This is a genomic window from Sulfitobacter sp. GN1-4, assembly GCF_055693825.1.
The window spans coordinates 2,859,983-3,088,326 of sequence record NZ_JBVFUQ010000003.1 but is presented as its reverse complement, the minus strand read 5'-3'; the positions used below and the strand labels follow the sequence as shown (position 1 = coordinate 3,088,326).

Below are 228,344 nucleotides of genomic sequence, written 5' to 3'. Positions count from 1 at the left end.
CCTCATTGAACCCGTGCAGGGAGAGGGCGGTATCCGCCCGGTTCCCGATCAATGCCTGAAAGGCCTGCGCGATCTCTGCGATGATCACGGCATCTTGTTGATCTTGGATGAGGTGCAATGCGGCGTGGGCCGCACCGGCAAGCTTTTCGCCCATGAGTGGGCCGGGATCAGCCCGGATATCATGATGGTCGCCAAAGGCATCGGCGGCGGCTTCCCGCTGGGGGCCGTGCTGGCCACGGAAAGGGCCGCTCTTGGCATGACGCTGGGCACCCATGGCTCTACTTATGGCGGCAATCCTCTGGGCTGTGCCGTCGGCAACGCGGTGCTGGACATCGTGGCTGATGACGCCTTTTTGGCGGAGGTCAACCGAAAGGCCAGCCTGCTGCGCCAAAAGCTGGAGGGCCTGGTTGCCGCACACCCGGATGTGTTTGAAAGCGTGCGTGGATCGGGTCTCATGCTCGGGCTGAAATGCAAGATCGCGCCAGGTGACCTGGTCGCCGCAGGCTATGACCAGGAGGTCATCACCGTGCCCGCCGCCGACAACGTGGTGCGCCTGCTGCCGCCCTTGACCATCACGGATGAGGAAATCGCCCAAGCCACAGACCGACTGGACGCCGCCGCGTCTCAGCTGGCTACGTCCTGAGGCTTCATCTTTCCTCTATAACTCATCACCCCGGTGCCGCACGCGCAAACGCCTGCCAATTGGGCGGCGCCGGTGCCGGAACAGCAAAGCAAAGCCATGAAACATTTTTTAGATATTCATACCACGCCCCAAAATGATCTGCGCGACATCATCGACAGTGCCATCACGATGAAGCAAAACCGCGCGGGCCGTCCCAAAGGGGCGCTGGACGAAGATCAACCGCTCAAAGACCACATGGTCGCGTTGATCTTTGAAAAGCCATCCACCCGCACCCGGGTTAGCTTTGACGTGGGCGTGCGACAGATGGGTGGACAGACCATGGTGCTGTCGGGGGCTGATATGCAGCTGGGCCACGGTGAGACCATCGCCGATACCGCCCGCGTTCTCAGCCGTTATGTGGATCTGATCATGATCCGCACCTTCGAAGAACAGACCCTGCTGGAAATGGCGGAATACGCTTCTGTGCCCGTGATCAACGGGCTGACCAACCGCACGCACCCTTGTCAGATCATGGCCGATGTCATGACCTTTGAGGAACACGCAGGCCCGATCAAGGGCCGCAAGGTGGTCTGGTCGGGCGATGGCAACAACGTCTTTGCCAGCTTCGCCCATGCGGCCAAGCAGTTTGACTTTGACCTCACCTTCACCGGCCCGCCGCCGCTGGATCCGGAGCCTGCACTTGATGGCCTCTATAGCATCGAACGCGACCCCAATCTGGCCGTTCAGGGTGCAGACCTGGTTGTGACCGACACCTGGGTGTCGATGCATGATCCGCAATCGGCGCGCGAGCGGCGGCATAACCAGCTCAGGGGCTATCAGGTCAATGAGGCCTTGATGGCCAAGGCCAAAGACGATGCGCTTTTCATGCATTGTCTGCCCGCGCACCGCGAAGATGAAGCGACCAGCGCCGTTATGGACGGGCCAAACTCTGTGATCTTTGATGAGGCGGAAAACCGTCTGCACGCGCAAAAGGCCATTATGCGGTATTGCCTGGAACGATAATTCATGCAGCGCGATCAGCCTCATATCGTGATTGCTGGTGCCGGTGCGATCGGCTGTTTTGTCGGTGGGATGCTGGCTCAGGCGGGGCGCAGGGTGACACTGCTGGTCCGTCCCCGTGTGGCGGCTGAGATCCGGGCCCATGGGCTGACCCTGACGGATTTCGATGGCATGGCGCACCGCGTTGACCCTGACCAGATGGGCCTCCGTGAAGATGCGGCTGTGCTGGCGGAGGCCGATCTGATCCTGGTGACGGTCAAAGCACGGGACACCGCCGAAATAGGCCGCCTGATTGATAAGCATGCGCCCCAAAAGGTGCCGGTGATCAGTCTGCAAAACGGCCTGTCCAGCGCGCCTATGCTACGCAGCGTCCTGCCAGCCCGGGATGTGCGGGCAGGCATGGTGCCCTACAACGTCGTGCCCATGGGGCAAGGCTGTTATCACCGCGCGGTCGAAGGCGACACGGTGATAGAGGCCGGACCCGGTGGGCTGGCCGCGCAGATCGCTGTGCCAGGGTTGGCCTGCTCTGAAAGCCGCGAGATTGAGAACGTCCAATGGGGCAAGTTCCTGTTGAACCTCAACAATGCCCTGAACGCCCTCAGCGGCTTGCCCCTACAACAGCAACTGCGCGACAGGCAGTGGCGACGGCTGATGGCGGATCAATGGGCCGAAGCGCTTGGCATTCTGCGGGCCGCGGGCATATCACCAACGTCCACGACGCCCGTGTCCGTTGCAACGATCCCTTGGATCCTGCGGTTGCCGAATTTTCTGTTTCTGAAAGTGGCCAACGCCATGCTGCAAATCGACCCGCAGGCGCGGACCTCTATGTCATATGATCTGATGGCGGGACGCCCCACCGAGATTGATGTGCTGCAAGGTGAAATCGTGCGCCAGGGGATGGTGTTGGGCCGTCCTGCACCGATCAACAGCATGGTGGCGGATGTTGTGAAAACCGCAGAGCTGGCGGGCGAAGGCCTGCCGCATCTCACCCCGCGCGCGCTGCGGGATGAATTGCGCGCAAAAGGCTGAAACGCTGTCATCCATTTGGTTTGAATGGAGTATTTCGTGGCGGCTCTGGGGCCTGTCAGGCCTTTTGCCAACGGCCCTAAGGGAGGGAACCGCTTGCCTTACAGCGCGCGAAAGATATCGCTCAATTCAGGCTCATCCACCAGATCAGCGGCTTCTTCAGGGGTGAACCAGGCGCGTTCGCGTTGGTCAACTTCGGGATAGTTTTTCTTCATCGCCGTGACCTTAGCAAGGTAAACTTCGGTGTGGATCGGGATGCTTTTGCCGTCGCCCAACCCCTTGTCATAGCCGTAGCTGCCGATGGGTGTTGCCACCACATCCGCCTTGCTGACGCCTGCTTCTTCCCAGGCTTCTTGCAAGGCTGATCCAGCACCATCCTTGCCCTCAATCGGCCAACCTTTGGGCACGATCCAGCGGCCGGTGCCCCGGCTGGTGATCAACAGAACGCGCTTGCCCGCTTCTGTGTCTTGGTAACACAGCGCGGCAACTTGAAGGTGACGGCGGCCATGGAAGAAAGGAAGGATCAAATCTGCCCAGGTGCGTCGAAAGACATCAACCATGTGTTAGTACCACTCGAAATTTATTGTTATTATGTGAATAACTTAGACGACAGCCGCGTTATTTTCAAGGGAGCGGCCTTTTGGATTGCCCTTCTGGGTTGTGTGTGCGGAGTGTCCATGGCTGCAAGCAGGCCAAAGGCCCTCTTGTATTCGATGTGTTCTGTGCCCAGTCTGGTCTCAAACAGGGGGGCGTATGACCGCACAAAAGGCAGCAGCCGACATTGGCGTTTACGGATTGGGCACGATGGGTTCGGCCCTGGCATTGAACTTTGCTGAGAAAGGGTTTCGCGTTGCCGTGTCCAACCGCGAAAGCGACTGGATCGACACCTTTATCGCCGAAGCCGGGGAGCTGGCGGGCAGCATCATCGGCCAGGCTGATCTCAAGGATTTTGTGCAAGCGATTGCGCGTCCAAGAAGCATTTTGTTCATGATCCCCTCAGGTGCGCCGATGGACGCGATGATTGAGGCCATCACACCCTACCTCGAAGAGGGCGACACGATCATTGATGGCGGCAACGCCGATTTTAACGCCACCCGCCGCCGGTCAGAGGCAATGGCGGGCACGGGGCTTCATTTCGTTGGTATGGGGGTGTCGGGCGGTGCCGAAGGGGCGCGGCATGGTCCTTCCATGATGGTGGGCGGTACGGCGCATTCCTGGAATGCCCTGCGCCCTATGGTCGAAGCAATTGCTGCGCGTTTTGAAGATGCGCCATGTGTGGACCATCTTGGCCCTGACGGTGCCGGGCATTTTGTGAAGACGGTTCATAACGGCATTGAATACGCCGATATGCAAATGATTGCAGAGCTTTACGGGGTGATGCGCGATGGTGGGGGGCGCACAGCACCCGCCATCGGGGCCGTCTTTGAAAGCTGGCAGGAGGGGCCGCTAAGCTCTTACCTGATCGAGATTTCAGCAGCCGCTTTGCAGACTGAGGACAGCCAAACGGGTCAACCGATGGTGGATGTGATCCTGGATCAGGCGGGTCAAAAGGGCACCGGGCGCTGGACCGTGATCGAAGCGCTGAAGATGGGCCAATCCGCCAGCGCCATTGAGGCGGCCGTGGGGGCGCGGGGGTGGTCTTCTGAAAAAGAGGTCCGCGTCATGGCAGAAGGGGTGCTGAGTGCGGCGGCGTTGGAGGGCGAAGTGCCGTCTGATGCGGATTTGCAGAACGCCATGTTGGCGGGCCGCATCCTGGCACATGCACAGGGGTTTCGGGTGCTGTCTGTCGCATCAGAGACGTTTGAGTGGAACCTTGATCTGGCCCGCATATCTGAGATTTGGCGCGCAGGCTGCATCATCCGCTCAGCGCTTTTGGATGATTTCGCCGATGCCTTTCGGGGGGAGCTGCCCGGCGGGCATCTCATCCTTGCGCCAGCGATGCGCGACAGATTGGCGAGCGCTGTGCCTGGCCTGCGCCGCACCGTTGCGGCTGCTGTCTCACTGGGCCTGCCGGTTCCTGCGCTTTCTGCGGCATTGGCGTGGTATGACAGCATGCGCCGGGGACGCGGATCAGCGAATGTGATCCAGGCGCAACGGGATTTCTTTGGGGCTCATGGGTTTCAGCGCGTCGATGCGGATGGCAAGCATCATGCAGATTGGCCCCAGATTTAGAGCCACAGTTTCCAAAGCGTTAGCCAAAGGGATCGTCTGGATAGGCCACACCTGCCAGATACAGCCCTTGCGGTGGGCAAACCGGGCCGCAGGCCGCGCGATCTTGGGCCTTGAGCGCCGTCTTAACGTCGTCAGGTGTCCAGGACCCTGTGCCCACACGCTCTAGCGTGCCGACAAAACTGCGCACTTGATTGTGCAAAAACGATCTGGCGCGCACGTCGAAGTGGTATTCGGTGCCGTTTGGCACCTCGACCTGCTGAACGCTGAGGTGGTCAAGGGTTTTCACAGGGCTGTCGGCCTGGCAGATCGTGGAGCGGAAGGTTGTAAAGTCATGCCGCCCGATCAGCGCATCTGCACCCTTCTGCATCGCGTCTACATCCAGCGTATGTTTGATTTGCCAGACAAGCCCCTGCGCGTGCGTGGCAGGCGACCTGCGGCTGAGGATGCGAAAGTGGTAGCGGCGTTCCAACGCCGAAAAGCGCGCGTGGAAATCCTCTGCCACGGCTGCAGAGGCCACGATGGCAACGGGTTGTGGTTTGAGATGATAATTCAGCGCCTCCGAAAGCCTGAAAGGATCCCAGTCTTGAGCCATGTCGCAATGCGCCACCTGCGCCAGGGCGTGAACGCCTGCATCTGTCCGGCCCGCAGCGGCGATCGTATGCGCGCGTGGCTCCAGCTTGGCCAGCGCGGCTTCGATGGCACCTTGTACCGACGGCAGATCGGTCTGGCGCTGCCAGCCTACGAAAGGACCTCCGTGGTATTCGACTTTTAACGCATAACGAGGCATGGGCCGCGCCTTAGCGGCTGCACCCCCATCTGGCAATCCCTCCAGACGCTCCCTATGTTGTGACAGGAACGAAGACAGGTGGGCGCAAGATTGGTCATCTCGAATATTGCCGATGGCATTTGGCGTCAGGTGGAAGCAGTGCAAGACACTGTGTCTGAAACCTTTTTTGAGCCTGTGATCCGTCTTGGCGTGACGGGCCTTGCCCGGTCGGGCAAAACGGTTTTCATCACCTCTCTGGTGGCCAATCTGCTTGACCGGGGGCGGATGCCGGGACTTTTGGCTGCCAGTGAAGGGCGGATTGAGGCCGCGTTCCTGCAGCCTCAGCCCGATGACACGATGCCGCGATTTGAATATGAGACGCATCTTGGCGCGCTGACGTCTGCGCAACCGGTTTGGCCGGACAGCACGCGCGCCATCTCGGAACTGCGGCTGTCGCTAAAGGTGCGGCCCAATGGGCTGCTGTCGGGGTTTCAGGGGCCGCGCACGGTGCATCTGGATATCGTGGATTATCCGGGCGAATGGCTGTTGGACCTGGCCCTGTTGGACAAACCCTATGAAGTTTGGGCGGCTGAAACACTAGCGCGGATAGAAACGCGCGACGCGGCGGAAAGCTTTATGGGCCTTCTGCGCGGGGTTGATGTGCATGCCGCATTGGATGAGAGCGTGGCACAGTCGTTGGCCAAAACCTTTGCAGCTTATTTGACCGAGGCCCGCGCGGCGGGGTTTTCCGATTGCACGCCTGGGCGGTTCCTGTTGCCGGGCGATTTGGCAGGCTCTCCTGTGCTGACCTTTGCACCTGTGCCGGTGACTGAGAAATCCAAGCGCGGCACGCTGTTGCGGGAAATGGAACGCCGGTATGAGGCGTATAAGGACCGGGTCGTAAAACCGTTCTTTCGCGATCACTTTGCCCGCATCGACCGGCAAGTGGTGTTGGTCGATACCTTGGGTGCGATCCATCAAGGGCCGCAGGCGGTAGAAGATTTGCGGCGCGCCATGAGCGATACGCTCACCGCGTTCAGGCCCGGACAGAATTCATTCCTTTGGGGTCTTTTGGGCAGCAAACGCGTGGAAAAAATCCTGTTCGCGGCCACCAAGGCAGATCATCTGCATCATACGCAGCACAGCAAGCTGACAGCTATCATGCAAGCCCTTACCCGCGATGCCCGTGACCGGGCGCAGTTTGCAGGCGCGGCCACCTCGGCCATGGCCATCGCGTCGCTGCGGGCCACCACGGAAGACGTGATGCAGCATGAGGGGACACCGCTAAACGTGGTGCGGGGCACATTGCTGGAGAGTGGCAAAGAAGCGGCGTTCTATCCAGGTGATTTGCCCGAAGACCCCGCGCATTTGCTCAGCCCTGCGCGTGCGGGGGCAACCGGGTGGTTGGATCAGGATTACCAAGTCATGCGTTTTGCGCCTGCGCCCTTGTCGCTAAAACCCGGCGACGGGCCGCCCCACATCCGGTTGGACCGGGCGGCGGAGTTTTTGATCGGGGACCGGCTGTGATGCACATACGCGCGGCTAGGGATTTGGACGCAGGGGCCGTTGGGGCCATCCTGTCAGGTTTTATCGGTGACACGGCATGGATGCCGCGCCTTCATACGCGGGCCGAAGATGTTGCCCATGCGGCAGCGCTCATTGCGCGCGGCTGGGTCACGGTGGCCGAAACGGATGGCGCGGTGTTGGGCTTTGCGGCGAATGACGCAGGATCGTTGGACGCGCTCTATGTCGCCAGTGGCGCGCAAGGGCAGGGGGTTGGCTCCGCTTTGCTGTCTCACATCAAAGAACGTCATGACCAGCTGTCGTTGTGGACGTTTCAGGAAAACACGCGCGCGCATCGTTTTTACCACAAACATGGGTTTCGCGAAGTGGCGCGCAGCGATGGTGAGCGCAACGATGAAAAGCTGCCCGACATACAGTTTCTTTGGCAAAGGGAGCGTGACTGATGGCCAAAGGCCCGGTTCTGTTTGATCTGGAGGACGCAGAGGCACCGCGCCCGCAGGTGGCTGATGCGCCGCCCGTCCCCGATTTGGTTATGGCACCGCCAAAGGGGCAGGCGATGCAGGTGGTGGCCACGCTGGCTGCGCGCAAACCCTCAATGCTGGGAAAACTGTTCTGGTGGCTTTTGTTCACGTTGATCGGGGCTGTGGTCTCCCTTGCGGCGTGGAATTTCGTTTTGGATTTGCTGTCGCGTTATCCGCTGTTGGGGTGGGCGATGACGGTGCTGATTGCCGTGTTCCTGGTGGTTGTGCTGCTGTTGGGCCTGCGAGAGCTTGCCGCCTTTGGCCGTCTGGCACGGCTGGATGATCTGCGCCACGCCGCAGGTGAGGCACGCGCGCAAGAAGATCTGGCCGCCGCGCGGACTGTCACGGACCGGGTCGTTAAACTTTACCGCGCCCGCGAGGAAACGCGGTGGGGACGGGACCGGTTGGCGGAGTTGCGGGGGGATCAATTGGACGCCAGCGGGCTCTTGGGGCTGGTGGAGCAAGAGGTGCTTGCACCGCTCGATGGCGCCGCGCAGCGCGAGATTGAGGCCGCCGCCCGGCAGGTTGCAACCGTCACGGCGTTGGTGCCACTGGCGCTTGCGGATGTGGTGGCGGCGCTCACGGCCAATCTTCGGATGATCCGGCGGATTGCTGAGGTTTATGGCGGGCGTTCCGGGTTTCTGGGCTCTTGGCGGCTGACCCGTGCGGTTCTCAGCCACATGGTGGCCACCGGGGCCGTGGCGGTGGGCGATGATCTGCTTGAGCCGGTTTTGGGCGGGACGATCATCGGCAAGCTCAGTCGTCGCTTTGGCGAAGGGCTGGTAAACGGTGCGCTGACGGCTCGCGTGGGTGTGGCTGCGATGGAGGTTTGCCGGCCGCTGCCCTTTCAGGAGGGCGCGCAGCCCAAGGTGCGCGGCATCGTGAAGAACGCGCTAACCGGATTATTCTCCAAAGGAGAGTGATCGGTCTGCGCCTGCGCATGATCTGTGGCCATGGCGCTGGGCAAATCCGGGCGGCGGGTGATCCGTTGTTGTGGCAAGGGGCGTTGGTCCAAAAGAGACGGGGCCAGGGTCTTGTGAGTGGCCGGAGCAGGGCCTATAAGCCCGAGCATGATGGCCTTTTACAGCATCATTATTCGAATTATTTCCCCGGCGCTCTGACCAGATGAGACGCCGGGCCAAGGTGTTTGAGCCGCTCGCACCGATCCACCCTGACACACCACTGACAATGTGAATTGCTATCCGAAGGACACCACAGATGTGCGCCGATACGCCTGAGACACTTGAATACAAAAACACGCTGAACCTGCCGAAAACCGATTTCCCGATGCGCGCGGGCCTGCCCAAGCGCGAGCCTGCCTGGCTGGAGCATTGGGCCAAGATCGGCGTCTATGACCGCTTGCGCGAGAAAGCGGGCCGCACGCCCTTCACGCTGCATGACGGGCCGCCCTATGCCAACGGGCATCTGCACATAGGCCATGCGCTGAACAAGACCATCAAGGACATCATCGTGCGCAGCCATCAGATGATGGGTTTTGATGCGCGCTATATCCCTGGCTGGGACTGCCACGGTCTGCCGATTGAGTGGAAGATCGAAGAGCAGTACCGCAAGAAGGGCAAAAACAAAGACGACGTTCCGATCAATGAGTTCCGGGGCGAATGCCGGAACTTTGCCGCCGAATGGGTTGATATCCAGCGCGATGAATTCAAGCGGTTGGGCATCACGGGCAATTGGGCCGAGCCATATCTGACGATGGATTTCCATGCCGAGCGGGTGATCGCCGAGGAATTCATGAAATTCCTGATGAACGGCACGCTTTATCAAGGCTCCAAGCCGGTGATGTGGTCCCCGATTGAGCAGACCGCCTTGGCCGAGGCCGAGGTCGAGTATCATGACAAGGAAAGCTTCACCGTTTGGGTGAAGTTTGATGTTGTGGGCGGCGGTGAGTTGGAAGGTGCCAAGGTGGTGATCTGGACCACGACGCCTTGGACAATGCCATCAAACAAAGCGGTCGTCTTTGGCAAAGACATCGCCTACGGCCTTTATGAAGTCACGGGCCGTCCAGATGAATGCTGGGCTGAGGTGGGCGACCGCTACGTTCTGGCCGACAACCTGGCCGCGGATGTGCTGGGCCGCGCGCGGCTGGAAGAAGGCATGTACCGCCGGGTCCGTGATGTAACGGCAGCCGATCTGGAGGGCGTGCAGCTTAAACACCCGCTGGCGGGGGCTGAGGGGGCCCAGGGCGAATGGGACGATTTGCGCGATTTCCGTGCCGCAGATTTCGTGACCGATGACGAAGGCACCGGCTTTGTGCATTGCGCCCCGTCCCACGGGATGGAGGAATACGAGCTTTACCGTGATCTAGGCATGCTGAGCCAAGTCATCACCTACAATGTGCTCGACGATGGCCGGTTCCGCGATGACCTCCCCTTCTTTGGCGGTGAATACATCCTGTCGCGCAAGGGCGGTGAGGGCAAAGCCAACACAGCCGTGATCAACAAATTGGTTGAGGTCGGTGGATTGCTGGCGCGGGGCAAGATCAAACACTCTTATCCGCATTCCTGGCGCTCCAAGGCCCCGGTGATCTATCGCAACACGCCGCAGTGGTTCGCCGCGATCGACAAACCTGTGGGCGACGGACAGGACCAGCATGGCAAAACCATTCGCGAACGTGCCCTGACGGAGATCGACAATGTGAACTGGACGCCCAAGTCTGGGCGCAACCGTCTGCATTCGATGATGGAGGCGCGGCCCGATTGGGTGCTCTCGCGGCAACGTGCGTGGGGCGTGCCGCTGACCTGCTTTACCAAAAAGGGCGCGCTGCCCACAGATGAGGACTTCTTGCTCCGCAATCCTGAGGTGAACCAGCGGATCGTTGAGGCCTTTGAGGTCGAAGGCGCGGACTGCTGGTATGAGGACGGCGCAAAAGAGCGGTTCCTGAGCGGGGTCGTCGATCCTCAGGCTTATGACCAGGTGATGGACATCCTGGATGTGTGGTTTGATTCCGGCTCTACCCATGCCTTTACCCTGCGCGACCGCGCAGATGGCACCGAGGACGGCATTGCGGACGTCTATATGGAAGGCACCGACCAGCACCGTGGTTGGTTCCATTCCTCGCTTTTGCAATCGGTGGGCACAACGGGGCGTGCGCCCTACCGTAATGTGGTGACCCATGGCTTCACGCTCGATGAAAAGGGCCTGAAGATGTCGAAATCCATCGGCAACACCATCGTGCCTCAGCAGGTGGTGGACCAATATGGGGCCGACATCTTGCGGCTTTGGGTGGCGCAGACGGATTACACTGCCGATCAGCGCATCGGGCCTGAGATCCTGAAAGGTGTGGCAGACAGCTATCGCCGCTTGCGCAACACGATGCGCTATATGCTTGGGTCTTTGGCGGATTTCAGCGAAGCGGACCTGGTTGAACCCGCAGACATGCCCGAACTGGAACGCTGGGTGCTCCACCGGGTGGCAGAACTGGATGCGCAGGTGCGTGACGGATATGCCAAGTTTGATTTCCAAGGCGTGTTCCAGTCGGTGTTCACCTTTGCGACGGTCGATCTGTCGGCGTTCTACTTCGACATTCGCAAAGACGCGCTTTACTGCGATGGCAATACACTGCGACGCCGTGCTGCCCGCACCGTTTTGGATATCCTGTTTCACCGGCTGACAACCTGGCTGGCGCCGATTTTGGTCTTTACCATGGAAGAGGTCTGGCTTGAGCGGTTCCCGGGCGATGAAAGCTCAGTGCATCTGGCGGATATGCCGGAAACGCCATCGGCTTGGTTGGACCCTGCATTGGCGGAGAAGTGGACAAAGGTGCGTTTGGCCCGCCGGGTTGTGACCTCTGCACTGGAAGTGCAACGGGTGGACAAGGTGATTGGTGCCTCGCTTGAGGCGGCACCGGTTGTCTATGTCGCGGATGCGGAACAGCGGGCGGCGTTGGAAAGCGTGTCATTTGAAGATGTCGCCATCACGTCAGACATCACCGTAAGCGCGGACGACGCGGCCCCAGACGCATTCCGCATGCCAGATGTGGCTGGTGTGGCAGTGGCTTTTGCCAAAGCGGAAGGGGCCAAATGCGCCCGCTGCTGGAAGGTGCTGCCGGATGTTGGTGCCCACGCCACGCCGGGCGTTTGCGGCCGCTGTGATGAAGCCGTCCGCGAAAGCGCTTGAGGCGGAGATCCTTCGCCAAGTGACAGTCCGAGGGGCGGGCAAGACAATCTGCCCCTCGGAAGTGGCTCGTGCCTTGGGCCCGGCGTGGCGGGAATTGATGCCCGCTGTCCGGCAAGCCGCCTCTGAGCTGCAAGCCCAAGGTCGCCTTCGCGTGACGCAAAAGGGTGAACGCGTGGATCCTTTGCGCGCCGCGGGTCCGATCCGGTTGGGCTTGGCCGTGCGCGGCGAAAGCGGATGCGGCGAGGCCGACGGCTCAAACGCGCAGGAATCGGATTGAGGGTGTGGGCATTCCGCGCCACTCTGCCTGCATGCTTTATCGTTCGCTACATACGCAGTTTGGCGATCTGACCGTGGCGGCGGCAGAAGGTGCCATTATCGCTTTGGACTGGCAGTGGTCCACGCGCCAGGACGCGTCAGGTCTGCTGGATGAAGCGGTGGCGCAGCTGGCTGAGTATGATCAGGGACAGCGGGAAAGCTTTGATCTGCCGCTGCGCATCAAGGGCACGGATTTTCAGCGCGATGTCTGTGCGGCGATGTCGGCGATCCCTTTTGGCTATACCAGAACCTATGGTGAGATTGCGGGTGATCTGGGCGTGCCTGCGCAAGCTGTTGGTCAGGCCTGTGGCGGCAACCCGATCCCGATTATTGTGCCCTGTCACCGCGTGATGGGCGCCAAAGGGCTGACCGGTTTTTCAGGCCGAGGCGGGGTGGAGACCAAAGTGGCGTTGCTGCGCCATGAGAAGGCGGCAGGGTTGCTGATATGAGGTTTTGCCGTTCTGAGCGATGCTTGTGGGGCTGCTGTGGCTTTTGAGTTTTATTGGAAAGATGAAGCCGAGGGGCGGTGGCCCTAAGCGCTGTTACGGACGGGGCAGGGCGGGCTATTTTTCCGTGAGTTGCTGAAGGGCACCGGCGCTGACCAGGTAGAGCGAGGTGATGATCAGGCCCCAATGCGCCCAGCTTTCGGGGTGGAAATCGACCCAAGCGGCCCAGCCTGCAAAGAACGTCCAGGCCAGTGCCATCGGCAGGGTCACCACGCGCCAGCGTACTGTTCGGACGGGATGCACGAATTTGATCGGGACAAACATCGCAGCAGACAGAATTGTCACCATCACAAGGCAAAGCCACCATGTTGGAGAGAGCGCAAAGAGCACCAGCACCAGCATGTTGAAACACCCTGGAAAGCCTGAGAACGAGTTGTCTTTGGTTTTCATGCGGGTATCGGCGAAATACATCGCGGAGGCGAAGGTGACGATGATGATCATGACCCAGCCGCTCCACCCATCCATCAGGCCCGATTTGAAAAGCGCAAAGGCGGGGATAAACACATAAGTTAGGTAGTCGATGATCAGGTCAAGCAACACGCCGTCAAATTCGGGTGCATTGGCTTTTACGTTGTATTTTCGCGCGAGGGGGCCATCGATGCCGTCGACGAAAAAGGCCACGACAAGCCATAGAAACATCAGATCCCATTTGCCGTCCACAGCCGCCAGCATCGCCAACATGGCAAAGACAGCGCCGGTGGCGGTGAGCAAATGAACAGACAGGGCACGCAAACGAATAGACATGGCGGGCTATGTCGCAAATTGTGCGCAAAGAGGGAAGAGGAAACGCCGCCTTGGGCAAAGTGTGGGTGCGGGCTGTGTCTGCTTTGGGGGATCGGATGCTTGACGGCTCTGGCGATTCCCACTAAAGCCACGACACAAGTTTCAGGGTCGCATTGCGCGGCCCCTTTTATGTGTTGCACCGGCTGTAATTTTACCGTTTCGGGGCCGCACCACTAAAACAAAGGATAGACCCATGTCGCGCGTTTGCGAATTGACCGGAAAAGGCCCAATGACGGGCAACAACGTGAGCCACGCGAACAACAAGACGCGTCGCCGCTTTCTGCCGAACCTGAACGACACCACGCTGCAGTCCGAAGCGCTGGGCCGTTCTTTCAAGCTGCGCATCTCAGCGCACGCGCTGCGCTCTGTTGATCACCGCGGCGGTCTGGACAAGTTTCTCGCAAAGGCAAAAGACAGCGAGCTGTCTGCCAATGCGCTGAAGATCAAGAAGGCGATCGCAAAAGCCTCTGCCGGTGCTGAGGCGCTGTCGTAAGAGACTGCGACCGAACCTGATTATTGTGACCCCGGAACGCAAGTTTCGGGGTTGCGTCGTTTTGGACCTCGCGGTGGGTGCGGATTTCTTGTAATCGTTCCGGCATGAAAGTGCCCGGCCTCATAGCATTATTCTTGGCGTTGTGCCTGGTGTTGACCAGTCAGGCGATGGCCTTGGTGCGTGGGGCATCTGAGGCGACGGACCAGGCGGTGTTGTGCATTGGTGGCGCGGTTGTCCAGGTCCATTTGGATGCGGAGGGTCAGCCGACCCAGGCCCCGCATTATTGCCCCGAATGCGCGTTGATCGCGCTGCACATACCTGCGGCACCGGGTGCGTTACCTGTCACGGGGCAATTTCTATACGCGGCGTTTTATACTGCGGCGGCGCAACATATACCGTCAGTCCGGGATTTTGTGCCTCAAACCCGCGCACCGCCTTTTTCTGTTTGATCCCAAAGTTACACGATCAAACAAGGACAGAATGACATGAAACTGACGAAACGATTTGCGACCGCTGCGGCGGCGCTGACCTTTATGATGGGACCGGCCTTGGCCGAAGGCATCATGGTAAAAGATGCCTATATGCGCACCTCAACGCCCTCATCGGTGACAGGGGCGGCCTTTCTGGTGGTGATGAACCATGGCGATAAAGATGACCGGCTGATCAGCGTCACGGCTGATATTGCGGGCCGGGTGGAGTTGCACACACATTCGGAAAATGCCGATGGCGTGATGCAGATGCTGGAGGTCGAGGAAGGCTTTGCCATTCCGGCAGGCGGGATGCACCAGCTCAAGCGTGGTGGTGATCATATCATGTTCATGGGGCTGAACCGCCCTTTGGAGCAGGGAGAAGAAATACCGGTCACGCTAACGTTTGAAAATGCCGGTGAAGTCGAGGTGATGATCCCGGTCGACCGTGAACGCAAGCCTTCGCACGGCAGTGGCGGGCATGGGCACGACCACAATCACGACAGTTAGGGTGATGAGGGTGGCAGGCCGTTCCTGCCACCCTCGCTACGCTAAGAGCTCCTCGACCCAGGCAGTCACAGTTTGGGACGCGGGGCCGATGCGATGTTCAACAAAAGGACCGCCAGTGCGTTCCAGGTTGAACTCTACCGTATGCGCGCCCGCACGGCGCGCTTCGGCCACAAATCCGGCAGCAGGGTAGACGTTTCCTGAGGTGCCGATGGCTGCAAAAATATCGGCGGTGGCCAGATGCGCAAAAAGCGTCTCCATCTCATAGGGCATTTCGCCGAACCACACGATGTCTGGCCGTGCCGCTGGCGCGCCACAGGACGGACATGCCTCACCCACCGACATCGCGAGGGGGGCAGGCCAACGATGATCGCAAGCGGCGCAGAGCGCTGATTTAAGCGCGCCGTGCATATGGTAGAGCTTTTGCGTGCCGCCCCGCTCATGCAAATCGTCGACGTTTTGAGTGATCACAACCACTTCGCCGTCATGCTCTGCCTCAAGCCGGGCCAGGGCTTTGTGGGCGGCATTGGGCACCACTTCCGCGGCTTGGGCGCGGCGTGCATTGTAGAAATTCACCACCAATTCAGGATCACGGGCAAACCCTTCGGGGGTGGCCACGTCTTCGACCCGGTGTTGTGCCCAAAGACCATCTTCGGCACGGAAGGTTTCTATCCCGCTTTCAGCAGAGATACCTGCGCCGGTGAGAATGACGATTTTGGTCATGAAGCCTCCTGATCCGTAAACAGGTTAGGGATAGCACGCGTCTTGAAAGGCCACCACTGGCCAAAGAGGGTTGCGCGGCGCGTTGGGCTTTCGCAAGTTGGGGGAGCAATCCCGAGGAGTTGGATATGAAAATCGCAACCGCAGCCTATCCGTTGGATGTTCTCAGCTCTTGGGCGCAGTATGCTGACAAGCTGGAGGCTTGGGTGGCCGAAGCGGCCGGGCAAGGGGCGCAGCTGCTGGTTTTTCCGGAATACGGCGCGATGGAGCTGGCAACACTGGATGGTGCTGAGATCGCTGGGGATTTGGAACGTTGCCTGTTCGCCGTCTCAGACAAGCTTGGTGATGCGGATGCGCTGCATGTGACACTGGCCGCGCGCTACGGCGTGCATATCGTTGCAGCCTCCGGTCCGGCAGCAAGCGAGACGCGGCCTGTGAACCGGGCACGGCTGATCACACCGCAGGGGGCGATTGGCGTGCAGGACAAACAGATCATGACCCGCTTTGAGGCCGAAGTGTGGGATGTTGTGCCGGGCGGGCCCTTGCAGGTGTTTGAGACGGATCTGGGCCGTATCGGCATTTTGATCTGTTATGACAGTGAGTTTCCGCTTTTGGGCCGCGCGCTGAGCACCTGTGATGTGATCTGCGTGCCCAGCGTGACGGAAACGCTGGCCGGATATTGGCGGGTGCGCATCGGCTCCATGGCGCGGGCGCTGGAGAACCAATGCATCACGGCAATGTCGTCCTGCGTTGGCCCTGCCGATTGGTCTGAGGCGTTGGGCACCTCATACGGTGCGGGTGGCGTTTTCTGCCCGCCTGACCGGGGCTTTCCACAAACCGGTGTGCTGGGGGTGGCCGAGATCAATGTGCCCGGGTGGACCTATGCAGAGGCGGATTTGGCGCAGATTGCTGAGGTTCGCGCTGACGGTATCGTGCTGAACCGTCGTGATTGGGCTGGCCAATTGGGACGTGAAGCACCGGCGCGGCATGTTCCGCTAAAGGGGATTGAGAGCCTCAAAGCGGGTGAGTAAAGCGATACTCGGCAGGAAAAAGCACACACTTCATTGCGTGAAGATACTGTTATACCCCTTGAAAAACCGCTCAGATGCGATCATTTAAGCGCGTGGCCCAAAGCAGGGCCAGATTTGACAAGGAGAGACCATGGCCAAGGAAGATACGCTCGAATTTCCCGGTGTCGTCAAGGAACTCCTGCCTAACGCGACGTTTCGGGTCGAGCTGGAAAACGGCCATGAGATCATCGCACATACGGCAGGTAAGATGCGCAAGAACCGCATTCGCGTTTTGGCGGGTGACAAGGTTCAGGTGGAAATGACCCCCTATGATCTGACCAAGGGTCGGATCAACTATCGTTTCAAGTAAGGTGCCGCGCCCGCGGCAATGACCCTGGGCGCAGCTGTTGCATGGCACTTATCCTCGGATCAGGATCCCCACGCCGCCTAGAGCTTTTGGCGCAGATCGGGATCGTGCCTGATGATGTGCGCCCCCCCGATATTGATGAAACGCCCCACAAGGCAGAGCTGCCGCGCCCCTACTGCGCGCGCATGGCGGGTGAAAAGGTGGCGGCAGTTCCCGCCGCGCAGGGCGATATCGTGCTTTGCGCAGATACCACAGTGGCGTTGGGGCGGCGTATCCTGGGCAAGCCTGAAAACATCGCAGAGGCAGAGGGTTTTCTGCGCCTGATGTCAGGTCGCCGTCACCGCGTGATCACGGCTGTTGCGGTGCGCCGCGGCGATCAGCAATGGCTGCGGGCGGTTGAAAGCATGGTGAAGATGAAACGCCTATCCGATCGTGAGATCGAAAGCTATCTGGCGACGGGCGACTGGCAAGGCAAAGCCGGAGGCTATGGCATCCAAGGGCCAGCGGGGGCTTTTATTCCTTGGATCAGCGGATCATTCACAGGGATTGTGGGGCTGCCATTGGCTGAAACGGCGAACCTGTTAACCGCAGCGGGACACCCGGTGCATGGAGGACCCCAATGAAGGGCCAAACGATCATCTTGGACCATCTTGATGGCAAAGAAGCCGCCGCCTTGATGGTGGACGGCCAGCTTGATGATCTGATCATCGACAGCCCCGCGCCACGCCCCGGCACAGTGTACCGTGCGATCGCTGATCGTCCGGTGAAAGGGCAGGGGGGATGTTCCTCAAAACGCCTGACGGCTCTGCCTTTCTGCGGCAGGTCAAAGGCTTGGCCCCAGGACAGCCGATATTGGTCCAGGTCACAGGATACGCTGAACCTGGCAAGGCAATTCCGGTGACGTCCAAGCTGCTCTTCAAGAGCCGTTATGCCATCGTCACGCCAGACGCGCCGGGGCGCAACGTGTCACGCAGCATCAAAGATGAGGCTGAGCGCGACCGTCTGCTTGAGATCGCGCATGAGCAGTTGGAGGAGGCTGAGACCGGTTTGATCCTACGCTCGTGCTGTGCGAATGCCCCGGCGGTTGAGATCGCGGATGATATCGACGCCATGCTGGGGCTTGCCGATAGCGTTATGCTGGATGAAGGCCAGGAGATGGCAACGCTGGCCCAAGGCGATGGCCCGCACATCCTGGCCTGGCGCGATTGGACCGCCCCTGCAGAGGTTATCACCGAGCCGGGCGGGTTTGATCTGCATGGGATCCTTGATGAGGTTGATGCGCTTTCTGAGGCTGAGGTGACGCTTGGTGGCGGTGCCCGCATGTACGTGGAGCCCACGCGCGCTCTGGTCGCTGTGGACGTCAATACCGGCGCTGACGCCTCCCTCGCTGCGGGGATCAAGGCCAACATGGCCTGTGCCCGCGCGTTGCCCCGTGCGCTGCGTTTGCGGGGGCTGGGCGGGCAAATCACCCTCGATCTTGCCCCAATGCCCAAAAAGGACCGGCGCGCTTTTGATAACGCGCTACGCGCCGCGTTTCGGGCAGACGAGATTGAGACCAGTTTGGTCGGATGGACGCCGCTGGGCCATTATGAGCTGCAGCGCAAACGATCCCGATTGCCGATCGCGGAGGTGCTCTGATGAGCTGTCCGATGTGTGCGGCCGATACGTCAGATCAATACCGCCCCTTCTGCTCGCGTCGCTGCGCAGACCTTGATCTTTCACGCTGGTTGAGCGGCGGCTATGCCGTGCCCTCACAGGCACCCGAAGATATCGAGGCCGCATATGATGCCATCGCCTCGGATTCTGATGAGAAACCGCACTAGCGTTGGCATGGGGCCTTTGGACCGTGGCGGGCGTATGTCTCAATGGGTGCGCATCGCGGATGCTGTTCTGGCCGCGGTCGGTAGGTGTAATGACCTTACGAACGTTGGAGTGGGCTGATTTCGTTTCAGTTGTTTCAGATCAGGTGTCAGATCCGACCTGCCGGTGTGCTGTGATTATGGTACGTTGCCCTTCCTGGCGAAGCATCGTTGCGGGTGACATGACCCGGTTTAGTCATGTCAGGAAGGTGAAGGAGGCATGCGTTTTGGGCCTCCCCATCACTGGAAAACCCACGTCCGATAGAGATACGTTAGGCCGTTTGCACTGTGTTCGACGTCAAATGTATTGGAACCCGCAGCCGAGCCAGCCAAATTGCGCTAAGCCATGCGTGTTTTTGCCCAAAAAGAGGCTGGACACCCCGCCCGCAACCCCCTAGAACCCGCTCACCCAACCTGATCTAGGTTTCCCGTGCCCGGGTAGCTCAGGGGTAGAGCAGTGGATTGAAAATCCTCGTGTCGGTGGTTCGATTCCGCCCCCGGGCACCATTTAAATTAAGCAAAAGCAGTAGGTTACCGGGTTTCTGCACCGCAGCGGGAATCGGCGAAAACCTGAAGACACCCTAGCACAGTGTTAGCACAGTGGGAAAAACACCTGTTAGCACAGTGCGTTGTGAGCGCCGCGCCGTGCACCTAGCACAGTTCTAGCACAGCAGCATAGCAACGCTTCTTGCCGTGCTTATGGTGCTTTGGGAGTGATGATGTGGTGTTACGGTATTGAATTTGTTGGATGATGTTCTTGGTTTTCAGCGTTGAAGACAGCGCAGTATGTAAAGTTGAATTTCTTTCGCCACGGAAACTTGGAGTAGAAATTTCCCGAAGAAAGTTCTCGGAGTCACTTGCTGGGAACTTGATTAAATCAAGCTTTCACACCACCGATCTTTGCGATCTGTCTGAAAAAAGTACTAGTTCCGAAAGAGGCCGTTGTTTGAAATTCTGAGGTGCTTGCTCAGAAGCAGCGCGCCCAAGACTTAGTCGCTTGTGCTGTTCGCTTTTCTATCGTGCAGACCCTTGCTCAGTTTCGCCAGCAGTGTTGCCAATTGTTCAGTCTCGTCGGGTTCAAGGATGCCGCCGATCAAGGATTTATTGGCTTGAATCAGCGCATCAACGATCTCCTCAGCGAGCTCTTTGCCCTTTGGTGTGAGGCACACGAGACGGCTGCGCCCATCGTCAGGGTTTTCGATGCGTTCAATGAGCACTGGCATCCGTGAGTGCATGCAGCATTTTGGTCATGCCGCCTGAAGTCACCTGAGCGCCCGTGTAAAGCTGTGTTGGCGATAGCGTAAAATCCGGTTCCGCGGCGCGCAGTGATGACAGGGCCAAAAACTGCGACCACGAAACCCCGTGGCTTTCGACGATCCGGTGATCGTTGTCCCAGATGTAGTTGCGGCTACGAAACAGGCCCGGGACGATCCGTGCTTCTGCGGGGCGTTCTTTGGGCCAGGATGGTCCGTCGGGTTTGGTCATTGTGGTTCCTCACGTGTGAGCAAATTAATCTTTCCAGAAAGACTTGTCAGCCCCCAGTAGATCAAATACCTTTCTGGAAAGATAGATTCGCTAATGAGGCCCTAAATGCTGAAATCACTAACCATCTCCGTTGGCGCTTTAGCTGTCTGCGCCACCGCCGCGCTCGCAGATGTCGCCGCAAACAAAGAGATCGTGCGGAGCATGGTCGAAGAGGTCTTCGTTGGTCGCAATGTCGATGCGGTCGATACGTATTTCACAGAGACCTACATCCAGCGTAATCCAATGCTGCCTTCGGGCTCTGCTGTCATCAAACAGTTCCTCAGCAAACAAAGCGACGCAGAACCGACAGATGCGCGGCCCAACGAAGTGCATCGCATGTTTGGGGAAGGCGATTTGGTCGCAACCCATTCCACCTACTACAACTTTGGCGAGACGCCTTTGGTGGCGTTTGACATCTTCCGCATCGAGGATGGTCGGATCGCTGAGCATTGGGACAACCTTCAGCCCCTACGCGATGCGCCAAACCCTGCAGGACGTACGCAAACAGATGGTTGGACGGAGGTCACAGACCTCGACAAAACCGAAGAGAACAAAGAGCTCCTGATCGAGCTGCTTGAAAAGATGTTCATTGGTGGCGAACGCTTAGACATCACGCAATACATCAATCCTGCGAAGTATTTGCAGCACAATCCTGACGCTGGCGACGGGCTGAAGGGCCTGCAAGAGCTGATGGCTGCAAACGCCGCGAAGGGCCTCAAGATCCGGTATGATGAAATCGGGATCGTCGTAGCAGAAGGCAATTTTGTGTTGACTGGCGTGGCGGGCGCGCGGGGCGTCATGCCGACCGCATTCTATGATCTCTGGCGGCTCGAAAACGGGTTGATCGTGGAACACTGGGACGTGATTGCACCGATCCAAACCGAGAACCTGCCCGATGGCTATCCAGGCAAATTCTGAAGTGGAGGCCGCAGCCATGACCGATCAGACCGTGCCGAAATGGATCACCTACTACCTCTGGTTCGTCAGTATCATTTCAGCAGTCTTTGCGGTTGTGATCTACGTGAACCCCGCCGCCATGTGGTCGAACTGGGAAGCGGCGGGCGCGGCTGGAGCTTTCAGCCTTGCAGGGCCCGCAGGTCTGTTTTGCGCCCGCAACTTGGGTACGGCGGCGCTTGGTGTTTATGCTCTGACAAACAAATCGCGTCCGATGATTGAAGCCTTCTTGGTGTTCCGAGTTGTCGTCGATTTCCTCGACGGGACGCATGCGTTGATTGGAGGAAACACTCCTATCATCTACCTTGGCTTCGGCACCGCTGCGCTTCATCTCGTGATGCTCATCATTGTGAAACGTCAGACAAGTTCGGTTTGAAGATAATCGTTGCGGTGCTGGGTTGTGGCTAGGGAATTGAGTGAAACCTTCAGATTCTAGCGTGCAAAGGCAGACCGATCCAAACCGCTTATTTCTCTCGTCAAGGATGCCTGACTTGGAATTTTCGTAGTGATGGTTTCAATGGTTCCGAGTTCTGAAAAAAGCGCGGAAAAAGTTGATTTAATCAGGTTTTTTTGACGCTGCCGTCAACCTGGTTTGCAACGACCACAGAGCGGTATGGAAGCTAGCAAAGCCTCCATACCCTTGGGTTCACTCTGGCTTAACGGTGTAATCCAGATCGATTGCCTCCGGCCCTGTTGCGGGCCCGATCAACTGGCGCATCTGATCGCGGAAACGCTCCACCATTGGGCGCTTCAGCATCCATCGGTGAAAGTCCCCTGGTGATGTATTGTGCTGCTGAAACGATCCATAGTCTCCCGGCGCTTCAATATCCATCCGCACAGGGAACTGCAGCCACGTCCCTTGGAATTCTTCGGACAGCATCCAGTTCAGGTAGAGTTTTGCCGCCGCTTTGTTTTTGGCTTGTGTTGGAATTCCTGCGGTCTGAAACCAAGTCAGGAAGTAGTCTTCTTCTGGCAGCATGAACTCGGTGTTCAGACCTGGAAAGTTTTCAAACGCCCAGAAGGTTGTGAAGCTGGCCGCGTACCAACCGTTGTTGACGGCGTGATAGGGCATTGCGGTTCCGCGCGTCCAAACAGGCTCCTGAGCGACCAGCTTTTCCAGATAGTCCCACCCATAAGCTTCTTTGAGGTTCCAGAACTGGTAGAGCACCGCGTCGTCATCATGGGGATAGGTCAGGATGATTTGTCCTTTGAGGCTCGGGTCCAAGTAGTCCAACGCATCGCGGGGCGGGTTTTCGGGGTCGACCATATCCAAATTGACGTAGTTGCTGAATGTTACGCCATAAAGACCCGTCCAGCGGCCATGGGGGTCTTTGTGATCCGGGAACACCTTGTCCCAGCTCGCCGGTTTGTAGGCATCCAACAGCCCACGTTCCATGTAGTAATTGAAGTCATGCAGGGTCTGAAACTGAATCACATCCGGGATGTTCTCCTCACCCCCAGCGGAACGAGCGTTGTCGAACCGAGGTGCGTGATTGATGCTGACATCCACACTGTGCGTCACGTTGAGGTCTGGGAACCGTTCTTTGAAGCGATCCAGATAGTAGTCGATCTGCGTGGGCTCATCGCCACCTGCGCGCAAAACGAACTCCCCGCCTTCAGCAAGAGCCTCAGCATAGAGCTCGTCGAGTGTTTTGGTTTCGATTTCTAAAGCATGGGCCGTGCCTGCAATGAGACCAAGGCCCAGCACCATTGCCGTCCTAAAAATTGACATAGATGTCCTCCTTCTTGGTTGCTGCCAAGAAGGTGGGTCGCTTGCACCGACAGAGAATTGCCGAAGCCCGCAAGCCGAGTTTGCAAAATGGCACAGAGGGCGGCGCGGTCTTTACGGTGCGCCCAGCACCTCACTGGTGATGTGCTTTATGGCAAAATCATAGAATGCATTGACCCTAGCACTGCGCCGAACATCGGGATGAGCCAAGAGCCACAGGTGCCAATTGGCGCTGGTGTCTGGCTCATGCACACGTACGAGCGCTTCATTTTTCTCGCCCAAATAGCAGGGCATGGCCGCCAGCCCGAAGCCTGCGTTCACCATGTCAAACACGCTCATCATTGTATTGAGAACGGTGGATTTTGCCTTTTCGTGTTTGCAGCGCAGAGTAATTTTGCTCATCGGAGATTGGTTCAGATCGTCTCCCAGCATAATCCAGTGATAGTTTTCAGGGTCTTCATCCCCGACGGCTTGCCAATAGTCATAGTGCGCGTAGGTGGCAAATGACAGACTGGATAGGTTCCGACCGATCCAGTGCTCTGGAGGCGTATTTGTTGGCCTCAGTGCGATATCCGCATCTCTTTGCATCAAATCGAGCGCCTGCACGTCTGAAAGCAGCCGCAGTTCGACATCTGGGTGTGCCTGCTGGAACTTTGCAAAAATAGGTGCAAGGCAATGGAGAAGCGAGTCCGTTGTTGTGACGGTCAACGGACCTTCCAGTCGCAAATCTTGACCACCCAGCTCCCGCTCAAGCTCATCCATTCCTTCGCAAAGCAAAATGGCCCGGTCATAGAAGCGTTCTCCAGCGGGAGTCATCACGTAACCTCGCGCAAGGCGCTCAAACAGACGAACGCCCAATCGCGCTTCCACCGCCTCAATGCGCCGGAACACCGTTGAGTGATTTACCCCAAGCATACGTGCCGCGCCTGCGAGACTGCCTGCCTCACAAACTGACAGGAGATAGGGCATATCAGCCCATTCCAAATTTTGATCCGCACGTGACCTCTGTGCTTTCATGCAAAGCTCGCTTGCAAAACTGCCAAGTTACCTTGCCAGGATACACGCTTACATATGCGACAAGCAACAGCATGGAGCAGACGATGCAGTCCCCACTCAACCTTCCGGCACGCCAAGGGCCAGCGCCAAAGACACTTGGGCAACTTCCCCATTCTCAACTGACGCAGCATGGGCCGGATGACATTGTTGACGCCCTGCATGAATGGTGTTTTGCGCTACCAAATATCAATAATGAGGATAGCGGGATATCCGTTCCTGGATCGCGTGCGTTGATTTTGCGGGATAATGTGCCCGGCAACCAAGCCGCCTTCATGATTGGACGCGAATTCGCCCACATTCACCCAAAACCCGACAACGGGAGCATGCATCTCGTTCTGCCAATCGATGATGTGGCTGAGATCAAGAAAACGGGTTGGGGCGAAGACCACTACTTGGTGACCCAAGGACAGTGGCCCATTGGGTTGGTGATGATTTTCTCACCGCGTGATGAAGACGAGCTAACCGTCATAAAGCAGATCGTCGGACAGTCGTATGAGTTCGCCACAGGTACGCCAGCTCCTGTGTAACTTCGATGGATTACCTTGATCCAAAGGTTCACCTTTTGACACGTGAACATTTATCCCCGGAGACCGTAAAAGGGATGTTCTCCGCATCCCGGCGTGAATGGAACGACAATCCTCTTTTCCTCGGTTGGCCGGCTCAGTTTCAACGGGTGCACGCCACGATGACCGAGGCAAGTGCCCGGCTAGTAAATGGCCTCGAAGTCCTTCTCGACGAACCAGAAGGCAGCGCACAGGAGCTTTTGGGTCTCTCGGGTATGAACCATCTCGGATTAGAGCTGGTTGATCGAGTAGCGCATCATCATTCATACGAAGACAGCACGGTGCTCCCGCAATTTTTGAGTCTGTTCCCTGAAATGGAAGCGGCGGTCGATTTGCTTGAAAACGACCATCATGTTGTTGACGACGCACTGAACGCGTCCCGCGCGCTGTTCCTCAATCTGATACCTGAACAGAGTAGTAAAACTACGATTGCAAAGGCCCATGCTCAAGCGACGGAGCTCAACCGAATTCTGAACCGCCACACCTACGATGAAGAAGACTTGTTGATCCCACCGCTTTTGAACTCTGGCGCGACGCTCTGAACGCTTTTCCCAAACTGCGCGCTGTTTTGTTGGCAAGGCTCCAACAGCCGCAGGTGATAGGCGATTTTGTATTCAATCGTTTGATCTTCAGTCTTCGGTCGCTCTCCCAACCACATCGCCATAACAGCTTGGGCCCCCCCTGCAAGAGGTTACCCATGGCGTCAACCACAGCTTCCGCGATAGCTCAACTGAACGATGCATACCGCCGAGGCGACCCAAGGGTGCCAGGTTGATCAGCCCCACCAGGCGGAGCGAATTCAACGAAAGAGCACAGCCCGGCCATTGCAATTTCTTGCTGCGCGCGCATGCAGCGAGGAATATCCCGAAAGTTCTCTACTGTGTGATGCTGCAACGCGGCTGGCAAGTCGAGCACCGGTGGACAACATAGCATGCATGAACGTTTGACCTTGTTCAGCGAAAAGCTGTTTCTTCTGGCATTGGTTTTCAAGCATATAGGTTTTATTTTCTTGGAAATTTTGAAAGAGCTACGCGCTAAACTCTGGCGTTTGGCGCTTCCAACAACGGATATCCACCGCTTAGTTGTTGATCAAAGCTCGAAACTTCACGTTTCGAAAGAATTACTGCTTGGAGATCCGATAATGACGCAAGGCTACACAAAGATTGGCGATATCGAAGTTGCTACGCAGTTTCAGCGGTTCATCGAAGAATATGTACTGCCGAATACCACCATTTCGGCTGACACTTTCTGGCAATGCTTGGACCAAATGGCTAATGAATTTGGTCCCCGCAATCGCGCGATGCTCGAACGACGTGCAGAACTCCAGGCCCAACTTAATGTCTGGCACCGGGCACATAAGGGCGTCCCTCACAATCCCAAGGCATACAAAGCGTACCTTGAAGAGATCGGGTATCTCTTGCCAGAGGGTGAAGACTTTGCCGTCGAAACAGCGAATGTAGACCCTGAGATTGCAACGATTGCGGGTGCGCAGCTTGTCGTGCCAGTAACAAATGCACGGTTCGTTTTGAACGCGGCAAATGCGCGTTGGGGAAGCCTTTATGATGGCCTTTACGGCACCGATGCCATGGGAACCGCCCCTGATGCGGGTGGGTACGATGAAGGTCGCGGCGCGAGAGTGGTATCGCGCGCTGCTGTGTTCCTTGACGAAGCGTTTGCTGTTTCCGGCACAAGTCATGGGAAGGCTATTGAATATAAGGTCGTCGATGGCGCGCTGCTGGTTGACGGTGGCCCGCTTGCTGATCCGGCGAAATTCGTGGGCTACGAGGGTTCACCCGATAACCCATCAGCCGTGATACTAAAAAACCACGGGCTGCACGTGATCTTGACCTTTGATCGCACGCATCCGATTGGCAAATCCTCACCATCTGGATTGGCAGACGTGACTATGGAGTCAGCCGTCTCAGCCATCATTGATTGCGAGGACTCAGTTGCGTGTGTCGATGCCGAAGACAAGGTGTTGGCCTACAGTAACTGGTTGGGCCTGATGAAAGGGGATCTTTCCGAGACTTTCGACAAGGGCGGGCAATCGGTCACGCGTAGCTTGCATCCGGACCGCGTTTTCATCCAGCCGGATGGGTCGGAAAGATCAATCAAGGGGCGCGCATTGCTGCTCGTACGCAACGTGGGTCACCTGATGACCAACCCGACCGTGTTGGACAAAAACGGCAATGAGATGTTCGAGGGGCTGATGGATGCATTGGTCACTACATTGATTGCAATGCATGACCTGCAAAAGACCGATGGGTTGCGCAACTCAACAAGCGGGTCTGTCTACGTCGTGAAGCCCAAGATGCATGGGCCGGAGGAAGTGGCCTTCGCCGATGAGGTTTTCACGCACGTGGAGCGCGCACTTGGATTGCCGCAATACACAGTGAAGCTGGGTACCATGGACGAAGAACGCCGGACATCGGTCAACTTGAAAGAGTGCATCCGTGCCGCAAAACACCGTGTGTGCTTCATCAACACAGGCTTCCTCGACCGTACCGGCGATGAAATCCACACCTCTATGGAAGCAGGGCCGTTCAGCCGCAAAGACTTCATCAAACGCAAGGGTTGGATCACGGCCTACGAAAACCAGAATGTTGATATCGGTCTGGAATGCGGGCTGTCTGGCAAAGCGCAGATTGGCAAAGGGATGTGGGCTGTCCCCGACAACATGGCCGCGATGCTGGAAACCAAGATCGAGCATCCGAAGTCAGGCGCAAACTGTGCGTGGGTCCCAAGCCCAACGGCAGCAACGCTCCACGCACTTCACTATCATCGGATTGATGTGTTCGCAGTGCAGGCCGCGCTCGCCAAAGGCGGTCGTCGCGCCTATGTCGATGCGCTTCTGGATATTCCAACAGCGTCCTATCAGAAGTGGTCTAAGGATCAGATTACACGAGAGGTTGAGAACAACGCGCAAGGCATCTTGGGCTATGTCGTGCGATGGATCGATCAAGGGGTCGGTTGTTCGAAAGTGCCGGATGTCAACGACGTAGGCTTGATGGAAGACCGCGCCACGTGCCGCATTTCGGCACAGCACATTGCCAACTGGCTGCATCATGAGGTCGTGTCCAAGGACGAAGTGATGGATATCTTCAAGCAAATGGCCCGTGTTGTTGACCGTCAAAACAAAGGGGATCCGCTTTATCAACCTATGGCCCCAGGCTTTGACGGTCTTGCCTTCAAAGCAGCGTGTGACCTCGTGTTTGAAGGCACACAACAGCCATCCGGCTATACAGAGCCTGTTCTTCACGCACGGCGACTTGAATTGAAAGCAAAGTAAGCATCGCCAAGGGTAGTCCTACGCGACGTTAGACTATCAAACAATTCAGAACAGTCCCGTTTGGCTTTCGTCCGTAGTGCGAAGGATCGTCTTTTGTCATTCTGAGTGCCACACATTTCGAACTTGGAGTTACAATGCCCCCCAAATACTACGCCCCAACCGGGGGGCACCCGTCCCAAGAACAGCTTTTGACAGACCGCGCGATCTTCACAGATGCATACGCTGTGATCCCAAGGGGAACGATGCGAGATATCGTGACAAGCTTTCTGCCTTTCTGGGACAAAACACGCCTATGGGTGATTTCCCGCCCGCTTAGTGGATTTGCAGAGACCTTCTCACAATACATCATGGAAGTATCGCCCGGGGGCGGCTCAAATCAGCCAGAGACTGATGCTGAAGCGCAAGGCGTGCTGTTTGTCGTCGAAGGCACGGCTTCGTTGACCATAGATGGAGACGAACATCAGTTAGACCCTGGCGGGTATGCCTATATCCCGCCAGGGTCTAACTGGACGCTGCACAACAAGACCGAAGACATGCTGCGCTTCCATTGGATCAGGAAAGCCTACGATGCGGTGCCGGGCCTTGATCAGCCCGATGTCATTATTGCCAATGAAAAGGATATCGCGCCCACTGTGATGCCGGATACGGATGGGAAATGGGCGACCACCCGCTTTGTTGACCCCAGCGACCTGCGCCACGACATGCATGTGACAATTGTGACCTTTGAACCCGGTGCGGTCATTCCCTTCCTCGAAACACATGTCATGGAACACGGTCTCTACGTTCTGGAGGGTAAGGCGGCCTACCGGTTAAACAACGACTGGGTGGAAGTCGAAGCCGGGGACTACATGTGGCTTCGCGCGTTCTGCCCACAAGCATGTTATGCTGGTGGGCCGGGTCAATTCAGATACCTGCTCTACAAGGATGTGAACCGTCATATGAACCTGCGTCTTGGCTCACCTGTCCGACGGTGACGGGCGTATTTGACTGAATAAGGAGTGGACTGATGATCCGTTCACTGATCTGCCTGAGCGCCTTGTCCTTTGCAGCAAATGGTTTGAGTGCTCAGACCGCGCCATCTGCTTCTGACATCGCGTCTTATACCGGATTGCACATCGCAGCGCATGAAGGGGACGTAGCACAGATAGTTCGACTACTGGCCGAAGGGGCCGATCCCAATGCCCGAGACCTGGCGGAGCGAACGCCCGCGCATGTGGCAGCATTTGCATCTCATGATCAAGTGATTGAGGCTTTAGCCAAAGGCGGCGCGGACATGAACGCTTTGGAGAACAGAGTTTATGACGTACTGACGATAGCTGCCGTTGCCGATGATCCAGAACTCGTTTCACTGGCAGTGGAAATGGGAAACAGCCCACAGCTAATCACCAGTGTTTACTACGGCACCGCTTTGATCGCGGCGGCACATCTGGGTCATCATGAGGTTGCTGGACGGCTCGTCGCTGGGGGTGCTCCGCTTGATCACGTCAACAACCTTGGCTGGACAGCCCTTATGGAGGCGGTCGTTCTGGGCGATGGTGGGGCTGATCATGTGCGCACCGTCGAAGTGCTTGTCGCCGCCGGAGCCGACAAATCCATCGCGGACCGCGACGGGGTAACTCCGCTCCGACACGCCATGGCACGGGGGTATGATGAGATGGTCGCGCTGTTGGAGTGATACCAAATCTGAAAGTGCAAAAGAAAAGGCCCGGTCACGCAGACCGGGCCTTTCATGTTCATGGGTTTTCTTTGATTAGCCATTCAGCGACCCTTCACCCTTACCAGACATCCCGCCGGAGACCTCTTCAGTGGCCTCGTCGGATAGTTCTTCAGGCAAGATCAGGTTCAGAACAATAGAGATCAACGCCGCTGGCAAAAGTCCTGAGGTCATCAGAATGCGCAGCGTGTCAGGCAGGTATTGCACTGCTTTAGGGTCGAGTTGCAGGCCCAGACCAACCGACAGGGCAATCGCAAAGATCACCATGTTACGGCGGTTCCATTTCACGTCAGACAGCATGGAGACACCGGCTGCCACGACCATGCCAAACATAACGATGACACCGCCGCCTAGAACCTCGATTGGGATGGTACGGATCAATGCCCCGACCTTTGGCACCAAGCCGCAAATGATCAGGAAGATCGCGCCGATGGTCACCACGTGGCGGCTCATAACGCCGGTCATCGCGATCAGACCCACATTCTGGCTGAAGGATGTGTTTGGCAGTCCACCGAAGATACCAGAGATCGCAGTGCCAACACCGTCGGCATAGGTTGCGCCCTTGATTTCTTCTTCCGTTGCTTCGCGACCTGCACCACCTTTGGTGATTCCGGACACGTCACCCACGGTCTCAACAGCTGACACAAACGACATCAAGCAGAAGCCGATGATGGCAGCCAGGCTGAACTCAAAGCCATAAGCAAATGGGGACGGCACTTGGAATGCAGCCGCACGGCTCATGCTGGTCGAGATGCCCTCGAAGGTCACCATGTCCGTGAAGAATAGTGCCACCAGATAGCCCGCGATGATACCGATGAAGACGGCAGACACGGACAGCATGCCTTTGGCAAAGAACTTCAGCCCCAACGTGACGATGATCACGACCAGAGCAACCGACCAGTTCAGCAACGACCCATATTCAGGGCTGTTGATCGCAGGAACGCCACCCGCTGCATATTGGATGCCTACCTTGACCAAGGCCAAACCGATCATCGTGACAACAAGCCCTGTGACAAGAGGCGGCAAAGCGAAGCGGATCTTGCCAATCACTGTACCAAGCAAGGCGTGGAACAGACCCCCAATCAGGACCCCACCAAACAGGACTGGCAGCGCATCGACGCCTTTGCCTGCAACAAGCGGGATCATGATTGGGATAAAGGCAAAGCTTGTGCCTTGCACAATGGGCAAACGCGCGCCGACAGGCCCCATCCCGATAGTTTGGAACAGTGTCGCGATACCCGCAAACAGCATCGACATCTGGATCATGTAGGTCATGTCAGGGAAACCTTGCGCCCCTGCATCCGATCCAAATCCGAAGCCTGCCGCACCGGCGATAATGATCGCCGGGGTCACGTTTGATACGAACATCGCCAGCACGTGCTGGATGCCCAGTGGAACAGCGCGATGAAGCGCCGGAGTGTAATTGGGGTCGCGGAGTTGTTCCGGCGTCCCGATAGAAGTATCGGCCATGGTTGAGTGTCCCTCCCTAAGATGCCTGCGCCAGCCCCGGACCAGCTTCGTTATGTTCCAGTTCAACAAGGTACGGGGTGTCGAACCAGTGTTCTTCTAGGTTTGCGCCAGTCCCGATGCGATCAACAACCGAAAAGAGACCGGGTTCGTTCAATGGGGTCAGCACGCCGTGCCATGTCCCACGGTGAAAATTGATGGCCTGACCTGCTTTCGTTAGAAATGCTTGTGGCTGAACGGGTGTCCCATCCTCATCGCGGGCGACGATAACTAAGAACCCGTGTTCGGACATTGGAATGAAAAGCTGCGATCCTTCAGGGTGACGCTCGACCATTTGTAAGGCAAGCGGCAATTCTCGTGGTTCGGCCTTGAAAAGGCTGACACCAGCACGACCCGTCGTAAAATCCAGTTTGGCCCTGTCGTGAAACCGACCACATAGACCTTGATTGATGATCTTGTCGGGCGCGCCGGATGTATCGATCACCTCACCGAACGGTGCAAACGCTGCGGGGGTGATATCTGCAATGCGTATGCTATTGGTCATGCCGCCAACTTCTCCTGCAAGCGTAACTCCGCAATGCGTTCCACCTGACGACACGCCTCGGAAAACTCAGTGTCACGATCATTGCTGATGCGGCGTTCGAAGGCCGCCATAATCGATGGCTTAGTGTGATCCCGCACTGCGATGATGAAGGGGAAGCCATGCCGATCGACATATTGCGCATTGAGGGATTGGAACGTTGCACGTTCTTCATCGGTCAGCATATCCAACCCAGCACCTGCTTGCTCAGATGTGCTTTCAGCAGTGAGCTTCCCTGCCGCTGCCAATTTCCCGGCCAGATCCGGGTGCGCATTCAGCACACCAAGGCGCTGCTCTTCGGAGGCTGCCCGAAAGACACGGGCGAGGCACTGATGTACGCCTTCGGCCGTATCATGGGTCGGGCCAAGCTCACCCGCATAGGCCTGCTCTGCAATCCATGGGCTATGCTCAAAAATACTGCCAAAAGCCTCTACAAAGTCGGCTTGTGACATGTTTGAAGGTGCCGTCTTGCGCACGGGTGGATGCGCCCTTGCCCAGTGTTCCGCGATCTGTAGTCGGGTTGCGAACCACACCCCGTCATGCGCCTGCATATGCGCCATCACACGTCGCAGAGCGGCCATCCGACCCGGACGCCCTATCAATCGGCAGTGCAGACCGATTGACATCATCTTGGGCGAACCAGCGACACCTTCGGCATAAAGTTCATCAAAGCTGTCTTTCAGATAGCTTTCGAACTGATCCCCATTGGTGAACCCCGCCTGAATGGCGAACCGCATGTCATTGCAGTCCATCGTGTAGGGGACGATCAACTGGTCTTGGCGACCAACGCATTCCCAATACGGCAGGTCATCGGCATAGCTGTCTGCAACATAAGTGAATTGTCCTGTCTCGGCTGCAAGCCTCACCGTGTTGTTTGAACACCGCCCGGTGTACCACCCCTTGGGTTCCTCCCCGGTCGCTTCAACGTGCAGCTTGATTGCCTGCGCAATTTGCGCACGCTCTTCAACCTCTGGCATGTCCTTGTGCTCGACCCATTTCAGGCCGTGGCTGGCAATCTCCCAGCCAGCAGCCTTCATGGCAGCCACTTGCTCGGGCGCGCGGGCGAGAGCCGTTGCAACACCATAGACGGTGATCGGGGTATCCCGCAGCAGCCTGTGAACACGCCAGAACCCGGCACGTGCCCCGTACTCGTAAAGTGACTCCATATTCCAGTGGCGTTGATCAGGCCACGGCTGCGCGCCTGTGATTTCTGACAAGAACGCCTCGGATGCTGGATCACCGTGGAGAATGTTGTTCTCACCGCCTTCTTCGTAATTCAGGACAATTTGAACAGCGATTTTTGCACCACCCGGCCACTGCGCGGCAGGTGGTGTTGCGCCGTACCCGGTCATATTGCGCGGATAACGATTCACACCTTACTCCCCATCTTTGGCATGTTGATACTGCCAAACAATCACGCTCTTTTTCAAAAAATACACGAAAGACTATCAAGTCTAGCTGCCCTGAAGCTCGTTCAAGCTTCGGTCTATACACTCCAAACCAACAGTGGAGGCAAAGATGGCAAGATATTTGACGACCCATGTTCTCGATACGGCGCGTGGCTGTCCGGCCAACGACCTAAAGATCGAACTCTACCGGATTGATGAGGGTCACCGGCGGCACCTCAAGACGCTCACAACAAACAGCGATGGGCGGACCGACGAACAGATTTTACCAGCAGCAGAGTTCGCGCTTGGGACCTATGAACTGGTTTTTCACTCAGGTGACTACTTTGATGCATGTGGCGTGGAACCTGAGGAACCACGCTTCCTGGATGTTGTCCCTATCCGCTTTGGCATGTCGGAACAGGCGCACTATCACGTGCCACTTCTGCTATCCCCATTTGGATATTCCACCTATCGCGGAAGCTGAGCTTGTATCGAACTGTTACGAACTGCCTTGGCGATCCGTTCGATCATAAACTCCATGAATAGACGGGTCTTCGGATCTTGCCGTCTGCGGTGTGTGAACAGACAAGCCATCTGAATATCTTCTGGTGGCGTCTGGACAGCAACCGGAACAAGTTGACCGCTGCTTATGTAACTGCCGACCTCAAAGACCGGCTTCATGGCGATGCCATGTCCGGAAAGCGCCCAATCCGTCAGGACATCTCCATCGTCGGATTCATACCGACCCGATACCCGAAACTTCTTGGTGCCCTCTGCTGTCACCAGCCGCCACTGAAACTCTCTTGCCCCTGGAAACCGAAGGTTGAGGCATTCATGCCTGTTCGAGATCAAGTCATCGCCTGAAGCCGGGTTTCCGCGCGCCTCAACGTATTCGGGTGACGCGCACAGCACACGTTTCACATCTGCAATCTTCCTGATCCGCAGATTACTGTCTTCCGGTTGGCCCAGAAAAAACGCAAGGTCGAGACCTTCGGTTGTCAGGTCGATCTTGCGATCCGTCAGGCGCAAGCGCACGGCTACCTCAGGGTACTGTTCAAGAAACTCAGGCACTTGCGGCGCAATCAATCTGCGTCCGACACCTAGTGGTGCTGCCACAAACAAAGACCCTTTCGGGTTTTCAGTGATGTTGACGACATTCGCCTCAGCCGCCTCAACCGACTCCAGTACCTCACACGCACCGCCGTAGAATGCTTTGCCTTGCTCGGTTGGAGTAAGACTGCGCGTTGTACGTTGGAACAAACGCACACTAAGGTGTTCTTCAAGTTGTGAGATACGTGATGATGTCACTGCCGGTGAGATGCGCAGGTCCCGTCCGGCTGCAGACATGCTGCCCAGTTCGTAGACGCGGACAAAGGTGCGGATGTTCTCAAGATATGACATTGTTCTGTTATTTTTGATGCTGTTTGGTTTTTTCCGCAATACCGAAAAAATAACCTCTGGAATAGGGTGTCCGCAAACAAGTTGGCGGGGACACCGAGATGTATGATTTGGCTGTTATATGGGACTGGGTGGCGTTCTCGGTGCGTTGGTTGCATGTTATTACAGCGATGGCGTGGATCGGGGCATCTTTTTACTTCATAGCTTTGGATTTGATGCTGAAGCCTGCCGATGACATGCCAGAAGGCGCATCAGGCGAAGAATGGGAAGTCCATGGCGGAGGATTTTACCATACAACAAAGTATCTCGTCGCACCTGCGCGCCTGCCCGAACACCTGACTTGGCACAAATGGCAAAGCTACACGACATGGCTTTCTGGGGCGGCCCTGTTGATGATCGTCTATTGGGTCGGTGGCGAACTGTATTTGCTTGATCCCACAAAGGCTGATCTTACGCTGTGGCAGGGCATCGTGATTTCTGGCGCATCCTTGACCGTCGGCTGGCTCATCTATGATCAGCTTTGCAAACGGGGCCTGAAAGAACATCCGACCCTGTTGATGCTTTTGCTCTTTGCTCTGCTGGTGGCCATGTCATGGGGGTACCACCAGATCTTCACGGGGCGGGCTGCACTTCTGCACCTCGGCGCGTTCACGGCGACGATTATGACGGCCAACGTGTTCTTCATCATTATGCCGAACCAACGAATCGTCGTTGCAGACCTGAAGGCCGGGCGTACGCCGGATGCGAAGTATGGCAAGATCGCTAAGCTGCGGTCGACTCATAACAACTACCTGACGTTGCCGGTCGTCTTCCTAATGTTGTCGAACCACTACCCGCTGGCCTTTGGCACGCCCTATGCATGGATCATAGCCAGCCTGATCTTCCTGACAGGTGTGACGATCCGACATTACTTCAACACGATGCATCGCACCGGTAGCGGGCCGCATTGGACATGGGGTGTGACGGTGCTGCTGATGATCCTCATTGCGTGGCTGTCGTCAGTTCGCCCAACGGAAACATGGGAAGACGCCGAAGCACGCGAACTCACACCATATGAACAACGGTTTGCATCTGCCGACGGATTTGAGGCCGCCTATGACACCGTGATCGGACATTGTTCAATGTGCCATGCCCGAGAGCCTGTGTGGGGTAACATGCAATGGGCCCCCAAAGGCGTACACCTCGAAACCCCTGGGGACGTGGCTCAACATGCAAGTGAAATCTACCTCCAAGCAGGCATCAGCCATGCCATGCCACCACCAAATGCGCTACAAATGGATCAAGATGCACGCGATACCATTATCGCATGGGTACGTGAGGTGCGAGAAAGCGATTAAGGCAAAACTCACAAAGCATGATTTCAAACCCGAGGGCAGGATACCCGAGCAAAGAACAAGTTTTAGGTTGCTTTGACGCGCCTGAATGACCGGATCGACGAAATTCTGCCGCGCCGCGACACAAAGAGTGCCGCACATGCGAAGAAATACTGCGTTAGCAAGGTGCCAAAATCGGATGACGGTTTTGTCTGCATGTTTCTTGTTAGCGAGCCATGCAGCGAAAGTCCGAAGCACCGCAAAGCAGCTTATTCGCTAGCATTGGAGAACTGTTTGCCATGAAGAACCCGCAGAAACTTTCGTCACGAAAGTTCTTCTGAAAGCTTGGGCCTGCGAAGGCACGTCAATCCGGTGATATTTGGTCAAATTTTGCAGTCCGCGTGTTCATGCCCAACTTAGCACATCGCTAGCACAATTCAGTTTCGACCCAACAATATCAATGGCTTAACCCGCCATGACGCGCTTTGAAAATCCTCGTGTCGGTGGTTCGATTCCGCCCCCGGGCACCATTTAAATCAAGCCAAATGACGTGTTTATCGGGCCAAAGGTGACATAGTTGCACAAAGTGGCGAGCTGAGCCCTGAGCCCTAAGGCTCACATTCATGGTGATCGCAGCGAATGGCTGCTTCGAGCCCATACCTCCGGAATGCCGCGGCGTGTTCTAATGTCGGCTTTCGTCGTGTCTTAGTCCGCAGGAATTAGAAGACAGAAAGAGCAATGGACACTGATTGCTTGACTTGAGAGGGGTCTTCGCCCGCCGCTCGCTGGGTAAAAGCAAGGCCAATTTGTTCGACTAAGTATCGTGCCATCGATGCAGAGGGCTGTTCGCTTTCCCAGTCCCCAGATCTGCGACGTTGTTCGAGATACGCTGCAAAAGTCTCAACTGTGAGCGTATCAATCTCATTGATGCGCTGTAGCGTTTGCGGGCCAAGGCGATGTTTGCCTGCCCGCATTTTGTAGAAGAGGCACCCGGTTTCCATCTTCGGGTCCTGACTGGTAAACTGGATCAAAGCGTTCAGGGTATCCTTCAATGGCGTCTCTGGCTTGAGAACTTGAAAGATGTCGAACAAAACCTCATCCGCGTACTGGTTCAACGCAGCAAGCATGAGGCCATCTTCGCTGCCAAACGCGCGGTAAATTGCGGGTTTGGATGCACCAGCCATCCCGCAAATCGCATTAACCGAGACATCTGCCGGATCGCCCTTCCAATAGGCGTCCATAGCGACATTCAGCAAGTTTTCCGTATCCAGTGTTTGCGGACGACCGCGCTTTGGTTTTGGTGTTTCATTCATATTTCGTACCTAATGGTACTTTATGATTGACGCAATGGAATTTAATATCGTACCACATGGTTCGTTAATAGCCGCACAGACCGTCGTTGTCTGTGCACCCATTCATCGAGCTAGGAGAGATCTCGTGAGAAAGACACTAATGTCAGCAGCAGTTGCCACGACCGCCACGCTTACAGCCCAAGCTGGATTTGCCGAAGAAGCTGGACACAAAAACACCGTTCGCACGCTGCTTGACGCTGTGAACGCTTATGATGCCGACGCTGCCAGCGCGGTTTTGCGGTCCGAATATCGTCAGCACAATCCCTTCATTCCCGACAGGGCAGACGGCCTACTGTCCCTGTTTCCCGCCCTGAAAGAGGCAGGCGTCACCGTCGAAACGGTGTTGACACTGGAAGATGGGGACAACGCTGTTGCCTTCAATCGGTGGAGCAACGCCGAGATGTTCGGGCAAGGGTGCAACGAGATGGTGGCCTTCGATTTCTACGACTTCCATGAAGACGGCAGAATGGCCGCCCACTGGGATGCGATGATGTGCGACACAGCGCCCAATGCCTCCGGTCATGGTCTTACAGACAACATCTCACCGATCACCGATCTGGAACTGACCGAGGGAAACAAAGCAAAACTGGCGGCTGCGTTTGATGTCTTTATCAACGGAACACCGGAAGACGCCTTTGCAACGCTGCAATCAACGTTCCATGCCGATTACATCCAGCACAATCCCGATGGGTCCGACGGGATCGAAGGGTTCCTAGCGGCTCAGATGAGTTCCGAAGTCACGCCACGCTGGCAGTTTACCAAGCAGCACAAGATGATCGGCGAAGGCAACTACGTGCTTGCGATTTCCGAAGGCAACCACGTCGGCGTCCATTCTGTCTTTTATGACCTTGTACGCTTTGAAGACGGCAAGGTCGCTGAACATTGGGATGTGATCCAACCCGTGCCGACCGAAGGTCTGGCAAACGACAACACTATGTTCAACTTTGACTAAAGTATTTGTCGGTGAAGCGGCCTACGAGTATTTGGCTCTTAACAAGCTTTGGTCGCTCCGCTATCCTCTCTCAAGGATTCAAGAAACGGCGCATTTATCTGTTTCAATGCCGACATTGCAATACGTGCAGACAAAGTCCGCTCCGTCCGCTTATCAGATGTTTGGACAGTCCGCAGCGAATGGCTGCTTGGAGCCCATACCTGCCATGGCGCTGCGTCGCGACGAATGTCCGGTTTTGGATCAAGCTCAGCTCGGATTGTTCCTTCGACGCTTCGCAAGCTCACGATAGAGTGCGGGTGGGCTCACGCCGATCCAATCAGCGACGCGCACCCACTCACCTTCTTTCGGGCTGCCAAACAGTTCGAGATAGGCATCTAAACGATCTACCACTCTTCGCCTGCGCATAATCTCAATTCGGGTCCGCAAGCTCTGTACCTCTGTCGCAGTGCGCTCGAACGCCTTGATTGAAAGACGGTTTGACGAAGCGACATTCTCCAAATGCGCGACCAACTTGGCTTTGGGGATCACAGAAACTGTTGTCGCGATATCCGTAACAGCATCGCAGTGATATCGATCTGAAAAAGGGACGCTTCTGCCACCAGTTCACCTGAAACTGCTTTATGCAGTGTCAAAAGTCCCCCATCTTGCAGTGCCCGCTGTAAGAAGAGTCGCCCATCACTTACCAGAAACGCCCATCCAACTTCGTCGCCTCGCCGAAACAGCGTTTCGCCCGCGTCCAATGTTCGTTTGGGTGCGCCATCAAAATAATGTAACCAATGATCTGGCATGATTTCTATCATGTTCAGTTTCGCCCGCGTCATGCAATGCCTTGGTGCAAAAGCAGGATCGATCAAGGACTTCAATTATGGGTATCAAACACTTTGCACTTCTTCTGATAGCTGTCCCAAACATCGCGTTGTCTCAAACCCACGATGAAAGTCATGGTTCGACGCCTTCGGTTTACGCAGGCGAGGAAACGCGCTTAATCAAGTCTCTTTCGAAACAAGACCTAGAAGAAATCGCGCGTGGCGGCGGGTGGGGACTAGCAAGGGCTGCCGAACTCAACGGTGTTCCAGGGCCAACTCACCTTCTTGAGCTTGCCGTTGAAATCGGTCTGACCGAACAGCAGCGCAGCGACATCGAAGCGATCCGGGCGGAGATGCAAGCAGACGCCATAACTGCCGGGGAGCGGTCCGTCGCGGCAGAACAAGCGTTGGACGCAGCCTTTCAACAAGGTGCGCCGGATGCTGAGGCGCTTGAACGGCTAGTGGCGGAAGCGGGCCAAACGCGGGCGGCTCTTCGCCTCGTCCATCTAAATGCCCATGTGTTGACCTTGCCATTGCTGACTGATGCCCAAGTCAGCCAGTATTCGGTCCTGCGCGGTTATTCAGATGATCCCTGCGCCTCTGTTCCTGACGGGCATGATCCGGAAATGTGGCGAAGCCATAACGGATGCAACTAGGCTCGATCGCGGCGACACATTCTCGTGACTTGTCAAAGCCATATACCCCCAGTAGGTATTGCCTATGTTTCGTTTGGTTCTGTCGATCACTTTTGTTTTGGCATTCGCCGGTGCATCTGATCAGCCCCACCTAAGTGGTCCAGCTTGAGTGTTAGTGCATAATTGGCCTGGGTTCCATCGGGACGATGGTTTCCGGGGCCGGTGGGCGGTAGCCCAAGGCACTATGTGGTCGTTTGGTGTTGTAGTGTTTCCTCCATTCTTCGATCAAAATTTGCGCCTCTCGCAAGCTGTAGAAGACCTCCCCGTTTAATAGCTCGTCCCGCAGCCTTGCATTGAAGCTTTCACAGTACCCATTTTCCCAAGGAGATCCCGGCTCGATGTAAGCGGTCTTAGCACCAACGGCTGCAATCCAATCTCCAACGGCCTTAGCTATGAACTCTGGGCCGTTGTCTGATCGGATGTAGGCTGGCACGCCACGCAGGATGAACAGGTCCGTCAACGCGTCAATGACTTCGGTCGAGTTCAGCTTGCGCTTCACTCGGATCGCCAGGCATTCCCGGCTGCGCTCATCCAGGATGTTCAGAGTCCGGAATGCCTTCCCGTCATCGGTCCGGTGGTGCACGAAGTCATACGACCAAACGTGGTTGCGATACTCAGGTCGCAACCGGACACATGAGCCGTCGTTCAGCCAGAGCCGGCCTTTCTTGGGCTGTTTAATTGGCACTCTGAGCCCCTCACGTCGCCACAGACGTTCGACACGCTTGTCGTTCACAAGCCATCCGGCGTCTCTGAGCAAAGCTGCGATCCGGCGATAACCATACCGACCATACTGGTGGGTCAGTTCGATCATATCAGACACCAGACGCTCCTCGTCAGCGCGCCCGACTGGCAAACGCCTCTGTGTTGATCGGTGCTGCCCCAAGAGGCGGCAGGCGCGACGCTCTGAGATGTGGAACTGGCTTTGCACATGGGTCGATACAGGCACGACGACGTGAAGGGCTCAGTAGTTTCCCCGTGCAGCCTCCGAAAGGATCAGCTTATCCAGCGTCAAGTCCGACACAGTTCGCCTCAGCCTCTCGTTCTCCATCTGAAGCCGCTTTAGTTCCTTCAGTTGGTCGGTTCCCATACCGCCATATTGCTTGCGCCAGCGATAGAATGTCTGTTCTGTTATCTGCACCTGGCGAATGGCATCCACGCGTGGCGTTCCCTGTCCGCAAAGCACCTCAACCTGCCGTAACTTCGTGACAATCTCTTCCGGCTTGTGTCGCTTGATGCCCATCTATGATCCTCCGTTTCCTAACTATAGGGGCGGATCACTTCAGTGGGGGAGGATCAGGCCTGGGAGCCGTGATTGCTCTTGTCCTGACAGCGAGAGGGCCTGCACAAGGGAACTCAGCTCACCCCGCCTGGCAATTGCTCTGCCTTGTGGGTTTGGTTGTGGTGATGGCGCTGCCCAAAGGCGGTTTGGGCTGGGAACACAGCGTCGTGGCCGGGTTGACGGCGGCGCTGATCCTGTTGGGGCATACCGCGCGCGGGCAGACTGGTCTTTTGACGCAGCCGGGGGGCCGCTATGTGGGACGCCTGTCTTATGCGCTCTATTTGTGGCACTGGCCCGCCTTGACCTTCGGGCTGCTGGCACCCTTCAGCATTTGGGCCAACCTCGGATGTGCTGCAGCTTTTACGCTGATCATGGCCATGCTGTCTTATCATTTTGTAGAGACGCCTGTGCGGCAGCGCCCCACCCCACGTCCGCGCCTATGGCATCTGGGCGCAGGGCTTGGCAGCATTCTGACAGTCGTCGCCCTTGTCGCTGGCTCCAAGGCTTTGTGAGAACTCCGCCCCGAAAGACCTTTTGAAGCCGCGGTGCGGCCCGAAACGTTGCCCTTGCCGGACAGCGGCCTGCCATATAACCCGACCTGCGTGATCGACAGACTGGATCGACCGCTTCGCCCGCAGACCTTTCAGGAATGCACTTTCGCCCCACGCGCCCCCGAAACGCGCAGCCTTTGGGTGATGGGGGACAGCCATGCCGGGCATTTGCAAAGCATGTTGCTTACCTTGAGACAAGAAGAGGGGCTGGGATTTCATCTGGTCGAAAGTGTTGGAGCCACCTATCCGGTGAACCCCGCAGCGCCTTTTGCCCCTCGTGAGACGCTGTTTGACACCATCAGAGCACACTGGAAGCCCGGCGATGCGGTCGTGTTGTCGCGACTTTATCTCTATCGTGAAGCACCGTTTCGCGTCCTGCCAGATCTGTCGGGCTGGGTGGAACAGGTTGACAGTTTCGCCGCCGTGCTGGCCAGTGAAGGGATCAACCTGATCGTGGTGGGCCCGCCACCTCTGTTCAGGTTTGAAGACCTACGCGCCTGCAACCCCGATGATCCGCAAAGCTGTGCTGTGCCACGCGCCAAGCTGGCCCCCGTGATTGACACGGTCTTGGAGGAATTGCGCGGGCTGGAAAAGGCGCATCAAAACACAAGGGTCGTTGACGTTCTTGACCTCTTTTGCCCTGCCCACGTGCCGTTATGCAGCCCGTCGCGCAATGGCGTCTTTTTGTTTCGGGACCGTGACCATGTGAATGTCGAAGGGTCCCGACTTATTGCCCCTCGCCTGAACCAGACGCTGGCGACATTTGACTGATCATTTGTGCCAGTGCCCGTTTGTGAATGTCGCCTCGGGTTCTAACCCCAAGGCGACGACAGCGTTTTCGATTTGATTTGCAACGCACCTTATCACCTAACGCGCTGAAATCTTTGATTTCGGGCAGCGTTAGGTGGGTCAGGTTTGTCGAAGACTGCTCTAAGATCTTACCATGGGTCAGACGATATCGGTCACGATCAGTTCATATGTGCCCATGGTAGCGAGCGGCGAACCCAAGACAAAGACTTCGAGATAGTATTGGCCGGAACCTGAGACTGCGGAGAATGTGAAGTCTTCATCGCCGGCAGCGAAACTCTGCGTCAAGATATCCCCGGATTCGTTGCGGATCCGCAGGTCTGCATCAAAAGGATCATCCCCTGTGTCGCTCAACTGCAGCCGCACGGTCTGGCCGACATCCAGCCACAGCCCAATCCAATCCGTGTCGCTGCCTTCGTCAATTGTTGCCAGATACGAAACCGCACTGTCATTGGTTGACCAAACACCGTCCCCCGACAGATTCACATGCAGCGGAGTATTGTCGGCGGCAGGGAGGTCAGGAGCAGGAAAGACCTCGTTCACAAAGATTGTATAATCGTCGACCGCAGGATCATTGGGCACGCTCGTATTGGTGGCAACGACAAAATCCAGCGTCGTCGCACCGTTGTCCGGCGCATAGAAGATCTGGCCTTCCGAGTTGCTTTCTGCAACTGTCTGGCCGCCAGCCGGACGGATAAAGATCTCTGCCTCACCCGCCGCGTCGCCACCCAGGGTCAGGGAAAAGACCGTGCCAGCTGTCGTGCTGAGATCGAGGCTGAAGTAATCAGCATCGAAGTCTCCGTCCAACTCGGAAGCAAAGAGTTGCTGTGTTGTGATCGGCTGAGCATCCGCCGCAGAGTCACTGATGTCATCGTCGCGCACCGTGATGTTGACCGTGGCTGTCGCCTCGCGCCCCTGGTCATCCCGGACCGTGTAAATGAAACTGTCCTGACCCGCGAAATCGGCATTGGGCGTATAGGTAAACAGCGCCGAGGATGGACTTGGGAAATCAACGGTGCCGTTGCCCGGATTGCTGACGGTGGTCAGCGTAAGCCCGGTGCCGATGTCATTTTCAAAAGCGTCAAACTGGATCGAGCCGTCTTCGTCCACCTCGATGGTTTCGCCATTGATTTCAAAGGTAACGGGAATCGGGTTGTCCAGCACGCCAGTGACCTGAAAGATGAATTCGCTTGTCGCAGGATCAAGAGCGGCCTGATAGTAGCCATCAATGGCAGCAACTGCTGCGTCAAACCCGGCCTGAGTGCCATCATAGAGCGCCATCGCCGCCGCGGCATTGTCCACATTCGACATGCCCAGCGTCACCGCAAAATATGTGCCCAGATCGGTTTTGTTGCTCAAAAACGCCTGGTCTGCCTGTTGCTGGTCGATGAAGGTTTGATCTGCGCCAGCGGGTGGTTCGGCCTTGGCCCCGCGCAGCAGTTCCAAGATGAATTGGTCCCTGCTGACTGACCCGTCTTCCAGCACGCCGACCCAGAAATCAAACCCCGCCTGATCAGACTGACGCCCCAGCACGTTGTTATAGACGGTGGTGACAAATTGGGCGCTGGTGGTGCCATCGGGATAGGCCGCGCGGGTTTCAGGCTGATCCACAAACAGCAAGGCCGTCGACTCAAGCGACGTCCCATTCGCAAAGGCCGTGCCCCAGAACCCCAGCCCCACCGCATCGGGCGCCCGGTTGAAATAGGCGATATAAAGCTCGATGAACTGGGAAAGTTGTGGCCCTTCCAGATCGCTAAGTCCGGCAAATCTGCTTAATTCAAACGGCTGATCCGGGGGCAGGTTGCTGAATTCCAGCAATTCCACATCCCGGAGGCTGTCGGTGCTGTTGTTTGTGGTGCGGTCTGTCAAAAGGACAAAATTTTCAAACACCTGAAGCGTATAGCCCGACTGATCATTCAGAACGAGCGTGTCTTCCCCTGGCCCACCAAAGACCTGATCGTTGCCAGCAAAGGATCCGATGCGATCATCCCCTTCGAACCCAAAAAAGCTGCTATCTGGGTTGAAGCCGGTTAGGTCTACCAGCTGATCATCCCCGTCCGTGCCAAAAAAGCTAAGCGGGTCGACCAAGAAACGATCAGACACGCCACCGTCCGATCCTTTCATATAGAAAAGTGACAGGCTGGCGTCATCGCGCGCCAACTGCAGCAAATCGTCTACAGATGTGCGGGCGACCGCTTCTACCACTCCAAAGCTAAGCGCAGAGGCGATTTCAGCGTTTATGATTGTCTGGGTGCTGGCCCCTTCTGCCGCAAAAACGGCGTTGGTCTCGGCATCTGTTGCGATGGCGAACCCTGTAAAATCGCGCGAGACGAGGTCGTTGGATATTGACAGTACCCAAAGTTCAAACTCATTTTCCAAGGCTTATACCCCCTTTCGGTTTCGTTGTTTCTGTCCACATCAGAGCAGATATTCGCGCCCTTTTCTCATAGTTGCAGTGTTTCTGAATTATCCGTCTGTGATCAAGATCACAGAACCTAAGCTTTTGATATTTAATACCCTCCCAACGGGAAGATATGGTAGAGATTCAATCGCTCTGCCGGTGATCCGCCGCTCAGATAACATCGAACGGAAAGTCCACGACCCCGACAAGCGCAAACTGAAATTCCCCATCCGGGTTGCCCTGCGCATCCAAATCGTGCTGATCCGCTGCGGCGCGTGCAGCCGCCAAGTCTGCTGTTGCCTGAGTGCCCAGGACCGCAAAAACATCCGCCGCGTCCAGCACATCTGACCGCCCCAGGATGGTCGAATAGTAAACGCCCAGATCGGTTTTCGTCTCAAGGTAGTCACGGTCGGCCTGCGATGTGCCCACCTTGGCGCCTTTGATCACCTCCAGCACAAAGGTGCCAATGGTGACTTCCTGACGTTCAAGAACCCCGGTCCAGAAATCAAACCCGCTCTGATCCGGCGTGCGGCCCAACACGTTGCTGTAGACGGTTGAGACAAAGGTATCGATGTCCGACGGGTCAGGATACAGGCCGCGCGTTTCGGGTTGGTCAAAGAACAACTCGGCAATGTCCGACAGGGGAAGCCCCTCAGCCAGCTTGTCGGCCCAGAAGAAAAGACCAAAGGCATCCGGCGCACGGTTGAAATAGGCGGCATACATTTCGGCCAGTTCCCGAAAACCGTCATTGTCCAGATTCACTCCGCCCGAGAAATCCCGCAAATCAATCTCGGTATCCCTAAATTCCAGCTTCTCGATGCCAGACAAATTGGCCGTCCCCAGTTCGCCGGTGAACTCAACAATCTCCAACGGTTCAGATGCGGACAAGCGGATCCCATAGGCTGAGCGGTCGCCGTCAAATACGGCCGTATCAACACCGTCGCCGCCATCCACTGTGTCGCTGCCACCCGCAAGGAAAAGCCGGTCATCGCCAGCAAGGCCATTGATGGTATCTGCCTCAGGTGTGCCGTTCAGCGTGTCGGGGCCAGGTGTGCCGTTGATAGCGTTCCGGCCATCCAGAATGGTCACAGTTGTGCTGTTCGCGTTAGAGGCCACTTCACCAGAGGAGGACACTAAGACCATATTGACAGAAAAGTTCTCTTCGCCCTCCATCAGCCGATCGTCAACGATTGGAATGGTCAGCGCGATGGTGTTTGGCCCGTCCGCAGTGAAGGTTACCTGGCCTGCGGTATCACCGACATCAGGATCGGCGAAAGTGGACAGGTCCAGATCGTCTGCATCCGTTGTGGTGTTGGTCAGCTGATAAAGGACCGTCACATCGGTGCTTGTGTCCCCGATCCGATGTATGTTGATCACCGCCGTTTGCCCTTCGGTAACCGTGCTTACGTCAGGATCTAGGTAAAGGATGGTCTCAGCCTGGTTTGCCAGCGTGGTGCTGCCGCCTGTCAGGGTTTGGATCTGTTCAAAATTGGTGGTTTGCGTAGACACCTGCTGTCCCATCGCGCCGGGATTGCCGGCCTGGCCCGACGCACCGTCAACCCCATCAGAGGCAAGCTCCGTGCCCTGTCCACCAAGGCCCGGCAAACCGATGCCGCCAGCATCACCACCGAGCCCGACGAGCGCGTTCGCCCCGGATGCCGTGGTATTGGACGACATCGCCAGTCCCTGCCCGGTGATGACACCGAAATTCAGGATGGTCGCCGCTGAGGCACCGGGGTTGCCGGGGCTGCCGCCCATCCCTCCGTCACCGCCGTTTGCGCCATCGCCACCATCGCCGCCATCGGTAAAGAGCGCGCCTTCTGGAAAATCGCCGCCATCGGCGCCGCGCCCGCCAGCACCGCCAGCGCCCCCTGTACCGCCTATGCCCGCCGCACCCGCAGTGGCGCTGGCGTTCACGATGGCCACATTGTTCAAGTTCAGCGTGCCAGTCGCTGAGTTCAGGATCGCCGATGCGGCAGAGCCACCGTCGCCCCCATCCCCGCCGGTGCCGCCATTGCCGCCGTCAAGCCCGTCACCGCCATCGCCGCCTACAACAAACACGCCGGGCACGCCTTCCGCCCCTGTCCCGCCTGTGCCGCCGGTGCCACCAGCGCCGCCAACTGCGGTTGCGTTCGAGATCGTCAAGTTGTTCAGTGTCAGATTGCCTGCATTAAAAATCGACCCGGCCGCCGTTCCGCCGTCAAACCCAGGCCCCGCGTTGCCGCCATCCATGCCGGAGGTTTCCAACTGATTGAACCCCGGTATCCCAAGCGCCCCGCTGCTGCCGGTGCCCGTGCCGTTGTTCAGGACCAGCCCGCTCAGCGTGACATCTCCTCCGACAACCAGAAAATGCGAGGTCCCATTGCCGTCAATGGTCACATCGGCACTACCGTCGCTGTCCTGGTCACCCAGAATTTCAACACCGCCGCTCTCTGCACCTAAATTCAGTACAAGCGGCCCAAGGGCGGCATCAAGCGTGATGGTGGACACAGAAAAGGTAAAGAAGATCAGATCATCTTCCGGCGTGCCTTGCGCAAGCGCGATTGCTTCTCTGAGGGAAAGAAACCCGTCGTCGGCAACGGTATCCGAACTTGTTGTAACAATGAAATTGGCCATAGTCGCTTTCCCACAAAAAACAAAAACAATTACCGCATATCATCCGTTGCTGTGTCAGGATTTTCAAGTGAACTGTCATACTTAGAGTCGGTTTCACCCAAGACGTGTCCCAGCAGGGCTACCGTCTGATCCTCCCCCAGTGAAGTGATCCGCCCCTATAGTTAGGAAACGGAGGATCATAGATGGGAATCAAGCGACACAAGCCGGAAGAGATTGTCAGGAAGTTACGGCAGGTTGAGGTGCTTTGCGGACAGGGAACGCCACGCGTGGATGCCATTCGCCAGGTGCAGATAACAGAACAGACATTCTATCGCTGGCGTAAGCAATATGGCGGTATGGGAACCGACCAACTGAAGGAACTAAAGCGGCTTCAGAAAGAGAATGATCGGCTGCGTCGAGCCGTGTCGGACCTGACGCTGGATAAGCTGATCCTATCGGAGGCTGCACGGGGAAACTACTGAGCCCTTCACGTCGTCGTGCCTGTATCGACCATGTGCGAAGCCAGTTCCACATCTCAGAGCGTCGCGCCTGCCGCCTCTTGGGGCAGCACCGATTAACACAGAGGCGTTTGCCAGTCGGGCGCGCTGACGAGGAGCGTCTGGTGTCTGATATGATCGAACTGACCCGCCAGTATGGTCGGTATGGTTATCGCCGGATCGCAGCTTTGCTCAGAGACGCCGGATGGCTTGTGAACGACAAGCGTGTCGAACGTCTGTGGCGACGTGAGGGGCTCAGAGTGCCAATTAAACAGCCCAAGAAAGGCCGGCTCTGGCTGAACGACGGCTCATGTGTCCGGTTGCGACCTGAGTATCGCAACCACGTTTGGTCGTATGACTTCGTGCACCACCGGACCGATGACGGGAAGGCATTCCGGACTCTGAACATCCTGGATGAGCGCAGCCGGGAATGCCTGGCGATCCGAGTGAAGCGCAAGCTGAACTCGACCGAAGTCATTGACGCGTTGACGGACCTGTTCATCCTGCGTGGCGTGCCAGCCTACATCCGATCAGACAACGGCCCAGAGTTCATAGCTAAGGCCGTTCGAGATTGGATTGCAGCCGTTGGTGCTAAGACCGCTTACATCGAGCCGGGATCTCCTTGGGAAAATGGGTACTGTGAAAGCCTCAATGCAAGGCTGCGGGACGAGCTATTAAACGGGGAGGTCTTCTACAGCTTGCGAGAGGCGCAAATTTTGATCGAAGCATGGAGGAAACACTACAACACCAAACGACCACATAGTGCCTTGGGCTACCGCCCACCGGCCCCGGAAACCATCGTCCCGATGGAACCCGGGCCAATTATGCACTAACATTCAAACTGGACCACTTTGGTGGGGCTGATCAGTTACTTGGATTTGGTAGACAGCTGCGTAAGCAGGTGTTGCCCGATAGGGCTGACCCATTGGTTTTTCCGCCAAAAGAGACATCTGCGCTGACGCCACAGATGTGATCCAAACCTGCGCTGTTTGTTGCAGTCATCGCTGACGCACTTCTGCCAAACAGCTTGGTTTGGCTTTTGAGCTCTCGCTTTGCGTGTTTGGCTTGGATTTCCACTGCACAGGTGCAGCGAAAATCTACCTTATAATATAGCAGAAAGATGTTGCGCCTTTGGTGAAATCCCTCCCGACGTGACGGCCTGTTGCACCTGATCTGCAAGTTGATCGTCTGCAATTCCGCCGACAGTGCCATTCCAAACGCATAAATAGAAGTGAGCCCAAAAGCTCGTTCCGGTGTTGAAGTGTCATTGGGGCAATCCAACTGGGTTGCCCCATTTTTTCGCCCGGAAGTTTAAAATCTCGATCCTCGTCTGGGCTTCTCCATAAATAACTTTGACACATAAAATGGACGTAACCCATTGTAACAAAACTATTTTTAAACAGTCAGTGCCTTCGCCGGTAGTGGCAAAACATATCAAGCCCTGAGATGGGCGCTCACCGAAGCCGTCGTTGATCGGCGCAAAACGGTGATTGTCTTTAAATCCAAAGAACTGATCGCACAGGCTCATGAAGATGCGCGCACTCATACAGATCAAATGAACCTGCAAGTGCCCATCACAGTCATCCATTCCAAGGCCAAGTTTCGGGTTCATCAGCCGAACTCAGTGAGCCGCCAAATCCACGTGCATCTTGGAACGGCATCACCGCATGGTCTTCCTCCGTTTTCCTAAACATAGCGGAGGACCACTTCAAAGGGGGAAGACCAGGATTGCCGACAAGATCCAGGAGTTCGGATGGTCCATCGTTGTCTACTTCGAGGCTGCAGATCTTGAGGAACTGGAACCTTTCCTGAAGCAATTGCCGGGGATCATCGTGGTCGATCACATGGGCCGGCCGGATGTAAGGAAAGGCGTGGATCATCCCGATTTCGCGCGGTTCATTCGACTTATGTCTGAGAACGACAATATCTGGACCAAGGTGACATGCCCTGAACGTTTGACAACCGCTGGCGCGCCTTACGACGATGTCGTGCCTTATTATCAAACGATCGTCGATCAGTTCGAGGATCGCGTACTTTGGGGCACGGATTGGCCGCATCCGAATATGAAGTCCCACATGCCTGATGATGGCGCGCTTGTGGACTACATCCCGCGTATCGCGCGCTCGGCTGCGCAGCAGGAAAAACTGCTCGTTACCAATCCCATGCGGCTCTACTGGTCCTAGCAACTTGTTCCCATGCTTTGAGGCTGAACAGAGGAAACTGCACTAATAATCATGCAGCGACCACAAGAGAGAGCAGTGGCGCATGTACGGTTAAAGTAGTGAGAAGGCTCAGCACCCCATAGTCTCGAGCTGACGCGGTACTGCAGCAAAATGGGGCCGAACACCCGGATCAGTTTGGGCAATAGTGAAGCCTTGATTGACACTAAGCTGTGTACCTTTCTCAGTCGGATAACCTGACTATCCTCTCTACGATGGACGTCTTCTCTTTGTACGAAAACGTCCTAATGGACGCAGTATCTGCTATTCTGGCTGCAATCTTTTTGAGCATGCTGGAGTAGTCACTTTCCCGGTTTAACTGTGCAAATCAGAGGACAGTTTAACGCCGTTCTGATGTGTTCAGCTTCTGACGGGTTTGGATCACGGGCTGACGCAACCCATCAACCGTCAGGCCTTGGGCTTTAAATGATCCAAGCTCTCCTTCAGGATCAGCTTGTCCAACTGCAGATCAGCAATGATCTTCTTCAGCCGCTCATTCTCTTTCTGCAGCGCCCGCATCTCAGACAACTGAGGCCGACCCATCCCACCAAACTTCATGCGCCTGTAGTAATACGTCTTATCCGAAATCCCCGCCTGCCGACACGCACTCACAACGTCCAAGCCATCATTCAAATGCACGTCGATCTCGCGCAACAGCTTCAACGCATCTGAACCGCCCCGGTTTTACCGGAGACTGTTGAGTTCGTATTTCAAGCTGCGATTTTGTTTGATTGCAAGGTTTGCATGTATCGTTCCTCCGCTTCGATTGGCGTGATGTAGCCGAGCGGCTCAAGCAGGCGCTCTTTGTTGAACCAGTCTACCCATTGTAGTGTTTCCCATTCGACCTGATCTTTGGACTTCCATGGCCCCAACCGATTGATGACCTCGGTTTTGAATAGACCGATGATCGTCTCTGTCATAACTGTCGCCGACGCTGCCGACTGAGGGCTCCAGTCCGGCGTCGGCCAGCCTCTCAGTGTATTTGATCGACACATATTGGCTGCCGCGATCCGAGTGATGGATCAGTTTCTCAGCAGGTCTGCGCGCGTGGATTGCCTGTTCCAGCGCATCCAGAACGAACTGTGTGGCCTGTGTTGTCGATGCTTTCCAGCCGACGATCCAGTTCGCGAAGGTGTCGATGACAAAGGCAACATAAACGAACCCGCGCCAGGTCGAGACGAACGTGAAGTCTGATACCCATAGTCCATTGGGCTGAGAGGCTCTGAACTGGCGATTGACCTTGTCCAGCGGGCATTGATCTGCAGGCTGTCCATACGTGGTTTTGATCTTCTTGCACCGCCGAACGCCTTGAATGCCCAGCTGGCGCATCAAGCGTTCAACTGTGCAGCGGGCGATCTCAATCTTCTCACGCTTCATCGCGTGCCACAGTTTGCGCGCGCCATAGACGGATCGGTTCTTCTCCCAAAAGTCTTTCATCTCTTTGCGAAGAAACGCATCCCGTTTGGTGCGATCCGATGCCTGCTCAGGATCGCGCTCAATGACCAGATGCTCGTAGAAAGTCGACGGGGCAATCTGCAGAACACGGCACATCGGCTCGACCCCATGCACGCTTCGGTGCTCCTTGATAAAGGCGATCATTTGCGGAGCGGGCGGTCGAGCTCCGCCTGTGCAAAATAAGCAGACGCCTTCTTCAAGATCTCATTTGCCTGACGTAGCTGCCGGTTCTCGCGCTCAAGCTCCTTGATGCGCTGACGTTCGGCCGTCGTCACGCCATCACGCTTGCCGGTATCCGTCTCATGCTGCTTCACCCAGATCCGCAGGCTGTCCCTGCTGCAACCAACCTTCTGAGAGATCGACAATATTGCCGCCGATCTACTCGCGTATTCGCTCTCGTGATCCAAAACCATCCGCACCGCTCTGGCGCGCAATTCCTCTGGATAACGTGTTCCGTTATTCGTCTTTCCCATGACCCAATATCCTTACTTCTGGGTCTCCGGCAAACAAGGGGCGGTTCATACCGCTTCCGAGCCATCTTCAGCCTCTCCCGTGACACTGAAATAGTGGCTCAGTTTTAGGGGGCTAGGACAAGCATCTGCCTCAGCATCTGAAGAAACAATGCCTCAGTTTGGCTAGGCGATTTGTTTTTTTGCCGGATCGCGCCCAAGGGCCTATGAAACTGTGGGTGATCGAAGGCTAGGAACACCAGGCGATCCTCTAGGTAAGGTGCCGTTGTGGCCATTGGCATTGTCGTTATCAGGTCCGTTTCAGCCACGATTTCCAAAACCGAACGAATTGAATCAGTCTCGCACCCGATCTGCATCGACCGGACCCCAGAGGCGATCATGGCGGCCTCGGTCTGCTGTCGCAGCAAGCTGCCCCGGGAATGCGCAAGCCAGACACGGGCTTCGAGATCCGAGGCCATGATCTGTTTGCGAGACGCCAAGGCGTGGCCGGTTCGGCACATGACACCGACCCCGTCATCGATCAGTTCCTCGAACTCCAGCCCGTCCACCGGTTCTGCCAGGCTTTCCGGGCCGAAGACAAGGTCAACCTGGCCACGTTCCAGCATGGTCCGCAGTTCATGGACCAGCCCGGTGCGTATCTCGACACTGCAATTGGGATTGGCTTTGATGAATTGCGTCAGGGGATCGCTGAGAAACCGACCGGACACGATGGGCGGCGCACCGATGCGCAACTCGCCAACTGATCCTTTCACCGTCTGGTCCGCGACAATGCCTGCCTGTTCTTCGGCCAGCCGGATCGCCATGCCGTTGCGGGCCAGCCTCAAGCCTAGGCTGTTCGGAACAGACCGGCGACCCTCTCGCTGGAACAGAGGCGTGCCCAGGCGGTTTTCCAATGCTTTCATGTTCCGGCTGAGGGCTGGCTGCGTCGTGCCCAGCCGATTGGCTGCGGACTGGAATGAGCCGGCCTCAACGATGACCGAAAGCTGGGCTAGGTGTTTGGGATCAAGTTTCATGCCTAATTGGTATGTATAGAGCCAAAAGTTTGATTATTCCATATCAATGAAAGCTGGTATCGTCGCGATGACGTCAATGGGAGGACTTCATGTTTCAATTCAAATCTCTGGGCCGTATGGCTCTTGCCGCCACCTTGGCCCTGACGCTGCCCGGCATGGGGTCGGCTGAAATCTTCAAGGGCGAAACCGCCGGGGTCGGTGATCCGGTGCACACCATGTTTGTGGCTTTTGCCAACCAAGCCGGAAAGGCCGGCGTAGAGATTCAGGTGAACGCCGGACAGACGCTCACCAAGTCGATGCTTAAGGGTGCGAAAGGCGATATCGCGTTTTTCTCAACGGTGCCTTCGCTGGTTAACCTGATGGCTGGTCAAAAGAGGATGTATGAAAAAGTCGAAGGGGCCGGAGAGCTTTCAAAAAACATCCGTGCCATCCTTGGCTTCAAGGCAGGGGCCTATCACCCGGTGACGCTGGCTGGATCAGGTATTGAAGACTGGGCGGACATCAAAGGCAAAACCGTATTCACCGGCCCGCCCGCCGGGTCGGCCTCGGCCACGTCCGAGGCCCTGATTAAGATCATCACCGGTTATGTGGCTGGTGACGACTATACCGCCGTGCGCCTCAGCTGGGGCGAAGGTTATGCAGCCCTTGCCGATGGCAAGATCGACATGATGGTACGCCCGGCCGAAATCGGCTCGGCCAATATCGAACGTTTCGGCCTGTCGGGTGAGTTCCGCGTTCTTTCGATCCCTGAAGACAAGATCGCGGCTGACGAGATGAAGGCCCTGTTCGGCCGTCCCGGTCGTGGCATGCTGCAATTCGATGGTGGCGTCTACAAGGGCCAGCTTACTAACGGTCAGATCACCGCACTGGGCTTTACCCAGTTCGTTGGCACCCACGCCGGAGTGGCCGATGATGTTGTCTACAACGCCACCAAAGCCTTTTGGGAGAACCTTGATGAGGTTCACGCAACCGCTTTCTTCCTGAAAGAAGTCACGGCAGAAAGCGCCTTCACCTCTGTAAACGTTCCACTGCACCCCGGTGCTGTGCGTTACTACGATGAAGCGGGCATTTCGGTTCCGGATGAACTGCGCCCCTGATCACGGGTACCCTGCCGGGCGGCATTTGCTGCCCGGCGACACCACCAAAAACTTGCGAAAGTGATATGCCATGACGGATGCGGCCCCCACAGCCAGCGTCACGACCCGCCTGTTTGCAATGGCCGCAGCCATCGCCTGTCTGGCTTTGGGTTTGATAACGCTCTACAGCTCCGGTGTCGGCCTGATCGATCCGAAATTGCACCGGGCCGGCGGGTTTGCACTAGCTCTGATCGTTGCAGTCGCCGTGTCGCAAAAACGTCAGGCAGATCGCAGCAAAACCTCGCCACTTCATCTCGCAATTGATCTTGCATTGATCCTGGCCGGTCTCTGGTCGATCTGGTCTTTCCACTTCGTTCAGACCGAAATGGAAACGGCACTTTATGATGTGACTACTAGGGATGCCTGGCCCGCACTTGCCGGCCTGGTTGTTTTCCTCGAACTTTGCCGTCGCCTGTGGGGATGGGGTCTCTTTGGGGTCGGCGCTTTCGGCGTTGTATACTTGCTTTACGGACAAGACCTGCCCGGCATCATGGCCCATTCCGGGTTCTCGCTGAAAGAGGTGGCCGAGGCGATTTGGTATAACACCAACAAGGGCGTGTTCGGCTCTATCACAAATATCGTGCTCAGTACCGTGTTTATCTTCATCATCTTCGGCGTCCTGCTCGAAGGCACGGGTGCGGGCGATACGCTGCTGAAGTTCGCTTTCCTCGCCACCCGCCGTACACGGGGCGGTCCGGCCCACGCGGCCATTCTGGCCTCGTCGATGTTTGGCACGATGTCAGGTTCGACAGTCGCAAATATTGTCGGCACAGGCACCTTCACCATCCCGATGATCAAAAAGCGAGGGTTCTCGCCAACCTTCGCCGCCGGTATTGAGGCCACAGCCTCGTCCGGAGGGCAGATTATGCCACCGATCATGGGGGCCGCAGCCCTGGTGATGGCCGACCTGACCGGTGTTGGCTATCTCAGCATCATCATAGCGGCCCTGTTCCCGGCGCTGTTCTATTACTTCAGCCTGTTTTCCGCCGTAACGGTCGAAGCCCGCCGCCAGGGCATCGAGGTTCAGGAAATGACGGTCGATGACCACATCACCCGCACTGACATGATCAATTCAGTACTGTTTGCCGGGCCGATCCTTGTGGTGATTGGATCGCTTCTGGCCGGGCTTTCTACCTCGGCGGCCGGGTTCTACGCGGTTGTGGTTTTGGTGGTGCTGTCGGTTATCAATCCCGAAGTTCGCAGCAATCCGGGCCGGGTGTGGAAATCCTTTCTAAAAGGCGCTGAATCCGGGGCGACCCTGCTAATCGCGATTGCCGCCATCGGCATCCTTGTCGGGGCGCTGGACTCGACCGGTTTGGGATTGAAGCTGGCCAACGTGATCGCGGCGATCCGGGGTGAAAGCTTGTTCTCGGCGTTGCTTGTCGCCATGGCCGGTGCGCTGATCCTGGGGATGGGCATGCCGACACTGCCTGCCTACCTCATCATCATTTTGGTCATGGGCCCGGCGATCCAGGCATTGGGCGTCTCAATGCTAACCGCGCATATGTTCGTGTTCTACTACGGCGTCGCCTCGTCACTGACCCCGCCTGTCGCCATCGCTGCATATGCTGCGGCCCCCATCGCAAGAGCGAACCCGCTGATGACCGCTTTCATGTCGTTCCGGCTTGGCATGGCAAAGTTCATCATCCCGTTTGTCTTTGCCTTCTATCCGACGATCCTGATCGTCGAAGAGTTCAGCCTGTTGCAGTTCCTCTGGATCGTCGCACGCACCTGTTTTTGCATCTGGTTGTTCTCTTCGGCCTTGTCTGGGTTCGACCGGCGCAAGCTGAGCATACCCGAGATCGTTGTCCGGTTTGTTACGGCGTTTACCTGTCTGGCCACCGATCCCACCTATCACCTGCCTGCCGTTGGCCTTGGCCTTGCCCTCATCGCATTTGATGTCCGGGCGGCCCGAGCTGCTGCACCGAGTTCTGAGGCGACACAATGACCAAGCAACCCAACTTTCTGTTCATCATCACCGATCAGCACCGGGCAGATCACCTCGGCTGTTATGGCAACACGGTCGTTCAGACGCCGAACATCGATCGCATCGCAGCAGGCGGCACCCGTTGGGACCGTTTTTATGTCGCCAACCCGATCTGCATGCCCAACCGCGCTTCGATCATGACCGGGCGAATGTGTTCGGCGCATGGGGCGCGGCATAACGGCATTCCCCTGTCGAAAGATCACACCACTTTTGTCGAATTGCTGAGGGACGCGGGATACAACACCGGGCTGATCGGAAAGTCGCACCTGCAAAGCTTTACCGGTCTGCCCGCGACAAACCGGTTCGAAGCCAAGAAAGGGTTGACTGCCCCCTCTGCGCCCTTGCGCGATGCATTCAAAAACAACCGCCACTCATCAGACTATGACCTGGAGGTTGCCCCCAAGTGGGACACACCCCTTGCCGAACGTATTGAGGGCGATTTCTATGGGTTCGACCATGTCGAGGTCTGCGCGGGCCACGGCGATCAGGCATCGGGTGACTACCTGTTATGGGCGCGGGAACAACACGCAGGGTTTGACGCACTGACAGGCCCAGAGAATGCCTTGCCAGACAACCGCATCGATGCCCCACAGGCATGGCGCACTGCCGTTCCCGAGGAGCTCTATTCTACTGACTGGATTGCCAATCAGTCAGAAGCCTGGTTGGAAAAACAGGCAGGTCAGGACGCGCCTTTCTTCCTGCAAATGTCCTTCCCCGATCCGCATCACCCTTTCACGCCACCGGGGCGCTATTGGGATATGTATGATCCCGCCGAAATGACCTTGCCCGCATCTTTCGGCCAGGGTGACTTGCCGCCCATCAAGGCGATGAAAGAGGCAATGGAGAAGGGGACTGACCCACGTGACAACCAAAACCCGTTCGCCGTGACCGAGGACGAAGCCCGGGCGATCATCGCTTTGACCTACGGCATGATCACCATGATCGACGACGCCATTGGACGGGTTTTGAAACGGCTGGACGCGCTGGGCCTGGCAGAAAATACCGTGGTGATCTTCACGACGGACCATGGCGATTACATGGGCGATCATGGTCTGATGTTGAAGCTGCTGCTGCATTATCAAGGGATCATCCGGGTGCCGTTCATCTGGAACGACCCTGCCGCCCCCGCTGCAGGGGTATTGAACCAAGGGCTGGGCTCTTCCATCGACATCTCTGCCACAATCCTCGCCAGGGCCGGGATCCAGCCTTTCAATGGCCTCCAGGGTCGCGATTTGCTGGCGACGGAACCACCAGAGGCCATCATCGTCGAAGAAGACAGCCAGCGCAGCATGACCGGCTTTGACCGCCCGCAAAGGGTGCGCACAGTCGTGACAGACAGGTACCGAATGTCGCTCCGGGAAGGCGAGGACTGGAATGAGCTCTATGATTTGCAAAACGACCCGCACGAGAGCTTTAACTTATACGGACAAGACGATCATGCGGCAGCCCAACACGCATTGACTGAAAAGATGCTGCGCCGGATGATCGAGTTGCAAGACAGAGCTCCCCTACCTGCATATCGAGCATAGCAGCCAGGCTTCGCTTTTTTGGGGTTTAAGTTGCTGAGGATGATCCCAAAAGGATCCAGCTCAAATGAAACCGGACGTTCGCGGCTGGCGTCGCATTTGCCAAAATGAGCTTTTTTCGCAGCGCGTTTGATGAACGGCTGTTTGAGCTGATCACTCTTCAGTCGCTCTTCTCACCTTACCGCTATAACTGAAGTGAACCCCATGGATGGAGGTTCAGCTTGGTTCACCCAACCAAAGAGCAGATTGCCCAGCAAAACGACCAGTTCCGGCGTGACGATCCAAGTGTGCCAGGTATCTGGGTCATAACCGCTGGCTTGGGTCAGTTGCTGAAACAACTTGATATCGTGCAGACACAGCTGCCCAATTTGCAGCCGATTTCGAGGATTTCGCCGAACATAATGTTTCACACGCTGAGCATGATTTAGGTGCGTTTGAGCATTGCTGACACAAATGCGTCTGGAAGCTGAATCTCTACAACACTGATGGATCAAATGGTTCCGACGATGCGTTGCGTTTACTAGGACTTCAGACTTCTTCGACCATTTCGAACAGCCTTGCTCAAAACAAGAAAGCAGATAACCTGAGCATCAATTTTTCCTATCAATGGGACGAAAATGATCAAAAGTCAGATCACACTCAAGCAGCTCGAGGCGTTTGCTTTCGTCGTTGATACTGGCACGTTTCGAGCTGCAGCCTTTGCACTTGGGACGACCCAACCAAATATATCTGCGCGCATCACCGCTCTTGAAACTGCGCTCAATGTCACCTTGCTCATCCGCGATGCCGGTTCCGTGCGTTTGACGGCAGATGGTGAAAAACTTCTCGTTAAAACGCGGGAAGTTCTGTGGGCCGGAGAAGCCCTGATTGCAGCAGCCGGACGTCAGGAGCTAATTGAGGAAACCTTGCGGCTCGGCGTGACTGAGCTTGTGGCCTGCACTTGGTTGCAGAGCTTCTTGCGATTGATGCGGGAGGCTTATCCCAGTCTACGCATCCAACTGGAAGTGGATCTATCAACGGCGATTGATGCAAGACTGATGGAAGGGCAGCTTGATCTGGCGCTTCAAACCGGGCCGTTCAAATCCAAGGCATTCGCAAGCGATGCGCTGGGCGAAGAAAACTATTGTTGGGTTGTAAATTCGGACCTGATCCAGCGTGTTAGTGTCACGCCATCCTTACCCGAACTGTTTGATTTAACGGTTTTGACCCACGCCAAACACACTCAGGCCGGTGCCGCTTTGCATAGGTTTGCGACTGAGAGTGGGTTGCGAGGAGAGAGGATTGTCCATTCCAGTGCCTTGTCTGCCTGTGTTCCAATGGCTCTTGAAGGGTTGGGCGTTGCGTTGTTGCCTGAACGTCTGGTGACGGCTGAGATTGCCTCGGGTGAGCTACACCGCGTGAACCCAGGTTGGGTGCCCGAGCCCTTGTCTTTCTATGCACGTTTCGCCCCAGCCCGTGCCGCCCTCTATGTCGAAAAAGCCGCGCAGATCGCAAAGGCTGCAATGCACAAACCTTAGATCAATAAAATTGATTGGGGTGAGAAGTTTAATCGATTTGATTTTTTGCCGAGTTTTGGAGCATCCATAAAGGAAAGCTACAGCAGGAGCCCAGAATGGCAGCACCTTCCGTTCGCCTCGGCGTCGATATCGGCGGCACATTTACCGACGTTGTGTTGGAAAAGGATGGCGTGCCGTTTTCGACAAAGGTTCTCACCACCTACGCTGCGCCCGAAAACGCGATCATTGATGGGATGCATCAGGTTTGCGCCAAAGCGGATGTCACGCCTGCGCAGATTGACCAGATCATTCACGGGACGACGCTTGCCACGAATGCGTTGATCGAACGTCGTGGCGCTAAGACGGCGTTGATTACGACGGAAGGCTTCCGTGATGTGATCGAAATGCGTACGGAATCGCGGTTTGAACAATACGATCTCAACCTGAACCTTCCAGAGCCCCTGTTGCCACGCCAAATGCGTTTCACCGTCGGGGGCCGCGTTGATGCGAATGGCCAAGTGCTGATCGATATTGACCGTGCCGAGGTTGAGAGCGTCGTCGACAAGATTGCCCAAGCCGGGTTTGAAAGTGTCGCCGTGGGATTGATCCATTCCTATCTGAACCCTGCGCACGAAGAATTGGTGCGCGATGTGCTGGCTGAAAAACTGCCCCGTGTCGCCGTGTCGATCTCGTCTGAAGTTTCACCGCAGATGCGCGAATACGAACGGTTCAATACCGTCGTGGCTAACGCTTACATCAAGCCCCTGATGGCCTCTTATCTTGGCCGCCTAGAGGATCGGCTGAAGGCGGAAGGCGTGTCTTGCCGGATCTTCCTGATGCACTCTGGCGGCGGGATCATCTCAATCCAGAATGCGGCGGACTTTCCTGTGCGCCTGGTTGAATCCGGTCCCGCAGGCGGTGCGGTTTTTGCGGCTCATATCGCGGCGCGCTACGGGTTGGACAAAGTACTGTCATTCGACATGGGCGGCACAACAGCCAAGATTTGCCTGATCAAGAACCAGACCCCCAAGACATCCCGTGTTTTTGAAGTCGCGCGCACGTATCGGTTCAAGAAAGGCTCTGGCATGCCGATTTCGATCCCCGTGATCGACATGGTTGAGATCGGCGCTGGTGGTGGGTCGCTCGCCCATGTAGATGCTTTGCGTCAAATTCGCGTCGGCCCAGAAAGTGCCGGGTCCGAGCCCGGGCCCGCCTGCTATGGCCGCGGCGGCGTGCGTCCGGCCGTGACGGATGCTGATCTCGTTCTTGGCAAACTTGATCCTGATAATTTTGCGGGTGGCTCCATCCAGCTTCATGCTAAAAACTCCAAATCAGTGTTGTCAGACCACGTGGGCGACACACTCGAAATGGACGCGGTCGAAGCCGCATTTGGCGTCGCAGAAGTCGTCGACGAAAATATGGCGAATGCGGCACGGGTCCATGCGGTCGAAAACGGCGAAGACCTATCGGAATATACCATGATTGCATTCGGTGGCGCCGCACCGCTGCATGCAGGGCGCTTGGCTGAAAAGCTTGGGGTCGACAGATTGCTTGTGCCACCCGGGGCGGGCGTTGGGTCTGCTATCGGCTTCCTGCGCGCGCCCTTCAGCTTTGAAGCAAACCGATCCGTCTACATGAAGCTTAGTGACTTCGATCCTAAGCGGATCAAAGGCCTGCTGACCGACCTCAAAGTGGAGGCCACGGGTTTCGTCCGCACCTGCGACGAAGTCAGCCCGATCTTGTCAGAGTTCAAAGTCTACATGCGCTACACAGGGCAAGGCTGGGAAATCCCCATTGAATTGACGGAAGAGCAAGCCATGAACCCGGATGTCGATACGTTCGAGGCGCGGTTTATCGAGGACTATACCAAGCTTTTCGGCCGCCCTGTTGCGGGAATGGATATCGAGATCACTGTCTGGTCCGTAAACGCGACGACCCCGCCGGAGCACGTGGCGCGCATGGATGAAACAAGCGGCATAGCAAAGGCAACCTCTGTGGGCGCGCGTCAATTGTTTGACGCAGGCGCGGGCAAGTTTCTGAATGCGGACGTGGTGCACCGCTTTGACATGTCTTCGGGCGAACGGGCGGTTGGTCCGGTCGCTGTGGTTGAGGATGAAACCACCATCATCGTACCCGCCAGCCGGGACGCAATCCGCCAGCCTGACGGCTGTATTGACGTCGTTACGAAGGGATAAGGCCATGACCCAAGAGCATTCAAAAGTCGCCTATCAAGTGATGTGGAACCGTCTGATCTCGGTCGTGGAAGAACAAGCGCAGGCCTTGGTGCGCACTGCCTTTTCGACGTCCGTGCGTGAGGCGGGAGACCTTTCAGCGGGCGTTTATGATGTCGCAGGCAATATGTTGGCCCAAGCGGTGACTGGCACGCCGGGTCACGTCAATGCGATGGCTGATGCCGTCGCGCATTTCATTCGACGCATAGGCCCGGACAACATCCATGACGGCGATGTCTATATCACGAATGACCCGTGGGAGGGCACAGGCCATCTCCATGACATCACTATGGTCACGCCATCCTTTCATGGTGGCGCACTGGTTGGGTTCTTTGCCTGTACCGCGCACATCGTCGATATTGGCGGTCGCGGGTTTGGAGCCGATGCGCACAGCGTCTATGAGGAAGGTCTATACATCCCGATCATGAAATTCGCGGATAAGGGCGTGGTAGATGAAACACTGACCCGCATCATCCGTGGCAATGTCCGCGAGCCGGATCAACTCATCGGCGACATCTACGCTCTGGCCACCTGCAACGAGATCGGCCATCGTCGCCTTGTAGACATGATGGACGAGTTTGCGCTGGAGGACCTGAATGGTATCGCGGCCTTTATCCTCGACAACTCTCGCCGAGCGACCATTGAGAAGATCGCAGCCTTGCCGCAGCAGTCCGCATTGGGTGAGATGACAATGGACGGCTTTGACCGTCCCATTACGCTTAAGGTTAAGATCACGGTAGATGGTGATCGGATCGTCTCAGACTTCACCGGCTCTTCAGGCGTAGACAAGAAGGGCATCAACTGCCCACTGGTCTATGCCAAGGCCTATGCCTGCTATGCTTTGAAGGTCGCCATCGCACCGGAAATCCCGAACAACGCGGCCTCGCTTGCCCCGTTTGAGATCGCGGCACCCGAGAACACGATTGTCAATGCGCTGCACCCTGCGCCAGTCGCGTTGCGCCATATCGTCGGACATTTCGTGCCGGATGCCGTCTATGACGCCTTTGACAGAATCGTGCCCGGTCTAGTCCCTGCCGAAGGGGCAGGCTGTCTGTGCAACTTCCAGGTTTCGCTTCGTCCCCGCACCGATGCGCCTGCACCCGCGCATGCCCGTCGCTCCGAGGTGTTGACCTTTAACTCAGGCGGATCTGGCGCGCGGCCAGAACATGACGGACTGAACGCAACAGCTTTCCCATCAGGCGTGATGACCATGCCGATTGAAGCAACAGAACATGCAGGCCCAGTCATCATCTGGCGCAAAGAGCTTCGCCCGGACTCAGGTGGCGCAGGCAAGACCCGCGGCGGCCTGGGCCAATACATGGAAGTGGGCGCGCAAGAGGGGCATGAGTTTGATATCCAAGCCATGTTTGACCGCGTGGATCACCCGGCACGTGGGCGTCGCGGTGGCGGAGCCGGTGCTGCCACAACCATCGTCCAAGACGATGGCACCGCGATGAACGGCAAAGGCAAACAGTTCGTCGCCCATGGTCGTAAAGTCCTCATGGCCTTCCCCGGTGGTGCTGGCTACGGCGACCCGTCCGAGCGGTCTGTCGATCTTGTCAAACGTGATCTGGCACGTGGCTATATCTCTGCTGAGACGGCCGCGCGCGACTACAACCTATCCGCAGCTGACATCGCAGACGTTCAAGCCGCCGTCGCACGAGGAGATACCCTATGAAAACCCAAACACCCGCAAGCGCGTCCTATGACGTGGTCATCATCGGCGGCGCAATGATGGGCGCGTCCGCCGCGTGGTTCTTGTCCGATGACAAGGATTTTGATGGCACCGTCTTGGTCGTCGATCGCGACCTGACCTATGAACACACATCGACGATGCACACCAACTCGTGCATGCGACAACAGTTTTCGGGCGAATTGAACGTGCGCATCAGCCAGTTCGCCGCTGATTTTGTCAAAAACCTGCCGCGCTACATGGGGAATGACGACCGCGTGCCTGAGCTGACAATCCGGTCATTTGGCTACATGTATCTGGCCGATAATGAGGGCTTTGCGAACGTCTTGCGTGAAAGCCAGCAGGTTCAGCTTGCCGCAGCTGCTGCAACCCAACTGATGACCCCCGATCAGATCAAAGCGGCCTATCCGTTCTACAACGTCGATGACATTGTCCTGGGCTCCATCAATTTGGTGGATGAAGGGTTTTGGGACGCGACAGCTGTCTTTGACTGGTGGCGCAAATCCGCCCGTGAACGCGGTGTTGAGTATGTCGAAAACGAAGTCGTCGCGGTGAACAAAAACGCCGCGGGTACCCGCGTTGAAAGCGTCACATTGAAGTCGGGTGAAGTCATCTCCTGTGGTCAGGTCCTCAACGCATCTGGCCCGCGTGCGGCCGCAACTGCACAAATGGCGGGCATCCAAGTTCCAGTAGAGCCACGCAAACGCTTCTCTTGGATATTCTCCGCCGCGCAGCCGCTTGACCGGGATCTGCCGCTTACCATTGATCCGTCTGGCGTTCACGTGCGTGAAAACGGCGGGGGCACCTATCAGTGCGGCGGCCATTCTGACATCGATCCTGCCGTCGATCCGGATGATTTTATCATGGACCACAGTATCTGGGAAAACCACGTCTGGCCGATCCTCGCGACGCGCATCCCTCAGTTTGAAGCGATCAAAGTGCAATCCGAATGGGCGGGGCATTACGCCTATAACACTTTCGATCATAACGCGATTTTGGGCCCGCATATGGACGTTGAGAACTTCTTTTTTCTCAACGGATTTTCGGGGCACGGCCTGCAGCAATCTCCTGCGATGGGGCGGGGTACAGCCGAGATTATGGTGCATGGCAAATACCAAACCCTCGACATGACTCAGTTCCATTTTGATCGCGTCCCTGCGGGCCGCAAGATCATTGAAAAGGCGATTATCTGATGAAGCTTGCAACGAATGGCTTTACCCAAGCGCTCGCCGCTGGGGACAAACAGATCGGCCTCTGGATTAGTCTGTGCAGCAACTTCGTCGCAGAGGTCACAGCACCTGCTGGTTACGATTGGGCGCTGATCGACATGGAGCATAGCCCCAATGACTATTTCAGCGTTTTGGGTCAATTGCAGGCTTTTGCTGCCAGCGACACCACAGCCATTGTACGGGTTGAATGGAACGATACGGTTGCGGTAAAACGCCTGCTTGATCTTGGTGCGCCGGGGCTATTGTTCCCGATGATCCAGTCGGTTGAAGAGGCGGAAAAAGCGGTGGCCGCAACGCGCTATCCGCCCCACGGCGTGCGCGGTGTGTCAGGGGCCACGCGTGCCACGAAGTTTGGGCGCGTCGTGGATTACACCGCGCGCATCGAAGATGAAACAACAGTGTTGTTGCAGTTGGAGACGCGCGCCGCCGTCGAACAGGCGGAGGCGATCAGTGAGGTCGATGGCGTTAGCGGCATCTTCTTCGGACCTGCGGATATTGCAGCAGACATCGGAAAACTGGGCAAACCGATGGACCCAGAGGTTTGGAAGCTGATTAAGCCAGCCGCGCAAAAGCTGATCGATAAAGGCGTGCCAGTAGGTACCCTTGTGCTTGACCCTGCCTTTGCAACTGAGCTGTTGAACGAAGGGTTCACCTTTGTGGCCTGCGGAACGGACGCAAGCCTTTTGGCCAAAGCGTCAGATCATTTACTCGCGACGGTAAAAGGCGGGTTGGCATGAAGTTTGCGGCCTCCGCCTTGACCCTGTCAAACCCTCGGCGTCTGCTTGGGTGAGCCAAGCCGCGAAAGAAGCCAAGGCGCGCGGTGAAGACGTCATTGATCTGGGGTTGGGAGAGCCTGATTTCGACACACCCGCCCATATCGTTGAGGCTGCGCACCAAGCGGCTTTGCGTGGTGAAACACGTTACCCGCCAACGAATGGTACGCTTGAGATGCGACAAGCAGTCGTTGACAAACTGCGGCGCGAAAACACGCTGAGCTATGCTGTGGACGAGGTGATCGTCTCCAACGGTGCCAAACAGGTGCTGTTCAATGCGATGATGGCCACGCTGGAGCCAGACGACGAGGTGCTGATGTGTGCCCCGTACTTTGGCCAGTACAAAGACATTGTTCTTATTCTTGGCGGACAAGCGGTCGCGCTGAAATGTCCCGCCGAAAACGGGTTTCGTTTGACGCCGGATCAGCTTGAGGCGGCGATCACGCCAAAAACACGCTGGATCATGCTGAATTTGCCGTCGAACCCTGCCGGTGCGATCTATTCTGACGATGGCCTGCGCGCGTTAGGTGCGGTGTTGGAAAAACACCCGGATGTGTTGATCCTGTCGGATGAAATCTATGAGCACATTCTGTTTGATGGCCGCACGTTCCTATCCTTTGCCGCCGCCAACCCCTCCTTGAAGGATCGCACGTTGACCGTGAACGGCGTCTCCAAGGCCTATGCGATGACCGGTTGGCGCATTGGGTATGGTGCGGGTCCAAAGCCGCTGATTGCGGCGATGACGAAAGTGCAAAGCCAGATTTGTTCAGGGGCATGCGCCATTGCCCAAGCCGCGGCTGCCGCCGCCCTGAATGGTCCCCAAGACGCCGTGCGTGCATTTTGTCAGGCCTTTGAAGACCGCCGCGATCTTGTGGTAAAGCGCGTGGCCCAGATCGATGGTCTTACCCTGGCCCCACCCGGTGGTGCGTTTTACGGTCTGATCGGCTGCGCGGATCTGATCGGTGCGCAGACGCAGACAGGTGCAACGCTTACCGATGATGCCGAAGTCACGGCCTACATCCTCGATGACGCAGGCATCGCCGCCGTGCCCGGCAGCGCTTATGAGCTGTCGCCCTTTTTCCGTATCTCAACAGCGGCCTCTCTGGAGGTTTTAGGCGAAGCGATGGACCGCATCGCCGCCTCTGTGGCCAAACTCAAAAGAAAGACGTGAGCGAATGAAAAAACTTGTTCTGACAGGCGCAGCTGGCCGACTTGGTTCTTACCTGCGCGAGCCCATGTCGCAAATGTGCGATGAGCTTGTTTCGACAGATATCGTTGACGATATCGGCACGCTTTATCCCGGTGAGACTTATGCCAAAGGGGATCTTGCCAGCCTTGATGACATGATGCGCGTATTGGAAGGCGCTGACATGGTCGTCCACATGGGGGCCTACGCGGATGAAGGGCCGTTCGAAAAGCTGCTTGGCCCGAATTTTGTGGGTGCCTACAACATTTGGGAAGCGGCCTATCAACGCGGCCTCAAACGTGTTGTCTACGGCAGCTCTATTCATGCAGTGGGCATGCATCCCAAGAACGAGTTTATTGGAACGGATGCGCGCCATCGGCCTGATACGTTCTACGGGCTGGCCAAGTGTTTCGCAGAAGATCTGGGATCGATGTATTGGGACAAACGTGGGCTTGAAAGCGTGCATATGCGGATCCTGTCCTGCGCGCAGGTGACCAACGCCCGCGCACTTGGGTCGTGGTTGTCCTACGATGATCTGATCCAATTGGTTCAGCGCTGCATCGAAACGCCCGTGACCGGCTTTTCGGTGGTATATGGCGTGTCGGACAACGACCGCGTGCCAGTGGATAATTCGAAAGCCAGCTTTCTGGGCTACCGCCCAAAAGACAATGCCGAACAATTCGCCCCGGCCATTCTGGCTGAGACCGACCCAATGGACCCTCAAGACCCCGGCCACATGTGCCACGGCGGGCCATTTGCCTCCGTAGAGTTGGGCAACAGCGGCGTGGCCACCATGAACATCATCGACGACACCAAGAAAACCTGACGAGGAGACAGAGAGTGCCAGACGAAAAGGCCGCATTGATTACCGCTGGCAACTTCGACAAGTGCCCTGCCTCCTGAAAAGAGCTAAACTAGATTAGCGGACGCTATGGTGGGCAGGACACACGTTCAACGTTCAGGACAATCTACCGTCGGCCATCTGATCCGCCATGAAGTATATCGACCACACTTCGCTTGGGGCTTCCGGCACGGCCAACGGTTCAGGCTCTTCAACACTTTGGACCATGAGAATGAGGCGATCCCCACTTGCCTTCTTCTTCTGAAGCCGAAAGCGGGGTGTTCCGCAACACCCTCAAACCGCCTATAGATAAGAGGCTGACTTTTCGTAACTTAGGGCCGTCCCGTTTGACAGTTGCAGACATTGATATGGAAGCCTGCACAGTTCAGGATGCGGTGCCGCGAATTGCTTGTGCCTATGGCGTCGACTACGTCACGTTGCACCTCTTTCGGTCGGGCGAAGACGCACAGAATAAAGCCTATGTGCGAACCAACTACCCGGATGCTTGGATCACCCAATATTTGCTAAATGACTATGTTCGGATCGATCCGATCCTGCAAATGGCGGAGCGTGTCGCGGGGCCGTTTTGCTGGTCCACCGTTACGCCTGCAGGTCCGCAGCTTGAGGTAATGGAACAAGCCGCAAAACATGGTCTTGGGCAGACCGGCTTCAGTGTCCGCCATGTTGATGCGATTGGCCGGCGGAGTGTTCTGTCGTTCAACGCGCACAATGCGCGGGGGGTGACGTCTGGGAGCCCTTTCTCCCAGACATGCGCAGTGGTTTGATCCAATTGGCCCATGACATTCATCACATGGCCTTGGCTGAGATCTACGCGGATGCAGAGCCGCTTCCGCAATTGTCCCCACGTGAGATTGAGTGTCTGAGGTGGACGGCTGAGGGCAAAACCCACACCGATATCGCCATCATCCTTGGTTTATCTGAGCATACGGTGCGCGGCTATTTGAAAGATACGCGGATGAAACTGGATTGCGTCACGCTTGCTCAGGCTGTGTCTAAGGCCTCCGCTCTTGGGCTGATCTAGCGCGCCAGGGCCTTCTGCCCCGTTGCTCCCCCCACAATTGCGGGGATATCTCGCATCCTCTTGGCCGCCTAGCTTTGAGACGTTCCGCACAGGCGGGATGGATCAACAGCAAAGGAAACACCATGGCACAAAGTGACCCTCTCCACCTTCCCCAAGCAGAGCGACCTTTGACAGGGTCGGCGCAGACGGATCCGATTTCGCAGTTGGACGGTCTGAATGCGGCCATTGAGACTTACTTCCAGGCAATTCACGCCTGTGACGTCGAAAAGTTGGAAGATGTCTTTCACCCTCAGTCCAGCCTTTTTGATGCAGATAACGGAGAAATCTTCGTCGAACCGATTGACCAGTTTCGAGCGGATGTGGCTGGGCGGACGTCACCGCAGAGCAAAGGCCAGCCGTTGGAAGCTGAGGTCTTGATGATCGATTACCTCTCGGCACTGAGCGCGACGGTGAAGATACGTATCCGCGCGCACCAGAATGTCTTTGTGGATCATTTGGGTTTCGTGAAAGGGGGCGCGGGTTGGAAAATCGTCTCAAAAATTTGGCACCTAGAAGAGATCCGGGCGTGATCAATCGAACGTTTGTGGGCTCCGAAGGAAAGGAATGAAAATGTCAAAGCTTACTAAGTTTGCAAAAGCATCCGCGGCCCTGTGCCTGACCGCATTGGTGGGGTGGGGGGGCTATGAGGTGTTTCGCCCGGCCTACGACGGAACGGTCGGGATCGCACGCGGCAAGGCTTATGCCCTTGCCCGCGATACTCATGTCTCTTTCGATATCTGGTATCCAGCCGCCCCTGGGGGCAAAGCGGTTACCGTTGGTGGCAATGGTGTTTTTTGGCAGCCAGGCTGGCCGCAATGCGCCCCGGCGTGAAGGTCAATTCCCCCTGGTTCTCATTTCACATGGTGCTGGGGGCAACGCTGGTCAATTTGGCTGGATCGCGTCGGAACTGGCGGACAATGGGTATGTTGTGGTCTTGCCAAACCATCCGGGCACCACAAGCGGCAATGCCAGCGCACAAGCGGCAGTGCGGGTTTGGGAACGGCCCAAGGACATCACGGCGGTTCTGGATCATATGAACAGCCACCAGCATGAGTTCCCCAATGTGGACTTTACCTCAATCTCGACCGTTGGGTTTTCTGCAGGCGGTTATACGGCCCTTGCCGTTGCGGGCGCGCGCGTCGATCCGGATCGCTTGCAGCGGTTTTGCGATGAAACCGATCATGGCATGTCCGATTGTGCATTCCTGAGGCATTTCGGCGTTGATCTGCACCAGCTCGACTTGTCGCCTGCCGCGCAGGATCTTCGGGATGTGCGGATCACCAATGGTGTTATCGTCGACCCCGGGATCATCAGCACGATCACGGATGACAGTTTGTCAGGTATTGAAATCCCGCTTTATGTCATCAACCTTGGCACCAATGAAAGCGTCCCGGCTGGGGTCCATGCCTTGCGCGCGTCACAGCAGATCCCGAATGCGGAGCATACCTTCATCCCTGATGCCACGCATTTCAGCTTCCTTGCTGAATGCAAGGAACGCGGACCGGAAATCCTTGAAAAGGAAGGGGAGTTGGATCCGTTGTGCGAAGACGGCGGTGGGCGCAGCCGGGGTGAAATACACGCCGATCTGGCACAACGCATCGTGCAATATCTTGACCAGCAGAACGCCATGACAGATTTGCACGCCTCGTCTGCGGTAGCTGATTGATGTTCATTCCGTAACAGGCAGTAGGTGCGGTGAAAGTCTCTTTTGCCACGCCATTGCATTTTTAGTCGACCCGCAGAAACTCCCCAACGTGGCGCGAAGGTCCCACTCTGCCTGTTCTATCGCGCCACAGGTCGGGACGATTGAAGGGCCTGGCCAGGCCCGCATCCTTGCTGCCAGCAGCGGCAACGCTGCCGGCTTCGTATAGGGGCCATCCCATCAGCGTATGATGTCAACGAAGCTCTCAGCTGCCCTTGTTCCGGTAGGCGCGTATCTCATCGACGTCGAAGCCCATGTCGTTGTCGACAAGCGGATCGGCCATAAAGTCATCCTCTTTGGGAACGACAAAGACCTTGCTGACCAAGTAACGGGATACGCGTTCGAACGGTGTGCGATTTCGCGCGCCTGCGTTGGCAAGTGTGATCATCAGGCGCCCAACGAAACCGCCCGGGACGGCGTTAATCAGCTTCGACAGCATCGGCGGCGACCTCTTTTCTTACAGCAGCGGTGGACAGTTTTTCGATGCGGCAAGGTATCCCTTTGAGATGGGGTATGCCTTGCTCATGATCCATGAAAGGCGTGTCATCGCGGCACATCATTGAATCGGCATGCAGCATGGCCCCAGACAATTTTCCGACACCGCCCTCCATTTCGGGTTTCCACCAACCATGCGGCACCCGCACCAGATCGTCAGGCATTTTGTCCGAGATTTGCACCTGCATTTTCAGGGTGGCCAGCTCATTAGTGATGTGGACCCATTCGCCATCTTCAACTTTCCAATGCGCCGCGGTCCGGGTGTTCACAAAGACCCGCGGTTCGGGGCTGTGTTTGCGCATCTCGGGGACATGCCTGTTGCCGGTCTGGAAATAGGAATCCTCGCGCACGCCCGTGAACATCATCAGCGGATAGCCCTCTGGCATGGGCGGGTCCTCACGGAAATAGGGCAGGGGGTCAAAACCCAGCCCCTCCAGAACAGAGGAATAAAGCTCCACCTTACCCGATGGCGTGGCAAAGCCCTTTTGCTCATATTTTTTGTATTGGACAGGCTCAAAATGAACGTCAGTGCTTGCGGCAAATTCGTCAAACGTCATGCCGAGGCCCTTGAGGCGGGCGTCGTAGAAATCCATCAAACTGTCCCACGGCACCGTTTCTGGACGCCCAATGGCATTGGCGAGCAGTTTCCAAAACTCCCAGGTGCTTTTGCATTCGCCCAAGGGTTCCATGCTTTGCTCAGAGGGCCGGATGAAGCCAAACCAGCCGAACGCATCGGACAGCCAAGGCCGCTCATGCCAGCTGTCGCCGGGCAGCACGTAATCTGCCAATTGGGCCGTCGGCGTCATCACATGGTCCTGCACGACAACCAGTTCCTGGTTCATCATCCCTTTGATGATCCGTTGGCCATTGGCGTAACTGAGCACCGCGTTGTTGCCTAAAACGAAGAAAGCTTTGACATCATAAGGCCCTTCACCGGCCATCGCTTTGAACAGTGATGACGGGTTCGCCATGTAACAGCCCGTGACCTGATTGATGTATTCATGCCCCCAAACCCGCTTGAGCGGTTCGTTGAGTGCGGTTTGCCCATGATAGGTGTAGGCCGGATGCTCCAACGTGCCGAGCTGCTTCATCTTCTGTTCGTGTGGCAGCACCTCGTGCATCTCAATCTCAGATTCGGTCATGAAGCCCTTGATCAAGCCCTGAAACGTCTCGCCGCCGCGTACATCCAGATGTCCACAGACTGCGCGCAGAATGCTTTGCAGGCGGATGGCCGAGGTTGAATTGCGCTGCATGTCCGTGATTGGCGTCCAAGGGATGATCGAAGGGCCTTCGGTCGCATACATCCGCGCGGCTTTGGCAATCATCTCAGGCGCGCATCCGGTCAGCTTCGCGACCCGCTCAAGCGGAAATTCATTCACCCGCGCGCGCAGCTTGTCAAAACCGACGGTCCAGTCCCGGACAAATTTCTTGTCATAAAGCCCTTCGTCAAAAATGACCTTGAGCCAGCCCATCATCATCGCCGCATCGCTGCCAACCTTGAGGGGTAGATACACATCCGCAAGCTTGGACCACTCACTTTGTCGGGGGTCCATGATGATCAGCTTGGCACCGCGCGCGACCGCCAGCCGCACGTATTGATAGATCATCGTCCAGCTGTGACGGCGCGGGTTATGGCCCATCAACACGATGCACTTGGTGCTGTGAAAATCACCCAAGGGGAACCAACCATAGGTCATGCGATTGATCGCTGCCGTGTTGCCCGCACAATAGGCCACGCCAGATGTCCAGTTGGGTGAGCCGACGTGGTTCATGATCCGGCGGCCGATGCCGTGATCTGTTGCGGTGTTCCACTGGCTGGTGGACACGGCCCAAGCCTCGGGCCCGTGCGTTTCGATGATGCCGTTGAGGCGGGAGCCAATATCAGCCATGGCCTCTTCCCAGGTGACCCGCTCCCACTTGTTGCTGCCGCGCTCACCGACCCGCTTGAGCGGATGCAGGATGCGGTCAGGGTGGGAAAAGCTTTTGGGCGTGATAATCGCCTTCATGCAAATGTGGTCGCGAAAGAGAGGGTTATCAGACGAGCGGACCCGCACGACCTGTCCGTCAACCGTTTCTGCCACGACGGCGCATTGCATATCGCAGGACTGGCACAGTGTTCTTTTGCTCACGACCCCTTTGCGCGGGTTCTTGAGAATTGGCTTGGTGTGGCCGTGGGCCTCTTCCCCCAAGGGAACCGGTGCTGGCATTATAATTCTCCCTTTTTTGAGCGTGCATTGTGTCTGAAAACCGCTCGACTGAAGCGAGGGTAGCAATTATTTGGACAATTGAACATATTTTTTGAAAAACCAAAAAAGGGCGTCGCGCCTCCTTCACGTTGCAACATGCATTCACAGATCCCGCATCAAGCGGGCAAACGGGTCTTTGGCCAAGGCCAGACCCGCTGCCGCATCTGGATCCTGCGTTACATGCCGGAACAAGCCATCAATAGCAGCATAGCTCACGACCGCGCCGTCGGTGGATCTGTCTGCCCAGCTAGTAAGAAAGCGTTACTCAATCTCTTGGATCACGGTCCGCAACTCAGGATCAAAAACCGCCTGGTTGCGGATATCAAACCGAAGGCAAAGCCGATGCGCATCATAAACGCCGGCCGCTGCCAACCGGCTCGCAAGCACGTTAATCACGTCCTCAGGCCCCTGGGTGTCAAAGCGCCAGCGCGCATGGTTTCAAGACAGGCGCCTCAATAGACTGTTGGGTGAAATGATCGATCAGATCGCGTAAGCTCGTTTTGAGTTAGCCCAACGAACACAGCGTATAGATGGCGCTCTGGGCCAGTCGCGGTTGCAGATGTGCGTGGCATCCCATGATCTGTTCTGCACCCTACCACGCCAAGCGGCACGTGCGCGCTTGATTGTGAAATCCAAGGCGTAGCCTGCGCCGTGCACATCCGGGCGAAAAAAGCCGGGCAAGCGGGTTTTGGGGGATCAGTAGGGTAAGGACATCCCGCTCGTCTGCCTTGGGCGCGTAGGGCATCCCCGGCTAAGCCTTTCGGTAATGCGCAGCCGTTGGAAGCCCTTACCGCTATCCTTTCACTTGGCGTGATAGGCTCGGCTCAGCGCGAAGCTGTCTTCGAACCAATGCCACAGCACCACTTGGCCATTCCGCACCTTGGCACGCAATGCAAAGCTGAAGTCGCCAATTTCCTTGCCGCTTGCGGTCGTGATCCCGTTCATCACACCGAACACAGCGACTGTATCGCCCGAGGCAAAAGCATCGGTGTTTTCCCATTTCGTCGTTTGAAGCCCGGCACCAAAGACCCCAAGAAAATCAAAGATCGCATCCTTGCCTTTGATGTCGCCGTGGATCCAGGGAACGGTTTTGTCCCCTTCGTTGTGCCATACCATGTCGTCCGCCATGAGGGGCGACATCGCCTCCGGCCCTTCGTTCATCGCGGCCATAAAGGCCATCACGGTATCAAATGAGGCTTGGCTTGTTGCGTCCATGGTCTGTGCTCCTGCGGATTGTGTGAGGATCGCCACCAGCGTGCTGGCAAGCGTCGTTTTGAGAAGGGTGCGTCGGTTCACGTGCATGCTCCTATTGCGGGTCAAGTGGGGCGGGTCTGGCGTGTTTTAGGCGTCAGAAAAATCCCAAGTCAGGTTGGGGTCTTCGCGAAATGCGAAGCGCTCAAGATGGCTGGTGAGCACTTGGGTGACCTGGTCCAATTGACTGCGGTCTGGCGCTGTTGCTTTGAATGTCAGGCACTTGGCGTCGGCACTCAGGTCGCATTGGCCAAAGGGAAACGCCACATGACCGCGCTCCGCTTGGAGTTGCGTAGGGACTTTGTTGGAAAAATGCCTGCAAAGCGCCTGCATATGGCGGGCGGCGTGTTCGGTCATGAAGGTCGCGGTGGCGTTCATCTGGCGCTCATCTCGTTACGTGAGATGGAAACTACGCCCGCCAGTTTGCGTTGGTAATGGGTTCATTTCTGAAGTCATAGTTCGGCCAGGTGGAATAATCTGTGTGAGCCGTTCCGATGGCAAAGGGGACGCGCCACCCGGGGCGAACCCATCAAAGACCTCTTGGGAAAGCCATGCTTTCAGCTTGAGGATAATTCGGGTATTCCAACGGTCATGAATGCATTAATTTGTCAGTTCGAATAATGATCGATCACCTGAAACAGATGGCCATCTTTGCCCATGTCGTTGACGAAGGCTCTTTTCGGGCGGCAGCACAGCGGGTGGGGTTGTCGCCCCCAGGGTCAGCGAAACGGTCTCAGAGCTGGAGGATTACCTCGGCGTCACGCTGCTTCATCGCACCACGCGTAAAATCGCGCTGACCTCTGAGGGCAAGATGTTCTACTCACGCGTCGTCGAAATGATGCGCAGCGCTGAGGCCGGTCTGAACGAATTGAACGCTTTGACACTTGAGCCGGTGGGCGCATTGCGCCTGACCATCCCCGCCTTTCTTGCCGCGGGGCCTTTGACCACTGCAGTTGTGTCTTTTGCCAAGTTGCATCCAAACGTCGCCTTTTCAGTCAGTTACACGGATAACCGGCAGGATCTGTTGGACAGTGGTTTTGATCTGAGCATCCGGGCAGGGTGGCTTGACGATAGTTCGATGATGTCACGCAAACTGGCGGATGGGCAACGGTTCTTGGTTGCAGGGGCGGGCTATGCCGCACAGCGCAAGCTGCCGCGCCGTCCCAAAGACCTCGAGGAGTGGGATTTCATTCGCTACAAAAACCGACCTGATACTACCGAACTTGTCGGGCCAACCGGAAAGGTCGAAAAGGTCACTGGCCAGGCGCAAATCGAAGTGGATAGCATAGATGCGCTTTACCACCTGGCAACACAGGACGCGGGTGCTACGGTCTTGCCCTCATTTCTAGCGGACCGAGGCATCGCATCTGGGCAGCTTGTCAGGCTGTTGCCTGAGTGGCACCTGCGCCCCTTAGGTATCTACGCCGTTTGGCCGGACAAATCGCGCCGCGAAAGCCTGACGTTGTTGTTTGTTCGCTATCTGGCAGAGCAAGAGCTTTGCTAAGGCGGGGAGATGATTGGCCTTAGTTAACGATATCGCCTGGGCATTTCCGCCTGGTAGGCCGTTTCGCCAATTGTACTGCCCAGTTCCCTCGGGCCGACCCTGGTATGCACCCTATCCAGGCCTCTTTTGTCCATGAACTGCTCAAACCAGCGGAGCAACCGTTCGGCCCAGCCGAACAGTCATATCTGCGGGCGCAGGGTTATCGCGATAGGGGCCACCGCCCATTTATGTGCGATACTGTCACTGATCAGCTGGAGCCACGATGAGCCTCATCAAGACCGTCAAGAACACCCTTCAAAGCGCAACAGGCCGCAAAGGCCCTCGGATTTTGACCGTGAAGAAAGCCTGGCACCTGACGCCAAACATGATCCGCGTGACCTTCGCGGGGGCTGCGCTGGCCGGGTTTCCCGAAAGGCGTGAAGGCGGCAATTGCAAATTGCTGATCCCGGAGCCTGATGAGACGCAGGAGGCTTTTGAGGCGCGGGTACATTCAGGCCCCATGCCCGTGCGCCGCACGTACACGGTCCGGGCCTACCGGGCGGCAGTGCAAGAGCTTGATATCGACTTTGTCGCGCATGGTGACAACGGCCCGGCATCGCGCTGGGCGACCAACGCGAAACCTGGGGACTTTCTGGGTTTCATGGGGCCAAGCGCGCCCAAGATGGTCGACTTTTCAGCGGATTGGTATCTGGTCATGGCAGACCCCTCCGCATTGCCTGTGGCTGCGGCCGCTTTAGAGGCGATGCCGAGGGACGCGCGGGGTGTTGCAGTTTTTGAGATCACCTCTGAGGCGGACCAACAACAGATCGACGCCCCAGAAGGCATCGAAATGCATTGGCTGGTGCATCCAGATCCGTCAAAACCCTCCACCCAGCAAGAAACATTTCTGCGTCAAATGCCCTGGCCGCAGGGGCGGGTGCAGACCTGCATCGCGGGCGAGGCTGACGTCATCCGAAACATCCGCGTGTTTTTGCATCGCGAAAAGGGATTGCCGCGCAGCGATACCTATATCTCGGGCTATTGGAAAATCGGGCTGTTGGAGGACGAGCATCAGCGCCTAAAGCGCGCTGAAGGCTGAGGGTGTTTGCGGGGGCAGAACTATTGCGCGTTGGGCCTGCATGGAAGAGTTAGCAAAAGGCGCAAGACCGCTAATAGGGTCTGCGCCAGATCCTGACAGTTTGGCCCAAGGAACGATCTGGGCGACCAGCGCGTGGTGACTAGCCCCCCATCAATTTCAGCACCGCTTTTGAAATCGGACCGTAAGGTGGATAGAGCAATTTGACCCCGGTGAAGGACCCGATACCGCGCTGCTCGAAAACTGATTTGGCATGGCTGAACGTGTCAAACCCTTCTCGCCCATGATAGCTGCCCATGCCGCTTGCCCCGACACCACCAAATGCAAGGTCCTCTTGTATGTACTGCAACAAGGTGTCGTTCAGACCAACCGAGCCTGATGAGGTGCGCCGCAAAATATCCCTTTGCGTGGTCTTGTTGTGGCTGAAGCAATACAGGGACAGAGGTTTATCGCCCGCGTTCACGTGGGCCACGGCATCTTCCAGCGTTTCGTACCCAATGACGGGCAGGATCGGGCCAAAGATCTCTTCCCGCATCAACCCGCAATCAGCAGGTGGATTAAGAACGAGTGTCAGCGGGAACTTGAACGTCTGGTCCACGACACTTTCGTGGATGCCGTAGGGTTGAATGACCGTGGCACCTTTGTCTTCCGCTTCCTTCACCAGCTCTTTCAACCGCCGGAAAAAGCGTTCTGACACCACAGCGGTGTAATCATGATCAAGGATGCTGTTGAAATGGTGTTTGAAGTTGCGCACCACATGATCGGCAAATGTTTGCACCTGCGCCTTTGGCACCAATACATAGTCAGGCGCGATACAGGTCTGGCCTGCGTTAAACGACTTGCCCCAGGTGATGCGCGTTGCCGCTTCTTTGATAGAATAATCGGGGGCGACAACGGCAGGGCTTTTGCCCCCCAGCTCCAGGGTGACGGGCGTCAGGTTGGGTGCTGCTGCGGCGGCGATCAACTTGCCCACTCTGGTCGAGCCGGTGAAAAGCAGGTGATCAAAGGGCAGGGCGGCAAACTCGGCTGCCAATTTGGCATCGCCCGTGTGAACGGTCAGAAGCTCGGCCGGAAAGGCGCGCGAGATAAGTCCGTTGAGACATTCAGCGGTGTGCGGCACCTCATCCGACATCCAGATCATGGCGTTGTTGCCTGCCGCCAGCGCGGCGACCAAGGGGGCAACAGCGAGGTGCAGCGGATAATTCCAGGGGGCCATGATGCCCACAACGCCCAACGGCTGTGGCACGACGAACGACTTGGCGGGCAGGGACCAGAATGAGGTGTGTCGTTTGCGCATCTTCATCCACTTGCGCAGGTTCTTTTCCGCGTAATGGATCGCCCCGTGGCACCCCAAGATTTCGGCGATCACGGTTTCAGACCGGCTGCGGCAGCCGAAATCCTTGTTGATGGCGGCAATCAGGTCTTCTTTGTTCGCCGCCAACGTGGCGTTGAGCCTGTCCAGACGTTCAAGCCGTGTCTCCAGGTTTGGAAAGGGGTTTGCCTCAAAGGCGCGGCGCTGGCCGTAGAATACAGGCTGAATGGCCGAAGAGGCTTCGGTGATGGCTTTCAATTTTGTCATGCGCAGGTCTTCTCCCTGTCCAGCCCGAGGCGGCCGGTGTTCCCCAAGTTTGGCCAAGACTATGCGCCCAAGGTTGGCTTTGCCCCAAACTAAAGGTTGGGGCTGGGCCGCGGCGCTTTGCCTAGAGCAGGGAAAACGATCTGCCAGGAGATGAAAATGATCGAGATTTCAATTGTAGATGCGGACAAGACCGAACACGCCTTGCAAGCCAAAGCCGGGATGAACTTGATGGAGGTCGCCAAGGCCAAGGACATCCGTGGCATCGACGCCGATTGTGGGGGAAACGCGGCTTGCGGGACCTGCGCCATTTCCTTTGGCGAAAAATGGCGGCACCTTTTGGCGGGGCGGACAGAGGCCGAAGATGACATGCTGGAGTTTTCTGTCCAAGAGCCAGCCAACTGCCGTTTGGCGTGTCAGGTGGAAGTGACCGACGACATGGCAGGTTTGGAGATTGTGGTGGAAACAGAGAGCTTCTGATTTCCGGCCAAACTGACGCCCTGCGCCGTGCCTTAGCTGATAATCCCATGCTTGCGGGCGGCCGCCAGTGCGCCACTGCGGTTGCGCACGCCCAGTTTTTGGTATGCGTTGTGCAGATGCCATTTCACGGTGGCCACCTTGATCACGCGGTGGGCCGCAATCTGGGCGTTGGTCATGCCGCTTTCGGCTAGCCGTAAAAGATCAAGCTCACGTTCCGTCAGATCCTCCAGCGGGGCATCTTCAGCGGTGTCGCCTTCGTCCTTCTTGGCGCTGCCGGGGGCAATGCGGCGCAGCAGCTGGCTTTCGGCTGACGCCTCCAACATGGCTGCGGGTGTGTCGACTAAGGCGCGGCGTTGGATCACATCTTGCAACAGCGGCTCAGCATAGGCTGCGTATTCAAGAAAAGGGGCCACCGCGCCGCTGTTCCACGCCAGATCGGCGGCAAGCGAGATTTCGCGCGCGGCATCATCACCGCGGTCCTGTTGGGCTAGGGCATGGGCTTTTAGTATCTTCAGCCGGGTGGCATCCACCAATGAGATGTTTGATTTCAGACGCCGCTCTAAAAGGTGGATCACTGTCGCGGCCTCATCCACACGGCCCTCGGCAATGGCCAATTCGGCCAATATCTTCTTTTGAATCAGCTGCATGTTTTCGGTTTCAGGTTGAAACCGGGTTTTCCAGCTTTCATCCAAGGCCCCCAGCGCGCTGCCAATTGACGTGCCTCCTGGGGTTTTCCCCCAAGCGTCAGTAGGGCAACTTGCTGGCCGATCAAAAAGAAGGACAGCCGCGGGATACCGTGACGCAAACCTAGGGCGATCCCATGTTCGGTAAGCTCCATCGCCCGCCCGACATCCCCTGCAATCGCTGCCGTCCAGGCCCTGATGCGGTGCGAAATTAGAAGCGGTTCCGCTGGCCCGAAGGAGGCAGAAAAGCCCGTTCCGTTGGCCAACTCTTCGCGCGCTTCCGTCAGATTACCGCTCAAATAAGCGACATCTGCGGCAAGCATGTGAACCAGCAGTTTCAGCAGATCGCTTTCCCCATCCACGGAGGCATCGCTAAGTGCGCGGGCCAGAGGCTTGCGCGCGTTCTCCAGCGTGCCGCTACGGCATTGGGTCATCACATCAATGCAATCGGCCCAAATCGACACATATCCCATGCCCGAGCGGAGCCCATGACTGCGCGCGATGCTGATTTCCTTGGCCGCTTCGCCCGGCTGGTTCTGGGTCATGTGGCAATAGGCGGCGATGTTGCTCAGAATGCCTTGTGTGCTTGGATCAACTTCGATCCATTTTCTGCGCGTTGCGGCGATGCTGCGCAGCGCATCATCTGTCAGGTCGCGCGCCGCCAGCGCCAGCGTTTCCACCGTGTCCGCAAGGGCCAAAAGCTCAGAGGCTTTGCGGTCCGGTGCCTGACCCTGCTCAAGGGCTGCACGCACATCGGTAACGATGCTTTGCGCTTGGTCCGTTGCCAGCGAGAACGTCAGCGAAAACGCGTAATCAAGCATCATCTCAGGGTGCATCATCTGGTGCGTCTTGGGCAGGCTTTCCACCCAGCGGATCATGGTAACAGTGTCGCCGTCCTGGCGCGCGATGCGGGGAGAGGCTTGGGCGATTTGTGCTGCTGCCTCGTCAAAATCGCCGATGGTCAGCAGATAGTCGATGGCTTCATCAACGAGGCCGTTCTCAAGGCACCAAACGCTGGCCCGGCGGCAAATCTCTGCGCGGTCATAGCCTTGCGTCTTTTGGGCCATGTTGATCAGAAAATCGGAAAACATGTGGTGGTAGCGATACCAGTCCCCCGAGCTGCCAATCGCCACAATGAAGAGGTTTTTATCCAGCAACCATTCGATCGCGGCCTCATTGCCCTCTTGCCGTCTGACAGAGGCACAAAGAGGCGCGCAAAACCGATTGAGCGGGCCGGAGGACAGCAAGAAGTCCTGTATTTCGGCCGGCAAGGATTGAAAAATGGTATCCGTCAGGTAGGCAGAGACCTGATCTGAAGCGCCGGAAAAACTGCGGGGCAGGGTGCCCACAGATGTTGGCGTGGAGGCCTGAGAAATGGTGGCGATTTGCAGACCGGCGGGCCAGCCTTCTGTGGCGGCAAGCAGTTGCGCGATATCAGCAGGCCTGGGGTTGGCCCCTTGCGAGACTTCGAAGAACCGTTCGGCCTCATGCTGGCTGAACTTCAATGCGGCGTGGTTTACCCGGATAAAGCTGCCGTTCATCTCGCGCCGCTGCATCTGAAGGTCGGGCGTGTGGCGCGTGGCAAAATACACCCTCAGCTTGGCTGACTTGGCGTCCAAAAAGGCCGACAAACCGCTGAGCGTCCGTTCGTCCGTGACCATGTGCAGATCATCCAGGAAAATCGCAACGGGCCCGTCCACCGCCGCCGCGGCTTGGTTCAGCAATACGAACGCCAGATTGATGCTGGAGGTATCTGTCAGGCTGGTTTGTTGGAAAACCTCAGCTTTGTCGATGACGCCCACCTGCGACATCAGGTCAAAGAAATAATCCAGAAAGGCCGCCGGACTGCTGTCTTGGCGGTCTAAGCTGAGCCAACCGCAGGTCACGCCCCCCGCCTCAAGCCGATCATAGATTTGGCGGAGGAGCGTCGACTTGCCGAACCCCGTGGTCGCAACAACAAAGGCCGATTGATCGGCGCGATCTGCTAAGATCTTGGCGACCAAATCCCGTTCAATATTGTTGCGGGTCAGCGTTGGCGGATGCAGTTTGGTGCTGATCAGCCGCTGACGCATGTTGTTCGACATTTCGTGGCCTGCGTTCCCTTACACCCTCATTAACGTCACTGCACCTGAATGACCCCAACCAAAGTTTGGGGCCTCATGCGGCGCAAACATTATTCTGCCCCGAATATCTTGGAAGAGGGAAGCGGAGATGTCCGATCAAGTGAACCTTAATACTCTGATGAAGCACGGCATGATCGTGATGATAGTCGGTCTTGTCGGCGGCTTTGGGCTGGCCTTTTCCATCCTGGGCCAGATCAGCCTTTCGCCAATCCCCCTTGTCATTCCCTATGAATTACCCGGCACCACCTCAGCCTGGGCGCGGATACATACGGGCTGTTTGATGAACGGTCTGATGCTTATTCTCTTCGCCCTGGTTCTTCCGAAATTTCCGCTCAGCGCCCATTCGGTGCAGCGTTATTCCCTGGGCTTCATTTTGATCGCCTGGTCGAACGTCCTGTTCTACGTCTTCGGGGCGTTTTCGCCAAACCGGGGTCTGGCCCTGTCTGAGACACCTGCGGGGGCGGCGAACTGGGCGTCTTTCTTTGCCTATATCCCGGCGGTCATTGCTGCGGTGCTTTTGATCCTGATCCTGATCAAGCTGTTGATCAGCCTGCCGGGCAAAAACGAACTCTGATTTTTGAAAAAAACTGGGAGGACCTGCCATGTCGATTACTGATGGCCATCCGATGGACAACATCAAAGTGCGTGTCCTGAAATTCGAACCTGACAAAATGAAAAGCCCGATATGGAGCGAATCCTGTCCTGAATTCGCGATCTTTATCAACGCTCTTGGTGTGCATGTCCCCTATTTTGAGCGGTATCTGATTGCGGCTCTCAGCCGGGCAAAGCCTAATATTGAAGATGAAAAGCTGCGCAGCGACGTGTCCGACATCATCGGGCAAGAGGCGCATCACGCCAAGAACTTCATCGACTTCAACAAATACTTGGCCGACAATTACCCCAAGGTCGCGGCTTTGGATGAACATGCCAAAAAGGACTTCGCTGGCATGGCGCGGAGGGATGATCTGCGGCGGCTTGTGGGGTTCACCGCAGGCTATGAAACATTCACGTTTCTGGCTGGCATGATCATCCTCGACAACTACGAACGCTGGATGTTTGACGCCGACCCCATCGTGCGCGCGCTGTGGGTCTGGCATCAGGTGGAAGAAGTTGAACACGGCGCCGTGGCGTTTGAGGCTTATCAATACCTCTACGGAGACGATGAATGGTATCGCCGACGCATGGTAATGGAGGCGCTTTGGCACATCACCAAAGAGACGTGCAAAGCTTACTTCCACATGTGCAAAGTCGAAGGCTATTTCAAATCTGTTCGCGGCACGTGGAAAAGCGTGAGCTTTCTGACCAAAACGATGGCCAAGATGGCTTGGCTCGCCGCGCCCGTGATGAAACGCAACTACACCCCGCGCGACCATCCGCTGGTTAATCAGAAAAAGAACCCTGTCGGCTTTGCCTGGCGTGGTTGGGAGGATGGCGGGGGCGATGTTTTGAGCATCGACAAGAAACGCATGGCCGAGATTTTGATGTACGAATTCGCGGACTGATGTGGTTGCCCCCTCACCGATGAGGGGCACCCGACAAAAGCGTGCGACATGCCTTTCGCTATGAGGCTTGTCGCATGGCGCGCCCTCCCAGTCTGGTCGTCTAAGACGCCATGCGTTCCTGCTCTTCCTCAAACTGGCTGGCGTTGATTTCGAAGACTGAAAGCCGGTCCATCAACCCTTCAAGTTCAACTTCGAGGCTCGAAACACTTGCTGTGTTTTCCTCAAACCGGGCGGTATTGGTCTGGATCAACTGGTTCACAGTTGAGACGTGGTTCACAATGCCTTCGATGGCGTTTGATTGCTTTTGCGTCGTGCCATTCAGATTTCGCGCATGGTCGTTTACGCTGTCGAAAAGCTCTTCCAGCTTAGTGAGTGCTCTGCCTGAGGCTTCGGCGCATTCAACACCATGTTCGATTGAGTCCCGGTTGCGCCCGACGAGTTCCGCAATTTCCTTTGCCGCATTCGAAGAGCGCCCTGCGAGTTCCCGCACCTCAGACGCGACAACGGCAAAGCCTTGGCCGGCAGCACCAGCGCGGGCGGCTTCCACGCCGGCATTCAGAGCCAGCAAGTTTGTCTGAAAGGCTATCGATTCAATAAGGCTGACGACTTGCGAAATTTCGCCTGAGCTTTCTTCCAGTCTGCTCATGGAAGACTTGGTATCGTTGACAACCTTGATGCCATTTTTCGCCTCTGTGGTCGCGCTTTCAACGGTCTGCGACATGTTCTTAGCCAATGAAGCCGTTTCGACAATGTCGCCTGAAAGGTCGCTCAAACCATCTGAGGTGTCGGACAGCTGCATGGCTTGGCGTTCCGCATCCTGTGACAGTTTAATGGTTTGCCCGTTCACCACGCGCGCGTCGGCCAGGACAGAAGCACAGGTCGTGATGACCTTTGAAACCAGATCGGTCAGCGTATCCGCAGAGGTGTTATAGCTGACGCGGATGGCGTCATATTGGGTTGCGAATGCCTCGTCTATGCGGTGGGTCAGGTCACCTCTGGACAGGGCCTCAAGCGCTTGGCCCAGCTTATCCACGACGATCTGTTGCTCACGCTGTTCAGCGGCGCGTGCGGCTTGTGCCCTTTCTTGCGCCTCAACCTTTTCGGCTAGACGCTGTTTTTCCAACGCGGCCTCTTTTTGCACGAACTCGGCCTCTTGTTTTTCGGCCTCTTGCTGCTTTCTGCGCGCTTGCTCTTCCTGGGCGCGTTTTTCTTTCTTAAGTGCTTCTTGTTTGATGCGCAGGTCTTCTGCTTCTTTCAATGAATCCCGGAAGGTGCGCAGCGCCCGCCCCAGGCGACCGAATTCATCGCGACGCGTTGCTTCTCTGAAATCAACGGAGAAATCGCCCTTCTCAAGCTGGTCGATCCCCAAAATGGACGCCTCAAGCGGGCGCGATACCGATTGTGCCGTCAAGAACAGTACAACCGCAAAGAAGGCGATGGCGATAACTGCGATGCCTGCCGCCGTTAGGTTCGCCTGCTGGCTGGCTGATTGAAGCGGCGACAAATCGTAGGCGCGCACCAACTGTCCCATGCTTTCGCCGGCGTGAAGCAATTCGGAGCGCACAACCAGGGTGCTGCCGCTTTCGAACTCTGTCACCGCATCGTTTTGCAAGGCTTGCGAAACCAAGCTGTCCCATTCTTCATTCCACACCTCAGTGGCCTGGACAGTTGCAAAGGGCGCGCCAGAAGATATCACTTGGGCGAAAACGATATAAGGATCTGACAGCAGCCCTGAAATCGTTGTTTCAGCGACCGCGCTGTCAAAATCATATAGGGCCTTTGCCAAGGGGGAGACCAAGGTTTCGCTTAAAAACACCGAACTTTTAAAGGCATAGTTCAGTTCATCGTTGTAATGTTTGCCCCAAAAACCAGACAGGCCCGACACGACGATGAGCAGGCACAAAAGGCCAGGGATCAGCAACCTTTGTCTAACGGTCATGCGATTAGCCATCATTTTGATCTTCTCCAATTGAGCAGCGTCGACGGTCCAACCCGGCTTTAGCGGTGGTTTGTTTAGAAAGACTGAACCGTCAAATTTGAGAAGGTGAGCCCCGTCGATCTGTAGGCCTGCGCGGGGGAAGTATCCGCCGACGGCGTAATGCAAAGCGTCGCTCGGTTGGTGGGTCAGCCACCCGCCATCAGGGTGGCCAGTTCACCAGAGGCCGCCATTTCGGCAATGATGGCATCGACCTGGGGAACAATATTTGCATGTTTTTCATGTAGATAGGTGAATAACTCAAGGCTGCTGAGGGGTGGGTCGACGACGTGAAGGCCGCTGAGACCAAGCTTTTCAACGCTTTGGACCGCATCCGTTGGATTGACAAAGCCAACGTCCACGCGGCCTGCGTTCACCATTTGAACGAGTTGGTCAGCAGAGGCCACTTCAATACTGCTAGCGGCTTGCTGTGCCATGGCGGCTGAATGCGCAATACCCCGGATGGACGCGGCTTTCATCGTTTTGACGTCGCCGACGGAAGTGACTGTGGATGCCGCCTCGGCTTTCACGACGGCTGTGGTTTCGATCGTGAAGACCGGTGTCGGGACACGGATCAATGAGCTGAATTTCTCTCCAATGGCGGCAACACGAACGGCTTCTCCGTCTTTGATTCCGGAAGAGCTTTCGTGCAAGGCGCGTTTGCTTGGCAATTGTGAGATCTTAACGTCAAAACCTGCGCGGGCGTAAATTTTGACCAATGCGGCATAGACCGCTTCGGAACCTGCCACGCCTTCCGGCGCTGCGAGTTCCAGTGATTTTCCGCTGGCAAGCGCGGGAACAGAACACATGGTCGCGACCGACCCTGCAATAAACAACCGACGTGAAAAGGGCATGGAGTTTTCTCCTTAAGAGCTCGTGTTAGACACGTGGCCTTGTAAGAGGGCAGGAGTTAATTTTCCTTTCATGTGATCCTGGGCGCTCTGGCCTTCTGAGAAAGGAGCCTCAGGCGTGCTGCGGGCGCAGTCTGACGTGCTGCAAGAGTTGGACAGCAACAAGACCCTAGGCCTAGCCTTGGTCCTTTTTCCACGCCGGGACGTTCAACAGCGCTTCGATCAGCAACTCTATGCGAATGGGCTTGGTGATGTAGTCATCCATCCCGGCCGCCAGACACATTTCCCGGTCGCCTTGCATCGCGTTTGCGGTCATCGCGATGATCTGCGGACGCGCTTTGCCATGGTCGCTGTTGATCCGACGCGACGCTTCCAACCCGTCCATTTCGGGCATCTGCACGTCCATGAGCACAACGTCATAGGTCTGTCGCGCGACACTTTCGCAGGCCTCAATGCCATTGCTGGCCAGATCAATGCGGTAGCCCATCTGTTCCAGCAAACGCGTGGCGAGCTTTTGGTTCACCAGATTGTCTTCGGCCAATAAGATGCGCAAGGGATGACGCTGGGCCATCGCTGGGTCGGCCTTGGGTTTGTCCGCAGTTTTTGCCTTTACCTTGGTCGCAACCGCTGGCGCAAAGAGCGTGACCAAGGTGTCAAAGAGCTGCGATTGGCGCAGGGGCTTGGCCAAGGCAGCAGCAAAGAGCGCATTGTCCGCCTCGGTTTCGCGCAGCCCAAGGGAGCTGAAGAGGATTTTAGGCAGATCAGGCTTTCGCGATGCAACCTCGCGGGCCAGGGCCAGCCCGTCCATCTCAGGCATATGCATATCAAGGATGGCCAGATCGAATGCGTCTCCTGCATCCAGTGCAGCGAGCGCCTGCGACGGCGTGGAAAACGCGCGGGTTTGCATGCCCCACTTCTGAGTTTGAAGCGTCAGGATTTTGAGGTTGGTGGCGTTGTCATCCACCACCATCAACCGTTTTCCGCGCAACTCGGATTGCTCACCCGTCAGGCTCCGGCTCTCAGTTTTTGGCAGGGCGGCGGGGTGGGCTTCTATCGTGAAATGGAAGGTCGATCCTTTGCCCGCGCCATCGCTTGCCGCCCACATCGTGCCGCCCATCAGTTCGGCCAGTCGTTTGGAAATGGCAAGGCCCAGCCCGGTGCCACCGTATTTGCGCGTGGTGGAACTGTCGGCTTGGCTGAAAGATTGAAAGAGCCGGCTCATGCCCTGATCTGTCAAACCAATCCCGGTGTCGCGCACGCTGAATTCCAGCGTGGTCTTACCGTTCTTGGAGGGGGCTGCGCTGATGGATAAAACCACTTCGCCCGCTTCGGTGAATTTGACGGCATTGGACAGCAGGTTCAGCAAAACTTGGCGCAACCGCGTGAGGTCAGCGCTGATCCCAACCGGGACGCTGTCATCATAGATATAGGCCAGCTCCAATTGTTTTTCGGCCGCGCGCCCGCTGATCAGATCAAGTGCGGATTCGATGCAATTGCGCAGATCAAACGGGTGGTTTTCGATGTCCATTTGCCCCGCTTCGATCTTGGAGAAATCAAGAATTTCGTTGATGATCCCCAAAAGCGCATCGCCGCTGTCGCGGATTGTGCGTGCATAATCGTCTTGTTCATCGTTGAGGTCTGTATCCATCAACAACCCGCTCATCCCGATCACCGCATTCATCGGTGTGCGAATTTCATGCGACATCGTGGCCAGGAAGGCGCTTTTGGCCTCATTGGCTTTTTCGGCCTCCTCGCGTGCTTCCTGGGCCTCCATAAACAGGCGAACGTTTTCAATGGCGATTACCGCCTGGTCGCAGAAGGATTTTGCGACAGCAATCTCTTCTTCGCTGAAAGGACGTGCGACCTGCCGGATAAAAAGCATCACGCCATAGGACGTCCCCGCCCGCATCAGGGGCAGCATCAAAGAGGCGCGAACGTTGTATTTCTCATAGGTTTTTTGCTCAAATTCCGTCAGCGTGACACTTTGCCAATCGGGCAGATGTAGCATCTCGCCTGACTGCATAACCTGACTGGGAAAGTTCATATCGGGGTCAAATGGGACCTGGTTGTTGGTCTCATCGATCAGTTCCAAACCATCTTTCTTGGCGCGGGCGATGACTTTGAAATGATCCTCAGACAAGATGGTCGCGCCGACCATATGACAATCCACCAGACGTACCCCGGCTTGAACGATTTCCTCAAAAAACTGGTCGCACATCTGTGGGCGAACGGCTGATCACGCGCAGGACATCCGCGCTTGCGGTTTGGCGGGCCAGTGATGTTTGCGTTTCATTGAAAAGCCGTGTGTTTTCAATGGCGATGAGCGCTTGATCACAAAAGCTTTCGGCCAATTCGATCTCTTCTGGGGAGAAGGCGCGCGGTTGGGAGACGCGGGTAAAAACCAAAACCCCCAGGGTATGGCCGTCGCGGATCATCGGCAGGAAGACGGCGGATTTCATGCCGAACTTTGGAACAGAGACCTTTTCATGGACCGGCAGCTCAACCGCTGACATGTCCGGGATGTGGACCATCTTTCCGCTCAGGAACACCTGGGATGGGTAGTTCAGCGCGGCGTCGATTGGCACCGGTTCGGGGCTTAGATTGGCGATGCGGCCCGTGTTCTGAAAGCCGCCTTCGGGGATGAAATGATCTCCGTCACGGATCATGACGGCGGCCCCTTCGCAGGACAGCAACTGAATGCCGGTTTGCGCAATGGCCTCAAAAACCGGCGTTGCATCCGCCTGCGCGCTGCTGATCACGCGCAAGATATCTGCGCTTGCGGTTTGACGGGCCAGCGATGTCTGCGTTTCGTTGAACAGCCGTGCATTCTGGATGGCAATCACGGCCTGGTCAGCAAAACTGTCCAGCAATGAAATGTCCTCAGAAGTGAACGGTTTCACCTCGCGCCGGTAAAGCGCAATGGTGCCAATGCCCTGGTTCTTGTGCACAAGCGGGATCGCCAGATGGGTGCGTATCCCTTCCTCATCAACCGCGCGGCGTCTGGCCGCATCGCCTACGCGATAAAGATCTGTTTCCTGCAAGTCGGTGATGTGGACGGGACGTTTTTCAAGAATGCTGTTGGGAATGGAAAGACCCGGCTCTAACGCCCAGCGGGTCTTGCCCACTTCAAGCGCGGCAAGTTGATCTCCGTGATGGGCGATCAGGTCTACAAAGTGGCGTTCAGGATCGACAAGGCTGAGGCTGGCCATTGGGGCATCGCAAAGCTCAGCCGCGCGGCTGAGGATCGCGTCAAACACCGGTGCCAGATCGTCTTGGGTTTCGCTGATCACCCGCAGAACATCTGCGCTGGCGGTTTGGCGCACCAGAGCGGTCTCAGTTTCGTTAAACAGTCGCGCATTCTGGATCGCAATCACGGCCTGATCGGCAAAGCTTTCAAGCAGGTCGATATCTTGCTCTGAGAACGGTTTAACCTCTCGCTTATAGGCGGCGATGTTGCCGATCACCTTATCTTTGTGGATCAGGGGTATGGCCAGAAAGGTGCGTATGCCTTCATCGTCAACAACCCGTGTGCGCATCGGATCGCCCGCGCGGTAGCGGTCGGTATCTTTCAGGTCATGCACATGGTTTGGTTTTTGGGTATGAAAGACCAGCGTTGTGGCACTCGGGTTTTCCACATCCCAAACCGTTTCCCCCACCTTGAGGTAGTTTAGATCATCGCCCCAATGGGCCATCAGTTTGGCCGTCTTGCCGTCGTTCGCCAGAATGTTGAGGCTGACCAAAGGCGCTTCGCAGATTGCGGCCGCGCGGGCCAGAATGGCGTCAAACGCGGGTGTTGCGTCATCCACTGAGCTTGAGATCACCTCCAGCACTTCGGCAGTGGCGGTCTGACGCTCTAATGCCGCTTCAACTTCCGCCGTTCTCTCAGCGGTTTCGCGCAGCAAGCGGGCGTTTTCAATCGCGATACTGGCCTGATTGGCAAAGCCTTGCACAAGCTCAATGTTTGCAGCCGGCGGTGGATCCGTGTGCGGCCAGGCCATAATGACCGCCCCCAGGTGCGGCCGTCCACCTTGATCGGCACGCCTAACATGCGCCGCCATCCGGTGCGTTTTGCCAGATCCGACGCATAATACTCCGTGGGGTCTTCTGCGTCTTTGATGTGAACGATATCGCCTGTTTCAACAACGCGCGGGGACACATGGCCGCGCGTTTCTGTGAAGGGGTAGTCAGCCTTCAGGTTGGTCACTTCTTCGGGGGGAAACCCGTATTGCGCGCAGAAATGGTAGGCGGTGCCGTCAAACCGGTCGAGCACACAGAAACCCGCGCGACACAGCTGCGCTGACTTTTCGACGATCAGGTCGAACATCGGCTGCAAGTCTGTATTGCTTTCGTTGATCACGCTGAGGATTTCGGCGCTGGCCTGTTCGCGCACCAGCGCTTCTTCTACTTCGGTTGTGCGTGCTTGCACCTGCTCAAAAAGCTTGGCGTTCTTGATTGCGATTACCGCCTGATCGGCAAAGGTTTCCACCAGCTCAATCTGGCGCGCGGTGAAAGGACCAGCGGTTGGGCGCGCAAGATCTAGAACGCCAATCACCACATCGTCCAACACCAGGGGCACCGCGATGATTGAGCGCCATCCGCCCAGGTTTACCGACGGGGCCAGCGCATACTCTGGGTCATTCTGGATGTCCGGCACATGGATCGTTTTTCTGTCCAATGCAGCCCGTCCGGCAAGGTTTCCGCGGTCAATCGGGTTTGGGTTCGCTTCGTGCCAGGCCAGCATGTCAGGTGAGCAGCCATAGTTGGCGCCCATGTGCATCGCCCCATCGCGGTTTTCGAAAAGGATGCAGATCGACGCGTCGCACAAACGCGCAGCGGTATCGATCAAGGCCTGCAACACAGTTGGCAGATCAAAGGCATCCTGGCTGATCGTTTTCAGCACCTCTGCCGTTGCGGTTTGCTGTTCAAGCGCCTCTTGCGTTTCGGTGAACTGATGTGTGTTGTCGATCGCAATGACGGCGTGTTTGGCAAAACTCTCAATCAAGGCGATATCGGTTTTGGAAAATGGGCGCACCGCGCGTCGGCTGAGCGCAAGGGCCCCGATGGCCTGCCCATCCCGCATCAGAGGCACTGCCAGGCGTGAGCGAATGCCCTCGCCGTCGACCATGGCCACGGTTATAGGCTCCCCGTCTCGGTAGGCATCTGTGTCCGCCAAATCAGGCTTTTCAACAACCTTGCCGGTTCTGATCGCCTGGGCGGCGGAGTGTGGGCTGCTCAGCGGCCACTCATCGCCCGGTTTGCTCACCTGGTTTGCATGGCCCCAGTTCGCGGCAAGCTTGTACCTATCACCTGACGGCACGCGCAGCGCCAAGGCCGCTTGATCAGCGCCGCAGACCTTGGTGGCCTGTTTCAGAACCGTATCAAAAACAGCCGCAGCGTCATCGCGGCTTTGGCTGATGACGGACAGGATTTCCGATGTTGCAGCTTCACGCTCAAGCCGTTCTTGGACCGTGCGGAATTGCCGGGCGTTTTCGATGGCAATGACGGCCTGCGCGGCAAATGTCTCCACCAGTGCGATCTCATCAGGCTCAAACGGGCGCATCTGCTTGCGGTAAAGGCCAACCACGCCCACGGCGGTGCCATCGCTTGTCAGCAAAGGTACCGTCAGCATCGTGCGGATACCTTCATCGTCGGCGATTTTGCGGCGGTAATACTCTCCTGCGATATAGGCCTCAGTCAGGCGCAGGTCCGGTGAATGGATCACGCGTGCTTCGCGCACCGATTGTGCGATCTGCATGGGGCCGTCGATGGGCCAGACGTCTTCACCAAGATTATAGGTGGGCAATTCCATCCCGTTATGCGCGGCATATTCCAGATGAGCACCGTCCGCTGTGACCCGCGACAAGGTAACAAGATCCGTCTCGCACAGCTGCGCGACATTGCGCAGGATCACCTCGAAAACCGGTGCCTCATCGGTCCGAGAGGCGCTGATAACCTCAAGCACTTCGGCAGAGGCGCGTTCACGTTCCACCTGTTTTTGAACGGCCTGAAACTGGCGCTGGTTCTCAATCGCGATGACAGCCTGAAAGGCAAAGGCTTCGACCAGCGCAATCTCCGCCGCTGAAAACGGCGCGACACGGTCCCGGAAAAGCGCAATTGTACCGATCGCACCTTGTTGTCCCATCAAAGGCACAAAGAGAACGCTGCGGATCCCGCTGTCGTCCACCATGGAGCGTACGACGGGGCTGTTTTCCAGATAAAGCGTGCTTGTTGCCATGTCCTCAAAGGCGATCAACCGGGCCTCAACAATGGACCGGGCGGCATAGGACAGGGCAGGGTCCATCTTCATTTGCCCAGTCTCAAAAAGCTCAATCGCCCTTGGGAACATACCGATATGGGCATCCAGCGATTGTGTGTCATCTTGGGCCGTGGCAAGGATCAGTCCGGCCATCTGCGCGTTGCAAAGCGCAACGGCATTGGTCAAAATCGTTTCGAAAACAGGCCCGTCGTCCTGTCGTGACCGCCCAATCAGTTGCATCACCTCTGTGACAGCCGCCAGCTGTGCGGCCGCATCCGCAGGCTTGGCATTGTCAGGTTTTGCAGAAGTCGCTTTGGACGTCTTCAAGGCGTTTTTCTCTCAATCATCAAAAAGTTGTGGGTCTGAACCCGACCGCGCTAGGGGCGAAATTTATCAATATATACAAAGGTCATAATGCGCAGCTTGCCCCAGAAAGCAACTGGCGCGCGTAGAACGAAAGCGGTGATTTTCCGCATGTGGGGCATGCGACAGCGCAGGGTTTCCGTCTGTGATAAGTGGGTTTTCCTTGGTGGGGGCGGTTTGAGAACGCGTGCCGCGATCCAAAGGAAGTTGGACCGGCTGCTTGGCACCTATGCCTTCAGGCGCAGGTGTTCGGGATCATATTGATGTGCCGCGTGCCGCCGTGCAGGTCTGTTGGTGCCAAAACACGGCACCTCAGAGCAAAGACGAAACGATCGCAGTACACGCAAGAGTTGACTGATGGGGCAAGATTCTATTCAAACTAGATCCATTGTTAAGTGTGCAAGGATTTTTCAATGGGAAGTGAACAGCTGCCTGACTACTTGAAACAAGGTGAGGCAGCACGACTGTTCCCTGTGCTGTCGACCACATCAAAGGAAGGGCGAACTACCTCCATCGTTCTGGCCTGTCTATGCAAAATCGATGAGTTCGGTGCGCGGCTTTTGTCATCCGTTGGCCAAAGGATCGGTGCGCGCGCGAACGTCGATACGTATACTGAGGTGGTCTTTCACAAACAGAGTGCTGGGATCAAAGACCGGCCCGACGGATTGATTATCGTGCGCATCGGTAGCCGGGAATGGAGGGCGCTGGTAGAGGCCAAAGTCGGCAATAGTGAGCTGGATGCGGACCAAATTGAACGCTATCGGGCCTTGGCCAAGGAAAACGGCATTGATTGCGTCATCACTCTTTCAAATCAATTTGCGACGTCCCCTGATAGCCATCCGCTGGAACACGTCCGCAAGAGCCGTTCACGGGTGCCTGTTTATCATTGGTCCTGGATGCATATCCTCACCACAGCGGATCTATTGATCTCGGCTGAGCAGGTGGCCGATGTCGACCAGCTTGTTTTACTCAATGAATTGCGTAGGTTTCTGACGCATGAAAGTGCTGGCGTAAAAGGTTTTGACCGAATGCCCAAAGAGTGGACGGAGCTGAATAAGCTCGTCTCGTCTGGGGGTGCGATTCCAGCTAAATCATTGCCTGCACAAACCGTTCTTGAAGCTTGGCATCAAGAAACTCGCGACCTGTCGATGATCCTCAGCCGCATGACGGGCAATGTCGTGACGGAAAAATTGCCACGCAAACACGTTGGCGATCCGGCACAACGCCAGAAGGATGAACTGACGCAGTTACGCGACAGCCAATGTTTATCGTCCACTTTGTCGGTCCCAGATGCCGCAGCACCCATCAGTGTGACAGCGGACCTGGCGCGCCGCTCACTTGACGTTGGAATGACGCTCAAAGCGCCCGAAGATAAGAAATCAACAAAAGCGCGCGTCAACTGGCTTTTGCGTCAGGTGAAAGGAGACAATGTTGAAGGGCTGTTCATCCGTCTACTCTGGCCGGGGGCGAGCGAGCCGACCCAATATCCAGTTGCCGATTTAAGGACAGATCCTGAACTGGCGGCAGACGGCAAAGAGCACCTAACGCCACATAGCTTTCATATTTTCTTGTCAGAACGGCTCGGAGGTAAATTCACCCAGCAGGTCAACTTTGTCTCAGAACTCGAACGGATCGTACCAAAGTTTTACGGAGAAACAGGGGCGCAACTGGCCGCATGGGTCAAAAGGGCGCCACAAATCAAATCAGACCGGGCAAGTGGTCAGGATGTGTCGCCAAGCGCGCTGTCTGAGGATGCAGAAGAGTTTGGCAACTGAACTCTCTCCTATTTCGATCTGGAAAACAGCAAGTATCATCGCCTTGGATGTCCGCTGGCTGGAGATCACGCGCACTGCATAGCGGGCCAATAGAGAGCACACATGGTGCTCCTGCGTGACAGGTATGGTGAACGTCTTGGAGATGGCGAGAACTCTGTATCGGTGCCTGTACGGCTTTAGATTTCCGGCAGCGTGAACATTGCTGACGTCATCGCTATAGGGGTTCTGTGCTGCAAGCAGGGCAGATTCAAGCGCCATTCGCTTGCAACGCTCATGCGCAGGCGTGCCCTGCATTTCCTTCATTCAGCGGGGGGCAGATCACATGGACCTAAGCTGCGTCAGAATTCTGCACCGTGATCATCCCGGCGATGCCCACATTCCCTGCTTAAAGCTGGACCCGCCCGCTGATATGTTCTGACCATAGGCGTTTGCGCGTGATCTAGACGGAGCGCCTGAAGGCCTCAATGCTGGGTCCTAGGTCAAAGATCGTGCCCTCTGCCGTCTCAAGCGGAAGCGTTTTGACCAGTGCTTGATAGGTCGATTGAAGGCCTGCACCCAGATCGGTTTCACGCAAGCCGCGCCGCTCAATGGCCCAGGTGGCGACAATGGCTTCGAGGGCTGCGATCTTGAAACACGCCTCAATCTGACGGGCCAAATCAAAACAAGCATGAAGCGCGTGGCTTGATGTGTCCTCAACGCCATCGGCAACTTGCCCAACCGAATGCAACAGGGAGGGGGCTGCCCAAATCTTAACGGATGTCACCAGCGATGCTGTGATATGCCCAAGGTTGAAGAACTGAACACCCCCCATGGGTGAGTGCTCTTTGGCCAGACCGATCGGCAAGTCCGAGAATGCTGGCCATTGTTGTTTTTGCACGCGCTCTCCTGCGACATCAGCAGCTTTGCCCAGGGCCTGGCGCATCATGTCGATGGCCAAGGTCAGACGTGTGGCGTCCATGTTGCCATGGCTGAAAGCGCGGCCGTCTTGGACAAGCGGGTTCACGGCCGTGCTGTGCAATTCATCCGAAATCACGTTCTCTAGCCAGCGGCGGCATTCCTCGGCCGCGCCCAGAACCTGCGGGATGTTTCGAAAGCTCAAGGGATCCTGCAAAAACCTATTCGCGCCTGTCTGGTGCAGCGCGCTGCCTTCAAATAGCTCGGTGAGATGCGCGGCAAGCCGGTGCTGACCGCCCCGTTTGGTCGCATGGGCCACGGTAAGTGACATCGCATCAAGATTGGCACGCAGGCCCTCAAGTGACAGGGCCGCCGCTTGGGTGAGGGCGGTGATCAGTTTTGTGAGGTCCGCCAGACACAGGCATATCATCGCAAGACTGAAGGCGTTGCAATTGATAAGGCTGAGCGCATCCTTGGCAGCAGGCAGCCCTGCTTGCTTTGCGCGGGGGTCTGACAGCACCCAATGGGCCAGCTGCGCCAGTGGCACCAGATCGGATGCGCCAACCGATCCGCTGGCGTCGATCTGTGGCATCTCACTGGCATTTGCTTTGCAGGCGAGCAGTTCCAGAAGGGCGGGCGATATCCCTGTCAAGCCATGGCTATGTTCATGGAGCATCGTGATCAAGGTCGCGCGCACATGCGCAGGGTCTGCGCGGGGCCCCGGTATACGGGTGCCATGCGCCCGAATGAGCGCTTCATTATAGCGGGAGATATCGTCCGGAGCGACCGCATGGTCCTTTTGCGAGCCGACGCCGGTGTTGACGCCGTAAACAGGGGTTCCAGCGGATACAATGCCATCAATGGCGCGGCGCCCATCAGCAACGCGGTCCAGTACCTCTGGGGCAAGGGTGATCCGCCATTCGTTGCGCGCGGCTTGCGCGATATCAAATGGCGTCAGGGGCGCACCGCCGATGACCAGCTCTTTCATGTCAGAGGATCCCGGGCAGGTTTAAGTTGTTCTCTTTTGCGCAGTCCAGCGCGATGTCATAGCCCGCATCGGCGTGGCGCATGACGCCCGTTGCCGGGTCATTCCAAAGCACATTGGCGATGCGCCGGTCGGCATCCGAGCTGCCGTCACAGCAGATGACCATGCCGGAATGCTGGGAATACCCCATGCCAACCCCGCCGCCATGATGCAGGCTGACCCATGTCGCACCAGACGCAGTGTTCAAGAGCGCGTTCAGCAAAGGCCAGTCGCTCACCGCGTCTGAGCCGTCTTTCATGGCTTCGGTCTCGCGGTTGGGCGAGGCGACAGAGCCGCTGTCCAGATGGTCGCGACCAATCACGATGGGTGCACTCAATTCACCGGTGCGGACCATTTCGTTGAACGCCAGCCCCAGCTTGTGGCGCAGGCCCAGTCCCACCCAGCAGATCCGCGCGGGCAGCCCCTGAAAGGCAATGCGGTCCCGTGCCATATCAAGCCAGTTGTGCAGGTGATCATCCTTGATCAGCTCTTTGACCTTGGCGTCGGTCTTGTAGATATCCTCCGGGTCGCCCGACAGCGCGCACCACCGGAAGGGCCCGATCCCGCGACAAAAGAGCGGGCGAATATAGGCCGGGACAAACCCCGGAAAGGCAAAGGCGTTTTCAAGCCCCTCTTCCAGCGCGACTTGTCTGATGTTGTTGCCATAATCCAGTGTGGGCACGCCTGCATTCCAGTAATCGACCATAGCGGCCACATGGGTTTTCATTGAGGCGCGCGCCGCGGCCTCAACCGCTTTGGGGTCGCGGCTTTGCATATCGCGCCACTTGGCCACGCTCCAACCCTGGGGCAGATAGCCATGGATGGGGTCATGCGCGCTGGTCTGGTCGGTAACGATGTCCGGCCTGACGCCCCGGGCCAGCAGTTCGGGAAACACATCCGCCGCATTGCCGATCAGGGCCACGGATTTGGCTTCGCCTGCCGCGGTCCAGCGATCAATCATCGCAAGCGCGTCATCCAAGCTGTGGGTCTTTTCATCAACATAGCGTGTACGCAGCCGGAAGTCGGCGCGGGTTTCGTCGCATTCGACGGCCAGGCAACAGGCCCCGGCCATCACCGCAGCCAAAGGTTGCGCACCGCCCATGCCCCCAAGACCCCCTGTCAAAATCCAGCGCCCTGTCAGGTTGCCGTCATAATGCTGGCGTCCGGCCTCAACAAAGGTTTCATAGGTGCCCTGAACGATGCCCTGGGTGCCAATGTAGATCCACGACCCAGCGGTCATCTGACCGTACATCGCCAGCCCTTGTTTATCGAGTTCGTTGAAATGCTCCCATGTCGCCCAGTGGGGGACAAGGTTCGAATTGGCGATCAGGACACGCGGCGCATCGCGATGGGTCGGGAAGACGCCCACGGGCTTGCCGGATTGCACCAACAGGGTCTGGTCGTCCTCAAGGTCGCGCAGGGCACCCACGATCTTGTCAAACGCCTCCCAGTTCCGTGCGGCGCGTCCAATCCCACCGTAGACGACAAGCTCTTCGGGGTTCTCTGCGACGTCAGGGTGCAAGTTGTTCATCAGCATGCGCAAGGGCGCTTCGGTGAGCCAGCTCTTGGCGGTGATGTCGGTGCCGGTAGGCGGGATGACAACGCGGCTGTTATGTCCGGATTTCAACGTGACGTCTCCTTGTATGTAATCGTATTTTCGATGGGGGTGCCGGATTGGCCGATCCAGGACAGCCGTGGTGGATCTGCCGCCTCATCAAGTGTCACCTGATAGCAGGCTTGACCCGAGCCGGGCGGCCAGCTGGAACAATACTGGGTCGCGGTGACCCACCAGCGGCCAAGCGAAGGACGACCAGCGGTGATGTATTCGGTTTGACCTGAGGCAGAGAAGGTTTGTGTCGTATCTTCCCCAACACCAGAGGCCACAATGCGGGGCAGCAGTTCATTCAGCTCTGTGCCGGTGAGCACGCGCGGCTCGGCCGCTGCGCCAAAGGCCAAAAGACATGTCGCTATGGTGTATAACGCGCGTTTTCGTCGGGTTCCCATGCGTTGACCTCCTTTAGAACTGACTTCAAGACGTGGCGCAGTGCCAGGGCCTTCTCGGGATCAAATTCCCATGGGGGCGCTTCGCTGCGCAGGTATGTCGATTGCGCAATCTCCATCTGGAGGGCGTGAATGCCCTTGTCTGGTTGGCCGTAATGCCGGGTGGTCCAGCCGCCCTTGAACCGGCCATTCACCACCGAGGTGAACCCCCGGGCCTGCGTACAGACCTGCGACACCCGTTCTGTGAGGGACGGCGCACAGGCAGCACCATCAAAGGTGCCAATGTTCAAATCAGGCAGAATGCCATCAAACAGGCGCGGGATCTGCGCCCGGATCGAATGGCAATCGTAAAGGACCGCAAACCCGTATTTTTCGCGGATACGTTCAAGCTGCTCCTTCAACGCCATATGATAAGCGTCATGACACATCGCCAAACGACGCATTCTTTCTGTAGGTGACGTGGGGGTTTTTCGGATGGGGTGGCCATCAAAGTCGGTTTGAGGGATCAGATCGGTCGTGGCCTGGCCAGGGTAAAGGCTTTCCCCATTCGGGGCGCGATTGGCGTCTATGGCATAGCGGTGAAAGTTCGCATGCACCTGCGTGGCCAGTGGCAACAGGCCTTCGTAGAGCTTCGGCAGATGCCAATCGGTATCGGCAAGCAGGCGGCCTTGCGCATTCAAATCATCGGCCGTCGTGTCCGGCATGTGCGTGCTGGAATGGGGGAACGCCAGAACGACCGGCAGCGTGCCGGGAATGACTTTCACGGGGGTCAAAGGAACATCTCCAATGCGCTTTCCAGATCGCCCGATACTGCGCCGGAGCGGACCAGTTCTGCGGCGGCAGCAAGATCATCGGCCAGGTAGCGATCCTGGTGCAAAGCGGGCACTTTCGCCCGAATGGCATGCATCACGGTTTGCAAAGGCAGCGAGGTCTTTAATGGGGCGCGGGCTTCAATGCCTTGCGCCGCGCAGATGGCTTCAATGCCGACGATCTGCGCCAGATTTTTCGTCATCCGTCCAAGTCTGAGCGCGCCATGAGCAGCCATAGAGACATGGTCTTCCTGATTGGCAGAGGTTGGCGTCGAATCCGTCGAGCAGGGGTTCGCCAGATGTTTGTTTTCACTCATCAACGCGGCAGAGGTGACTTCGGCGATCATGAGCCCGGAATTCAAACCCGGATCGGGCGACAGGAACGGCGGCAGGTCATGGCTCAGCGTCGGGTCAACGATCAGCGCAATGCGGCGCTGAGAAATCGCGCCCAGCTCGGCGATCGCCAGCGCGATTTGATCGGCGGCAAAGGCCACGGGTTCGGCGTGAAAATTGCCGCCCGACACGATGTGCCCGCTTTCCAGGACCAACGGATTGTCTGTGACGGCGTTGGCTTCGATCTGCAACGTGCGCGCGGCAAAACGGATAAGGTCAACGGCGGCCCCGGCCACCTGGGGCTGGCAGCGGATGCAATAGGGGTCTTGTACCCGGCTGTCTCCGGTGGTGTGGCTGTCGCGGATCTGTGATCCTTCCATCAGCCCAGACAGCAGGCGCGCCACCTCGATCTGCCCCGGTTGGCCCCGCAAGCGGTGGATTTCGGGGTGCAACGGCGCGTCAGACCCCATAATCGCATCCGTGGACAGGGCCGATACAACGATATTGGCGCGCGCCGCCTCCCAAGCCTCAAACAGAGCAGCCAGCGCGCAAGCGGTCGAGAATTGCGTGCCGTTGATCAGTGCCAGCCCTTCCTTCGGACCAAGCGCGATTGGCTCCAGCCCCGCCTCGGCCAGCGCTTGCGCGCCGGGCATGGGGGCGTTGTCATGTACCTGCGCGGCACCCTCTCCGATCATGACAGCGGCCATATGAGCAAGGGGGGCCAGATCCCCCGAGGCGCCGACCGACCCTTGGGAGGGGATAACTGGCGTGACGCCTCTCTCCAGCATCGCCTCAATCAGAGCGACGGTTTGCGGCTGGACGCCGGACGCGCCGCGCCCCAGCGAACACAGTTTTAGGACCATCATCAGCCGCGTGATCGGTTTGGGCAGCGGGTCGCCCACACCGCAGCAATGGGACAGGATCAGATTGCGTTGCAGGGTGGCGGTGTCGCTGGCGTCGATGCGAATATGGGCAAGCTTTCCAAAGCCCGTGTTCACCCCGTAGACCGGTGCGCCTGCGGCGACGGCTTGGGCCACGCGCGCGGCGGATCGGGCGATGTCGGCATGACAGTCGGTGTTCAGGCGGGCGGGCACGCCCACGCGCCAGAGCGTTTCCAATTGCGCCAATGTGACCGCGCCAGGTGTGAGAACTGTCATCGAAACTCTCCCCGGAACATGCAGGCATAAAGCGGGTTGCACCCAATGCGGTAGGACAATTCAGCCGGTGTTTGCACGTCCCACACGGCCAAATCGGCCCTCTGCCCCGGGGCGATCCGCCCGCGATCCGTCACACCAAGCGCTTGGGCTGCGTTGACCGTGACACCGCGCAGCGCCTCTTCGGGCGTCATGCGAAACAGGGTGCAGCCCATGTTCATCGCCAGCAGCAGGGATGTCATCGGGGACGAGCCCGGATTGGCGTCCGTCGCCAGAGCCATCGGGACGCCCTCTGACCGGAGCGCCGTAATCGGCGGGCACTGCGTTTCGCGTAAGGTGTAGAAGGCCCCGGGCAAGAGGACAGCAACACTGCCCGCAGCAGCCATCGCCCGCGCGTCATCTGCGGTGGCAAATTCGAGATGATCGACCGACGCGGCACCATGCGTTGCCGCAAAAGCAGTGCCGCCTTGATGGGACAATTGCTCAGCATGGAGTTTGACCGGCAACCCCAACGCTTTGGCCCGTGCGAACAGCGGCGCAAGCTCCTGCGTGTTGAAGGCGATCCCTTCGCAGAACCCGTCCACGGCGTCGACCAGACCCTCGGCGTGGGCCGCGTTGAGCGTGGGCAGGCAAACCTCGGCGATATAGGCGCATGCGCGCCCTGCATACTCGGGGGGCACCGCATGGGCGCCCAGAAAGGTCGTGACAACATCCACGGGCCGCAAGCGGGCGATCTGCCGGGCGGCGCGCAGCATGTTTAGCTCGGCCTCCTGGTTCAGCCCGTAGCCTGACTTGATCTCAATAGTGGTCACGCCCTCGGCCAAAAGCGCATCCACCCGAGGCAAAGCGGCTTTCACCAGATCATCAAGACCCGCCGCCCGCGTCGCCTTGACCGTTGCGGCAATGCCGCCGCCGCGCCGGGCGATTTCAGCATAGTCCACGCCGGTCAGCCGCTGTTCGAATTCAGCCGCGCGGTGGCCTGCATGCACAATATGAGTGTGGCAATCGATCAGGGCGGGGGTCACCAGCCGACCGGCCAGATCCCGGTAGGGCAGGGATGCATAGCGCGCCGGCAGCTCCGCTGCAGGGCCGACCCAAGCGATCTGGTCGCCCTGGACCGCCAGGGCGGCGCCCGCAATCAGACCATATCCGCTTGTCCCAGCACATGTCGCAATCGTGGCATTTACGAGAATCATCTTGTACCCTGTGACAGTTTTAATTTTAATAAGTACATACATAACGATGCGTCAAGAGGTGCGTTGGCCCATGAAGATTTTTGCGAAAACCGCATTGCTGCCCGGAGGGTGGACCGAGGATGTCTTGGTTGACATGCAGGCCACAGGGCGGATTGGCGCGGTCACGTCGGGGCAGGGTCCTGTGCCTGATGCGCAGACGGTCGATGTTTTGCTGCCCGCACCTACGAATGCGCATTCCCATGGCTTTCAACGCGCCATGGCTGGCTTGACCGAGCGGCGCGGTCCCTCTGGCACGGACAGTTTTTGGACCTGGCGGCAGCTGATGTACCGGTTTTTGGACCAGCTGACGCCTGAAGACATTCAGGCCATCACGGCGCTGGTGCAGATGGAAATGCTGGAAGCGGGATATTCCAGCAGTGTTGAATTTCATTATCTGCATCACCAGACCGGCGGTGTGCCCTATGACAACCCGGCAGAGCTGTCGGCGCGCATTGTGGCTGCGGCGGCGCAATCCGGAATTGGCCTGACGCTGTTGCCGGTGATGTATCGCTATGGCGGATGTGATCAGCGGCCGCTGGGGCCGGGGCAGATCCGGTTTGGCAACAGCCTTGAGCAGATGAACGCGGTGTTGGAAGGCGCGCGGCACGCCCTTGCAGCATTGCCGCCCGATGCGGTGCTGGGCCTCGCCCCCCATTCCTTGCGTGCAGTCAGCCGCACCGATCTGGGGCACTTGCCCGCACTTTTACCGGAGGGCCCCTTGCATATGCATCTGGCCGAGCAGCAGGCTGAAGTCGATGTGGTGATGGCGCATTGGGGTGCCCGACCTGTCGCATGGGCGCTGGATAATATGGATCTGAGTGCGCGCTGGTGCCTGATCCACTGCACGCAGATGACCCCCTATGAAACAGCAGCACTTGCCAGGACGGGCGCTGTCGCGGGCCTGTGCCCGATCACCGAAGCCAGCCTCGGCGACGGCATCTTTGACGGTGTCAGATGGCTCTCCGAAGGGGGGCGCTTGCGATCGGGTCCGACAGCAATATCCGCATTTCGCTCAGTGAGGAGCTTCGGATGCTAGATTATTCCCAACGTCTGCGCGACCACTCCCGCGCGGCGCTGGCGTCTGAGACATTATCGACCGGTCGGCGCATGTTTGAGGCGGCGCTGGCGGGCGGAGCCCGTGCGGCCCACCGGCAAAGCGGTGCCATCAAGGAAGGGCATTGGGCCGATTTGCTAGGGCTGGATGGCGATCACGTAGATCTTTGCGCCCGTAAGGGCGACGCGATCCTGGACAGTTTCGTGTTTGCGGGCGGCGATACAATGGTCAAGAATGTCTGGGCCGCCGGACGCCATCTGGTGGTGGATGGCAAACATGTCGCCCAAACGGCGATCAAGGCTGCCTATACCCAGACCCTGACCAAATTGACGGATACGCTTTAGCTCATGCCAAAAGAAACCCAGACCTGGCAATCCGTGCGGGACACGGTGCAGCGCCGCATTCAAGACCGGGTCTGGCCTGCCGGGGGGCTGATGCCGACCGAAGCAGAGCTGGCAAAAGAATTCGGTTGCGCACGGGTGACGGTTAACCGCGCGCTCCGCGATCTTGCTGATCAAGGCATCCTTGACCGGCGGCGCAGGGCCGGAACACGGGTGGCTGCATTCCCGGTGCGCCAGGTGAAATTCAGTATCCCGATTATCCGGATTGAGGTCGAAGGACTGGGCCAGGCCTACAGCCATGCTCTTTTGTCGCGCAGCATTTCCCCACCGCCGGGGCCGGTGCAGGCCGCACTTGGGCTTGGGCCTGGCAGGCCCGCGCTCCATCTGCGTGCGCTGCACCTTGCGGATGCGCAACCCTTTGTTCTGGAGGACCGCTGGATAAATCTTGACGCGGTCCCGCAGGCTGGCGAAGTGGACTTTGCGCAGGTCAATGCGAATGAGTGGCTTGTTGGTCAGGCGCCCTTTACACGTGGCGAGCTTGGATTTCGGGCCAGCGCACTGTCGGAAGATGAAGCAACCAGTCTGGGTGCAGAGGTCGGTGCCAGTGTGTTGAAGGTCGATCGGCAGACCTGGGATGGAACCACAGCTGTCACACGCGTGACCCTGACCTATGTGCCCGGTCATAGATTTAACAGCACGTTCTAGCCCCCGATCAGGGCGTGCAGGTAGTCTGGCACGGCATCCGGCGTCACGACCGCATCGCGGGCCAAACTGTCAAAGCGCTTGTTGACGTATTTCACGTCCTCATGCCCGGAATGTCACAGCTTTTGCTCCCAGCTCTACAACCAAGGTTGCCATGTTATCCGGCGTCCGTGCCGCAAGGACAAGGTCGTGATCGACACTGAGGTGGGCCGAAGCGGACATTGCCCGCATGCACCATGAGCGGCCGCTATGTGGGACAAAGCGTGAATTCGCTACGGCTGAACCAAAGTCGGCTTTTGTCTTATTGGCGCGAGACAGATTTCAGTCCAAGTAGTATCGCCGCACTGATCATGAATCCGCCGCCGATGCGCTCAACCCAGACCCGCGCGTCACCCTTGAACCTTTTGACAACCCAATTTGACCCAAGCCCGTAGGCAGACAGAAACATACCATCCATGATGATGTACGTCGCGGACAGTACCAGAAATTGAGGCCAGAATGGTGCTTCCGCGCTGATAAATTGCGGGAAAAGGGCCGCGAAAAAGACAACAGCTTTCGGGTTCGCGGCTGATGTAAGGAACCCTTGAAGCCAGAGGGTTCTCAGTGAAGCTCTTTCTTGTTTCCGTTGAGCAGAGGTTTCATCTGGTTTTGCGCGTCGGATCATCCGAACACCCAGCCAAAAAAGATACGCGACCCCCGCCCATTTTATGACTGTCAGCGCCGTGGCAGATGCCGCAATGATCGCGGCAAGACCGAGTCCGGCCGCTAGCATCTGCAAGGCGTTCGCGGAAAGGTCACCTACTGCGGTGGCAAGTGACCGGTTGAAACCGTGGACCCCGCTGTTTGTCAGCATCAGCAGCTGACTTGGCCCGGGAGTACTCATCAAAGCGAGAACAGTGAGTACATACAGCGTCCAGGTTTCAAACAGCATAAATCGGTTTCCTTATGGTGGCGTCACTATTGCCAAAAACAGAAAACTAAACAATTCCGAAAACCCTGAGCGAGTGCATTGCGGACGTTAGCTGCGATGCGGAAATCTCAAGGTTTGGGCTCTTTGCGGCCGAATGCGATCGCAGCGTCAGCTTTTCTCATGGGCATCAGACAGCGACCATCCGCTTGGACTGAACAATGAAACGATCAGCGCGGTGCTGATGAATGGGTTTGGAGGGAGGAACTGAGGGCGAAGCATGGCAAGAGTCCAACTTCCCGCAAAGACCCCGAAACATAGAGCCTGGAACAAAGGGCGGAATATCGGCCAGAAACGGCCTTTACTACCAAAGCAGGTCTGGGCAATCCGGGCGCGACTTGAACTCGCGGGTTACCTGCCTGATCTGGCTTTGTTCAATATCGCCATTGATAGTAGGTTGCGCGGCTGTGACCTCGTCGGATTGGCCGTGCCTGATCTAGTAAAAGATGACCGCGTACGGGAACGTTTTTCAGTGATCCAAAGCAAGACCAAGCGACCAGTCCGGTTTGAACTGACTGAAAACACGCGTGAAACCGTCTTGGCGTGGGTTAAGTCGCCTGAGATGTTTGCATGTCGGTTCATGTTCCCCAGTCGGTTCCACGACCGGCGGCATATCTCAACCCGCCAGTATGGACGCCTCGTTCGTGATTGGGTGACTGCGATCGGGCTAGAGCCAAGCGGATACGGTACACATTCACTTCGGCGGACAAAGGCAGCGGAGATCTTTCGAAAGACCGGCACTCTCCGTTCCGTCCAACTGCTGCTTGGTCACACGAAGGTCGACAGTACGGTGCGTTACCTTGGCGTTGAATTGGAAGATGCCCTGAGCACCGCTGAGCGCATCGATATTTGAGCCAACTTGGCGAACGGTCCTGCCGTTCACCATATCAAAGCGGGAGTCAGCACGTTACGCGCCGTTGGTCGGTGCTGAGCCCAAAGTGCCAAATGCTGCGCTCTTTCTTAGCGGCCGCAAAGCATAATAAGCCGACGTTGGTCACCGAAACTAATACTTAGTCCTGCCGTTCGGGCTCGGCTGCGGTCGCGACCTGCATTTCGGCAATTCGTCGCGGTGGCGTGACTGGCCGCCGAATGGATCTTCGGCACTGCGTTGCCAAACTGCCAAGACACTAAGTTTAACCGATGGACATATCTTTCAGCACGGCCAAAGCATCATTCTCCCGTCCATCCGGGACAAACAGATGATCATGAAAGAAACCGGAGACAGGGATCAGCCACAACTTGATCGCTGGTTCTGCCGCTGATGACAAAGGGATGGTAAACATCAGCGCAATTGAAAGTGCCAAAGTACGAAGCATGGGCGATCCTCACTCAAATAGCCCCGTCAGCGATAACCAGCGCATCACTTGGGTCAACGTTTTTGCTTGGTCTCGTATCAGTGTTGCTCCTAGCTTCAATCATAGGCCAAAGGGAACGTTCAGGGTTGCACAACTTCAGGACCGACCTTGGTGCATTCGCGGCAACAGCTCACTTTGTCCCGCATCACAGACCTTGGCTGAGTCCGCGGCGAACGGCGGCATCGAGCCCATTCTCACCGATGCTGCTCCGTACGTGAATGTCTGCAATTGATGGTCAATCAAGTCACTTCGGTCTAGCGTCCAGCTATGGCCAGCAGTTCTGACATTCATCGACCCGACAACGTGCCTTTGGGTGTGGCTACGATTGTTGGAACGGTGCTTGCGTTGTCACTGGGTGACGCCCTGATCAAGTCTCTTGGTGGGGACGGAGGTATGGGGCTGTGGCAGCTGTTCGCTGTTCGGTCAGCGCTTACTTTTCCGGTTCTTCTTGTCGGTGCGCTCGTTTTTCTTAACAGGACGCGCCTCGCCCCACAGTCGGTCGGGTGGATTGCAATTCGATCTCTTCTACTGACCGCCATGTGGATCGCCTATTATCTTGCATTGCCGCTTCTTCCGTTGGCTGTTGCGGCGGCGGCCTACTACACTTTACCACTTTTCATTGTAGCCTTTGCCGCGCTGTTTGGGGGCGAAACTGTCGGGCGGTCTCAATGGGTGGGCGTTGTACTTGGCTTTGTTGGGATACTGCTGGTCTTGCGCCCCGGTAGTGAAGCTTTTGTCTGGGCCGCATTGCTTCCGATCTTTTCGGCCATTCTCTATGCCTTGGCGATGATTTTGACCCGCACCAAGTGCCGCAATGAACATCCGGCCACGCTTGCATTGGGATTGAATGCAACCTTTGTCGTTGTTGGCATCACGGGGTTGCTGCTTGGCTGGAGGTTTTCCCTTGAAACGTCTGCGTTCCTGTCACCCGATTGGACGGTTATGGGACTGGACGAATGGCTAACCACAGCCATTCTTGCCAGTCTCATTCTAGTAGCCTCTGTTGGAACTGCTGTTGCCTATCAGGCGGCACCCGCTTCGACTGTTGGGACATTCGATTTTGCCTATGTTGGGTTTGCTCTAGTCTGGGGTGCATTGTTCTTTTCCGAAAGGCCCGACAACGTAGCACTGGCTGGCATCGCTCTCATCGTTGTTGCAGGCGTGATGGCTGTCCGTCGAGCTTGATTCTGGGACCGCAAGCGGACACTCGAATTGATAGAGGGAATGGCTGCAAAGTCCCGCGATTCGATCCTTGAGTGTTTCGTTCTCGCTGCGCTTTGTATGAATGGCTGATCTTCTCGCTGCGTTGCGACACCGAGTTCTTAGCCGTTACGGCATAATCCGCGCTGCGAGCGCACGCAGCGAAGAAGCTGTTGGTCTCCTGTGGGTTTGTTGCCGGCGTCCGCTGCGGGACGCACCAAGGGCTCCTAGCAGCCCAAAGCGGTCATGGTGCGGATTTGTAGGACTGGTCAAACCGGACCTTCGCGGAGGTGCAGTCGAGTGCCCGCTGCGCGGGCAAAGCTGTTGTTAGTGTTGTGCAGAGGAATGACTGCTTGCTTTCAAAAGAAGCCGGGCATCTTATATCGCAGTTGCGACTTGAAGCGCCGGACTATCCTTAAGCGTCTTCAAAACAAATTCAGATCGTACTTGTTCAATCTCTGGCTGGCGCAACAGCTTGTCGTGAATAAAGTGTGTGAACGCCTCAAGATCCTCCACTCGAACAGTCAAAATGTAGTCCGCGTCACCTGATATCGAAAATGCGGATTGTATTTCCTGCTGAGACCCAAACCATCTGGAGAGTTTTTCGTCCGATGTTTGGTCGTGATGCCGCATATTCAGCCGCACAATTGCGTGCAACTTCAGGCCGAGCGCGTTGGCGTTCAAACAAGCCCGATAGCACTCAATAACCCCTTTGGCTTCAAGAGCGGCACGCCTGCGCGAACACTGAGAGGCCGAGAGATGCACTATCTTAGCAAGATCAATATTCCCAAGTGATCCATCGCGCTGAAGTGCGTTCAAAATACGCACATCGTAAGAATCAAGAGGCTTTGGGGTCATACGTCACACCGAATTGCACTTTTCGTGCAGGATTATGCGATTTTGCGCATGAGAACGCAAACTGGGTCATAATAGTCCAATCGAATGCGCACTTCGTGAGGTGCTTCTCGCATAGCTTCTTACCACGCAGCGTAAGGAGCAGAGCGATGCAAGCCATGAAAACGAAACTGTTTGAAGGACTTTCAAGCTGTCTGATCGACAATGGCGTCGATACGCTTTTCGGGCTGATTGGAGATGCCAATCTATTCATGGCGGACAGCTATCGCCAACAAACCGGCACACGTTTTGTTCCCGCGGTTCACGAAGGCAGTGCAGTGCTTATGGCGCATGGGTATGCTCGGGTGACAGGCAAGGTTGGTGTGGCGACAGTGACCCATGGTCCGGCGGTCACCAATTGCACGACAGCACTAACAGACGCTGCACGCGCAAAAGTTGGCCTTGTGCTGATGGCGGGAGATACACCTGGCGAAGACCCTAACCATCTTCAAAACACCGATCAGCGTGCTGTCGCAACGCTGTGCGGGGCAGGTTTTGAACAGATGCGGTCAGCGGCAACTGCGCTGGAAGACCTAGCACGCGCGCTTTACCGTGCGCGCGCTGAGCGTCGCCCGATCCTGTTCAACATGCCTGTAGAACTCATGTGGCAAGAGGTTGATTACAAGAAGACCATCCATCCTGTTTTTGAGACGCCTGCCTATGTCCCAGAGGGCGACGTGCTAGATGAAGCGATCGGAATGATCGCTTCTGCCAAGCGGCCCCTGCTTCTGGCAGGTGGCGGCGCTATTGACGCAGGCACCGCTTTGAAGCGGCTTGCGGATCGATTGGAAGCGCCATTGGCCACCACACTAAAAGCGAAAGGGCTCTTTGCCGAGCATCCGTATTGCATTGATCTTTGCGGCACGCTGAGCACTCCCGCGGGCTATGACGCCATAGACAAGGCAGATTGCATTGTTGCATTCGGCGCAAGCCTGACCGACTGGACCACAGATCATGGCAAACTGTTCAAGAATAAGCGCATCGTTCAGATTGACACGGATGCATCCGCAGTTGGCAAAACCGTCCATCCAAACGCCGCTCTGATTGCAGATGCCGCACTAACGGCAGACAATATTCTATATTGGCTTAATGAGGCAGAAATCGCGCCAAGCGGCTTCACGCGAGCCTTAGACTCAACCAATTTGCGCAAGCACAACGCACAGCACAGTAAAACGCGACCAGAGAACACCATAAACTACGTTGAGACCCTCGAATGGCTCAACGAAAGGCTTCCAAAGGACCGTATCCTTGTTACCGATGGCGGCCGCTTCATGACCGAGGTTTGGTGCCGCGTTAACGTGGAAAAGCCCCGAGATTTTTTGGACACAACCAATTTTGGCTCGATTGGATTGGGACTTCAGGCAGCTATCGGTGCCAGCGCCGCAACGCCAGACAGACCTACTGTGATTTTTACCGGGGACGGCGGCTTTATGATGGGCGGTCTCACCGAGCTAAACACTGCCGTGCGTTTGAACTTGGATTTAGTCGTTGTCATTTGCAATGATGCAGCCTACGGCGCGGAACATATTCAACTGCTCGATAATAAGATGGATCCGATTGCAAGCACGTTTGATTGGCCCTCTTTTGCAAGCGTTGCCCAGAGTTTGGGCGCACAAGGCTTGGATCTGAAAACACCCGATGATTTAGCTGCAGTAGACCAGGCCATCGAAAAACGATCCGGCCCATTGGTCATCGACATGCATCTAGATCCGTTCGATGTTCCAAGAATGCGCGTTTAGCAGCGTATAGGTGTCATTCGTCCGATTTGCAGCTTTAGGCAGTCTAGGCTCACCGCTGGCGTTCGCTGCACACTTTTTGATCGCCCGCTTTCGGTCGAACCGGTCAGAATGCCCAATTAGGTTGTTTGGCGCTGTGTGGACTTACCCGACATCGAGACCCGCGCTTTGAAGGTCCAGCTTCGCAGAAAGTGAAGCACCACTACCCCAGAGCGATCATGATCGTGGCTTTGTAGATGCTTTCACCCATATTTACTTTGGAAAGGCCGGTGACTTCTTCGTCCATAAATAGCATGGAACCCTCTTGCAGGCTGGCAATCAAGACCGCGCGTTTTTGAGCTTCTTGAGCGCCTATCTTGGAGTTGGCGGCGGCGATCATGCCTGCCATTTTGTCGATATAGTACTTGTGGCACTCGTTCAGGGTCTTGCGCACCAATGGATCGGTCAGCGCCATGGACCAAAGATGTATCTCTAATCGCGCCTCGTCTGCTTCCGTATCGCCCAAGCCGCTCAAAGCGCGGGCTGCGCTCTTTAGTTGTTGCACGGGGTCGTTCCCCGCAGAGGCGACAGCGGCTTCTATTTCGACAAGATAGGTATCCATGACAGCGTTTAGGACTGCGGTCATCAGTGCGGCTTTGTTGGGAAAGTGATACTGCAGCGAGGCCAGTTTCATCCCAACGACTTTTGCGACCTCACGCAGAGAAAACCCCGTCTCGCCTTGCTCCTCGAGCAATGCAGCTGCTGCCAAGACGATTTCCGACTTGCGTGCCACTGGTTTGGTATCCTGTTTCATTGAATCAATGTATAGGGTTGCAACCTGTCATATGACAGGTGTGAAACTTCCGACGTACCCCGCCACGGCAGAACTAACCCACAACGGACCTCATGATGAAGCGCAGATCGTTCCTCAGCACCTCAGTCTCCGTATTGGTTGGTGGTTTCGTCCCCCTCGCTTCGGCAGCACAAGGCAACCGCGCCCCTACAGGATATATCCGCACAAATTGGAGCCGCGACCCTTTCAGCCTTGGCTCTTATTCATACGTGGCTAAAGGGGCAAGACGGCGCGACCATGCTACGTTGGGCGAGCCCGTCGCAGACCGGCTCTTTTTTGCAGGCGAAGCCACGCATCCTGACTACAACAGCACAGTCCACGCGGCCTATGAATCGGGGGTGATCGCGGCAGAAGCCATCTATGACAGAACCGACGCTGAGTCGGTGGCCGTTATTGGTGCCGGGGTTAGCGGTCTCGCCGCAGCGCTTTGGCTCTCGGAAGAGGGCTATGACGTAACCGTGCTTGAAGCCCGCAACCGCGTTGGGGGACGCGTTTGGACGGATCGCCGCCTTGGTCTACCGCTTGACCTTGGCGCCAGCTGGATCCATGGCACCGACGGTAATCCGCTGACAGAACTTGCCGAGGCGCAGGGGGTGCTTACCGTGGCCACCGACGATAGCTACATCGCCCGCGGTAAAGATGGTCGAGAGATGCCAGACGCGGAAACCCCGGACTGGCTGGAAAATGTTCTGTCGGTGCAGCACACTTTTGGCGCTGATACGCAGGACATTAACGCACGTGCCTATTGGTTGGATTCTGACTATGGCGGTGAAGAGGTTATTTTTCCCGGCGGCTATGACCAGCTGTTCTCCGGGATCTCCGCTTCCTTCGACATCCGGCTTGGTCATGTCTTGAAGCGGGTCAAAGTCGACGAGGAAGGCGTCCATCTGCGCGACAGTCAGGGTCGAGAGGCCTCGTTCGACGCAGTGATCCTGACAGTGCCGCTAGGGGTACTAAAGCAAGGCAGCATCAGCTTTTCTCCGCAGCTGCCAAGGCGGAAACAGGACGCGATTGCGCGATTGGAAATGGGCACCTTGGACAAGGTGTATCTGCGTTACAGCGACGTCTTCTGGGACGAAGATATCACATGGATCGCCACCCCAGAGAATGGCCTGCCCCCAGGACAGTTCAATCAATGGCTCAACCTCTATCGATATACGGGCCAGCCTGTGATCATGGCTTTCAATGGGGCGCAACCCGCGCGGGACCTGGCGGGAGTGTCAGATGACGAGGTCGTAAACAGAGCACATCAGACCCTCACGAGGGCATATCCGTAGTTTGCAGGGCCGACATACGAACAGTTTGCAGCAATTGTTGATTTGGGCTCTTTGCGGCCATTAGATCGACGGCAGCATGTAAACGACACTGAATTGTGGGCATCGTCATGGACGGCCCAAAGCTGCCTTTGATCGACCTTGTTGCGCCGCAATGCAGAAACTCACAATGCGGACATTGGCACCGAAGCCAATTCAAACAACGATTGCTACACCGTTCTCTCCTCAGCCATCGCTTCTCGGATCATTCCCGCTTGGCGCTTTGCATCAAGGCGAACAAAGTCCATTAGTGCCTCCGCTTCGGGTGCGCGGAACCGCGACGAAGAATAGGCCAGATGGATCACAAAGCTCTCGTCAGACAAGAAGGGCCGCCAGGCGACGGTGTCGTCGTTACATTCCAAAGCCGACATGAGATCAACGAGTGCACAGCCCCGGCACGCCACTGCAATCTGGGCGGCGGTTTGGGTGACGTAGGTCTCAACAACGTTCTTTGGACGCGCCTTGGATTGAAAGGCTCGCTCCATGCCAACCGTCCAATTGTCGAAAGTCCGAAGGCGGACAAGCGTCTGGCCTTCAAGATCGCTCCAACTGACTTCTTGCTTGCTCTCTAGTCCGGTTTCTTTGGGAAACAGGCAGACAATGGGAATGCGTAGCAACTCCTCGATCTTGACCTGAGGATAGTCATGTGCGGCAAGAACAATCCCGAAGTCTAAGCGGTCGGCGGCAACCCATTCGAGGATTTGCCTTGAACTGCGCACGGGCATGGAGATCGAGCCGACTTGATGCACCTTCAGGAATTGTGCCGGGATATCTGGCATCCAGCGGTAAGATGCCATGGGCAAGGTGCCGAAATCGATCTGGCCCGTGAATTTGTTCTCCAACCCGTCGACAAACCGTTCCAGATGCTCGACGCCGTGATAGACCCGCGCCACTTCGGAATAGAATGCTTCGGCGATGGGGGTCGGTTTCAAACGGTTCCTGCGCCGCTCGAACAGCTTCAGGCCTGTTTGATGTTCCAGCGCGCTCAGATGCTCGCTTATCGTGGGCTGGGAAATGTTAAGACGTTCAGACGCCGCCGTGGTTGTGTGGCATTCCATGAAGGCTTTGAAGATCTCGATTTGGCGCAGGTTCAGGTTTCTTTGCATGTTCTCAGTATAGGATTCCTTGGGTCCTAGCCGCAACTTTCCAATTTGTTCCGATAGCATTGCAGCGCTTAGGCTTGAACAAGACAAAACAGGGAGACCGTCATGAACTTTTTTCCAAGATAGCCTGCGGGCTAGCCGCCACGGTGGCACTCGCCTCGACTGCGTTTGCGCAGGACCGATGGGACATGCCCGTGTCTTACCCCGCGAAACTCTATGTCATTCAAAACTACATCGAGTTTGCTGAGGCTGTAACTGAACGAGCCGATGGCAAGTTTGAAATTGTCGTGCATCCAGCGGGCACGCTGTTCAAAGGGGACGAGATCATCCGCGCCGTCCGTTCTGGCCAAGCACCCATTGGCGCACGCGGGCTGGCGCTGCATGCCAATGACGAACCGATGTGGGGCATGGAACAGGTGCCGTTCCTTGTCACCTCCGTTGACGAAGCGCGCCAGTTTTATGACGCCACTCGACCGATCCTTGATGAGACAATGAATTCTCGCGGGTTGACCATTCTCTACACTGCGATCTGGCCTCCACAGGGCATGTTCACCAAAGGAGCAGTGGAAACACCGGCTGATCTGGACGGGTTCAAGATGCGCACATTTGATGCGACAAGCTCGGAGATCGCGCAACTTGCCGGTATGACGCCGACCAAGATCGAGTTGACGGAACTGCCGCAAGCTCTGTCGACAGGTGTTGTGAACGGCACATTTGGGTCCGGTTCTGCCGGGATTTCCGCAAAGCTCTGGGACTACCTAGATCACTACTACACACTGAACACAGCGATCCCGAAGAGCTTTGTATTTGTGAACACCGAAGCCTGGAACGCGCTGGACCCTGAGATCCAGACCATCATCAGCGAAGAAGCCGCAGCCGCCGAAGCACGCGCCTGGGCCGCGATGGAGGATCAGACCAAAGGTCACGCCGCCACGCTGACCGAAAACGGGATCACAGTGTCTCCGCCCACGGATGCGATCAAGGCGCACTTCAAAGCCATTGGCGAAAAGATGACCGCCGACTGGATCGCCGCCAATGGAGAGCGTGGGCAAGCAATGCTTGACGCCTACAAGGGTTCCAACTGAACTTCGAAACATCGGGCGCACCTGCTACCGGGTGCGCCCCCACTTTGAAGCCTGGTTGCCCCGCAACCGAGAGGTGCCCGCATGTTAAGCGCAATCGATAGATTTTTGATCGGACTCTATACCCTTTGCGGCTATCTGGCAGCGGTTTGCCTTTGCATGATTTGCCCCATGGTTCTAGCCAATATTATCGGTCGCTGGATTGGTGTTTTTGTGCCTGGCACGAACGAGATCGGCGGCTACCTGATGGCCGGGGCGGGCACTTTGGGCTTTGCTTACACCTTCGGCTTGAACGGCCATATTCGTGTCTCGATGCTTACAGATCGCCTGCCAGCCACGCTTAAGTGGAGGGTCGAAGTGGCGAGCCTCGCCGTCTCCGCCGCCCTCATGAGTTACCTGGCCTGGCATTCCGTCGATATGGTGCTGCTAAGTTACGAGTATCACGACCGCAGCAGCGGCACTGACAACATGCTGTTGTGGATGGCTCAGACACCGATGGTTGCGGGGCTTGTTGTGTTCGCAATCGCGTTGTTTCACGGCCTGATCGCCGCTGTCGCCTCGCATAGGCCTGTCTATCCAAAGCGTGACGTTCTCTGATGACAGAAGTGCTGCCCATCATTGCCATTCTGATCACGCTTTTTGGGTTGCTGGCTCTGGGTGTCTGGATCGGCGTTGTTCTGCTGGCAACAGGCGTGGTCACCGTGTTGATGTACAGTCAGATCAGCTTTGGCGCGCCCATGGCGACGACGGTCTGGTCGCATCTCTCCCCTTGGGGGCTGACCTCTCTGCCGCTGTTCATCTGGATGGGGGAGATCCTGTTTCGCAGCAACCTCTCTGTCAGCTTGTTTCAGGGGCTGTCACCCCTCCTGCGACGCATCCCCGGTGGCCTTTTGCACGTCAACATCGCCGGTTGCGCGACATTCGCAGCCATCTCAGGCTCAAGTGCCGCCACGCTGGCCACTGTCGGCAAGATGACCATCCCGGAGCTGCGCCAGCGTGGCTATCCTGAGACTCTTTCGCTGGGGACACTGGCGGGTGCCAGCACGCTGGGCCTTCTGATCCCGCCTTCGATCAACTTAATTGTCTATGGCGTCGTAGTGGACGAGTCCATCGGTCGGCTCTTCATCGCAGGCGTTGTCCCGGGCATCCTGCTTGCGTTGCTCTTTGCGTCCTATGTGTTTGCTTGGGGCGCGCTGTCGGAGACCGGCAAATCGATGCGCGAAGACCGCGTGACTTTGCCCGAGATCGGCAAAGGGTTGATCAAAATTGCCCCCGTCGTGCTCCTGATCGGTGGCATCATCGGATCGATCTTCTTCGGCTTCGCTGTCCCGACGGAGGCAGCCGCCGTGGGTGTTGTGGGCGCGCTGATCCTGTCAGCCGCACAAAAGACCCTGACCGTTGACAGCTTCGTCAAGTCGTTGACCGGTGCGGTCGCCACGACATCGATGGTCATGCTGCTTCTGGTAGGCAGCGCCTTCCTGAACTTCGGGATGAGCCTGTCTGGATTACCCAGCGCGCTAGCTGAATGGATAGAAGGGTTCCAGTTGTCCGCACTGGGCCTGATCATGTGCCTGACGCTGCTTTATCTGATCCTCGGCATGTTCCTCGACGGCTTTTCGATGATCCTGCTCACTATGGTCGTGGTCGAACCTATGGTCCGTGGCGCGGGCATCGACCTGATCTGGTTCGGCATCTTCATGGTGATCGTGGGCGAAATGGCCCTAATCACGCCGCCCATCGGGTTCAACCTTTTCATGATTCAGGGGATCACGGGCCGCGACATTGGCTATGTAGCAAGGGCCGCGCTTCCGATGTTCCTGCTAATGTTTGTCTGTCTGGCGCTGCTGATCGCCTTCCCGCAGCTGGCGCTTTGGCTGCCGGAATACATGAACCGCTGAGGTGATGATGGACGACAGCCTAACCCCCCTGAAAGGAAAGACATACGATGTTGTCGTGATCGGCGGAGGGATCAATGGCACCTCCGCCGCGCAGCTTCTTGCAGCAGACGGCTATTCTGTGTTGCTGGTTGACAAGGGCGATTTCGGCTCTGGGGCAAGCGGTCGTTCTGCGCGCATGCTGCATCCGGGACTGCGGTACTTTGAGGCGGAGAACCCCTTGCGGCATTTCGGGTTGCATCCCGGTCGCTTCTTTCGGGCGCTCAAGGGTGCGCGCCAGATGATGGGGAGCGTGTCCGAACACCTCAAAGACGGGGGCGATAGGATTTGGCCTTATCGTATGTGCTTTCCTGTCTATGAGGACGACACGTTCAAAGCCTGGCATGTGAAGGCGGGCATCCGGCTATTACAACTGCTAGGCGACGGCTCAGTGCCGTTCGATTTTGAGATGATCCGGCAGCAATCTGCAGATCGGTTGCCGTTCTACAAGGACTTCCGCGATCCTGACCGTTTGAGTGCTGTTGCTTGCTACAACGAGTTCAAGTTCGACTGGCCGGAGCGTTTTTGTGTCGACATGGCCCTCGATGCGGAACGCAACGGCGCCGTCCTGCGGACCTATTGCAGTGCGAAACTAGGAGACCGTAGCCCGGATGGGACATGGGCCATTCATCTGGCCACAGCGCGCGAGGCTGCAACCGTACAAGGCCGACGGGTCTTGAACCTGGCCGGTACCTGGACCGATGATGTGCTGCCCGAGGGCAGTAAATCGGTCGTGACAATGACTAAGGGCGTGCATCTGATTGTCGCGCTTCCCGACGCCTATCGGGGGCACGGTGTTGCGTCGCTGAACCGGCTCGGGTTGCCCTATTACATCACCCCCATGTTCGGGAACGTCTTCTCGATCGGAGTGACCGAAACACCGTTTGAAGGGGACGCCAGCGATGTCCGCGCTGAGGAAGATGATATCGACTTTCTGCTGGCGGAAACCAATCACAGTCTTCCCGGGCTCAACCTCACACGTCGGGACGTACTGCGCACCTGGGCCGGGGTCCGGCCTTTGACGCATTCCGAAGCAGAGGGAGGCGGCACACGCGACCGCAAGCTGCATGATCTTGCCGAGAACGGCTTGCCGGGCGTTTTCGCCTTAACCTCTGGTCCGATTATTACCCACCGCGCAACAGGTCGGCTCTTGCGCAACAAAATACGTACCGGGTTGGCCCCATCGGGGTCCAAGAGGCGCGTTGACTACACGCCGTTTGCGTTCACAAGCAGTGATAATTCACCACCGTTCGCTCCGGATGCGCCGGACATCCGTATCAGCGACTTGCAGCACGGAGCGAAAAAAGAACATGGCAAAACGCTCGCGGATGTTCTGGAGCGTCGCACGGACCTCTTGTGGCGTCGAAATCTGACTCAGACCGAGATATCCCGTGCAGCAAAGATAATTGGAGAAGAACTCGGTTGGAGCGAAACTCAAGCGGCTGAGGAAGCCCAAGCTTTTGCCAACTATCAAGACCAGCAGTTTTCCACTGCCAAGCCTCTAGAACGGGACGCTGCAGAGTGATTCATTAGGAAAGCAGACGGCTAAGTAGTTTCGGATCGTCCTGCACGCGGCCTGTTTCCTGTGCATGAAATTTAACTTCGGCGGTTCCGTACCGGCTTCAGATACAGTTCTGCGTTTCGTGATAGACTGTCTCGGTCAACATAGGGTTGCCGCTTTGGGAGGGCATGGCGGATCAGAGGATCAGTCATGGAACCTACACCAAACCTAACGGCCATCCGCGCACTTCGACCTGCTTGGAACAAGGGCCGCATCGTCGGTCAAAAGAGGCCACTGAAACCAAAGCATGTCTGGGCCATTCGGATCCGGCTTGAGCTGGCCGAGAACCGTCGCGATCTCGCCCTGTTGAACATGGCAATCGACAGCAAGCTTCGCGGCCGTCACCTGGTGAAGATGAAAGAGGTCGATGTCATGGCGTCGGGCCAAATCAAGGAACGGGCATCGGTGCTGCAAAGTAAAACGCAGAAACCTGTTCGTTTTGAGATATCCGAAGGCACTCGAGCTTCTGTCGAGAAGTGGATGGAGGACGAGCTGATGGTCGGCTCCTAGTACCTTTGGCCCGGTCGCTTCCATGAGCGCCTTCACATCTCTACTCGGCAGTATGCCCGCATCGTTCGAGACTGGGTGACGTCAATTGGTCTCGAGGCAACCGCATATGGAACTCATTCGATGAGGCGAACAAAGGTGACACAGATATACAAAAAGACAGGCAACCTTCGTGCTGTCCAGCTCTTGCTAGGCCACACCAAGATGGACAATACCGTCCGATAACTTGGCGTCGAGCTTGAGGATGCCCTAGCAATCACCGAAGCCATCGAAATCTGGCGTAGCTCGGTCGCCTTCACGGGCGGCCCAAAGGAGACATCCAAACGTTGATTGCGTCGCTGCACTGCGGCCCGTCAGAGCCGCCGTTCGCTGCAATTGATCCAACGGCCGCTCTTCGATTCTCAAGAAAAAACGATCCCTCCCAAAAAGGAATAAAGTCGAGCCTTGTCGTTACTCGCATGAACAGACCACAGAGTTACCCCTTTGACTATTCATAGGCCGTTGCAGCATCGCTCAGGTATCTAATAGCATCGTCCAGCTCTGACTGTGTGTAAGTCGCAGCTCTTTCCTGCAGCTTTGTCACTGTGCTGCGGTGCAGGGGGCCCACGGTCTCAAACAGATGTTTTGTAGGATGCACAATGACGCCTCGCCGGTCATCTGGATCACGGTCGCGCTTGATCAAGTTTCCCTTCTCCAGTCGATCCAACAAGCTGGTTATAGAGCCGGATGTCAGACCCAACTCTTTGCCGATCTGACTTGGCTTCATTGGCGCTGTTGCGAGCAAGTTGAGGCAGCGCAGATCGTTGCGGCTCACATTGACGAGCGCGGCGGCCTGCGTATCGAGACGGTCGATAGCGTCATAGAGGCGGCGGCAGACCTGGACCAAATCCTCGGTCGTCCGCTTAATGTTCCGGTCTTCCTGATCAGACATAACGCATTACCTTGATTGCCAAGTTAGTTGATAGGCTTATATATATAGAGATACTAGTTTTTCCCCGCAACAGATCGCATCCAGATGTCCTATTTCACCCATGAATTCGAAGATAAGATCTCTCTGCAAGGCGTCGGCATCAAGAAGGTTCTGACCTATAAAGTGCTGTTCATGCCGCCGCGTTTCGAGACTGAGTTGCCCTTCAAGGAGTATCCCCGCTTAAGGGTAGAGGGTGAAATTGCCGATGTCCCCGTGCGTGGGGCCTGGATGCCGGTCGGTGATGGACGCAGGTACTTCATTGTCTCGCCCGAAGTGAAAAAGCAGACCGGGTTCGATGTCGGGGATTTGGTCGAAATGCGGTTCCGCATTGATGACCAGGATCACGTTGATATCCCCGTGCGTTTGCAGACGGCTCTTGATGAAGATGATGCCGCAAAAACCCAATGGGACAAGCTCACAGCGGGTAAGAAACGTATGTTCACGTTTCACGTGTCCACCGCGAAAACGGCCCCAACAGAAGCGCGCCGCGTAGCTGAGGCGATGGAGGCCATCGGGCGCGGTATTACGCTGCGTGACCTTCAGAATGAACGGAAAGCGAAGAAATAGTTCTCCAAAGCCTTGATTGACTCTTTTGACAAGTTACTTGATGATCAAGTTAAAATTAGGAGAGGGCGATATTTTTCGCCACCCGCGCCGATCAGGAGTCTTCAATGTTTTTCATTCTCACCACCATCGCAGCCGTCATAGGTTGCATAACCCTGCTCATCATCCTTTTGTCAGCCTTGTCGCCAAGGAAGCTGGAATACACTGAGACCACCGCTATCAACGCCTCGGTCGGGGACGTCTATGATGATATCCGTTTCCAAGATCGGTTGATGCGGTGGTCCGCCTGGCCGAAAGAAACCAAGTCCAAATGCGCCGGGGATACCGGGCACACCATTGAGGGCGAAGACGGCACCGTCGGCACCCGCACGGTGTTTTTCTCAAAGGGCAAGGCGATGGGGTTTCAAGAAATCCAGTCGCTCAAGCCCAATCATTCAGTGACCTTCACCCTTGAAGGTGCTGGTCCACCGCATTTCCCGACAATGGTGTTCACGCTCGAAGAACTGAGCGCGGAGAAAACGAGGGTTGTTCTCGCCTTTACCAACCGCATGCCGCCGCCGTTCAACCTCATCTGGAAATATACGGGCATCAGTAAGTGGACACGCAAGATGCATGTCAAAGACCTTGAGGGCCTGAAAGCGTTCTCGGAGCCGCCGCACAAGGACGCAGATGGCACAATCGTTGAGCGCGAAATGTCGGTGCCGAACCCTTATGAAATCAAGATGCCGGAGATTGCTTAGCACGGCACACGCTTCTCATATACCGTCAGAAGCAGCGACAGGCGGTGCAGCTTCTTCAAACAATAAAGCGGCCATTGGCATCCTGATGCTGACGATTTTTCTGGACCTTTTGGGCTTCGGTGTCGTGATCCCATTGCTGCTAGAATATGCACGCTCTTTCGGCGCAACGGCAGGCATCGTGGGGGCGCTGGTCGCTGGGTACAGCCTTATGCAATTCATCTTTGGACCGATCCTTGGCGCACTATCCGATAGGATCGGCCGCAGGCCGGTGCTGTTGGGCACAATCGCCATCAATGGCGTGGCCTTCATCATTTTCGGATTTGCCGGTACTCTCACAATGCTCTTTGTGGCCCGGCTAGTGTCGGGTATCGCCGCCGCCAGTCTTTCCGTGGCCCAGGCGTCCCTTGCCTACATGACGCCGACTGCAGCAAGAGCCAATGTCTTTGGTCTCATTGGCGCAGCCTTTGGCATGGGCTTTGTGTTCGGTCCGCCGCTTGGGGCCTTGATCGCTGGCAATTTGGGCAGTGCCGCCGTTGGCTTCTGCGTCGCGGTTCTCTGCGCCCTGAATTTTGTATTTGCGTTCCTATTCCTGCGGGAAACCCGCGATCCGAAGGTTGCGAAAGCAAACACAGACGACAGCGGTATCTTCGCATCCATGCGCGAAGTCCCTGCCATTCGGCGGCTCTTTGCTGTCATGTTTCTCTTTACGCTTGGGTTTTCCGTGATGCCAGTCATCGGTGCGCTGATCTTCGCAGATCGGTTTGGCCTCACAGCGGTCCAGATGGGTTATGTGTTTACACTCATAGGCATAGCAACGGCAGCGGTCCAAGCGGCCATCGGTCCACTTGCCAAGGCATTCGGCGAGCGTAGCGTTTTGCTTGTCGGCCTCGTCTTTGTCGGGGCGGGCACTGCCTCTCTGCCAATTGTGCCTGTCGAAGTGTTTCTTTGGTTAGGGTTACCCGCTTTGGTAATCTACGCCTTCGGACATGCGTTCGTCTATCCGACGCTGACCGCGCTTGTCGCTGCCGAAACGGATGAAGCCCGCCAGGGAACAGTTCTCGGTCAACTCCAGGCAGCGGGGTTTCTCGCGCTGGTCATCGGCCCCATAGGCGCTGGCTATCACTATGATACGTCTATGAGTGTGCCATTCATGATTACCGGCGTGCTCTTACTGATCGCGGTCATCCTTGCTGTCGGCCATCCGCGAAATCGGATTCAGACATCGTGACTTGTACGGTTCAAAAAAGCAGCCATTCCTCCTTTCCGCAGCAATTGTCGCTCAGGGCTGGTTGAGATCATCGAACTGGGTGCCGCATGCCCCTGACGGTTAAAGCTCTTATAGCTCAAGACGGCCCTAAGCCGACCTTGTGCGCGGATTCTAAATGCTGCGGACGCAGTCCGCTTTGCCGTCATTCGCTGCATGCGAAAAATTCGGCGTCTGGCTAAATCACAGTTCGCGGGACAAAACTGTCGCTTAGCTTTGAGAACTAGGGGGCTGCTTTGCGCGCTTTCCCAATGCAGTGAAGCGAAAGTGCTGCTAACTGACCGTAAATTGGCCCATCATGCCGCAGTCTTCATGCTCTAGAATATGGCAGTGGTACATGTAAGGTGCGTCTTGTGGGGCTTCGTAGTCAAACCTAACGAGAACCTCGGACCATCCTTCTTCGACATGCACCATATCTTTCCATCCCTGAGCATAGGCGGGTGCGTCGCTGCCATTTTGCTTCAGAATGCGAAACGAACAGCCATGAATGTGGAAAGGGTGCAGCATATCATCAACTGAGATGCGCCAGATCTCTGTCTCGCCTCTTGTGACCTCTTCGTCTATCCGGTCCATCTTCATTGGTTGACCGTTGATCGCCATAGCCCCCCCGCCACAGATGTTGCCCCAAGCCCGGGCTAACGCGGCGAGGTCGGCTCCGGTGTCCATTTGAAGCGAGAAATCGCGGGTTCGGACAGCGTCATCCGATTTAGGCGGGCTTAGGTTTGCAAGCAGGTTCGGCATTCCGCCATCAAATCCTGCAGGCTCAGCCCGCGTTAGGGTCAAAGCCGTCAGGGTTGTTAGGCCATCGCCAAACAAATTGGCAAAGAAACCTTCGTTCTCAAAGCCAACCCGCAGACTGTTTGTATCCGCTGTGCGCATATCGACCAAGACTTCATACCGCTCGCCCGGAGACATGAAGATTGTCTCGCTTTCGACCAGCGATGGTAGAAACCCACCTTCGGAGGCGATGACGTTCATCGAACCCTCCGCCATCGACAGCGTCAGAAACCGCGCGTTGCAAGCGTTTAGAATCCGCAGCCGAACCAAACCGGTTGGGACACGTTGACCGACCGGCGCAAGCGCACCATTCACGATCAACGTGTCGCCTTCGAACCCGTCCTCGAACACCTGTTCGGATACGCCGTAGGCCATTGTACCCGCGTCGTCGAAGATCTTGTCCTGCAAAACCAACGTAAAATCGTCAACGCCATAGGTTGCGGGCAGGTCGGCAGACAGGCTGGCGTCGTCCTCGATCAAGAGAACCCCTGCGAGGCCTTTATGCGTTTGCTCCGCTGTTAAACCATGCAAGTGAGAATGAAACCAATTCATGGAGGCCTGTTGGACGATGGGAACATCCGGCGACCAGGTCGCCCCTGGTTCGATTTCCTGATGCGGGCCGCCATCCACGTTTCCCGTAATATGAAGCCCGTGCCAATGCAATGTGGTTACGGCATCCAGCTGATTGAGCACGTCAAACGGCAGGGTTTGGCCCTGCTTCGCTTTCACGACCGGCCCGAGATAGCTGCCGTTAATGCCCATAGTCTGGCTGATCCCCCCCGTACCAAAGTCATGGGTGCCGGGTGCGCAGGTCAGCTTGACGCGGTCATTAATGCCTTTGGTCAGGTCCGTCATCGGGATGATCGGCAGCGGACGCTGCGCTGACTGCGCCCAGAGCGGTCGGGTAACGCCCAAGGGAAGACTGACTGCCGCGGTTCCGCCCAAAAACGCGCGCCTATTCAATCGCATAGATTACTCCTTGTCGCCATTGGAAACTCAATTCCAGGCCAATTTACGCAAGAGCCTGAAGCGAAGCTGAAGACCGCTGGTCTGTGGTTACTTTTGCGCGTGGGCACGGTCTTCAGCGTTCCAAACCAATCGGAAGCACGCCCCGGCCAGGTTCTGGCTCTGTTCGGCTGTGACGCATAGGCCGTTGCGTTCCGCGACGGATTTGACAATGGACAACCCCAGACCCGCCCCGTGCCCGCCAATGCTGTCCGAAGCCTTGGTGATCTGAAAAAGCCTATCGAAGACCTGTTGGCGCAGGGCGTCAGGAATGCCGGGGCCGTTGTCTTCGATTGTGATGAAGCTGTCTGTCAGTGTGATATGCACAAGCCCCGGTCGCCCCGAAAATTTGATCGCGTTTTCCAAAATGTTCCGCAGGATTGTGCGCAGGTCTTGAGGAGATCCCACAAAGAGGGGATGAGCGTTTGTGAAGACTTCAATCGTAACACCCAACCGCTCTGCCTCTGGCGTCATTTCGGCCATCAGATCGGATATTGCTGTTGTAAGTTGCACCGTGTCAGGTTCAAAATCAGGTTTCTCCGCACGGGCCTGGTCCAAAAGTTGGCTGCTCAGTGCCGCCAGACGATCGACGCCGTGAATGACATTTTCAAGCCGTTGCCGCGTTTCGGTGTCCACGCCGGTCAGGTCGATAGCCTGACATTGAGCTTTGATAATGGAGAGCGGCGTGCGCAGCTCATGGGCGGCGTCATCGACGAAGGTTCTCTCGCGTTTCAATGATGTCTCGATCCGTTCCAGCAGGCTATTCATCTCCCGGATGATCGGTTCCAACTCGCCCGGCGCATCGTTTACAGGCAGCTGACGCAAGTCTTCAGCTGAACGCTGCGTAAGCTCCTGAGAAAGCGAAGTAAGAGGGATCAAACCTTGCCTAACAAGGACAGTCGCCGTCAGGACGGCACCAAGCAGGGCAAGGGTGATGGGAACCATCGATGTGATGGCGAGCTGCAAAACAAGCTGGTCCGTCTCTTGCTTGAGCCGCGCGATCAGGACCACTTCTCCTGAGTTCAGGAAGTATTCCCGGGCCTCCCAATCTGCACCCAGATTGGATGGGGCAGGCGCAAGGGCAGTCCCCTCTACGATACGTTGTAGGGCCGTATTACTATCAACAAGCAATTGCCCCTTCGCGTCCCAAACGCGGATGAGGTAGTCCTCGGCGTAGCGCTCCAGCCCCTTACCAAAGGAAGTCCGCGAAATTGTATCGCCTTCAAGCCCGGCAATCGTCAAAGCCAGGATGTCCGATTGTGCATTAAGTGCATCCCGCAGTTCTGCCCGCGTGCCAAAGTAGACAAAGCCCGCTGCGAGAAAACAGCAGACCGCAACAACCGGAACAAAGCGCCATAACAGACGGCCACGGATCGAGCTACTGCGCATTTGGCACTTTGTCGATCACGTAGCCGACCCCCCGGATGGTACGGATCAGGTCACTGCGCAGGCGTTTTCTGATTTGTGAAACATAGACTTCGACCGTGTTGCTTTCGGCGTTGCCATCCCAGCCATAGATGTTTTCTGCCAGGTCATCCTTTGACACAATGCGTCCTGACCGCTCAAGCAGCAGGGCCAAAACTTGAAACGCCAGTGGCGACAGCTCGACTTGTTCACCGTTTCGCAGGACCTGAAGCGCTGATGGAACAATGACAATGTCATCATGGACGATATTGGGTGCGCTGCGGCCATTTGCGCGGCGCACCAAGGCACGCGCGCGGGCAAGAAGTTCGTTCATATCAAACGGCTTGATCAGGTAATCATCTGCACCACAATCGAGCCCCTCAATCCGGTTCTCTACCGCCTCGCGTGCCGTCAATATTATCACCGGTTCGGCCCGGTGCCCATCACGCATCCAGCGCAGCAGGCTGAGGCCATCGCGCCCGGGCAATCCAAGATCGAGCAGCACAAGGTCGAAGCTTGTGGTGGAAAGTGCAGCTTGAGCGGTGTCGGCATCATTGACCCACTCCACTTTATAGCCGTCTCGCGCGAGTGAGATGCACAAAGCGTCTGCGATCAACGATTCATCTTCGACCAGTAAGACCCGCAATGCTGCTTCCCCCTTTCGACTTTTCTTAGTTGCGTGCGAAGCTTAAGGTAACCTGAAGACCCTGAAAGCGTTGCACAACGGCAAAAAGGGGTTCGTCGAGGGGAACTAGGTCTGCATGCGCTGCTTGCGGTATCTCAAACGCCTGAGTGCCAAACTAGCAACGCGTAAGGCTGCAACGCTACGCTCGCCCAACCAACCAGTTAAGGCCCCAAGCATAACCTGAAAAAGGAAATGCTTGCCAGCTTCGATCCGCGATGCTCCCACGTAGGCACCACTCAGTATTGCGACGCCTTGTAAGGCCTTGTTGCGCACCAGGCAGTCATTCACCAGATAACTGGCCCCAAAAACGGCTGCTGCCGTGTGGCCGGACGGAAACCCTTGCGCATTTCCAGTTGGCCTGAGATTGATCTCGGCCTCCCCCAACCCGCGCTTGAAGCCATGAACGACCAACATCGTGCCGGTGAACCTGAGAAAATAGCTTCCAGCCTCACCATTCGCGACGGCACAGACCAACCCCGCAACTGGCAAAGCGACTTGCAACCGATCTCCAACTTTCTCGACATCCCATGTGCCAAGAAGTGTACCAGCTACCAAGATGATGCAGACTTGAACTTGGATCGTTCGTTTAAGCCTTTGCATCATGTTCCAATCCCCCCAAGACTATTCGTTTGGAGGCGTGTGAAGGAACAAACTGAATGGTGGCTGAAGACGGTGCGCTAGCGTTGCGTCCGTTTGCAGCTCTTGAGGATCTTGGTTTCTAATTGCTGCACGCTGCGCATTCCCACTGTAGCGGTGTTTGCAACACAAGTTTCTTTACTGCTGCACAGACGTCTGGTGTTTTTGACCAGCCATAAATGCGTGTTCAACGCGAATGGCTGGGACGGCAGCATTTGGGGACCGTTGTCGAGCTCTGATCGGAGCCATTCTTACAAAAACTAATATCAGTAATCCGCACTTCGTGGCCATCCATGCAAAACGCAGCATCGGTGACGATGGGCTCTTCGGAGGCATCCGGGGTAGCGCAGCCTCGAACCGCATATCGGTGGCACCGACGACAAACCGGCCCTGAGCCGACCTTCGACACCCGATCAGGATGCTGCGAGGGCAGCCCGCTTACCGGCCATTCGCTGCGCTGGCGAAATCTCGAGCATCGCGAATGAGAAAGGTGCGCGACAAAACCGACCTACGTTTTTTCAGCTGCGCGTGCGCAGCATTCCCTCGCGTGCGCAGCACTAATGCTACTTCAATGCGCCGATTTTCACCGGAGCAGCCATTCGAACGGGAAAAGACGGTGGAAACCAAACCGTCCTTTAACTGAGGCTGCGCTATTCCCATGTTATGACTGTCGTTCAGCGCGAGAGCGACCGACCTTCTGCATTGAGCTTTTTGTTAAGGATTTGCCTTACCTTGATCCCTGCGCCATCTGCCCCCAACGTAACCTCTAGAAAGTCGAGCCCGCGCGGATCTGCAGCAACGCTGGATTGCAGTTTCTCAAGCAGGTGTTTGTCTTCGTCGAACGCGGCAGTCACGCTTGCACGGGTCTTTTCGGCAACTTCCTCGGTTAGAGACGGCACATCAAACGCCGCCATCCAGAAGTAATGTGTTTTGCCGCGTTGCGCGGGCGTCACGATGTGGCAGCCGCGCACGATAAAGTCAGACCGTTTGCCCGCATCAGGGTTGGGATCATGCACGTTCCAGTCCGAAAACGAAATCGCAAGCGACGGCATCCGACCCTTTTGCACGCGTTTGATCGGCTTATCTTCCGGCAGGCCCATGCCCGCGCAGAATAAGGGCGACAGAGGGGCCAGGTCAAATTCTTGCTCATAGCAGATCGTTTCACCCTCCATGTAGGTGTCGGGCGCGGTGATCCAGTCGTCCTGTTTGAATGTGTTTTTATGCAAGAACGCGATGTGGGTCAGGTCAAGCACATTTTCCCGGATCAGCACCCAGTTCGCGGCGACCTCGTAATAACCATGCACAGGCGTCCAGTCAGGGTCGACCTGATAGCCGACCTCGGGCGGATCACAATCGATGGCGTCCTGATCGCCCATCCATATCCAGATGTAGGCCCCGGCCTCGCGCACCGCAAAGGACGGGATCTCTGCCGTCTTGGGTTTCATATGCTGTGTTGGGGCCTTGGTGCAGCGCCCGGAGGTGTTGAACTCCATGCCGTGGTAGGGACAAATGATCTTGTCGTCGCGCACGTGGCCCTCAGACAGGGGGCCCAGCGATGGGGGCAGCGATCATAAAGTGCTGCGGGTGTGCCATCCTCCAGCCGATAAAGAACAACGGGCGTTTCCAGCAGCCAACGCGCCAGCGGTTTGGTCGTCACCTCATCGCGATGCGCTGCCACCCACCACATGTTGCGCGGGTAGTTGTCTTCAAGCATTCCGTTGGGGATCGTCTGACCGTTGGTCCGGCTTGCGTCATCTTTCATGTGGCATCCTCGCTGTTCAAAAGCGCCTCAAAGCGCGCGATTTCATCTGGTTTCATTTCGTAGCTATGTTCGGCATCTGGAAAGCGACCTGTGCGCACGTCGTCGGCGTAGGCCGCAAAGGCCTCGGTCGCGTCCTGGGCCAGATTGGCGTAGCGTTTGGCGAACTTCGGTTTGAACGTATCGAATGCCCCAAGCAAATCGTAGCCGTTCAGAAGCTGGCAGGTGCCGGCGGCTCCTGCCCCGATTGAGAAGGTGAAGATGTTCACGGCTTCATCCACGGCCTTGCCGACAGCATAAGGCATTGCCTCGATCTCAAGACCGATCGCGCCAGCAGCCTCAATGGCGCGTGCGTCCGCAACGATCTCCATCGCGGCCTCTGCCGTTCGCCCTTGCATCTTGAAGCCGCCCATCTGGTGCACTTTGTGCGGCAACAGGCCAACATGGCTCATAATCGGGACGCCCGCATCCGCGACCGCGCGGATGATATGTGCACCTTCACGACCCAGTTGCAGCTTCAACGCGTCTGCGCCGCTTTCTTTCATCATGCGCACGGCATTGGTCACAGCCAATTCAGGCGTCGCGTAGGACCCATAGGGCATGGAGACCAAACAGAGCGTGTTTTGCGCACCTCGCCGCACGGCTTGGGTATGCATGATCATCTGGTCAACGGTCATCGCCAGCGTGTTCTCATGACCATGCAGCGTCATACCCAGGCTGTCGCCGACCCCTACAATGTCGACACCAGCGCGTTCGGCCCATGTCGCGGTAAGCACCTCTCCCACAGCAACCATCACCAGCCGCTCGCCCGCCGCTTTTTTGGCGGCAAGTTCAGGCAAAGTCAGTTTTGTCCGCGGCTCAGTCATTTGGTTCCTTTGCGACCATGGAGTCGTCGTATTTGTTGTTCCATTTGGAACAATATGCGCTAGGAAAGGCAGAACTGGCAATGGGCAAGCGATCATGGACGGATCAAACGACACAGACTTGACGCGGATATTCGACACGATCGAATACCCCGAGGCGTACCGCATTACATATTTGGCCAATGCCATCGTGTTTCCCGCCTATGCGGACATCAAACGTGACTTTGGCCTTGTACGTGCCGAATACATCCTGCTGGCCTGCCTCTCGCATTTTGATGTGCTGACAGCGCAGGACGTGGCCCGTATCTCGCGAAGGCCGCGCAATACCATCAGTCGCGCTGTGCATCGAATGTTGGACGAAGGATACTTAGACCGCGCCCCTGACCCGGACGATGGGCGGCAATCGCGGCTGCGGATTACGCCTGCCGGGCGCGCGTTGCATGGGCACGTTGCAGATTACCTGCGCCGAAGACAGGAAGAGGTATTGGGCAATCTGACCGCACCAGAACGCGAGACCCTGTCAGGGCTTTTGAAGAAAGCGGCGCTGACCGCTGCGCGACTGAACGACTAGGGCAACACATGGCTGAAATCGGACCAAATACCCGGCTGCGCGTCTCACCTTTTTACGAGGCAACCATTCAGGAAGGCGTCACCGCCTTTTCCCCCTACAACAACATGCTAATGCCTGTGTCTTATGGGGACCCAGACGCCGAATACGACCGGCTCATGAACGGCGTGTCGCAATGGGATGTCGGCGTCGAACGACAGGTCGAAATCACCGGCCCCGACGCCGCCCGTTTGGTGCAGCTTTTGTCGGTGCGTGATCTGTCGAAGATTGAGGTTGGCAAAGGCAAATATGTGCCTATGTGCGACCACCGGGGTGTTTTGATCAACGATCCCGTTGTGCTCAAACATGAAGACGGTACATTTTGGCTATCCATTGGCGACAACAACATGCTCATGTGGGCGCGGGCCATTGCGGCCGAGCGCGGGATGAACGTCGAGATTTGCGAGCCCGATGTCTCGCCCATGGCGGTGCAAGGCCCAAAGGCCGAGGATGTCGTCGCGTCTGTCTTTGGCGATTGGGTGCGCGCTCTCAAATATTTCTGGTTCGCACCCGCCGAGATAAACGGCATCCCGCTGGTTATCCAGCGCTCGGGTTATTCCAAACAAGGCGGTTTCGAGATTTATCTGCGCGATGGCACGCGCGGCACTGAGCTTTGGAACATCATCAAAGAAGCGGGCCAGCCATGGGAGATCGGCCCGGGCAATCCCAGTCCGATTGAGCGGATCGAAAGTGGTTTGCTTTCCTACGGTGGTGACACGGATGATCAGACAAACCCCTTCGAAGTGCGTCTTGGCAAACACGTTGATCTCGACCTCGAAGATGAGGTGGTCGGCATCCAGGCGCTGCGGCAAATCAAGGCCACCGGTGTCAAACGTCAGCAGTTGGGCATAGTGCTCGATAATCCCGAACGCAGACCCGGCCACGCGATTTGGTACGCAGTGCAGCAGGGCGACAGGCATGTTGGCCACATGACCTGCGGGGCATGGTCGCCACGTGTTGGGTCTATGATCGGGTTTGGCTTGGTCCGTGCGGACCTTATCGTCGGGGACAAGATTAATGTCGCGCGCGGAGGTTGCCTCGACCGGGCCAAGCTTTGCCAGCTGCCATTTTTCTAGCGCACGGGGCGGTTCAACAAGTGGCCGGCCATAGGCGCATAGGCTAAGAAACAGAGTTTCCGGCAATCCCGGTACGAATGACCGGTTGCTCCGCCGCATGCCAGCACAGATCTGCTTGCATGCGCCAAAATCCTGGCGCTGCGAGCGCACACCGCACAAAATCGCAATGGCTGAGTAGGGCTCCTTGCAGACCTCGGAGACAGCGCAGCATCAACAAGCGCATTTCGCAGTGTAGTATCGAGGACGGCCCATTGCTGCCTTTCACTGCGCCTTCGAGTTTCTGCCCGCGCGTCCCGCTTATCAGCCGTTCGCTGCGCTCGCGAGTTACAGGACGGAGTTGGTGCAGTGGTTTAATCGAACTTGTGTTCGCAAGTTTCGACCGAAACTGGGGTTCTTCGCCATTCTGTGATCGCCACTTCTTCTTTGGTTGCTTTTTTTAGGCACTAGGAATGTGCTGCTGCTTCTAGTTCGTATGCAATCTCAAACAGGCGTTTTTCTTTTCCGACGGGCGCGATGAAGTGGCTTCCTACGGGCATGTTGGTGTGCGCGCCCACGTCGGAGGGCATTACCATGGCCGGACATCCTGCAAAGTTTACGGGAGCCGTAAATTGTAAGTGCCTGACCATCTCAAATGCGACAGCGTCGGTCCACGGGTTTTTCCAAGTGCCTTGGTCGTGCGTCGGGCATACGACCGGGGACACGGGAGTGAGGAGGATATCGACGTCATTGAAAAGCTGCGCGAAAACGGCCGGCATGGAATGAAGATAATCCATTGCACGTGCAATTTGATCGTGAGGCAAATCTTGCAGGTGCTCTGCACCGCTTGCCACCAGGGGTGTGACGAGGCCGGTCTCCCCGATGGGCCGTCCCGTGCTCGCCTCAACCATCTGCCGCAAGTGCGTGAGCCGTGTTGAAAAAAATCGATGTAGGCTTCGGCAAACGCGTTGGTGTCGACCGGAAACGGAACCTCGATCAACTTGTGACCGAGACTTTCCAAGAGGCCTTGCATCTTGCCAAGTGCCGCTGCCGTGTCCGCATCCACGCGCCCTGAAGCCACAGCAATGCCAATACGCAGGCGTTTGGTGGAGGCTTCTGCCACAAAGCCAACCGGCGCGAGAGGTCCGCTGTGGTCTTCTGTAAGCGAAAAAAGCAGTGCGCTTTCGCGCACGGTTCGCGACAGCACATGATTGGTTTTTGCGATGTCATGGCTACCGTCTGCTTCGCCCGAGTACATCCTGTCCCGACTGGGTTTCATGCCGAAAATGCCCGTCGCAGAAGCCGGCAGACGGTTCGACCCGCCGCCGTCCGTGCCATGGGCCATTGAAACGACACCAGACGCAACCGCGGCAGCAGCGCCGCCAGAAGAGGAAAACACTGAGTACTTCGGGTTCAGCGGATTGATCGTCGCGCCAAAAACCTCGTTATCCGTAGTGATACCCGCTGCGAATTCGGGCACGTTTGTGAGGCCGAGGATGTTCAGCCCCGCGGCTTCGACTGCATCCACATAGGCCACGTTTTGTTGTGGGATATTGTTAAGCATTAGCCGAGACCCATCCGTTCTGGGTAGGCCACCGACGTCAATCATGTCTTTGATCAAAAAGGGCACGCCCGCGAATGCGGTATCCGTACTGGCGACCCGCGCGCGCTCTCTTGCGCGATCAAAGTCGCAGGTGGTCATGAAATTCAAAATGGGGTTGAGCGCCTCGATACGCGCTATCACGGCATCGGTGATCTCCAACGCGGTGGCCTCGCTGTTCTTCACCAGTGTCGCCAGATCGATTGTGTCCAGCCCAGCGAACGCGTCCCTTATAGAAATCATGACGGCTTGGGCTCGGACAGTTTCAAAATCCCGCAGGCTGCATCGACCAACACAGAGATCAGGTCTTCGGTGTCCTTTGGCAAGTGCCTGCGTGCCCTCAACGTGTGCTGGGTCAGGACAATTAGGGTCATTTGCAAGGCGTTCTCGATCGCGGCGGTCGGGTTCGGGTGATTGATTTGACCGTGGAACACATCGAATTTGTCACGCATCTGCGCCAGGAAACGATTGGTTAGCTGATAGCTGCGCTCGGCTATTTCCGGGGCCTCATGCGACAGATCTACAATCGCCTCACGCGCGCCCACGTGACCTGACAGCGCAATGTGAGCATGGCTCAGCACACGGGTCAGCATGGAACGAATGTCTTCGTCTTCGCGGGTTTCTTCGACCAATTGGTCAATCGTCTGTTCCATGAATGCGATATAACGGTTGTGTAGAATTTCCGCGACTTCGCGTTTGTCTTTGAATTGGTGATAGAACGAGCCGGCCGAGCATCCGGACTGCGAAATAATGTCCGAGATCTTGGTCGCCCGATACCCGCGCTCCGCAAAAAGATCCTCGGCAGCGTTCAGGATTTTCTGCTGACTTTCCTGGCTCCGCTTCTGAAGCGGCTTTTGTGATTTCGTGGAAACCGGCATCCGAACGCTCCTTACCCAGCCCTTACTCTATCGATCCAAATTTATGTATGCCAGATCACGCCGAGAAAACAGGATTGAAATTCTAATTCTGATTTTGTACGCCTTTGGGCTAGGGAGGATACGAGAGTGATCAGGCTTGAGCGGACAGGTGCGGTGGCGCACATCGTTTTGGACAACCCACCCGTCAACGTGTTTGATGCGGGCATTCACAAACAATTTCACGACGCCCTAAAGGCCTTTTACAGCGACCCAGCTTTGAAAGTCGGGGTCTGGCGCAGCACGGGCGATGGCGCCTTTTGCGCAGGCGATGACATCAAGTCGCCGCGTCCAGATCTATCGCAAAGTGAGATGATCCATCGGCACTATGGCGCAAGCGCAGATCAAACGGTCGAAACCTATCCAGGCTGGGAACGCGAGACGCTGCGCCTGAAACAAACCAAACCGCTCATCGCTGCTGTTCACGGGGCCTGTGTAGGTCAAGGGCTGCTTTACATGCTGATGTTGACGCAATTGCGGATTGCGACACCTGCCGCCAGGTTCGGGTTCCCCGAGATCACTTTTGGCATGGGCGGCGCTGCCGGAGCCTCTCAGATGGCGCAGCAAATCCCCTACACTGCGGCGATGCAGATGGTGCTGACGGGCGAGTTGATGGATGCGGAGTTTGCGCTGCACAACCACTTGGTGAATGAAGTTGTGGCGGATGACGACTTGCTGCAACGCGCCACTGCGATTGCTGAGCGTATCGCTGAAATGCCTGCGCTGGCGCTGCAAACGGAATTGCAAGCCTATGAGCGCACTCAGCATTTGAACCGCGACATGGCGCTGGATGTGGTCGAGGACATGTACCGCCTGCAGCGGCTTGCCTTTGCCACAAAGCCTCCGTTGTCAGAGTGATCGTGATGTATGACGCCCTAAACCCGCTTGATCAGTTTTTGCACGATGCAGCACGTCGGTTCGGGGCGCGTGATGCGGCGCATTGGGTGCAGTCTGGCACCCGTTTGACTTTTGATGAGCTGGCCCAGCAGGTTCGGGCGTGTGCGACAGGTTTGGCGCGTCTGGGCGTCGGGTCCGGCACTCATGTTGCGATTATGCTGCCCAGTTGCCCGGCAGGTACAATCACATGGTTCGCGCTCGCTCGGTTGGGTGCGGTTCTGACGCCTCTGAACCCTGCGTATGTGCCTTCAGAACTGGCTTTCGCGTTGAAGAACGCGGACGCAGAAGTGCTGATCATCGATATCTCGTTGAAACACCTTTTGCAAAACGATGACGTCCGCGCGTTGGACTTGTCTTTGATCATCACGCATGCGGGCCAGGAAGCGGGTAACAGCGATTGGCATGACCTTCTGACACATGGCGAAGACGGTGCGCCGCAGGCGACACAGAACAACGGTCTGTTTTCTATCCAGTACACCTCTGGCACAACCGGCCGCCCCAAGGGATGCATGTTGACGCAAGCCTATTGGGATCATTTCCGCACAGGTGCGCGTGCCGAGTTTGGTACGCATGACATCCGATCGACTCTGATCTGGTCGCCGTTCTTTTACATGGATGCACAGTGGCAGCTGCTTCTGTCGATGCACGCTGGCGCGACGGCCCACATCGTTGACAAGATGAGCTTGTCAGCACTGCCTGACTGGCTTGAACGATTTCAGATCAACTACTTTTCATTCCCCGAACCGTTCATTCAGTCCTTGTCCGAAGATCAGACATATAACTGGCCGCTGAAATTCGTAAACACCTTCGCCTGGCGTCCGCACAACATCGCAAAACTACGCCGTCTGTTCGGCCCCATTGGACGGGACGCATTCGGCATGACCGAAGTGGGAGGCGTGACAGCAGCCCCCACAGATCTGGACGTGAACGCGCACGCCGGAAGCTGCGGCACGCCGATGGAAGGATGCCGGATCAAAGTGGTGGACACGGATGGTAGGACCTTGCCCGCCGGTCAGTCCGGGGAACTGCTGGTCACCACACCGCACATGCTGCTGGGCTACTACAACAATCCCTCTGCGACCGAAGACAGCTTTGCCGGTGACTGGTTCCGCACCGGTGATCTGGCCAGCATCGATGAGGATGGGTCCCTGTATATCAAAGGTCGTCTGAAAGAGATGATCAAACGCTCAGGCGAAAACATCGCCGCGCGCGAGGTTGAGGCCGCGATTCTTCAGCACCCTGCCGTCCAAGAGGCTGCCGTAGTGGGCGTCGCAGATCCGCTGCGCAAGGAAGAGGTCAAAGCCTTCATCATCCTGAACGCAGGCGCGCCAAAGACCGAAGATCAGGCCAAGTCCATCGCCGCACACTGCGGCGATCGTCTCGCCGCGTTCAAACGGCCCAGATACATCGAGTTTACCGCCGATTTTCCCAGAACGGCGACCCGCAAAGTCGCCAAACACCAACTTGCTGCATTGCCGCCCGTGCAGGGCGACACAGCCTCGGGACCAACGCGCTTGGTCACCGGCAACCCCTTAACAAGAACTCCAGGGAGGAGAGAGAAGATGAAACTGAAGACAGTATTGAAGAATGGCATTGCGTCGGCGATCCTCGCGGTCAGCGCAGGTGCCGCACAGGCCGAGACAGAGCTTCGCTGGGCAAGCTCTGCTCCGGCAGGCACGCCTTGGGTCAAGCACTCGGAGGCGTTCGCGGAAGCGTTCAAAGAGGCAACAGGCGGCGCTTACACCGTGGCGCTGTTCAACGGGTCGCAACTGGGCACCGAGGTGGACGTGCTCAAGCAAATCACACGCGGCCGGATCGCCATCGGCGTGATCTCCACCCCCGGCATGGCAACACAGGTGCCAGAGGCATCGCTTTTGTCTGCCCCCTATCTCTTTAATTCCGCGGAAGAAGTTGATTGTGTCTATGACAATCACCTGACCGGCACGCTTGAGCCGCTTCTTGAGGCGCGCAACCTCAAGCTGCTCCAGTGGAACGAGCTGGGTTTTGCCAACATGTTCGGCCCTGAAAAGATCGCGAACCCCGATCAGCTGGGGGACATGAAGGTCCGTGTAAACGTGTCCCCGGCAGCCAAGAATTTCTATGACGCTCTGGGCGTGAACGGCATCTACATTCCGTTCTCAGAAATGACCTCTGCACTGCAAACCGGCCTGATTGAATCCGGTAGCATGCAGAACATCCTCTACGTCGCCATGGGCTTTGCTAAAGCGGCACCGCACCTGACCCTGACCAGCCATAGCCACGACAGCGGCATGATCGTCATGAACCTGGATATCTGGAACAAGATGAGCGCCGAGGATCAGGAAAAGCTGATGGCCTCGTTGCCCGACCAAAACGGTCTGCGCGCCGGTGTGCGGGGCATGGATGCCTATCTGGTTGGTGAATTCCAGAAGGCCGGCGGTCAGGTCTATGAGCTGAGCGATGAAGAGCTGGCCGTGTGGCGTGAAGCCGGTGGTTCGAAGCATGCGGAGTTGGTGACCGAGATCGGCGGCGAAGCGGAAGCCTTCTGGGGCGACGTAACAAACGCTGTCGCAGCCTGCCGGAAATAAACCCGCACACTGGGGTGGCAGAGACGATGCCGCCCCATCCCCGGACCGGAGACGTCATGGCCCGCTTCTTGCGCTTATTCTTTTTGATGGAGGCCACGCTGGCGGGCCTCTGCTACGCAATCGTGGCGCTTGCCATGATCTCCGACGTTTTTGCACGTGAGTTTTTCAACTACTCGATCTACGGCGTGCAACGCGCGGCGGTCCTGTTTGTCATCGCCACCGCCTATTTCGGGCTTGGGCTGGCCACGGCACAGAACCAGCATTTGCGTCCCCGCTTTGCAGACGGCTGGACGCCGAAACGCCACCAGCCTTTCGTGGCACGCTTCGGCGATCTGCTATCGGCAATGGCCTTTGCCACAATGGGGTATTTTGCCTTCACGATGGTGCAGGAAAACTACCAGTGGGAGGAAACGGTCCCCGTTATCCTTATCCCGCTTTGGACAGTGCAATGGATCATGCCCTATGGCTTTTTCTCTGCCGCGATCCGCTTTGTGATTTTCGTGCTGCGGCCAGATCTCAAACCGGCTGAGCAGGTGGCAGAGCAATGATGTCGCTGCTTCTCTTTGGTCTGATTTTTCTGCTGCTGGCCTTGCGCCAGAACCTGATCGCGATCCTGTTCTTCAGCGCAGCCTACATCCACATGGTGTACGGTGATGGCCAGATCCAATACCTGCTGGAGGATATGTGGAACGCCGTTAACAAGGAGGTGTTCCTGTCCATCCCCCTGTTCATGCTGGTGGGATCCGTGATGACAAAGGGATCCATCGCGGTGCGGTTGGTGGATGTCATGCGCCGCGCAACCTGCGCCTTGCCTGGCGGGCTAGGTGCGGCGTCTATTCTGTCATGTGCATTCTTTGCGGCGATCTCCGGCTCCAGCATGGTCACCCTGCTGGCAGTTGGGTCCATCCTCTACCCCGCACTTTTGAACGAGGGATACGACAAGAAATACGCGCTTGGGGCCATCACCAGCGCGGGCACTTTAGGTGTGATCATCCCGCCCTCTATTCCGCTTATTGTCTATGGGATCATCACCGAAACCTCGATTACCGATCTCTTCCTCGCAGGGCTGATCCCAGGCCTTCTTCTGACTTCGGTGCTTCTGACTTATTCGCTGGTCAAAAACAGGCATCTTCCAAAAACACAGTTTGATGCGCGCGCATTTTTCAGCGCTGTGAGGGAAGGCATTTGGTCACTACTGATGCCAGTCATTCTCTTGGGCGGCATCTATTCGGGATACTTCACCGCGACTGAATCCGCTGCCGTCGCACTGGCCTACGCGCTCTTTGTGGAATTCGTAATTTACCGCGAGATCACGTTGCGCAAGCTCGCCGCCACGGTGGTGGAGACCTCGCAGCTTCTTGGCACGCTCGTGCCAATTATTGCAATCGCCATGAGCCTGAACATCCTGCTGACCACTGAAATGGTTCCCCAATCCCTCGCGCAGTGGCTGACGACCAATATCGAAAGCAAGATCCTGTTCATTCTGGGCGTAAACCTGTTGCTGCTCGCGGTGGGTTGCCTGATGGACATCAATGCCGCCATTTTGATCATGGCCCCGATCCTGATGCCCATTGCCGCCAGCTATGGAATTGATCCCGTACATTTCGGTATCATCATGGTGATCAATCTGGAAATTGGCCTGCTGACGCCTCCGGTTGGCTTCAACTTGGTGGTGGCCATGACGGCCTTCAAAGAGAAATTTACCGATGTCGTCGCAGCAGCTGTGCCTTTTGTCGGGATCATGCTTCTTGTGCTGGCCGCTGTGAGTTTCGTTCCATGGCTAAGCATGGCGTTGCTTCAGTAGTTTTGGCTGTATTTGGTTTTTTGCAACGGTCTTAGTCGCTTGACGTTCTGACCAAAACGCGCCGAAAAATCGCTGTCCACCTTTGCCGCCTTCAGTGAAAAGGCTTGGTCGAATGTCTGCTTGTGTTGTGGCCAGTTGCGTGCATGCACCTGCAGAGAAGGTCCGGTTCCCGCCCTCCGTGCCGCAAGGACCAGGTCATGATCGACGCTTAAGTTGCGGGCGAGGGCGGCTGAAAGACCGTCACCCACACCAATAATCACAGCAATCGGTTTGCTCATATGTCCTTCCTCCGCCTTTACGGACAAGCATGTGCTTGACCTTACCTTCTCTACGTCCTAAGCCGTACCCTGCTGAGCGGGCGTCGTATACTGGCTATTACCTCAGCCTTCCAAGCAAAGCGTGTGTTTTTCTGATGGTATCACATGCTTGCTAATATTCTATAAAGATTTAATAATCTAGCTGTCATGGCTGCCTGAGGCATCTGATGATTTCTGATGTATACCGACAAAAAGCCGACATATGCCAAAGCTCACAGAGACCTTCGTACGCAAGCTTCCCCAGACAGAAACCGGCACAGCCAAGCACTGGGACAGTGAGGTAAAGGGCCTGGTGATGTTCGTCGGAAAGAAGGCGAAGACCTGGTATTTCCAGAAGGACGTCGGCGGGCGCACAAGGCGTGTGCTGATCGGCCGATACCCCTTGATCACGGCGGATACCGCGCGACAGACGGCTTTGGGTTTTGCGCTGGATTGGGGCAGGGGGGCTGGCAAGGTGATCCAGATCGGCGCGCCACGGCTGCAAGCTGCTTTAGATGCCTATCTCGCAAGACCCCAGCTTCGATCAGAGACACACCGCAAGAGCCTACGCCAACTGTTCGAGTTGCACCTCAAGGAATGGCTCAATCTGCCGCTGGATGAGATCACCAAATCGATGGTTGTTGAGAAGCACCATTCCATGCGGAGCACGCCCTCCGGAGCAAACCATACACTCAAGTACTTCCGCACAGTGTGGAACCACGCCCGCAGAGTTCACGATCTCCCCGAGTGTCCGACGATGGCGATTGAGTGGTATGATGAACGTCCGCCCGGTACGATCATCGAGGACCTATCCGCATGGCGCGATGAGGTCGACGGGTTGGACAACCCGATCCACGCCGCCTTCTACGAGCTGCTGCTCTTCACAGGCTTCAGGAAGTCAGAAGCATTAGAACTCGAGTGGAAGCATATCCACGAGGACAGGATTCATCTTCCGATGACGAAGAATGGCCGGAGCTTTGATCTGCCCATCCTGCAGGTCCACCATGAGATCTTGGTGCCTGTTAGAGGCCTTAGTTCTCAATGGGTGTTCCCGTCCCCCAAAAGCAGCAGCGGGCGGATAACAAACACGCGCAAGCTCAGCTGGTCCCCACATGCGCACCGGCGCACCTTCGCGACGGTCGCGATGGAAGCAGGGGTTCTCGAAGAGATCGTCGGTCGGCTGCTCAATCACACGCCGATCACCATCACCGGGGCCAGATATGTCAGGCCATCACTGGACGCACTGAGGCCGGCGATGGAAAATGTTTGTGATGAGCTAGTGAAAAGAACCGGAGTTCTACATTACGGTGCCCATGAAAATCTTAAGCCATAGTGCCGTCGATGAGACTGGCGATCAGGATGCCTTAGATGATGTGAGCGCGGTCAGACAGCTGCTGACGGGCCTCTCAGTTCTGGACCCAAAACAACCTACCCCGCCGCTGCCACTACTGGAGTATCTGGAAGCGCGGGCTCCTGGTCTTTCAGTATTCGGGCCAAAGACCGTGGAACCAGCGATTCTGAAACGTGTTAGTGAGGTCGCATTTGCGAATGGGCAACGACAGTCCGTGCTTGACGGGTATGCGATGCCTTGGTTTCCAGCAGGTAGAGGCTTCCTAGTTGAGGCTAGAACGCGCCAAAGTATGTGTTCCGAACGACCTGCTGACCTGATCGGTCAGATGAACCAGACCATCAAAATTTACATGCAGGATAGAGCCTCACGAGTTGTGGAATACGGGTCCGTATCAAAGAACGAAATTCGTTCGAAACGATTGGTTGATGCCGGCCTTTCTAACTTCTTGGATGGATCTTCTCACTACTATCAGTTGAGCGAGCCGTGGTTTGAATTTCTTGAGCGGCTAGATGAGCTGGAGGCTTCGTGGAAAAGCCTTATCAAGGAGGCTTTTGCGGAAGGTCGCATACTGGCCAGTGAAGAGCTGCCTTCGAGCTCACGCCTTTGTCACCCATCCCAAACGGCAAACATCCACTATGCACGGCGGAAATCAGCATACTGTTTTTGCTTTTCGTCAGATCTGCCGACCGCCTGGTTTGCTCAGCAAAAGCCTTTGCACGTCATTCGCCGGGAGGCAGGTAAATGGATGGCGCAGGCCTATCAGGACTACGCGTCGGAAGGTCGAAGGCCAAGCGTTAATGACTTGGTTACAGTAGCGACCGAGAGATTTGGTCTCACGGAAAACGCTGCGCGTGAGGCATGGAGGGATCACAAGAGTGCTGTGAACACTCAAGTTGGCGAGATACCTGTAAGCAGCAGAGTTTCATTAAAAGAAATCAGAGAGTTAGATTGATAGGGTGAGAAAACTGTAGCCCCCCAAATAGTCTGAAGCTGAGGGCGATGAGACAATTCGTGCAACTTTTGAGCAGCTCGAGAGGCATCGGCAAGCTATGGACAAGAACAGGCTATTAACCCGGAAAGAGGTGGAAGAGATTTTCGGGCTGAGTGTCCGCTTCCTTGAAATCGCGGCCATGAAACGCGAAGGCCCAAACTTCATCAAACTCGGTCATCGGACCGTGCGTTACCGCAATTGTGATGTCGAAGACTGGATCGAGCAGCAGTCCCAGCAGGCCTCGCTATGACGGGTAATCAGCAAACACGCAAAGTGACGTATGGCGACAAATTCCGACTTGTACGTTACTGGACACAGGTCGATCCTAAACTGACCAGAACAGCTCTGAGGGTTTTTGTGGAACTTGTGCACCGTCGCAACTGGAAAAATGGGCGCTGTGATCCAAGCCAGGGACTTCTTGCCTCCAGCTTACTCGTCAGCAGAACGTCTGTAACCAATGCAATCAAGGAACTAAAACATCGTGGTGCTATCCGTGTTTGGTCTGGGGGCAAAGGGGTATCCAACAAGTACATCATCGACTTTTCGGTCCTTGAACCGGAAGAGGATGAAGTGACCGCATATGCCAACCCTATTTGCCGAGATGGTCAATCAGGATTGACTAGGTTGGCCAAGCAGAGTGGCACCAAACAAGAAAAGGAACATAAAAATAACACTGGGGCTTTTCGGCCAGCAATGAAGGCGCAAAGTTCCAGCCCTTCAGGGCTTTCTGTGATCGCAATCGGTCTGGATGAAGATGGACCAATTTATGCTTGGAAAAAGTGGATCCTTGAGAACACGCCTCATGCTCCATCGATAATGCTTGAAGCAACCAAGAGGGATAGGAAGTACCTTTTGCCCTGTCGATTTCCTGAAGGCTCGCCTGATAAGAACTCCGAATACTTGCTGTATTTTGGTAGCCTCCTGGCAAGGGAAACATCTTCGTCGCTGTAGTGCTTGAATAACCAAATCAGCTTGGAGCTCGCCCGACCACGTGGGTCCTTCCTGACCGGGTTTGACACACGGGTCATTCACACCCCGTCTTATCTCGTTTTGCGTGGGATTTGGGATGCTTCGATTGTGGTTGTTGTTGTGGTTTTCGTGCCCGCTCACTATCCCATGTGGCAGTCTTTGGAGTGTAGGTTGAGGTGCCGTACAGTATTCCCTGTGAAGAACTTCGAGCAGCAAATACGCAGAAAGCGGTCCCTTGCCACGAGCTGGTGTGTGGTCCGTTTTGCGGGACAAAGTTGCCGTTTCACGGCCAGGCCTTAACGTCTGTTTCTTTGGTTTGTATGCTCCGACTATAACATTCTTGGACTTGGTGTTTCGGATATGAAATTTGCGGCGCTCGCTGACATACATGGCAACTCATTTGCACTAGAGGCGGTGCTTCAAGACATGGATAGCCTTGGGGTCAAGGACGCTGTGAATCTCGGCGATTTCTTCAGTGGCCCAATAGATGCCGCACGGACTGCAACTCTGCTCATGGATCGCGATTTTGTCTCAGTTCGAGGCAATCATGATCGATATCTCATTGAACAAGATCCATCTGAAATGGGGCCTTCGGATCGGGTGGCCTTTGATCAACTGTCGGAACAACACCTGCGCTGGATAGCTGACCTTCCAACAACACGAGCTATCTATGGAGACGTCTTTCTATGCCATGCTACTCCGACAAGCGACTCTACCTATTGGCTTGAACGCGTAACGCAAAACGGCGTTGTGCGTTCAGCGAATTTGGCAGAAGTCACCGCGGAAGCCAACGGTCTAGAGGCAAAACTCATTCTATGCGCCCACACTCACATCCCACGATGCGTTCGGTTGCCGGATGGTCGCCTGATAGTGAATCCCGGAAGTGTCGGTTGTCCGGCCTACGACGATCACTTGCCAGTCTACCATCACATGCAAACGGGTAACCCAAACGCGTCATATGCTTTATTGGAAAGGCGGAACGGCGATTGGAGCGCCACTTTCCGCTCTATCTCTTACGATACAAAAAGGGCCAGTGATTGCGCGTTGCGAAACGGGCGGAGCAGTTGGGCCCGCGCTTTGCAAACAGGCTGGTTTGAAGAGTAGGCGTATCAAAGCGCTCAGTATTTTCGCAAGCTTTGAAGCTGTTAGCAGCCATTGCTTCACTTTGCAGCATTGGTGGTTTTGGGCTCAAAGCAGTCATTAGCTGGTGACCCCGTCAAAACCTGCAGCGGGGACTTTGCTGCCGTTCCATTGCCGGTAGTGAATGTCCGTTGAACTAGCGCGCATCCGCGACGATCCTTGCACCCAATGCGATAAGAATGGTGCCTCCGAGGCATCGCCCCCACGCTACAAGGCGAGCCGAGGCTGCTGCTTTGGCCGCAACAAGTCGCGCAAAAACGATACAAACGATGTCCGAAAGGCTGAAGGCTACATTGGCGATGACGCCGAGTGCTAGGATTTGCAACCAAACTGGAGAGGTCGCATCTAGTGTTGTGAATTGGGGTAGAAAGGCGAAATAGAAGAGTGCGGATTTCGGGTTCAGTACTTCGACGGTGAGACTATCGCGAAAAGCCCGTCGCGAAGATTTCGCGTCTGATTGGCTTGTTGCAACATCGAGTCTTGGGCGTTTCCACAGTCGGACTCCCATCCAAATCAAGTAACAACCCCCAGTGATCTTGAGAACGATCAACAAGATTGGCGCGGTTTGCAGAAGAACAGTCACACTGAAAGCAGCCGCAAAGATGTGCAAATAGGACGCGAGGTGAAATGCGACGGAACTGAGCCATCCCGCCCTTGCTCCGTGGGCCATTGTTTGAACAGCCATATAGAGCATTCCAGGGCCGGGTGTGAACGCGAAAATCGCCGTTGCGGCCAGGAATGGAAAAAGCAGTTCTACTGGTGGCATCATGTTCTCCGTGCAAGTAGTCCATTGTCACTAGCAGTTCGGTCGATTTTCACGAGGGCGGCATTTCGCCACCCGGACTACCAGTTACCGGACATTCGCCTCATTGCAGCAATTTGGGAGGTATGGCCTCTTTGCGGCCATAAGCTGCGTTTCGATCGAAAGGCGGCATTATTGTGCAAAGCTTCCATAGAGCAATCTAATTAACATATGACCGCTTACGCGTCCGGCTAAGCCGGAAAAGATCGGGCTGACTTTGCTTCTGGACACAGCCTATAAGCTTGCAGTTCACCCGCCAAAACCTGCCGCTTCTGGCAGCCAAGTCGACAGTGCGGGAAACGCAAATACCAATATCAACCCGAGCAGCATCAATGCGGCATAAGGCAGGGCACCTCGAATGACTTCTGACAGTGGGGCTTTGGCGATACCCTTGATGACAAATAGGTTCATACCCACGGGTGGTGTTATTAGGGCCAGTTCAAGATTAATCATCAGGAGGATGCCGTACCAGATCGGGTCAATTCCGAGCGCCAACATGACCGGGAACACGATTGGTGTCGTGATTAGGATGATTGAGATTGTCTCTAAAAACATCCCGAGGACCAAGATCAGACACATGACTGCAACAACGAATATAGCTGGGCTTAGGCCGATGGCCGTGACCTGTTCCACGATTTCAATCGGCAAGCGGATGATCGTCACGGCATGTCCAAAGAGGGCTGCAGCAGCGAGGATCATGAACAGCATGGCGGTGGTGCGTACTGTCTCAAAGGCGGTGATCCAAAGATCGCTGAAACCAAAATTCCGGTAGACGACGACACTGATCACCAGTGCATAAAGACACCCGATGGCCGCCGCTTCTGTTGCGGTGAAGATACCAAGGTATATGCCGCCCAGCACGACCGGCGGCATCAGCAGCGCCCAGATCGACTGTTTCATCCGCGCCCAGATGACGCCCATCCCGGCAAAGGGCTGCGCAACCACGGTGCCGCCGAAACCTGCGCTGACCATTGCCCAGACGGCAAAGATGGTGGCCATCATGATGCCGGGGATCAGCCCCGCAAGGAACAGCGCGCCGATGGAGGCTTCCGTCACGATAGCGTAGAGGATCAGCGGCCCTGACGGCGGGATCAGGATGCCCAGCGTGCCTCCCGCTGCGATCACGCCGTAAGAATAGCTTGGCTTGTAGTTGTAACGCTTCATCTGCGGGATGGCGGTTGAACCGATGGTCAACGCGGTGGCGACAGAGGACCCTGATATGGCCGCAAAGATGGTGCAGGACAGGATTGTGGCGACGCCGAGGCCGCCCTTTAGATGGCCCACCATGGCGTTGGCCGCATCATAAAGGTCTTTCACCACGCCTGCGCGGATCATGACATGGGCCATGAAGGCGAACATTGGGATGGCCGTCAAAAGCCCGTTGTTCAGCTTGGCAAAGACCGTGTCGGCGGCGGAGTTCACGTTGCCTTCGGTCAGCATCATAATGATCAGTGAGGTGAGACCAAGGCCTGCAAAGATCGGCATGCCTGTCAGCAGCAGGACGATTAGCCCCGCGAGGATGAGGAACGTCATCATGGCCTGCGCACCGTCAAAAGTGTGAATATGCGCGCCACAGCCGCCAGGATGAGGATCATCATGCCGATCAACAGGAACCCTTGCGGGATCCACATCTGCACGCCCAGATACCCTTCGGAATAAACGCCGAAGTCATAGGAAAACTGCACCATTAGGACGGCGCTATAAAGCACGGCGGAGGCCACGATGATCACGCCGACCATCCCCCATATGTCTACCAGCCATTGGGTGCGGGGGCCTGCGCGCTCGGTCAGCAGATCAACCCCGAAATGCTCCCCCCGCAGCAGAACTTCGCCCGCGCCAAGGGCCACCATCGCCACAACGATGAAACCATTCAGCTCATCCGAGAAGGTAACGGGGGTGCCAAGCACGTAGCGCATGAAGACGCTGTAGGAGACCACTGCAAAAACGATGAGAACCAAAAGGGCGGCGATGCCAGCGCCGGTCAACGTCACCAGGCGGGCGGCCCTTTCCACCCCCGAGACCGGTAGGGCCTCGGGGGCTGTGTCTTCCAGATCAAGCTTCATCTCAGTTGGAGATCTGACTGATCAGTTCCAGCAGTTTGACGCCGTCTTCACCTGTCGCATCGCCAAAAGACGTGTCATAGGCAGGCACCATGAGGGCCTTCCGGGCAGCTTCTTCTTCTGGCGTCTGGAAATGGACCTTCATGCCGTTTTCTTCCAACTGCGCGGGGGCAGAGGCTGAGGCCTCTTCCGAGGCGGCCACGGCCCATTCCGCCGCCTTTGCACCCGCTTCGTCAATCGCGGCTTTTTGAGCGTCCGTCAGACCGTCATACCAGGCCGGGTTCAGATAGCCGTGGAAGAACACGCTGAAGAGCGGCACAACCGTCACGTGATCCTGCACCTCGAAGTATTTGCGCGAATAGGCCGCCGCAATATCAGTCATGCCCGCGTCGATCACGCCGGTCGACAGCGCCTCATAGACCTTTGAGCCCGACATTGCCGAGGGCGCGGCACCCATGGCCACAAGGCCCGCATCTGCCACCGGGTTTAGCCCACGAATTTTCACGCCATCGAAATCTTCGGGGTTGATCAGTGGCGATCCTTTCGACGTCATCGCTGTCATCCGGGTGGTAAAGAGCCAGACTGCGTTCTTGACGCCCTTCTCCAGGAGCTTTTCGTCAAGGAAAGCCGCCGCTTCGCTGCTCGGCCATTCCGCAAGGGTGTCCAGGTCCGTAACCGCATAGGGCTTGAGCGTGACGTTCATGATCGGCAGTGTCTTGCCCCACTGCGGATTGATCGAGAAGGCGCACTCAATATTGCCTTTGGCGACAGAGGCGATGTTTTCGCGCGCGCCCACAAGACTGTTGGCGCCAAAGATCTGCACGTCAATCTCCCCGTTTGACAGGGTCTCAATCTCAGCGGCCCACTGATCGATCACCTTTGCGATGTGGTGCGCTGGCGGCAGTTGGTGGCTGCAGCGCATCTCGGTTGCTTCCGCAAAGGCTGGAGCACTCAGTGTTGTCGCTGCCAAAAGGGCTGCTGCGGTTGTCTTTTGGATATTCATAGTCTCCTCCACTTTTGTTTAGGTCGTCTTTAGGCCCGCCAGTTGATCTGGCGCGGTGCTCCGGCGCGGGCGAGCGCGCCGTAAAGCTGTTCCTGGGGCATTTCCGAGGCGGCGATTTCCCGAACCGCCATCAGTTTCTCCAGATCGATGCTTGTCTCAAAGCCGTTGCGCTCGCACAGGAACACAAGGTCTTCAAAGACCACATTCCCGGTGGCCCCCGGCGCAAAGGGACACCCCCAAGACCACCAAGAGAGCCGTCAATCACGCGCACGCCCGCATCCAAAGCGGCGGAGGCGTTTGCCACCCCCATGCCACGGGTGTCGTGTAGATGGATGCTCAGGACGGTGTCACCGATTTCGCGCCGCAGGCGCGTGACCAAATCGCTGATCTGCGCTGGCCCGGCAAAGCCCACGGTGTCAGCCAGTCCGATGAGGTCCGCGCCCGCCTCTGCACAGCGCGCGGCCACCTGCACCACGTCGTCGGGGTCAACTTCGCCCGCAATCGAGCATCCGAAAGCCATCGAGATGCCCGCCTGAACAAGCGGCTGCGTGTCAGCGGCGCGGGCAAGGTCGACGGTTCTGCGGACCAGTGCAATTGCGTTGTCGCGGGACCGTTGGGCATTGGCCCGGCTGTGTTCTTCGGTCGCGGAAACGACCGTGACAATCTCGCTGACAGGCGTTTGCAGGGCGTCCTCAACCCCACGTTCGTTCAGGGCAAGTGCCGCAGAATGAAGACCAAGATCATCGCAAGCTCCGATGACGTGCCTGACATCGGCAAACTGCGGCATCGCCTTGGCTGGCAGGAAAGACCCGACCTCAAAATGCGTCACGCCTGCCGCCGCCGCAAGGTGCAGCCATTCGGCTTTGGCCTCTGTCGATGGAAAGCGCCCCACCATCTGCAAACCGTCGCGCAAGCCGACCTCGCGCAGGATCACCTCGTCCGGGGGATATGCGGCTTGGACGCGGCTCATGCCGTCTTCCTCCGCTCGGAACCGCTTGCTGCCCGCGCCTCGGCAGGGGACAGACCAATCTCTGCCAGGATGGCTGCGGTGTCATCACCGACATCAGCTACATTGAGCGATGCAGGCGCTGGGATGTCTCCATCCACCTCAATCGGCAAGCCCGGCGCGCGAAACGCCTGACCACCCGGCAAATGGGATTTGTGCAGGCCCCCGGGGCGCATGACGTGCGGATCACGGTACATATCCGCCGGGCGATTGATGGGCGAGAAGGGGATGCCAGACGCCTCGAACATCTCTATGAGCGCATCAAAATCCCGCTTCGCAATCGCCTCAGCGAAGATCGGGACCGTCCATTTCCGCGCGTTGATCTGATCCATCTTCGTTTGGAGTCGGTTGTCCTCTATAAGGTGTTCCAACCCGATGGCTTTGCACAAAATACCCCAATGCCCTTCTGTCACTGCCCCGACAAAAATCTGCCGATCGTCGAGGGTGTCGAAAATGTCATAGACCGGCCAGGAAAACTCGCGCTCCGGCATGGGGGAGGGTTCGCGCCCTTCCAATTCGAATTGGACCATATGCTGCATGACCAACATCAGACAGTTCTCAAAGAGACCGACGCGCACCGCGCGGCCTTGCCCGGTTTCCTTCCGTTCCAGCAAAGCCCCAAGCACCGCAAAGGCACCAAAGAGCCCCCCCATGATGTCATTGGCCGATGACCCAATGCGCAGGGGACGCCCCGTTGGCCCGGTCATATAGGCGATGCCGGTCATCATCTGAACGACCTCGTCCATCGCGGTGCGGTCCTGGTAGGGACCATGCAAGAAGCCTTTGCAGGACGCGACGATTAGCTTGGGGTGTTTTTCGCGCAGCACCGACGGCGCAAAGCCCATCTTTGCAAGCGACTGGTCGCGGAAATTCTCGATAAAGACATCCGAGGTTGCCAGAAGGGCGTCCAGAGCAGAGGTCCCGGCCTTCGATTTCAGGTCGAGGGTGATCGACTTTTTCCCGCGGTTGAAACTGGGGTAGAACCCGCGCCCCATACCCGTCAGATGGCGCGTCTTGTCGCCTGCGGGCGGCTCGACCTTTATGACCTCCGCCCCGAAGTAGGCGAGGATCTGGCCACAGCTTGGACCCATGATCATATGGGTCATCTCCACGACCCGAACGCCATCAAGCGGTTTGAATTGATCTGCCACCTGGAAGCCCTCCCTGCGTCCATATCTGCAACACTAGACGATGCCGATATTCCTCAAAATTATAATGTTACGATGCATACTTTCTGATATTGAGAAAGCATGGACAGCAGACAGCTTCGATACTTCGCCGCGATTTTTGAAGAAGGGGCTCTTGCCCGCGCCGCCGAACGCGAAAGGGTCGCAGTCTCTGCGCTCAGCAGGCATCTGGCCAACCTGGAAGTCGAGCTTGGCACGCCGCTGTTTGAGCGGCTTCCAAGGGGTGTGCGCCCCACGGCCTCCGGCGCGCGGCTTTACGAACATGCGCGGGCGATCTTGCGGTCGATGGAAGCCGCACAGGCGGACATCAAGGCAACAGGGACAAAGGTGGCCGGTGAAGTTTCGGTCGGATTTGCGCATTCGGCGGTAAAGGCCATTGGCGTACCCTTGATGCGCCAGGTCTCACGTGCCTATCCCAATGTCCGGCTACACCTGTCCGAGATTTTCTCCGGCGCGACGGCGGAGCAACTTTCGTCATCGAGCGTGGATTTGACCCTCACCTACAACCAGCTTCCCGATCCAAGATTTAGGTTTGTGCCTGTTCTCGAAGAGGATGTGGTGCTTGTGGGCCGCCCGGATGTCATCGGTGGCCGTGGTTCCATTACCTTTGATGCTTTGCTGGAATTGCCGTTGATTATCCTGCGGCAAGGGGTGAACACCCGTGCCGTGATGGATGACCCGTCGTTGCTCAAACGCATCGAGGCGAAGGCGCAATTTCAGATGAACTCAATTGCGGCCATTGGCGACTCGCTGTTGGCAGGCATCGGATGTTTGGTCGGGACTGAGTTTATCCTGCGTGAGCACCTTGAGTCTGGTGCCCTGGTGTCTCGCCCGATCAAAAAGCCAAAGCTGAACCGAACTCTGTATATTGGAGAAATGAGCGATCGGCCCGCGACTTTCGCGTTGGAAGCGGTGCGGCAGCTGTGCCTGGAGCTGACCATGCAAGCCATCGCGTCGAAACACTGGAACGCCACCGCCACACCGTCTTTGGTGGAGCGCGTGCAGAACTAGGCCGATTGTTCGCTGTTACCAGCTGACTTGAAGCATTGCGGTGGCTTTCTAGTGTTTGGAAAGACCTTATACCGCGTTCAAATCATCTTCCGATCCAGTCCAAAATCGCGTTCAGCACCCGTGCAGAGTTGCTGTCTTGCATCAACATGTGGCTGTTGCCGGGGCCAAGATTATCCGACCCAATCAACTGCCCGCGCGGTGCCAGAGCGAGGCGGTTCCAATCCGTGCGGCGCTGCTGCCACAACGCGTTTATGTCAAGAAAATCCCCTATAACACAACAGATTGGCATGTCTCCCAGTTGATCGAAGGACGCAGGCGACGCCGAAGGCTCTAGCGCGACGATAGAGGCGAAATATGCCGGCGCCTTGGCCTGAGCGTCAAACGCGATCTCGCCACCCTGACTGTGACAAAAAACATGGGCCGGGCCAATTCGTTCCAGCGCATCGAGCAAGACCTGAGTTTGTTGGCTGGTTGTGTTTAACCAACGTGGCACGAAACTGCGCACCAATTGTTCTAACTGATCGACGGGGAACTTTTGATCGCGAAAGGCAGTCCTACTTTTGAACCCCTCGGGCGGTCCAAAGCGAAAGAGGTTCCAAGCCTCCTCCATTGACCTCAAGAGTGGCTCGCCGTCCCAGTGACCCGGCGCAAACCCTGCGCGACCCCGCTCCATATTGTCCAAAACATGCACCTCAAACCCGGCTTGCAACAGCAGATGCAGCCAGCCTGGGCGCCCATCGGGTGTTGTTTCCCAACAACTGCCCGACATGCCACCGCCATGCACCAGTACTACCGGCGGCTCGGCGACTTTGTCTTGCGGAATAAAGTACTGCACATAGCCGTGCTCAATCGCAAAATGCCCCCTTGGATCAACCTCATAACTCGCTGATCTGGTGAAATTCACTGTGAATGGGGTGCCCTCGCGCTGATGATGCACGCGGCCACCAACGGTGTAGGAGCCAAAGTCACGCAAGCGATAGGTCACAGATGCCCGATTTCCTTCAGAGATAACGCCCCGCCCCTTTTTTGAAAAGGGGCGAGGCTGGGAGGTTCAGTTAAGGTCGCTGAGGTCCTGATACTCCGTATAGGCCGCTGCATAGGCGCGGTAGCTGTCGATGACGCGCTTGAACATTTCGTCTTCAGCAGACTTTTCGCCATAGACCTCATCTGCTGCAGCCCGAAGGGCATCCATCACCGCATCGGGAAAGCGCTTGACGTCAACGCCATTGGCCCGGAATTCCTCCAACACCGCGCTTTGTGCACCACCTGCAACGCCCATGGCGTAGAGGTTCGCATCCGCACAGGACACTTCGATGGCGGTGCGCTGGTTATCAGTCAAGCCGTCCCACTTGTCCTTGTTCATGTAGAACTCGATGAAGCCCGCCGGTTGGTGCCACCCGGGGAAATAGTAGTTCTTGGCGACCTTGTCGAAGCCAAGGAGCTTGTCGACCAGCGGAAAGCTGAGCTCGGTTGCATCCAGCCGGCCTGTCTCCAGCGAGGTTGAGATTTCGCCCGCAGGCAGGGACATCGCATTTGCCCCCAGTTTGGCGAGGATTGTCCCGCCCAGCCCGCCAATCCGGATGTTGAGACCCTGGAAGTCTTCCGGCGCGTTGATCTCCTTGGTGTACCAGCCACCCGCCTCGGACATGATCACGCCGCAGGCCATGGGCACCAGATTGTAGGGGGCATAAATCTCCTGCCAAAGCTCCAGCCCGCCGCCGTGATGCAGCCAGCTGACATAAGACAGCGGATCACCGCCAAACGGGACAGAGCCAAAGAGCGCAGCTGCCGGTTCCTTGCCCGAGGCGTAGGCGGCAAAGGACCAGCCCGCGTCAATGGCACCCACGCTGACGTTATCGAAAATCTCAAACGGCGGTGACATTTCACCAGCCAGCAGATAGTTGAACTCGACCTCACCGCCCGTCAGAGCGCTGACATTTGCCACAAACCGTTTGGCTGTCGGATCAAGCACAGGCAACCCACCAAAGGCGCTTTGCATGTTGAGGCTGTCCGCTTGTGCACCGCTTGCAAGGGCGGCCAACGCCGCCGCCATGATCATCTTTTTCATGATATTCCTCCCTTTCATGATGTGAACCCGGTGATCAGCCCGGGGAATAAGATCAAAAGCACCAACACCAGCACCTGAAGGGCGATGAAGGGCAGGACACCGCGATAGATGTCCGGGGTCGTCAGGGCATCGCCTGCGGCTCCGCGTAGATAGAAAAGAGAGAAGCCGAAGGGTGGTGTCAGAAAACTCGTTTGAAGGTTAACCGCGACCAGAATGCCGAACCAGATCAACAGATCCTGACCCGCCAGACCGTTTCCAAAATCAAGCGCGGCGACAATGGGCGCAAAGATTGGCATCAGGATCAGCGTGATCTCAAGCCAGTCCAACACGAACCCCAAAAGGAAAATCGCGCCCATTACCACAGCCAAGACAACGAACGGTTCTGTGCCAAACGCGGTGATCCCGGCCTCGACCAGATCATCGCCACCGATGCCTTTGAACACGGCCGAAAAACACGTGGCACCGATCATCACAAAGAGGACGAGCGCCGTGGTCACGACCGTTTGCCTGGCGGCTTTCATCAGCATGGCCAGGCTGAACCGCTTGTACAGGATCGTGATCAGAACCGCGCCAAACGCGCCAAGCCCGCTGGCCTCAGTCGGGGTTGCGATTCCGGCAATGATGGAGCCCAGGACCGAGACAACGAGCGCCAAAAGGGGACCGAGATCAAACAGCAGCTGCGTCACGGGCAGCCGTTCGGTGTTGCCCAATCCGGCCAGACCTCGCGCGCGCCAGGCGACAAATGCCCCGTAAGCGACGACGAGCAGCAGACCCGGTCCAATTGCCCCGGCAAACATGTCCGGCACCGGTGTCTGCAACTGATCGCCCAGCACGATCAACATCACCGATGGCGGGATCAAAATGGCAAGCGTGCCAGAGGATGCGACAAGTCCAGCAGAGGTTGGCTTATCATAGCCCGCTTCTTGCAACCGCGGCAGCGCCAAGAGTGCGAGCAACACAACAGACGCCCCAACAATCCCGGAAGAAGCGGCCAAGAGAATGCCGATCACCAGAACCGACAGGCCCATGCCAGCAGCACTCCCGCCCAAGGCCCGCTGGGCCGCGCGCAAGGAGCGCTCGGCGACGCCGGATGTCTCCAGGATCAATCCCATCAGAATGAACATGGGGATCGCCACCAACAGCCAGTTCGACAGCACATTGGCATAGATGCGACTGACCAGCAGGTTGAAGAACGCCACCGGCAGATCAGAGATAAGGATGAACAGTGCCGCAGCACCCGCCAGCACCATGCCCACCCGGTACCCCAGCAGGATGCCGGTCAGCGTCAGGGCCGCCATCGCCAAGGGAAGCACGCTTTCACTCATTTGACCGTCCTGATCAGTTTCAGGCTTTCAAACAGCACCGCCAGCGCCAAAAGCCAAAGCCCAAATGGCAGGATGGATTTGATTAGCCACAAATCGTTCAGCCCCGCGTTGCGTGAGCCTTCATCCGACTTCCAGGCACGTTGGGTAAATGTCCAGGCCGCAGGCAGAACAAGCGCAAAGAACGGCGCTGCGAAGACCAGGTTTCCTATCAGATTGATCCGGGCCTGCGCGGTTTTGCTTTGACGTTGGTAGATGAAATCCACCCGCACGTGGCGATCCATCAGCCAAACCAGCCCGGTCGGCAACAGACCGGTGATCACCAACAGGTGCCACTGAGAATCCAGCAGCGAGTTCAAGGTGATCTGATCGCCAACAAGCAGGAGCGCGCTGTCAAGAATGGCGATGGGGTTTACGTCAAAAGCGCTGCATATGACCTGCGCAACAATCGCAGTCATCAGCACAATCAAGCAAACCCCAAGAATGCTCAGGCACCAATGCTCGATGCGGTCAAGCACCGCGGTCCTCCTTCATTTAGCTCCATATGGAGTAAAACTCCTCCACATGGAACAATATATTTCCACATGGAACAATATATTTCCATATGGAGCAATCTCTTTTTTGGGCTATCGTCAGGCTCATGAAACTGATCGACATTCTGGATGGGGTATCTTTCCCAATCGGGTACCGTATCGCCTTTATCACCAACTTCATGCGCGAACCGATCCTGCGCCAAATGGAACGCGATCTGGGGATCATCCGACCCGAACTTACGGTCTTAATGTGTGTCAGTTTTAGGCACGACGTACACGCAAGAGATATCTGTGAGGTTACAGAGCAGCCTTCAAACACAGTCAGTCGGGCCGTTGGGTCTTTGGAAAAGAAAGGACTGATCAGCCGCTCACGAGACAAAGTCGATACACGACGGCAAGTCCTGAACATCACTGATGAAGGGCAGGCCGTGCACGACAGGATAGTTTCACAGTTTGAAGCAGCTGAGGCGCGACTTCTGGAATGTCTCACGCAAGCCGAACAGGATGCGCTTATGAAGACGTTGAACAAGATCGCTCGTAGCGTTGAGACATGGAAACTGTCTGCACCAAGTTAGCATCAGACTGCTTACTGGTTGGATCGGGCTATCTGATTACCTTGAGTGTGCGGCTTCTGCCTTTGGATTTCGATGTCGTTCTCTGGTGGCGTTAGAACTTGGCTTCTTTGATCTCTAAGGTATTCCTTCACCAACTGCCTCAAAGACACGAGCCAACGCGTCTTCGGTATGCACGCCAACAAAAGCACTCCCCACTAAATTCTCTTTTATCATCGCGTGTTTCACTGAAGGGCGTTCTTGAAGGGCTGTCAGGGCAGCTGTAAGGTTTGCCATTTTCTCGAGTTCATGTGGCCCGATCGCGGGTGCATCCGCGGGATATCTTTGCGCCCAACGCACGCAGCAACCAAGGTAGAAATCGCATATTGAAAGACCCTTCTCCAAGAACCACGAACCACCATGGTTTCCTAAAACTTCATCTATGAGTTCCAGGTGTCTTTGTACGCGTCGTTTCATTGCCGCTTGTAGCGGCTTGATCTCGGATTTAGTGGAGACATACCTTTCTGGATAAAACCGAATGGCAAGATCAGCATGCAGTGTGTTGGACAACATGAAGGTCCAGCGAAGACAGTCTCCGCGTTCTTTTCTACTTTCATCGCTTAGTCCCAAAGCGCCGTGCTTGTCGGCGAGATAGGTCAAAATTGCACCCGTTTCGAACAGGGTAGCACCTTCTAGTTCATCGATCAGGACCGGCAGCAGCCCTCGTGGGTTCATCTTAAAAAAAATATCGGTTCGTTCCGTTCTTGTGGAAGGCACGCGTCGTTCTTCATATTCGAGCCCCATCTCCTCAAGAACCATGCGGACAACCAGATTTGCGCTGTCAGGACTGTAGTAGAGGATGTAGGACATCTGATCAGTGTTCCTCATTCAGTTGAAGAATGCCACTGCGCGCAACTCAATGCTGTTGCGTGGGGGCGCATCTGCTGGACTGTTGGGATCGTCAAACGCAGTATGGGGTGTGAACGGATGGGTCACAGTTTCCGATGAGTCATATCCGCGAAAGATAAGAGCCTCGTCCGGCATCATGGTCGGAAAGAAGAACCAACGATGAGATGTGTTGTGAACGACTTCGTACACTTCCCCGCGCCTGTCGCCATACACAACTTCTGCCTTTACAAGGTGTTCGGGAGAAAGCGAGCGGGCGTCGATGATTGCGAGTGGAGACATCAGAACAGGATTGTCGAGAGGGCGCCAAAAATTGACCTGCGCAAATCTCCGCTTCAAGAGCGATTTTGAGCGAGCACCGGTGAGGTCTTGTACTCGTTGTGCGGTCGAGGCCGCTGTGTAGTCGTTATGCACATGACGAACCGGCTTTCTGACGCCTTCAGTTTCAGCTTCTGTCCGCACAGTGTGGTCAAAAACCAAGACCTCTTCGGCACCTAGCCTTTCCTGAAACAAGCGGGTGATTTGGGGATAGTATTGCTCCTCGACGTCACTATCAGAGCCGAAGTCTACATCAGTCGTCTCATGCTTGATTAGCTCAAATCCCTCGCGATCGAATGCTGGTTTTGGCACCGCAGTGCGACCGCTCCGGATGCCAATAGGAATGTCGACGTATGTTCCAAACGATCTGCTTGCTTTTCCAGGCTCGCCAATAAAAAACGCCGGGCTGTCACTGTCGGCCGCAAGGTATCTGAGGGTCGCTGTTATCATCTGCGGGTCATGCGTGAGGTCTCTTTTCTGCAAGACTTTCTTTGCGCTACAAGTTACGGTTCACTCCATACTCCACTGGAAATCGTCATATTTCAAACGACCAAATTTCCTTGATTAGTAAGTAAAACTAAGCAATCAAGCGACATGCGACCTCATCTTCCACTAAACAGCCTGCGGGCGTTCGAAGCTGCATCGCGGCACATGAATTTCGTAGATGCCGCCGCTGAACTCGGCGTCACGCCAGCTGCGGTAAGTCAGCATATTCGCAAACTTGAAGACCTGATTGGTGCGCAGCTATTTGACCGAACCACCAGGTCGCTCGCCCTTACCGAAAAGGCAAAAAGCGTTTACCCCGGCGTCTCTGAGGGCTTTGGCAGACTAGACGCGGCGATGCGTGAGCTTTTGATCGACCGCCAGAAGAACGTCGTTACGATTAGTACAACGGCTTCGTTTGCATCATGTTGGTTATTGCCTAGGCTCGATCGCTTTCAAAGACGGCACCGAAACGTGACCGTTCATGTTGATGCACGCAACGAACTTGTAGACTTTGGTCGTGACAGTGTGGACTTAAGCATTCGGCAAGGAACCGGAAAATACGCCGGCCTTTCTGCCGAGTTACTGATCGAAGATCGCGCATTTGTTGTCTGCAACCCTCGTTTCTTTGAAAATTCTGGAATGCCAGAAAGCCCAGATCAGATGGTTGGACATCAACTGCTTCATGTGGATTGGAAGATACAATCCCAAGCTGCTCCAACGTGGCAAAAGTGGTTCGAGTATCATGGTCTTGACGGAAGTTCGGCGGACGGTGGGACGCATTTCAGCATGGAGGAGCACGCCGTCAAAGCCGCTGTAGCCGGTATGGGCTTTGCTCTCGCGACTTTGGCGTTCGTTTCTGATGACATCTACTCCGGCAGCCTTGTGCGTGCCCTTTCTGAAGACTTCGACATGCCGTCTCACTTCGATCACTATCTGGTCTATCCAAAATCCTCACTTCAGAAGAGCGCAGTGCGAAAGTTCATCTTTTGGCTAAAACAGGAGGCGGACGCTTTCCTTCGGGGCGCTAAGAAACACTAAACTGGTTGTTCGAGCGGTCTGTCCTGCTGTTCCACTTGCTGTGGTGAACGGTGGTCCGAAAAACACCACTCTTCCTGCGAGTATCAATTTGACAGCAAAATTCTTCGCCCCGGAAACTAACAGGCTAGCGAGAGACAAGAGCGCATGAGACTGCTGACTTGTCAAAACGACTTGCGACAACGACAAAGCCTTTGATGATAAATCCAATGCAAACCGAAGCTAAGATCGAATACCTCGAGGTGCGGCAGTCTAGCAGCGCCACGTTTCACCAACTCCATACCTCACATTTTTTGCTGCTCAGGATTTGTTCTGGGGAAAAGGTCATCATTGACGAAGCTGGAGAGAAGACTCGGGTCAGGTCGGGCGAGTTTGCATATTTACGCCGTGGAGAGCGATTGACTGCGTCGAACCTTGTGGACGACCAGGGGCTTTACTGGGCTGAGGGTTTCGTCATCAATGAAGCCGCCATATTCGAGTGTCGTAAAGACGTGCAAATCGAGGGTCCTTCGCGCACATCCAGAGTTGGGGCAATGCATGATGAATTCAGCCACGCCTTTTCCAGGTTGGTCGACGCACTGACCAACAGCGCCGTATCGGACCGCATCCTCCTGCACCGATTCAAAGAGCTGACCATCTGGATGCAAGAGGCGGGAGTAGCTCTTGAACCAACATCGCCTTCAGCTGTGACTGCTCGTCTACGGGACTTGCTTGAGGCCGATCTGGAAAGGGCATGGAGATCCGAGGACGCAGCACAAGCGCTTGGATTGAGCGAGTCCACACTCAGACGGAAACTGAGCAAAGAGAACACAAGTTTCTCGCAGGAACTGCGCGATGCACGGTTGTCTAAAGCGCTGATGCTTATTCAGACCACAGATCGTTCTTTGGCAGAGATCGCATTCGCAAGTGGCTTTAGCTCTCAATCTCGATTTAACGAGACCTTCAAGGCGCGATTTGCCGTCGCTCCCAGAAACCTACTGGGTCGCTCGAAAAGTGACCGCATAGCGTAAAAAGTTGACCGGCGCGCGCAATACCTTTTGCAACGCTTTGTCTCAGACTGATCTTCAGACACAGTTTCGGAGACATCGTGATGAAGGCAAGTTTTTTGGGTGCAGTGCTTTCTGCAATTCTTTGCATCCCAGCATATGCAGAAGGCTCGTTTCAACTCACCAGCCCAGACATTGCCGAAGGTCAGCATCTGGATCAGAAGTTTGTTTTGCAGGGCTTTGGGTGCAACGGCGGCAATACGTCCCCGGCGCTGGTTTGGCGCGGCGCACCAGAAGGGACACAAAGCTATGTGGTGACCCTGTACGATCCCGATGCGCCAACAGGCTCCGGCTGGTGGCATTGGGTCGCATTCAACATACCCGCAGAGGTGACGTCATTGAAACGAGGCGCTGGATCGGAAGACGATGGGATGCCCGATGGGGCCATTCAAAGTCGAACAGATTTTGGAACGTCAGGTTTCGGTGGCGCATGTCCCCCAGAAGGGGCCGTGCATCGCTACCAGTTCCGGGTACATGCGCTTGGTGTTGAAAACCTTGACCTTGATGAAGATGCCAGCGCGGCTTTGGTTGGTTTTATGACCCGGGCAAACGCACTTGATACTGCCATACTGACGGCGGTTTTCTCTCGGTAACAACCTTCGACTTATTGCGATCGGCGTTTCAGATCGCGCTTCGGCCAATCGGCTATCGGTGCCGTTGCCATCCATCCTTTCAGTGAGACACATCTGCGACATTATGGAACTCTGGATCCCGATCACCATCACGGCCGCGTTCCTCCAGAACTTGAGGTCCACGCTTCAAAAACAGCTCAAAGGCGTTATTGGAACCACCGGGGCGACCTTTGTACGCTTTGGATTTGGCGTACCATTTGCAGCACTCTATTGGGTGTTGTTGATTTGGGGGTTTGATGCGGGCGTCCCTCACTTGAACGGCAGATTTGCGGTTTGGGTGGTGATCGCAGCCATTTCACAGATTTTGGCCACTTTCCTTTTGATACATCTCTTTTCCTTCCGGAATTTTGCCGTCGGCAATGCCTACGCACGCACCGAACCTGTCCAAACGGCCTTGTTTGCCTTTGTGTTATTTGGCTTCCAGTTCAGCTTGTCTGCGATGCTCGCAATATTCATGGCCGTTGTTGGCTTGGCATGTATTTCCTTTGCTCGTACTGGGATCACTCGCCAACAACTGATATCTTCCAATGCTGGCAAGACCGCATTGATTGGCTTGGGTTCTGGTACTCTGTTCGCCCTCGCGGCAATTGGCTTTCAAACAGCTGCGCGCAGTGTTGGATCCGAGGATTTTATCGTTCAGGCTGCAACAACGCTGTTGGTTGGAATTGTCTTTCAGACCATTTTGATGCTGTTCTTCATGAACCGCAAAGAAATCATCCATGTGATTGCTGCTTGGAAGGCCTCCTTGATGGTGGGCTTTGTGGGCGCAACTGCGACGCTGTGCTGGTTTGCGGCATTCACTTTGCAAGAAGCGGCCCTAGTGAAAGTTGTCGCACAAGTTGAGATGTTGTTTGCCTTTGGATCGAGCGTGTTTGTCTTCAGAGAAGCGATCAATGGGCCAGAGCTTGTCGGTTGCTTACTGATCGTGGGCAGTATTTTATGTTTGATCCTAGTCGACTGACACTTGCATCGTGAACTGCCCATCCGGAAACGTCGACCAAGACCTAAGGTTTCGCCAAGTCATCTTGATCACTGTGGCGTCTCTCTCGCCAACCATCTTGATGCGCGGGTTATTGAGAACATCCAGAAATCATATCATGCTCACCTTTGCGGAAAGCGACCTGTGATGCTGGACCCTACTGCTTGGTTTGGGGATGTCATCCTCGCGCTTGCAAGCGTCGTTGTGACCCTCGCCATGCCCGGTCCGAGCCTCGCTGCGGTTGCATCTGCTGCATTGAGCAGCGGCCGCTCTATTGCGCTGCACATGGCGGCGGGCATTTCCGCAGGTGTGTTCACGTGGACGATATTGGTCGCCTGCGGTTTTGGTGTGCTTTTACAGACTGCTCCGGTGTTGCTGGGCTCCATGAAAGTGCTCGGGGGAAGCTACTTCTTGTGGCTAACGCTCAAGAGTCTTCGGGCTTTGTTACGTCAAGAACAAGTGGTGTTTGACCGTTTCCATCACGGAGCGACGGCATGGGCCGGCTTTCGGCATGGCGCGCTGGTTGTTCTGACCAACCCCGCCGCCGCGCTGATGTGGGCCGCTATTGCATCGTTTTTGTTTGGCTCCGGTATGACTGCGTGGCAGGTGGCAGGGTTAAGCCCGGTTTTCTCGATCGCGGCTTTCATGGTCTACGGCTTTTATGGTGTCTTGTTTTCAATGAAAGCCGCTATCGCAGCCAATCAAAGAATGTGGCGTGCCACCGAGGCGGTGTTTGCTGGCGTATTCGGGGTGATTGGTGTTTCACTGATAGTAAGCGGCATAGGTGACATGAAAGGACTATGATGTCGAAAGCCCCCCCGTAAAACCGTCGACGTTGCCCCACCTGTTTCCGCGGACAAAGGTGCGTGGATGGATCTTTGGGCGCAATACAACGCTTTTTATGGCCGGAAGGGCGATACCGCGCTGCCAAAGGACGTGGTCGAGGCGACCTGGAAACGTATTCTAGACCCTGAAAGTTCGGTAGACGGGTTGGTTGCATCGGTGGGCGGGAAACTGGTGGGCATTGCCCACGTCGCCTTTCATGACAACCTGATCCAGCTGAAACAAACGTGCTATATGCAGGACCTCTTTACTGCGCCGGATGTGCGCGGTTTGGGCGTTGCGCGCGCATTGATCGATGGCGTTGTGCAGTTATGCCGGTCCCGGCGGGTAAGGGACATCTACTGGCATACGCAGGCTGAAAACACCGTGGCGCGGCGCCTTTATGATCAAGTTGGCAGGGATACCAATTTCGTGGTGTATAGATTGAATGTTGACTAAGCACCTTATGAACCAACGCGGCATCATGGGGCGATCATCGTGTCTCTCCGAATGCCTCGCTGACCCAGTTCTGAACCGCAGTTAAGGCTTGGTTTGGCGTATCCTTGGGGCGCACAAACCAATACCCATAGCTGGCATTCAACGTCACGTCGAAAGGCATGATCAGGCGGTTGTTGGCAATTTCGTCTGCGACAAGCAAGGAACGCCCGAGGGCTACACCTTGGTGGCTTAGAACCGCCTGAAGAATTGCAGTATCATCCCCCAATCGTGGTCCCGGCTGGGGCTGGATGGTGCACCCGGCCTTTCGAAACCAGGCGTCCCAGTTTTCCGGTAGATCGCTATGTAGCAAAGTTACGCGCGACAAATCATTCGGATGGGCTATGCCGTTTTGCCCCGCATATTCTACTGTACAGACGGGGCTAATCGTCTCGTCCGCGAGTTTAACCGCATCGAGGTTCTGTGGTGGGGCAGGGGAGTAGCGAATTGCGGCATCAATGCCCTCCCTTGCAAAATTAACCAAATGCCTGGATGCAGTGATGCGCAAGTCAATGTCAGGATGGGCTGTCATGAACCGTTCCAGACGGGGCGCGAGCCAGCGGGCGGCAACAGATGGTAACATAGACAATGTTACCACGTGATCTGATTGTGCGGCTTCGTTGACTGCTGTCCAGGTCGCTGAGAAAGACTCGGCCAGCTGGTTTGCGAGCCGCTGTCCCGCAGGCGTCACCCTGAGCCTTGCACCATTCCGCACAAAGAGCGAAATCCCCAGTACCCCTTCCAAGTCAGAGACCTGTCGTGACACACCACTTTGGGTAATTCCCAATTCCGCACCAGCGGCAGTGAAGCCGCCACAACGGGCGGCTGATTCAAAAACCTGCAGAGAACGCAGTGACGGTCTTGCATGACCTATATGCATGATAAACCCAGATTCTTCTCATTTTGTTGGTTACTTTATACCTTGTAGCATGAGCCCAACTGTACATGGAAGGGTGCTGACAGATGACGGATATTGCTAATACAAGGGCCGAAACCCCTGTTCGCTTTCACTGGGTTCCCGACCTCCCACTCGTTGTTTGGATGGTCATACTGACTTTGATCCTCGGATTGGGCAGCGGCATGAGTTCGGCTGACTTGGTCGCCGCATACAATCTGGGTTTCGGAAGGTCATTGGGTGAGTTTGCTCTGATCCTTTTGCCGTCATTTACGCTGGCTGCTGCGTTGTCTCGCCAGAATGTCGCCTCAGAAGCCGCAGGGCGCGCGACGGCCTTTGCCTCGCCCGTTGCCGGGGCAGGTATGATTTGTCCGGATACTGCTTATGCCGCCCTCTCACCTGCGGCAGGTCGCTATAAGCTGGAGTTAGCCTTCGGGGCATATGCAGGATTCAAACTACTTTATCCTGCCGGGCCATTAATTGTCGCCGCCGGGTTGGGTGCGGCAGTCACCGAAGCGGTCCCGCCTATCACATTGCTCTTGGCAGGTGTGATGCTGACAGTGCCGGTGTGGATGGCTGGTGTCATCTGGGCGCGGTTTGCCTACAAACCGGCGGGAAACGGCGTTGTTGCTGCGACAGAGCAAACCAGTTCAGGACTATTCATCACATTTGCCCCATTTTTGGTTATGACCGCACTTTTGATCATTGGCGGCCTTGTCGGGCGGACAGGAATCGGGATCATCGACTTCCTGCTGATGCCGAAGGGAGCGTTACTCTGCGCTGCGATCCTAGCGCTGTTGCAAACACCCGTCGCCGCAAGGCGCGAATGTTTGGACAGTGCCGTGCGGCGCACTGGGTCTCTTTTACTAGTAATCGGTGCAGCAAGTGCCCTTGGTGAGGTTTTGACGATGCTGGTCCCTCTTGATCGCCTTGTGCCAAACGGAAGCGGGCTTCTGACTCTGATAGCACTGTTTGCCTTGACGGTAGTCTTTAAGCTCGCCCAAGGATCGTCGATGGCCACGTTTGCAGCTGTTGCCCCCGTGGCTGCCCCTATCGTCGTAGCGAGCGGTGCGGAACCAACTGCTGCGGTCTTCGCCATTTGCCTCGGTTCCTTCATCGCTATCCTGCCCAATGATAGCTACTATTGGTTGGTGCGGCGTGATGCCCTTGAACATGAAACAAGCGAGGCGCGTGCTATCCGCATTCTGACAGGTGGAGCGGTATTGCAAGCCGGCGTCGGTTTGGCTGTCCTGCTGGCTGTCGTGGCTCTTTGGGCATGACAGCGCTGCGCAGCCCACGCAAAGGTGATGCCCCTTCAATTACCCGGATAGACGCCGAAGGTCTAGCAACGGGCAATGCCACGTTTCGAGAAAAGCCCCATGATTGGAGCAGTTTCGAAAATGCCTTCAAAACAGGGCGTGGGATCTCTCTTGTGGCAACTGATGGCGGGCATGTCACGGGATGGGCTGGGGTCAGTCCAACTTCGGCCCGCGAAGTCTATCGAGGGGTCGGTGAGGTCTCAATTTACGTGTCGAGTGAACAGCAAGGGAAGGGTTTGGGCCGGGAATTGCTTTTGGAACTCGTTTCGAGGGCTGAGGAGCAGGGTTTTTGGACGCTGGTCGCGCAAATATTTCCCGAAAACGAGGCAAGCCTGTCCTTACACGAGAGTTGTGGCTTTAAGCGCCTCGGTGTCCGGACCAAGCTAGGGCGGATGACCTATGGACCGCACGCCGGTCGATGGCGTGATGTCGTTATGATGGAACGTCGCAGTGATTAGGTTGGTCACCAAGAGAAATTATGGGCCGCGAACTTTGAGCGTCCGTCGACACGGTATTCGGACGAAATGGGTTCTTGGTATCTAGGAAGCGGCTGTGAAAGCCAGATCCGGTCTTAATGCCATCCGAAGTTTAGACTACGTAATCCTTCCCTGTGATGACGTTGATAAAATGAAGTATTTCTACAGCGATGTCATGGGCTTTGAAATCGACGGCGAAGAGCCAGGAAATTGGGTCGAGCTGCGAGTAGGGACATTGCATCTATGACTTCGTCCACGTGGTTGTGCTTATGACGGCGAAAGAATCCCAGAAACATCTGCTGCTGTGCAGATAAGCTTCAGGCTCCCTCCCGCAGACGTCGACGAAGCCTTTAAACAGCTGACCCAGATAGGCGTTGATGTCATCGAGCGCCCTACTAGTCAGGACTGGGCACATCTCACGCTGTTTCTGCATGATCCAGAATGCAATGTTATTGAGATATATGCTGACATTCATCCTCGAGAAACTTTGGCTGTCCCAAGTGGAGTTCACAAACAACTCGAATCTCTTCACTCTTTGAGGAGAGCGAGATGACCACAATTCGATACGCTGTTATGGCAGAGCTAACCGCATGCTCAGAAGTGTTAAGAGCGGCGTTCCATGACTTTGTACACAGTCTTGGTCGAGACTTATCAGATCAGTCTTTCTCTGGTTTGAGCAGTGCAATCTCTGAAAGCCGCGTCTTGGTTGGATTGCACGGCCGAGCGATCTTTGGCGTGCTAGTCTACAGTAAGCTGAACGATTGTTTGAATATTGACTACCTTGCTGTTGGGCCGGGCACTCAAGGTAAAGGGGTCGGGAGCGCTTTAATGAGAGCGTTGGAAGTTGAGGCGCTCAAACATGGTATGGTCGCTATTGAGCTCAATACTGTGGAATTCATGGCTGAACTGGTTGAGATGTACAGTCGTCGCAGGTTTAAGGTGATCCGAAAGGGCCCGCCTACACATACACGGGACAGTTTCGTTCGGGCCTATATGAGGAAAAAACTCGACTTGGATTAAAAGTAGACATCAGCGTCTTTGCTGGCGGGTCTTCTTGGCATAGTTCCTCGCAGCCTTTGAGCGGTTGCCACAGGTTTCCATGATACACCACTTCCTGCGCGCGTTCTTGGTTTCGTCGATGAATAGCCATCCGCAATTGTGTCCAGGGCATTTCTTCAGGCGTTGATACTCACGTGGATCGCTTAGGATAGAGATGGCGGAAATGACAATGAGGTTGTCCAACGGAAGATGGCTTACTGTTAGGTCGTTAGATGTAAGCTGGGATTTTGGGGGCGAGACGTAATCGAATAGACTGATGTTCAACGATCTCCCATCGCCAAGAAAGGCAGACCGTAGCATAGCCCTTAGCGCTAGCAAGTCTTCTATGGTGGCGCACTGACTGGCTTCAGTCAGACTAAGAGCTTCCATCCAAATCTGGAGGTCTGCCCTGTTTGACAGTTTTTCATCGATCACAGTCCCGTCGTCCGACCAGTTTGCAGTGTTTACAAAGTCGAGCGCCAAACGACCGGCAATGAGTTCGGACGGTTGAAGAAGTGCTATAGGTCATGACCTCATCTAACCACTATACTGGTTGACAGGCAATCCCAACGCGAACTAACCTAGGTAATGGTTAGATCGAAACAGCCGGACGCACCCCGCTCTGCCGACAGTGTTACGCTGACGCGGAAAGGGGTTATGTTTGGCGTCAAGCGGCTCGCGCCTTTGTCCCTTTTTGTCATTCCATTTGGAATTGGCTTTGGGGTTGCCGCGATTGAACAAGGGCTGACCGGCCCCCAGGCAATTGTAATGAGTGCGGCAGTTTTCTCGGGCGCTGCCCAGTTTGCATCGCTTGACTTCTGGCCGCATCCGGCAAATCTGTTCTCCATAGCTTTGGTGATTTTTGCCATCAATGGTCGCCACGTCATCACTGGCGCTGCTCTCTCTCCCTGGCTGAACCAGTTGCCCTTGCTAAAGAGATGGTTGGCACTTGGGTTGCTGAGCGACCCGAATTTCACCGACAGTCAACGGGCATTCCAAGCGGGCGAAAAAGACGTCGGTATCCTGCTTGGTGGTGGGTTAGTCTTATGGCTGAATTGGATTTTGGGAACGGCCATCGGTATCTACGCAGGGTCACTACAATCCTTTGGGTTCGACGTTGTGATGGTATGTTTTTTTGCAACAGTGATGACGCAAAGACTAAGACACCGGTCCTCTATCGAACCAGCGGTCATCGCCGCATGTGTGAGTGTGTTGACTTTGAGTTGGCTACCGGCGGGATGGAACATCATCGCGGCGGCGCTTGTGGGCGGAGCGGCGGGAGTTATTCGTGGATAGTGATTTGACGCCATGGATGGCCATATTGGTTGTCGCTTTCGTTACGTTCTGCAATCGGATAGCAGGGCCTGTATTGATGAGCCGAATTGCAATTTCTGACAAGATCGAACGGTTTCTGGATGCGATGGCTGTGTCTGTTGTCTCTGCTTTGGTCGCCTCCACTGTCGCTCAAGCCGGATGGCGCGAAGCAGCGGCGCTTGCGATATGTGTGGTTGTGATGTTGCGCAACCAAAGCGCAATCTGGGCGATTTTGGCTGGGATTTCCGTGGCAGCTACCTGGTCATACTTCAACGTGTAAAAAAACCGGGTTGTCACTCTCGAATGCAGGGACGAAACCATAGCAAGGCGCGGTTGATCCAAAATAGTTACGCAAAGGGAGACAGTCTTGAATGACCACATTGCATGCAAAGGTCAGATTTTTCTCATTTTGTGTGAGACGTCCTGTGAAATAGCATGAACCTTGCCAAGTCGAAATTGGGACAAAAGAACGGAGCACAACAGTGTTATGCTGGCATTCAAAGGTGCTTTGGCAAATCATGAGGGACGCAGTTATGCAGGGCAGGGGTTGGGCTAAGCATCAAGCTCTTTCTCGAAAAAAGACTATCCGGAAGATCATCATGTCCGCCGAAAGCCCCGCGTTTTCTATAGCCTGATCGCAGATATAAGCGGTGGGCGGCCTCCAGTCGAATTCCACTCTCAAGCATGATTTTCCTAGTGTGATTGCGTCGTGCAACAGCCTCAACCTCTTCAAGCAGACCTTCCGCAACACCAAATCCGCGCATTTCTGGCAGGACAAACAGCCTTTTCAATTCGGAATAGCCGTCTTGTTCAAAGACAGCACAGCATCCGGCCGGGCTTTCTTTATGAAAAGCCAGCAGGAGTTTGACGCCAACCGCCCGCAATGGGTCCATAGAAAACGCGGCATTGTTGATGTTGGGGTGGATGGGTTGCATGGCTTCATGTGCAGCGGCAAACAGCCTTACCGATTGAGGCGATTGGGCGTCGGAATGTCGTATTTCCACATTTTCTTGCGCCATCTCAGATGCCTAAATCTTGCTGGTTGCGTTCCTTTGCCCCTCAAAATTTCAAGGGCATTATCTGACAGTGTACACGCAGGTGTTGGTAAGCAAACACCAGATATTTCATATGTTTACTCAAGGTCTGGCTGTTGAGGAATAGCACCTTACATTTTTTGTGTTGCGTCTTTGTGATGACACTGATCGTAACGGTCATGTTCGGTTTTGGTCGGAACACTATGGTCACCATGTGGCCTGAGGTGCTTGAGCGATTTTCCATTAGTTACGACGACATCGGCATGCTTACAGCGATACATCAAGGTGCCTACTTCATTGCCTCCCTCATTGCAGGGCGATTGGCGATCACAATGGCTCCCGAGCTGATTATATCCTTATCGACGGTTTTCAGTGGTGTGATCATTGTCCTGATTGGTTTCATCGAACAAAGCGGCTTTCTATTTGCAGCATACGGGATACTCGGAGCTTTGATTGCACTATCCTGGGTGCCGATGGTTAAATATGCAGCGACGAGATTTGATAAACGTCAACGTGTCACGGCGCTAAGCACGGCGGCTTGTGGGACGGCAATAGGGTTTCTTGCAAACGGGTTTTTGGTACCTCTTGCTCTGGAGGGTTTTGGTGTTTTCCTTCTTTGGGTCTCGGTCGGTTCATTTACCATCTTGGTTGGGTGTGTTTCGCTTATAATGCTTGCATCATTTCGTGCTGAAAGTGTTCGGATTGAACGAAGAGCAACGATGGACCGGTTTCTGGAGAATGGTGATTTGTCAGATTTCCCAACTAGTCGCTTTTGTGCGTTGATGTTTTTTTGCGGTGTTGGGTTGGTCTCTTTCCAAACGTACTTTGCCGCATACCTAAGCGAAGACTTACAGTTCACCGAGGCATCTGCTGCGAGAGCTTGGGTTTTACCGGGTGCCCTCGGATCAGTCAGCGGGCTCCTTTTGGCATTTATTGCGAACCGGTGGTCCATCCAGAGAACTGTTCAGCTGTGTCTCTTTGTGCTTGGCAACGCAATCCTGGCTTTGGGTTTGGGAGGGGGGTCGGGCTTTGCTCTGTTTGCTGGCTTCGCCTACGGGATGTTGTACTTTGGGCTGTTCGGTTTACTTCCGGCGTATCTGACCGTGGTTATTTCTGATCAAAAAGCAAGTCGCATCTTTGGGCGATCGAACCTGTTTCTCGGTGTCGGATCTGCGTGTGGCGGAATATTGGGCGGTAAAGTCGCGTATGCTTTTGGTAGCTTTGAGCCGTTCTGGATCATTGCGGCGGGATGTGTCGCTGTAGCATTCCTCAGTCTTGCACAGCTGCCCCCGGACAAGGCACCTTCAGGTACTTAAAGCAAAAGCCGCCCCGAAGAGTGCCGGTTAAATGCCCGTTAATATTCCGCGTTTTCAGCATGGTGCATGGTCTCGGGTACTGCCTTGAATTCAGAAGGTACGCCTGGAGCGGTACTAACAAACCGCATACTAGGAAAGCGCAGAGTGCCGCCTTCCGCTTACCATAACGACCAGACACGGGAAGCGAATAGAATACGTTCTCATCAATGAATGCGTGGCCTTCAACAGTCCGGCATTTGGTCGTGAGTGGCTACCCCTGGGCGATTTTTACTAGAAGGGCGAGGCTTTGCTTCTGTTGTCCATGAGCATCAAAATTGCTTGCCGCTAGCCATGTTTTCTGAGCATAGCGAATGGCGGGCCATTCATCGTCTGTCTCCTCAGTTGGAGAACAGGCGAACCAAAGTTTGAGGACTTTTCAGGGGAGCAGGTCAGCAATGTTCACGACAGTTTTCACAACATTCGACAGAGCCCCGAGCCGTCCCACCATTGCCTGATCTTCCTGCACTTCATGACGACTGAGCCAGATGCGCAAGAACCAAACAATGTTAGAAATGCAATCCCATTTTGCAGTAAGATCGAACGTACCAGGAAATAGGACATTGGTGATCAAACAAAGGTATAGTAGCGATTGTTTCTTGTGCTGCGCTGCTATGGCTGCAAACCAAGAGTACGAAGTGGCGCTGCAACTCTGGGGTGACGATCTTTCAACACGTATCACACAAACCGGGGTCAAGACTTATGTCGACACGGTGCAAATTCTTGAAGCAGTTGGATGTTTTGAAGGGCGAGAATATGCAGTGTTTGATGCGCGAAGGAATGGTCGCTTTACCCCATTGAACGACATTATCAGCAAATGCGAACGAGCAATCCTTCAGGTTCCTTCCCTAAACCACAGCGACCGTTTTCACATGGTTTCCTGGGATGGAAAACAGATATGCGACCCCTCAAATGACCGCATTTATGCTGAAACTGATGCAGGCGTGGGATGGGTTTGGAATTTCAAAGACCGCTATGCGCTTTAAGCGCCCAATAATTGCCAAAGAGTCTCTATAAGCTGACGGCGGGCCTGCAATTGGGGTGAGGTTATCGCCATTTTCGGTTTTATCGTCTGGAAGTTCGGATGGCTGGACAATGTATATATGGCGGTGCCACAAGAAGATCAGCATCGGCTTCCTCTCGGAAGCGCAAAAAGTTCATGGCGGCCTGGCTGACACTTCAGCGAGATGCGGGATTTATTAAGATACGCTCGTCTTGAGCTTTGGCTGCAATGTGTTCGATCCACAGCAAGGCGACCGAAGCCCGCATTGCGCCTTTACCTCAACCTTACTTGAGACGCTAGTGTGGTGTCGAAAGTGATTCTGGATAGTTGAGGTGGTCAACATGGACTTAAATCAAGTTTTGATCGAAGTGCGAGATTTTCAGGAGAGTATCGAATTTTACACAAGACTTGGACTTCGTTTGATCGTTTCTGAACGTGGCGAATACGCTCGGTTCGAAATGCCATCAGGTGCAGCAACTTTTTCGATTTACCAATCAAATCAGGTGGCTGTGGGAAACACCGTTATATACTTCGAGGTCGATGATGTGGATCAGAAGGTCATTGAACTGTGTGATCGCGGGATCGCTTTTGAAGACGACCCCAAAGACCAAGCGTTCAGATGGAGAACGGTCCATCTGAAGGATCCAAGTGGGAACAAGTTGTGTCTGTTTCACGCTGGAAATGAGCGCCGTTTCCCTCCTTGGAGGCTTTCTCAGCAGCTTGTTTCTTGAAGATATCTTTGGCGGCAAATGGGATGTACCAGCTTCTTCACGCAACAGGCTACGCTTGGCCTATTTCTGCAAACGGAGCAGTAGTACGCCAGAGAACACTTTTCATGACCTGATGTTAGTCGGCATCTACATCGGCGAACCACTTTTCGCCGGGGAATACTTTGTCAAACACCGCCACACACTAAGCAAAGGGCACAACCGGCATTCGTGCCGCTAGTAGCATCCGTTGATATGGGTTCGCTCCGGAAATTGGTTGTACAGCGGCTTTCAACTACGATACAAATTCGCGCTCAATGCGTTTTACGTAAGATAGATTTTGCGTTACATCAGGAGCCCTGACATATTTCTGTCCTGCCCCCACCTACTCAGGTTCGGCCCATTCCTGCCGTTTACTGACCGCCCAAGATGCTGCGGTGCGGCCCGGCGGACCTGCCATTCGCTGCGCGAGCGAAATTCGACGTCAGTCGAACTCACGCATCGCGGGACTTAACTGCCGTGCAGTATGCTCGCGCCAATGGCAGCTTCTGCTAAAATAGGTGGAGCCTATTTCTTACGTCGTTGCAGGTCGCGGAGCGTGATCCCTTCTGTGATCGCTGCCATCGCCTCGTCAACGCGACGTTGTTCGGTCGGTGCGGTCTTTGCAGAGAAGACGTGGTTGGTGAACATCCGTTTCTTTCCGGCTGTCAGCTTGTCCCACTGCGCCGACGCCGCATCGTCCGAATTCAAAGCCGCCAGTAAAGCGCCAGGGACATCAACGTAGTCCTGATCATCTACTCTGAACCGCATCTCCACCTTATCGCCGACGTCCAGACCGGTATTGGCCTTGATGTCGGGCGAAACAATGAAGTAGCGCCTTCCGTCACCCACCGGCATCCATGCACCGCGCACAGGTACGTCGGCGATCTCACCTTCCACCCGCAAACGCGGGTAGGTCTGGAAGGGCAGTTCGGCCTCAAAACGCGGTGGCATGAACAAAACCTTGTAGGTGATCACCCGCGACTTGCCGACGCCATGCAGGGCAATCTCGCCGACAAATTCGTGGGTGAAGTAACCCATGTGACGATCAGGCCGCCTGCTTGTTATGCTCGTAAGGATTTTCTCCTTTCGGTGGGTGCCCGACAACGTCACCGTTCATGTCTCGGTGCGGCGGCTCTGAGAATGCCTTGAGACCGGCGAGGTCCTTCCGGTGCATCTCCCTCGTCCATTTCGTGAGACCAGCAAACCTCCAGATCGCGTTAAATGGGCGCGGCAGTTCGTTGATGAAGTGAGCAAACACGCGCGTGCGCCCTTCGCCCTCAGGACGAAGTTCAAAAGTCAGTTTCGGCTTATGCGGTGGCCCAGGGCCAACAAGCGTGAGAACGATTTCCTCGTTCTCTTTCAGGCGCACAACTTTCTGATGGCCAACCTGTTTGCCCTTAGTGAAGAACACCGTTTTGGCACCCGTTTCTCCATCCGTGCCTTCGACGGTACAGGTCGATTTGGTTTCCTTCGGCCAGGCCGACCAACGCATGAGATGCTCTTGCAGGCGGATGTCGTCATAGACCTGCTGGACGGGTGCATTGACCGTTATCTCTTCGGTGTATTCCACCCGCGCGGGCGCGAGCGCAGACAAAAGGGCTATGAGCGCAACCAGCCCCAGCACAACATAAAGCGCGATTTCCATGTCAGTCTCCATGGTTCTTGTGTTCAAGTATCACTTGAGCGATGATCTATATCAAGTAACTTGATTGTCAAGCTAAATGGACAACAGCTGATGCCATCTTCCGAAGAAGCGACGCCTCGGGACCTGGTCGGAGCGTGCCGCAGATTGTACGCAAGTATTGACCGGCTCGATACGAAAGCCGCCAACACCGTCGGCGTCAGCCGGAACGACCTGCGGTGTTTGAACATGCTCGCAGAAGCACCGGTTAAGCCAAGCAAGATTGCAGCCGAGTTGGGATTGACCACTGGGTCCGTCACGACGTTGTTAGACCGTTTGGAAAAAGCAGACCTAGCAAGGCGCGAACGTGACCCGGCCGACCGGCGAGGGATCATCGTCCATCCGACACCTTACCTTTTCAAAACCCTTGGGCCGATCTATTCCAGGGTTGCGAGAGAAATTGAGCGGATCGCTGCAGAGTATTCTGCGGACGAGCGAAAAGCTGCGGTGAAACACCTCAATGACGCGTCATCTGCATATGAGGTCGTAGCATCGATCAATGATCGATAGCAGCCATTCGCGCTGCGTGCAGCATGTGGTAGGGCTGGGCTCAAAGCGGACCTCGGATGCGCCGCTGCGTCTGCAACGTTGCAGACCAGGAGCACCGTCGTAGACGGCCCAGAGCGGACATTGGCCAGATGCGCAACATGCTGCAGTGCGGCGCGTCAGATCGGACTTTCGCTGCGCAAGCTAATTGATCTAGTACCAGTCTATTCTTCATAAGTGCCTCCACAATCCTGGCGCAGGAAAAACTGAATGCCTCAGAGATTATAGTAGTCCCGAACTTGCGACATACATTTACTGCGCGAGAATGCTGATCGACCGGTCCGCGCCCCGATTAGCTCATTGCTCACAAAAGCCGACCATAATCTTCGGAACGCCCGATCTTCAGATATAGGGTCCCAATCGGCGCGCTGCCTCCAATCTACGGCCCATCTTTTGCACATTTCTGCGAAGAGTTCACGATTAAGAGTTAAGACAAGCGTGTCTACAGCTTCGACCGTTCTCTGCAAGAGACGAAAACTTACGTTTATCCGAACTGGTTTTGAGTAGGTCTTGGCCTCAATTTGGACCGCATTGCGCCCGGGCAGAGTACCACCGTTATGGACGAGCCCATGCCTGAGATGACAAACCATTTCGAATTGATCCAGTGGCCCTTTGAATCTTGCGTCTCTGAGTTCAAACCCAATGAACTGGCGTGTTGCTTTCTTTAGCTCTTCTTTGGAGCTGAAAGACATGTGTTCAAATGCACTTCGTCTAAATTCAGCGTGGCCATGCCATAGTGCTCCTCCCAAATTTATCTGTTTTTCTGCCGAGACTTGTCTGCAAATAGGACAAGCTTCCAAAGTCGCTGACAATATTGATCTAAAATAGGCCTCTGCGGCTGATACTGAACCCAGCAAAAGGAGCCCGCCAAGATGTTCATTCTCAGCAAGTCGATCCGCAGTACCGTACCTTAGTAAACTTCTTGAGTGCAAGATGTATGCGTCAATCGGGCTCGGGTAGTCAGTCTCAACTAAGTATTCGTCTATTGAGCCAATACTACTTGAAGAGGGGGCTCCATTCGCAAAGTCTTCTATATTCAATGTCATGACACATGTTCTTCGGCGTGGCCCACGATCTGCTGTGCTCGAATTTTGCCGACATAGGGAATTCCTAGTAATGTTCGTCGATCCACATCGAGCAATATATCTCGAACCTTACGAATATTGGAATTTTCTCGAATGCGCTTCTCTAGTGTCTTTGAGATTGGCAATACAGATATAGACTGCCCCACCAAGGCTTCATATGCTGAGGAGGGCTTGAGTTGAGTTCCGCAATTTGAACAAAATCTCGCCTCTGGATTGCTCCTCGGTGTACCACACACATGACATACTGGCAGTGACAGGGTGAAGTCGCTCGCTTTGACTTTTGCTGCTTCCAAAAGAGCCACTGAAGTCAACCGAGGCCAAGCTTGATGCTTGGTCGGCCTAATAACTTTCAAGAATGAAGCGATCGACTTAGTTCTTTGCCCTACAATCACGTTTTCTGCGGTCAAATCTCCTGTGTGGATATGATAATGCTGAAAAGAGCCCTTCTCACCTTTTAGTATAGACCCGGACGGCATAATTAGTCCGGAGTACTGTAGGAACCCGAATACCTTCTCAATATCCGCTTCGATTGGGGTTCGAATAGCAAACTGCAAGCCTTGTTTTTCAAGCTCCTTACCTCGATTGTAGTCTTTCGTTTGTGAAAGGATTGCTTGATATATCTTCGTGCCATTTGTCACGTAGCTTTGATAGGATGGCAATTTGGATGAAAGAGAGTCAAACACGGCATGCGACATGTCGCGCCCAGATCTAGACAGGCGTAGGACGGCGTTCTTGTTGAGTGCTCCATCTGTTGTCTTGTACGCTTCCTGAGAATTATAGATCGACCTGAGCATACCGAGAAATGCTCGTGGAATTCCAAAAGAGCAATACGCCAGAAAACGGATATCCTCTTCGTTTTTTGAAACCACATCAATATTGGTGCCTTCAAAGCGTTTGTTTGCCAAAGACAACATGAACTCTTCGTATTCCTGTCCGGAAGGCTTAACCCATGCGTCAATTTGCTCCGCATCATGCCCAACATGAAAGCTTGCGGAATGAGCAGTTATTCCAGGATAGACCGCAGCCTTCGGAGAAATTGTTCGCGACTTTATCGCCCTAAAGAAATCAAAGAAGTCTTCTTGCTGCTTTTCCGAAAACGAGTGTGCAGCATCGTCGATAAGAATAACTACCCGCTTTACACTGTTCTCGATCGCGAGGTCGTCCATGAGCTCTGTCAAAAAACCAATACTGAAATCGTTGACTTGGTCATCTTCAGCGCGGCTGGCTTCTAGAACATCAACAAGTTTGTTGAGTTTTTCTTTTGGCGGAAGTTCTGAGGGCAACACAATCTCGTCCCCAAGCTCCTTTGTCTCCCATACAGCTAAAAGTACTTTCAACACTAACCAGGCCTTAAACCAGTAGGTCGCATTGGGGCCATTCACGTAAAAGGGTTCTAGCTTCAAGGCCAATTTGAAATTGACGTAGATTGGAATCGCGTTGTCTTTGCCGCTTTCAAGGATGCGAAAAAAGCTTTTCTCATTAGGGTGCTCTTCCCACATCCTCTCGGCCCAATGAGCAGCTTCGCGCCGCCGCCCATTAACTTCTTTAGAATACTCACCTCATCGGGATGCTGCGCCGATAGCTCAAGAAACTTTGCTCGATCAATATACTCAGCTTGCTCGACAAAGTTTTCCTCTATTGGAAGCTCGTTCTGGTTCTCTATGTCAATAGTCACAGTCATTCTCGGTGCGCGCGCCTTGGTTTACCCGCTACGGCGCCAAGCACTCTCAGGGGTTGTGTGATTTTTTCTAGACTTCAGGATGGTACTTCGATTTGCAAGCCTAAGTCGACCAAATGTCGTTCAGTATCTCAAACGACGGCGGAAACTTGGACTTCACTCGAAGGCCTAACCGAAGGTCCGCTTCCGCACGGCTTAGAGACGAGTTCGCGCCAGCAGCGAATGTCTCCTTCCCGCCCTGAGTGAAGGCCAAGGCAGTCTGAGCGGCTTCTTGACTAAGCCTGTTAGATAGTTCAAATTCCTAGTCCGCATTACGCAGCAAGATGCCCCTCAGAGCCAATCCTAGAACGTCTCCACCCAAGGACGGACCGCGATCTGATTGCTCCATGCGCTGCGGTTCTGTTCGATCAAATGCCGGTATGTTTGGGCAATGGCTTCTGGCCTTAGCATCGATCCGGGCTTGTCGGCCGGCTCAGATCGACCTGGGTTCAAGATGGCCCCGTCGATGTTGACCCATGCGACGTGAATGCCCTTGGGGTGCAGCTCACGCGCCATGCTTTCTGCCAGACCACGCTGAGCGAACTTGCCCATCGCGAAGGTCGCTGAGTTGGGAAAACCTTTTACCCCTGCGGAAGCGCCCGTGAATAGGATTGTTCCTCGAACCCCATTTTCAGGCTCAGTGTCCAACATGTGCTTTGCCGCATGCTTCCCTGCCAAGAACGCCCCAATCGCAGTCACATCCACGGCGCGTCGGACATCATCAGCGGACAGCTCTGCAATCGGGCCACGGACCCTGGCAGATGGATTGTAGATGACCACCCGGGGCGAGGAGGGCAGGGCGTCGAACAGTTCTGCCACAGATGCCTCATCCGTAGCGTCCAATGTCACAGCTTTTGCTCCCAGCTCTTCAACCAAGGTCGCCATCTTATCCGGCGTCCGTGCCGCAAGGACCAGGTCGTGATCGACACTGAGGTTGCGCGCGAGGGCGGCTGAAAGACCGTCACCCACACCAATAATCACAGCAATCGGTTTGCTCATATGTCCTTCCTCCGCCTTTACGGACAAGCAGGTGCTTGACCTTACTTTCTCTACGTCCTAAGCCGTACCCTGCTGAGCGGGCGTCGTATACTGGCTATTACCTCAGCCTTCCAAGCTGATGAAGCGGGTTCGATTCCCGCCGCCCGCTCCAAAATCTCTTTTCCGATAATCTGCCGACAAAACGATGTGTTGGTATTTCGCAGGTTATTGATAAGAATGCGCTATTCGAATTTTGAGCCTAAGGCTTCCAAGCTGATGAAGCGGGTTCGATTCCCGCCGCCCGCTCCAGGACATTCCCCCATGTTCATCGCGCTCTGGCCATTGTGCCGCAGAAGGCAGGTGCAGCTTGCGCTTGACCCCGCTGCTTTGGCGCGCCATGACGCCAGCACTTAAAAAGGAGCGTGCATGACGGCTGCACCTGACCCATCGCTTCATGCCCCGGTTGAGCGGGAGAAGTCGCGCAAGCTTGGTGCGTTGCGCGCGCTCGTCCCGTTTCTTCAGCCCTATACCGGACTGGTGATCGCGGCCGCGCTGGCCTTGGTGATCACGGCTGGGGTTTCGCTGGCGCTGCCGTTGGCGGTGCGCCGCGTGGTGGACAATTTTGGCACCCAAGAAGCGGCGCTGCTGGATCAGTATTTCATGGCGGCCCTTGGCATCGCAGGTCTGTTGGCGCTGGGCACGGCGTTGCGCTATGCGCTGGTGACGCGGCTGGGGGAACGGGTGGTTGCCGATATCCGCAAGGCCGTCTTTGACCGTGTCATCGGCATGAGCCCTGCGTTCTATGAAAAGATCCTTACCGGTGAGGTCCTCAGCCGCATCACCACCGATACCACGCTGATCCAATCCGTGATCGGCTCCAGCATTTCGATTGCTTTGCGCAATGCGCTGATTTTTCTGGGGGGGTTGGCGCTTATGCTGCTGACCTCGCCAAAGCTATCCATGATGGTGTTACTGATTGTGCCGGCTGTCCTGATCCCCATCCTGACGTTGGGGCGGCGCATGCGGGTTCTCAGCAAGGAAACTCAGGATTGGATTGCCGCCTCTTCTGGGAACGCCTCCGAAAGCCTGACCGCGGTTCAGACGGTGCAGGCCTTTACCCATGAGACGGCCAGCCGCGCGTCGTTTTCTGAGGTGACAGAGCTGTCTTATGTCGCGGCCAAACGCCGGATCACGGTGCGGGCGTTTTTGACCACAATTGTGATCTTCCTGACCTTCTCGGGCATCGTGGGGGTGCTTTGGATTGGGGCGCGGGATGTGCGGGCTGATGCCATGACGCCGGGTGCCTTGGTGCAGTTCGTGATCTATGCGGTCATGGTTGCGGGTGCTGTCGCGGCCCTGTCTGAAATCTGGAGCGAGCTGCAGCGCGCGGCAGGGGCGACGGAGCGATTGGTTGAACTGCTCCAAGCTGATGATACCGTAACCGATCCGCAGAACGCCAAGGCGCTGCCCGCAAAGGTTACGGGGCATATTGAATTCGAAGGGGTGCAGTTTGCCTATCCGGCCCGGCCCGAAACGGCGGCGCTAAACGGGGTCGATCTGACCATTCAACCGGGCGAAACCGTCGCATTTGTTGGGCCGTCCGGGGCGGGCAAGACCACTATTTTCCAGTTATTGCTGCGTTTTTATGACCCATCTTCTGGGCGTATCACCCTGGATGGTGTGGATTTGCGAGACATGGACCGCGCTGCGTTTCGCCAGTCCATCGCATTGGTCTCCCAGGACCCTGTGATTTTTGCCACAAGTGCGGCTGAGAACATCCGCTTTGGCCGTCCTGAGGCAACGGATGAAGACGTGAGGGCCGCGGCCCAAGCGGCGGCGGCACATGATTTCATCAGTGCGTTGCCGGACGGCTATGACAGCTATCTTGGCGAACGGGGCGTGATGCTATCGGGCGGGCAAAAGCAGCGTATCGCAATCGCGCGGGCGATTTTGCGGAACGCGCCGGTGTTGCTGCTGGATGAGGCGACAAGCGCGCTTGACGCAGAAAGCGAACGCGCGGTGCAGATGGCTGTGGACCAGTTGAGCGAAGACCGCACAACGCTGATCGTGGCGCACCGGCTAGCGACAGTGAAAAAGGCCGACCGCATTATCGTGTTGGAGGATGGTGCTGTGGTTTCTGTTGGCACGCATGATGAACTGGTGGCGCGGGACGGTCTTTATGCCCGTTTGGCACGGCTGCAGTTCACCGATGGCTTGGCAGCCGAATAATTCCCCTTTTTCATCGTTCCGAAGACCCGCATAGTGCGTGGACGGTTTTTAATACGGGAGCACCGAAATGGGTTTGTGGAATTTTATGAAGGGCGCTGGCAAGAAGATCTTCGGCGGTGATGACGACGCTGAAGTATCGGGTGCCGCCCTGAAGGACGAGTTGAAAGATCTGGGGCTGGAAGCCGATGGGTTGGACATCCAGGTTGAGGGCGACCAGGTGAAAGTCAGCGGCACCGCTGTCAGCCAAGAGATGAAAGAAAAGGTGATCCTGGCCGTTGGTAACGTCGAAGGCGTGGCCACCGTTGAGGACAATATCGACGGGGGCGAGGGCGAGCCGACGTTCCACACCGTTGAAAAGGGCGACACGCTTTGGGCCGTGGCTGAAAAGGCGCTGGGCAATGGGGCCCGCTATACTGAGATCTTTGAGGCCAACCGCCCCATGCTCAGCGACCCTGACAAGATCTATCCTGGTCAGGTGCTGCGGATCCCCGCCGCCTAAGGCCTGAGGGCCAAAAGCTGTCTAAGTTAATTGACAGGGCATTTGTCTGATCTGGACAAATGCCCTTTCTTTTTTTGGAAAACGGCCATTCGGTGAAGTTTACGTAGCGCAAGCGCTTGCACTGTTGGGTGTTTCCTCCCATCTTTTTTACCAAACTTAATGCCCGTCAGAGGCAAAATTGGGAGGAATGACCATGGCGCGTCAATACGCCGGGATGGAAGACCGTAATGCGATCGAGGCGGAAAAGCCCTGGGAGGATCGCAATGTGCCCGTCACGCTTTTCGGGCAACTCACCGAGACCAAAAACAAGTTCCCCAACCACAACGCCATCAGTTTCCAGCTGCTGTCGGGTCCGACCGACAAGAAAGAGACGATGACCTGGGAAGGCTTGCACGGCAAGGTTTCGCAAGCGGCCAATCTTTTTCGTTCGCTGGGGATCGGCCCGAATGACGTTGTGGCCTATGTTTTGCCCAACTGTAATGAAACGGTTCTGACCCTTCTGGGCGGCGCGGTTGCAGGGATTGCAAACCCCATCAACCCGCTGTTGGAGCCTGAACAGATCGGCTCCATTCTGCGCGAAACCGGTGCCAAGGTTGTTGTAACCTTGCGGCCCTTCCCGAAAACGGACGTGGCTGAGAAAACGGCCGCTGCGGTCAAGCTTGCGCCCAACGTCAAGACAGTGCTTGAGGTCGACCTGAACCGCTACCTCACCCCACTCAAATCGTGGATCGTGCCGCTGATCCGCCCCAAAATGACCGTCACCAATGACGCCAAATACCTCAACTTTAACACCGAGCTGAACAAGCAATCCAAAACGCTCAGCTTTGAGGATGTACAGGAAGACCGCGTGGCCTTCTATTTCCACACAGGTGGGACAACGGGCATGCCGAAGGTGGCCCAGCACCAATATTCAGGTGCCATCTATAATGGCTGGCTGGGGGCAACAACGCTTCTGACCGAAGACGATGTGATGCTGGCACCGCTGCCGCTTTTCCATGTGATGGCCTGTCAGGTGATGTTGATGGGGGCGGTGGCCTCGGGTGCGCATCTGGTCTTCCCAACGCCCCAGGGCTACCGGGGTGAGGGCGTATTCGACAACCTGTGGAAACTGGTGGAGCGCTATAAGGTCACTTTCGTCGTCTCCGTGCCAACGGCACTCGCGGCCTCCATGCAGGTGCCGGTCAACGCTGATATCTCATCTGTGAAGGTGGCGTTCTCAGGCTCTGCGCCGTTGCCGTTGGAATTGTTCAAACGGTTTGAGGAAACCACCAAAATGACCATCGTCGAAGGGTACGGCATGACAGAGGCCACCTGCCTTGTCTCCGGCAATCCGGTTGATGGTGAGAAAAAGGTGGGCTCCATCGGTATCCCGTTCCCCTATACCGACATCAAGATCATTCATAACGGCGAAGAATGCGGCGTTGATGAAGTGGGCGAGATCTGCGTTTCAAACCCCGGCGTATATGTGGGCAACACCTATACTGAGGCGGAAAAGAACGCAGACCTCTATCATGATAACAAATACCTGCGGACAGGCGATTTGGGCCGCGTGGACGAAGATGGCTATCTTTGGATCACGGGCCGCTCCAAAGACCTGATCATCCGCGGGGGCCACAACATTGACCCGGCTGAGATTGAAGAGGCGTTGCTAGGCCACCCGGCTGTCGCTTTTGCAGGGGCCATCGGTCAACCCGATGCGCATGCGGGCGAATTGCCCTGCGCCTTTGTTGAGCTGGTCGATGGCGGATCAACGACGCCTGAAGAACTGCTCGATTTCTGCAAGGAAAACGTGACAGAACGGGCTGCGCATCCAAAACACATCACGATTATGGGGGAATTGCCCAAGACCGCGGTGGGCAAGATCTTCAAACCTGACTTGCGCAAAGATGCCATCGTGCGGATCTATGATGAGGCCTTGGAAAAGGCCGGCTCAGCGGCCCGCGTGGCCAATGTCATCGACGACAAGAAGCGCGGGTTGGTGGCGCAGGTTGCCATGAACGGCGCTGACGATGGCGAGGTTGACGGCGCCCTTGGCGGCTTTACGCGGCCGTGGGAAAAAGCCGCGTGAGCGAAACGGACTACCAGCGTCTGATCGACGCTGAGATGTGGGCCTATATCCGGCGGCTGGATCAAAGCTACCCGCCGGATGCGACGGGGATGTCAGTGGCCGACCACCGCGCGGCCTATGACAGGATGTGCGCCGATTTTCGTGCCCCCCGACCCCCGCGGGTAACCGTGCAAGACGGCACTTATGGCGGTGTCGCCTGTCGCACCTATCAAGCGGGTGATAGCGGGGTAACCGTGGTCTATTACCATGGCGGCGGTTTTGTTCTGGGCGGCTTGGACAGCCATGATGATGTCTGCGCCGAAATTTGTGACCGCAGCGGATATACGGTCATCTCAGTGGACTATGGCCTGGCCCCTGAAACCGTCTTTCCCGGTTGTTTTGACGATGCCTGGCGCGCCTTTGCGGCCATCGCGGCGGGCCATCCCGGAGAGATTATTCTCAGCGGCGACAGCGCGGGCGGCAATCTGGCCGCAGCGGTCGCCCACCATGCACGCGGCAAAATGCAGGACAGGGTGATTGGCCAGGTTCTGATCTATCCCGGCCTTGGGGGGGACCGGACCAAAGGGTCATATGTCACCCACGCCAATGCCCCGCACCTGACGTTGGCGGATTTGCAGATGTATGAAACCGTCCGCACAGGGGGCAGCCCGCCGCCCAAGGATGATCCCAGATATGCCCCACTGGCGGATCAGGATTTTAGCGGATTGCCACCGACGGTGACGGTGACCGCCCAGTGTGATCCGCTGGCCAGCGATGGTGAGGCCTACCGCGATGCCATTCAGGCGGCTGGCGGGCAGGCCGTTTGGATCGACGTGCCAGGCATGGTCCATGCCTGTCTGCGGGCGCGGAACATGTCGTCCAAGGCCGCAGGCTTTTTTGATGAGGTCGTTGGCGCGATTAGTGCGCTCGGGCGGCGGGAGTGGCCGTACGCCTAACCGGTGCCGCCACGCAGGTGGGGCGCTGGGTAGAGCAGGGGCCGTTTATGTCAGGAACGTCCCTGCCTTCATCGTCTCAGCCACCGGTGCGCCTAAGCGCTCTAGGATCGTTGGGGCAAGCTGAAGCTGATCAATAACGGCATCCTCGCGCGGACCTTCTGCCGGACCAAAGTAGTAAAGCGCCGTTTCTTGTTGCAAGGCACCGCGCCCGCCGTGGTGGCCACGCTCATCCTGGCCATGATCCGCCGTCACGATCACTTCGTACCCCGCTGCGCGCCATTTCGGAATGAAGGGGGCCAGCATTTCGTCCATCACGAAACAGGCATGATCCATCTCCTGACAGTCATGGAAAAACCGGTGCCCCATGCTGTCCAACGTGCAGGTGTGCAGCATGCCATAGTTCAGGCCAAAGCGCAGGCACAGGTTGGTGAGCGAGGCAAAGAGATCCACATCTGACGGGGTCATCTGATTGTCGCGCCCATAGCCTGTCATCGTATGGAAGCGGCCGTGGTTGATGGTGCTGCTGTCAGGTTCATCATATTCCACGTCGCGGACGTAGTCGAAGGGCGAGCGGTTGAAAAACTCAGACCAAAAGGAATGCGCAACCCCACCGGTGATGCCTCCTGCACGCCGCACCTGGGAAAAGACATCCTGGTGGCCCAGCCGGAACACATTGCCATTGCCGGTACAGCCATGCTCAGCCGGGGCAACGCCCGTGTGGATCGAGGCATAGCAAGAGGCAGAAATGGACGGCAGCACCGCGCGCAGTTTCCAGACGCGGGCGTCACCGGCATCAACCCAGCCTTCAAGGTTGCCAAAAAGCCTGCGGAAGTTGCGGTAGGGGACCCCGTCCAGAATGATCAGCAGAAGTTTCTTGTCCATTTTGGCCTCCGATACGCTGATCAAGTACTGACGTGCCGCACCCCGACGCGCAAGTCAGAAGACGCTGTGATCGCCACGTTCAACCTGTGCCTCGCCCCTGGCCAGACTGCGAAAAAAGGCGGGCAGTGTTTCTGTGCCAAACTCTGGCGTTGCCTCCGCATCATAGCGCTGGGCGGTCGCGTCCCAGACCAGCATGGATTCCGTGGCATAGTAATGCCCAATGCGGGCCAGCGATGCTTTTTCCGCCAAGCGGGGGATGACCCGCCCAGCGGCCCCCAGCCCTGCAGCAATCCCGCTGAGCAAGCGGGGCGTCACAGAGCGAAAGCGCGGCTCAATCCCCAGCGCATCAAACAACGCCAGGCCAATGTCATGCGCGCTCAGCGCGGGGCCAGGCCCTCCGATCGGCAGGATACGGTTGTGCAAAGCAGGATCCGTGATGCAGTGGCAGATGAACCGGCCAAGATCCATGTCACTGATGGGCTTGCAAGAGGTGAGCGTGCCGTCCCCAAAGACCAAGAATGGCTTGCCCGCGCGCAGCCGGTCCAGCTGTCCTGATAGGGATTTGAAAAACGCCGTGGGGCGGACAATGGAATAGGTCAGCCCCGAGCGGGCCAGTTCATCTTCAAAGGTCAGCTTCGCCTGCTGGAAGGCCAGCTTGGGTTTTTGCACGCAGATGGCCGACAACAAAACGAACTGCTGCACGCCCGCGCTTTGCGCCGCGCTGAGCAGGTGTTGGTTCATCCCGTGATCAACGCGCCAGGCGTCAGCGGGCAACCCGCTGCGTGACGCGAGGCAAGAGATCACCGTGTCCACCCCGCTCTGGGCCAAGTGTTTGGCAAGACCCGCCCGGTCGGACAGGTCCACCGTTTGGTGGGCGATGCCGGGCACCTGCGGATCCCGCCGCCCGAATGAAACAGCATGCAGTCCGGCATCAACCAGCGCCCGCGCGGTGCCCTGACCTGCGGTGCCCGTGGCACCGAACACTGCAATTTTGCGCGTCGATCCTGTCATACGCTGACCCTACCGCTCTTCTGCGGCGTCTCAAGCCGGAAACGCTCGCATAAACGTGAGACGGACGTGAAAGATCGTGACTGTGGGCATTGGCCTCGTGCGACTAGTGTCTGGCAAAACACAAAGGTGGACCCATGGCAAAAGCTTCTAAAACCAATGCCCGCAAAAGGCGCCAAGCAGAGGCGGCCAAGACAGCGCCTGTCGAAGGTTTGTCGCGGCGCAAGATGATCCGCGGTGCAGGGTTTGGCGCGCTGGCGCTGATCGCCGGAGGCGGGGGCGGATATGCCGGTGTGGGCATGTACCGCCAATACATGCGCGAACATGATCTTGCACAGATCGGACAGGGTAAGCCAACGGTGGTGCAAGTGCATGATCCGCAATGTCCGACCTGCACCGCCTTGCAGCGCCAAACCCGACGCGCGATGAAGCAATTTGGTGAATGTGATCTTTTGTACCTTGTCGCTGACATCACCCAGCCCGAAGGTCAGTTTTTTGCCCGGCGGCACAATGTACCGCATGTCACCTTGGTGCTTTTGGATGGGGCAGGGCAGGTGGTTCAGGTCCTTTCAGGGATGCGTCAACGCGCTGAACTGGAACCGATCCTTATGGCGCATTTCAAGGCGCATGGGCAAATGGGGTGAAGGAGGCGATTTGCCCAGTTTAACCCGTTCGAAAAAACGCGGCACGTGTTTTCACACGCGCCGCCTTGCTTTGATAAAGGATGCAATACGCCTAAGGTCCTAACCCTAGTTCCCCGCGCTTTCCATCTTGCGATTGGCCAGAACCTCTTCCAGCCAGCCCAGCTTCATCTCTGGAACCGAGCTTAGCAACAGATCGGTGTAATCATCAAACGGCGGGGCAAGCACTTGGCTTTTGGGCCCATAGCGCACGACCTCACCTTGATACATCACAGCGATGCTATCGGCGATGGCCTTTACCGTCGCCAGATCGTGGGTGATGAAAAGGTATGAGACATCTTCGGCCTTTTGCAGCTTCAACAGCAGCTTCAGAATGCCGTCCGCCACCAGCGGATCCAGTGCTGATGTAACCTCATCACAGATGATTAGCTTGGGCTTTGCCGCCAATGCGCGTGCAATACAGACACGCTGTTTTTGGCCGCCAGACAGCTCCGCAGGATAGCGATCCTGAAAGCCATCGCCCAGTTCGATCTCATCCAGCAGTTCCTGAATGCGCGTCTGTTTAGCTTTGCCCTTCAGACCAAAGTAGAACTCCAGCGGCCTGCCGATGATGGTGCCCACGGTTTGGCGTGGGTTCATCGCGGTGTCAGCCATCTGATAGATCATCTGCAATTCGCGCAGATCTTCGATCCCGCGTGAGGGTTGATCAGGCGTCAGCGTGCGTCCGTCAAAGATGGTCTGACCAGCGCTGGGCGGCAACAGCCCGGTGATCACCCGCGCAAGGGTGGATTTGCCCGAACCGGACTCGCCCACAACCGCCAAGGTCTGGCCGGGATGCAGCTCCACGTTGACATTCTTGAGCACGTCAAAGTTGGTGCCGCGATACCGGGCCGTGATGTTTTCAACCCGCAGCAGCGGATTGTCGGTGGGGATCTTTTCCTCATGCGTGATGGAGCGCACAGAGACCAACGCCTGGGTGTATTCCTCTTGTGGGTTGTTGATGATCTGATCGGTCTCACCGTATTCGACCATCTCCCCCATCCGAAGCACCATGATGTGGTCCGAGACTTGCGCCACAACCGCCAGGTCGTGTGTGATATAAAGCGCGGCCACACCGGTGTCTCTGATCGCCTCTTTGATGGCGGCCAGAACGTCGATCTGGGTTGTCACATCCAGCGCCGTTGTCGGTTCATCAAACACCACCAGATCGGGTTCAGGACAAAGTGCCAGCGCGGTCATACAACGCTGCAGCTGACCTCCTGACACCTGATGCGGATAACGTTTCCCGATGTTTTCAGGATCCGGCAGGCCCAGTTTGCGGAAGAGGGCAATCGCGCGCTCCTCCGCATCCTTTTTTGAGAATTTGCCCTGCAGGATCGCCGCTTCGGTCACCTGTTCCATGATCTTTTTGGCCGGGTTGAACGAGGCTGCCGCGGATTGTGACACATATGTGACCTCACCACCGCGCAGTTTGCGCACGTCGCTTATCCCGGATTTGAGGATGTCGCGTCCATTGACGTGCACCTCACCTCCGGTGATTTCAACGCCGCCCCGGCCGTAGGCCATAGAGGCCAGGCCGATGGTGGATTTGCCCGCACCGGATTCCCCGATCAGACCCAGCACTTTGCCGGGGGCCAGATCAAAATCGACACCGTGCACAATTTCGATGTCTTTGGGTTTTTCTCCAGGCGGGTAAACCGTGGCCCCGATTTTGAGACCGCGCACTTTGAGCATTGGTTCAGACATCAGCCACGTCCCCCTTTCAATGAGGTGGTGCGTGCCAGCACCCAATCCGCCACCAGGTTCACCGAAATGGCGAGGATGGCGATGGTCATCGCAGGATAGAGGGCTGCACCAATACCGTAGGTCAGGCCTTCGGCATTTTCACGCACAATGCCGCCCAGATCCGCCTGAGGCGGCTGGATGCCCAAGCCCAGGAAGGACAGGGTCGAGATGAAGAGGATCATAAAGATGAACCGCAGACCCATCTCAGCCACCAGCGGTGACAGGGCGTTCGGCAGGATTTCCCGGAAGATGATCCAGCCGTACTTTTCACCGCGCAGCTTTGCGGCCTCCACATATTCCATCACGGTGATGTCCACCGCAACGGCGCGCGCCAGACGGTAGACGCGTGTGGAATCCAGAAAGCCCATGACCAGGATCAGCACTGTTATGGTGATCGGCGTGATGGACAGGATGACCAAAGCAAAGATCAGCGACGGGATCGACATGATCAGGTCCACAAACCGCGACAAAGCCTGATCGACCCAACCACCCAGAACGGCCGCGAGAAAGCCCAGGATGGCCCCCGTGGTAAAGCTGAGGATTGTGGCCAAGGTGCCAATCCAGATTGTGGTGCGCAGCCCATAGATGATCCGGCTTAGCAGGTCGCGGCCAATGCCATCGGTGCCAAGCAGAAACTCAGATGTGGCCGGTTCCCAGAACCCGTTTGAGACAACCTCGTCATAGCCATAAGGCGCGATCAGTGGCGCAAAGATGGCGATGAGGAAAAACAGCCCCGTAAAGAACAGGCCCAACAGGGCGGCAAAGGGGATACGAATATTCATGGTCATACCCTCACTTCGGATGCCGCAAACGCGGGTTGGTTAGGATGGACACAACATCTGCAATCAGGTTCAGCCCGATGTAGATGGCCGCAAAGATGATGCCGCATGCCTGCACCACCGGCAGGTCGCGTTTGCTGACGTGGTCCACAAGGTATTGGCCCATGCCGGGATAGACGAACACCACTTCAACCACGACAACACCAACCACGAGGTACGCGAGGTTCAGCATCACAACGTTCACCACCGGAGAGATGGCATTGGGAAAGGCGTGTTTGCTGATCACTGAGAATGTCGACATCCCCTTTAGCTCAGCCGTTTCAATATAGGCCGATTGCATCACGTTCAGGATCGCCGCCCGGGTCATGCGCATCATATGCGCCAAGACCACAAGGGTCAGCACGATCACGGGAAGTGCTATGGCCTCCAGCCGGTCAAAGAACGGCGCGTCAGGGCGGTAGCTGATCGCGGTGGGCACGAACCAGCCAAGCTTTACCCCGAAAATGAACATCAAGATGTAGCCAATCACAAATTCTGGCATTGAAATTGTGGTCAGCGTGCTGGCTGAGATCACTTTGTCCGGCCAGCGTTCTTGGTAACGCACCGCCAGCAGGCCCAGGAAAATCGCCAGGGGTACGGCAATCACAGCCGCACAAACGGCCAGAAAGAGGGTGTTAGAAAGCCTACGGCCAATCGCTTCGTTGATGGATTGCCCAGAGGTCAGAGCCGTGCCCAGATCACCTGTCACGATGCCGCCAAGCCAATTCAGGTAGCGTGTCACCGGTGGATCATTTACACCCAACTCTTCGCGCAGGTTGGCGAGGGCTTCAGGTGTTGCAGATTGGCCAAGGATTTGCTGAGCGACATCGCCGGGCAGGATAGACGTGCCCACAAAAATAACGATGGAGATCAGCAACAAGAGTAGGAGGCCCAGCGAAATACGCTGGGCCAACAGTTTTGTTAAAGGTCCCACAGATCAGGCTTTCACCCACATCCGCAGCGGCGCGTAGGAGTTCATCAGCGCAAAGCCTGCTGTGCCTTCCACCCAACCGTCGACACGGTCGCCGTGAGCGTCGATGAAGTCATTGAACATCGGGCAGATCAGGCCGCCTTCGTCGCGCAGCATGGTGCCCATTTCTGCATACATCGCTGTCCGCTTGGCACCGTCCAGCTCGCCCCGCGCTTGCACCAGCAGCTCATCAAAGCGTGGCTTGTTAAAGCGGGTGTCGTTCCAGTCCGCCGTCGACAGATAGGCGGTTGAGAACATCTGGTCCTGCGTTGGGCGACCGCCCCAGTAGGATGTGCAGAAGGGCTGCACATTCCAGACCTCAGACCAATAGCCATCGTTTGGCTCGCGCTTGATCTCCAGTTCAATGCCTGCACCGGCCAGCGACTGCTGGAACAGGGCTGCGGCATCTGGTGCCCCTGGGAAGGAGTTGTCAGAGGTGCGCAGCAGGATCGGACCAGAGTGGCCGGATTTCTCAAAGTGGAACTTGGCTTTGTCTGGGTCATATTCGCGCTGCTCAAACTCCGTGTAGAACGGATAAGCAGAGCTGATCGGCGTGTCGTTACCCACTGAGCCATAGCCAAAGAGGATCTTGTCGACCATTTCCTGGCGGTTGATGCCGTACTTGAGCGCCATCCGCAGGTCATTGTTGTCAAAGGGCGCTGTGTTCGTGTGCATGATGAACACGTAATGGCCTGGACCCGCAGCACTTTGAACGGTCACGCCGGGCGCGCGGCTGACAAGGCCAGCTGTGCGTGGTGGTACGCGGTCGATGATGTCGACCTGACCGGACTGCAGTGCTGCAACACGGGCTGTGTTGTCGTTGATCACGATGATCTCGATGGTCTCGGCGTTGCCCAGATCACCCCAGTAGTCGTCGCGCTTGCCGCAGACAAAACGCACGCCCATGTCTACTTCTTCCAGCGTGTAAGGGCCGGTGCCGATGGCAGCGGTTGGGTCGTCCTTGCCGCCGTTTGGCTGGATCAGCAGGTGATAGTCGGACATGAAGTAGGGCAAGTCAGCGTTGGCTGTTTTCAGCCCGATGACCAGCGTGTCACCTTCGGTGCTCAGCGTGTCGATATCGCGTAGCAGGCCCAGAGCACCGGATTTGGTGTCCTCGCCAGAGTGGCGTTCGATGGTGGCACGTGCATCCTCAGCCGTCACAGGCTGACCGTTGGAAAAGGTGATGCCCGAGCGGATCTTAAAGCGCCACGTCTTGGCGTCAGCAGAGCCTTCAAAGCTTTCGGCGACTTTGCCTTGCAGGCCGCCATCGTCGGTCAGCTCAACCAGTGGCTCGCCCCACATGCGGCCCACCAGCAGTGGCACCTGGTTGGCGGCTGTTGCGGGATCAAGGCTGTCGGTGGTCGCACCGCCCTGAACACCAATCTTGATCGTGCCGCCCTTCTGAGGGCCCGCCGCACGGGATGCGGTGGCCAGCATGGAATTGGCTGCAACTGCTGTCACACCCAAGGCCGCAGCACGGCCTACAAAATCACGACGTGTCATCAAACCTTTGACAACACGACCGCTCAAATATTTGAGTTCATCGTTCATTTAGGATCTCCCCTTGGATTCGCGCTTGTGCGCTTTTTGTTGGTTTGGCCTTGAGGTTTGCGCATTTCACACTAGCCCGCAAGGTTAATTCCCCACGGTTATGTAACGATCGCATTACAGATGGTCGCGCGGAATGCTTTCTTCGTCATCGCGGGCATAGACCAAACTGTCGTCCTCATAGGCTTCTATGCGCGCTTTGAGATGGAAGTGCGTGGCGTCACTAAGCATGTTGCAGAAGGTCTCAACGCGCAGGCGAATGTCGTCGCGTTCAAGCTCATTGGTCCAATGACACTCCCCCTTGGCGCTTAAGGGGTCGTCCGGGTGAATCTCCCAATGCTCCCGCGCGACCTGGCCTGAGATCAGGCCGTGTGCGGTGTCTTTGACCTTTCCAAAGTCGTCCTCGATGATCAGATGCACCATGCCGCTGACCATATCCGTCTCTTGCAGGCGCACGTGGTTTGCCGGGCGCAGTTCTTCGGTCTCCCATGGTTCGGCAGAGGTGGGGGCGTCAAAGACATGCTCATCTGCATCACCACTGGGTCTGAGCGGCAGGGCCACTGTGCCTTCGCTCAGAACGAGTGTGGTTTTTTCGGGGGATGGCCACAGCAGCGGCCAATAGGCGTCCGAGATGGACAGCCGCAGGCGGTGGCCTGCCGGCACGCGGTAGGCAATGTGATCAAGCGACAGCGTGACCTGATCCGCCATCCCCGGCACCATCGGCATGGGGGCGGCAGGATCTTCGCGGTGCGATAGGTTCAAAACGCCATAGGTGATCCGCGTAGATGCACCATCGGGGTGAATGTGGTTCAGCCTGACAGCGATCTGCCCTTGGGGTTTGTCGCTTTTCAGTGTGAGGGTCACTTTGGGTGCCCCCACGATGTCCATGTCGTTTGGCAAGGGCGCGCTGTCAAAGACGGTGGACAGAGCATCGTCCTTGCGCTGATCGCCCGGCATTTCAGGGCCCAGCCAGATCGCGCAATATTCGCCCGCATCCGCCCCACAATGCGCAGGCGATGACACCAATGCCTCAAGGGTGCCGGGGGCATCGGCCAGGCCCGCGTCGGTCAGATGCATCTGATGCGCCTGCAAGTGTGAGGTCGCTCCCTCAGCCTCTGCAATCCAGCGGCCGGGACGTTCCAGATACCAGCTTGCAGGACGCACACCATCCATCAGGTAGGCGCGGTAGTCCGGGTCTTGCTCTACCTGTCGGTCCTCGCCTTTTAACCAGTGATCCCACCAGCGCAGCGCCTCTTGCAGAAATCCTATGCGCGGCTCAGGTGCGGCGAAGTGCGGGTATTTATGCACCCATGGCCCCACGATGCCCTTGGCGCCCGGCAGAGCCTCAACCAATTGGGGGACGGCGTTTTTATAGGCATCGCCCCAACCGCCGATGGCCAGTACCTTGGCCTTGATGGCGCTGTAGTCTTCGCAGACAGATCCATGCTGCCAATAGGCGTCGCGCCGTTGATGTTTTAACCAAACCGCAGGCAGGAAGGGTTCGTTCTCCAGCCGGTCCATCCACAACTCACGCCAGTTTTCGCGCAGGGCCGGATCAGGGGCGCGCGATGAATAGGACCACATTGTTGCGCCCCAGCCCAAGTTTTCGTTCAGCAGACAGCCACCCTTGTAATGGATGTCATCGGCAAAACGGTCCACGGTTGAGCAGAGGGTGATGACCGCTTTCAGCGGATCCGGTGCCATGGCCGCAACTTGCAGGCCGTTAAAGCCGCCCCAGGAAATTCCCATCATGCCGACGTTGCCATTGCACCACGGCTGTGCGCTGAGCTGGGCGATGACTTCTACCGCGTCGTCCAACTCCTGTTGGGTGTATTCATCAGCCATCAACCCTTCGCTGTCGCCGTTGCCGCGCATGTCCACGCGCACGCAGGCATAGCCGCGTGCCGCAAACCACGGGTGGGTCAACGCATCGCGGGCGCAGGTGCCATCGCGTTTGCGGTAGGGCAGATATTCCAGGATGACGGGAACGGGGTCGGCGTCCGCATCCAGGGGGCGCCAGACCCGCGCAGACAGACGGCAACCGTCTGAAAGCATAATCCCAAAATCGGCTTCGTCAGAAATTTCGCGGAGGGTGTTTTGAACTGTTGTCATGACCCGAAGGCTTGGATGCTGGAAATTTATTGTCAACTGTTGCTTCGGTGCCATTTTTCCCCCTCACCCACAGAAACACGTTAAAAATGAGTCAACTAGCGGGAAAAAGATCCTCGAAAACACAGACTTGCGGTTGCACGCGACAGTGGAAATGCAATTCTGCTCAAAAAAGATTCTGGCCAGAATGAAAAATTAAGGCTAAGCCATAACCAATTAGAAAACCTGCACGATCTTTCTGAATAGGTCGGCAATACAAAATGAAGGTGCGCTTGAACGGGCCTTCGAGGTAGAGTGGTGGTGTTATGAAGGCGATTGATTTCGTCGTCCGCGATAGTGCGGGCGGATTGCAGCGTGGAACTGTGGCAAGCGATGCCCAGACCCATGTCATCCAGGCCGGTGCAGGCCAAGAGATATCTCTGAACCTTAGGCAGATCGACATGCAGTCGCAGACGCGCGACGGCAATGATTTGGTCATCACGCTGACCGATGGCCGGCAGATTACCATCGACAACTACTTTAACGGATCAGGCGCGCCGAACCGGCTGTTCGTTTCGGCTGACGGCTATCTGAATGAGGTGGCCTTTGTTGATACAGGCGCAGGTGAGCTTTATGCCCAGTACGGTCCAACGGAGCAGTGGGGCAAATGGAGCCCGTCCGATGATCTGATTTTCCTCGGTCGCACCGAACTGGTTGCGGCAGGCTATGCCGATGAAGAGGTTTCCATGCTGGCGGCACCGCTTCTGGGCGGTCTGGTCGGCGGCAGCGGTGCAGCGGCAGCGGCGGTTGTCGGCGGTGCGGCGGTTCTGGGTGCCTCAGGCGGCGATGGCGACACCACAACGGGCGGCGACAACAGCGGCGATACCGGTGGCGGCGATCCACGCGGCGGCGATACAGATCGCGATCTGACACAGCAGCCCTACGTAGATGACCCAGACAGCAGCACCAACATCGGCGGCGACGATTCCGCCCCGCATACAGCGACCATTTCCGGTGGCGGTGAACCTGGCGACCGGGTGATCATCAAGCTGGGCGATCAAGAGATCGAAACAAACATCGGTGATGACGGCACATTCAAAGTGACCTTTGAGGGCGAGAACTTCCCGCCTGATGGCACCTATGAAGCGATCTGTATCTGCTACACCGGCGAAGGCGAAGTGACGCTGGACGGCCCTGGCTTTGTCATCGACACCACGCCGCCGCTGATCGAAGTGGCAACGGGCACTGAATCTGTTGATGATTTCTTTAACGCGGTCAGCTTTGCAGGTGGTGTGACCATCACCGGCACAGGTGAGGCGGGTGCCTCGGTGCTTGTGACCATCTCAGGCAAAGAGCAGATCACAACCATCGCAGAAAATGGCACATGGTCAGTGACCTATCCGGCGGGCAGCCTGGAGGGTGGCGAATACACCACCGGCATCACGATTGTGGCCTCTGACGCCTTCGGTAACACAACCACGGTCAGCGATAATGTGGTCATCGACACCGTGTCAGAAGTGACCATCGCAACCGACAGCGTTGAAACCGATGGGATCGTAAACGAGGTTGAACGTGAAGATGGCGTGACCCTCACGGGGACCGCGCAGGCGAACTCCAACGTGGTTGTGACCTTCGGCGGCGGCTCATTTGAGACGACATCAGATGCCGATGGCAACTGGTCTGTGAACGTGCCGATGGCAAATGTGCCGCTTGGTGAAACGCAGGCCGAAGTGACCGCAACCGCGACAGATGCCAGCGGCAACGTCAGCAGTGCCACAGGCATGGTCGACATCGATACCCTGGTGCGTGACTTTGCCTTTACCGGCAGCACGGGCGGCGACGACGGCGTGATCAACGCCGAAGAAGCTGAGCAAGTGCTTGTTATGACAGGCACAACTGAGCCTGGATCAACGGTTGAGGTGTCTTTGGGCGGTGTGACCCACAGCGCCACAGTGGCTGCCAACGGCAACTGGACGGTTACCTTCGCCAGCAGCGAAATTCCCACAGGTCAGCAAACCGCCGTCATGACAGCGGTCGCCACGGACATCGCTGGGAACGTTTCAACCATCACCCGTGATGTTGAGATTGACCGCGATGCTGGCATTCTGACCATCAGCTCCAACCCAGTTGAGCAAGACGACGTTGTGAATGAGGCCGAAGCCAGCGACGGCGTGATGATCACGGGCACCTCGAACCCCAATGCAGTTGTCAGCGTGACAATGGGCGGGTTCTCCAAATCCGTGAACGCCGATGCCGCGGGCAATTGGCAGGCGAACTTCCTCAACTCAGAGGTCGCACCTGGCGTTTATACTGCACAGATCACCGCCAAAACGGTCGATCCGGCAGGCAATGAGCTGAACGCCTCTGACAGCGTTGAGGTCGACACCCGTGTCGATAACCTTGATGTGCGCGCCGATATTGTTGAGGGCGACGGCACCGTGAATGGGGCTGAGCGTACCGATGGCGGCGGCGTACAGATCACCGGCACAACTGAGGCGGGCTCAACATCCGTGGTGGTTACCCTCAACGGGGTTGCGGTCAACGCGATCGTTTCCGCAAACGGGTCCTGGTCTGCGAACTTCCTGCCCAATCAGGTCAGCGAAGGCACCTACACCGCGTCCCTCTCCGTGCAGGCAACGGATCGGGCTGGCAACACCAAGACAATCTCTGATGTTGTAAACATCGACACCGAAGTACAACCGCTTGATATGCAAGCGGGCGTGGGTGGTCGTGACAACACCGTTAGTGTCGAAGAGGCCGCCGCAGGCATTGACCTTGATGGTCAGGTTGAACCCGGCTCTACCGTGGTCGTCAACTTTGACGGCACAAACCACACCGCAACGGTCGACGCGCAGGGCAATTGGAGCGTCAATATCCCGGCGTCCGCCATCCGTGTGGGCACCTATGATGCGGCCATCACCGTGCGCGCGACAGACGCAGTTGGTAACGTGGACACCATCAGCGATACGCTGGCGATTGACACCGAAGCTCCCGAAGGGCCGGTGATTGCTTCTTATACCCGTCAGGGTGACGGCATCCGGGGCATCTCCACCGAGGTTTCTGATGATACATTGGATGTATATCAGGTCCGCGAAGATGGCTCTGTGCAGGGCGTGAGTGCAGACACCAGCGATTTCCGCGGTGAGACACACTTCTCCTTCCACTCCAACGTACCTGATGGATCGCACCTGGTGGTGACCGCCTCAGACAGCGCGGGCAACTCCTCTGGCACCTATCTTGTGCTGGACGACGAGGTTGCGAGCTCTAACGTGGCGCTCAGCAACAGCCAGCTTGGCAACTACAACATCGAAACCGTCGATCTGACCTTCGCAGAAGAAGCCAGCCTGACGGTAGACGAAGCGGCGCTGTTGGCATTGTCCAGCAACACCAATGAGTTGCAGGTGATTGGTGGGTCGGACGACAGCCTGACAATCCGCGGCGCGCAGCGCACCGGGTCGGATGGACGTGGCAACGACATCTACACGCTGGGCAGCGAAGGGACGATCATCGTTGATGACGACATCAACGTAACGACCTGAACGAATTAACAGAGGCGCGGGCGGCAAATGACCCGCGCCCTTACCAAAATGTACCGCGATAGGCAGGTCATGGGGCAAGGTGTAATCAGGGCAGTCGGAGTCTGTGCAATCGCATGTACTTTGACAGGGTGTCTGTCAGACGCAGGGGGCGGACCTGGCGACTTTGTCGCTATGCTCAAGGCGCCGGATAACACATCCACACCCAAACTCAGTCATTCAGAAAAGGTGAACGCGGACAGCGCGATCATTCAGGGGCTGATGTCCCGCCGATCGGTCTTGCCGTCTGGCAGCACCTTTGAGCAGGTCGCGACCTCCGTTCTGGCTGCCAATTCGCGGGCGGCTGAATCTGAATTACGCTCTGCCCGGTTGCGCGCGGAAGCGGCCAGCAAGAACTGGCTGCCCCGCATCGGCCCCCAGGTCAGCCTTTCCTCTCTTGGATCGCTGGTGGCCAATCTTGTTGTGGATCAGGTCCTGTTCGATCACGGCCGTCTAAAAGGCGAGCGTGAGTTTGCCGTGGCAGATGTAGAAGTGGCCGCCGTGAACCTGGCCCGCGATACAAATGACCGCGTGGCGACAGCGCTTGAACTGTACATCAACGCAGCTGAGGCCCGTGAGAAAGCGGCGTTGTCGCAACGCTCACTCGATGACATGGGGCATTTCGAATACATCATGGCCGAACGGGTGAAGGGCGGCGTATCGGATCGGTCCGACCTGAACGTCCTGCGCCAAAAGCTGGCCGAGATCAGAGCAGACCGTACTGCAAATGTTGAACGCGCCCAGACCTCCATTGCGGAGCTGAACGCGATGTCAGTCTCCCCGCTTTCTGATTTGCGCGGTGTGCCGGGATTTAGCGTTAAGGCATCCGCCGCACAGCCCCTCGAAGTGGTCTTGGCAGAGGCAGAGAAAACCCGTTCCATCGCCCAGGCCAAAGTTGAACGTGCAGGGCAGCTGCCGGGTCTTTCGGCTGGGGCCACCATCGGTGAGAACGGCGATGTGGGGCTGCGCGCCGGATCAGACACGTTGATCGGTTTTGGCACAGGTGCCAGCCTAAAGGCGATTGAAGCGGCAAAAGAGGCCGCAGGCCGCCGCGTGGCGCAGGCCGATGAAGATGCCAACCGCGCGCTGCGCAAGCTGGAAGGGCAAATCGCCGCCAAATCTCGCCAGGCGGGCGAAGCGGCTGATCTGACACGGCAGGCAAAGGCCAACCTAGATTTGTTTCAGGCCCAATATGATGCCGGTCAGCGGCAAGTGATTGATGTGGTGAGTGTGTACGAAACCTTTACGCGGCAACAGCACGCCGAAGTCACCTTGAAATACGAAGCCATCGCCTTGCAGGTTGAGATGGCACGCCTTCTGGGTGTTTTGGCCGAGGGGCAAGAGATTTGACCCAGAAACGCGCGTTTACTCTGACCATCACCAACGGCAATCAGGGCCGTATGGCTGCGGCGAATGCCGTGGAAACCCCGACAGAGGCCAAAGAAGACCGCTTTGCCGCCCGGATGCGGGCACGGGCGCATTTGGCCTCGACCTATGCAGGGTTGCTGGGGGTTGAGGCGGTTCAACAAGACCTCTTTGAGGCCATCGGGGGGGCGACCCGTGAGGGGGCCGCTGAAGAAGACGAAGCCGCCGCTATCGCCCACGGTCTGCGCGCGCTTGGGCTTTTGTCCCAGGTGGCGCATGTGCGCGATCCTAGTGCTGAGTTCTGGCCCGCGCTGGCCTATATGACATCTGGTCAGGTGCTGTTGGTTCTGGGCCAATCGCGCGGAGATCTGATCATCTTTGACACCACATGCCCCGACAACCGGGCGCATGTGCCCGTCACTGATTTCAAACCCTTCTTTGCAGGTCTTCTGGTGCGGGCTGAGGCACCGCTGGCCAAAGTCGCCGAGACCCACAAAACCGAAAGCCAGGCCCCGCATTGGTTCTGGGGGCAATTCGGACGTTTCCGGCGGCAGATGGCTGAGGTGGCATTGGGCTCTTTTGTGGCCAACTTGCTGGCCGTTGCTGTCGCGCTCTTTTCTTTGCAGGTCTACGACCGGGTCATTCCCCATCAATCTGAGGCCACGCTTTGGGTGTTGGCCGCCGGTGCTGGGCTGGCGCTTTTGATGGAGGCCTTTATCAAAGTGGCCCGTGCACGTCTGATGGACGGGGCAGGGCGCCAGATTGAGGTCAGCGTTCTGCAAATCCTGATGAACCGCATTTTGGGCATGCGCTCTGACAACAAGGCACAAGCGCCCAACCAGGTGTTCTCATCCATGCGCGAATTCGGCTCTGTGCGCGAATTCTTCACCGCATCCACCATCGGCACCATCGCCGACATCCCGTTTATTTTCGTGTTCCTTTTCCTCGTGGCCAGCATCGCAGGCAATGTTGTCTGGGTGCTGGTTCTGGGGGGATCCTGATGGTGATCCCGGGCTTTCTTCTGCAAAAGAAGATGATCCGCCTGACGGAGGAAACCCAAGGCGCATCCGCCAAAGCATCGCGGCTGCTGCATGAGACGATTTTTGAGCTCGATACGCTCAAGACGCAGCGTGGCGAAGACCGTGTGATGCGTCTGTGGCATGAGCTGAACACGCTCCAGGCGATGAAATCATCCGAGCAGCGCAAGCTGGCCTCCACCCTCACCTTCTGGTCGCAGGGGGTGCAGCAGGGCACCTATGTCGCCGCCGTGATCACCGGCACCTATCTTGTGTTTGCAGGTCAGTTCACCGTGGGATCCATCATTGCCGTGGGCATTCTGACGGGTCGCACCCTGGCCCCGCTCACCCAGCTTGCCGGCACAATGGCGCGTTGGGGCAATGTGAAATCAGCCCTCGACGGGCTTGAGGCGATTGCGGGCGTGGATCAAGACGCCGAAGAGGGGCGCAGCTATCTGCGCCGCGAAGAGCTTAAGGGCCATTATGAGCTGCGCGATGTGACCTTCCGCTACGAAGAAGACGGCGCGCCCACTTTGGACATCTCAGGCCTTGCCATTCTGCCCGGTCAGAAAATTGCCGTGCTGGGGGCAAACGGGTCGGGCAAGTCCTCTCTTTTGAAACTGCTCTCTGGCCTCTATGCGCCTGAAACCGGGCGCGTGTTGATCGACGGCACGGAAATGAGCCAGATTGAACCGCGCGATCTGCGTCGCCTTGTTGGCTATCTTGGCCAGGATGTGCGCCTGTTTGCAGGCACGCTGCGCGATAACCTAAACCTGACGATGTTGGAACGGGACGACGCGCGTCTGCATGCCGCCCTGGATTTCGCAGGGCTTGGTCCATTTGTGCAGGAACACCACAAAGGTCTGGATCTTGAGATCAAGGACAATGGTGCGGGCCTGTCCATTGGCCAACGCCAGTCCATCGGATGGGCGCGTCTGTGGCTGCAAGACCCCAAAGTATGCTTATTGGATGAACCCACCGCCGCGCTGGATCAAACGCTTGAGGCGACCTTGGTCAGCCGTCTTGAAACCTGGATGGCGGGCCGTACCGCCATCATCGCGACCCACCGCGCGCCAATCCTTGCGCTGACCGACCGGACGTTGGTGTTGCAAGGGGGGCGCATGACCATCGACGGGCCAAAAGACAAGGTGCTGAGCCACATCGCCAGCCGGAAAGGGCAGGCGGCATGACAATGATGACAACGCCTCAGTTCGACGCCCAGTTGGGCCGGCAATTGCAGGGCCCTTCGGCTGTGATCTGGTTGTCCGCTGCGGCGGTGATTGTGTTTTTGCTCTGGGCAGCTTTTGCCTGGGTCGACGAAATTGTGCGCGCCGAAGGGTCAATGATTTCCTCGTCGCGTCCGCAAATCATTCAAAACCTCGAAGGTGGCATTCTTGCGCAGCTGGAAGTGGCCGAAGGCGATATCGTAAACCGGGGCGACGTGTTGGCGCGCTTGCACGGGACGCAGTTCCAATCGTCGGTTGATGACCTGCGCGATCAAATCTCTGCTTTCGAAATTCGCCGCCTGCGGCTTGAGGCGGAACTGGCCGGGCAGTTCGACTTTGCCGTGCCCAACGAATGGGCCGCACGTACCCCTGCAATCGTGGAATCCGAACGCGCCCTGCTGATGGCGCGCCAGTCTGACTTTGTCTCACGCTCTGACGGGGCCAAGCGGGTGCTGATCGAAGCGGAGCGCGAGCGGGATCTGATGAACGATCTGTTGGAGCGCAACATCGTCTCCCTGATCGAAGCGACGCGCGCGCGCAAAGCCTATGCAGATGCGCAGATCCGCTATGATGAGATCACGACGCAGTCCGAATTGGACCGTGCGCAGGAATACTCTGATGTCCTCAAAGAGCTGGCAACACTGCGCCAAAACCTCAAAGCCTCTACCGATCAGCTGAACCGCACTGTCCTGACCTCTCCGATGCGGGGCATTGTGAACAACCTAAGCGTCACCACCATTGGCGGCGTTGTACGTCCAGGCGAAGAGATTTTGCAGATCATCCCGCTGGATGAAGAGCTTTTTGTTGAGGCGCGGGTAAAACCTGAGGACATCGCAGGTGTGCGTCCGGGCCAAGAGGCGACGGTTAAGCTGTCGGCCTATGACTATACCATCTATGGCTCGCTCAAGGGTAAGGTGACGCTGATTTCTGCGGATACGTTCAAAGATGACCGCGCGCGTGATCCAGACGGCGATCCGCATTACAAGGTGACACTTCAGGTGGATACAGAGAACCTGACCGCACGGCAGGCGTCTTTGCAGATCCGGCCGGGGATGCAGGCGTCAGTTGAATTGCACACGGGCGAAAAGACGGTGCTGCAGTATCTGCTCAAGCCGCTTTATAAGTCCAAAGAAGCCTTCCGCGAGCCGTAAGGGATTTCGCCTGGGTGGCAAGAGTTCTTAAGATCTCAGCCAGATTGAGCGGGCTGAGATTATGGCTTTGGACGCATGTTCATGCGCTGTTTTACAGGATACTGCAAACGTCCTAGGCGTCTGTGTCGAGCCATATCGTCACCGGCCCGTCGTTCGTGAGATCCACCGACATATCCGCCCCGAATTGTCCGGTTTGCGTAGGGATCCCCAACGCCGCCAGCTCTGCTGCGCATTGTTCGTATAGCGTTTTGGCCATGTCTGGCTTAGCGGCATAGGAAAATCCCGGCCGCGTCCCGCGTGAGGTATCGGCGGCCAAGGTGAATTGGCTGACCACCAGCGCGGCGCCGCCCATCTGCGGCAAGCTCAGGTTCATTTTGCCCGCGTCATCCTTGAACAGCCGCAGCTTAGCCACCTTGGCGGCCAGAGCTTTCACGGTGTCTGGGGTGTCGTCTGGCATGGCACAGACAAACACCAAAAGGCCCGGCCCGATCTGCGAAATCATGGTGCCGTCCACCGTGACAGAGGCCTGCGTGACCCGTTGCAACAGCGCGCGCATCAGTCGTGCCACTCAATAATATCTGCCGTGTCCGCCCTTTGCGTGCGGAAACTGTTGGCTGGATGATCCCTATCTGCATAGCCAAATGAGATGGCGCAAAGAACCAGACGGTCCTCACCAATCCCCAAATGCTCTTTGACCTGAGGCGCATAGGCTGCGATGGCGGCCTGCGGGATGGTGGCAACACCAAGCGCTGTCGCTGCAAGCGTGAAGGCTGTCACAAACCCCCCGGTGTCCATGGCCCCATAGGGCCCCAGCTCAGCGGGGGAATGCACAATCGCCACATGCGGCGCATCGAAGAGCGCGTAGTTTCTCAGCATCTGATGGGCACGGCGTACGCGGTCCTTTTTCTCAATGCCAACAGCATCATAAAGCTGAAAACCACAGGTCCTGCGCCGCTCCCCATAGGCCCCTGAGTATGTGCTGGGCCAGGTTAGATCCGGCTGCGGGGGTGTGCCGCCTGCGGCCAACCCGCTGACCAGATCGCGAAAACGCTCCGTCGCCTCGCCCTTTGTGACGCTGACCTGCCAGGGCTGGGCATTGCACCAAGACGGCACATGGCGCGCGGCATCGACGATCTGCGTGATGGTGTCATCGGCCACGGGGTCTGATTTGAACGCCCGGCAGGAATAGCGCGCCTTTAGGGTGTCTTTGAGAGTGTCATATTGGGTCATGATTGCGCCGCCAGATAGCCTATGACCCCTGCCACAATAGTCCCAAGGATCACGGCAATGGTGATTTTAATCGCGGAATAGGGCCGTTCGCCTTGGACACGGCCTGTGCGGCCATTCACGACAAACCGGTAGGTTTTGCCCCGGTATTTATAGGCCGCCAGCCATACAGGCAGCAGGATGTGCTTAAAGGTCAGATCGCTCAGCTTGGTCTCGATGTGGTGCACGCGCTGACGGTCCCCGCCGATGTCAAAGCGGGCGTCCCGTTCAATCACCCGGTCCATATGCGCACGCGCCTCTGCAAAGCCGTCTTCTAACGACACCGCATAGGCCTCTGCCCGGAACCCCGCCAGGTATTCCGGCGCATAGGGTTCCAGCGCAGAAAGATCCCAAGGCTCCAAGGCATCGGTATACCGTTTTGGCAGGGACTTTGACGCCAGCACCAAGACATCATCAAAAAACCGCGCCACGCGGCCCGAGGCAGGCCGCCAGCGCACCTTTTGCACGCGCTGCGTTTCGGTTTTGCCGTTCCGGGTGACCGTTCTGTTGACGTAATAAACCGTCCCACGCTCCCCCGGTAGCTGGATTTTGTATCCGCGTCATAGGTCCAATAGGGCACATAAATCCCCTGCATTTTCCGACCTTTGCGGGCGTATTCCTGCAATCCGTTTGGCGCAAACCACAAGCTGCCCAACCACTGGGTCATCGCATCGCGGGCGGTGTCCTCCGTCAGACCAAAGGGGAGGACCGCGCGCGGCTTGATATGCCGGTTGGTGCCGGTGTCCACCACCACAGGTGTGGCGCAGAACGGACATTCGGTGGCGTGTTTGCCATCCTCAAACGCAACCTCTGCTGCGCAATTGGGGCAGCTTGTGACGCGGGTTTCTTCCATCTGCTCGGGCGGCAAATCAGCTTGCAATCCGGCGCGCAGGTCCAGCTCTGCGATGGCGGGTGCGCGTCGGCCTCGGTCACGTAGTTCTTCGGTGTTGCCGCAGTGATCACAGACCAACAGCCCTTGTTCGGGGGCATAACGCAGGTCTGATCCGCAGGTTTCACAAGGAAAGCGGTATTCGGCCAGCGGGCTATCGGTTAGGGCTTCGGTCATGCGACAGAGATAGCCGCATCATTCCGCCGCTTCCAGACGCCAATCACAAAAACCGGTGCAGCGCCTTGGGTGCCATGATCCTGAGGGCATTGTCCCGCAGCCGTATATGCCGCCAGATGTGAAAGCCTGCATGACCTACTGCAAGCAGGGCCAGCAGGTAGAATTCATAAATGTGGATCAGCCCGATCAGGTCATTGGCTTCTTTCATGCCCAGCGGTGGCGCGATCGGTAAAAACCCTCCGGCTTTCAACAATACGCTTGAGGTCAGCCCCAGCAGAAAACCTGTGATGGCCACCCCAAACAGCCCCCAGATCAATGCCTTGTGCAAAAGCTGATGGAGTATCCGCGCCTTCGGCCCCAGCTTTGGGCCAGGACGGCTGGCCAAACCACGCCTCAGGTAATCGGCAGTCCACAGCAGGCACATCGTCACAAAGATAAGCGCCAGGATGGAATGCATCTGAAACGCGGTTTGCCCGAAGGGCAGAACATCATCAGGCGTGACAAGCACGAACCAGATCAGCAAAGGCACCATCGCCCAATGCAGCGCCTTCAGCGCTTTGCGGCGTTGGGGTAGTCTGTCGTAAATGCCTTGCAATCCCATCTCGCGGCCCTTCCTGCGGCAAAACTAGCCCAAGGCGTCGCGAAAGCGAATGGTGAGGGTAGGTTAGGGTTAGGACCCATTCATCTTACAACACTGGTTTGATAGATTTTTCTCGTGACAAGGCACATCTGCGCAGGAACTCTTCTGGAATTTCAAGCAGATGTAACGCCCCCTCTCGCGACATTGCTGCGCAATGCGCTGTCGGGCAGTGAATGATGCGGGAAATCCGTCAAATCCGAAGGACGACAAAAGCGCTCCCTTTCAGCGGTATGAACCATTTGGAATGAACCCGTTCGGCGCGGACATGTCTCAAACCGCTGAAACTTCACGGTTTTGACGCCAGTGCTGCGAAATGAATAGGCAATGACCCTAAGGTGCCACGTCTTTCAGATAGGCGACCAGTCGCATTTCGATCACGGCACCAGGCCTGCGCAGCCGGGCTACTTCAACTGCGGTCCAGGCGGGCAGGGGGGCGGTGAATATGCGCCTGATTTCTGCCTCAACCGGCGCGAACGTCTGATCGATGGCCAGATGATAGCATGTCATTTCAACGACATGCCGCTCATCTCCACCTGCCTCGCGGAGGATTGCCATGGCTTTGGTCAGCGCATTGCGGGCCTGGCTTGCGGCATCTACGGGCATCTGCCCCTCTGCATCGCCGCCTGTTGCCCCTGTCAAATACAGGAAATCGCCTGCGCGCACGGCGGGGGAGAATCCGCTAGCCGCTGCAAGTGCGGCCAGGGCCCTTGGCACGACGGCCTGACGCATATCAGCTGCCCGGAGGGGGCGGGGGCAAGACGGTAAAGAGCTGTGCCAGCTCCATCACGTCCTCGGCGCGTTGCCAGCCATCCTGTCCGGGCGTCCAGACATAGGTTTGCCGGGTCAAGCTGCCTTCTGTTACCATGCGTCCCATTGCGGCCTTGGAGTAAGGGCCCTTTGTCTCGCCGCCTTCGGCGATGTGCCACACATGCTCCACCGGTGGGGGCGGGGGCGGAACCGCTGCGGCAGGGGCTTGTGGCTTGGCCCCCAGGGTCCGGCCTGTGCTGCGGCCTGCTGGCCCATCTGCATGCCAAGCCCGGCCCCCAACCCTGTCTGAATCGCGGCCCCTGCCGCGCCATCGCGCCCCAGCGCTTCGGCGGCTTGGAACTGCATGTATTCATTAAGGTTTCCGATCACCCCCATGGAGGATCGTTTGTCCATCACCTCTTCCACCGCAGGCGGGAGAGAGACGTTTTCGATATAAAGCTCTGGCATCGCCAGCCCGTATTCTGCGATCTGTGCGGCAATCTCTTTGCCCACCAGTTGCCCCAGCTCGCGCGTGTTTGCGGCCATATCAAGCACCGGGATCTGCGCCCGGGCGATGGTGCGCGAAAACTCCTGCACGATGATGTTGCGGATCTGATAGCTGATCTCGTCCATGGTGAATTCACCATCGGTGCCGACAATCTCAGTCAGGAAGCGCGCAGGATCAGCGACGCGCACCGAATAGGTGCCAAAGGCGCGCAGGCGTACGGGGCCAAATTCAGGATCGCGCACGATAATGGGGTTCTTGGTGCCCCATTTCAGATCATTGAACCGTGTGGTGTTGACGAAATAGATCTCAGACTTGAAGGGGCTGCGAAACCCATGATCCCAATGCTGCAACGTGGTCAGGATGGGCATGTTGTTGGTCTCAAGCATATAAAGGCCCGGCGTGAACACATCCGCCAATTGCCCTTCATGCACAAAGACCGCCGCTTGCCCTTCGCGCACGGTGAGCTTGGCACCGTATTTGATCTCATGCCCTTCACGCTCAAAGCGCCAAACCATCGTGTCCCGGCTGTCATCCACCCAATGGATGACGTCAATGAACTGTCCTGAGAGGAAATCGAAGATAGGCATAGCTGGTTCCTTTTCGTCGTAATTTGAGAGAGCCTACAAAGGCCCTTGCACAATCTCGCGTGCAATAATGCGGGTAAGGGGGGCGGCTTCGGCGGCGGTCATGCCGGTGCTAAGACGCGGATCATAAAGCATCTGCAACAAACGCTCATCATGGCTTGTGAGCAGGGCAAATTCGTCGTCATCGTTAAAGATTGAAGGGCGGGCTGCGGGGCTGTCATTGGCCAGGCCAAGGCCTTGTGCCAGTTCTTCGTGAATGCAGCTTAGGCGCAGCAAGTCAGGGTTTTCAGAACGGATCACGGCGACAGCCGCAGTATAGGTGTTCGGGTCCGGTCCAGTGGCATAGGCGGCGACCGCGCAATAGGTGTCGCGGCGCAGATCGCGCAAGGCCCGCAGCGAGTCAGCCGAAATGCCCGGCAATTGTCGGGCGGCTTCGGACAATGCTGTGGCCCTGTCGTCTTCCGAGGCAAAAATCACCCAGAAATTTGGCCGCCCCGATGTGCTGACCGGATGCCCTGTTGCCCGGGCCAACCGGCGCGCATAGGCGGTCACATCGCGGGTGTCCTTGGCCTGCTGTGAAGGCGGCACGGCGGCGCCAAAAGGACGCGCATACGCACCGGCGCCATCCACCGCCGCAACGGGCTTGCACCGCCGCGCCGGGTAAAGCTGCGGTCGTATTCGTTAAAGAACGCAATCTGCTCAAAGTTCCGCGCCAGCACATCGGCCGTATAAGGCGTGTCAGCCCCGCCGCCGTCCTGGCGCAGCAACCCTTGGCTAAGCTGCGCGCGTTCCACTTGGTTGAGGTATTGCCGCAGCTCAGCGCTTTGTTGTGAGGTTGGTTGCGGCACCGTGATCACCGGCGCTGGCCGGGGCTGCGGCTTGAGCGAGGCCTCAACAGTTTCCTCACACGCCACAAGCAAGGTGGCCGCCGCACAGGCGACGGCCAGTCGTGTCCATCTATGCCGCACTGCGCGGATCATGCCAGATCAGCCGGGCACAGACCCGCCTGCGGTATCCCCAAGGCCGGTCTTTTTCGCCTTTGCCGCAGCGAGCGTATCGCGCAGCTTGGCTTCCATGTCCTGCAGCTCTTTTTCCGCAGCGGCGCGTTTGGCTTTGCCTTCATCGGCGATCTGCAGGCTTTCTTCGATGGTGCCGATCAGGTCAGCGTTGGCCTGCTTGACGGCTTCGATGTCAAACACACCGCGCTCCATTTCTTCGCGGATCATCTTGTTGCTGTCGCGCAGGTTCTTGGCGTTGGCTGTCAACAGCTCGTTGGTCAGGTCATTGGCCTCGCGCACGGCTGTGGCCGCTTCGGCAGAGCGTTGGATGGTGACCGCCTGCGCCAGCTGGGTTTCCCAAAGTGGCACGGTGTTGACGAGCGTTGAGTTGATCTTGGTCACCAGGGATTTGTCGTTCTCCTGCACCAACCGGATGGAGGGCAGGGACTGCATCGTCACCTGGCGCGTCAGCTTAAGGTCGTGCACCCGACGTTCCAGATCATCGCGTGCCGCCCGCATGTCCCGCAGCTCTTGCGCGACCATGACGGCGTCGTTCTCTGCAGCGGCTTCCACCTCTTTCTCTTTGGCGGGAATGATCGTGCTGTCCAGCTCCTCAAGCTTCGCCTCGCCTGCGGCGATGTAGAGGGCGAGTTCGTCATAGAACTGCAACGTCTTCTCATAGAGCACATCGAGGGATTTGATGTCTTTCAGAAGCGTGTGTTCATGCGAGAGCAGATTGTCAGTGATCCGGTCAATCTGGCTTTGCACTTTTTCAAACTGAGCGGTGAATTTGGCAAAAGGGGCGGCCCGGCCAATCAGCTTTTCCCACCAGCTACGTTCCCGGCGCACGTCCAGTTCGGAGACGGAAAATCCCCGGATCGTGGTCACGATGCTGCGCAGTGAGTCGCCCGCAGGACCGACATCTTTGTTGCGCACATCGGCCAGCATGGATTGGCTGATCTCTTGCAGTTCCGCCTGAGCGGCAGAGCCGAAAGAGACGATGGACTGCGTATCATCCATATCGATCTCAGCCATCCGGCGCTTGATTTCATCGCCCAGCGGTTTGTCCGCTTTTGCCAGCGGGACAATCGCGTTTGCCTCGGCGGGTTCGGGCAGCACAACGGCGGTGACTTCCTCAACCATGGCCAGGGCTTGATTGGCTTTTTCGCGAACAGTTTCAGACATATAATGGTATCCCTTAAAGTTATAGATAAGCGCTGCGGATCAGTCCAACCGCACGCCTTCGCGTGACAGCCGCTCGCGCAGCACGTCGATTTCAATGTTTAGATCGGTCCGGTCTTCCAGCAGCGATTTCTGTGTGCGGGCGGCAAAGTTTTGGTCCAGATCATCCAGCAGCGCCATATAGTCATCGCGTGCGGCGCGGTCTTGCGTGCGGCTGTAGATGTCTGCAAATTTCACCGTCGCGTCACGTGCGCCCAGCAGATAGACGCTGAGGTATTTTCGGGCCGCCGTCAGATCGCGTGGGTCTTCTTCTACGGTGCGGATGAGCGTGCGCGCGGTGTCCTGAAAATCTTCTAATCGCGCGGCGGCCACCCGGTCTTGGGCCCGGTGCATGGCGTCGGTCATCGCCTCCAGGTGTTTTTCGGCTTCGTCAACGACCCGTGCCACCCGGTCTTGTTGGAAGGTATCAACCCCCTCCATCCCCTTGGAGCGCAGAGGGTCAATGCCGAAGGCGGCCAGATGGAGCCCGCCTGCGCAGAGACCAAAGAGCAGGGGCGAGATCAAATCAACGCTGTTGAGATGCGCCATCACGCCAATCGCAGATCCCAGGGCGACGCCAACCGCTGCCAGTATCTTGCGCGGCAGTGCCGGTCTGCGCGCCACTTTGCGGGCGGCAAACTCCGCTTCGGCTTGCAGCCCTTCACGCAGCAGCCAAGCGGAGAGGGTCCAGATGCCAGCGGCGACCAGCCCCAGTGTCATGGGCAGGGCACCGTCCGTGAGCGTGGTTGCGATCAGCACAATGGCCGGGATGAACATCACGTTCGCGCGGCCGCCTGCCGGATCTACCCGAGCTTGGCGTTTGCGCCGCGGTGTGTCGCCACTGGTGCCGTCCGGGCTGTATTTGCCCCCAAAGCGTTGCCCCATGCGTTAGAGCCCCCCAAGCCAGCCAGACGCTACGCCAAAAAGCACAACGATTAGAGCGACATAGGCGACTTTTTGAATGCCGCTTGGTGCCATTTCCCCATTCCTTCCTTGGGCCAGTGCCGGTCGGCGCTTGGCCCCGGTTGTCGTCATGAATTGGGTCCAGATTGCATGCAAGATCATCGCAATGACAATGCAAACTGCAAGCATCATCACACCTAGAAACAATCGGCCCATATCACCTCTCTATTTCGTTAACATACGCGCTTCCCGCGCGGCCTGCTAGGGGCGTGGTAGCGCGCGGTGGGGTGGTTAACGGCTTGCAGATACATATGCAGCTTAGGGGCAGGTTTTAACCGACAGTGACGGGGAATTTTGTGCAAAAGGTCTCCGCTGAATGCGGCACTTGAGGGCTTGCGGGGGCAAGCCTTTGAAGGCTTCGGATCGATTTCTTGCAAGGAATCCGGGTGCCTCACCGCCGTGGTGCGCCAAGAACGCAGGCTTTACCGACGGCGCGGAGCGGGTTTGCGTGGGCCCCGTTGCACCCGTTTGGGTTTTTTCTGCGCTGTCCCGCTGTCATCTTCCTGAGCCAGTCCCAGCTGTTCGCGGACGGTTTTGCGGCGCAGTTCTTCCACGTCGCCTTGTTTCAGTTCACCCAGTTGGAAGGGGCCGTAGCTGATCCGGATCAGGCGGTTCACATTCAGCCCCACCGCCTCCATCGCGCGGCGGATTTCGCGGTTTTTCCCTTCTCGCAGGCCCACCGTCAGCCAGGCGTTTGCGCCTTGCTGCCGATCAAGGCTGACCTGCATGGGTTGAAAACGCTCGCCTTCAAGGGTGATGCCCTTGCGCAGCGGGTTCAGCGTTTCATCGCTGGGCCGGCCATTAACGCGCACCCGGTAACGGCGCAGCCAACCTGTGCTGGGCAGCTCCAGCTTGCGCTTGATGCTGCCGTCATTTGTCAGCAACAAAAGCCCTTCTGAGTTCAGGTCCAACCGGCCAACGGTCATTACGCGGGGCATGTCCTCGGGCAGGTTATCAAAGACCGTGTCGCGGCCTTTTTCGTCCTTAGTGGTTGTCACCAGCCCGGCGGGCTTATGATAAAGCCACATGCGCGGTGGTTCAGGTTCGGACAGGGGGGATCCATCCACAGCGATCTTGTCTTTTTCGGACACATTGAGCGCCGGAGAGGTAATCAGCTTGCCATTGACCGTCACGCGGCCTGCCTCAATGATCCGCTCCGCTTCCCGGCGGGAGGCAACGCCCGCGCGCGCCAGCACTTTGGCGATCCGGTCGCCCTTGGGGGAAGAGGGTGTGTCAGTCATACCGCCGCCATAGCCGCTTTGACGGTCTTGCGAAAGAGGCGGCTTTGCTGTCCTCTGCGCGCATGACGTTCCGGTCCCATATGGATATTGCTTTGCAAGAAGCCCAAGCCGCTGCGGCGCGCGGCGAGGTGCCGGTGGGTGCCGTGATCGTCGATGCCGGGGGAAAGTCGTGGCGCGGGCGGGCAACCAGACGCGGGCGCGCAACGATCCCACGGCCCATGCTGAGATGTTGGTGATCCGCGAGGCTTGTGCCGCGCTGGGATCTGAGCGGCTGTTGGGGCACGTGCTTTATGTGACGCTGGAGCCTTGCGCGATGTGTGCCGCCGCGATTGCAGCTGCGCGCATCGAAAAGGTATTTTATGGGGCCGCCGATCCGAAGTCTGGCGGGGTCGCGCAGGGCGCGCGGGTTTTCGCGCATCCGCAATGCCACCATGTGCCTGAGGTTTATGATGGCATTGGGGCGCAAGAGGCAGAGGCGCTTTTGAAAGACTTTTTCGCCGCGCGCCGGGCAGGCGAGGCATAGGGGCTCTGCCCCGTCGATCCAAGGATCGACTCCCCGGAGGTGTAGCTGGAAAGATGAAGCCAGACGGCGGACGCGGCGCTGTCTTTAGAGGTCAATGGCTTTCAGGACCTGCGGCTCCACCACGGTGACACCGGGCAGTCCGGCGGCAAGCACGTCGGCAGATTGTTCCAGCAGGTCGAAGGTGCGGTAGTGACAGGGGATCACCGTTTCGAAGTTGAAATAGCGTTTGGCGGCATAGGCGGCCTCTGCCATGCCCATGGTGAAATGCCCGCCCGCCGACAAGATGCCGATGTTTGGTTTGTAAAAATCACCGATCCAGTCCATGTCCGCCATGATCCCGGTGTCGCCAGACAGATAGATGCAATGCCCTTCGCCCTTGAGGATAAAGCCGCTTTCACCGCCCATATCGACGGGCAGATCGTTTACCGATGTAGTGGAGGAGTGTGAGGCGGGCACCATGCTGGCGCTGACCTTATCGCCGATCTGAATGGTGCCGCCGAAGTTAAAACCAGCCCCCTCCACCGCGCCTTGCGCTGCCAGATAGCTGGCCAGTTCATACATGCCCGATACCGGCGCGCCGGTTTTTTGAGAGATCTCGACCACATCGGCGATGTGATCAAAATGGCCGTGGGTGACCAGGATGTGGGTGGCCCCCGCGATGGCGGCGCTGTGTTGATCCTCAGGCATCATGGGATTGCCGTTTAGCCAGGGGTCGATGAGGATCACCTGATCTTCGATCTCAAACCGGAAGGAGCCGTGTCCAAGCCAAATGATTTTCATCCCATGTTCCTTTCGTGTCCGCACATCTGTGCAAGTAGAACCGCCGCATCCTTGTGCTGTAAACCCTTTGCGGCGAAAAAGCTGTTGTCCAACAGGCGCGCCGGTCTTGCGAGCCCCGGCTCAGAGCGCTATGGGGCGGGGACGCAAAACTGTGCGAAAGGAGCTGGTTGCATGTCCATCGACACCACAACTGCCGCCCGGGTGGCCAAGCTGGCCCGGATCAAGGTTGAGCCAGAGGCGCTGCCTGCGCTGGCGCAGGATTTCAACGGGATCTTGGGGTTCATTGAACAGTTGAGCGAAGTGGATGTTGAAGGCGTCGAGCCAATGACCTCTGTCACCCCGCAGCGTCTGAAACGCCGTGAAGATGTGGTGACGGATGGCGATCAGCAAGACGCGGTGCTGAGCAATGCGCCTGATGCGCGTGAGGGCTTTTTCGCGGTGCCAAAGGTGGTGGAATAATGACCGATCTGAACACTCTGGGTCTGGCGGCGGCCCGTGATGCGCTGCGTGCCAAAGAAACCACGTCAAAAGAACTGACTGAGGCCTGTCTTGCGGCCATTGATGGTGCCGGTGTGTTGAACGCCTTTGTGCATAACACACCTGAGGTTGCCCTGGCGCAGGCAGAAGCGGCTGATGCGCGGCTTAGTGCGGGGGACGCACCTGCGATGTGCGGGTTGCCCATCGGGATCAAGGATTTGTTTTGCACCAAGGGTGTGCCATCGCAGGCGGGCAGCCGGATCTTGGAAGGGTTCCTGCCGCAGTATGAAAGCACGGTCAGTCAGAACCTTTTTGACGCAGGGGCTGTGATGTTGGGCAAGCTCAACATGGATGAATTTGCCATGGGCTCCTCAAACGAGACCTCTGTTTATGGCAATGCGGTAAACCCCTGGCGGCGCGGCAATGACAATGCGCAGCTGACGCCGGGGGCTCATCTGGCGGGTCTGCCTCTGCTGTGGCCGCTGACCTTTGCTTGGCGGCGACCGGCACGGATACGGGGGGCTCCATCCGCCAACCTGCGGCCTTTACCGGGATCACCGGCATCAAGCCGACCTATGGGCGGTGTTCACGCTGGGGCATCGTGGCCTTTGCCTCCTCACTGGATCAGGCGGGGCCGATGACGAAATCGGTCCGCGACGCGGCGATCATGCTTGAGGCGATGTGCGGGCATGACCCAAAAGATTCCACCTCTGCCGATCTGGCGGTGCCTGATTTTGAGGCCGCTCTGACCGGCGATGTGCGCGGTAAGAAAATCGGTATCCCCAAGGAATACCGTATGGACGGCATGCCCGAAGAGATCGAAAAGCTGTGGCAAGACGGCATTGCGATGATGAAGGATGCAGGCGCTGAGATTGTCGACATCTCTTTGCCGCATACGAAATACGCGCTGCCTGCCTATTACGTGATTGCCCCTGCTGAGGCGTCTTCAAACCTGGCGCGGTATGACGGGGTGCGCTATGGCCACCGCGCCAAGCTGGATCAGGGCGACGGCATCACGGAGATGTATGAAAAGACCCGCGCCGAAGGCTTTGGCGCTGAGGTGCAGCGCCGGGTGATGATCGGCACCTATGTGCTCTCTGCCGGGTTCTATGACGCTTATTACAACCGCGCGCGCAAAGTGCGCACATTAATAAAGAAAGACTTTGAGGATGTCTTTGCCCAAGGCATCGACAGCATTCTGACGCCAGCCACACCCTCTGCGGCCTTTGGCCTTGGTGAAATGGCGGATGCCGATCCGGTGCAGATGTATCTCAACGACGTCTTTACCGTCACGGTGAACCTTGCCGGTCTCCCGGGCATTGCGGTGCCAACCGGGCAAGACCGTCAAGGCCTGCCCCTGGGGCTGCAGCTGATTGGGCGCCCTTGGGAAGAGGCTGACTTGCTGTCTTCCGCCTATGCGCTTGAGCAAGCGGCGGGTTTTGTGGCCAAACCCGACAAATGGTGGTAAGCACAGCGCAATAACACGCCTCAAGGCAAAGCAGGTTCCATGTTCTACCGCCTCTCTCTTGTTGTTGCTGCCACCGTTACTTTGGCCGCTTGTCAGCCCAGTGTGCCTGATTCTGGTCGCGGGGTCGGGTTTGGCGATGATTTCGTGGAACTGCAGCGACAGCGGGATGCGGCGCTGGCCAATGGCACGCCCGTGCCGGTGAATGTGCCGTCCGTTTCGCAACCGCTGAACACGCAACCTGTCCCCGGCTCGGCCGAGGCGACAGCGGCGGAGACCGCCCGCGTTCTTGCATCAACCGGGTCAGGGGCTGCGGCGAATTCCGGGGTTGAACCGCTGCAGGCCAGCCCGTCCAATCCCGCACCGCCCGTGCTGAATTCAGCCGGCATTTCGAACGAGAATAACTTTGACGCAGTTTCAGGCCAGCGCAGCATCGAAGGCGATGCCGCACGGCTGGCGGCAAACCGCGCGCAATACCAGGTGATCCAGCCCGAAGCCCTGCCAGATCGCGCGTCAGCGGGTGGGCCAAACATTGTGGCTTTTGCCCTGCAAACCAACCACCCCCGCGGCACGCAGGTCTACCGGCGTGGCTTTACCCGTCAAAGCAAGTTTGAACGGGCCTGCGCGGCTTTCGCGTCACCCGATCAGGCGCAGATTGATTTTCTGGCACGGGGCGGGCCTGAACGGGACCGCAAGGGCATGGATCCCGATGGCGATGGCTATGCCTGCGGCTGGGATCCGGCACCGTTCCGGCGGGCGGCGCAGCAAGGCTAGGGATGGCCGGGCCGGACGTGATTGCGCATCCTTCGCCCAACTTTGGGGCCCGGCGCGATGGGCTGACGCCCACGATGATCGTGATACATTTCACCGCCATGCAAAGCGCGGAGGCCGCGCTGGCGCGGCTGTGTGATCCAGAGGCTGAGGTTTCGGCCCATTATCTGATCTCCAACCAGGCAGAGACCTATCAACTGGTGGCAGAGGACCAGCGGGCCTGGCACGCGGGGCGGGGTAGCTGGCGGGGGCTTGATGACATCAATTCGCGCTCTGTCGGTATTGAGCTTGATAACACCGGTCGCCATCCATTTTCCCATCCTCAGATGGCCGCGCTGGAAAGCCTGATAGAGGGGATCATGGACCGTTGGGGCATCCCGCCTGCCGGGGTCATTGGTCATTCGGACATGGCCCCCGGGCGCAAAGTGGATCCCGGACCGCATTTCGACTGGGGGCGGTTGGTGCGGCAGGGGCTGGCATCCCGCACGGTCCAAAGACCGCCTGAGCGTGTTTCACCCCAGAGTTTTAGAGAGGCCGCCATACAGGCCGGATACCCGGCTGAGGCAGAGGATGCAGAGCTGTTGCAGGCCGTCCGGCTACGCCACCGTCCGCAGGCCACAGGCCCGCTCTGTGCCGCTGACTTCGCCTTTGCAAAGGGGGCTGAGGGGGCGGGGTAATGCGCCGTCACCCGTGGTATGCCCGACCGCAACCGCCACACATTGACCACGCCCCCGTTTTCACGCTACGCCGCCCCATGCGCGGAGGACTGGATGACCGCGGCTTTGGCCGAGGAAAGTCCGGACTCCAAAAAGCAACGGTGCCGGGTAACGCCCGGGCGGGGCAACCCGACGGAAAGCGCCACAGAAATGAGACCGCCCAAGGCGCCTGCTTTGCAGGGACTTGGGTAAGGGTGAAACGGTGGGGTAAGAGCCCACCGCGCCGCTGGCAACAGGGGCGGCACGGCAAGCCCCACCGGGAGCAATGCCAAATAGGGACCGCGCGTCGCAAGACAGGGCTGCTTTTGCCCCAGCAGGTTCGGGTTGGCAGCTAGAGCTGCTCTGGCAACAGGGTGGCAAGAGGAATGGTCATCCACCGCCCCATGGGGCGGGGACAGAATCCGGCTTATAGGTCTTCCGCGCATTTGATCTTGGGGGCGATGTTATGCAAAACATCGAGCGGAAAATTGCAATTTTCCGTCCCCGCCGCAGTCGTTGTGCGAATATGGTGACGTTGAGGGGCTGGGGGCTGCTTTTGCTGTTGACTCCCAAAGGCGTTCGGGTAGAAGCCGGACTTCAGATTTCACGTCTCGGCAGGCTCTGCCTTGGCGCAGCAGGAGAATTCACATGGCGAAGCCAACCACGATCAAGATCCGTCTGAACTCGTCCGCGGGCACAGGCCATTTCTACGTTACCAAAAAGAACGCACGCACCATGACCGAAAAGATGGTTGTGCGGAAGTATGACCCCGTCGCGCGCAAGCACGTCGAATACAAAGAAGGCAAGATCAAGTAACATCTGTCCTTTTTGAGGATTTGGGGCCGCGCTTTTGCGCGGCCTTTTGCGTTTCGGGTGGTTGGGTGTTCCAAATGGGGTGTGCAGCGTCAGAGAGGCCTTCCAGGGTCGACGTCAGCGATGTTTGGTGATGCCGAGGCGCTGCAGGCTCACCAAAACCAGCGGCTGGTTTCGCATCCTCCATTGCATGGCTCCTGACTGGCTGACCGCTTCCCAATAGAAAAAACGTCTCCTCCAAGCGCAGAAGTGCATAATCCTGCAGCACACAACTCTGCCTGAAACCTCAGATTTCAACGGGTTGCGTGATCGTTTGTAGGCTTGGGTAAATGCAATTCGCCTTGCGCTGGCCCCTCGTTCATATCTGCTGGTAACCCCGCATCGCTCAGGCTGCTTTGAGCCACGTAAGGGCGGCTCGCCAAAACCAGCGGCCTGGGTGGGTTGAGCAACAAAAAAGGCCGGTCAATCAAGACCGGCCTTTTCCAATTCATATCAGGTTCAGACTACTCACGCTGGCCGAAGAGCTGCAGCAGCATCATGAACATGTTGATGAAATTCAGATAGAGGCTCAGCGCGCCCATGATGGCCGCTTTGCCCAGCCACTCTGTGTCGCCGTGATGGGCGTGGGCCACATATTCTGTCTTGATCCGCTGTGTGTCGTAGGCGGTGAGGCCCGCGAAGATCAGCACGCCGATGGCGGAGATCGCGAACATCAGGGCGGGGGAGCCCAGGAAGATATTCACGATGGATGCCACAACCAGGCCGATCACACCCATGATGAGGAAGCTGCCCCAGCCTGAGATGTCTTTCTTCGTGGTGTAGCCCCACAGGGACAGGCCGGCGAAAGCGATCGACGTGATCAAAAAGATCTGCGCGATGGAATAGCCGGTGAACACCAGGAAGATGGAGCTGATGGACACACCCATAACAGCGGCAAAGATATAGAACACTGTCTGTGCGGTTGCCGCGGACATGCGGTTGATTGCAGCGCCCAGGCCGAAAACAAAGATCAGCGGCGCGAACATCACGACCCATTTCAGAGGCGAGGCATAAAGCGCATAGCCAAGCCCGGTCAGGTATTCGTCAGGTCCGATTTGGGCAGATGCCTGTGCCGGATCGTTTGTCACGGCCAGCCCGGACAAGGCCCAGGCGGCAGCAAAAGTGATCAGCATGCCTACGGACATTGTGCCGTAGACCTTATTCATATGGGCGCGCAGACCCGCATCTATCTCGGCGGCGCGGGCTCCGGCGGTACTCCGGATTGTATTCACGTCAGCCATTCATGACCTCCAATTGGCTAAAAGGGTACGTACCACGCAAACCTCGCACGGTATTGCGTCAAATATCGGGCCTTACGGCTTGTTTTTCAAGGAGGGTTCTGCGGCGGGATGCCGCAGAATTCGCGGAAATCGGCCCGGAATTGGCCCGGTGTCAGCCTGATCGTGCGCGTGATCTGTCGTGGGAGCATGACAGATGCCCCGCTTTCCAGCCTTTTCAGCCCGGTCAGGGCAGGTGGAAAGCGGGGGGATATGTCGGAATTGGACTGAGAAAATCAATCAATCCAATGGGCTGGCACGTCCCAGATGCCGCGGCGGGCCTCTTTTGCAGCGGCTTTTGCTGAAATCCCGATGTCATCAAGCATATGGGGTTCAAGTGTTTCCAGCGCGCGCCGGCTGCGCCAGCTGTCTGTTGCGGCGATGATCCACCCAAGCAGCGATGGCCGACCAGAGGCGTGCGAAAGGCTGCGGGCGCGGTGCAAAGATGTATCTGACATGGTTCACCTTCATTTTCTGTGATGTTTATCTGTTTCGTATCTCGATGCTTGATATATGGAGAAGGTGGTGAAATAATGAAAACGAATGTTTGTTAGATAATACATCACGGAACTTGATGAATGAGAAATTTGGACATCACCACCCTCAGATCCTTTGTGGCCGTCGCTGATGCAGGTGGGGTGACGCGGGCCGCAGGCTTTTTGCATCTGACCCAGTCTGCGGTCTCCATGCAGCTGAAACGGTTGGAGGAAATGCTGGATCTGCCGTTGTTGGACCGCACCGGGCGCACCATCGCGCTGACGGCATCAGGGGAGCAGCTATTGGTCTATGCCCGCCGGATGATTGCCCTGAATGATGAGGTGATCACAAAGCTTACCGATCATACCTTTGAAGGCGAGGTCACGCTGGGGGTGCCGCATGACGTTGTGTATCCAGCGGTTCCTATGGTGCTGAAACAGTTTCATGCGGCCTTTCCACGGGTGAAGGTGCAGTTGGAAGCTTCCTATACGCTCACCTTGAAAGAACAATTTGCGAAAGGGGAGTGCGACGTCATCGTCACGACCGAAACGGGTCTGGATCAAGGGGGCGAGACGCTGGCCAGCAAACCGCTGGTCTGGGTCGGTGCGCCTGGTGGCACGGCCTGGCGTCAACGCCCGCTGCCGCTCGCGTTTTGTCGGCACTGTGTCTTTCGCCCACGTGTCGTGAACGCGCTTGAGGCACAGGACATCGGCTGGGAAATGACTGTCGATACTCAGAGCGACCGCACCATTGAGGCCGCGGTGAGTGCTGATTTGGCTGTTCACGCCCTGATTGAAGGGACGGAACCGCCCTATCTGGAGGTGTTGGATCACCAGGGCAACCTGCCGAAACTGCCGATCCAGAACATCAACCTCTATGGTGCCCAGGATGGCAGGAATGAGATGCACGCAACCCTCGTGCGCCTGCTCAGAAGTGCGTTTTCGGGACCTCAGGTCTCAAAATTGAAGGCTGTGTGATTCTATTGGACAGTTGCATTTCCGCCGCGTGGTGATTTTCGGCGGATTTTGGCTGCTTTACAATTCGCGGTTGCGCAGGCTGCAGGACGCGAGGTACACGACCCCTAGAAAGGGCGAGTTATCCGGGATAATATCATCTTTAGGTAGATAAACTCGTGCAAAAAGAGTGAATGCAGTATGCTCTGGTTGTAATGCTGCGCGCGCATTCAATGCGTCTTCATCTTCGGCGGTTGAGTAGCTGCGTCACGCGATTGTCATCAGAGTTGTGCCTGAATTTACGTATTAACGTCAGGAGTGTGCCGGAATTCCTTTGCTGAAATGAATAAGTCAAGTAAACTAGAGACACAGTCGGTCATGCGCTTGCACGATGTGATTTGTTGGTTATTACTCCGCTGACTGAAAAATCGACATAACAGGAAGAACCATTCAAATGCCGCACAGGGTAGACGTCCACGTTGGGCAGAAGATACGCCAAAGACGATGGCTTACCGGTATGACGCAGCAGCGTTTGGCAGAACTAGTTGGGATCAAATTCCAACAGATCCAGAAATACGAAACCGGTGCCAACCGGGTCAGCGCCTCGCGCCTTTGGGACATCGCAGATGCGCTTGGCGTGCACGTGTCGTTCTTCTTTGACGGTCTGAAAGACGAAAAAGAACAGGTTGCGGACAAGGCCAAGAATGTCCCCGTCGATGTGATGGGGGACAAGGAAGCCATGGATTTGATCCGCTCCTACTATGCCATCCCGGAAGATCAGCGGCGGCGTCTTTTTGAACTGGCACGGGTGCTCAGCGACGTGGCATAAGCAGGGCAGACACGCCCCCTTTGTGCTGGACCGCCGCTATGACCGTTCCTTCGTTTGATCCCGATATCCGCCGTGTGGCCCATCTGCTGGCGGATGCGGCGCGGGAAGCCATTCTGCCGCATTTTCGCACGCCATCGCTGACGGCTGAAAACAAGCTGGCATCGGGGTTTGACCCGGTTACCGTCGCGGACAAAGCCTCCGAACGCGCGATGCGGGATATTCTGGCGCGCGAACGGCCCGCTGATGGCATACTGGGCGAGGAATACGAAGATACGCCTGGCACATCGGGGCTCACTTGGGTGCTTGATCCAATCGACGGAACACGCGGTTTCGTCTCTGGCACGCCTACCTGGGGCGTATTGATCGCTGTTTCTGACGCGAACGGCCCGTTTTACGGCATCATTGATCAACCCTACATCGGCGAACGCTTTGAAGGGGCCCCAGACGGGGCCATGCTGAGCGGGCCTTTGGGGCAGACCCCACTGCAAAGCCGGGCTACCAAGGATCTGGCAGAGGCGGTTGTGTTCACAACCTTCCCTGAGGTTGGGACCGACGCGGACGCCAAGGGCTTTCACGCGGTGGCAGCCCAGACAAAGCTGACCCGCTACGGCATGGATTGCTATGCCTACGGTTTGATCGGCTTGGGTCAGGTGGATCTGGTTATTGAGGCGGGTCTTGCCCCCTATGACATTCAGGCCCCCATTGCGGTGGTGCAGGCGGCAGGCGGCATTGTCACAGATTGGCGGGGTAACCCGGCGCATGCAGGGGGGCGGTCTTTGGCAGCGGCCAACCCAGATATCCACGCCAAAGCGCTCGCTATCTTGCGCGATTATTGATGCAAACGGTGCTGCGACATGACTGAAACCCTGATCCGCAACGCCGACACCCTGATCACCATGGACGATGATCGCCGTGTTCTCAGCGGTACGGACCTTTTGTTACGCGACGGGGCGATCGTGGCCATCGGGCAGGGGTTGCAGACCTCTGGCAATGTGGTGGAGGCCGCAGGCTGTTTGGTCACGCCCGGCTTGGTGAACACGCATCATCATCTCTATCAGACGCTGACCCGCGCGGTGCCCGCAGGGCAGGACGCGTTGCTGTTTGGCTGGCTGCGGGCGCTCTACCCGATTTGGAGCAGGTTTACTCCAGAGCATTTCGCCGTCTCCACCCAGATCGGTCTGGCCGAACTGGCGCTTTCTGGCTGCACGCTCAGCAGCGATCACCTTTATCTTTACCCAAACGGCACCCGGCTTGAGGATACCATCCACGCCGCAGCAGAGCTTGGCCTGCGATTTCATCCGACCCGGGGCAGCATGAGCATAGGAGAGAGCAAAGGCGGCCTGCCGCCGGACGCTTTGGTTGAGGAAGAGGCCCCGATCCTTGCCGATTGTGAGCGCGTGGTCGATGCCTTTCATGATCCGGCAGAAGGGTCGATGTGCCGTGTCGGTCTTGCCCCATGTTCGCCCTTTTCAGTCAGTCCTGACCTTATGCGCGACGCCGCCGTGCTGGCCCGCGACAAAGGCGTGATGTTGCACACCCACTTGGCCGAGAACCAAGAGGACATCGCCTATTCTCTGGAAACTTTCGGCTGCCGTCCGGGCCAATATGCCCAAGACTTGGGCTGGGTCGGCCCAGATGTCTGGCACGCGCATTGCGTTAAACTGGACCCGGCCGAGATTGCGCTTTTTGCGCAAACCAACACCGGCGTCGCCCATTGCCCCTGTTCGAATTGCCGCCTCGGTTCCGGCATTGCGCCGGTACGGGCGATGCGGGACGCGGGCGTGCCAGTGGGCTTGGGGGTCGATGGGTCGGCCAGCAATGATGCGGGCAACCTGGTGGCTGAGGCGCGCATGGCGATGTTGCTTCAGCGGGTGGCACTGGGGGCCGATGCAATGTCACCGGGCGAGGCGCTCGAGATCGCCACGCGGGGCGGTGCTGATATTTTGGGCCGGCCTGACTGTGGCCGGCTAGCGGTAGGCAAACGGGCTGACGTCGCGATTTGGGATATGAGCGGGATAGAGGCCGCAGGCAGCTGGGATCCTGCCGCATTGCTGCTGGCGGGGCCGACGACCGTCAAACATCTGTTTGTTGAAGGCCGCGAGATCGTGCGCGATGGCCATGTTCAAACGATTGACCTGGGTGGTCAGATCGCGCGGCAGAACACTTTGGCCAAAGCCTTGGCCGGGTAGGCGTTAAGCGCAACGGGTCTGGCGCTTGTAGCAGGCGTGCGATTGAGCCATAGCGTACTCGGTGGCTCTAACTCATTTGTTGATATTTCGTTAATCGGGCATCTGAGAGTTGGGCTTCAAGTATCTGATAGCATTTAACTTATCGTGTTCTCACCAGCTGTGGATACACACTCAAAATACAGCGGATGTTCGCACTCAACCGAACGGCCTGACAGCGCTATTTCCGTTGCACCCCATGCACCCATACATCCGCAACGGCCCGGTCATCGCCCAGCATGAGTGTCGCGAAAACCTGTTCCCAGATGTCCTTTGCTGCTGCTGCACGCTGAGCGATAGCGGGGGTTGAGGACAGGTTCAGCACCGTCAGATCAGCCTCCAAGCCCGCCCGGATCGTGCCGATCTTGTCAGATAGATGCAGGGTCTCAGCGGATCCGGCTGTGGCCAGCCACAAAAGCTCAGCGGCGTGCAGCGGGGTGCCTTTCAGTTGGCCAATTTCATAAGCTGCCGCCATCGTGCGCAGCATCGAAAAGGACGACCCGCCTCCGGTATCGGTGGCTAGGCCAACAGGTATCTGCCGTGCGCGCAGCCCGGCCATGTCAAAAAGCCCCGAACCGATGAAAGTGTTCGAGGTTGGGCAATGCACCAATGCCGCACCCACCTCGGCCAGGCGGTCAATCTCTCTGTCCGTCAGGTATATCGCATGGCCATAAAGCCCACGTGGCCCCAAAAGCCCATGCGCTTCATAGGTATCCAGATAGTCGCGTGCGTTGGGGTACAGTGCTTTGACCCAGGCAACCTCATCTGTTTGTTCGCTCAGGTGCGTTTGCATCAGGCAATCGGGATGCTCTGCCCAAAGCGCACCAAGCGCGGACAATTGCTCAGGCGTAGAGGTAGGTGAAAACCGAGGCGTGATCGCATAGCTGGCCCGGCCTTTCCCATGCCAGCGCCCGATCAGGGACTTGCTGTCGTCATACGCACTTTGCGCCGTATCCTGCAGCCCCTCCGGCGCGTTTCGGTCCATGCAGGTCTTGCCCGCAACAACCCGTTGGCCCCGCGCGGCTGCCGCTTCAAAAAGCGCATCCACGCTGTGCGGATGGATTGTGCAATAAGAGGCAACCGTGGTCGTGCCTTCGGCCAGCGACAGATCAAGATAGCGCGCCGCAATCTGGGCGGCATATGCAGGGTCCGCCAGCCGCATCTCTTCGGGGAAGGTGTAGTCGTTCAGCCAGTCAATCAGCCGTTTACCCCAGGACGCGATGATCGCAGTCTGTGGATAATGCACATGCGCATCGACGAAGCCGGGGCAGATCAAATGGTCCGCCCCATAGCGGACCTGCCGGGCCTGCGGAAACGCGCGTGCCAGCGCAGCACCTGAACCCACCTGCGCAATCGCACCACCGCGCAGCAGAACGCCGCCCCCGGTATCTATCCGAACCGCGTCTTCCCAGCCGCCGGGCGCGGGGCGGGCATCAAACAAAAGGGTCGGCCCTAAAAGCAGCGTGTCAGTGGTCATGTGACGTTCCTAGCCCAAGACGCAGGCAAATTGAATCGAAACTGTCGCGATCAGCCGCAGGCGGGCGGGTGCGGCCATTGTCAGTAGGGGGAGGCATGCCTATGGTCTGGCGCAGAGCAGGAGGGTGCGATGTCTGATCAAACTGAAGTGTTGGAACCCACACTCCCTGAGGATGAGAGCAATCAGGACTACGCGTTGGAGCGTAAAACGGTTGCGGCCATTCTCTATGCCGTCGAAATCGAAGATCGCGAAAAGCTGACGGAGCTGATGGAGCCGCTCCATGCGGCTGATATTGCTGACCTTTTGGAACAGATCAACGCCTTTGATCGCAGTCGGTTGGTGCGGTTTTATGACCGGGAGTTCGATGGGGAAATCCTGTCTGAACTAGACGATTCGATCCGCGAAGAAGTGATTGCCGTCCTCACGCCGCAGGTGTTGACACAAGCGGTTCGGGAACTGGACAGCGACGATGTTGTCGACCTGATCGAAGATCTTGAGGATGAGCAACAAGAGGCCATTCTTGATGTCCTCGAAGACGCTGACCGTGTGGCGGTTGAACAGGCTCTGACCTGGCCGGAATACTCCGCCGGGCGCCTGATGCAGGGTGAGGTGGTTGCCGCACCCGAACATTGGAGCGTGGGGCAAGCCATCGATCACCTGCGCAGCACGCCAGAAGAGGAACTGCCTGATCAGTTCTACCACATTGTGATGGTCGACCCCCGGTTTCACCCGGTGGGCAACATCACACTGGGCAAGCTAATGCGCTCCAAACGGGACACTCCGTTAAAAGAGTTGCTGGAAGAGACATTCCAGATCATCCCGGCCACCCAGGATGAGGGCGAAGTGGCCTATGCTTTCAACCAGTACCACCTAATCTCGGCCCCCGTTATCGATGACGAGGGGCGGTTAATCGGTGTGATCACGATTGATGACGCGATGGCTGTTTTGGACGAAGAACACGAAGAGGACATCTTGCGTCTGGCCGGTGTCGACGGCGAATCCACCCTGTCGGATTCCGTGCGCGCCACCACGCGGCGGCGCCTGCCGTGGTTGGCCGTCAATCTGGTGACAGCGATTGCGGCGTCTTTGGTGATTGCTCAGTTTGAAGCAGCCATTGCGCAGGTCGTGGCCCTGGCCGTGTTGATGCCCATCGTGGCCTCCATGGGTGGCAACGCGGGCACGCAAAGCCTGACGGTGGCCGTGCGCGCGATTGCAACCAAAGACCTTACCGGGTCGAACGTGTGGCGCGTGATCCGTCGCGAATGTCTGGTGGGGCTGATCAATGGCGCGATTTTTGCAGTTGTCATGGGCATTGTGGGCGTGATCTGGTTCGGCTCACCGGTGTTGGGATATGTGATTGCGGTGGCGATGGTGGTGAACATGGTTGTGGCAGGATTGGCCGGGACGGGCATTCCGATCATATTGGAAAAGATGGGCATTGATCCGGCGCTGGCCTCGGGGGCCTTTGTGACCACGGTGACGGATGTGGTGGGCTTTTTCGCCTTTCTGGGGCTGGCCGCACTGGTGCTGCTATGACCGATTTGGCTGAGATCAAAGCCGCCGCGCGCAAGGCGGCTTTTGCCCGGCGCAAACCCTTGTTTCAAAACGCCAACGCCGCCCAGGCTGGATATCTGAGCGAGGTTTTGGCCGGATACCGCGGTGTGCCCCTGTCGGGTTTTATGCCGATCCGGACAGAGATTGATCCGCGCCCCGCAATGGCAGAAGCCACAGCGCACGGGCCCGTTGGCGTGCCCGTTATAGAAAAGGCAGACCACCCGCTCCGCTTTGCCCAATGGACGCCTGAGACGCAGATGGTGGCCGGTGCCTTTGGTGCCGAGGTGCCCGCCAGCCTGCGCTTTTTTGAGCCTGAAATCCTGATTGTCCCGCTTTTGGCCTTCAACCGGGCGGGGGGCGACTGGGTTATGGGGGTGGGTTTTATGACCGTACCCTTGAAATGCTGCGCGCAAAGCGGCCCACGATGGGCATCGGCTTTGCGTTTGCCGGGCAAGAGGTTGAGGATCTGCCGTTAGAGATCACCGATCAACCGCTGGACCTGATCGTGACAGAGGCCGGCGTGATTGAGGTTGGCGCGCGATAATCGCGCTTGCGTCATCTGGCGGCGCGACCTAGGCATGGTGCATGAAAATTCTCTTTCTTGGCGATGTTATGGGCCGCGCGGGCAGACGCGCGATCACCGAAAACCTGCCGCGTTTGCGCGCGGCGTGGAAACTCGACTTTGTTGTCGTCAACGGTGAAAACGCCACGGGGGGCATGGGCCTTTCGGGGGCACATGCCAAGCTGTTGCTGGAAGCGGGGGCAGATTGTCTGACGCTGGGCGATCATGCGTTCGATCAGAAAGACATGCTGAGCTTTATTGAGCAGGAACCACGCATCGTCAGGCCACTGAACTTTTCCAAGACCGCCCCCGGCAAGGGCGCGCGCCTGTTCAACGCCAAAAACGGGCGCAAGGTTCTGGTGACACAGGCGCTGGGCCAGGTCTTTATGAAGCGCCCCTTTGATGATCCGTTTTCTGCGCTAGATCAGGTGCTTAAAGCGCATCCTTTAGGTGGTCTTGCACAGGCCATCATCGTGGACATTCATTGTGAGGCGACGTCAGAGAAGATGGCGACCGGCCATTGGTGTGATGGCCGGGCAAGCCTGGTGGTGGGCACGCATACCCATGTGCCGACAAGTGATGCGATGATCCTGAAGGGCGGCACCGGCTATCTGACCGATGCAGGCATGTGCGGCGATTACAATTCCGTCATTGGGATGGACAAGGAAGAGCCGCTGCGCAGGTTTATCACCGGCATGCCAAAGGAACGGTTCACCCCTGCAAACGGCGATGCGACGCTTTCCGGCGTGTATCTTGAAACCGACGACAAGACCGGGCGCGCGACCCGCATTGTCCCGGTGCGTGACGGGGGGCTGTTGCAAGCCTCAGCCCCATGAGTGCCGGACAAATTGCGTTCTTTCTGGGGTGCCTCACACTGATGGGCGCGGGTTGGGGGCTGACCCAACCGCTCACCAAAATCGCTGTCAGTAGCGGCTATGGCCCCTTTGGCTTGATGTTCTGGCAGATGACCATCGGCAGCGCGTTGATGGCTTTGATTTGCTTTATCAAACGTTTGCCCGTGCCCCTTAATGCACCCGCTCTGCGGCTTTATCTGGTGCTGGCGCTTTTGGGCTCGGTGCTGCCCAACACGATCTCATACCAGGCGGCGGTCTATTTGCCTGCGGGCATTATGTCTTTGCTGCTCAGCGTGATACCGATGTTCGCTTTCGTCATCGCTTTGGTGCTGGGCACAGATGTCTTTTCATGGCGGCGGATCCTTGGCCTGCTTTTTGGTTTGGTGGGCGTGTTGATCATCATCGCCCCAAACGTGGATTTGGGCCTGTCGATCCCAGTGTTCTGGGCGGCCATCTATCTGGTCACAGCGGTCTTTTATGCCTTTGAAGGCAACTATATCGCCAAATGGGGCACCCAGGGGCTTGGCCCGTTTCAAGTGATGCTAGGGGCCTCCGTGGTGGGTGGGCTGTTGGTGTTGCCGGTGATGCTGGCCACGGGGCAGTACATCGCGCCCGATCCCAGCCTGCCTTTGCCGCAGGTGGCCCATATCGCGTCTTGCGTCATCCATATCTTTGTCTATGCAGCCTACGTCTGGCTTGCGGGGCGCGCGGGCGCTGTGTTCACCGTGCAGGTGAGTTATCTCGTCACCGGATTTGGCCTGTTGTGGGCTTGGCTCTTGCTGGGCGAAGGCTATGCGACGACCGTTTGGGTGGCACTGGCGGCGATATTTGCGGGGATGTATCTGGTGCAACCCCGTCCCTCGCTTGCAGCCACAAAGGCAATGGGCGACACTTAAGCAGGCGAACGCAGGACGGGCCATGGACATTCTCCCCCTTTCCCAAACCGGCAGCGCAGTGCTCAGCCTCACGGTCGTGGTGGTGATGTTCGTGCTGTTTTTGCGCGAATATTTCCCCACCGAAGTGGTGGCGCTGGGCGGTGCGGCGGTTTTGCTGGCCACAGGCGTGCTGCCCTATGAAACGGCGCGCGCGGTCCTGTCCAACGCCGCACCTTGGACAATTGCCGCGATGTTTATTGTGATGGGGGCGCTGGTGCGCACGGGCGCTCTGGATGTGCTGACGCAGATGGCCGAACGCTACGCCCGGCAAAGTCCCAAGATGGCGGTGGCAGGGGTGATCCTGTCGGTCATGGGGGCCAGTGCGATCATGAACAACACGCCGGTGGTGGTTGTGATGATCCCGGTGCTGGTTCAGCTGAGCAAGACTTTGGGCACAAAGGCCTCCAAGCTGTTGATCCCGTTGAGTTATGCGGCAATCATGGGGGGATCGCTGACGCTGCTTGGCACCTCAACGAACCTGCTGGTGGATGGTGTGGCCCGCAGCCAGGGGATGGAGCCCTTTGGCATCTTTGAAATCCTGCCCATTGGCCTCATCGTTTGCGCCTGGGGGCTGACCTATATGCTGCTTTTCGGCCGCCATCTGCTGCCCGACCGCGATAGCATGGCAACGATGCTGTCGGACCGGTCCAAGATGAAGTTCTTCACTGAGGCCGTGATCCCCCCCGACAGCAACCTGATTGGCCGCGAAGTGCTGGATGTGAAGCTTTTCAAACGCGAAGGGGTGCGGTTGATTGACGTGGTGCGCGGTGACCAATCTTTGCGGCGCAACTTGCAGGGCGTGGCCTTGCAGATCGGTGACCGCGTGGTGCTGCGCACGGAGATGACCGAGCTGCTGAGCTTGCAACGCAACAAGGAACTCAAACGCGTCGATCAGCTCTCAGCCGTTGAAACCACGACCGTTGAAGTGTTGATCACCCCCGGCTGCCGGATGGTTGGCCGCACATTGGGGGCCATGCGGCTGCGGCGGCGCTACGGTGTTTACCCGCTGGCGGTGCACCGGCGCAATCAGAACATCGGGCGGCAACTGGATGATTTGATTGTGAAAGTGGGCGATACGCTGCTGCTAGAAGGCGCTGCGGAGGACATTCAAAGACTGGCCGCGGATATGGATATGGTGGACGTAAGCCACCCTTCCGCACGCGCCTACCGGCGGGGGCACGCCCCCATCGCGATTGCGGCCCTTTTGGGGATTGTTGTGCTGGCCGGGCTGAATGTGGCTCCCATTTTGCTTTTGGCAGTCATCGCGGTGGCGGTTGTCTTGCTCACGGGATGTATTGATGCCGAAGAGGCCTTTTCCTTTGTTGACGGACGGCTTTTGGCGTTGATTTTCTCAATGCTCGCCGTGGGGGCGGCTCTGCAACACTCAGGGGCTGTGGCGCTGATCGTCGATGCAATCTCGCCCACGTTGGGCCAAATGCCGCCGGGCGTGGTGATCTTCTGCGTTTTCTTACTGACGACCATCTTCACGGAGATCGTGTCCAACAACGCGGTGGCGGTCATCATGACGCCGATCGCTATCAGCCTTGGCGCGGCGCTTGGAATGGATCCGCGTCCGCTGGTGGTCGCCGTTATGATCGCTGCGTCCTGCGCCTTTGCCACGCCCATTGGATATCAGACCAACACGCTGGTCTACGGACCCGGCGGGTATCGGTTCACGGACTTTATGCGCATCGGCATCCCACTGAACCTAAGCATGTCGCTGATTGCCAGCGCTGCAATCCCGTTTTTGTTCTGAGGATTGGTCCATGAGGCAACGTTAGAATTGAGTTTTAGGGGAAAGATGAAGCGACCCCGTTGCGCTTCATCTTTCCCTTATAACTTATTGCACCCTTAGCCACAGGTGCGCGGCCGGGGTTCAGATCACAACGGCCAGAACAGCAAGATAGCTGGGATTGAGACGGCGATGATGATGATCTCCAAGGGTAGACCCATGCGCCAATAATCGCCAAAGCCATAGCCGCCGGGGCCTAGGATCAGCGTGTTGTTCTTGTGCCCGATGGGGGTGAGAAAGGCCGCAGAGGCGGCCACAGCGACCGCCATCAGGAAAGGGTCAGGTGAGACGCCCAGGGTTTGCGCCATTTGGATGCCCACCGGGGCGGCGACGATTGTGGTCGCGGTGTTATTTAGCACATCCGAGAGCGTCATGGTCACCACCATCAGCACGGTCAGCACCATCCAGGGGGCCAGACCATCGGTGAGGGCCACCAGCGCGCCTGCGATAAGCTCAGTGCCGCCTGAGCTTTCCAAAGCGGCCCCCAAGGGGATCATGGATCCTAATAGGACAACAACAGGCCATTCAATATGGGTATAAAGTTCTGACAGAGGT

General features: G+C 56.8%; 207 protein-coding genes, 2 tRNA genes, 1 other RNA gene, 14 pseudogenes and 1 other annotated feature (2 of these 225 running past the window's edge). Of the genes and pseudogenes, 124 read left to right on the top strand and 100 right to left on the bottom strand.

The annotated features are described in order from the left end of the window. From ACZ1HM_RS15790 to ACZ1HM_RS15780, 3 genes are all read left to right on the top strand, one after another. A protein-coding gene (locus ACZ1HM_RS15790) for an acetylornithine transaminase (protein WP_472743620.1) crosses the window boundary here: on the top strand, positions 1-643 show its 3' portion. 533 nt of this gene lie to the left of the window's left edge; 643 of the gene's 1,176 nt are visible here — the last part of the coding sequence; the start codon falls outside the window, past its left edge; it ends in the stop codon at positions 641-643. A 96-nt stretch (positions 644-739) separates the two neighbouring features. Then, entirely contained in the window at positions 740-1,645 is a 906-nt protein-coding gene (gene argF / locus ACZ1HM_RS15785) for an ornithine carbamoyltransferase (RefSeq protein ID WP_472743619.1), read from the top strand. Positions 1,646-1,648: 3 nt separating this feature from the next. Beyond that, on the top strand, positions 1,649-2,671 hold the full coding sequence (locus ACZ1HM_RS15780) for a 2-dehydropantoate 2-reductase (RefSeq protein ID WP_472743618.1): 1,023 nt from the start codon (positions 1,649-1,651) through the stop codon (positions 2,669-2,671). A 98-nt stretch (positions 2,672-2,769) separates the two neighbouring features. Here the strand turns inward: ACZ1HM_RS15780 and ACZ1HM_RS15775 are convergent, their stop codons facing one another. Further along, positions 2,770-3,228 carry an NUDIX hydrolase gene (locus ACZ1HM_RS15775; protein ID WP_472743617.1) on the bottom strand — a complete coding sequence of 153 codons (459 nt, stop codon included), beginning with the start codon at positions 3,226-3,228 and terminating at the stop codon, positions 2,770-2,772. 193 nt (positions 3,229-3,421) lie between these two features. On the opposite strand from ACZ1HM_RS15775, the gene gndA reads away from it, so the two are divergent. Next, on the top strand, positions 3,422-4,840 hold the full coding sequence (gene gndA / locus ACZ1HM_RS15770) for an NADP-dependent phosphogluconate dehydrogenase (RefSeq protein ID WP_472743616.1): 1,419 nt from the start codon (positions 3,422-3,424) through the stop codon (positions 4,838-4,840). Positions 4,841-4,859: 19 nt separating this feature from the next. Here the strand turns inward: gndA and truA are convergent, their stop codons facing one another. Then, complete coding sequence (gene truA / locus ACZ1HM_RS15765) at positions 4,860-5,627, bottom strand: tRNA pseudouridine(38-40) synthase TruA (RefSeq protein ID WP_472743615.1); 768 nt, start codon at positions 5,625-5,627, stop codon at positions 4,860-4,862. A 90-nt stretch (positions 5,628-5,717) separates the two neighbouring features. Between truA and ACZ1HM_RS15760 the strand changes: the two genes are divergently transcribed. The 6 genes from ACZ1HM_RS15760 to ACZ1HM_RS15735 all read left to right on the top strand — a co-directional run bounded on the left by ACZ1HM_RS15760 (position 5,718) and on the right by ACZ1HM_RS15735 (position 12,552). Then, the gene (locus ACZ1HM_RS15760) at positions 5,718-7,133 is read left to right on the top strand and encodes a YcjX family GTP-binding protein (protein WP_472744641.1); all 1,416 of its coding nucleotides are present in this window, start codon (positions 5,718-5,720) and stop codon (positions 7,131-7,133) included. Next, positions 7,133-7,573, top strand: coding sequence for a GNAT family N-acetyltransferase (locus ACZ1HM_RS15755; protein WP_472743614.1), 441 nt, complete (start codon positions 7,133-7,135; stop codon positions 7,571-7,573). Before ACZ1HM_RS15760 ends, ACZ1HM_RS15755 begins: the two co-directional genes overlap by 1 nt. Beyond that, a complete protein-coding gene (locus ACZ1HM_RS15750) occupies positions 7,573-8,574 on the top strand; it encodes a YcjF family protein (RefSeq protein ID WP_472743613.1) in 1,002 nt (333 codons plus the stop codon). Before ACZ1HM_RS15755 ends, ACZ1HM_RS15750 begins: the two co-directional genes overlap by 1 nt. A 295-nt stretch (positions 8,575-8,869) precedes the next feature. Then, the gene (ileS, locus tag ACZ1HM_RS15745) at positions 8,870-11,788 is read left to right on the top strand and encodes an isoleucine--tRNA ligase (protein WP_472743612.1); all 2,919 of its coding nucleotides are present in this window, start codon (positions 8,870-8,872) and stop codon (positions 11,786-11,788) included. Beyond that, entirely contained in the window at positions 11,763-12,065 is a 303-nt protein-coding gene (locus ACZ1HM_RS15740; RefSeq protein WP_472743611.1) for a DUF3253 domain-containing protein, read from the top strand. Before ileS ends, ACZ1HM_RS15740 begins: the two co-directional genes overlap by 26 nt. 31 nt (positions 12,066-12,096) lie before the next feature. Further along, positions 12,097-12,552 (top strand): methylated-DNA--[protein]-cysteine S-methyltransferase, encoded by a 456-nt coding sequence (locus tag ACZ1HM_RS15735; protein WP_472744640.1) that lies wholly within the window; start codon positions 12,097-12,099, stop codon positions 12,550-12,552. A gap of 114 nt (positions 12,553-12,666) precedes the next feature. On the opposite strand, the gene ACZ1HM_RS15730 is transcribed toward ACZ1HM_RS15735, so the two are convergent. Further along, positions 12,667-13,353: a CDP-alcohol phosphatidyltransferase family protein gene (locus tag ACZ1HM_RS15730; RefSeq protein WP_472743610.1), complete on the bottom strand. Its 687-nt coding sequence runs from the start codon at positions 13,351-13,353 to the stop codon at positions 12,667-12,669. A gap of 232 nt (positions 13,354-13,585) precedes the next feature. Here ACZ1HM_RS15730 and rpmB point away from each other — a divergent pair, with 232 nt between their 5' ends. After that, a complete protein-coding gene (gene rpmB, locus ACZ1HM_RS15725) occupies positions 13,586-13,885 on the top strand; it encodes a 50S ribosomal protein L28 (protein ID WP_472743609.1) in 300 nt (99 codons plus the stop codon). A 485-nt stretch (positions 13,886-14,370) separates the two neighbouring features. After that, positions 14,371-14,862, top strand: coding sequence for a copper chaperone PCu(A)C (locus ACZ1HM_RS15720; RefSeq protein WP_472743608.1), 492 nt, complete (start codon positions 14,371-14,373; stop codon positions 14,860-14,862). A gap of 36 nt (positions 14,863-14,898) precedes the next feature. Here ACZ1HM_RS15720 and ACZ1HM_RS15715 read toward each other — a convergent pair whose 3' ends face one another. Continuing rightward, positions 14,899-15,582, bottom strand: coding sequence for an NAD-dependent deacylase (locus ACZ1HM_RS15715; RefSeq protein WP_472743607.1), 684 nt, complete (start codon positions 15,580-15,582; stop codon positions 14,899-14,901). Positions 15,583-15,707: 125 nt separating this feature from the next. Here ACZ1HM_RS15715 and ACZ1HM_RS15710 point away from each other — a divergent pair, with 125 nt between their 5' ends. The 6 genes and pseudogenes from ACZ1HM_RS15710 (at position 15,708) to ACZ1HM_RS15685 (ending at position 19,322) form a co-directional block, all read left to right on the top strand. Beyond that, positions 15,708-16,610, top strand: a complete 903-nt coding sequence (locus ACZ1HM_RS15710; RefSeq protein ID WP_472743606.1) for a carbon-nitrogen hydrolase family protein — start codon at positions 15,708-15,710, stop codon at positions 16,608-16,610. Between the two features lie 130 nt (positions 16,611-16,740). Beyond that, the gene (gene infA, locus ACZ1HM_RS15705) at positions 16,741-16,959 is read left to right on the top strand and encodes a translation initiation factor IF-1 (protein ID WP_005978431.1); all 219 of its coding nucleotides are present in this window, start codon (positions 16,741-16,743) and stop codon (positions 16,957-16,959) included. 41 nt (positions 16,960-17,000) lie between these two features. Then, the gene (locus tag ACZ1HM_RS15700; protein ID WP_472743605.1) at positions 17,001-17,579 is read left to right on the top strand and encodes a Maf family protein; all 579 of its coding nucleotides are present in this window, start codon (positions 17,001-17,003) and stop codon (positions 17,577-17,579) included. Next, positions 17,576-18,594, top strand: a pseudogene (locus ACZ1HM_RS15695) (ribonuclease E/G). Before ACZ1HM_RS15700 ends, ACZ1HM_RS15695 begins: the two are co-directional and overlap by 4 nt. Then, positions 18,594-18,779, top strand: coding sequence for a DNA gyrase inhibitor YacG (locus ACZ1HM_RS15690; protein ID WP_472743604.1), 186 nt, complete (start codon positions 18,594-18,596; stop codon positions 18,777-18,779). Before ACZ1HM_RS15695 ends, ACZ1HM_RS15690 begins: the two are co-directional and overlap by 1 nt. Before the next feature lie 468 nt (positions 18,780-19,247). Further along, positions 19,248-19,322, top strand: a tRNA-Phe gene (locus tag ACZ1HM_RS15685). A 482-nt stretch (positions 19,323-19,804) separates the two neighbouring features. On the opposite strand, the gene ACZ1HM_RS15680 is transcribed toward ACZ1HM_RS15685, so the two are convergent. Together ACZ1HM_RS15680 and ACZ1HM_RS15675 are read right to left on the bottom strand one after the other, a co-directional pair. Beyond that, positions 19,805-20,038, bottom strand: coding sequence for a MarR family winged helix-turn-helix transcriptional regulator (locus ACZ1HM_RS15680; protein WP_472743603.1), 234 nt, complete (start codon positions 20,036-20,038; stop codon positions 19,805-19,807). After that, entirely contained in the window at positions 20,022-20,300 is a 279-nt protein-coding gene (locus ACZ1HM_RS15675; protein WP_472743602.1) for a hypothetical protein, read from the bottom strand. The genes ACZ1HM_RS15680 and ACZ1HM_RS15675 overlap by 17 nt, the downstream gene beginning before the upstream one ends. A 105-nt stretch (positions 20,301-20,405) precedes the next feature. On the opposite strand from ACZ1HM_RS15675, the gene ACZ1HM_RS15670 reads away from it, so the two are divergent. Further along, complete coding sequence (locus ACZ1HM_RS15670) at positions 20,406-21,257, top strand: nuclear transport factor 2 family protein (protein WP_472743601.1); 852 nt, start codon at positions 20,406-20,408, stop codon at positions 21,255-21,257. A gap of 16 nt (positions 21,258-21,273) precedes the next feature. Then, positions 21,274-21,669: a hypothetical protein gene (locus ACZ1HM_RS15665; RefSeq protein WP_472743600.1), complete on the top strand. Its 396-nt coding sequence runs from the start codon at positions 21,274-21,276 to the stop codon at positions 21,667-21,669. Positions 21,670-21,939: 270 nt separating this feature from the next. Here the strand turns inward: ACZ1HM_RS15665 and ACZ1HM_RS15660 are convergent, their stop codons facing one another. Further along, complete coding sequence (locus ACZ1HM_RS15660; protein ID WP_472743599.1) at positions 21,940-23,025, bottom strand: ABC transporter substrate-binding protein; 1,086 nt, start codon at positions 23,023-23,025, stop codon at positions 21,940-21,942. Positions 23,026-23,136: 111 nt separating this feature from the next. Continuing rightward, a complete protein-coding gene (locus ACZ1HM_RS15655; protein WP_472743598.1) occupies positions 23,137-23,991 on the bottom strand; it encodes a LysR family transcriptional regulator in 855 nt (284 codons plus the stop codon). A gap of 131 nt (positions 23,992-24,122) precedes the next feature. Here ACZ1HM_RS15655 and ACZ1HM_RS15650 point away from each other — a divergent pair, with 131 nt between their 5' ends. The 5 genes from ACZ1HM_RS15650 to ACZ1HM_RS15630 all read left to right on the top strand — a co-directional run bounded on the left by ACZ1HM_RS15650 (position 24,123) and on the right by ACZ1HM_RS15630 (position 29,605). Continuing rightward, positions 24,123-24,605, top strand: coding sequence for a luciferase domain-containing protein (locus ACZ1HM_RS15650; RefSeq protein ID WP_472743597.1), 483 nt, complete (start codon positions 24,123-24,125; stop codon positions 24,603-24,605). A 5-nt stretch (positions 24,606-24,610) separates the two neighbouring features. Further along, the gene (locus tag ACZ1HM_RS15645; RefSeq protein WP_472743596.1) at positions 24,611-25,183 is read left to right on the top strand and encodes a hemerythrin domain-containing protein; all 573 of its coding nucleotides are present in this window, start codon (positions 24,611-24,613) and stop codon (positions 25,181-25,183) included. A 599-nt stretch (positions 25,184-25,782) separates the two neighbouring features. Then, entirely contained in the window at positions 25,783-27,930 is a 2,148-nt protein-coding gene (locus ACZ1HM_RS15640; RefSeq protein WP_472744639.1) for a malate synthase G, read from the top strand. 134 nt (positions 27,931-28,064) lie between these two features. Beyond that, on the top strand, positions 28,065-28,904 hold the full coding sequence (locus ACZ1HM_RS15635) for a bifunctional allantoicase/(S)-ureidoglycine aminohydrolase (protein WP_472743595.1): 840 nt from the start codon (positions 28,065-28,067) through the stop codon (positions 28,902-28,904). 32 nt (positions 28,905-28,936) lie between these two features. Beyond that, positions 28,937-29,605: an ankyrin repeat domain-containing protein gene (locus tag ACZ1HM_RS15630; protein WP_472743594.1), complete on the top strand. Its 669-nt coding sequence runs from the start codon at positions 28,937-28,939 to the stop codon at positions 29,603-29,605. Positions 29,606-29,680: 75 nt separating this feature from the next. Here the strand turns inward: ACZ1HM_RS15630 and ACZ1HM_RS15625 are convergent, their stop codons facing one another. The 3 genes from ACZ1HM_RS15625 to puuE are packed head-to-tail and all read right to left on the bottom strand — an operon-like array spanning position 29,681 to position 33,064. After that, complete coding sequence (locus ACZ1HM_RS15625) at positions 29,681-31,114, bottom strand: uracil-xanthine permease family protein (RefSeq protein ID WP_472743593.1); 1,434 nt, start codon at positions 31,112-31,114, stop codon at positions 29,681-29,683. Between the two features lie 16 nt (positions 31,115-31,130). Beyond that, complete coding sequence (locus ACZ1HM_RS15620; protein ID WP_472743592.1) at positions 31,131-31,655, bottom strand: ureidoglycolate lyase; 525 nt, start codon at positions 31,653-31,655, stop codon at positions 31,131-31,133. Continuing rightward, positions 31,652-33,064 carry an allantoinase PuuE gene (gene puuE, locus ACZ1HM_RS15615; RefSeq protein ID WP_472743591.1) on the bottom strand — a complete coding sequence of 471 codons (1,413 nt, stop codon included), beginning with the start codon at positions 33,062-33,064 and terminating at the stop codon, positions 31,652-31,654. Before puuE ends, ACZ1HM_RS15620 begins: the two co-directional genes overlap by 4 nt. Positions 33,065-33,209: 145 nt before the next feature. Between puuE and uraH the strand changes: the two genes are divergently transcribed. After that, entirely contained in the window at positions 33,210-33,563 is a 354-nt protein-coding gene (gene uraH, locus ACZ1HM_RS15610) for a hydroxyisourate hydrolase (RefSeq protein WP_472743590.1), read from the top strand. Here the strand turns inward: uraH and ACZ1HM_RS15605 are convergent. Then, entirely contained in the window at positions 33,548-34,480 is a 933-nt protein-coding gene (locus tag ACZ1HM_RS15605; RefSeq protein ID WP_472743589.1) for a LysR family transcriptional regulator, read from the bottom strand. The genes uraH and ACZ1HM_RS15605 overlap by 16 nt on opposite strands. 98 nt (positions 34,481-34,578) lie before the next feature. Between ACZ1HM_RS15605 and ACZ1HM_RS15600 the strand changes: the two genes are divergently transcribed. Then, a complete protein-coding gene (locus tag ACZ1HM_RS15600) occupies positions 34,579-35,814 on the top strand; it encodes a urate hydroxylase PuuD (RefSeq protein ID WP_472743588.1) in 1,236 nt (411 codons plus the stop codon). A gap of 695 nt (positions 35,815-36,509) precedes the next feature. Here the strand turns inward: ACZ1HM_RS15600 and ACZ1HM_RS15595 are convergent. After that, positions 36,510-37,103: a TetR/AcrR family transcriptional regulator gene (locus ACZ1HM_RS15595; RefSeq protein ID WP_472743587.1), complete on the bottom strand. Its 594-nt coding sequence runs from the start codon at positions 37,101-37,103 to the stop codon at positions 36,510-36,512. 124 nt (positions 37,104-37,227) lie between these two features. Between ACZ1HM_RS15595 and ACZ1HM_RS15590 the strand changes: the two genes are divergently transcribed. Continuing rightward, positions 37,228-38,094: a nuclear transport factor 2 family protein gene (locus ACZ1HM_RS15590; RefSeq protein ID WP_472743586.1), complete on the top strand. Its 867-nt coding sequence runs from the start codon at positions 37,228-37,230 to the stop codon at positions 38,092-38,094. Between the two features lie 524 nt (positions 38,095-38,618). On the opposite strand, the gene ACZ1HM_RS15585 is transcribed toward ACZ1HM_RS15590, so the two are convergent. Continuing rightward, complete coding sequence (locus tag ACZ1HM_RS15585) at positions 38,619-38,915, bottom strand: cyclic nucleotide-binding domain-containing protein (RefSeq protein WP_472743585.1); 297 nt, start codon at positions 38,913-38,915, stop codon at positions 38,619-38,621. A gap of 44 nt (positions 38,916-38,959) precedes the next feature. Here ACZ1HM_RS15585 and ACZ1HM_RS15580 point away from each other — a divergent pair, with 44 nt between their 5' ends. After that, the gene (locus ACZ1HM_RS15580) at positions 38,960-39,556 is read left to right on the top strand and encodes a Spy/CpxP family protein refolding chaperone (RefSeq protein ID WP_472743584.1); all 597 of its coding nucleotides are present in this window, start codon (positions 38,960-38,962) and stop codon (positions 39,554-39,556) included. A gap of 151 nt (positions 39,557-39,707) precedes the next feature. Here the strand turns inward: ACZ1HM_RS15580 and ACZ1HM_RS15575 are convergent. Then, positions 39,708-40,835, bottom strand: a pseudogene (locus tag ACZ1HM_RS15575) (IS3 family transposase). 164 nt (positions 40,836-40,999) lie between these two features. Here ACZ1HM_RS15575 and ACZ1HM_RS15570 point away from each other — a divergent pair. Both ACZ1HM_RS15570 and ACZ1HM_RS15565 read left to right on the top strand, forming a co-directional pair. Further along, complete coding sequence (locus tag ACZ1HM_RS15570; protein ID WP_472743583.1) at positions 41,000-41,386, top strand: acyltransferase family protein; 387 nt, start codon at positions 41,000-41,002, stop codon at positions 41,384-41,386. A gap of 33 nt (positions 41,387-41,419) precedes the next feature. Next, positions 41,420-42,196, top strand: coding sequence for an SGNH hydrolase domain-containing protein (locus ACZ1HM_RS15565; protein ID WP_472743582.1), 777 nt, complete (start codon positions 41,420-41,422; stop codon positions 42,194-42,196). A 177-nt stretch (positions 42,197-42,373) separates the two neighbouring features. Here the strand turns inward: ACZ1HM_RS15565 and ACZ1HM_RS15560 are convergent, their stop codons facing one another. Together ACZ1HM_RS15560 and ACZ1HM_RS15555 are read right to left on the bottom strand one after the other, a co-directional pair. Then, positions 42,374-44,611, bottom strand: a complete 2,238-nt coding sequence (locus ACZ1HM_RS15560; protein ID WP_472743581.1) for a DUF4214 domain-containing protein — start codon at positions 44,609-44,611, stop codon at positions 42,374-42,376. Positions 44,612-44,804: 193 nt separating this feature from the next. Next, positions 44,805-47,249, bottom strand: a complete 2,445-nt coding sequence (locus tag ACZ1HM_RS15555; RefSeq protein WP_472743580.1) for a DUF4214 domain-containing protein — start codon at positions 47,247-47,249, stop codon at positions 44,805-44,807. 182 nt (positions 47,250-47,431) lie between these two features. Between ACZ1HM_RS15555 and ACZ1HM_RS15550 the strand changes: the two genes are divergently transcribed. Continuing rightward, a protein-coding gene (locus ACZ1HM_RS15550; protein WP_472743579.1) for an IS3 family transposase occupies positions 47,432-48,558 on the top strand; the annotation gives its coding sequence in 2 pieces (ribosomal slippage) (positions 47,432-47,696 and positions 47,696-48,558; 1,128 coding nt in all). A gap of 431 nt (positions 48,559-48,989) precedes the next feature. Here the strand turns inward: ACZ1HM_RS15550 and ACZ1HM_RS15545 are convergent. Further along, the gene (locus tag ACZ1HM_RS15545; RefSeq protein WP_472743578.1) at positions 48,990-49,337 is read right to left on the bottom strand and encodes a hypothetical protein; all 348 of its coding nucleotides are present in this window, start codon (positions 49,335-49,337) and stop codon (positions 48,990-48,992) included. A 55-nt stretch (positions 49,338-49,392) separates the two neighbouring features. On the opposite strand from ACZ1HM_RS15545, the gene ACZ1HM_RS15540 reads away from it, so the two are divergent. Beyond that, positions 49,393-49,908, top strand: a complete 516-nt coding sequence (locus ACZ1HM_RS15540) for an amidohydrolase family protein (protein WP_472743577.1) — start codon at positions 49,393-49,395, stop codon at positions 49,906-49,908. A gap of 444 nt (positions 49,909-50,352) precedes the next feature. Here the strand turns inward: ACZ1HM_RS15540 and ACZ1HM_RS15535 are convergent, their stop codons facing one another. The 3 genes and pseudogenes from ACZ1HM_RS15535 to ACZ1HM_RS15525 form a co-directional block, all read right to left on the bottom strand. Further along, positions 50,353-50,607, bottom strand: a complete 255-nt coding sequence (locus tag ACZ1HM_RS15535; protein ID WP_472743576.1) for a transposase — start codon at positions 50,605-50,607, stop codon at positions 50,353-50,355. Between the two features lie 47 nt (positions 50,608-50,654). Further along, a pseudogene (locus tag ACZ1HM_RS15530) lies at positions 50,655-51,872 on the bottom strand (IS3 family transposase). Continuing rightward, positions 51,469-51,585: a sequence feature (AL1L pseudoknot), on the bottom strand. It overlaps the preceding pseudogene by 117 nt. Before the next feature lie 104 nt (positions 51,873-51,976). Continuing rightward, complete coding sequence (locus ACZ1HM_RS15525; protein WP_472743575.1) at positions 51,977-52,882, bottom strand: LysR family transcriptional regulator; 906 nt, start codon at positions 52,880-52,882, stop codon at positions 51,977-51,979. A gap of 89 nt (positions 52,883-52,971) precedes the next feature. Here ACZ1HM_RS15525 and ACZ1HM_RS15520 point away from each other — a divergent pair, with 89 nt between their 5' ends. From ACZ1HM_RS15520 to ACZ1HM_RS15450, 15 genes are all read left to right on the top strand, one after another. Beyond that, positions 52,972-53,979, top strand: a complete 1,008-nt coding sequence (locus ACZ1HM_RS15520; RefSeq protein ID WP_472743574.1) for a TAXI family TRAP transporter solute-binding subunit — start codon at positions 52,972-52,974, stop codon at positions 53,977-53,979. 70 nt (positions 53,980-54,049) lie between these two features. Beyond that, on the top strand, positions 54,050-55,966 hold the full coding sequence (locus ACZ1HM_RS15515) for a TRAP transporter permease (protein ID WP_472743573.1): 1,917 nt from the start codon (positions 54,050-54,052) through the stop codon (positions 55,964-55,966). Next, a complete protein-coding gene (locus tag ACZ1HM_RS15510) occupies positions 55,963-57,534 on the top strand; it encodes a sulfatase family protein (RefSeq protein ID WP_472743572.1) in 1,572 nt (523 codons plus the stop codon). The genes ACZ1HM_RS15515 and ACZ1HM_RS15510 overlap by 4 nt, the downstream gene beginning before the upstream one ends. 614 nt (positions 57,535-58,148) lie before the next feature. After that, positions 58,149-59,048, top strand: coding sequence for a LysR family transcriptional regulator (locus tag ACZ1HM_RS15505; RefSeq protein ID WP_472743571.1), 900 nt, complete (start codon positions 58,149-58,151; stop codon positions 59,046-59,048). A 95-nt stretch (positions 59,049-59,143) separates the two neighbouring features. After that, positions 59,144-61,222, top strand: a complete 2,079-nt coding sequence (locus ACZ1HM_RS15500; RefSeq protein WP_472743570.1) for a hydantoinase/oxoprolinase family protein — start codon at positions 59,144-59,146, stop codon at positions 61,220-61,222. Between the two features lie 4 nt (positions 61,223-61,226). Further along, positions 61,227-62,936, top strand: a complete 1,710-nt coding sequence (locus tag ACZ1HM_RS15495) for a hydantoinase B/oxoprolinase family protein (RefSeq protein ID WP_472743569.1) — start codon at positions 61,227-61,229, stop codon at positions 62,934-62,936. Further along, positions 62,933-64,144, top strand: a complete 1,212-nt coding sequence (locus ACZ1HM_RS15490; RefSeq protein ID WP_472743568.1) for an NAD(P)/FAD-dependent oxidoreductase — start codon at positions 62,933-62,935, stop codon at positions 64,142-64,144. The genes ACZ1HM_RS15495 and ACZ1HM_RS15490 overlap by 4 nt, the downstream gene beginning before the upstream one ends. Beyond that, complete coding sequence (locus ACZ1HM_RS15485) at positions 64,144-64,917, top strand: HpcH/HpaI aldolase family protein (RefSeq protein ID WP_472743567.1); 774 nt, start codon at positions 64,144-64,146, stop codon at positions 64,915-64,917. Before ACZ1HM_RS15490 ends, ACZ1HM_RS15485 begins: the two co-directional genes overlap by 1 nt. A 49-nt stretch (positions 64,918-64,966) precedes the next feature. Beyond that, entirely contained in the window at positions 64,967-66,124 is a 1,158-nt protein-coding gene (locus tag ACZ1HM_RS15480) for a pyridoxal phosphate-dependent aminotransferase (protein ID WP_472743566.1), read from the top strand. Positions 66,125-66,128: 4 nt separating this feature from the next. Then, positions 66,129-66,965 (top strand): NAD-dependent epimerase/dehydratase family protein, encoded by an 837-nt coding sequence (locus ACZ1HM_RS15475; protein WP_472743565.1) that lies wholly within the window; start codon positions 66,129-66,131, stop codon positions 66,963-66,965. Between the two features lie 263 nt (positions 66,966-67,228). Then, positions 67,229-67,765, top strand: a complete 537-nt coding sequence (locus tag ACZ1HM_RS15470) for an autoinducer binding domain-containing protein (protein WP_472743564.1) — start codon at positions 67,229-67,231, stop codon at positions 67,763-67,765. Next, the gene (locus tag ACZ1HM_RS15465) at positions 67,750-68,022 is read left to right on the top strand and encodes a helix-turn-helix domain-containing protein (protein WP_472743563.1); all 273 of its coding nucleotides are present in this window, start codon (positions 67,750-67,752) and stop codon (positions 68,020-68,022) included. The genes ACZ1HM_RS15470 and ACZ1HM_RS15465 overlap by 16 nt, the downstream gene beginning before the upstream one ends. Before the next feature lie 122 nt (positions 68,023-68,144). Then, a complete protein-coding gene (locus tag ACZ1HM_RS15460; protein WP_472743562.1) occupies positions 68,145-68,591 on the top strand; it encodes a nuclear transport factor 2 family protein in 447 nt (148 codons plus the stop codon). Positions 68,592-68,631: 40 nt separating this feature from the next. Continuing rightward, a complete protein-coding gene (locus ACZ1HM_RS15455) occupies positions 68,632-68,892 on the top strand; it encodes a hypothetical protein (RefSeq protein WP_472743561.1) in 261 nt (86 codons plus the stop codon). Beyond that, complete coding sequence (locus ACZ1HM_RS15450) at positions 68,846-69,727, top strand: alpha/beta hydrolase family protein (RefSeq protein WP_472744638.1); 882 nt, start codon at positions 68,846-68,848, stop codon at positions 69,725-69,727. The genes ACZ1HM_RS15455 and ACZ1HM_RS15450 overlap by 47 nt, the downstream gene beginning before the upstream one ends. A 241-nt stretch (positions 69,728-69,968) precedes the next feature. Here ACZ1HM_RS15450 and ACZ1HM_RS15445 read toward each other — a convergent pair whose 3' ends face one another. The 5 genes from ACZ1HM_RS15445 to ACZ1HM_RS15425 form a co-directional block, all read right to left on the bottom strand. Beyond that, positions 69,969-70,151 carry a hypothetical protein gene (locus tag ACZ1HM_RS15445; RefSeq protein WP_472743560.1) on the bottom strand — a complete coding sequence of 61 codons (183 nt, stop codon included), beginning with the start codon at positions 70,149-70,151 and terminating at the stop codon, positions 69,969-69,971. Between the two features lie 31 nt (positions 70,152-70,182). Continuing rightward, the gene (locus ACZ1HM_RS15440) at positions 70,183-72,465 is read right to left on the bottom strand and encodes a molybdopterin-containing oxidoreductase family protein (RefSeq protein ID WP_472743559.1); all 2,283 of its coding nucleotides are present in this window, start codon (positions 72,463-72,465) and stop codon (positions 70,183-70,185) included. A 300-nt stretch (positions 72,466-72,765) separates the two neighbouring features. After that, on the bottom strand, positions 72,766-72,900 hold the full coding sequence (locus ACZ1HM_RS15435) for a hypothetical protein (RefSeq protein ID WP_472743558.1): 135 nt from the start codon (positions 72,898-72,900) through the stop codon (positions 72,766-72,768). Positions 72,901-73,305: 405 nt separating this feature from the next. After that, positions 73,306-73,800 carry a nuclear transport factor 2 family protein gene (locus ACZ1HM_RS15430; protein WP_472743557.1) on the bottom strand — a complete coding sequence of 165 codons (495 nt, stop codon included), beginning with the start codon at positions 73,798-73,800 and terminating at the stop codon, positions 73,306-73,308. A gap of 45 nt (positions 73,801-73,845) precedes the next feature. Continuing rightward, positions 73,846-74,133, bottom strand: coding sequence for a DUF2218 domain-containing protein (locus tag ACZ1HM_RS15425; RefSeq protein WP_472743556.1), 288 nt, complete (start codon positions 74,131-74,133; stop codon positions 73,846-73,848). Positions 74,134-74,375: 242 nt separating this feature from the next. On the opposite strand from ACZ1HM_RS15425, the pseudogene ACZ1HM_RS15420 reads away from it, so the two are divergent. The 3 genes and pseudogenes from ACZ1HM_RS15420 to ACZ1HM_RS15410 all read left to right on the top strand — a co-directional run. After that, positions 74,376-74,554: pseudogene (locus ACZ1HM_RS15420) on the top strand (helix-turn-helix domain-containing protein); the annotation flags it as partial. A 12-nt stretch (positions 74,555-74,566) separates the two neighbouring features. Continuing rightward, positions 74,567-75,259 carry a substrate binding domain-containing protein gene (locus tag ACZ1HM_RS15415; RefSeq protein WP_472744637.1) on the top strand — a complete coding sequence of 231 codons (693 nt, stop codon included), beginning with the start codon at positions 74,567-74,569 and terminating at the stop codon, positions 75,257-75,259. 262 nt (positions 75,260-75,521) lie between these two features. After that, positions 75,522-76,337 (top strand): siderophore-interacting protein, encoded by an 816-nt coding sequence (locus tag ACZ1HM_RS15410; RefSeq protein WP_472743555.1) that lies wholly within the window; start codon positions 75,522-75,524, stop codon positions 76,335-76,337. Between the two features lie 139 nt (positions 76,338-76,476). On the opposite strand, the gene ACZ1HM_RS15405 is transcribed toward ACZ1HM_RS15410, so the two are convergent. Next, positions 76,477-77,913, bottom strand: a complete 1,437-nt coding sequence (locus ACZ1HM_RS15405; protein ID WP_472743554.1) for a coniferyl aldehyde dehydrogenase — start codon at positions 77,911-77,913, stop codon at positions 76,477-76,479. A gap of 156 nt (positions 77,914-78,069) precedes the next feature. Here ACZ1HM_RS15405 and ACZ1HM_RS15400 point away from each other — a divergent pair, with 156 nt between their 5' ends. Further along, positions 78,070-78,390 carry a 2Fe-2S iron-sulfur cluster-binding protein gene (locus ACZ1HM_RS15400; protein WP_472743553.1) on the top strand — a complete coding sequence of 107 codons (321 nt, stop codon included), beginning with the start codon at positions 78,070-78,072 and terminating at the stop codon, positions 78,388-78,390. 32 nt (positions 78,391-78,422) lie between these two features. Here the strand turns inward: ACZ1HM_RS15400 and ACZ1HM_RS15395 are convergent, their stop codons facing one another. Continuing rightward, the gene (locus ACZ1HM_RS15395; RefSeq protein ID WP_472743552.1) at positions 78,423-79,037 is read right to left on the bottom strand and encodes a helix-turn-helix domain-containing protein; all 615 of its coding nucleotides are present in this window, start codon (positions 79,035-79,037) and stop codon (positions 78,423-78,425) included. Next, the gene (locus ACZ1HM_RS15390) at positions 79,028-81,157 is read right to left on the bottom strand and encodes a winged helix-turn-helix domain-containing protein (RefSeq protein ID WP_472743551.1); all 2,130 of its coding nucleotides are present in this window, start codon (positions 81,155-81,157) and stop codon (positions 79,028-79,030) included. Before ACZ1HM_RS15390 ends, ACZ1HM_RS15395 begins: the two co-directional genes overlap by 10 nt. A gap of 127 nt (positions 81,158-81,284) precedes the next feature. On the opposite strand from ACZ1HM_RS15390, the gene ACZ1HM_RS15385 reads away from it, so the two are divergent. Together ACZ1HM_RS15385 and ACZ1HM_RS15380 are read left to right on the top strand one after the other, a co-directional pair. After that, positions 81,285-81,770 carry a hypothetical protein gene (locus tag ACZ1HM_RS15385; RefSeq protein WP_472743550.1) on the top strand — a complete coding sequence of 162 codons (486 nt, stop codon included), beginning with the start codon at positions 81,285-81,287 and terminating at the stop codon, positions 81,768-81,770. Between the two features lie 28 nt (positions 81,771-81,798). After that, positions 81,799-82,698, top strand: a complete 900-nt coding sequence (locus tag ACZ1HM_RS15380; RefSeq protein WP_472743549.1) for a metal-dependent hydrolase — start codon at positions 81,799-81,801, stop codon at positions 82,696-82,698. A gap of 100 nt (positions 82,699-82,798) precedes the next feature. Here the strand turns inward: ACZ1HM_RS15380 and ACZ1HM_RS15375 are convergent, their stop codons facing one another. The 5 genes from ACZ1HM_RS15375 to ACZ1HM_RS15355 form a co-directional block, all read right to left on the bottom strand. Beyond that, a complete protein-coding gene (locus ACZ1HM_RS15375) occupies positions 82,799-84,637 on the bottom strand; it encodes a methyl-accepting chemotaxis protein (protein ID WP_472743548.1) in 1,839 nt (612 codons plus the stop codon). A 185-nt stretch (positions 84,638-84,822) separates the two neighbouring features. Then, entirely contained in the window at positions 84,823-85,527 is a 705-nt protein-coding gene (locus ACZ1HM_RS15370) for a substrate-binding periplasmic protein (RefSeq protein ID WP_472743547.1), read from the bottom strand. 172 nt (positions 85,528-85,699) lie between these two features. Further along, entirely contained in the window at positions 85,700-87,742 is a 2,043-nt protein-coding gene (locus ACZ1HM_RS15365) for a GAF domain-containing hybrid sensor histidine kinase/response regulator (RefSeq protein ID WP_472743546.1), read from the bottom strand. After that, positions 87,723-89,330 (bottom strand): GAF domain-containing protein, encoded by a 1,608-nt coding sequence (locus ACZ1HM_RS15360; RefSeq protein ID WP_472744636.1) that lies wholly within the window; start codon positions 89,328-89,330, stop codon positions 87,723-87,725. The genes ACZ1HM_RS15365 and ACZ1HM_RS15360 overlap by 20 nt, the downstream gene beginning before the upstream one ends. Before the next feature lie 47 nt (positions 89,331-89,377). Continuing rightward, on the bottom strand, positions 89,378-92,107 hold the full coding sequence (locus ACZ1HM_RS15355; RefSeq protein ID WP_472743545.1) for a GAF domain-containing protein: 2,730 nt from the start codon (positions 92,105-92,107) through the stop codon (positions 89,378-89,380). Between the two features lie 449 nt (positions 92,108-92,556). Here ACZ1HM_RS15355 and ACZ1HM_RS15350 point away from each other — a divergent pair, with 449 nt between their 5' ends. Further along, complete coding sequence (locus ACZ1HM_RS15350) at positions 92,557-93,918, top strand: hypothetical protein (RefSeq protein WP_472743544.1); 1,362 nt, start codon at positions 92,557-92,559, stop codon at positions 93,916-93,918. Positions 93,919-94,357: 439 nt separating this feature from the next. Here the strand turns inward: ACZ1HM_RS15350 and ACZ1HM_RS15345 are convergent, their stop codons facing one another. The 6 genes from ACZ1HM_RS15345 to hutI are packed head-to-tail and all read right to left on the bottom strand — an operon-like array spanning position 94,358 to position 101,329. Beyond that, positions 94,358-95,800 (bottom strand): aromatic amino acid lyase, encoded by a 1,443-nt coding sequence (locus ACZ1HM_RS15345; protein WP_472743543.1) that lies wholly within the window; start codon positions 95,798-95,800, stop codon positions 94,358-94,360. 1 nt (position 95,801) lies between these two features. Continuing rightward, positions 95,802-97,463 (bottom strand): urocanate hydratase, encoded by a 1,662-nt coding sequence (gene hutU / locus ACZ1HM_RS15340; protein WP_472743542.1) that lies wholly within the window; start codon positions 97,461-97,463, stop codon positions 95,802-95,804. Continuing rightward, positions 97,460-97,840, bottom strand: coding sequence for a hypothetical protein (locus tag ACZ1HM_RS15335; protein ID WP_472743541.1), 381 nt, complete (start codon positions 97,838-97,840; stop codon positions 97,460-97,462). Before ACZ1HM_RS15335 ends, hutU begins: the two co-directional genes overlap by 4 nt. Continuing rightward, the gene (gene hutG, locus ACZ1HM_RS15330; protein ID WP_472744635.1) at positions 97,804-98,601 is read right to left on the bottom strand and encodes an N-formylglutamate deformylase; all 798 of its coding nucleotides are present in this window, start codon (positions 98,599-98,601) and stop codon (positions 97,804-97,806) included. Before hutG ends, ACZ1HM_RS15335 begins: the two co-directional genes overlap by 37 nt. A 5-nt stretch (positions 98,602-98,606) precedes the next feature. Next, positions 98,607-100,136 carry a histidine ammonia-lyase gene (gene hutH / locus ACZ1HM_RS15325; protein ID WP_472743540.1) on the bottom strand — a complete coding sequence of 510 codons (1,530 nt, stop codon included), beginning with the start codon at positions 100,134-100,136 and terminating at the stop codon, positions 98,607-98,609. After that, entirely contained in the window at positions 100,133-101,329 is a 1,197-nt protein-coding gene (hutI, locus tag ACZ1HM_RS15320; protein ID WP_472743539.1) for an imidazolonepropionase, read from the bottom strand. The genes hutH and hutI overlap by 4 nt, the downstream gene beginning before the upstream one ends. Positions 101,330-101,399: 70 nt before the next feature. On the opposite strand from hutI, the pseudogene ACZ1HM_RS15315 reads away from it, so the two are divergent. Then, positions 101,400-102,766 (top strand): annotated as a pseudogene (locus tag ACZ1HM_RS15315) (formimidoylglutamate deiminase). A gap of 3 nt (positions 102,767-102,769) precedes the next feature. Further along, on the top strand, positions 102,770-103,468 hold the full coding sequence (locus ACZ1HM_RS15310) for a GntR family transcriptional regulator (RefSeq protein ID WP_472743538.1): 699 nt from the start codon (positions 102,770-102,772) through the stop codon (positions 103,466-103,468). Between the two features lie 298 nt (positions 103,469-103,766). Here ACZ1HM_RS15310 and ACZ1HM_RS15305 read toward each other — a convergent pair whose 3' ends face one another. Continuing rightward, positions 103,767-104,396, bottom strand: a complete 630-nt coding sequence (locus ACZ1HM_RS15305; protein WP_472743537.1) for a LysE family translocator — start codon at positions 104,394-104,396, stop codon at positions 103,767-103,769. Between the two features lie 256 nt (positions 104,397-104,652). On the opposite strand from ACZ1HM_RS15305, the gene ACZ1HM_RS15300 reads away from it, so the two are divergent. After that, positions 104,653-105,285: a tyrosine-type recombinase/integrase gene (locus tag ACZ1HM_RS15300; RefSeq protein ID WP_472743536.1), complete on the top strand. Its 633-nt coding sequence runs from the start codon at positions 104,653-104,655 to the stop codon at positions 105,283-105,285. A 280-nt stretch (positions 105,286-105,565) separates the two neighbouring features. Here the strand turns inward: ACZ1HM_RS15300 and ACZ1HM_RS15295 are convergent, their stop codons facing one another. Further along, on the bottom strand, positions 105,566-105,748 hold the full coding sequence (locus ACZ1HM_RS15295) for a hypothetical protein (protein WP_472743535.1): 183 nt from the start codon (positions 105,746-105,748) through the stop codon (positions 105,566-105,568). 306 nt (positions 105,749-106,054) lie between these two features. On the opposite strand from ACZ1HM_RS15295, the gene ACZ1HM_RS15290 reads away from it, so the two are divergent. Beyond that, positions 106,055-106,972, top strand: coding sequence for a DMT family transporter (locus ACZ1HM_RS15290; protein WP_472743534.1), 918 nt, complete (start codon positions 106,055-106,057; stop codon positions 106,970-106,972). Between the two features lie 393 nt (positions 106,973-107,365). Here ACZ1HM_RS15290 and ACZ1HM_RS15285 read toward each other — a convergent pair whose 3' ends face one another. Then, positions 107,366-107,845 (bottom strand): Lrp/AsnC family transcriptional regulator, encoded by a 480-nt coding sequence (locus ACZ1HM_RS15285; RefSeq protein ID WP_472743533.1) that lies wholly within the window; start codon positions 107,843-107,845, stop codon positions 107,366-107,368. Between the two features lie 146 nt (positions 107,846-107,991). Between ACZ1HM_RS15285 and ACZ1HM_RS15280 the strand changes: the two genes are divergently transcribed. Then, positions 107,992-109,620: a thiamine pyrophosphate-binding protein gene (locus ACZ1HM_RS15280; RefSeq protein WP_472743532.1), complete on the top strand. Its 1,629-nt coding sequence runs from the start codon at positions 107,992-107,994 to the stop codon at positions 109,618-109,620. A gap of 199 nt (positions 109,621-109,819) precedes the next feature. On the opposite strand, the gene ACZ1HM_RS15275 is transcribed toward ACZ1HM_RS15280, so the two are convergent. Further along, positions 109,820-110,410 (bottom strand): TetR/AcrR family transcriptional regulator, encoded by a 591-nt coding sequence (locus ACZ1HM_RS15275; RefSeq protein WP_472743531.1) that lies wholly within the window; start codon positions 110,408-110,410, stop codon positions 109,820-109,822. Between the two features lie 95 nt (positions 110,411-110,505). Here ACZ1HM_RS15275 and ACZ1HM_RS15270 point away from each other — a divergent pair, with 95 nt between their 5' ends. Continuing rightward, positions 110,506-111,726: a flavin monoamine oxidase family protein gene (locus tag ACZ1HM_RS15270; protein ID WP_472743530.1), complete on the top strand. Its 1,221-nt coding sequence runs from the start codon at positions 110,506-110,508 to the stop codon at positions 111,724-111,726. A 206-nt stretch (positions 111,727-111,932) separates the two neighbouring features. On the opposite strand, the gene ACZ1HM_RS15265 is transcribed toward ACZ1HM_RS15270, so the two are convergent. Continuing rightward, positions 111,933-112,928 carry a LysR family transcriptional regulator gene (locus ACZ1HM_RS15265; protein WP_472743529.1) on the bottom strand — a complete coding sequence of 332 codons (996 nt, stop codon included), beginning with the start codon at positions 112,926-112,928 and terminating at the stop codon, positions 111,933-111,935. A 125-nt stretch (positions 112,929-113,053) separates the two neighbouring features. On the opposite strand from ACZ1HM_RS15265, the gene ACZ1HM_RS15260 reads away from it, so the two are divergent. The 5 genes and pseudogenes from ACZ1HM_RS15260 (at position 113,054) to ACZ1HM_RS15240 (ending at position 118,174) form a co-directional block, all read left to right on the top strand. Then, positions 113,054-113,950, top strand: a complete 897-nt coding sequence (locus ACZ1HM_RS15260; protein ID WP_472743528.1) for a TRAP transporter substrate-binding protein — start codon at positions 113,054-113,056, stop codon at positions 113,948-113,950. An 81-nt stretch (positions 113,951-114,031) separates the two neighbouring features. After that, positions 114,032-114,544: a TRAP transporter small permease gene (locus ACZ1HM_RS15255; protein WP_472743527.1), complete on the top strand. Its 513-nt coding sequence runs from the start codon at positions 114,032-114,034 to the stop codon at positions 114,542-114,544. Then, entirely contained in the window at positions 114,544-115,845 is a 1,302-nt protein-coding gene (locus ACZ1HM_RS15250; RefSeq protein WP_472743526.1) for a TRAP transporter large permease, read from the top strand. The genes ACZ1HM_RS15255 and ACZ1HM_RS15250 overlap by 1 nt, the downstream gene beginning before the upstream one ends. Positions 115,846-115,849: 4 nt before the next feature. Beyond that, entirely contained in the window at positions 115,850-117,406 is a 1,557-nt protein-coding gene (locus tag ACZ1HM_RS15245) for an FAD-dependent oxidoreductase (RefSeq protein ID WP_472743525.1), read from the top strand. Positions 117,407-117,592: 186 nt separating this feature from the next. Then, positions 117,593-118,174, top strand: a pseudogene (locus ACZ1HM_RS15240) (tyrosine-type recombinase/integrase). 262 nt (positions 118,175-118,436) lie between these two features. Here ACZ1HM_RS15240 and ACZ1HM_RS15235 read toward each other — a convergent pair. Beyond that, positions 118,437-118,880: a MarR family winged helix-turn-helix transcriptional regulator gene (locus ACZ1HM_RS15235; protein WP_472743524.1), complete on the bottom strand. Its 444-nt coding sequence runs from the start codon at positions 118,878-118,880 to the stop codon at positions 118,437-118,439. Positions 118,881-118,964: 84 nt separating this feature from the next. Between ACZ1HM_RS15235 and ACZ1HM_RS15230 the strand changes: the two genes are divergently transcribed. The 3 genes from ACZ1HM_RS15230 to ACZ1HM_RS15220 all read left to right on the top strand — a co-directional run bounded on the left by ACZ1HM_RS15230 (position 118,965) and on the right by ACZ1HM_RS15220 (position 121,451). Then, entirely contained in the window at positions 118,965-119,486 is a 522-nt protein-coding gene (locus ACZ1HM_RS15230) for a YdeI/OmpD-associated family protein (RefSeq protein WP_472743523.1), read from the top strand. Positions 119,487-119,590: 104 nt separating this feature from the next. Then, positions 119,591-120,223 carry an SRPBCC family protein gene (locus ACZ1HM_RS15225; RefSeq protein WP_472743522.1) on the top strand — a complete coding sequence of 211 codons (633 nt, stop codon included), beginning with the start codon at positions 119,591-119,593 and terminating at the stop codon, positions 120,221-120,223. Between the two features lie 85 nt (positions 120,224-120,308). After that, positions 120,309-121,451 (top strand): MFS transporter, encoded by a 1,143-nt coding sequence (locus tag ACZ1HM_RS15220; protein WP_472743521.1) that lies wholly within the window; start codon positions 120,309-120,311, stop codon positions 121,449-121,451. 309 nt (positions 121,452-121,760) lie between these two features. Here ACZ1HM_RS15220 and ACZ1HM_RS15215 read toward each other — a convergent pair whose 3' ends face one another. The 7 genes and pseudogenes from ACZ1HM_RS15215 to panB all read right to left on the bottom strand — a co-directional run bounded on the left by ACZ1HM_RS15215 (position 121,761) and on the right by panB (position 128,619). Then, positions 121,761-123,233, bottom strand: a complete 1,473-nt coding sequence (locus ACZ1HM_RS15215; protein ID WP_472743520.1) for a multicopper oxidase domain-containing protein — start codon at positions 123,231-123,233, stop codon at positions 121,761-121,763. An 87-nt stretch (positions 123,234-123,320) separates the two neighbouring features. Further along, a complete protein-coding gene (locus ACZ1HM_RS15210; RefSeq protein ID WP_472743519.1) occupies positions 123,321-124,511 on the bottom strand; it encodes a sensor histidine kinase in 1,191 nt (396 codons plus the stop codon). A gap of 136 nt (positions 124,512-124,647) precedes the next feature. After that, positions 124,648-125,319: a response regulator transcription factor gene (locus tag ACZ1HM_RS15205; protein WP_472743518.1), complete on the bottom strand. Its 672-nt coding sequence runs from the start codon at positions 125,317-125,319 to the stop codon at positions 124,648-124,650. A 105-nt stretch (positions 125,320-125,424) separates the two neighbouring features. Beyond that, complete coding sequence (locus ACZ1HM_RS15200) at positions 125,425-125,961, bottom strand: phosphatase PAP2 family protein (protein ID WP_472743517.1); 537 nt, start codon at positions 125,959-125,961, stop codon at positions 125,425-125,427. 707 nt (positions 125,962-126,668) lie between these two features. Beyond that, positions 126,669-127,370, bottom strand: coding sequence for a hypothetical protein (locus ACZ1HM_RS15195; protein WP_472744634.1), 702 nt, complete (start codon positions 127,368-127,370; stop codon positions 126,669-126,671). 126 nt (positions 127,371-127,496) lie between these two features. Continuing rightward, positions 127,497-127,681: pseudogene (locus tag ACZ1HM_RS15190) on the bottom strand (Rieske 2Fe-2S domain-containing protein); the annotation flags it as partial. Positions 127,682-127,752: 71 nt separating this feature from the next. Beyond that, complete coding sequence (panB, locus tag ACZ1HM_RS15185; RefSeq protein ID WP_472743516.1) at positions 127,753-128,619, bottom strand: 3-methyl-2-oxobutanoate hydroxymethyltransferase; 867 nt, start codon at positions 128,617-128,619, stop codon at positions 127,753-127,755. 94 nt (positions 128,620-128,713) lie between these two features. Here panB and ACZ1HM_RS15180 point away from each other — a divergent pair, with 94 nt between their 5' ends. After that, positions 128,714-129,187: a MarR family winged helix-turn-helix transcriptional regulator gene (locus ACZ1HM_RS15180; RefSeq protein ID WP_472743515.1), complete on the top strand. Its 474-nt coding sequence runs from the start codon at positions 128,714-128,716 to the stop codon at positions 129,185-129,187. 8 nt (positions 129,188-129,195) lie between these two features. Continuing rightward, positions 129,196-130,299 (top strand): glycine cleavage T C-terminal barrel domain-containing protein, encoded by a 1,104-nt coding sequence (locus ACZ1HM_RS15175; RefSeq protein ID WP_472743514.1) that lies wholly within the window; start codon positions 129,196-129,198, stop codon positions 130,297-130,299. 443 nt (positions 130,300-130,742) lie between these two features. Here ACZ1HM_RS15175 and ACZ1HM_RS15170 read toward each other — a convergent pair whose 3' ends face one another. The 3 genes and pseudogenes from ACZ1HM_RS15170 to ACZ1HM_RS15160 form a co-directional block, all read right to left on the bottom strand. Next, positions 130,743-131,186: an amidase family protein gene (locus ACZ1HM_RS15170; protein WP_472744633.1), complete on the bottom strand. Its 444-nt coding sequence runs from the start codon at positions 131,184-131,186 to the stop codon at positions 130,743-130,745. Between the two features lie 50 nt (positions 131,187-131,236). Continuing rightward, positions 131,237-132,118 (bottom strand): annotated as a pseudogene (locus ACZ1HM_RS15165) (amidase); the annotation flags it as partial. Continuing rightward, positions 132,115-132,753, bottom strand: coding sequence for a TetR/AcrR family transcriptional regulator (locus ACZ1HM_RS15160; RefSeq protein ID WP_472743513.1), 639 nt, complete (start codon positions 132,751-132,753; stop codon positions 132,115-132,117). The gene ACZ1HM_RS15160 and the pseudogene ACZ1HM_RS15165, both read right to left, overlap by 4 nt. 126 nt (positions 132,754-132,879) lie before the next feature. Here ACZ1HM_RS15160 and ACZ1HM_RS15155 point away from each other — a divergent pair, with 126 nt between their 5' ends. The 4 genes from ACZ1HM_RS15155 to ACZ1HM_RS15140 are packed head-to-tail and all read left to right on the top strand — an operon-like array spanning position 132,880 to position 138,057. Further along, positions 132,880-133,647 carry an enoyl-CoA hydratase/isomerase family protein gene (locus tag ACZ1HM_RS15155; protein WP_472743512.1) on the top strand — a complete coding sequence of 256 codons (768 nt, stop codon included), beginning with the start codon at positions 132,880-132,882 and terminating at the stop codon, positions 133,645-133,647. Positions 133,648-133,652: 5 nt separating this feature from the next. Beyond that, positions 133,653-136,253 carry a TRAP transporter substrate-binding protein DctP gene (dctP, locus tag ACZ1HM_RS15150; RefSeq protein ID WP_472743511.1) on the top strand — a complete coding sequence of 867 codons (2,601 nt, stop codon included), beginning with the start codon at positions 133,653-133,655 and terminating at the stop codon, positions 136,251-136,253. A gap of 56 nt (positions 136,254-136,309) precedes the next feature. Beyond that, the gene (locus ACZ1HM_RS15145; protein WP_472743510.1) at positions 136,310-136,801 is read left to right on the top strand and encodes a TRAP transporter small permease; all 492 of its coding nucleotides are present in this window, start codon (positions 136,310-136,312) and stop codon (positions 136,799-136,801) included. Beyond that, positions 136,798-138,057, top strand: a complete 1,260-nt coding sequence (locus ACZ1HM_RS15140; protein ID WP_472743509.1) for a TRAP transporter large permease — start codon at positions 136,798-136,800, stop codon at positions 138,055-138,057. Before ACZ1HM_RS15145 ends, ACZ1HM_RS15140 begins: the two co-directional genes overlap by 4 nt. On the opposite strand, the gene ACZ1HM_RS15135 is transcribed toward ACZ1HM_RS15140, so the two are convergent. Beyond that, complete coding sequence (locus tag ACZ1HM_RS15135) at positions 138,051-138,335, bottom strand: hypothetical protein (RefSeq protein ID WP_472743508.1); 285 nt, start codon at positions 138,333-138,335, stop codon at positions 138,051-138,053. The genes ACZ1HM_RS15140 and ACZ1HM_RS15135 overlap by 7 nt on opposite strands. A 241-nt stretch (positions 138,336-138,576) precedes the next feature. Here ACZ1HM_RS15135 and ACZ1HM_RS15130 point away from each other — a divergent pair, with 241 nt between their 5' ends. The 5 genes from ACZ1HM_RS15130 to ACZ1HM_RS15110 all read left to right on the top strand — a co-directional run bounded on the left by ACZ1HM_RS15130 (position 138,577) and on the right by ACZ1HM_RS15110 (position 142,768). Further along, positions 138,577-139,686, top strand: coding sequence for a tyrosine-type recombinase/integrase (locus tag ACZ1HM_RS15130; RefSeq protein WP_472743507.1), 1,110 nt, complete (start codon positions 138,577-138,579; stop codon positions 139,684-139,686). Then, entirely contained in the window at positions 139,667-140,656 is a 990-nt protein-coding gene (locus tag ACZ1HM_RS15125) for a hypothetical protein (protein ID WP_472743506.1), read from the top strand. The genes ACZ1HM_RS15130 and ACZ1HM_RS15125 overlap by 20 nt, the downstream gene beginning before the upstream one ends. Positions 140,657-140,753: 97 nt before the next feature. Further along, the gene (locus tag ACZ1HM_RS15120; RefSeq protein WP_472743505.1) at positions 140,754-140,945 is read left to right on the top strand and encodes a helix-turn-helix transcriptional regulator; all 192 of its coding nucleotides are present in this window, start codon (positions 140,754-140,756) and stop codon (positions 140,943-140,945) included. Further along, positions 140,942-141,646 carry a hypothetical protein gene (locus ACZ1HM_RS15115; protein ID WP_472743504.1) on the top strand — a complete coding sequence of 235 codons (705 nt, stop codon included), beginning with the start codon at positions 140,942-140,944 and terminating at the stop codon, positions 141,644-141,646. The genes ACZ1HM_RS15120 and ACZ1HM_RS15115 overlap by 4 nt, the downstream gene beginning before the upstream one ends. A 378-nt stretch (positions 141,647-142,024) precedes the next feature. Next, a complete protein-coding gene (locus ACZ1HM_RS15110; RefSeq protein ID WP_472743503.1) occupies positions 142,025-142,768 on the top strand; it encodes a metallophosphoesterase family protein in 744 nt (247 codons plus the stop codon). A 172-nt stretch (positions 142,769-142,940) separates the two neighbouring features. Here ACZ1HM_RS15110 and ACZ1HM_RS15105 read toward each other — a convergent pair whose 3' ends face one another. The 6 genes from ACZ1HM_RS15105 to ACZ1HM_RS15080 form a co-directional block, all read right to left on the bottom strand. Continuing rightward, on the bottom strand, positions 142,941-143,570 hold the full coding sequence (locus ACZ1HM_RS15105; protein WP_472743502.1) for a LysE family translocator: 630 nt from the start codon (positions 143,568-143,570) through the stop codon (positions 142,941-142,943). Between the two features lie 285 nt (positions 143,571-143,855). Further along, positions 143,856-145,142, bottom strand: a complete 1,287-nt coding sequence (locus ACZ1HM_RS15100) for a TRAP transporter large permease (RefSeq protein WP_472743501.1) — start codon at positions 145,140-145,142, stop codon at positions 143,856-143,858. Continuing rightward, positions 145,139-145,669 carry a TRAP transporter small permease subunit gene (locus ACZ1HM_RS15095; RefSeq protein WP_472743500.1) on the bottom strand — a complete coding sequence of 177 codons (531 nt, stop codon included), beginning with the start codon at positions 145,667-145,669 and terminating at the stop codon, positions 145,139-145,141. The genes ACZ1HM_RS15100 and ACZ1HM_RS15095 overlap by 4 nt, the downstream gene beginning before the upstream one ends. Position 145,670: 1 nt before the next feature. After that, the gene (dctP, locus tag ACZ1HM_RS15090) at positions 145,671-146,669 is read right to left on the bottom strand and encodes a TRAP transporter substrate-binding protein DctP (protein ID WP_472743499.1); all 999 of its coding nucleotides are present in this window, start codon (positions 146,667-146,669) and stop codon (positions 145,671-145,673) included. 130 nt (positions 146,670-146,799) lie between these two features. Continuing rightward, complete coding sequence (locus ACZ1HM_RS15085; protein ID WP_472743498.1) at positions 146,800-147,639, bottom strand: beta/alpha barrel domain-containing protein; 840 nt, start codon at positions 147,637-147,639, stop codon at positions 146,800-146,802. Further along, complete coding sequence (locus ACZ1HM_RS15080; RefSeq protein ID WP_472743497.1) at positions 147,636-148,826, bottom strand: CaiB/BaiF CoA transferase family protein; 1,191 nt, start codon at positions 148,824-148,826, stop codon at positions 147,636-147,638. Before ACZ1HM_RS15080 ends, ACZ1HM_RS15085 begins: the two co-directional genes overlap by 4 nt. A 99-nt stretch (positions 148,827-148,925) precedes the next feature. Here ACZ1HM_RS15080 and ACZ1HM_RS15075 point away from each other — a divergent pair, with 99 nt between their 5' ends. Then, positions 148,926-149,873, top strand: coding sequence for a LysR family transcriptional regulator (locus tag ACZ1HM_RS15075; RefSeq protein ID WP_472743496.1), 948 nt, complete (start codon positions 148,926-148,928; stop codon positions 149,871-149,873). A gap of 82 nt (positions 149,874-149,955) precedes the next feature. On the opposite strand, the gene ACZ1HM_RS15070 is transcribed toward ACZ1HM_RS15075, so the two are convergent. The 4 genes from ACZ1HM_RS15070 to ACZ1HM_RS15055 all read right to left on the bottom strand — a co-directional run bounded on the left by ACZ1HM_RS15070 (position 149,956) and on the right by ACZ1HM_RS15055 (position 153,781). Beyond that, positions 149,956-150,858 carry an alpha/beta fold hydrolase gene (locus ACZ1HM_RS15070; protein ID WP_472743495.1) on the bottom strand — a complete coding sequence of 301 codons (903 nt, stop codon included), beginning with the start codon at positions 150,856-150,858 and terminating at the stop codon, positions 149,956-149,958. A 66-nt stretch (positions 150,859-150,924) separates the two neighbouring features. After that, complete coding sequence (locus ACZ1HM_RS15065) at positions 150,925-151,941, bottom strand: TRAP transporter substrate-binding protein (RefSeq protein WP_472743494.1); 1,017 nt, start codon at positions 151,939-151,941, stop codon at positions 150,925-150,927. A 14-nt stretch (positions 151,942-151,955) separates the two neighbouring features. Continuing rightward, entirely contained in the window at positions 151,956-153,266 is a 1,311-nt protein-coding gene (locus tag ACZ1HM_RS15060) for a TRAP transporter large permease (RefSeq protein ID WP_472743493.1), read from the bottom strand. Beyond that, complete coding sequence (locus tag ACZ1HM_RS15055) at positions 153,263-153,781, bottom strand: TRAP transporter small permease subunit (RefSeq protein WP_472743492.1); 519 nt, start codon at positions 153,779-153,781, stop codon at positions 153,263-153,265. The genes ACZ1HM_RS15060 and ACZ1HM_RS15055 overlap by 4 nt, the downstream gene beginning before the upstream one ends. Before the next feature lie 122 nt (positions 153,782-153,903). Between ACZ1HM_RS15055 and ACZ1HM_RS15050 the strand changes: the two genes are divergently transcribed. Next, positions 153,904-154,371: a MarR family winged helix-turn-helix transcriptional regulator gene (locus tag ACZ1HM_RS15050; RefSeq protein WP_472743491.1), complete on the top strand. Its 468-nt coding sequence runs from the start codon at positions 153,904-153,906 to the stop codon at positions 154,369-154,371. Positions 154,372-154,485: 114 nt separating this feature from the next. On the opposite strand, the gene ACZ1HM_RS15045 is transcribed toward ACZ1HM_RS15050, so the two are convergent. Then, a complete protein-coding gene (locus ACZ1HM_RS15045; protein ID WP_472743490.1) occupies positions 154,486-155,217 on the bottom strand; it encodes a glutathione S-transferase family protein in 732 nt (243 codons plus the stop codon). Between the two features lie 18 nt (positions 155,218-155,235). Continuing rightward, positions 155,236-156,021, bottom strand: coding sequence for a CmcJ/NvfI family oxidoreductase (locus tag ACZ1HM_RS15040; protein ID WP_472743489.1), 786 nt, complete (start codon positions 156,019-156,021; stop codon positions 155,236-155,238). Positions 156,022-156,165: 144 nt separating this feature from the next. Between ACZ1HM_RS15040 and ACZ1HM_RS15035 the strand changes: the two genes are divergently transcribed. The 6 genes from ACZ1HM_RS15035 to ACZ1HM_RS15010 all read left to right on the top strand — a co-directional run bounded on the left by ACZ1HM_RS15035 (position 156,166) and on the right by ACZ1HM_RS15010 (position 161,030). Beyond that, positions 156,166-157,095: a LysR substrate-binding domain-containing protein gene (locus ACZ1HM_RS15035; protein ID WP_472743488.1), complete on the top strand. Its 930-nt coding sequence runs from the start codon at positions 156,166-156,168 to the stop codon at positions 157,093-157,095. 206 nt (positions 157,096-157,301) lie between these two features. Continuing rightward, on the top strand, positions 157,302-158,102 hold the full coding sequence (locus tag ACZ1HM_RS15030; protein ID WP_472743487.1) for a helix-turn-helix transcriptional regulator: 801 nt from the start codon (positions 157,302-157,304) through the stop codon (positions 158,100-158,102). Between the two features lie 80 nt (positions 158,103-158,182). Continuing rightward, positions 158,183-158,731: a YbhB/YbcL family Raf kinase inhibitor-like protein gene (locus tag ACZ1HM_RS15025; protein ID WP_472743486.1), complete on the top strand. Its 549-nt coding sequence runs from the start codon at positions 158,183-158,185 to the stop codon at positions 158,729-158,731. 103 nt (positions 158,732-158,834) lie between these two features. Beyond that, entirely contained in the window at positions 158,835-159,731 is an 897-nt protein-coding gene (locus ACZ1HM_RS15020) for an EamA family transporter (RefSeq protein ID WP_472743485.1), read from the top strand. 165 nt (positions 159,732-159,896) lie between these two features. After that, the gene (locus ACZ1HM_RS15015) at positions 159,897-160,553 is read left to right on the top strand and encodes a LysE family translocator (RefSeq protein WP_472743484.1); all 657 of its coding nucleotides are present in this window, start codon (positions 159,897-159,899) and stop codon (positions 160,551-160,553) included. Between the two features lie 66 nt (positions 160,554-160,619). Further along, positions 160,620-161,030: a GNAT family N-acetyltransferase gene (locus tag ACZ1HM_RS15010; RefSeq protein WP_472743483.1), complete on the top strand. Its 411-nt coding sequence runs from the start codon at positions 160,620-160,622 to the stop codon at positions 161,028-161,030. A gap of 34 nt (positions 161,031-161,064) precedes the next feature. Here ACZ1HM_RS15010 and ACZ1HM_RS15005 read toward each other — a convergent pair whose 3' ends face one another. Beyond that, entirely contained in the window at positions 161,065-161,946 is an 882-nt protein-coding gene (locus tag ACZ1HM_RS15005; RefSeq protein WP_472743482.1) for a LysR substrate-binding domain-containing protein, read from the bottom strand. Between the two features lie 83 nt (positions 161,947-162,029). Between ACZ1HM_RS15005 and ACZ1HM_RS15000 the strand changes: the two genes are divergently transcribed. The 4 genes from ACZ1HM_RS15000 (at position 162,030) to ACZ1HM_RS14985 (ending at position 164,776) form a co-directional block, all read left to right on the top strand. Then, entirely contained in the window at positions 162,030-163,241 is a 1,212-nt protein-coding gene (locus tag ACZ1HM_RS15000) for a GntT/GntP/DsdX family permease (protein ID WP_472743481.1), read from the top strand. Then, positions 163,238-163,738 carry a GNAT family N-acetyltransferase gene (locus ACZ1HM_RS14995; RefSeq protein WP_472743480.1) on the top strand — a complete coding sequence of 167 codons (501 nt, stop codon included), beginning with the start codon at positions 163,238-163,240 and terminating at the stop codon, positions 163,736-163,738. The genes ACZ1HM_RS15000 and ACZ1HM_RS14995 overlap by 4 nt, the downstream gene beginning before the upstream one ends. A gap of 94 nt (positions 163,739-163,832) precedes the next feature. Beyond that, the gene (locus ACZ1HM_RS14990) at positions 163,833-164,003 is read left to right on the top strand and encodes a VOC family protein (RefSeq protein WP_472743479.1); all 171 of its coding nucleotides are present in this window, start codon (positions 163,833-163,835) and stop codon (positions 164,001-164,003) included. Between the two features lie 302 nt (positions 164,004-164,305). Beyond that, positions 164,306-164,776 (top strand): GNAT family N-acetyltransferase, encoded by a 471-nt coding sequence (locus tag ACZ1HM_RS14985; RefSeq protein ID WP_472743478.1) that lies wholly within the window; start codon positions 164,306-164,308, stop codon positions 164,774-164,776. Positions 164,777-164,785: 9 nt separating this feature from the next. Here ACZ1HM_RS14985 and ACZ1HM_RS14980 read toward each other — a convergent pair whose 3' ends face one another. Beyond that, positions 164,786-165,277 (bottom strand): CGNR zinc finger domain-containing protein, encoded by a 492-nt coding sequence (locus ACZ1HM_RS14980; protein ID WP_472743477.1) that lies wholly within the window; start codon positions 165,275-165,277, stop codon positions 164,786-164,788. 174 nt (positions 165,278-165,451) lie between these two features. Between ACZ1HM_RS14980 and ACZ1HM_RS14975 the strand changes: the two genes are divergently transcribed. Continuing rightward, positions 165,452-166,090: an AzlC family ABC transporter permease gene (locus ACZ1HM_RS14975; RefSeq protein WP_472743476.1), complete on the top strand. Its 639-nt coding sequence runs from the start codon at positions 165,452-165,454 to the stop codon at positions 166,088-166,090. Between the two features lie 16 nt (positions 166,091-166,106). Continuing rightward, a complete protein-coding gene (locus ACZ1HM_RS14970; RefSeq protein ID WP_472744632.1) occupies positions 166,107-166,388 on the top strand; it encodes an AzlD domain-containing protein in 282 nt (93 codons plus the stop codon). A 217-nt stretch (positions 166,389-166,605) separates the two neighbouring features. Here the strand turns inward: ACZ1HM_RS14970 and ACZ1HM_RS14965 are convergent, their stop codons facing one another. Beyond that, positions 166,606-167,127 (bottom strand): GNAT family N-acetyltransferase, encoded by a 522-nt coding sequence (locus ACZ1HM_RS14965; protein ID WP_472743475.1) that lies wholly within the window; start codon positions 167,125-167,127, stop codon positions 166,606-166,608. Positions 167,128-167,300: 173 nt separating this feature from the next. Between ACZ1HM_RS14965 and ACZ1HM_RS14960 the strand changes: the two genes are divergently transcribed. From ACZ1HM_RS14960 to ACZ1HM_RS14950, 3 genes are all read left to right on the top strand, one after another. Continuing rightward, complete coding sequence (locus ACZ1HM_RS14960) at positions 167,301-168,458, top strand: MFS transporter (protein WP_472743474.1); 1,158 nt, start codon at positions 167,301-167,303, stop codon at positions 168,456-168,458. 674 nt (positions 168,459-169,132) lie between these two features. Beyond that, a complete protein-coding gene (locus ACZ1HM_RS14955; RefSeq protein ID WP_472743473.1) occupies positions 169,133-169,480 on the top strand; it encodes a hypothetical protein in 348 nt (115 codons plus the stop codon). A 358-nt stretch (positions 169,481-169,838) separates the two neighbouring features. Beyond that, positions 169,839-170,228, top strand: coding sequence for a VOC family protein (locus tag ACZ1HM_RS14950; protein ID WP_472743472.1), 390 nt, complete (start codon positions 169,839-169,841; stop codon positions 170,226-170,228). Between the two features lie 543 nt (positions 170,229-170,771). Here ACZ1HM_RS14950 and ACZ1HM_RS14945 read toward each other — a convergent pair. After that, positions 170,772-171,284, bottom strand: coding sequence for a YdeI/OmpD-associated family protein (locus ACZ1HM_RS14945; RefSeq protein ID WP_472743471.1), 513 nt, complete (start codon positions 171,282-171,284; stop codon positions 170,772-170,774). Positions 171,285-171,291: 7 nt separating this feature from the next. After that, positions 171,292-171,891 carry an SRPBCC family protein gene (locus ACZ1HM_RS14940; protein WP_472743470.1) on the bottom strand — a complete coding sequence of 200 codons (600 nt, stop codon included), beginning with the start codon at positions 171,889-171,891 and terminating at the stop codon, positions 171,292-171,294. A gap of 90 nt (positions 171,892-171,981) precedes the next feature. On the opposite strand from ACZ1HM_RS14940, the gene ACZ1HM_RS14935 reads away from it, so the two are divergent. Beyond that, positions 171,982-172,437, top strand: coding sequence for a MarR family winged helix-turn-helix transcriptional regulator (locus ACZ1HM_RS14935; RefSeq protein ID WP_472743469.1), 456 nt, complete (start codon positions 171,982-171,984; stop codon positions 172,435-172,437). Between the two features lie 1,078 nt (positions 172,438-173,515). On the opposite strand, the gene ACZ1HM_RS14930 is transcribed toward ACZ1HM_RS14935, so the two are convergent. Together ACZ1HM_RS14930 and ACZ1HM_RS14925 are read right to left on the bottom strand one after the other, a co-directional pair. Further along, positions 173,516-175,057, bottom strand: coding sequence for an ORC-CDC6 family AAA ATPase (locus ACZ1HM_RS14930; RefSeq protein WP_472743468.1), 1,542 nt, complete (start codon positions 175,055-175,057; stop codon positions 173,516-173,518). Positions 175,058-175,578: 521 nt separating this feature from the next. Beyond that, the gene (locus ACZ1HM_RS14925) at positions 175,579-176,274 is read right to left on the bottom strand and encodes an SDR family NAD(P)-dependent oxidoreductase (protein WP_472743467.1); all 696 of its coding nucleotides are present in this window, start codon (positions 176,272-176,274) and stop codon (positions 175,579-175,581) included. Between the two features lie 76 nt (positions 176,275-176,350). Here ACZ1HM_RS14925 and ACZ1HM_RS14920 point away from each other — a divergent pair. The 5 genes from ACZ1HM_RS14920 to ACZ1HM_RS14900 all read left to right on the top strand — a co-directional run bounded on the left by ACZ1HM_RS14920 (position 176,351) and on the right by ACZ1HM_RS14900 (position 181,984). After that, a tRNA-Gly gene (locus ACZ1HM_RS14920) sits at positions 176,351-176,425 on the top strand. Between the two features lie 254 nt (positions 176,426-176,679). Next, positions 176,680-178,482 carry an ABC transporter transmembrane domain-containing protein gene (locus tag ACZ1HM_RS14915; protein WP_472743466.1) on the top strand — a complete coding sequence of 601 codons (1,803 nt, stop codon included), beginning with the start codon at positions 176,680-176,682 and terminating at the stop codon, positions 178,480-178,482. Positions 178,483-178,549: 67 nt separating this feature from the next. Beyond that, a complete protein-coding gene (gene lysM / locus ACZ1HM_RS14910; protein WP_472743465.1) occupies positions 178,550-178,981 on the top strand; it encodes a peptidoglycan-binding protein LysM in 432 nt (143 codons plus the stop codon). Between the two features lie 193 nt (positions 178,982-179,174). Next, positions 179,175-181,049 carry an acyl-CoA synthetase gene (locus ACZ1HM_RS14905; RefSeq protein WP_472743464.1) on the top strand — a complete coding sequence of 625 codons (1,875 nt, stop codon included), beginning with the start codon at positions 179,175-179,177 and terminating at the stop codon, positions 181,047-181,049. Continuing rightward, positions 181,046-181,984, top strand: coding sequence for an alpha/beta hydrolase (locus ACZ1HM_RS14900; protein ID WP_472743463.1), 939 nt, complete (start codon positions 181,046-181,048; stop codon positions 181,982-181,984). The genes ACZ1HM_RS14905 and ACZ1HM_RS14900 overlap by 4 nt, the downstream gene beginning before the upstream one ends. Positions 181,985-182,029: 45 nt before the next feature. Here ACZ1HM_RS14900 and ACZ1HM_RS14895 read toward each other — a convergent pair whose 3' ends face one another. Together ACZ1HM_RS14895 and ACZ1HM_RS14890 are read right to left on the bottom strand one after the other, a co-directional pair. Then, positions 182,030-182,866, bottom strand: coding sequence for an alkaline phosphatase family protein (locus ACZ1HM_RS14895; protein WP_472743462.1), 837 nt, complete (start codon positions 182,864-182,866; stop codon positions 182,030-182,032). A 54-nt stretch (positions 182,867-182,920) separates the two neighbouring features. Further along, on the bottom strand, positions 182,921-183,877 hold the full coding sequence (locus ACZ1HM_RS14890; protein WP_472743461.1) for an NAD(P)H-binding protein: 957 nt from the start codon (positions 183,875-183,877) through the stop codon (positions 182,921-182,923). Between the two features lie 134 nt (positions 183,878-184,011). Between ACZ1HM_RS14890 and ACZ1HM_RS14885 the strand changes: the two genes are divergently transcribed. Continuing rightward, the gene (locus ACZ1HM_RS14885) at positions 184,012-184,518 is read left to right on the top strand and encodes a hypothetical protein (protein ID WP_472743460.1); all 507 of its coding nucleotides are present in this window, start codon (positions 184,012-184,014) and stop codon (positions 184,516-184,518) included. A 105-nt stretch (positions 184,519-184,623) separates the two neighbouring features. Here ACZ1HM_RS14885 and ACZ1HM_RS14880 read toward each other — a convergent pair whose 3' ends face one another. From ACZ1HM_RS14880 to ACZ1HM_RS14860, 5 genes are all read right to left on the bottom strand, one after another. Next, entirely contained in the window at positions 184,624-186,261 is a 1,638-nt protein-coding gene (locus tag ACZ1HM_RS14880) for an ABC transporter ATP-binding protein (protein ID WP_472743459.1), read from the bottom strand. Further along, positions 186,261-187,082 (bottom strand): ABC transporter permease, encoded by an 822-nt coding sequence (locus ACZ1HM_RS14875; RefSeq protein WP_472743458.1) that lies wholly within the window; start codon positions 187,080-187,082, stop codon positions 186,261-186,263. The genes ACZ1HM_RS14880 and ACZ1HM_RS14875 overlap by 1 nt, the downstream gene beginning before the upstream one ends. A gap of 10 nt (positions 187,083-187,092) precedes the next feature. Further along, positions 187,093-188,052: an ABC transporter permease gene (locus ACZ1HM_RS14870; protein ID WP_472743457.1), complete on the bottom strand. Its 960-nt coding sequence runs from the start codon at positions 188,050-188,052 to the stop codon at positions 187,093-187,095. Positions 188,053-188,055: 3 nt separating this feature from the next. Then, positions 188,056-189,639, bottom strand: a complete 1,584-nt coding sequence (locus tag ACZ1HM_RS14865) for an ABC transporter substrate-binding protein (protein WP_472743456.1) — start codon at positions 189,637-189,639, stop codon at positions 188,056-188,058. 114 nt (positions 189,640-189,753) lie between these two features. Next, the gene (locus tag ACZ1HM_RS14860) at positions 189,754-191,748 is read right to left on the bottom strand and encodes a CocE/NonD family hydrolase (RefSeq protein WP_472743455.1); all 1,995 of its coding nucleotides are present in this window, start codon (positions 191,746-191,748) and stop codon (positions 189,754-189,756) included. A gap of 302 nt (positions 191,749-192,050) precedes the next feature. On the opposite strand from ACZ1HM_RS14860, the gene ACZ1HM_RS14855 reads away from it, so the two are divergent. The 4 genes and pseudogenes from ACZ1HM_RS14855 to ACZ1HM_RS14840 all read left to right on the top strand — a co-directional run bounded on the left by ACZ1HM_RS14855 (position 192,051) and on the right by ACZ1HM_RS14840 (position 200,057). After that, complete coding sequence (locus tag ACZ1HM_RS14855) at positions 192,051-195,263, top strand: Ig-like domain-containing protein (RefSeq protein ID WP_472743454.1); 3,213 nt, start codon at positions 192,051-192,053, stop codon at positions 195,261-195,263. A gap of 225 nt (positions 195,264-195,488) precedes the next feature. Next, positions 195,489-196,649: a TolC family protein gene (locus ACZ1HM_RS14850; RefSeq protein WP_472743453.1), complete on the top strand. Its 1,161-nt coding sequence runs from the start codon at positions 195,489-195,491 to the stop codon at positions 196,647-196,649. Next, positions 196,646-198,870, top strand: a pseudogene (locus ACZ1HM_RS14845) (ATP-binding cassette domain-containing protein). The gene ACZ1HM_RS14850 and the pseudogene ACZ1HM_RS14845 overlap by 4 nt, the downstream one beginning before the upstream one ends. Continuing rightward, positions 198,867-200,057 (top strand): HlyD family type I secretion periplasmic adaptor subunit, encoded by a 1,191-nt coding sequence (locus ACZ1HM_RS14840; protein WP_472743452.1) that lies wholly within the window; start codon positions 198,867-198,869, stop codon positions 200,055-200,057. The pseudogene ACZ1HM_RS14845 and the gene ACZ1HM_RS14840 overlap by 4 nt, the downstream one beginning before the upstream one ends. A gap of 112 nt (positions 200,058-200,169) precedes the next feature. On the opposite strand, the gene dtd is transcribed toward ACZ1HM_RS14840, so the two are convergent. The 12 genes and pseudogenes from dtd to ACZ1HM_RS14780 all read right to left on the bottom strand — a co-directional run bounded on the left by dtd (position 200,170) and on the right by ACZ1HM_RS14780 (position 209,291). Continuing rightward, positions 200,170-200,613, bottom strand: coding sequence for a D-aminoacyl-tRNA deacylase (gene dtd / locus ACZ1HM_RS14835; RefSeq protein WP_472744631.1), 444 nt, complete (start codon positions 200,611-200,613; stop codon positions 200,170-200,172). After that, entirely contained in the window at positions 200,613-201,287 is a 675-nt protein-coding gene (locus ACZ1HM_RS14830; protein WP_472743451.1) for a nitroreductase, read from the bottom strand. Before ACZ1HM_RS14830 ends, dtd begins: the two co-directional genes overlap by 1 nt. Continuing rightward, positions 201,284-202,389: pseudogene (locus ACZ1HM_RS14825) on the bottom strand (TFIIB-type zinc finger domain-containing protein). Before ACZ1HM_RS14825 ends, ACZ1HM_RS14830 begins: the two are co-directional and overlap by 4 nt. A gap of 43 nt (positions 202,390-202,432) precedes the next feature. Then, positions 202,433-202,990: a cytochrome b/b6 domain-containing protein gene (locus ACZ1HM_RS14820; RefSeq protein WP_472743450.1), complete on the bottom strand. Its 558-nt coding sequence runs from the start codon at positions 202,988-202,990 to the stop codon at positions 202,433-202,435. Between the two features lie 369 nt (positions 202,991-203,359). Continuing rightward, a complete protein-coding gene (locus ACZ1HM_RS14815; RefSeq protein ID WP_472743449.1) occupies positions 203,360-203,758 on the bottom strand; it encodes a Rid family hydrolase in 399 nt (132 codons plus the stop codon). 1 nt (position 203,759) lies between these two features. Continuing rightward, positions 203,760-204,871, bottom strand: a pseudogene (locus ACZ1HM_RS14810) (SPFH domain-containing protein). A gap of 33 nt (positions 204,872-204,904) precedes the next feature. Continuing rightward, entirely contained in the window at positions 204,905-205,456 is a 552-nt protein-coding gene (locus ACZ1HM_RS14805; RefSeq protein ID WP_472743448.1) for a DUF2927 domain-containing protein, read from the bottom strand. After that, positions 205,417-205,848: a hypothetical protein gene (locus tag ACZ1HM_RS14800; RefSeq protein ID WP_472743447.1), complete on the bottom strand. Its 432-nt coding sequence runs from the start codon at positions 205,846-205,848 to the stop codon at positions 205,417-205,419. Before ACZ1HM_RS14800 ends, ACZ1HM_RS14805 begins: the two co-directional genes overlap by 40 nt. A 6-nt stretch (positions 205,849-205,854) precedes the next feature. After that, a complete protein-coding gene (locus tag ACZ1HM_RS14795) occupies positions 205,855-207,051 on the bottom strand; it encodes a toxic anion resistance protein (protein ID WP_472743446.1) in 1,197 nt (398 codons plus the stop codon). A gap of 39 nt (positions 207,052-207,090) precedes the next feature. Then, positions 207,091-207,972, bottom strand: coding sequence for a 5-bromo-4-chloroindolyl phosphate hydrolysis family protein (locus ACZ1HM_RS14790; protein ID WP_472743445.1), 882 nt, complete (start codon positions 207,970-207,972; stop codon positions 207,091-207,093). 3 nt (positions 207,973-207,975) lie between these two features. Next, a complete protein-coding gene (locus ACZ1HM_RS14785) occupies positions 207,976-208,206 on the bottom strand; it encodes a hypothetical protein (protein ID WP_472743444.1) in 231 nt (76 codons plus the stop codon). A 266-nt stretch (positions 208,207-208,472) separates the two neighbouring features. Then, positions 208,473-209,291, bottom strand: coding sequence for a pseudouridine synthase (locus ACZ1HM_RS14780; RefSeq protein WP_472743443.1), 819 nt, complete (start codon positions 209,289-209,291; stop codon positions 208,473-208,475). 62 nt (positions 209,292-209,353) lie between these two features. Here ACZ1HM_RS14780 and ACZ1HM_RS14775 point away from each other — a divergent pair. Continuing rightward, positions 209,354-209,814 (top strand): annotated as a pseudogene (locus ACZ1HM_RS14775) (nucleoside deaminase). Positions 209,815-209,898: 84 nt separating this feature from the next. Here the strand turns inward: ACZ1HM_RS14775 and ACZ1HM_RS14770 are convergent. Then, positions 209,899-210,594: a metal-dependent hydrolase gene (locus ACZ1HM_RS14770; protein WP_472743442.1), complete on the bottom strand. Its 696-nt coding sequence runs from the start codon at positions 210,592-210,594 to the stop codon at positions 209,899-209,901. A gap of 171 nt (positions 210,595-210,765) precedes the next feature. Between ACZ1HM_RS14770 and gatC the strand changes: the two genes are divergently transcribed. The 6 genes and pseudogenes from gatC to rpmG all read left to right on the top strand — a co-directional run bounded on the left by gatC (position 210,766) and on the right by rpmG (position 214,818). Next, positions 210,766-211,053, top strand: a complete 288-nt coding sequence (gene gatC, locus ACZ1HM_RS14765; RefSeq protein WP_472743441.1) for an Asp-tRNA(Asn)/Glu-tRNA(Gln) amidotransferase subunit GatC — start codon at positions 210,766-210,768, stop codon at positions 211,051-211,053. Beyond that, positions 211,053-212,539 (top strand): annotated as a pseudogene (gene gatA / locus ACZ1HM_RS14760) (Asp-tRNA(Asn)/Glu-tRNA(Gln) amidotransferase subunit GatA). Before gatC ends, gatA begins: the two are co-directional and overlap by 1 nt. Positions 212,540-212,578: 39 nt before the next feature. Continuing rightward, positions 212,579-213,310, top strand: a complete 732-nt coding sequence (locus tag ACZ1HM_RS14755; RefSeq protein ID WP_472743440.1) for a hypothetical protein — start codon at positions 212,579-212,581, stop codon at positions 213,308-213,310. Positions 213,311-213,312: 2 nt separating this feature from the next. Beyond that, entirely contained in the window at positions 213,313-213,984 is a 672-nt protein-coding gene (locus ACZ1HM_RS14750) for an N-acetylmuramoyl-L-alanine amidase (protein ID WP_472743439.1), read from the top strand. Between the two features lie 81 nt (positions 213,985-214,065). Beyond that, positions 214,066-214,448: RNase P RNA component class A (gene rnpB, locus ACZ1HM_RS14745), an RNA gene on the top strand. Between the two features lie 202 nt (positions 214,449-214,650). After that, positions 214,651-214,818 carry a 50S ribosomal protein L33 gene (gene rpmG, locus ACZ1HM_RS14740; protein WP_011454349.1) on the top strand — a complete coding sequence of 56 codons (168 nt, stop codon included), beginning with the start codon at positions 214,651-214,653 and terminating at the stop codon, positions 214,816-214,818. Between the two features lie 500 nt (positions 214,819-215,318). Here the strand turns inward: rpmG and ACZ1HM_RS14735 are convergent, their stop codons facing one another. Both ACZ1HM_RS14735 and ACZ1HM_RS14730 read right to left on the bottom strand, forming a co-directional pair. Continuing rightward, on the bottom strand, positions 215,319-216,095 hold the full coding sequence (locus tag ACZ1HM_RS14735) for a Bax inhibitor-1/YccA family protein (protein ID WP_472743438.1): 777 nt from the start codon (positions 216,093-216,095) through the stop codon (positions 215,319-215,321). A 272-nt stretch (positions 216,096-216,367) separates the two neighbouring features. Beyond that, complete coding sequence (locus ACZ1HM_RS14730; RefSeq protein ID WP_472743437.1) at positions 216,368-216,589, bottom strand: YjiS-like domain-containing protein; 222 nt, start codon at positions 216,587-216,589, stop codon at positions 216,368-216,370. Positions 216,590-216,709: 120 nt separating this feature from the next. Here ACZ1HM_RS14730 and ACZ1HM_RS14725 point away from each other — a divergent pair, with 120 nt between their 5' ends. The 4 genes from ACZ1HM_RS14725 (at position 216,710) to ACZ1HM_RS14710 (ending at position 220,579) form a co-directional block, all read left to right on the top strand. Further along, a complete protein-coding gene (locus ACZ1HM_RS14725) occupies positions 216,710-217,585 on the top strand; it encodes a LysR family transcriptional regulator (protein WP_472743436.1) in 876 nt (291 codons plus the stop codon). A gap of 430 nt (positions 217,586-218,015) precedes the next feature. Beyond that, positions 218,016-218,390, top strand: a complete 375-nt coding sequence (locus ACZ1HM_RS14720) for a helix-turn-helix domain-containing protein (protein ID WP_472743435.1) — start codon at positions 218,016-218,018, stop codon at positions 218,388-218,390. Positions 218,391-218,428: 38 nt separating this feature from the next. After that, the gene (locus ACZ1HM_RS14715; protein ID WP_472743434.1) at positions 218,429-219,226 is read left to right on the top strand and encodes an inositol monophosphatase family protein; all 798 of its coding nucleotides are present in this window, start codon (positions 218,429-218,431) and stop codon (positions 219,224-219,226) included. An 18-nt stretch (positions 219,227-219,244) separates the two neighbouring features. Then, positions 219,245-220,579: an 8-oxoguanine deaminase gene (locus ACZ1HM_RS14710; RefSeq protein WP_472743433.1), complete on the top strand. Its 1,335-nt coding sequence runs from the start codon at positions 219,245-219,247 to the stop codon at positions 220,577-220,579. 217 nt (positions 220,580-220,796) lie between these two features. Here the strand turns inward: ACZ1HM_RS14710 and guaD are convergent, their stop codons facing one another. Continuing rightward, positions 220,797-222,092, bottom strand: a complete 1,296-nt coding sequence (gene guaD / locus ACZ1HM_RS14705) for a guanine deaminase (RefSeq protein ID WP_472743432.1) — start codon at positions 222,090-222,092, stop codon at positions 220,797-220,799. A gap of 129 nt (positions 222,093-222,221) precedes the next feature. Between guaD and mgtE the strand changes: the two genes are divergently transcribed. The 5 genes and pseudogenes from mgtE to ACZ1HM_RS14680 all read left to right on the top strand — a co-directional run bounded on the left by mgtE (position 222,222) and on the right by ACZ1HM_RS14680 (position 227,753). After that, positions 222,222-223,628: a magnesium transporter gene (gene mgtE / locus ACZ1HM_RS14700; RefSeq protein WP_472743431.1), complete on the top strand. Its 1,407-nt coding sequence runs from the start codon at positions 222,222-222,224 to the stop codon at positions 223,626-223,628. Beyond that, positions 223,625-224,190: pseudogene (locus tag ACZ1HM_RS14695) on the top strand (5-formyltetrahydrofolate cyclo-ligase). Before mgtE ends, ACZ1HM_RS14695 begins: the two are co-directional and overlap by 4 nt. A gap of 41 nt (positions 224,191-224,231) precedes the next feature. Further along, complete coding sequence (locus ACZ1HM_RS14690; RefSeq protein ID WP_472743430.1) at positions 224,232-225,044, top strand: TIGR00282 family metallophosphoesterase; 813 nt, start codon at positions 224,232-224,234, stop codon at positions 225,042-225,044. Then, on the top strand, positions 225,041-225,958 hold the full coding sequence (locus ACZ1HM_RS14685; protein WP_472743429.1) for a DMT family transporter: 918 nt from the start codon (positions 225,041-225,043) through the stop codon (positions 225,956-225,958). The genes ACZ1HM_RS14690 and ACZ1HM_RS14685 overlap by 4 nt, the downstream gene beginning before the upstream one ends. A gap of 22 nt (positions 225,959-225,980) precedes the next feature. Continuing rightward, positions 225,981-227,753: an SLC13 family permease gene (locus tag ACZ1HM_RS14680; protein ID WP_472743428.1), complete on the top strand. Its 1,773-nt coding sequence runs from the start codon at positions 225,981-225,983 to the stop codon at positions 227,751-227,753. 125 nt (positions 227,754-227,878) lie between these two features. Here ACZ1HM_RS14680 and ACZ1HM_RS14675 read toward each other — a convergent pair whose 3' ends face one another. After that, positions 227,879-228,344 carry the 3' portion of an SLC13 family permease gene (locus ACZ1HM_RS14675; protein WP_472743427.1) on the bottom strand. The gene runs 1,307 nt beyond the window's last position, so 466 of the gene's 1,773 nt are visible here — the last part of the coding sequence; its start codon lies off the right edge, out of view; it ends in the stop codon at positions 227,879-227,881.

Coding starts and splice junctions, on each gene's coding strand:
- argF (WP_472743619.1), top strand. CDS start 740: ATGAAACATTTTTTAGATATTCATACCACGCCCCAAAATGATCTGCGC.
- ACZ1HM_RS15780 (WP_472743618.1), top strand. CDS start 1,649: ATGCAGCGCGATCAGCCTCATATCGTGATTGCTGGTGCCGGTGCGATC.
- ACZ1HM_RS15775 (WP_472743617.1), bottom strand. CDS start 3,228: ATGGTTGATGTCTTTCGACGCACCTGGGCAGATTTGATCCTTCCTTTC.
- gndA (WP_472743616.1), top strand. CDS start 3,422: ATGACCGCACAAAAGGCAGCAGCCGACATTGGCGTTTACGGATTGGGC.
- truA (WP_472743615.1), bottom strand. CDS start 5,627: ATGCCTCGTTATGCGTTAAAAGTCGAATACCACGGAGGTCCTTTCGTA.
- ACZ1HM_RS15755 (WP_472743614.1), top strand. CDS start 7,133: ATGCACATACGCGCGGCTAGGGATTTGGACGCAGGGGCCGTTGGGGCC.
- ACZ1HM_RS15750 (WP_472743613.1), top strand. CDS start 7,573: ATGGCCAAAGGCCCGGTTCTGTTTGATCTGGAGGACGCAGAGGCACCG.
- ileS (WP_472743612.1), top strand. CDS start 8,870: ATGTGCGCCGATACGCCTGAGACACTTGAATACAAAAACACGCTGAAC.
- ACZ1HM_RS15740 (WP_472743611.1), top strand. CDS start 11,763: ATGAAGCCGTCCGCGAAAGCGCTTGAGGCGGAGATCCTTCGCCAAGTG.
- ACZ1HM_RS15735 (WP_472744640.1), top strand. CDS start 12,097: ATGCTTTATCGTTCGCTACATACGCAGTTTGGCGATCTGACCGTGGCG.
- ACZ1HM_RS15730 (WP_472743610.1), bottom strand. CDS start 13,353: ATGTCTATTCGTTTGCGTGCCCTGTCTGTTCATTTGCTCACCGCCACC.
- rpmB (WP_472743609.1), top strand. CDS start 13,586: ATGTCGCGCGTTTGCGAATTGACCGGAAAAGGCCCAATGACGGGCAAC.
- ACZ1HM_RS15720 (WP_472743608.1), top strand. CDS start 14,371: ATGAAACTGACGAAACGATTTGCGACCGCTGCGGCGGCGCTGACCTTT.
- ACZ1HM_RS15715 (WP_472743607.1), bottom strand. CDS start 15,582: ATGACCAAAATCGTCATTCTCACCGGCGCAGGTATCTCTGCTGAAAGC.
- ACZ1HM_RS15710 (WP_472743606.1), top strand. CDS start 15,708: ATGAAAATCGCAACCGCAGCCTATCCGTTGGATGTTCTCAGCTCTTGG.
- infA (WP_005978431.1), top strand. CDS start 16,741: ATGGCCAAGGAAGATACGCTCGAATTTCCCGGTGTCGTCAAGGAACTC.
- ACZ1HM_RS15700 (WP_472743605.1), top strand. CDS start 17,001: ATGGCACTTATCCTCGGATCAGGATCCCCACGCCGCCTAGAGCTTTTG.
- ACZ1HM_RS15690 (WP_472743604.1), top strand. CDS start 18,594: ATGAGCTGTCCGATGTGTGCGGCCGATACGTCAGATCAATACCGCCCC.
- ACZ1HM_RS15680 (WP_472743603.1), bottom strand. CDS start 20,038: ATGCCAGTGCTCATTGAACGCATCGAAAACCCTGACGATGGGCGCAGC.
- ACZ1HM_RS15675 (WP_472743602.1), bottom strand. CDS start 20,300: ATGACCAAACCCGACGGACCATCCTGGCCCAAAGAACGCCCCGCAGAA.
- ACZ1HM_RS15670 (WP_472743601.1), top strand. CDS start 20,406: ATGCTGAAATCACTAACCATCTCCGTTGGCGCTTTAGCTGTCTGCGCC.
- ACZ1HM_RS15665 (WP_472743600.1), top strand. CDS start 21,274: ATGACCGATCAGACCGTGCCGAAATGGATCACCTACTACCTCTGGTTC.
- ACZ1HM_RS15660 (WP_472743599.1), bottom strand. CDS start 23,025: ATGTCAATTTTTAGGACGGCAATGGTGCTGGGCCTTGGTCTCATTGCA.
- ACZ1HM_RS15655 (WP_472743598.1), bottom strand. CDS start 23,991: ATGCCCTATCTCCTGTCAGTTTGTGAGGCAGGCAGTCTCGCAGGCGCG.
- ACZ1HM_RS15650 (WP_472743597.1), top strand. CDS start 24,123: ATGCAGTCCCCACTCAACCTTCCGGCACGCCAAGGGCCAGCGCCAAAG.
- ACZ1HM_RS15645 (WP_472743596.1), top strand. CDS start 24,611: ATGGATTACCTTGATCCAAAGGTTCACCTTTTGACACGTGAACATTTA.
- ACZ1HM_RS15640 (WP_472744639.1), top strand. CDS start 25,783: ATGACGCAAGGCTACACAAAGATTGGCGATATCGAAGTTGCTACGCAG.
- ACZ1HM_RS15635 (WP_472743595.1), top strand. CDS start 28,065: ATGCCCCCCAAATACTACGCCCCAACCGGGGGGCACCCGTCCCAAGAA.
- ACZ1HM_RS15630 (WP_472743594.1), top strand. CDS start 28,937: ATGATCCGTTCACTGATCTGCCTGAGCGCCTTGTCCTTTGCAGCAAAT.
- ACZ1HM_RS15625 (WP_472743593.1), bottom strand. CDS start 31,114: ATGGCCGATACTTCTATCGGGACGCCGGAACAACTCCGCGACCCCAAT.
- ACZ1HM_RS15620 (WP_472743592.1), bottom strand. CDS start 31,655: ATGACCAATAGCATACGCATTGCAGATATCACCCCCGCAGCGTTTGCA.
- uraH (WP_472743590.1), top strand. CDS start 33,210: ATGGCAAGATATTTGACGACCCATGTTCTCGATACGGCGCGTGGCTGT.
- ACZ1HM_RS15605 (WP_472743589.1), bottom strand. CDS start 34,480: ATGTCATATCTTGAGAACATCCGCACCTTTGTCCGCGTCTACGAACTG.
- ACZ1HM_RS15600 (WP_472743588.1), top strand. CDS start 34,579: ATGTATGATTTGGCTGTTATATGGGACTGGGTGGCGTTCTCGGTGCGT.
- ACZ1HM_RS15595 (WP_472743587.1), bottom strand. CDS start 37,103: ATGAATGAAACACCAAAACCAAAGCGCGGTCGTCCGCAAACACTGGAT.
- ACZ1HM_RS15585 (WP_472743585.1), bottom strand. CDS start 38,915: ATGACGCGGGCGAAACTGAACATGATAGAAATCATGCCAGATCATTGG.
- ACZ1HM_RS15580 (WP_472743584.1), top strand. CDS start 38,960: ATGGGTATCAAACACTTTGCACTTCTTCTGATAGCTGTCCCAAACATC.
- ACZ1HM_RS15570 (WP_472743583.1), top strand. CDS start 41,000: ATGGCGCTGCCCAAAGGCGGTTTGGGCTGGGAACACAGCGTCGTGGCC.
- ACZ1HM_RS15555 (WP_472743580.1), bottom strand. CDS start 47,249: ATGGCCAATTTCATTGTTACAACAAGTTCGGATACCGTTGCCGACGAC.
- ACZ1HM_RS15545 (WP_472743578.1), bottom strand. CDS start 49,337: ATGAACCCGAAACTTGGCCTTGGAATGGATGACTGTGATGGGCACTTG.
- ACZ1HM_RS15540 (WP_472743577.1), top strand. CDS start 49,393: ATGGTCTTCCTCCGTTTTCCTAAACATAGCGGAGGACCACTTCAAAGG.
- ACZ1HM_RS15525 (WP_472743575.1), bottom strand. CDS start 52,882: ATGAAACTTGATCCCAAACACCTAGCCCAGCTTTCGGTCATCGTTGAG.
- ACZ1HM_RS15520 (WP_472743574.1), top strand. CDS start 52,972: ATGTTTCAATTCAAATCTCTGGGCCGTATGGCTCTTGCCGCCACCTTG.
- ACZ1HM_RS15515 (WP_472743573.1), top strand. CDS start 54,050: ATGACGGATGCGGCCCCCACAGCCAGCGTCACGACCCGCCTGTTTGCA.
- ACZ1HM_RS15510 (WP_472743572.1), top strand. CDS start 55,963: ATGACCAAGCAACCCAACTTTCTGTTCATCATCACCGATCAGCACCGG.
- ACZ1HM_RS15505 (WP_472743571.1), top strand. CDS start 58,149: ATGATCAAAAGTCAGATCACACTCAAGCAGCTCGAGGCGTTTGCTTTC.
- ACZ1HM_RS15500 (WP_472743570.1), top strand. CDS start 59,144: ATGGCAGCACCTTCCGTTCGCCTCGGCGTCGATATCGGCGGCACATTT.
- ACZ1HM_RS15495 (WP_472743569.1), top strand. CDS start 61,227: ATGACCCAAGAGCATTCAAAAGTCGCCTATCAAGTGATGTGGAACCGT.
- ACZ1HM_RS15490 (WP_472743568.1), top strand. CDS start 62,933: ATGAAAACCCAAACACCCGCAAGCGCGTCCTATGACGTGGTCATCATC.
- ACZ1HM_RS15485 (WP_472743567.1), top strand. CDS start 64,144: ATGAAGCTTGCAACGAATGGCTTTACCCAAGCGCTCGCCGCTGGGGAC.
- ACZ1HM_RS15475 (WP_472743565.1), top strand. CDS start 66,129: ATGAAAAAACTTGTTCTGACAGGCGCAGCTGGCCGACTTGGTTCTTAC.
- ACZ1HM_RS15465 (WP_472743563.1), top strand. CDS start 67,750: ATGCGCAGTGGTTTGATCCAATTGGCCCATGACATTCATCACATGGCC.
- ACZ1HM_RS15460 (WP_472743562.1), top strand. CDS start 68,145: ATGGCACAAAGTGACCCTCTCCACCTTCCCCAAGCAGAGCGACCTTTG.
- ACZ1HM_RS15455 (WP_472743561.1), top strand. CDS start 68,632: ATGTCAAAGCTTACTAAGTTTGCAAAAGCATCCGCGGCCCTGTGCCTG.
- ACZ1HM_RS15450 (WP_472744638.1), top strand. CDS start 68,846: ATGGTGTTTTTTGGCAGCCAGGCTGGCCGCAATGCGCCCCGGCGTGAA.
- ACZ1HM_RS15445 (WP_472743560.1), bottom strand. CDS start 70,151: ATGATCACACTTGCCAACGCAGGCGCGCGAAATCGCACACCGTTCGAA.
- ACZ1HM_RS15440 (WP_472743559.1), bottom strand. CDS start 72,465: ATGCCAGCACCGGTTCCCTTGGGGGAAGAGGCCCACGGCCACACCAAG.
- ACZ1HM_RS15425 (WP_472743556.1), bottom strand. CDS start 74,133: ATGAACGCCACCGCGACCTTCATGACCGAACACGCCGCCCGCCATATG.
- ACZ1HM_RS15415 (WP_472744637.1), top strand. CDS start 74,567: ATGTTCTACTCACGCGTCGTCGAAATGATGCGCAGCGCTGAGGCCGGT.
- ACZ1HM_RS15410 (WP_472743555.1), top strand. CDS start 75,522: ATGAGCCTCATCAAGACCGTCAAGAACACCCTTCAAAGCGCAACAGGC.
- ACZ1HM_RS15405 (WP_472743554.1), bottom strand. CDS start 77,913: ATGACAAAATTGAAAGCCATCACCGAAGCCTCTTCGGCCATTCAGCCT.
- ACZ1HM_RS15400 (WP_472743553.1), top strand. CDS start 78,070: ATGATCGAGATTTCAATTGTAGATGCGGACAAGACCGAACACGCCTTG.
- ACZ1HM_RS15395 (WP_472743552.1), bottom strand. CDS start 79,037: ATGCAGCTGATTCAAAAGAAGATATTGGCCGAATTGGCCATTGCCGAG.
- ACZ1HM_RS15390 (WP_472743551.1), bottom strand. CDS start 81,157: ATGTCGAACAACATGCGTCAGCGGCTGATCAGCACCAAACTGCATCCG.
- ACZ1HM_RS15385 (WP_472743550.1), top strand. CDS start 81,285: ATGTCCGATCAAGTGAACCTTAATACTCTGATGAAGCACGGCATGATC.
- ACZ1HM_RS15380 (WP_472743549.1), top strand. CDS start 81,799: ATGTCGATTACTGATGGCCATCCGATGGACAACATCAAAGTGCGTGTC.
- ACZ1HM_RS15375 (WP_472743548.1), bottom strand. CDS start 84,637: ATGACCGTTAGACAAAGGTTGCTGATCCCTGGCCTTTTGTGCCTGCTC.
- ACZ1HM_RS15370 (WP_472743547.1), bottom strand. CDS start 85,527: ATGCCCTTTTCACGTCGGTTGTTTATTGCAGGGTCGGTCGCGACCATG.
- ACZ1HM_RS15365 (WP_472743546.1), bottom strand. CDS start 87,742: ATGTGCGACCAGTTTTTTGAGGAAATCGTTCAAGCCGGGGTACGTCTG.
- ACZ1HM_RS15350 (WP_472743544.1), top strand. CDS start 92,557: ATGGGAAGTGAACAGCTGCCTGACTACTTGAAACAAGGTGAGGCAGCA.
- ACZ1HM_RS15345 (WP_472743543.1), bottom strand. CDS start 95,800: ATGAAAGAGCTGGTCATCGGCGGTGCGCCCCTGACGCCATTTGATATC.
- ACZ1HM_RS15335 (WP_472743541.1), bottom strand. CDS start 97,840: ATGGGAACCCGACGAAAACGCGCGTTATACACCATAGCGACATGTCTT.
- hutH (WP_472743540.1), bottom strand. CDS start 100,136: ATGACAGTTCTCACACCTGGCGCGGTCACATTGGCGCAATTGGAAACG.
- hutI (WP_472743539.1), bottom strand. CDS start 101,329: ATGATTCTCGTAAATGCCACGATTGCGACATGTGCTGGGACAAGCGGA.
- ACZ1HM_RS15310 (WP_472743538.1), top strand. CDS start 102,770: ATGCCAAAAGAAACCCAGACCTGGCAATCCGTGCGGGACACGGTGCAG.
- ACZ1HM_RS15305 (WP_472743537.1), bottom strand. CDS start 104,396: ATGCTGTTTGAAACCTGGACGCTGTATGTACTCACTGTTCTCGCTTTG.
- ACZ1HM_RS15300 (WP_472743536.1), top strand. CDS start 104,653: ATGGCAAGAGTCCAACTTCCCGCAAAGACCCCGAAACATAGAGCCTGG.
- ACZ1HM_RS15295 (WP_472743535.1), bottom strand. CDS start 105,748: ATGCTTCGTACTTTGGCACTTTCAATTGCGCTGATGTTTACCATCCCT.
- ACZ1HM_RS15290 (WP_472743534.1), top strand. CDS start 106,055: ATGGCCAGCAGTTCTGACATTCATCGACCCGACAACGTGCCTTTGGGT.
- ACZ1HM_RS15285 (WP_472743533.1), bottom strand. CDS start 107,845: ATGACCCCAAAGCCTCTTGATTCTTACGATGTGCGTATTTTGAACGCA.
- ACZ1HM_RS15280 (WP_472743532.1), top strand. CDS start 107,992: ATGCAAGCCATGAAAACGAAACTGTTTGAAGGACTTTCAAGCTGTCTG.
- ACZ1HM_RS15275 (WP_472743531.1), bottom strand. CDS start 110,410: ATGAAACAGGATACCAAACCAGTGGCACGCAAGTCGGAAATCGTCTTG.
- ACZ1HM_RS15270 (WP_472743530.1), top strand. CDS start 110,506: ATGAAGCGCAGATCGTTCCTCAGCACCTCAGTCTCCGTATTGGTTGGT.
- ACZ1HM_RS15265 (WP_472743529.1), bottom strand. CDS start 112,928: ATGCTATCGGAACAAATTGGAAAGTTGCGGCTAGGACCCAAGGAATCC.
- ACZ1HM_RS15260 (WP_472743528.1), top strand. CDS start 113,054: ATGCCCGTGTCTTACCCCGCGAAACTCTATGTCATTCAAAACTACATC.
- ACZ1HM_RS15255 (WP_472743527.1), top strand. CDS start 114,032: ATGTTAAGCGCAATCGATAGATTTTTGATCGGACTCTATACCCTTTGC.
- ACZ1HM_RS15250 (WP_472743526.1), top strand. CDS start 114,544: ATGACAGAAGTGCTGCCCATCATTGCCATTCTGATCACGCTTTTTGGG.
- ACZ1HM_RS15245 (WP_472743525.1), top strand. CDS start 115,850: ATGATGGACGACAGCCTAACCCCCCTGAAAGGAAAGACATACGATGTT.
- ACZ1HM_RS15235 (WP_472743524.1), bottom strand. CDS start 118,880: ATGTCTGATCAGGAAGACCGGAACATTAAGCGGACGACCGAGGATTTG.
- ACZ1HM_RS15230 (WP_472743523.1), top strand. CDS start 118,965: ATGTCCTATTTCACCCATGAATTCGAAGATAAGATCTCTCTGCAAGGC.
- ACZ1HM_RS15225 (WP_472743522.1), top strand. CDS start 119,591: ATGTTTTTCATTCTCACCACCATCGCAGCCGTCATAGGTTGCATAACC.
- ACZ1HM_RS15220 (WP_472743521.1), top strand. CDS start 120,309: ATGCTGACGATTTTTCTGGACCTTTTGGGCTTCGGTGTCGTGATCCCA.
- ACZ1HM_RS15215 (WP_472743520.1), bottom strand. CDS start 123,233: ATGCGATTGAATAGGCGCGCGTTTTTGGGCGGAACCGCGGCAGTCAGT.
- ACZ1HM_RS15200 (WP_472743517.1), bottom strand. CDS start 125,961: ATGATGCAAAGGCTTAAACGAACGATCCAAGTTCAAGTCTGCATCATC.
- ACZ1HM_RS15195 (WP_472744634.1), bottom strand. CDS start 127,370: ATGGGCGATCAGGACGCCATCGATTGTGATCCGCCCGAGGTCGGCTAT.
- panB (WP_472743516.1), bottom strand. CDS start 128,619: ATGACTGAGCCGCGGACAAAACTGACTTTGCCTGAACTTGCCGCCAAA.
- ACZ1HM_RS15180 (WP_472743515.1), top strand. CDS start 128,714: ATGGACGGATCAAACGACACAGACTTGACGCGGATATTCGACACGATC.
- ACZ1HM_RS15175 (WP_472743514.1), top strand. CDS start 129,196: ATGGCTGAAATCGGACCAAATACCCGGCTGCGCGTCTCACCTTTTTAC.
- ACZ1HM_RS15170 (WP_472744633.1), bottom strand. CDS start 131,186: ATGGTTGAGGCGAGCACGGGACGGCCCATCGGGGAGACCGGCCTCGTC.
- ACZ1HM_RS15160 (WP_472743513.1), bottom strand. CDS start 132,753: ATGCCGGTTTCCACGAAATCACAAAAGCCGCTTCAGAAGCGGAGCCAG.
- dctP (WP_472743511.1), top strand. CDS start 133,653: ATGTATGACGCCCTAAACCCGCTTGATCAGTTTTTGCACGATGCAGCA.
- ACZ1HM_RS15145 (WP_472743510.1), top strand. CDS start 136,310: ATGGCCCGCTTCTTGCGCTTATTCTTTTTGATGGAGGCCACGCTGGCG.
- ACZ1HM_RS15140 (WP_472743509.1), top strand. CDS start 136,798: ATGATGTCGCTGCTTCTCTTTGGTCTGATTTTTCTGCTGCTGGCCTTG.
- ACZ1HM_RS15135 (WP_472743508.1), bottom strand. CDS start 138,335: ATGAGCAAACCGATTGCTGTGATTATTGGTGTGGGTGACGGTCTTTCA.
- ACZ1HM_RS15130 (WP_472743507.1), top strand. CDS start 138,577: ATGCCAAAGCTCACAGAGACCTTCGTACGCAAGCTTCCCCAGACAGAA.
- ACZ1HM_RS15125 (WP_472743506.1), top strand. CDS start 139,667: ATGAAAATCTTAAGCCATAGTGCCGTCGATGAGACTGGCGATCAGGAT.
- ACZ1HM_RS15120 (WP_472743505.1), top strand. CDS start 140,754: ATGGACAAGAACAGGCTATTAACCCGGAAAGAGGTGGAAGAGATTTTC.
- ACZ1HM_RS15115 (WP_472743504.1), top strand. CDS start 140,942: ATGACGGGTAATCAGCAAACACGCAAAGTGACGTATGGCGACAAATTC.
- ACZ1HM_RS15110 (WP_472743503.1), top strand. CDS start 142,025: ATGAAATTTGCGGCGCTCGCTGACATACATGGCAACTCATTTGCACTA.
- ACZ1HM_RS15105 (WP_472743502.1), bottom strand. CDS start 143,570: ATGCCACCAGTAGAACTGCTTTTTCCATTCCTGGCCGCAACGGCGATT.
- ACZ1HM_RS15100 (WP_472743501.1), bottom strand. CDS start 145,142: ATGATGACGTTCCTCATCCTCGCGGGGCTAATCGTCCTGCTGCTGACA.
- ACZ1HM_RS15095 (WP_472743500.1), bottom strand. CDS start 145,669: ATGAAGCTTGATCTGGAAGACACAGCCCCCGAGGCCCTACCGGTCTCG.
- dctP (WP_472743499.1), bottom strand. CDS start 146,669: ATGAATATCCAAAAGACAACCGCAGCAGCCCTTTTGGCAGCGACAACA.
- ACZ1HM_RS15085 (WP_472743498.1), bottom strand. CDS start 147,639: ATGAGCCGCGTCCAAGCCGCATATCCCCCGGACGAGGTGATCCTGCGC.
- ACZ1HM_RS15075 (WP_472743496.1), top strand. CDS start 148,926: ATGGACAGCAGACAGCTTCGATACTTCGCCGCGATTTTTGAAGAAGGG.
- ACZ1HM_RS15065 (WP_472743494.1), bottom strand. CDS start 151,941: ATGAAAAAGATGATCATGGCGGCGGCGTTGGCCGCCCTTGCAAGCGGT.
- ACZ1HM_RS15060 (WP_472743493.1), bottom strand. CDS start 153,266: ATGAGTGAAAGCGTGCTTCCCTTGGCGATGGCGGCCCTGACGCTGACC.
- ACZ1HM_RS15050 (WP_472743491.1), top strand. CDS start 153,904: ATGAAACTGATCGACATTCTGGATGGGGTATCTTTCCCAATCGGGTAC.
- ACZ1HM_RS15045 (WP_472743490.1), bottom strand. CDS start 155,217: ATGTCCTACATCCTCTACTACAGTCCTGACAGCGCAAATCTGGTTGTC.
- ACZ1HM_RS15040 (WP_472743489.1), bottom strand. CDS start 156,021: ATGATAACAGCGACCCTCAGATACCTTGCGGCCGACAGTGACAGCCCG.
- ACZ1HM_RS15035 (WP_472743488.1), top strand. CDS start 156,166: ATGCGACCTCATCTTCCACTAAACAGCCTGCGGGCGTTCGAAGCTGCA.
- ACZ1HM_RS15030 (WP_472743487.1), top strand. CDS start 157,302: ATGCAAACCGAAGCTAAGATCGAATACCTCGAGGTGCGGCAGTCTAGC.
- ACZ1HM_RS15025 (WP_472743486.1), top strand. CDS start 158,183: ATGAAGGCAAGTTTTTTGGGTGCAGTGCTTTCTGCAATTCTTTGCATC.
- ACZ1HM_RS15020 (WP_472743485.1), top strand. CDS start 158,835: ATGGAACTCTGGATCCCGATCACCATCACGGCCGCGTTCCTCCAGAAC.
- ACZ1HM_RS15015 (WP_472743484.1), top strand. CDS start 159,897: ATGCTGGACCCTACTGCTTGGTTTGGGGATGTCATCCTCGCGCTTGCA.
- ACZ1HM_RS15010 (WP_472743483.1), top strand. CDS start 160,620: ATGGATCTTTGGGCGCAATACAACGCTTTTTATGGCCGGAAGGGCGAT.
- ACZ1HM_RS15005 (WP_472743482.1), bottom strand. CDS start 161,946: ATGCATATAGGTCATGCAAGACCGTCACTGCGTTCTCTGCAGGTTTTT.
- ACZ1HM_RS15000 (WP_472743481.1), top strand. CDS start 162,030: ATGACGGATATTGCTAATACAAGGGCCGAAACCCCTGTTCGCTTTCAC.
- ACZ1HM_RS14995 (WP_472743480.1), top strand. CDS start 163,238: ATGACAGCGCTGCGCAGCCCACGCAAAGGTGATGCCCCTTCAATTACC.
- ACZ1HM_RS14985 (WP_472743478.1), top strand. CDS start 164,306: ATGACCACAATTCGATACGCTGTTATGGCAGAGCTAACCGCATGCTCA.
- ACZ1HM_RS14975 (WP_472743476.1), top strand. CDS start 165,452: ATGTTTGGCGTCAAGCGGCTCGCGCCTTTGTCCCTTTTTGTCATTCCA.
- ACZ1HM_RS14970 (WP_472744632.1), top strand. CDS start 166,107: ATGGCCATATTGGTTGTCGCTTTCGTTACGTTCTGCAATCGGATAGCA.
- ACZ1HM_RS14965 (WP_472743475.1), bottom strand. CDS start 167,127: ATGGCGCAAGAAAATGTGGAAATACGACATTCCGACGCCCAATCGCCT.
- ACZ1HM_RS14960 (WP_472743474.1), top strand. CDS start 167,301: ATGACACTGATCGTAACGGTCATGTTCGGTTTTGGTCGGAACACTATG.
- ACZ1HM_RS14950 (WP_472743472.1), top strand. CDS start 169,839: ATGGACTTAAATCAAGTTTTGATCGAAGTGCGAGATTTTCAGGAGAGT.
- ACZ1HM_RS14945 (WP_472743471.1), bottom strand. CDS start 171,284: ATGGGTTACTTCACCCACGAATTTGTCGGCGAGATTGCCCTGCATGGC.
- ACZ1HM_RS14940 (WP_472743470.1), bottom strand. CDS start 171,891: ATGGAAATCGCGCTTTATGTTGTGCTGGGGCTGGTTGCGCTCATAGCC.
- ACZ1HM_RS14935 (WP_472743469.1), top strand. CDS start 171,982: ATGCCATCTTCCGAAGAAGCGACGCCTCGGGACCTGGTCGGAGCGTGC.
- ACZ1HM_RS14930 (WP_472743468.1), bottom strand. CDS start 175,057: ATGTGGGAAGAGCACCCTAATGAGAAAAGCTTTTTTCGCATCCTTGAA.
- ACZ1HM_RS14925 (WP_472743467.1), bottom strand. CDS start 176,274: ATGAGCAAACCGATTGCTGTGATTATTGGTGTGGGTGACGGTCTTTCA.
- ACZ1HM_RS14915 (WP_472743466.1), top strand. CDS start 176,680: ATGACGGCTGCACCTGACCCATCGCTTCATGCCCCGGTTGAGCGGGAG.
- lysM (WP_472743465.1), top strand. CDS start 178,550: ATGGGTTTGTGGAATTTTATGAAGGGCGCTGGCAAGAAGATCTTCGGC.
- ACZ1HM_RS14905 (WP_472743464.1), top strand. CDS start 179,175: ATGGCGCGTCAATACGCCGGGATGGAAGACCGTAATGCGATCGAGGCG.
- ACZ1HM_RS14895 (WP_472743462.1), bottom strand. CDS start 182,866: ATGGACAAGAAACTTCTGCTGATCATTCTGGACGGGGTCCCCTACCGC.
- ACZ1HM_RS14890 (WP_472743461.1), bottom strand. CDS start 183,877: ATGACAGGATCGACGCGCAAAATTGCAGTGTTCGGTGCCACGGGCACC.
- ACZ1HM_RS14885 (WP_472743460.1), top strand. CDS start 184,012: ATGGCAAAAGCTTCTAAAACCAATGCCCGCAAAAGGCGCCAAGCAGAG.
- ACZ1HM_RS14880 (WP_472743459.1), bottom strand. CDS start 186,261: ATGTCTGAACCAATGCTCAAAGTGCGCGGTCTCAAAATCGGGGCCACG.
- ACZ1HM_RS14875 (WP_472743458.1), bottom strand. CDS start 187,082: ATGAATATTCGTATCCCCTTTGCCGCCCTGTTGGGCCTGTTCTTTACG.
- ACZ1HM_RS14865 (WP_472743456.1), bottom strand. CDS start 189,639: ATGAACGATGAACTCAAATATTTGAGCGGTCGTGTTGTCAAAGGTTTG.
- ACZ1HM_RS14860 (WP_472743455.1), bottom strand. CDS start 191,748: ATGACAACAGTTCAAAACACCCTCCGCGAAATTTCTGACGAAGCCGAT.
- ACZ1HM_RS14855 (WP_472743454.1), top strand. CDS start 192,051: ATGAAGGCGATTGATTTCGTCGTCCGCGATAGTGCGGGCGGATTGCAG.
- ACZ1HM_RS14840 (WP_472743452.1), top strand. CDS start 198,867: ATGACAATGATGACAACGCCTCAGTTCGACGCCCAGTTGGGCCGGCAA.
- dtd (WP_472744631.1), bottom strand. CDS start 200,613: ATGCGCGCGCTGTTGCAACGGGTCACGCAGGCCTCTGTCACGGTGGAC.
- ACZ1HM_RS14830 (WP_472743451.1), bottom strand. CDS start 201,287: ATGACCCAATATGACACTCTCAAAGACACCCTAAAGGCGCGCTATTCC.
- ACZ1HM_RS14820 (WP_472743450.1), bottom strand. CDS start 202,990: ATGGGATTGCAAGGCATTTACGACAGACTACCCCAACGCCGCAAAGCG.
- ACZ1HM_RS14815 (WP_472743449.1), bottom strand. CDS start 203,758: ATGCGTCAGGCCGTCGTGCCAAGGGCCCTGGCCGCACTTGCAGCGGCT.
- ACZ1HM_RS14800 (WP_472743447.1), bottom strand. CDS start 205,848: ATGATCCGCGCAGTGCGGCATAGATGGACACGACTGGCCGTCGCCTGT.
- ACZ1HM_RS14795 (WP_472743446.1), bottom strand. CDS start 207,051: ATGTCTGAAACTGTTCGCGAAAAAGCCAATCAAGCCCTGGCCATGGTT.
- ACZ1HM_RS14790 (WP_472743445.1), bottom strand. CDS start 207,972: ATGGGGCAACGCTTTGGGGGCAAATACAGCCCGGACGGCACCAGTGGC.
- ACZ1HM_RS14785 (WP_472743444.1), bottom strand. CDS start 208,206: ATGGGCCGATTGTTTCTAGGTGTGATGATGCTTGCAGTTTGCATTGTC.
- ACZ1HM_RS14780 (WP_472743443.1), bottom strand. CDS start 209,291: ATGACTGACACACCCTCTTCCCCCAAGGGCGACCGGATCGCCAAAGTG.
- ACZ1HM_RS14770 (WP_472743442.1), bottom strand. CDS start 210,594: ATGAAAATCATTTGGCTTGGACACGGCTCCTTCCGGTTTGAGATCGAA.
- gatC (WP_472743441.1), top strand. CDS start 210,766: ATGTCCATCGACACCACAACTGCCGCCCGGGTGGCCAAGCTGGCCCGG.
- ACZ1HM_RS14755 (WP_472743440.1), top strand. CDS start 212,579: ATGTTCTACCGCCTCTCTCTTGTTGTTGCTGCCACCGTTACTTTGGCC.
- ACZ1HM_RS14750 (WP_472743439.1), top strand. CDS start 213,313: ATGGCCGGGCCGGACGTGATTGCGCATCCTTCGCCCAACTTTGGGGCC.
- rpmG (WP_011454349.1), top strand. CDS start 214,651: ATGGCGAAGCCAACCACGATCAAGATCCGTCTGAACTCGTCCGCGGGC.
- ACZ1HM_RS14735 (WP_472743438.1), bottom strand. CDS start 216,095: ATGGCTGACGTGAATACAATCCGGAGTACCGCCGGAGCCCGCGCCGCC.
- ACZ1HM_RS14730 (WP_472743437.1), bottom strand. CDS start 216,589: ATGTCAGATACATCTTTGCACCGCGCCCGCAGCCTTTCGCACGCCTCT.
- ACZ1HM_RS14725 (WP_472743436.1), top strand. CDS start 216,710: ATGAGAAATTTGGACATCACCACCCTCAGATCCTTTGTGGCCGTCGCT.
- ACZ1HM_RS14720 (WP_472743435.1), top strand. CDS start 218,016: ATGCCGCACAGGGTAGACGTCCACGTTGGGCAGAAGATACGCCAAAGA.
- ACZ1HM_RS14715 (WP_472743434.1), top strand. CDS start 218,429: ATGACCGTTCCTTCGTTTGATCCCGATATCCGCCGTGTGGCCCATCTG.
- ACZ1HM_RS14710 (WP_472743433.1), top strand. CDS start 219,245: ATGACTGAAACCCTGATCCGCAACGCCGACACCCTGATCACCATGGAC.
- guaD (WP_472743432.1), bottom strand. CDS start 222,092: ATGACCACTGACACGCTGCTTTTAGGGCCGACCCTTTTGTTTGATGCC.
- mgtE (WP_472743431.1), top strand. CDS start 222,222: ATGTCTGATCAAACTGAAGTGTTGGAACCCACACTCCCTGAGGATGAG.
- ACZ1HM_RS14690 (WP_472743430.1), top strand. CDS start 224,232: ATGAAAATTCTCTTTCTTGGCGATGTTATGGGCCGCGCGGGCAGACGC.
- ACZ1HM_RS14685 (WP_472743429.1), top strand. CDS start 225,041: ATGAGTGCCGGACAAATTGCGTTCTTTCTGGGGTGCCTCACACTGATG.
- ACZ1HM_RS14680 (WP_472743428.1), top strand. CDS start 225,981: ATGGACATTCTCCCCCTTTCCCAAACCGGCAGCGCAGTGCTCAGCCTC.